Below are 222,644 nucleotides of genomic sequence, written 5' to 3' on the forward strand. Positions count from 1 at the left end.
CGCATCGCCGAGCACCTGCCGCGCGAGCTGCCCGAACAGGCGGCCCGCGCGGTGCAGGAAGGTCTCTGGACCGCGACCTCGCTCGCGCAAAGCCTGCCCGCGGGCCTGCTCGACGAGGCCCGGCACGCCTTCGTGGCCGGGCTCGGCGTGTCGTCCGCGGTGGCGGCCGCGGGGATCGCGGCCCTGGCCGTGGTGTCGGCCGTGGCGCTGCGGCGCATCGCGATCCCCGCGCCGCGCGCGCTCAAGCCTTCGCGGGCGGCAGCGCCAGCGGCTTCGGCAGCCGGATGCGGATGAACTCGTTGCCGTCCACCTTGTTCGGCAGGCGCGAGGGCGAGCCGCCGGGGTAGTTGTTGTCGTTCACCAGCATCAGCGTCTGCGCGTCGGCGATCGTCACCACCTCCACGCACTCCATCGGGAAGGCGAAGACGCCGTCGATGGTGGCATCGCCGCCCTGGCCCTTCGGGTCCTTCAGCGCCATCAGGTCGACGATCTCTTCTTTCTCGAGGTAACCGCCGCTGTCGACCTGCGAGAGATCGATCCTGTAGACGCGCTTGAAGCGCGCCGCGTTGCGCCAGGTGCCCGAGGCCGGGAACTTGCCGCCTCGCACGTCGCCCGCGCCGCTGTCCTTCTCGACCACGAGGAACTCGGTGTCGTTGATCGCGACCATGTCGTTGACGCTGTAGACCTCGGTCTCGAGGTTGCCGTCGCCGTTGATGCGCTGGCCGGTGCTCACCTTGTAGGCGTAGACGCGCGGCTCGAAGTTCTGCGAGGCCAGATCGAACACGCTGATGATGCGGCGCTGCGCGTTGTCGCCGTTGATCTCCTTCTCGTACATCGCGTAGAGCTTGGTGCGGCTGGCGTTGATCGCCATGCTTTCCAGGCCGCCCGAACCGCCGAGGTTGGCCACCGAGGCGTTCGACTGGATGTACGGGTTGTTCGGCGTCTGCACCAGCGGATTGGCGCCGATCTTCGCGAGGTTGGGCATCTGCACCTCGCGCGCGACGAGGCGGCCCTGACGGTCGAACTTCAGCAGGAAGGGGCCGAACTCGTCGCCGATCCAGAAGTTGCCCTGCGCATCGATCTGCAGCGACTCGGGGTCGATGTCGTAGCCGGTCAGCAGGCGGCCCGAGACGATCGTCGGGTCCACCGCCAGCGTCTGGCCGGCCGGCGACACCGAGCTGTCCGGATAGTTGACCATGTCGGCCACGGCCGGGTAGCCGAGGTTGCGGTAGGGATCGCTCAGGCGGATGTAGCCCTGCGCGCTGAACGACGCGAGCGTCTCGCCGGTCTGGAAGTTCGCCGGGATCACCTGGCCCTTGGCCCAGTCGAACTTCACCGCATAGATGTGCAGCAGGGCGTCGGGCGAGGCGGCGCGGCCGCCGAAGCCGTTGTCCTGCATCGCGTAGAAGACGCCCTGCATGCCGCTGGGCACCAGCGCCGAGAAGCCCTGCATCGGCTGCTTGCCCTGGAAGGGCAGGGTGTAGCCGTAGGTGTCCTTGGCGCGCGTGTAGTCGCCGCCCGAGATGAACTGGCCCGAGGTCGGGCCGGCCACGTAGCTGTCGGCCGGCAGCACGGCGCGGCCGCTCAGCGTCGGTGCCGTGACCTCGGGTTCGGCCACCGGCGCGGGCGCCGGTGCGGGAGCCGGGGCCGGCGCGGGTGCCGGCACGAAGGGGAAGCCGCCACTGCTTCCGCCGCCGCCGCAACCGGCCAGCAGCGCGCCGCCCGCGCCGAGCAGCAGGCCGCGGCGCTGGATGTTGTTCTTCGATGTCATGTCTGGGTCTTCGCTGCGATTCAGAAGGGCGCCGGTGCCGACGTCATGTCGGTCAGCTTGTTGGTCTGCAGATCGATCACGAAATGCTGCGTCGGCGCACCGCGGGCGAGCTTCAGCAGGATCTGCATCAGCGGCTTGAAGCGCGCCTGGAACACCGCGTGGGCCGGGTTGTCGTTCATCACCTGCTGGCTGCCGTTGAGCGCCAGCGCGGTGTTGGTGCCTTCGAGCGCCTGGGCGATCAGCTTGTACTGGCGCGCGCGGTCGGCCGGGATGTCGGTGAACGCGAGGTCGCCGGCATTGGCCAGGCGCACGAAGTCGCCCGCCAGGTCGATCGCCTTCCACTGGTTGAAGTCCTCCAGCCGCATGCCGTTGGCACCCGCGAGCGCGCGCGCCTTGGCTTCCGCATCCGCGTAGTCCTTGGCATAGGCCGCCTGCTGCGCGCTGCCGTCGCCGCCGGCGTCGCCCAGGCACGAGAAGAAGGCGCTGCTCAGCAGGCCGCGGTTGCCGGTGTTGCCCAGTTGCTTGAGCGTGACCTTGGTCTGCAGCTGCGACAGCACCAGCAGGTCGGAGCCGTAGATCGGGCTCTTCACCAGCTCGCGCATCTCGCAGCGCCAGTCGTCGTTGAGCAGCCGCAGGCGCACCAGTTCCGACATGTAGCGCGTGCTGAACTCGCCGTAGCTCTTCGCGTCGAGCACCGTCTTGTCCCACAGCACGCCGTTGCTGCCGCCCGGCAGCCGGCCCGGGAAGTCGGTGAAGAAGCGGTGTTCCTCGCGGTAGAGGTCGAACAGCTCGTCGAAGCGCGCCACGTTGTCCAGGCGCACGGTCTGCACGTCGATGTGCGTCGCGTCCTTGAAGGTCAGGAGCTTGTAGGCCGGCACGTAGGCCGCCATCGACGGCGCCTGGATGTTCACCAGGCCATGGCCGTCGTCGTAGTTGCGCACGGCGGTGTCGTTGAAGTGCATGTGGCCGCCCACGTGCACCTGCAGGCCGGTGTCGGCCAGTGCCTTGGTCACGTCCTCGGCGGGACGGCGCACCATCTGCATCTTGCCCGCGCCGAGCAGCGCGATGATGTCGTCGGAGGCGCCGTTGAAGAACTCGCTCATCGGGAAATGGCTGAAGGCCACGACCTGCTTGCCCTGCTTCTTGCCGCGTGCCACCACGTCCTTGAGCCACGCGATCACGTGCGGCTTGTGCGTCAACATCTTGTTGTAGCCGGCGTCGCCCGAGCCGTTGAAGTCGTTGGGGCCGGTGCCGGTGGGCACGTAGACGTTGGCATCGATGCCCACGAGCCACAGGCCTTCGACCGGCTCGACCAGGTAGCTGGTGTCGGGCACGTCATGGCAGAAGGTGTAGCCGTCCTTCTTGTAGGTGCCGCCCGCGCCCTGCGCGCAGATCTCGAAGCTGCGCTTGCTCCAGGCCGCCTGTTCCTTCGCCTTCGCGAAGTCGTAGTTCTGGTAGCTGTAGCTGCTGTAGGGCGTCTCGAAATAGCGGTAGCCGGCCTTGGGCATCAGGCCGTGCTGGTCGAGCGCCTCGGTGATGCCCGCGTAGCCCTGTTCCTTGACTTCCTCGGTGCAGTAGCTGCCGTTGACCTTGGCCCATTCGCCGCTGTAGTTGGACGCCGCGCAGTCGCCGTTGCCACCGCGGCTGTAGATCGGTTGGGGTGCGCCGACGCGGTTGGTCGCGGGGTCGATGCCCAGGTAGTCGGCCTTGCCGCCCGCGCGCTCGCGCGGCTTGTTCGGGTCGTGGTTGCCCGGGGCCGCGAAGAACTGGATGCCATGCTTGTTCGCATAGTCGTCCAGCACCTTCTTCAGGCCACGCATGTGCACCGGTTGTCCGTCGTCCGAGAAGTCGCCGGGCAGCGCGATCAGCTTCACGCCGCGCGCCACCGCGTCGTCGAGCGCGGTGATGAAGGCGAAGTAGTTCTCGTTGAACAGGCGCGTCGAGGTCATCTGCGCATGCATCAGCCGGATCGTCGCGTTGCGGCCCGACTTCTGGTTGAACACGCCGGGGAACGAACCGTCCTTGAAGTTGGCGTAGACGTCGTGGAAGTGGATGTCGGGCATGAACGCGACCTGCACCGGCGGCGCGGACTCGGCCGGCGGGGGCGTGGTCTGGCCGGGGTTGGAGCCCGCGGGCGGCAGCGGGAAGAAGCCGGCGTTCTGGTTGTCGCTGCCGCCGCAGGCGGACAGCAGCAGCACGGCCGCGGCGACGGCGATCGTCGAGGTCGCGCGCGCAGTGCGAGGAAGGGAAAAAATCATGAAAAGAGATCCGCGAAAAAGGTGACGAAACGCCCGCCGCCCCTGCGAAGGGGCCGGCGGGCGCGCGGCGGATCATGCGGGGGTCGTATGACCTCCCGGTGGCAGATGCACGACATAGGACGACTGACCGCACACTGACGCTGAAGTGAAAAGTTCGCATCGAACGCGCAGCGCTTCATGGGCCGCCGCAGGACCCCGTCGGCCGCGCGCCAGGCGGAATCGCTCCCGCCGCGCCATGGCACCATCGCCCCCATGCACGAGCCCTCCCGCCGCATTCCCTACCGCACCTGGCCGGGCGCCCTCGCGGTCTTCCTCGCCATCGCCGCCTATGTGGGCGGCCTGATCTTCTGGGACCGCCACACGCCCGGCGCGCGCCCGCTGCCGGCCGGCGAGACCGTGTCGGTCGGCCATGCGCGCTTCGAGCCCGCGCGCGGCTGGCAGATGGACGTGGCGCGCTCCAAGGCCGGGCGCTCGCTGATGCTGTTCAAGGGCAACCACAAGTTCCTCGTGACCACGCTGTCCTGGGCCGGCGGGCCCGACGGTCCGCTGGTGCGTCAGCAGCGGCTGATGGAGCGCGGCCAGGGCCTGAGCATCGAGGGTGACGTGTCCGACTTCGTCACCATGTGGGGCCTGCAGGGCAAGACCTTCGCCTACTACGGCAGCAAGATCGCCGGCCGCTTCTGGCAGGTGGTCGACCAGCGCCGCAAGTCGCTGGTGCAGATCGACGTCTACGGCGGCAGCGACGGCCTCGACGAAGCCATGGCCGACGCGCGCGGCATGCTCGAGTCGATGGACCTGGAGGCGCCGTTGTGAGCCACGACACCACCATCGCCACCACCGCCTTCGACAGCGACGAGTCGCCGTGGCCGGTCGGCACCGACTCCTTCTTCCAGCCGCGGCGCGCCGCCTTCTGGCTGCTGAGCGCGCTGATCGTCAACGGCCTGTTCTACCCCGTGCAGATGTTCTCGATGGGCTTTCGCGTGGTGCCCATCACGGCCTTCCTGGGGCTCGTGGTCTGGGGCCTCTACACGCTGGCCTTCCTGCTGGTGTTCCGCACGCTCGACCTGCTCGAGCAGCATCCGCCCGAGGCCTTCGTGCTGGCCTTCGCCTGGGGCGGCATGGGCGCGGTGTATTTCGCGGCGCCGGCCAACATCGCGATCCAGAGCCTGTGCGCCAAGCTGATCTCGCCCGAGTTCGTGGCGGCCTGGGGGGCCGCGGTCGCGGGGCCGATCACCGAGGAATTCCTCAAGCTCGCGGGCGTGGTGCTGCTGGTGCTGGTGGCGCGCAACCAGTTCCAGACCTACCTGTCGGTGCTCATCGTCGGCGCCATGGCGGGACTCGGTTTCCAGGTGGTCGAGAACCTGACCTATACCGTCAACGCCTCGATGCGCTTCCCGCTCGAGAACCAGGTCTATCCGGTGCTGCTGAACCTGCTCACGCGCGGACTCATGAGCGGGCTGTGGAGCCACGCGGCCTACACCGCCATCGCCTCCTTCGGCGTCGCGTGGTTCCTGCTGCATCCCGAGCGGCGGCTGGTCACGCGCATCGGCGCCGCCGTGCTGTGCTTCGTGCTGGCCTGGGCCATGCACTTCGTCTGGAACTCGCCGCTGCTCGAGGATTACTTCGACGGCGGCTATGGCCAGATGGCGCTGCTGCTGCTGGTCAAGGGCATCCCGGTGCTGATCGCGGCCTGGCTGTTCTGGCGCGAGGCCGCGCGCGAGAACGGCGCCTACCTGCACGCGCTCGCGGCCTACTTCGTGCCCGAGCGCGAGCTGATCCGCGACGACGAATGGGTGCGCCTGGGCCAGCCGCTGGCGCGCTGGCGCGTGCGCCGCGAAATGGGCCGGGCCTTCGGCGCCAGGGCGCGGCGCCTCAAGACGCGGCTGCAGCGCGAGCAGCTGCGCCTGATCCGGCTCGCGGGCACCTATGGGCGCGGGCCGCAGACGCTGGCGAGCGAGCTGGCGGTGCGGCGGATTAGGGCGGCGCTCGATCCATTGATCCAGGCGCCGCGCGACGCTACTCGCGCAGGGTGAACACGATCGAGAGATAGGAGACGGGCCGCTCGCGCAGTATCTCGGCCCCGTGCAGCGCGCGGGCATCGAAAAGCAGCGAGTCGCCGGCCTTGACCTCGAGCGTCCGGCTGCCGTAGCGGTACTTGACGCGTCCCGAGAGCATGTAGATGAACTTCACGCCGGGATGCTGGAACGCCGGGTAGGGCGTGGCCTCGTCGGAGAGTTCGATCAGGTAGGGTTCGACGAACAGGTTCCCCGACAACAGGTGGCCGAGCAGCGCATAGTGGTAGCCCTTGACGGCATCCACGCGCTCGATCTTCAGGCCCTTGCCCGCCGGCACGTGCGACATGTCGAGCCGGCGCACCTGGTCGGCGAAGAAGCGCGACATCGGCACGTCGAGCACCGTCGCGATCTTGTCCAGCACCTCGATCGAGGGCGACACCAGGCCTCTTTCGATGCGCGACATCATCGATCGCGACACGCCCGCCTGGGTGGCGAGCGCGCCCGCCGACAAGTCGGCGGCCAGGCGCTGGGCGCGGATCTGGACGCCCACCTTGATCGAGGTCGTGCTGCGCTTCGGCTCGGCCGAATCCTTCTTGCGCGCGCTTCGCGGCGGGCTCTGCTTCTGCAGCGTCGGAAACGGCGAAGCAATCTGCTTCCTGGGCATCGGCCGCACCTTTCTTTCAGGTTCGCATCGCCGGTTCCCGGGTCAGAACACCTGCCTCAGGAACTTCCGGACCCGCGCATCCGCGCTTTCGCCGAAGAAGACATCGGGCCGCGCGGTCGCGACGATGGTACCCGCCTCCATGAAGACCACCTTGTCGGCGACGGCCTTGGCGAACCCCATCTCGTGGGTGATGCAGACCATCGTCATGCCGTCGCGCGCGAGCAGGATCATCGTCTCGAGCACTTCCTTGACCATCTCCGGATCCAGCGCCGAGGTCGCTTCGTCGAAGAGCATGACCGAAGGTTCGAGGCACAGCGCCCGCGCGATGGCCACGCGCTGCTGCTGCCCGCCCGACAGCTGCGAAGGAAAGGACGAGGCCTTGGCCGCCATGCGCACCTTGTCGAGATGGGCCATGGCGATCTCCCTGGCCTCGCGTTTCGAACGCTGTCGCACCCAGGTCTGCGCGAGCGTGCAGTTCTCGAGCACGCTCAGGTGCGGGAACAGGTTGAACTGCTGGAACACCATGCCCACGTTCGCACGCACGCGATCGGCGTGGCTGGCATCGGGCGAGATGGCGATGCCGTTGACCTCGACTTCGCCCTGCTGATAGGGCTCCAGGCCGTTGATGCAGCGTGCCAGGGTGGACTTGCCCGACCCCGAGGGACCGCAGATCACGACCCGCTCGCAGGCGTGGACCTCGAGGTTCACGCCGTCGAGCACGAGGTGTTCGCCGAAGCGCTTGGAGAGTCCGCGAACCGCCACGATGGCCGATGCCGCGGAGGAGGATGCCGAGCTCATCGCCGCCTCAGGCCATCTCGTGGAAGATCGCCGCGGCCGGGCTGTCGGGCCAGGCGAGCAACTGGCCGCCGCTGATCTTGGTGCGGCCGTAGACGATCCAGGCGTCGTCGACCGTGCCGATGAATTCCTCGACGACCAGTTGATCGGCGTGCGCGTTGGCGACGGACACGAAGCCCAGGCCGGCGTCGTACTTGCCCTCGACCAGTCCCCTGCTGACTTCCGCCACCGTGGCGACGTACTCGATCCTGTCCCAGCGCGAGGCGTCGGTGTAGTCGAGGGTCGGCGCCATGACCGCCAGCGTGCCCGATCGTGCCGCCGCCTTGCGCCGGATGATGGCCAGGTCCTGGCTGGGCGAGATGAAGGTATCGACCACGTAGAGGCCCTCGAGGTACTTCGCGACCGTGGCCATCGTGGCGGGGTGGACCGCGCACTGCACGAGGAAATCGGCTTCGCCAGCGAGCACGGCCCGGGCGCCTTGCTCGAAGTCGACGGCGAGTTCGACGCCGGCCTTCCGGTCGATGCCATGGAACGCGAGGTAGTTGCGCGTGACGTATTCGTGGTTGCTGCCCGAAGGGCCGAGGGTGACGAATTTCATGAGGGGCTTTCGTGTCAGTTCGATGGCTTGAAGGCGCGTTCCAGCCGACGCATCAGGAGCATCAGGCCGTAGTTGATGGCGAGATAGACCAGGCCCGCGCCGAGGAACACCTCGTACGGCGCATAGGTTTCCGCGCTGAGCAGGCGCGCGGTTCCCGTGAGGTCCAGCAAGGTGACGGTGCTGGCCAGCGAGGTGGCCTTGCAGGTGAGGATGACCTCGTTGCCGAAGGCCGGCAGCGCGGTGCGCGCGGCCAGCGGGAACTCCACGCTCAGGAAGGCCTGGTAGCGCGCCAGGCCGAGCGAGAACGCGGCTTCCCTGGCGCCCCTGGGCATGGCGGCCAGGGCGGCGGCCAGTGTCTTGCCCGTGTAGGAGGCGGAGTTCAGCGCCAGCGCGATCACCACGCACCAGAAGGGATCGCCCAGCACGGGCCAGAGGAAGGTGGCCTGCAGCGACTGGAACTGTCCGGCGCCGTAGTAGAGCAGGAAGACCTGGACCAGCGAGGGCGTGCCGCGGAAGAACACGATGTAGGCGTGCGCGAACGACCGGGCCGCCACGTGGCGCGCGTTCTTGGCCAGGGCCAGCGGCAACGCGAGCAGCGTGCCGAAGAGGATGACCAGCGCGGTCAGTTCCAGGGTCAGCAAGGCGCCCTTGCCCAACGCGGGCAGAACCGACCAGACGATGGCAATGTCGAACACGCTTCAGGCTCCGAGATAGCGCGAGGCGCGCCGTTCCGCGCGCTCGAGCAGCAGGGTGGCGGCGCCCGTCAGCACCAGGTAGATCAGCGCGACCGCGAGGTACATCGTGAAGGGCTGGCGGGTCGCGCCCGATGCCTCGGCCGCCTTGCGCATGAGTTCGTCGCAGCCGACGATCGACACGATCGAGGTCTGCTTGAGCAGCACGATGGACTGGTTGCCGAAGGGCGCGAGCGCCGTGCGCGCCGCCTGGGGCAGGATCACGGTCCACAGCGCCTGCGCCTTCGACAGGCCCAGCGTCCATGCGGCCTCGCGCTGGCCGGCATTCACCGAGAGCAGCGCGCCGCGGGCGATCTCCGCCGCGTAGGCGCCGAAGGACAGCGAGAGCGCGAACACGCCGGCCGCGAAGGCATCGATCTCCACGTACCGGCCCGTGAGCTTCGCGAGCGTCAGCGATCCGCCGAAGTAGACCGCGAACACTACCAGCAGATCGGGAATGCCGCGGATCAGCGCGGCATAGAGATAGCCCGCGCCGCGCAGCAGGCGGTTCTGGCGCAGCTGCAGCCAGCAGCCGATGACGCCGAACAGCGATCCGACGGCCAGCGAGGCGAGGGCGAGTTGCACCGTGGCCAGCGCGCCCAGCAGCAGCTGCGATCCGAAGCCGTGAAGAATGTTCACCGCGTGCCGCCTCCTACATCAGCTTGAAGGGAAAGTACTTGGCCGTGATGCGGTCGTAGGTCCCGTCGGCGCGGATGGCGGCCAGCGCGGCATTGACCTTCTCGAGCAGGGCGGTGTCGCCCTTGCGCACGGCGATGCCGTTGCCGTCGCCGAGCAGGCCGCCCTTCAGCTCGGGCCCGACGAAGGCGAAGCTCGCGGCCTCCGGTGTCTTCATGAAGCCGATGAAGTAGGTCACCATGTTGCCGAAGATGTAGTCGACGCGGCCCGCCACGAGGTCCAGCTCTGCCGCCTGCGGCGTGTCGTAGAACTTGAGGTCCGAGGCCTTGTAGTTCTGGCTCAGGTAGGCGGCCTGGATCGAGCCGCGTTGCACGCCGATGCGTTTGCCCTTGAGCGCATCGGGGCCGGTGTCATCGGGCGCGCCTTTTTTGGCGACGAAGCGCGAGATCGTTTCCTTGTACTTGTCCGAGAAGTCCACCCGCTGGCGGCGCTGCTCGGTGATCGCCATGCTCGCCACGATCAGGTCGAACTTCCTCGCCATGAGGCCGGGGATGATCCCGTCCCAGTCCTGCGCCACGATCTCGCACCGGGTCTTCATCTTCTCGCACAGGGCATGGGCGATGTCCACGTCCCAGCCCTGCAGGCCGCCCTGCGCATCCTTGAAGCTCCAGGGTGGGTAGGTGCCTTCGGTCGCAATTCGGTAGCTCACGGACTGCGCCTGGGCGGACAGCGCGAGTCCCGCGCCGAGCAGGAGGGTGAGGGCGAAGCGGCGATCGAGCCGCGACTTCGACATCGAGACGGTCATGGAGATACCTCGTCGTGGGGTGCTGGAATGCGCCGATGATTCGCGCGTTTCAGGGGGCGTACAAGTCTTGCGCCACGCGCAAAAGCGCCAAGGAAGAGGGGGCATGCGGTCTCATCGGTCGCCGATGGACGCTGTTGCATGGCATGCAATTCCTGTCAGGGATGAAACGCTGCGGCCGCCCTTGGACCAATGTCGGCGGGCGATCCTCGCGGGCTCGTATCTCCGCGTGAAGCGCTCAGGGCGCCATCGAAGACAGAATCTCCGGATGCCCCGTCGAGGGCATCCGTCCATCTCCCGCACCGAGGGTTTCCTGATGAGTGAAGTACAACGCCTGCGCCTGCCCGACAACGATCCCGTGTTCGGCGGCAACAAGGTCTTCGACCTGTTCCAGTATTCACCCGCCGTGAAAGCCGGCGGGCTGGTCTTCATCGCGGGCCAGGTCGGCATCCACGCCGACGGCACCGTGCCGCAGAGCGCGGAGGAGCAGATCGAACTCGCGTTCAAGCGCCTCGGTGCGATCCTCGCGCATGAAGGACTGGGCTTCGAAGACCTGGTCGAACTCGTGTCGTATCACGTGCGCATCGACGAGCAGCTGAGCGCTTTCCGCGCGATCAAGGAACGCCACATCACGAGCGACTTCCCGGCCTGGACCATCCTCGGCGTGGCCGCGCTGGCACGGCCGAACCTGCTCGTCGAGATCAAGGCCGTGGCGGCCGCCAGGCCGGCGTAGCAGCGCGCGGCCTCGAGGCCGCTTCAGAGCCCCATCAACGCCTGCAACAGCATCCGGCTCGCCGGTGCCGGCTCGGCCAGCGCGTGCACGGCCAGATAGCTGATCCGATGCGCCCAGGGCTCGTCGAGCGGCACGAAGGCCAGGTTCGGAAACTTCGCCTGCTGCTCGAGGCTGGCCTGGGGCAGCAGCCCGATGCCGAGGCCGCACTGCACCATGCGGCTGGCCGAATCCATGCCTTTGACCTGGATGCGCGTGCGCAGCCGAACGCCGTGCCGCAGCGCTTCCTTGGCGACGCGGCTCGCGAGCGCGGTGCCGGGCGGCAGCTCCACCCACTCCTCCTTCAGCAATTGCTCGAAGCGCAGGCGCTTGCGCTTCGCGAGCCGGTGGTGCACGGGCAGGATCACGACCAGTTGCTCGGTGCGGTAGGGCTGCAGCTTGAGGCCGGGGATGTCGCCCTCGGCGACGAACACGCCGACGTCGGCCTTGCGCTGCAGCAGCAGCTCGACGATCTCCGCGCTCGTGTGTTCGGCCAGCTCGATCTTGATGCCCGGGTGCTGCTGCAGGAACACCGCGAGGTCCTGCGGCAGGTGCTGCACGATGGCCGAGATCGAGGCGACGAGCTGGATGCGGCCCGACACGCCGGCCTGCAGGTTCTGCAGCTCGGCATCGAGGGTGTCGACGTCCTCCATCATCGCGCGCGCATAGCGCGCGATCGACAGGCCCGCCGCGGTCAGGCCGGCACCGCGCGCGGTGCGGTGCAGCAGCTCGACGCCCATGGCGGTCTCGAGTTGCGTGATGCGGCGGCTCGCGGCCGAGGGCACGATGTGCAGGGTGGCGGCCGCGCGCGACAGGCTGCCTTCGTGCTCGATCGCCGCGACGAGCTTCAGGGTGGCGAGGTTCAGGTGATCGAGCAGGGGGCGTCGGGGTTTCATGGTGCGCGGGGCAGCGTTGCCGCAATGGCAACGCTGCCGTGAATTAATGTCGCTGGGCTTGTGGCGGGGACTGCGTCAGCATGCGGGCCATTCCAACACGCAGACGAGTTCTTCCATGCAGCAGATTCTGAACCTGCGCGATCTCACGATGATCGAGCGCACCCATGCCCGCGGCGGCAAGTTCCGCTACCACCCGCTGCTGTCCGGCCGCGACGGCAGCGCGGGCAACTTCTTCCTCCAGCTCTCGAACACCTTCAACGACTTCGACTCGCCGCGCCATCGCCACAACTTCGACCAGGTGCGCGTGCAGCTCGAGGGCGACGCCGACTTCGCGCGCGACGGCGTCATGAAGCCGGGAATGATCGGCTACTTTCCCGAGGGCGTGTTCTACGGTCCGCAGAGCATCGCGGGCGAATCGCTCACGCTGGTGCTGCAGTTCGGCGGCGCGAGCCGCAGCGGCTACGTGTCGGAGGCGGCGTTCCAGCGCGGCATCGCCGAGCTCAAGAAGAACGGCCGCTTCGAGGCCGGCGTCTACAAGGTCGACAAGCCCGAGGGCGGCACGCGCAACCAGGATGCCTACGAAGCCGTCTGGGAGCACATCAACGGCCGCGAGCTGCGCTACCCCGAGAGCCGCTACGACAAGCCGATCTTCATCCGCCCCTCGGCCGCGCAATGGCTGAGCGATGCGCAGCGGCCCGGCGTGGCGCGCAAGCACCTGGGCAGCTTCTCCGAGGCGCGAACCGTGCTGTCGCTGATCGCGCTCGAGGCGGGCCGGGGCATCGAGGTGCCGCCGAACAGCATCGTGTTCGTGCTGGCCGGCAGGGGCCACGCGGGTGACGGCCGGCGCGATTGGGAGGCGCGGTCTTCGCTGTACAGCGGCGAGGCGGCCAGCGCGATGACGGCCGATGCCGCGAGCGAACTGCTACAGATCGAGCTGCCGAGGCTGTGAGCATGCGCGACCTTCAGTCCGGCGGCCGGCGCCGTCGCATCGTGCTGGGACTCGGTGCGGCCCTGGTCGGGTCGCCGCTGCCGCGCGCCTGGGCCGTGGAGGAATTTCCCTCGCGCCCGATCTCGATGGTGGTTCCGTTTCCGCCGGGCGGCGGCTTCGACACCATCGCGCGGCCGTTCGCGGAGCGGCTCGGCCAGTTGCTCGGACGTGCGGTCGTCGTGGACAACCGCGCGGGCAGCGGCGGCAACATGGGCACCGATTTCGTCGCGCGCGCGCCGGCCGACGGCCACACGCTGCTGTTCGCCAACGACTACCTCGCGACCAACCCGAGCGTGAACCGCAACACGCGCTTCGACCCGCTCAAGGACTTCGCGCCCGTGAGCATGGTCGGCAGCACGCAGGTGGTGATGGCGGTACGGCCCGACTTCCCCGCGAAGAATTTCGAGGAGCTGGTCGCGCTGTCGAAAAAGCGCTCGCTGAGCTACGGCACGCCGGGCGCGGGCACCTCGCCGCACCTGGTGGGCGAGTACCTCTCGACCATCTCGCCGCTGCAATCGCTGCACGTGCCCTACAAGGGCACGGCGCCGGCGGTCAACGATGCGATGGGCGGGCAGATCGACATGGTCTATGCCACCTCGCCCTCGGTCGCGAGCCAGATCGCGGCCGGGCGGCTGCGCGGCATCGCGGTGTTCGGCGCGCAGCGCAGCACGCAGTTGCCCGAGGTGCCCACGCTCAAGGAGATCGGCGGGCCCTCGGTCGACTACGAGGTCTGGTACTGCCTGCTGGCGCCGGCCGGCGTGCCGGCCTCCGTGCTCGCGACGATCCGCGCCGCCACGCGCAAGGCCCTCGATGCCGACCTGGCCGCGCGGCTGGCGCGCCTGGGCTATGCGGTGAGATCGAGCGAGCCCGAGGCGGTCACGCAGGCGATCCGGCAGGGGCTGGAGCGCTGGAAGGACGTGGTTGCGCGCGCGAAGATCGCGATCGATTAAGGCGCGGCGTTATCGTCGCTCGACGCCCTCGTACTCCCAGAAGAACTTGGTGCGCAGGCAGTCGAGCGACTCGGCCCAGGTGGATCGTTCGCAGGCCGCCACGCGCTGGCGCAGCGCCTCGCGCAACGTGTCCCAGTCGTAAGGGTCGACGATCAGCAGCGCGTCGATGTCGAAGCCCTTGGCGCGCCGGCGCATCGAGGTGTAGGCCTGCAGCGCCCGGCCGTCGTGGTGGGCTCTCACGCCCTCGGGCGTTGCCGCGAGCAGCTGGAACACGTGCGCGCCGGACACGCCCGCCTCGCCGATCTCGAGCTCGAGGGTGAGGTAGACATCCTCGGGGGCCTCCGGACGCCATGCGCTCAGCCTGTCGACATCGAGGGAACGCAGGTCGACGATTTCGAGACGGATTGTCATTTCAGGGCTCCACATCCACGTGAACGTTGGAATCGTAAGGGCCCTTGGGCACGGCACGCTGCTGGAAGTTCATCTGCGTGCCGGTCATGGAGAAGGGTTGGCCCGACACCGGGTGGACGTTGCGCCCCGCGTCGGTCGGCTTCTTGCTGGGCCCGCGCACCGTGCGCAGTCCATCCTCGGACCTCAGCATCCATCCGCCCTTGTCCGTGAGTTCCTGCGTGAAGCCGGGACCGACGAACTCCTCGGCCAGTTCCCGCGCCTCGGCCTGCGTCAGGCGCGCGGTGATCTGCGTGTTGCCGGGCTTGTTCGACAGGCCCAGGATGCGGCGCAGCCGCGTGCGCTGCCGCTTCGTCTTGCAGCGCAGCCCCAGGGGATCGATCCAGCCCAGCGCATTCGGCGCGAAGCCGTAGGGGTTCTCGCCACCGTCGAGGCCGATCGGGTCCTGGCTCACGAAGGCGCCGATGTGCGGATCGAAGTAGCGGTTCCGGTTGTAGTGCAGGCCCGATTCCTCGTCGAAGTACTGCCCCTGCAAGCGCAGGGGGTTGTCGATCGCCGCGGCGCGCGAGGCGAGCGCGCTGCCCCAGGCGGTGGAGGTCGCGGACCAGAGGATCTCGCCGGCGCCGTCGGTCAGCCGCGAGGGCATCCCGTTCGGCTCGACATGGAAGTGGGCGACCCTTTTCGTGCCCGGCGACGACGCATCCGGCAGCGGGTCGACCAGCGCCAGCGGAATGCAGGTCTGCGGGTAGTACACGTACTCGCGCGCGCGTTCCCAGGCCACCACCGGCTGCTGGCGGCCGCGTATCGCGCGCCGCTGCGCGAGCGCGGCGGGGTTGAGCGACGCGGGCGCGACCTGTTCGTCGTGGGCCTGGCGCACCTCGCCCAGCAGCGCATCGCCGTCCCAGAAGAACCAGGTGGTATGGGTGGCGCCGCGCTTGAAGACGCGCCGGCCCACGGCGTCGTAGCCGTAGCGCGTGCGCGCCGTGCCGCGCCGGCTCTCGATCAAGCGGTGGTGGGCGTCCCAGGCCAGCTCGAGCTCGTCGCCCGTGTCGGTCGCGCCGTGCGCCGCGGGTCCTCTGCGCACCAGATCGCCCGCGCGGTCGAACACGTAGTGCACGCCGTCGCAGCTGCCTTCGCGCGTCCAGTGCACCGGTGCGTCGTCGTCGCCGCCGGCCACCTTCTGCATCCGTGTCTGCTCGATGGTGGTGCGAAGGCGGTCGCCCGCCGGATCGTGCAGCAGCCGCGTGACCTTGCCTTCGGGATCGATGTGCTGCAGGACGCGTCCCATCAGGTCGTAGCCGTACTGGTCGCTGCCATGGAGGCTGTCGTGCCGGTGCACCAGCTGGCCCTTGCGGTCGTAGTCGTAGCGGGTGCTGAACAGCGGCGAGGCGTCCCGCAGCACGGCCTGGGCCGTGAGCTGGTGGTTCGCGTCGTAGCGGGCGTGGCGCACGACGCTCGCGCTCAGCTGTTCGCGCACGATCCGGCCGAGGGCATCGCGCTCGATGCCGATCGGTGCCTCGTCGTCGATGCCCAGGCTCGCGAGCTGGTCGCAGGCGTCGAATTCCATCCGCACGCGATGGCCGGCCGAGCTCTCGCGCAGCGTGCGGTTGCCCACCGCGTCGTACTGCGACGCGACGCGAAACCCGTTCTGCCATTCCTCGAGCACGCGGCCGGCCGCGTCGAAGCGGCGCTTCACGTGGGCCGCGCCGTTGCGCATCTCCACCAGCTGGCCGCGCCGGTCGTAGACCAGCAGCTCGTCCTGCGGGTGCCCGGGCCGCAGCGGATCGGCCGCCGTCTTGCGCGTGATGCGGCCGAGCTTGTCGCAGGCGAAGGCGACGTGCTGGCCCAGCGGGTCGGTCATCTGCTTCAGGTGGCCGGCCTCGTCGTAGGCGTAGTGCCGCGACTGGCCCCAGAAATCGATCTCCTCGACGATGCGGCCCAGGGCATCGCGCCGCAGCACGAGCCGCTCGCCGCGCTGGTTCGTCACGCCGACGAGCTGCTCCTCGGTGTCGTAGTGGTACTGAAGGACCTGGCCGTCGGGCTGGATGCGCCGGCCGATCTCGCCGAGGCCCACGTAGGCCAGCCGCGTCTCGGCGCGCGCTGCGTCCACGTGCCGCACCAGCCGGTCCTCGGCGTCGTAGCCGCAGAGGATCTGCGCGCCATCGGGATGGTCGATGCGCACCAGCCGGCCCTTCCGGTCGCAGTGGTAGCGCGTCGTCTCGCCCAGGGCGTTGGTGCGGCCGAGCAGGCGCCCCAGCGCGTCGTGCGTGAAGCGGTCGACGCGCCCGAGCGGATCGACCAGCGCTTCCAGCTGCCCGTGCCGGTCGTAGTGCAACTGCGTGGCCGCGCCGCGCGCGTTGACGTGGCGCACCAGCTGCCCATGCGCGTCGTGCTCGAAGCGGGCGGAAGCGCCCAGCGGGTCGGTCTGGCGCGTCGGCAGGCCGCGCGCGTCGCTTTCGAGCTGCCAGCGATGGCCCAGCGGATCGACGATCGCGCACAGCCGGTCTTCCGTGTCGTAGTCGCAGCCGACGCTGCTGCCGTCGGGGCGCTGCACGGCCAGCAGGTTGCCCCGCGCGTCGTAGACGAAGCCGGTGCGCAGCCCGCCCGGTGCGGTCACGGCCACGGTGCGGCCGGCATCGTCGTAGGCGAAGGTGGTCACGCCGTCGTGCGGATCGATCTCCGCCAGCGGCAGGCCGGACTCGTCGAAGCGCACCACCGTCAGGTGTCCCAGCGAGTTGCTGATCTCGGTCCGGCCCAGCGCCTCGTCGTAGGCGAAGAGGTAGTCGTGCAGCCCGCCGTCGCCCCAGGCATGCACCACGCGCCAGCGGTCGTCGTAGGCGTAGTGGAACGACAGGCCCGTGCGGTCGGTGTGGCGCGCCATGCGATGCTGCAGATAGGCGAACTCGTACGCGGCGCCCAGCGCATCGATGGCCGCGAGCAGGTCGCCGTCGGCCTGGCGGTAACGCACCAGCGGATGCTCCTGCTGCGTGGCCGGATCGCGCAGCGCCATGGCCTCGATGCATCCCTGCCGGGATTGCACCTCGATGCTGCGCCCGGGCAGTCCGTTCACGCCGTTCTCGACGATGCGCGCCAGTTCGCCGCGCTGCCGCACGAAGTCCCAGCGGTTGCCGCAGGCATCCTCCAGGCGCGTCACGAAGGGGGACGGTGCGCGCAGCGCTCCCTCGGGCGAGAGCGCTTCCTCGAAGCGATAGCGCAGGCCGCTCTTGAGGCGCACCACCAGCGCGTCGCCCTGGCGCGTGAGCCGGGCGCCGTCCACCACGTCGAGCATCTGCTGCGCCTCGGTGCGCGGCAGTTCGGTGAACAGCGCGAACTCGTCCGGTCCGCGCAGGCTCACGATGCCGTCCTCCTCGGCCACCAGGCGCACATCGGCCGGCGTCTGCCAGCCCAGGCCGCAGTGGCCGGCGAAGTCGTGGTCGCGCGATGCGTAGACGCGGCTCCACGTGAGCGGCAGGCGTCCGGGAACGTGGAAGTCCTCGTGCGCCACCGAGACGCTGCCGTCGCGGATGTCGACCGGTTCGGCGCGCAGCACCTGGCACTTGAGGAAGCCGGGCGGCATGTCCTTGAGCGCGCGCCGCGCGATGCGCGTGTAGGCGCGGCCCAGCGCCTTGAACAGGCCGCGCTGGATCATCGCGCCCCAGGAGATGGTGGGCGGTCCGCCGACGAACACCTGCGGCGGGATCGCCACGTTGAAGGTGGTCGGCAGCATCAGGCTCAGGCGCACGGGCTTGGCCAGCTTGCGCGGGCGAAACGGCGGCACCAGGCCGACGATGTTGCAGCCGAGCACCGGCATCGCGATGCGCGAGAACGGATCGCCATCGGCCAGCACGGTGCGGCTGCCCATGAACAGCTCGTCGTCGAACTGCGGGCCGCCCGGCCCCTTGACGATCGGCATCGGCGCGCCGACCAGGATGTGGAAGTCGACGCCGCCGGTGCCGGCGTTGGCGCGTCGCACGCCGGCCACCTCGACGGTGGCGCCGAGCGGCAGCGGGATGCTCTCGGGCATCGCGCCATCGCCCGGTGGCGCGCCGGGCGGCGCCGGTATCTGCGGCGATGCCGTGCCTTCGCCGATGGCGTTCTTGGCGGCCTCGGTCGCGGTGCCAAGCGCGCCCAGTCCCTTGACGATCGGGTTGTCGGGCGACACCTCGATGGTCGGCAGGTAGTCGAACGGGTCCATCACGATGCCGATGTGCACCGTGGGCCATACGCCGGGCGGTGCCAGGTAGGTGTGGGCATCGATGCCCAGCTGCGGGTCGAAATGCTTGGCCGCGAAGAACAAGTGCTTTCCTTGTGGCGTGTAGGAACCGGCGCGCCTCAGGCGGCCTCGACGAAGGGCTGCGGATCGGGCAGGCGCGCGAACGCGGGCGGCTCGCGCCATTCGCCGGGCGCGAGGTCCAGCGGATGCTTCACGTGCGGCAACCCGCTCCAGGCCGGGTCGAGCCACTGGCGCCCCATGGCGACGACGGTGCGGAACACCTCCTCGCCGCCTTGCACCAGCTGCTCGCGCTCGCGCAGCTGGCCCTGGAACAGCTGCTCGTAGCGCTGCACCAATTGCGTCTCGATCGCGGCGATGGCGCTAGTCGGTGGATGAGTGCCGAGCCGATGGCCCGCGAGATCCGCCTCGACCAGGGCCGCGCGCGCCTCGCGCTCGTAGGCCGTGGCGGATTGCGCGATGCGCTCGCAGCGCCGGGGATCCTGCATCGCGAGCATGTCCTGCAGCAGTTGCGGCACCGTGCTGTTCGGCCGGTCGGCGTCGGCCATGGCGCGCGCCTCGCGCACGCCGGCCAGCGCCGCGGCCCAGGCCCGGTCGCGTTCGCCGGCACCGAGCCAGGCCTGGGCCGCGGCGCGCTGGCCCTCGACCGCGAACAGGCTGTTGGGCACGCGGCGGGCCGCCTCGGCCGCCTGCTCGAAGGCATGGGCCGACTGCTTCATGTCGCCGGCCGCGGCCCATGCCCCGCCCTCGGCCATCCAGCCCTGCATCAGCAGCATCGGCCCCATCGGGTTGCCGGCCTGCGTGGCCTCCACCGCCGCGGCACGGGCCTGGCGGTAGCGCGCGACCGCGCGCGCGACGTCGCGCGCCTGCAGCCAGGCGCCGCCCACCATCACGTCGAGCACCGCGCGCTGGTCGGACCAGCCGTTGCGCGTGGCCAGTCGCGCGGCGCGTTCGGCCGTTGCCTCCACGGCGGGCGCGTCGCCGCGGCGCAGCAGCACCAGCATGTCGGCATAGAGCTGGCGAAACAGCGCAGCCCCGCCACTGCCGCCGCCCGCCTGGGCCGCGATCTCGCGCGCGGCCTCCAGGATGTCGAGCGGCGCATCGACCACGCGCACGACGCCCGCATGCCGCTCCACGAGCGGCTGCCAGGCGCGCGAGTCGCTGTCGTCGACCAGCACCAGCCGCAGCAGCCCGGCATCCTCTGGCGGCACGGGCGCCTGCAGCGCCGCGTCGAGCCAGCGCTCGAAGCACGCCGCGTCGCTCACGCCGCCCGGTTGCAGCACGACCGACAGCCGCTGGCGGCGCAGGTGGCGCGCCAGCGACAGGCCGGTGTCGACGAAGCCGGCGGCGCTGTCGCGGCCGCTCTCGTGTTCCTCTGCCCAGGGATCGCTCACGCCCTGCTTCGCGAGCTGCGGCCGGTTGTGGAGGTAGGTCTCGATCAGGGCCTGTCGCAGTTCGCGGCTGTAGCGGTAGCCGGTCTCGTAGGCCGCGTCCAGCCGCACGAAGAGGTCGGGCGTGGCGTAGTCGCTGTCCACCATCTGCAAGGTGAAGAAGGCATCGAGCATGCGCTGCGAGTCGGGCGGCAGCCGCAGCACGACCGCGCGCAGCGACGCATCGTCGGTGCGCTCCCACCACAGGTCGTGGAGCCGCGCCATGCGTTTTTCGACCGGGTTGCGCACCGGTGCCGCGGAGGACATCGATGCGGCCCTCAGCAGTTCAGGAAGATCTTGGTGCCGTTGACCGTGACGCCCGAGGCATCGAGCATCAGCGTCGCGCTGCCCGCGCGCAGCACGATGCGCCCCGGCGTGACCTCCACCGCCGTGCCGTCGACATCGAGCACCACGCTGGTCGGGCTCGCATGCCTCATGGCGCCCGAGGCGAAAGTGTCGAGCGTGCCGCTCTCGGCGCTCACGCCCACGCTGCCCGAGGCCACGGCCGAGAAATCGCCGCCCTGCGCCAGCAGGCCCATGTTGAGGGCGGCCGTTCCGTACAGGTTGGCGGCCGAGCTGGTCAACGAAACGTCGCCCTGCGCGGTGGCCGAGGCCGGGCCGGCCGGCACGTTGAGCGACATCGCGTCGTTGTAGGTCGCGGCATGCGAACGCGCCGAGACCTGGTAGGCCTGCCCGATGGTGGTGGTCTGGCCCAGCGTGACGTTCCACAGGTCGTTGTCCTGCGCCGTGACGGTGCGGGCCTTCGTGACCGTCAGCGAATCCGTTCCCGTGACCGAGGTGGTCTGGTTGCCCGTGACGCTGGCGGTGCGGTGCGCCTTGGCGATGTGCGTCTGGTCGCCCGTGACCGTCAGCGTCTCGGTGCCGGTGACGGCATGGCTGCGGTTCGACTTGACGCTGACCGCCTCGTCGCCGTCCACGGTCTCGGCGCGCTGGCCGTGGATCGTGATCGTCTCGTTGCGGTCGACGGTCCGGGTGCGGTCGTTCTTGACGTGGTGGGTCTCGTCGCGCTCGATGGTCTTGTTGCGGTCGCGGCCCACGGTGTGGACCTCGTCGTTCTCGACCTCGAGCAACTGGTCGCGCTCCGCGTGCAGCCACAGCTGCTCCTCGCCGAGCTTGTCCTCGAAGCGCAGCGCGTTCGCGTTCGCGGCATTGCCGCCTTCGGAGCTGCGCGAGAGCAGGCCGCTCTGGGTCGCGTTGGCGGGCAGGTCCCAGGGCGGCATGTTGTCCGCGTTGTAGACCCGGCCCGTGATCAGCGGGCGGTCGGGGTCGCCGTATTCGAAGTCGACCACCACCTCCTGGCCCACGCGCGGGATCTGCATGCCGCCGAAGTTGCTGCCGGCCCAGGGCGAGGACACCCGCACCCAGCACGAGCTGCTCTCGTCCTTGCTGCAGTAGCGGTTCCAGTGAAAGCCGAGCTTCACGCGCCCGTACTGGTCGGTCCAGATCTCGCGGCCCGCGGGGCCGGTGACCACCGCCGTCTGCGGGCCCGTGGTGCGCGGTTTGATCGCGTCGGGCGTGGGGCGGAAGATGTTGTTCGCCGGCAGTACCTCGAACTCGACCCGGCAGCGGAACTCCTCCAGCCCCGTCGCGTCGCCCGCTTCCTGCAGCGACAGGCGCGCGGCGGTCACGAGGTAGTCGGCATTCGCGCTGTCCTGCGGATGGTCGGTCAGCGTGAAGCGGTAGCCGGCCGCCAGGCCGCGCAGGTTGCCCGCGCCGCTGGCGACCTGGCCGGGCGCGCCAGCCTCTTCCATCCGAGCGCGCGCGATCTGCTCGCCGTCGGCCTCGGCCGCGTAGTTGCCGGGCCAGGCGAACACCTCGCGCGTTGCATGCCGGGTGCGCCGCGGCATCGCCTTGGTGCGCAGCAGGTCGGCCTTGGGGCGCGTGAAGTCGAAGTCGCCCGTCGCCCACTGGCCGCTTTGCAGCGCCTCGGCCAGTTGGAAGTGATGGCAGTGCTCCTCGTTGGACGAGGCCTCGGCGGCGCTGAACGGAATGCGCTCGTAGCCCCCGGCGGGGAAGGGGCCGTGCGCCTGCATGTCGTCGACGATCACCAGCGTGTGGCTGTTGGCCGCGTGCTCGAAGTAGTAGTAGAGGCCCCACTCGTGCAGCAGGCGGCTCGCGAAGTCGTAGTCGGTCTCGCCGTACTGCACCACGAACTCGCGCGGCGGATAGCTGCCCGTGGCGCGGATAGAGAGCGCGAAGCCGTAGGCCCCGAGCACCTCGTCGACGATGTCGAGCACGTTCCTGTTCTGGAAGATCCGGAAGTCCTGCGAGCGCTGGGCCAGGCTCAGCCACGACTCGATGACCACCTCGTAGAGCGCGCGCCGCTGCTCCAGGCGCAGGAAGCGCGCCCGCGTCACCAGCCCCGAGAGATGGCGCTGCTGCTGCGCGCCGCCGGGCCGGCCGTCGAGCAGGATGTGCACGCCGAACTCCTCGCCGATCAGCGGCTTGAGCTTGATGTTCGCGGCCGAGTGCGCATCGACGGCGCCCGACGCCGGCGTGGTCAGCGTGAGGGTGTAGCGATAGGGGCGGCTCAATGCTTCCTCGCCCTCGATCAGGACGGGTTCGAGGGCGGCCACCCCATCGAGCATGGGCATGGCATCGGAGGTCGCGGTGATCTTGCGGCCCCGGCTGGAGGCGGGCGTGGGCATGAAACTCCCTGAAGCGAAACTTGGAAAGGCGACGACCGGAGCGGACCGCCTCCCACGAGCAAACCGAGCACTGTAGGGAAGCTCGTGCCGCTAGACCGTAAGAAGCTGCAACCAAATTGCAATGGCGACGCATCCATTCCACTACCTTCGGTGACGGATATCAGTCGAAGGTATGAAGAATGGCCTTCGTCGGCCACACGGCGTCGAATCCGTGGTGCAAACGTTTCCGTTCTCGGCGGCACTCTACTGCCGTTTTGGCTGGCCGAGGGCGTGACTACTAGGATTCGTAGTCGCGCGCCGATGCGCCATCGGCGCCGCGAAATTCAGGCCCTCGGCCTCGCGCCGAAGCTCTGCCGGTACACGCTCGGACTCACGCCCGCCACGCGCTGGAACTGCGCCCTGAAGTTCGCCGCCGAGCCCAGCCCGACCTTGACGACGATCTGCTCGATGCCCAGGCGCGTGCGTTCCAGCAGCTCCTGCGCGCGGCGCACGCGCGCGCGGATCAGCCATTGCGCGGGCGAGACGCCGAACTGGTGCTGGAAGCGCCGGTTCAGCGTGCGCTGGCTGCTGCAGGCCTGGCGCGCGAGGTCGTCGAGCGACAGCGGCCGGTGCAGGTTGCGCTCCACCCATGCGAGCAGCGGCTGCAGGTCGCGGTCGGCGGGCAGGTCGAGCGGCTGGATGAACTGGGCCTGGCCGCCCTCGCGGTGCAGCGGCACCACCGACAGCCGCGCCACCCGCGCCGCGACGGCCGCGCCGAAGTCCTTGCGCACCATGTGCAGGCACAGGTCCAGCCCCGCCGCCGCGCCCGCGGAGCTCAGGATGTTGCCGTGGTCGATGTAGAGCACCTTGGCATCGACCTCCACACGCGGATGAAGCTCGGCCAGCAGCGGCGCCGCGACCCAGTGCGTGGTGGTGCTCAGGCCATCGAGCAGCCCGGCCTGCGCCAGCACGAAGGCGCCCGAGCAGATGGAGGCGATGCGCGCACCGCGCGCCGAGGCCGCGCGCAGCGCCTGCAGCACGGCGCGGCCGATCGGTGCGTCGGGACGGGCGACGCCGGGCACGACGATGGTCTGCGCCTCATCGAGCACCGAGAGTCCGTGCCGGACCGTGAGCGTGAAGCTGCCGTTGTCGAAGGACTTCTGTTCGCCGCAGACCGCGACGCGGTAGCAGGGCTGGCCGGGCGCGAGCTCCGCATGACCGAAAACCTCGCAGGCGCACGCGAGATCGAAGGCGATGAGGCCGGGGAGGGCGAGCACCGCGAGCCGGTGCGGCGGGGTGTTCGGGTCACGGGGTGTCATGAAAGCGGATTCTTCCATGGTTGGCGAGAAACAGTCGAAGCTTGTCAATCCGGCCACTTTCGCTTCAGGCATTGCATGGGGAGACTACGGAGGTTCCCGTCATGGAGTTGCTCTTGCCGTCCCGAGCCCCGCGCCTTTCCCGCCTCAAACGCTTCTGCGTGCTCGAAGCCGCCACGCTGCTGATCCTGCTGCTGATCGCGGTGCCGATGAAACACCTCGCCGGCCTGCCCTGGGCCGTGAGCCTCATGGGGCCGCTGCACGGCCTCGTCTTCCTGGGCTTCTGCTGGAAGGTCGCGAACGCGGCGGCGCTCGAGGACGTCTCCGCGCGCATGGGCTTCAAGCTCGTGCTCTTCGCCTGCCTGCCGGGCGGTGGCTTCTACAGCTGGAAGATGCTCGATAGCGAGCCGGCCTCCTCATGACCTACCTGTGGCTCAAGGCGTTGCACCTGGCCGCGGTGCTCGCCTGGACCGGCGGCCTGCTGCTGCTCGGCGTGGCGGCCACCGCGTTCGGCCGTTCGGGCGGCGTGCTGCTGCCGCACGAGAAGCGCATGGGGCAGGCCTTCCTGCGCTGGGACCGCCGCGTCACCGTGCCGGCGATGGTGGCGGTATGGGGCCTGGGCATCGCGCTCGCGAGCCTGGGCGGCTGGTTCGGCGCGGGCTGGCTCCACGCGAAGCTGGTGCTGGTGTTCGCGCTGTCGGGGCTGCACGGCGTGCTGTCGGCCTTCCTCCGAAGGCAGCTCGAGGGCATGAGCGTCCGCGAGCGCGCATGGGTCCGGATCGCGCCGGCGCTGTGCGTCGCGGCGTTCGGCGCCATCGCGCTGCTCGTCGTGCTCAAGCCCTGAAGCCCAACCTGTTGCGCCGGCTCACACCTTGTCAGCGGGCGATTCGCCCGACGAACTCCTCGCTCGTCATCACGTGCGCGGTCGAGAAGGCCAGGATGGTCAGCGTGGCCTGGTGCACCGCCTCGGCCGGCATCGCGCCCTGGCCCACGTCGGGGTAGTCGAAGGTGCCGGTCGCATCCGACAGGAAGGCCACCTTGTAGTTGCGGAACATCGCGTCGCGCGCCGTCGCATGGCAGCAGTTCTCGGTCGTGGTGCCGGTGATCGCCACGGTGTCGATGCCCCATTCGCGCAGGATCAGGTCGAGGTCGGTCGCGAAGAAGCCGCTGTAGCGGTGCTTCTTGACCACGTGCTCGCCCGCGGCCGGCGCGAGCGCCGCGAAGATCTCGCTGCCGGGCGTCTCGTCGACCAGCGCGGTGCGATCGGCGATCGGGCCGTAGAGGTCGTCGTACAGGCCCATGTCGCAGCCGTCGCGCCGATGCACGTGGGCGGTGTAGATCACGCGGATGCCGCGCTCGCGGCAGGTGGCCAGCGTGCGCGCCAGCGTCGGCACCATGGCCGCGGCCTGGGCCGAGCGCAGCTGGGCGCCCTCGGCGACGAAGTCGTTCTGCATGTCGACGACGATGACGGCGGTGGTCGCCGGATTGATGCGATCGATCTGATAAGGCATATTGGCCCCTCGGTGGGTGAGTCGGATGGTGGCGGGTGCGGCGATCTTGGGTCGCGCCGCGCGTCGGCGCTGGCCCCGGCTTGCCAAGCTCTGTTCTCCACCTGCCATCTGTTCCATGAAAACCCTGGTCGAACCCGGCGACAGCTTCGAGAAGTGGCACCAGGTCACGTGCCGCAGCTACTCGGTCACGCAGTGCGCGAATGCGCCGGGTGGCGCGGCGTTCCGCGCCAGGGTGTCGCAGCGCGGGCTCGGTGCGCTGGCGTTCAACGAGATCGAATCGAAGCTGCCCGGCGCGGCGACCCTCCGCGTCACGCGCGGCGCCACCGACATCCGGCGCGATCCGCGCGACGACTTCTTCCTCTGGTTCGCGCTCGGCGGCAACACGCGCTTCAGCCAGGACGAGCGGCGCGTGAGCATGCGCCCCGGCGACATGGTGCTGCACGACCAAGCGCGGCCCTTCAGCCTCGAATTCGGCGAGTGGTCGCATGCGGTCATGGTCGCGATCCCGCGCGCCTTGCTGACCAGCCGCATCGGCACGGCCGACGAACTCGTGGCCCGGCCCGTCGGGCGCGATGCGAAGCTTTCCGCGCTCGCGGGATCGGTGCTGCAGCAGCTGATGGCGCTGCACGACGATGCGCCGCCGGCGCTCGCGCAGGCCGCGATGGACATCTGGTCGACGGCGCTCGAAACGGAGCTCGCGCCCTCGCGGACCGAGGCCGGCGCGCGCGACGCGCGGCTGGTCGCGGTGAAGCGCTACCTCCGCGCCCGGCTCGGCGACCCGGCGCTCGACGGCGAGACCATCGCGCGCGACTGCCACCTGTCGCTGCGCACGCTGATGCGGCTGTTCGCCGCCGAGGGCACCACGCCCGCGCGCTGGCTCTGGCAGCAGCGGCTCGAGGCCAGCTACCGGGCGCTGGCTGAAGGGCGCGTGCGGCAGGTGTCGCAGGCCGCGCTCGAGTTCGGTTTCACCGACCTCAGCCATTTCAGCCGCGCCTTCAAGGCGAGGTTCGGCCGGTCGCCGAAGGACGTGCAAGGCAAGGGCGGTTGAGTCCGCGGCAGGGGAACCCAATGGCCAGCAAGGCGCCCGCCACGATCGACGACTACATCGCCGCGGCCCCGCCCGAGGCCCATGCGCACCTGCGGCGCCTGCGCGCGCTGCTGCGGCGCGTGGCACCCGAGGCCCGGGAGGCCATCAAGTGGGGCACGCCTTTCTTCATCGAGCCGCGCTTCCTGTTCGCCTTCTCGGCGCACAAGGCGCACCTGGGCTTCGCGCCCTCGGCCGAGGCGCTCGAGGCGTTCCGCAATGAACTGGCGGGACATCAGACCACCAAGGAACTGCTCAAGGTCCGCTACGACGAACCGCTGCCCGAGGACCTGATCCGCCGCATCGCCGAGCACCGTCTGCGCGTGGTGAAGGCACGCGAGGACGATTCGTTCTGGTGAACCGCAAGCCGGCAGGCCGGCGGCGAGAATGAAGCGCAGAGCCCCAGCCAGGACACCAGATTGCACGACATCGATCGCCCGGACCCTTCGCCTCGCTTCGCCAACCTTGCCACCGCCGCATCGGCCCTCGCGGAGGCCGAAGCGCTCGTCGCGCGGCTGCTGCCGCTGAGCACGCCCGCCGACAGCGCGTCGACCGACCTGCAGGAGCATCTGGCCTCGGCCTGGTTCCGGCAGATCGAGGCGCTGGACTCGCTCGGGCGCACGCCCGAGGTCGTGGCGGTGGCCGACGCCCTGTGCGCGCATTTCGAGCCCGGTGCGCGCGATGTGCTGGCGCCGGTGTTCGCACCGGTCGCGGCCTGGCCGTGGATCGCGCGCGCGCAGTGCGAGAAGGCCCGCGCGCTGACGGCAACCGGCCGGCCCGAGCCCGCGCTGGCGCTGCTGCAGGAGGTGCAGCGGCGCTTCGAACAGGCGCAGTCGCCGGCGCTGCGCGAATGGATCGTCGCCGCGGGGCTCGAGGAGGCGAAGCTGCGCGCCGCCGGTGGCGCGACCTTCGCGCGGGTCGACATGGTGCGGCATTGCGAGGACCTGGCGCGGCGCTTCGGCGGCGACGACTGGCCAGCGACCCGCGTGCTCGTGGCCCGTGTGCGCGCCACCCAGGCCCGGATGCTGGCGGAACTCGACTACCACGACGAGGCGCTGAAGAAATACGCGGCCCTGCATGAGGACCTGCAAGCCGCCATCGAACCCGCGCTGCAGGCACAGGCCGCCGCCGCGCAGCATGCCCATGCCCGCCTGCTCGAGACGTTGGGCCGCAACGAGCAAGCCCGTGCGCTGCTGCGCACCCTGATCGCCACGCACGCCGATGCCGTCGAGCCCGAGCGGCGCCTGACGCTCGCGCTGGCGCGCAGCGACCTCGCGCTCGCCTTGCAGCGCGATCTGCTGCGCGGCGCGCAGGACGAGGATCTGGAGGAACACCTGCTCGCGGCCTGCGACGCCGTGCTCGACCCGCATGCGGACAGCGAAGACGCCACCGTGTTGCGCGGCGTGAACCGCATCCTGCGCGTCAAGGCGCAGCTGCTGCGCGACCGCGATGCCGAGCCCGACGACGAGGACCGCGCCGACGAACTGGCCGAATGGCAGTGGTCGCGCTATGCCGGGCATGCCGATGGGCAGGTCCGCCAGGAGCTGCTGCTCGCGATGCTCGACCAGCTGGTGCCGCTCGACGACCCGGCACGCGAGCTGGCCGGCTACCGCCGCCTGCTCGATCGTTTCGGCGACGACCGCAGCGCGTTGCTGCAGCCGCAGCTGGCGCGTACGCGGCTGCTCGAGGCCTGGGCGCTGCGTGCGCTCGACCGGGGCGACGAGGCGCTGGCGGCGCTCTCGGAGCTCGATGCGTTGCATGCCGAGTCCGCCGATGCCTACACGCGCCTGCAGTGCGTGCACGGCCGCATCGAGCGCGCGAGGATTCTCTGGGCCCGCGGCGACGTCGAGGCCGCGCTGCGCGCGCTCGAAGGCTGGACCGAAGCCCGCGGCGCCGAGGACACCGCGCTGCGCCGCGCCATCGCACGCGCCATGGACCTGCGCTGCGACATCCTCCAGGCGCAGGCCCCCGCCGCGCATCCGCGTCCCGACGGCAAGGACGAGGAGGGCCGGGCGATCGAGGTCGCCGTGACCGAGGTCGAGGAGCGCTATGCCACGGCGGTCGATGCGCTCGTCGCGCGCTTCGCGAAGGACCCGGTCGACGACCTGCGCACGATCGCGGTGAAGGCGCAGTACGCGCTCGCGGCCCATTGGCGCGGGCGCCTGCAGTTCCAGCGCGCGGTCGATGCCTATGCGGCGCTGGTGCAGGCCTTCGCGGCCGACACCTGCGCCGAGGTCGAGGGTGTGGTCGCCAGCGCCTACCTCAACCAGGCCTATGCACTGATGATGCTGCTGGGCCGCGAGGCCGACGCCCTGCCGGTCTACGACGCGCTGCTCGCGCGCTTCCCGAATGCCACCAGCGCATCGATGCGCGACACGCTGGCCAAGGCCGCGGCCAGCCGGCTGACCTGCCTCAACCGGCTGCAGCGCCAGGGCGCGGCGGTGAGCTATGGCGACCAGTACGAGGACCTGACGCTGGCGCAGCGCGATGCGATCGACGCCACCATCGAGCGCGGCCGCGTGCTGGCGGTGGAGGGCAAGCACCGCGAGGCCATCGCCTGCTACGACGAGGTGCTGCAGGCGCATGTCGAATCGCTGCATCCCGAGTTGCGGCGCCATTGCCTCGACGCGATGGTGCGCAAGGGCTACAGCCTCGGCTGCCTGTCGCAGCGCGAGGCCGCGCTGGCGGTCAACGACGAGGTCATCGCGCGTTACGGCAACGAGCTCTCGACCTCGGCCGAGAAGGACGTCGCGCTCGCGATGTCGAACCGCGCCGTGCAGCTCGACAAGCTCGGCCGCCGCGCCGAGGAGCTGCAGACCTACGACGCGATCATCGTGCGCTGGGCCCGCTCCGACGTCGCCTACCTGCGCGAGCGCGTCGCCAATGCGCGCTTCTGCAAGGCCATCACCATCGCCGACACCGATCTGGATGCCGCGCTCGCGCTCTACGGCCATGTGATCGACACCTGCCTGCACGCGCCCGAGGTCGCGCTGCGTACCTATGCCGCGAAGTCCAGCGTCAACCGCGCCGTGCGGCTGCGCAAGGCCGGCCGCTACGAGGAGGCTGTGGCCTGCTGCGAGGCGCTGGTCAAGGCCTGCGGCGCGGAGACCGACAAGGACATCGCGGCGCAGGTCGTGAAGGCGCGCATCGGGCTCGCGCGCAGCTATGGCCACGTGGGGCAGGTGGCGCGGCAGGTCGAGACGCTGGAACTGCTGCTGGCCTTGCCCGCCGGGAAGATCGACGAGGGCTTGCGCACCGAGCTGCGCGCGGAGTACCAGCAGCTGCGGCCGTCGCCGCTGGTCAAGGCGGCACGGGCGCTCGGCGCATTGTTCGCCCCGAAGAAATGAACCCCCACCGTTCGGGCGTCTGAGATGAAACACGAACAGCCGGACGCAGAGGACGCGAAGGTTTCGCGAAGAGCGCGAAAAAGCAATTCAAAATTTTTCTTGCATTCCTTTTGCGTCCTTCGCGAAACCTTCGCGTCCTCTGCGTCCGGAAGTCCGCTCCCGTCTTCGGAGGCTCCCCGTCTCGCTACTGCCGGATCTTGCCGGCGTTGCTGAGGATCGTGAGTTCGACGAAGCGCGTGCCGTTGCCGCCGGCGTTGGGGCCGAGGTCGACCACGTAGCCGCCGAAGTCGAAGTTCACCAGCGAGGCCAGCGCCGCGGCCATGCCCTCGCGCGTGGGCGTGCGTCCCTGCCGGCGCACGGCCTCGGCGATCACGCGGCCCGTGATGTAGCCCTCGAACATCGAGTAGCTGACCGGCACCTCCAGCGTCTGCCCGGCCGTGGATTCGATGAACTCGCGCGTCAGCTTGCTCGAGATGCGGAACGGGCTCGGCGTGACCTGCGCGATCACGATGCCCTGCATGTGCTGCTCCGACAGCCGCTGCGAGAGCTGCTCCACGTCGACGCCCGAATGCGCGACCAGTTGCGCCGTGCCCTTGGGCGCCATGCGGTAGCGCTCGATGAAGGCCGCGGCGGCGCCGGTGCTGGTCAGCATCACGATGGCCTGCGGCGGTTCCTTGAGGAAGGCCTCGGCGGCGTCGCCCACCTTGGTGGTGCCCGCCGGGTACGAGGCCCGCACCACGATGCGCGACGACGATGCCGCCGCGAGCTCGTCCATCAGCTTGAGCAGTTCGCCGGAGGCGGGCACGTCCTCGTAGAAGACACCGAGCCGGTGGATGCCGATGGTGGCGAGGTGGCGCGTGATCTTGGTCAGCTCCTCGCGCAGGTCGGCATGCATGTTGAACAGCAGCGGCGGCGGCGCGCGCAGCTCCGATGATCGGTAGCCCACCAGCGCGAGCTTCTCCTTCTCGAGCGTGCCCGAGGCCACGAGTGCCGCGATGTTGCGCGTGCCGAAGTAGCCCGCGAGCACCATCGGCCGGTTCTCCGCGACCAGGGCCTTGGTCAGCGCCACGGTCTGCTCGGGCTGGCCGAGATCGTCCTTGCGCACCAGGCTCAGCGTGTGGCCGTTGATGCCGCCGGCCTTGTTGACCGCATCGAAGCTCAGCTTGAGCCCGACCCCGAAGGCCCGTCCCTGCCGCGCCTCGAGCCCGGACATCGGGGCCACCTGCCCGACCACCACCTGCACCGCAGCGGCGGGCAGGGCTGCAACCGCCATCGTGGCGGCCGCGAGCAGCGGACGCCAGAACGCCATCGATTTCATTCGTCTCTCTCCGTCTCCGGGCGGTCAACGCCCCTTCTTGCAAGGGCCGGATCTTGGGTGTCCGGGCGGGGCGGAGGATAACGGAAAACTGTGTGCTTGCGCGCGGGCGCGCCGTCAGTCCTCGCGCGCCGCCATCCGACCCGCTTCGCGGTCGAGGGCCTCGTACTGCGCGTCGCAGAACAGTTCGCACAGCCGGTCGAGCTAGCCGCGGTCGCGGGTCTCGAACACCGCGACGTCCTGTTCGAGCTTGCCCTTGCCGAAGAAACTCTTGCGCGGGCGCATCGCCACCGACTGCAATTGGTATTCACCGCGCCGGTCGGTGCCGTCGCCCAGCAGCGTGACCCACAGCTCGCGCTGGTCGGCCTCGTTGCGCAGCACCAGCGCGGGCAGCGGGCCGTCCTGCTGCTCGTTCCATTCGCGGTGCTGCTGCTCCCAAGGATGGGCATCGATCGCGGCCATGAAGCCGAGGAGGGTGGTCTCGCCCTGTGGGTGGGTCTGCTGGAAGTCGTCGCCGACCTTCTGGATTGCGTAGCTCAGCATGCGGTGGAGCGTGCGGTGCGCCCTTGTGATGACGATCACCGAGTGTGCCCAGATGCGCGGTGCGGGCGTGTCGGTCGCCGCCCCGTTTTCCTCAAGTCGCGGCGGGGCGGGACAGCGGCCTTGGTGCGCGCGTCGCGCGGTGCTCCTGCAGCAGGGTCAGCATCACGGTCAGCACCATGAAGACCACCGCGGCCCAGAAGATGCCGCTGAAATGCCCGCGGTCGAGCAGCCAGCCGAACAGCATCGGGCCGACCGCGCCGCCGATGTTGAAGCCCGTGGAGACGATGCCGAAGGCACGGCCCTCGGCGCCGGGCGGTGCGGCGGCGCGCACGAGCATGTCGCGCGAGGGCGTGATCACGCCGGTCAGGAAACCGGTGGCGCCCAGGCACAGCACGAGCGCGAGATCGGGCAGCCGGCCCCAGGCGGCGAGTGCCGCGAGCACGGCCGCGCCCGCGAACGCGACCGCCGCCACCAGGCCGTGGCGGCGCGTGCGGTCGGCCAACGCGCCGCCGGCCAGCACGCCGAAGGCGCTGGCGAACAGGAAGGCCGTGACGGCCGCATTGGCCCAGGTGAGGTTCACGCCGTAGCCGCCGACCAGCGCCGACACCGAGAAGCTGCCGATCGAGTTCGTGCTGAGGCTCAGCAGCACGTAGAGCAACGTGAGCGTGAGGATCGCGGGCGTGAGGATGCGCACGCCAGCCCCGCTGCCGCCAGCGGTCTTCGGCTTGCCCGCGGGCCGTGCCGCAAGCGCCGGCTTCTCGCCCGCGAACAGGAAGGCCCAGGCCAGCAGTCCGGCGAGGCCGGTGGCGGCGAAGGCCCAGCGCACGCCCAGCGTGCTGGCGATGCCCATCAGCAGGGCCGGCGCGATGGCGCCGCCGACGAAGCCCGCGAAGGTGTGGACCGAGAAGGCCTTGCCCATGCGCGCGCTGTCGATGCCGGCCGAGAGCATCGCGTAGTCGGCCGGGTGGTAGACGCCGTTGGCGATGCCCGCCAGCGCCATCGCGGCGAGCAGCCAGGCGTAGTGGCCCGAGAACGCGAGCGAGCCGAAGGCCGCGCCGCCCAGCAGCAGGCCGGCCATCAGCAGGCGCCGCGCGCCGAAGCGGTCGACCGCGAAGCCCAGCGGCGCCTGCACCAGCGCCGAGACCACGTTGAACACGCTGAGCGCGAGGCCGAGCTCGACGAAGCTCAGGCCCCACGCGCCGGGCAACACCGGCAGCAGCGCGGGCAGCGCCATGATGTGCAGGTGGCTGACGAGGTGGGCGGCGGAGACCTGCGCGAGCAGGCCGGTCTTGGGAAGGGGCATGGCCGGGGGCGTCGAAAGGACCGCGCATTGTGCGGCAAGCCCGCCATCCGCGCTCGCGGCGCCCCGCCCAGGCGATCACTGCACCGCCACGAACTCCCCGCCCTTCACCTGCAGCAGCACGCCGCCGTAGCTCGGGTTGCGTCCCGCGTCCACGCTCCAGGTGCCGTTGCCCAGCACCATCGGCACCTTGTTGAGCTTCGCGAGCTCGTCGCGAATCTTGGTGCGGTCGGGGTTCGGGCCGGCGTTCTTCACCGCCTGCACCGCGACCTGGCCCAGCGCATAGCCCATGCCGGCCCAGTTGTCGGGCGCGGCCTTGTACTTGGCCTGGTAGGCCTTCACGAAGGCCTGGTTCATCGGCGAGGGATTGTTGGGCGAATAGTCCGACACGAAGTAGGTGCCCTCGACCGCCTTGCCGCCGGCCTTGATGAAGCCGGCCGAGCCCAGCGTCGAGGGGCCGATGAACTTGACCTTCGACTCGAGCCCGGCCTGGCGGATCTGCAGGATCAGGTTGGCCGAGACCTCGGCCGGCGCGGCGATGAAGATGGCGTCGGTGGGGGTGGTCGCGATCTTGGTCGCGAGCGCGAGGAAGTTCGAGTCGGAGGAGATGAACTTCTCGTCGGCCGCGATGGTGACGCCGGCCTTGGTGAAGTAGTCGGCCAGCGCATTCTTCTGGCCGATGTAGCCGTCGCTGCTCTGGTCGTGCAGCAGCACCACGCGCTTCACGCCGAGCTTCTCCGAAGCCAGCTTGCCGAGGAAGCCCATGATGTCGGTCGGCGTGGCCTGGATCTTGAAGGCCCAGGGGCCGGTGGCGAGGATGCCGGGCGAGCTGCCGATGGCGAGGATCGGCAGCTTGAGATCGTTGGCCACCGGCGCGCCGGCCAGGGCCTCGGCGCTGACCGTGGGGCCGAGGATCAGCATCACGTTGTCGCGCTTGCCGAACTGGTTGACGAGGTTGATGACCTGGCCCTTGTCGCCCGCGGTGTCGCCCTCGACGATCCTGAACTTGTTGCCGCCGGGCAGCCCCTGCGCGTTGGCTTCCTCCAGCGCGAGCTTCATGGCGTTCTGGATCGGCACGCCGCCGAAGGCGTAGGTGCCGGTCATTGCGTTGAACACGCCGACGGGGATCTCCTTGCCCTGCCCGAAGGCGAGGCCGCTGAAGGCGAGAAGCAGCGCGCCGGCGACGGCGGCTCTGCGATGCATGGTCATGGTGTGTCTCCAAGGGCGCGCGAAGGTGCGCGGTTTTTCTCAGGGGGCCATGGCAGTGTCTTCATGCATCCGGGTTGCGTCAGTCCCCATCACAGGGGACGGACCGACCCGATGCTATTCGGCCACCAACTCCAGCGGCAGTACGTCGAGCGTGCGCAGCGTGTTCACCGGCCGCCAGCGCGATGCGCCCGCGGGCTCGATGCGCTGCACGCGGCGCACCAGCGCGCCGAGGATGCTCTCGGCCTCGAGCCGCGAGATCATCTGGCCGATGCACACGTGCGCGCCCACGCCGAAGGCGCGGTGCACGCCCGCGGTCTGGCGCGTGACGTCGAAGCGCGCCGGATCGGGCCACTGGCGCGGGTCGCGGTTGGCCGCACCCATGTGGTAGCCGACCTTGGTGTCGGCGCGCAGTCGCACGCCGCCGAGCTCGACCTCGCCCGTGGTGGTGCGGAACATCACCTGCGCCGGCGACTCCAGCCGCAGCGCCTCCTCGAACGCACCCTTGATGAGCGCCGGGTTGGCCTTCACGAGCGCGAACTGGTCGGGGTGCTCGGCCAGCAGCTTGAGCGTCGATCCGATGCCGGCGATGGTGGTGTCGACGCCGGCGCGGAAGAAGGAGCGCACATGCAGCGGCGCCGTCCCCTTGTCGAAATGGCCCGCGTCCTCGGCCTCGTAGATCTTCTCGGCGAAGCCGCCGGGCAGCGTGTGCTCGCGTTGCAGCACCTGCTGGTACCAGTCCATGATCGGCGCGGCGCGCTCGAGCGCCTGCGCCACGCGCTCGTTGTTCGGCCCGAGCTGGTTGAAGTTGAGCTCGCCCGTGAGCTTGATGCGCTCGGGCGGCACCGCGATGCCGAGCACGGCCGGGAACACCTCGAGCACGTAGGCCTCGGTGATGTCGGCCACGCCGTCGACGCGGCCGCGCGCCACCGCGGCCTCGGCGATCTCCTCGGCGCGCTGCGCGAACTTCTCCTTCCAGCTCTTGACCACCAGCGGCGACAGGATGCGCTGCAGCGCGGCGCGAACGCGCGTGTGCTCGGGCGGGTCGATCTCCGAGATCGGGCTGCGCGTGCGCCAGGCGCCGGGCTTGCGGATGTCGCTCATGCCCACGCCGCCCTCGACGGTGAAGCGCTCGAAGTCGCTCGCGACGATGCCGGCCTCGGCATGGCGCGTGACGGCGTAGTAGCCGTGCGGCGCGACGTAGACCGCGGGGGCCATCTCGCGCATGCGGTCGAACAGCGGGTAGGGATCGGCGATGTTCGCGTCGGAGAACGGATCCTCGTCGAGGACCGGTGCGTCGGGGATCGACAGGGTGGCGGTGGCGTTCATGGTTCGGTCCTTTTCAATCCGCGCTCGGCAGCACGCGCACGGTCATGTCGGCGATGCGCCAGCCCTCGCCGGTGCGCCGGAAGCGCAGGTCGTAGGTGCCGAACATCGCGATCTTGCCGGGGCCGTCGCGCCAGTCGGTGATGAGCGCGCGCGCATGGCCGTGGGCCTCGTCGGCGCCTGCGCCGGGCACGGCGTAGAAGTCGGTCATCTGGTGGTGCATGCGCTGCCTGAACTTCTTCTTCATCACCTCTTCCATCAGCGCGAGCAGATGGTCGCGGCCATGGATGGTTTCGGGCGGAAGGCCGCTGCCGCCCTGCGAGGCGGGTGGCGAGTTGGCGCGGGTCCAGCTGGCGTCCTCGGTGAACAGCTGGGCGAAGTCGGGGTCGCCGGCATCGGCCAGGTGGCCGTAGCGGGCGAACAGGGAACGGATCTCGAGCTCGTCCTCGACGGGCAGTTGCGGAAAGCGCATGGGGTCTCCAGGGTCGGCACAGTGCTTCGCCCAGTGTCCGCAGGCCCGCCGCGCGCGTCTGTCCCCATGCGGGGGACGGCGGCCCCGGGCGCACCCGTACCGTCGCAAGGGGACATACAACCAAGGGCCGCATTCCGATGATCGCCGCCATGCTGATGCAACAACTACTCAATGGCGTGGTCGTGGGCAGCGTCTATGCGCTGTTCGCGCTCGGGTTTACCCTTCTGTTCGGGGTCAACCACATCATGAACATGGCCCATGGCTCGGTGTTCATGTGGGGCGCGTTCGCGGGCCTGTACGCGGTCACGGTGCTCGACGCGCCGATCTATGTCGCCCTGCTGATCGGCATGCTCGCGGGCGGGCTGGTCTCGGTGGCGCTGGACCTGTTCGCGTTCCGCCCGCTGCGCCGCCGCGGCGCGCCGGAGTTCTCGGCCATCGTGTCATCGATCGGCGCCGACCTGGTGCTGCTCGCGCTGGCGCAGAAGCTGTCGAACACGGCCGTGATGCGCTTTCCCTTCGATGCCTTCCCGGTGGTCATCTACACCATCGGCGGGGTGCGCGTGCAGCTGCTGCAGCTGGTGATCGTGGCGCTGGTGGTGGCGATGGTGTTCGGCCTGGTCTGGTACCTCTACCGCACCGGTTTCGGCCAGCGCATCCGCTGCGTGGCCTATTCGGAGCAGACCTCGCGATTGCTGGGCATCAACCCCGGGCCGGTGAACATGCAGGTGTTCCTGATCTCGGGCGCGCTCGCGGGCATGGCCGGCGTGCTGATCGGGCTGGTCTTCAACTCGGTGCACTTCGCGATGGGCGAGCCGCTGCTGCTGCGCGCCTTCGTGATCATCATCCTCGGCGGGCTCGGCAGCATTCCGGGCGCGCTGATCGCGGGGCTCGCGATCGGCATCGTGCAGACGCTCGCGGTGGCCTATGTCTCCTCGGGCGTGGCGGAGGCGATCGTCTTCACCGCGCTGTTCGTCGTCATCCTGGTCCGGCCCACCGGCCTGTTCGGTCAATCGTCCGCCGCCATGCGGGTGCAACGCGCATGATGAACTTCTTCTACACCTACCAGTCGTTGTTCGACCACATCCTGGTCTACGCGATGCTCGCGATGAGCCAGTACGTGGTGCTGCGCGCGGGCGTGTTCTCGCTCGGCAGCGCGGGTTTCGCCGCCATCGGCGCCTATGGCTGCGCGCTGCTGGTGGTCAAGGCCGGCTGGCCGCCGCTGGCGGCGATCGCCGCGGGCACCGCGCTCGGCGGCGCGGCGAGCGCCGTGCTAGCCTTTCCGCTGTCGCGGCTGCGCGGCGTGTTCCAGGCGGTCGCCACCCTGGCCATGGTGCAGATCGTGCTGTCGGCCACGCAGAACTGGACCAGCGTGACCAACGGCGCGATCGGCATCAGCGGCATTCCGAAGGTGGCCGGCACCGGCGAGCTGCTGCTGATCGTGGTCGCGGTGGTGGTGCTGCTGGCCGCGATGGGCCGCCACAGCATCGGCCGCGCGATGGACGTGATCCGCGAGGACGAGACCGTGGCCGTGTCGCTCGGCATCTCGGTGCCCTACCACCAGCGCATCGCCTTCATCCTCTCGGGCCTGCTCGCGGGCCTGGGCGGCGCGCTGCAGGCCTCGAGCAGCTATGCCATCACGCCCGGCGAGTTCGGCTTCGGCATGCTGGTGGCGGTGCTCGCGATGGTGGTGCTCGGCGGGCGAACTTCTGTGTGGGGCGCGCTCGTGGGCGCGGCGATTCTCACCACCTTGCCCGAGCTGTTCCGCGTGTTCGCCGACTACCGCAACGTGGTGCAGGGCATCCTGCTGATGCTGGTGATCGTCTACCTGCCGCGCGGCGTGGCCGACACCGCGATCGCGCTGCTGCACGACCGCCGTTTGCGGCGCCAGGCGGGCCATGCGCCGCGCGCGCCCGCGGCACCGGCGGTGCCCAAGGCACCCATCGTCAAGACATCGATCGAAGGAGGCCTGCGCCCATGACCGCGACCCTGGTTCTCGAAGGCGTGGCCCGCCATTTCGGCGGCGTGCCGGCCGTCGACGGCCTGAGCCTGCAGGTGCCGGCCGGGCAGATCACCGGCCTGATCGGCCCTAACGGCGCGGGCAAGACCACGGTGGTCAACCTGATCACCGGGCTGCTGCACCTGACGGCGGGCCGGGTGCTTCTCGAGGGCCGCGACGTCTCGCGCGACGAGGCGCCCGCGCTCGCGCGTGCCGGCGTGGCGCGCACCTTCCAGAACATCCGCCTGGTGCCCGACGCGAGCGTGCGCGAGAACGTGGTGGCGGGCTTCCATCGGCACGAGAAGTCCGGCCTGTGGGCCAACCTGCTGGGCCTGCCGTCGGCGCGCGCCGAGGCGCGCGAGCTCGATGCGCGCGCGATGGAACTGCTCGAGCGCTTCGGCATGACCGCGCTGGCCGAGCACCGCGCGGGCAGCCTCTCGTACGGCCACCAGCGGCGCATCGAGATGATGCGCGCGCTGGCCACCAGCCCGAAGCTGCTGCTGCTCGACGAGCCCGTGGCCGGCATGAACGACGCCGAGGCCGAGAGCCTCGCCGGCATCTTCCGCAACGTGGCCGCCAGTGGCGTGGCGGTGCTGCTGATCGAGCACAACATGCGCTTCGTCATGTCGCTGTGCTCGCACCTGTACGTGCTGGCCTCGGGCCGGCTGATCGCCGACGGCCTGCCCGAGGCGGTGGGTCGCGACCCGAAGGTCGTCGAAGCCTATCTGGGAGCCTGAACCATGCTCGAGATCCGAAACCTCGACGTCCACTACCGCGGCATCCAGGCGTTGCGCGGCGTGAGCCTCCATGTGAAGCAGGGCGAGATCTTCGCGCTGATCGGCCCCAACGGCGCCGGCAAGTCGAGCCTGGTGAACGCGCTCTCGGGCCTCGTGCCCACGGGCGGCGAAATCCGTTTCGAAGGCCAGCCGCTGGGGCGCATGCCCGCGCACCTGCGTTCGCGCGCCGGCATCATCCAAGTGCCCGAGGGCCGGCGCGTGATCGCGCCCTTGTCGGTGGCGGAGAACCTCGAGCTCGGCCGTCAGGCGGCGGGCGTGCGCGGCAGCGATGCGAAGGACCTGGAGCGCGTGCATGCGCTGTTCCCAGTGCTCAAGGACCGGCGCCATCAGCTCTCGGGTTCGCTGTCGGGCGGCCAGCAGCAGATGCTTGCGATCGGTCGCGCGCTGATGGCGCGCCCGCGCGTGCTGATGCTCGACGAGCCCAGCCTCGGGCTCGCGCCCGTGATCATCAAGGAGGTGTTCCGCGCGCTGGTGCAGCTCAATCGCGAGGGCATGACCATCCTGCTGGTGGAGCAGAACGCGCGCCTCGCGCTGCAGACCGCGCACCGCGCCGCGGTGCTCGAGCAGGGGCGCATCGTGCACGAGGGCAAGGCGAGCGAACTGGCGAACGATCCGGTTATTGCGGACCACTACTTCGGGCGGGCCGGCCTGATCGCGTGATCGGCACGGGCACGCTCAGGCGGTGGTGATCGTCTTCGGCTCGAGGAACGCCTCGAGCCCGAACATCCCGAACTCCCGCCCGATCCCTGACTGCTTGACCCCGCCAAAGGGCGCGAGCAGGTCGGGCGCGATGCGGTTGACGAGCACCGTGCCGGCCTCGAGGCGCGCGGCGACGCGGCCGGCGTGTTGCGCATCCGACGAGAACACGTAGGCCTGCAGTCCGTAGGGCGTGTCGTTCGCGATCGCGACGGCCTCATCCTTGCCTTCGTAGCCGAGCACCGACAGCACCGGCCCGAAGATCTCTTCGCGCGCGATGTCCATGTCGTTGCGCACGTCGGCAAACACCGTGGGCCTGACATACCAGCCGCGCGACAGTCCCTCGGGCCGGCCCTCGCCGCCGGCCACGAGCGTCGCGCCCTGTTCCTTGCCGCGCCGGATGAAGCGCTGGATGCGCTCGAACTGGGCCGCGTTCAACAGCGGCCCGATGGCCGTGGCCGGATCGCGCGGATCGCCCACTCGCAGCGCGGTTGCGATGGCGGCGATGCGCTCGATCGCTTCGGGCATGCGCGCACGCGGGATCAGGAGCCGTGTGCCCGCGACGCAGGCCTGGCCGTTGTTCATGAACGCCGCGTTGAGTGCCAGCGGCAGCGCGCGCGCGAAGTCGGCGTCGTCGAGCACGATCGAGGCCGACTTGCCGGTGAGCGCGAGGCTCACGCGCTTCATGGTGTCGAGCGCGGCGCGTGCGATCAGCTTGCCGGTGGGCGTCGAGCCCGTGAACGACAGCTTCGCGATGCCGGGATGGGTGGCGATCTCGTCGCCCACGTCGGCGCCGCGGCCGAGCAGCACATTGAACGCGCCCGCGGGCAGGCCCGCGTCGTGCAATGCCTCGGTCACCACCTGGGCCTGGATCGGTCCCAGCTCGCTGGGCTTGATGACCGACGCGCAGCCGGCCGCGATCGCCGAGGCGAGCTTGCTGCAGACCGAGCCGGCGACGCTGTTCCAGGGCGCGATCAGCCCGGCCACGCCGACCGGCGCCAGCGTCACCGTCGAATCGCCGACGCGGCGTGTGAACTCGAAGGCCTCGAGCGTGCGTGCCGCATTGGCGAAGCATTGCGAGGCGTAGTCGCTGACCCACTGCGCGCGCGCGAGCGGGCCGCCGTACTCCTCGATGGTCGCGTCGCGGATCGCGTCGGTGCGCGCGAGCACGGCGGTGCGCAGCCGCTCGAGCATCTCGATGCGCTCGGCCTTGCCGGTGGCGGCCAGCGCGGGCTGGGCGCGCTGCGCGGCCGCGATCGCGCGCTTCGCGTCGTCGCGGTTGGCGAGCGTCGCGGTGCCGATGCGCTGTTCGGTCGCGGGGTTGGCGATCTCCACGACCTCGGTGCCCTGCACGGCCACGAAGGCGCCGTCGATGTAGGCCTTGTCGATGTTCCACATGGTGCTGACTCCTGGCTTGTTGCCGCCGGTTGGCGGGGTTGAAGGCAGTCTAGGAAGCCGACATCGTTTTGAGAATCCGATCAAAATGAGATGACTCATCCAGAAAATCGGAACAATGCACAAGAGCGGCCTGATCGAACTCGAGGTGGTGCTGGCCGTCGCGCGGCGGCAGGGCTTTCGCGCCGCGGCGGTGGAGCTGGAGATGTCGACCACCGCCGTCAGCAACGCCGTGTCGAGCCTCGAGGCCCGGCTCGGCGCGCGGCTGTTCCATCGCACCACGCGCAGCGTCTCGCTGACCGAGGCCGGTCGTCAGTTCGTCGAGCAGATCGGCCCGGCCGTCACGAGCATCCGCGATGCGATGGACAGCGTCGGTGAGCGCCGGGCCACCTTGGGCGGCACCCTGCGCATCAACAGCGCGCTGGGCGCGGCGCTCATGGTGTTCCGGCCGCTCGTGGTGGAGTTCCTGCGCCGTCACCCGGGCGTGACCGTCGACATCGTCACCGAGGGCCGCATGGTCGACATCGTCGCCGAGGGCTTCGACGCCGGCCTGCGCCTCGCGCCATTGGTGCCGCGCGACATGGTGCGCGTGCCGCTCGGCGGCAGCCTGCGCATGGCCGTGGTGGCGTCGGCCGACTACTTCACGAACCGTCCCCGGCCCGAGGTGCCCACCGACCTGATGCAACACGCCTGCATCCGCGCGCGCCTGCCGAGCGGCGTGCCTTCGCCGTGGGAGTTCGCGCAAGGCGGCGAGCCGTTCACTGTGGATGTGCCGGGGCCGCTGGTGCTCGATGCGCCGATGCTGATGCTCGAGGCGGTGCGGCAAGGCGTGGGGGTGGCGCAGCTGGCCGAGTGGTATGTGGCGGAGGATTTAGCAGGCGGGCGGCTGGTGCGAGTGCTCGACGAGTGGACGGTGCCTGTGCCTGGGTTGTGCCTCTACTACGCGGGGCATCGGCATCTGCCTGCGGCGTTGCGGGCGTTGGTGGATTTGGTGCATGAGCTGCGGGTGGGTGAGGAGAAACGAAGTGGCGGGGCCGGCGTTGCGAAAGGAAAGCGCGGGAGCGGCAAGGCGAGATCGAAACACGGTTGATTCTTTCGGCTGGCCGGTGTGCGACTGCGCGCCCGCACCTTGCTTGCACTTCTGCCAAGTTTCTGCCGCGCCGAGGTTCCATCTGAGCGTGGCGCGCCTTCAGACGGAGGTCCGTCGGGGTAGTCTTCACCTCACAGAAGCAAGCGTGAGGGAGTAGGCGAAAGATGGCGAGTCGATGCGGCCCTGCATCGACGGGTTGACATTATTCGTCGATAAACGAAAATGAATGCCTACAGCGTCGAACACTATCTGACGGCGGGCGAGCACCGCGATCCCTACCTGGACTGGTTGCAGCGTCTTCGTGACAACCAGGCGAAGGTGTCGGTGATTCGTCGTGTAGCCCGGATCGAGCTGGGCAATTTCGGCGATCACAAGTTTTGCCGCGATGGTGTCTGGGAATTGCGTATCGACCTGGGGCCGGGCTACCGGGTGTACTACGCCCTGTCCGGCCATCGCGTGGTGCTGCTGCTGTGCGGTGGCGACAAGCGGACTCAGGAGACGGACATCGCCAAAGCGGTGATTCACTGGCAGGACTGGCAACGGAGAGCGGACGATGAGAAGCAAGCCCCATGACGAAGCGATGGCCGAGCTGTATCGCAGCGATCCGGCCCTCGCGCTCGAGGTCATCAACACCATCCTGGCCGACGGCGACCAGGCCGAGCTGCTGATCGTGCTGCGCCAGATGACGCAGGCATTCGGCGGGGTGCAGGCCGTGGCCGAGCAGGCGCAGCTGAATCCGACCCAGCTCTATCGCACGTTGTCGCCGAAGGGCAACCCTGCGCTCAGCAGCCTGTCTGCCATTCTCAGGGCCATGGGGCTGCGATTGGCGGTGCAGCCGCTGGTGGTATCTACGCAGGCCAGCTGAACCCGCACGGTCGGAGCGTCGTGGACGGCCCCATGGACGGGAAGTCGATGACCGGCCGAATGTTCAGTGCGGCCCATCCCCTTTCGACGCCAACGCCCGCTCGACAGCAGGTTTGGCATGCGCCACGAACGCCGCCACCTCACCCTGCCGCGCCGCCAGATCGTCCACCGCCTGCCCCAGATAGGCCTCCCTAGCCCGCGCCATCAACGGCCGCAACTCGTCGGGCAGCCGTTCGATCACCCAAGCCGCAGCCGCATCCTTCGAAGCAATGCCACCGGTCGCGGCACTGAACCAGATGCGTGCCAGCGCGAGCACCACGTTGCGCTCGTCGCCATCCCAGTCCGCGGGTTCGTTCCAGATGCCGATGGTGTCGTGCAGCGCCTGTGCGAAGTCGCTCGCGGGCACCGGATCGAACAGGGTCTCGGCGGCGGGGCCGATCAGCGCGACGCTGTGCTGCCTGGCCTTGGTCAGCAGGATCGCGAGGTCGCGGTCGAGCTCGGGCGCGTCGAAGACGCCGGCCTTCAACTCGTCGCGCAGCCATTCGCCGAACTGCAGTTCGCGCCGCGCCGGGTAGCGCCAGGGAAGCACCTCGTCGTGCACGACGATCGTCACCTCGAGCGGGCGCAGCGCCGCGTCGGTACCTGGCGGGGCCGACACCGAGAGCAGGTCGGTCATCAGCGCCTGCCGGGTCGCGGGCGTCAGCGGCGTGGTCACGCAGACCAGCAGGTCGATGTCGCTTTCGGGCTGGAGGCCGCCGTCGACGGCCGAGCCGAACAGGTGGAGGGATTCGAGGGTACTGGCCAGGTGGCGTTCGAGCACGACGCGGGCGAGCGAGAGTTGCGGAGCGATATCGATGGGAAGCCATGCGGTCATCGGGCTATTCGAACGTCGACGCATCTCGGTTGCAATCGTGCACCTGTTGGCCCAAGGGGTTTTCGCCCCTCAGCGCAGCGCGATCATCAGCAAGCCTGTAGCCGCCAGCGCCGCGGTCCACCCGCGCTTCAGCGCCTGCCCTTCGAGCCACCGCGGGTGCCGCGCGATGCCGCGGCACACGCCGGTCGCGATCAGCCCCGTGGCCAGCAGCATCGCCGCCGTGTGCACCGCAACCGGCGAGCGCCAGCGCCATCGAGCCCGATGCGGTGATGGCCCGCGCGGGATCGCCGGTGAGGCACAGCGGCACGAGCGCGGGCACCAGCATGAGCCCGGCGCCGTGCGCGGTCGCCATCACGAAGGACCAGCCCGCGAGGCCCGCATGGCTCGCTCGCGATCCAATGGTGAAACGGCCACCACGCAGCAGCCGGTAGACCGCCGCGAAGAGAAGCAGCGCGCCAGCCAGCACCTGCACCAGCGCACGTTCCAGCCACAGCCCCTGCGCGACGACGAAGGCCACGATTGCGACCGATGCGAAATGCCCGACGGCGATCGGCAGCAGCGCGCGCCGTGCCCTTCCAGCGTCACGCGCCCGCACGCCCCAGGCCGCGGCGAACATCCAGCCATTGGCCGGACTCAGCCCATGGAAGGCGCCGAGCCCCGCGACAGCCAGCCAGGGCCAGAACGCGGTCATGGAAGGTCTCAGCCGCGCGATCCGCAGCACGCATGCGCCGCGGGCCGCGATTCGTAGCGGTCGTGATGCCGCACCCATGCCATCGTGTGCTCGAGCCCTTCCTCGTCGCGCCCCTTGGGCACGAGGTCGATCAGCGGATAGGCACCCATCATCACCTCCACGCCGCGGCCATAGCGCGAGTAGGTGTGGAACACCTGGCCCGCCGCGTCCTTGAAGAACACGCTGATGCCCGGCGCCTCGGCCTGCGGAAAGGGCTGCATGCCGAAGTTGTAGTAGACCGAGCCGCTCGCGAATTCCTCGGGCGTGAAGCTGACGTGGAAGTCGTGGTTGAAGTCGCTGCGTGCCGACGACACCCACTTGAACTTCCAGCCCATGCGTTCGCGAAAGCGCTCGATCTCGGGCAGCGCATTGCGCGAGACCACGAGCAGCGTGACATCGCGCGCAGCCAGGTGCGGGGCGGCGCCGTCGTTGTGGTCGGCCATGTACGAGCAGCTCGGGCAGCCTTGCTCCCAGCCGGGCGCGAACATGAAGTGCTGCACCAGCAGCTGGCTGCGGCCCTCGAACAGATCGGCCAGCGCGCGCGGGCCGTCGGGCGTGTCGAAGACGTAATCCTTCTCGACGCGCACCCAGGGCAGCGCGCGGCGTTCGCGCGCGATCTGGTCGCCCAGTCGCGTGAGTTCCTTCTCGCGTTCCAGCAGGATGCGGCGCGCCTCGGTCCATTGGTCCCTGGAGACGACGGCGTGGTGCGCCGTGCCTGCTTCGGTGGTCGTTGCATTCATCGGATGCTCCTTGCGTGAGGCTCGGTGGATCAGTGCGCGGGCCGGCGCACCGCGCGGACCTTGCCGCTCGGGCCGCCGCCGCAGTAGAAGAGGCCGGCGCCGTCGGACTCGAGCCCGCTGACGCCGGTGCCGCGCGGCATCGCGAGCCGCTCGAGCACCTCGCCGCTGCGCGGGTCGATGCGGCGGATGTCGCTCTCCTCGGCCTCCCAGGTGCCGTGCCACAGCTCGCCGTCGACCCAGGTCACGCCGGTCACGAAGCGGTTGCACTCGATGGTGCGGCGCACGGCGCCGGTCGCGGGATCGATCTCGTGGATCTTGCGGTCGCGGTACTGGCCCACCCACAGGCTGCCCTCGGCCCAGGTCAGGCCCGAGTCGCTGCCCTGGCCGGGCGCGGGGATCGAGGCCAGCACCTGGCCGGTGGCGGGGTCGATCTTGTCGATGCGGGCTTCGGCGATCTGGTAGAGATGGGTGCCGTCGAAGGCCGTGCCGGCATCGCAGGCGCGGTCCAGCGCCTTCGTGGTCTCGCCGCTGTCGGGGTCGAAGGCCACCAGCTTCTCGCCGGTGGCGGCCCAGACGCGCTGGCCGTCGTGGGTCACGCCGTGCACCTGGGTGGCGCCCGCGAAGGGCCCGTACTCGCGCACGATCTCGGCCGCCCGGGCGCTGGAACTGTCGTGGATGGTCTTGGCTGTCATGGTTGGCTCCTTGGGAGGGCACCGGACATCGGCGCCTTGGAGACAACTCTATGCAATCGCGAGCGTGGAGGGGAGTAACAAGATCGTCGTGAAACCGGCCAGCGGCGGCGCCAGCCAGCGGCGCGCGCGGGTCTGGCCGATGGCGCGCACGCGGCCCTCGGCCTCGAGATCGGCCAGCGCGCGCTGCACGGTGCGCTGGCTGGCGTCGAGCGCGAGCGCCAGCGCCGAGGTCGACCAGGCGGCGCCGTCGGACAGCAGCGCGAGCAGCGCGGCCTGCTCGCCGGCGATCGGCGGCGCCAGCACCGAGACGGGCCGCTCGTCGTGCGGACGCAGCACGAAGCCGCGCGCGCTGGCCTCGATGCGCGCCAGCGGCTTGACCAGCGCGCGCAGCCGGCCGATCTCGACGCGCAGGCGCGCGCGGTGCGTTTCGTCGGGGTCGCGCGTGCGGAACACCTGCGCGATCAGCGCCTCGCGTTCCACGTCGCCGGGCCAGGCCTCGGCCAGCGCGAGGGCGAGCGCGAACAGCACCGGGCGGCGTGCCAGCGCGCGCCATGTCGTGCCCGCGCCCACGGCGCGGCGGCAGGCATCGACCACCAGCGTGCCCGAATCGAGCAGCGCCTCGACCTCGTCGAGCCGCAGCATCCGTTCGCCGCCGGGAAAGCGTTGCCGCGCGGCGGGACGGTCGAGCGCGGCGCGCGTGTCGACCACCTCGGCCAGCAGGGCCGGCACGCCCGCGTGTTCGGCGGCGATGCGCGCACGGGCCAGGGCTTCGCGCGCCAGTGCGGTGCGCAGGGAACGCAGCGCCAGTTCGGCGGTGGCGAGTTCGGCCACGGCCGCGAGCGAGGCCGGCAGGCCCTGGCCATCGAGATGGGCCAGCGCGTCGCGCGCCTCGTCGAGCCGCCCGAGCAGCAGCGATCGCCGCGCCGCGATCAGCCAGGCCTGCAGCGCATTGGCGGGATCGGCATGCGCCTCGAGCGTGGCGGCCGCCGCCAGCAGCGCGCGCGGCGAGCCGCCGAGGTCGCGCATCGCCAGCGCCACCTCGGCCTCGGCGACCACGCAGCGCGCGCGTGCCAGCGCTTCGTGCGCGCTGAAGCCGCGCGCGGCGCGGCGCAGCAGTTCGCGGGCGCGTGCATGGTCGCCGAGCTGGGCCATGGCGATGCCGCGCAGCGCCAGCGCCGGCGGATCGTCGCGCAGCGCGACCCGCTTGAGCGCGCCGAGCGCATCGCCCGCGGCCAGCGCGCGTGCGGCGGCGGCGATCAGGGAGTCCATCGACGCGGCGCCGCTATTCGATCCAGGTCCGCGCGCCCACGCCCTGGTACTGGCGCCGGTAGGCCGAGGGCGTGGTGCCCACCACCTGCCGGAACCGGCGCGCGAAATGGGCCGGCTCGGCGAAGCCCGTGCTCTCGCCGATCTCGGCCGCCGAGGCCGAGGTGAAGACCAGCAGCGTCTTGGCGCGATCGATGCGCCGCTCGGTCACGATCTCGAGGAAGGTCTTGCCGGTCTCGCTCTTGAGCAGGTGCGCCAGGTGGGTGGCCGACACGTGGCTGGCCTGCGCCGCGTCGCCCAGAGTCAGTTCCTGCGCCAGGTTCTGCGTGATGTAGCGGATGCAGCGCAGCACCGCCTGCTTGTACGACTGCAGCACCATGCCCTGCGCCTCGCAGTGGCGGAAGTCCTCGCCGTAGCGCCGCCACACCATGCCGATCAGGTTCAACAGGTGGCCGCGGATCAGCAGGTGGCTGGCCGTGTCCTCGCCCGAGGGCCGCTGCGCCTCCTGCGTCATGCGCTCGCACAGCGCCTGCAGCGCTTCGGTCTCGGCCGCGTCGAAGCGGAAGTCCAGGCAGTGCTGGAAGCGGAACGGCGCGAGCTCGGGCGCGCGCGCCAGCGGCACCTCCGACAGCTCGAACACGTCGAGGTCGAGCGAGGGCAGCAGGTAGTCCTTGCTGATGTTGATGATGTGGAACACGCCGTCGGCCGCGTTCGGGATGTAGTGGACCAGGAAGGGCAGCACGAAGCTCACCGTGCCCGGCCCGATCGGGCGCTGGCCGCCGCCGATGAAGTGCGTGGTCTCGCCGCGCGTGTTGACGTAGATCTGGAAGTACTCGTGCCGGTGCGGCACCGGGTTCGGCAGGATGTTGGTCTGGTCGTGGATGCCGAAGTAGGCGCGCTGCGCCCGCGTGGCCATGGTGTAGTTGCCGATGGCGGGGCGCGCGGCGCGGGCGGGGCCAGGGTGCGGCGGAAGCGGGTCGATGAGGGAGGGCGCTGGTTGCATGGCGGGCCTGGCACGAGGAATCGCAAGGATTGCATATCTTTGCGCAAGCCTGTGCGTTGAGGCCGAAGGGCCTCGTTCCTAGACTCTAGCCACTCCTTCCACAACCTTCCAGAGAGACAACACGCAATGTCCCCCAGCCCCGCGCCCGGCGCCGCCGACGCCCTCCAGGTCGCCCCCATCTCCATCGACATCGTCGGCAGCGACCGACAGTTCCCCGTGCGCCGCGTCTACTGCGTGGGCCGCAACTACCTGGCCCACATCCGCGAGATGAAGGAGGGCGACGAGCGCGATCCGCCGTTCTTCTTCCAGAAGCCGGCCGATGCGGTGGTGACCGACGGGCGCGTGCCCTATCCGGCGCTGACCGAGGACTTCCAGTTCGAGTTCGAGCTGGTGGTGGCGATCGGCAGCGAGGCCTCCAATGTCTCGCCCGACACCGCGCTCGACCATGTGTTCGGCTACGCGGCCGGCCTCGACATGACGCGCCGCGATCGCCAGCGCGAGTGCAACAAGCGCGGCCTGCCATGGGAGCAGGGCAAGTCCTTCGACCATTCGGCGCCCTGCGGTCCGATCCACCCGGTGGCGCGCGTCGGCCATATCCGCTCGGGCGTGCTGAACCTCGCGGTCAACGGCAGCGTGCGGCAGGATTCGGTGCTCGAGAAGATGATCTGGAACGTGCACGAGATCGTCAGCGAGCTGTCGAAGCAGTACCGCCTGCTGCCCGGCGACCTGATCTTCACCGGCACGCCCGAGGGCGTGGGCCCGGTGCAGCGCGGCGACCGGCTCACGGGCCGCATCGAGGGGCTCGCGCCGCTGCAGGTCGAGATCGTCTGAACGCACAAGGCCAAGGAGACACCGCATGAAACCGCTCGAACGCATCGCCTATTCGGCCATCGCCGACCGTCCCGCCCGCCGGCTGCCCGGCGGCAAGCGGCTCGCCGTCTGGGTCATCGTCAACGTCGAGGAATGGAACATCGACGAGACCATGCCGCGTACCGTGCTCACGCCGCCGGCCGGCGGCTCGCCCATGCCCGACATCCCGAACTGGGCCTGGCACGAATACGGCAACCGTGTCGGCTTCTGGCGCATGCTCGAGGCGATCGACGCGCTCGGCATTCCCGCCACGCTCGCCATCAACGGCTCGGCCATCGGGGCTTACGAGCCGATCGCCAAGGCGGCGAAGGCGCGCGATTGGGAATTCATCGGCCACGGCTTCGGCCAGCGCAACATGCAGAAGGTGCCCGACGAGGCCGAGGACATCGCCAGGACCACCGAGGCGATCCGCGCCTACACCGGCAAGCGGCCGCGCGGCTGGCTCGGCCCGGGCCTCACCGAGACCTGGCACACGCCCGACATCCTGGCCGAGCAGGGCTACGAGTACGTCTGCGACTGGGTGCTCGACGACCAGCCGGTGGAACTGAAGACGCGCAACGGCGGCCACATCGTCAACGTGCCCTACACGCAGGAATGCAACGACGTGGCGATGATGCTGATCCAGCACCACAAGGCCAGCGAGTACCGCGACCGTGCCATCGACCAGTTCGAGCAGCTGTACGCCGACGCCAGGGATTCGGCGCGCGTGATGGCGCTGGTGGTGCATCCGTACATCATGGGCGCACCGCACCGGCTGCGCTATTTCCGCGAGGCGCTGGCGCACATCCGCGAGCACGAGGACGTCGGCTTCTTCACCGGCGAGCAGATCCTCGACTGGCATCTCGCGACGCGCGACGCCGCTTGAGACTTGCCCCCGGCGCGCGCCGCCGGGGCTCCCTTTCCCAGAACAAGAGTCTCGCCCCGGCGAGAAGGAGACAGATCGTGCATTCCACCACCTCGGCCCTGCCGCTGGCCGGCGACGCGCGCCGCCAGGCGCCCATCAGCGGCCTCGAGATCGCCATGTTCCTGGTGCTGCTCGCGTCCTACGCGCTCAATGCGATGGACCGGCAGATCTTTCCGCTGATCGCGGCCGACGTGCGCCGCGAGTTCGGCTTCGGGCTGGCCGACACCGGCCTCTTGTCGACCATCTTCACGCTCGGCATGGCGGTGGCCGGCGTGCCCACCGGCTACCTGCTGGCGCGGCTGTCGCGCAAGACCGTGCTGCAGATCGGCATCGCCATCTTCTCGCTGGGCACGCTGCTCACGGCCTACTCGCACGGCTTCGCCGACATGATCGCCTACCGCGCCGCCACCGGCATCGGCGAGGCGATGCAGCTCACGGTGGTGATCGCCATCGCGGCCAGCCACTTCGCGCGCTACCGTGCCACGGCCGTGGGCGCGATCAACTTCTCGTTCGGCATCGGCGCGATCGTGGGGCCGCTGCTCGGCGGCCACCTGATCGGTACAGAGCGCGACTGGCGGCTGCCGCTGGTGGTGTTCGGCGTGGCGGGCTTCGCGGCCATGGCGCTGATCGCGCTCACGGTGGGCCGGCGCATGACCGAGAACGTGGCCGCGGCCGACACGCGCGCCGACCAGCGCGGCGCCGAGCGCATGTGGAACCGCAACACCGTGCTGCGGACCGCGATGAGCGTGATCGGCGGCCTGTGCATCTACGGCTACCTCGGCATGTACCCGACCTTCCTGCGCGAGCACCTGCACTACACGCCGGCCGACACCGGCCGCGTCATGAGCATCTTCGGCTTCGGCGTGTTCGCCTCCATCTTCGGCGGCTGGCTCGGCGACCGCTTCCATCCCAAGCTGGTGCTGTCGCTGAGCTTCGTCGGCACCGGGCTGCTGGGCTTCCTGCTGTTCTCCGGGCCCACCGGCATCTGGGTGCAGTCCGCGCTGTCCTTCGCCTGGGGCCTGGTGGTCAGCGGCGTGCTCTACGTGAACCTGGCCGGCTACCACATCAAGGCGGTGCGTGCCTCGCTCACCAACCGCGCCACCGGCGTGTTCGTCACCACGCTCTACGGCGCGGGCGCCTTCGCGGGCTACATCATCGGCGCCATCGCCGCGCGCCTGGGCTGGGGCTCGGCCGGGCTGCTGCAGATCACGCTGCTGGCGGCCGTGGGCGTGGCGCTGACGGCGCTGCTGCGCACCGACCGCATGTCGCTGCCGGCGCGCAAGCCGTGACCGCGGCCTTCGAATGGGCGCTGCTCGGCGGCGCCGCGGCGCTGGCCGGCGCGCTCAACGCCGTGGCGGGCGGCGGCAGCTTCCTCACCCTGCCGGCGCTGGCGCTGGTCGGCGTGCCGCTGGTGTCGGCCAATGCCACCGGCACCGCCGCGTTGCTGCCGGGCTACCTGGCCGGGGCCTGGGCGCTGCGGCGCGAACTCGCGGGGCCGATGTCGCCCTCGCTGCTTCGGCTGGGCGTGCTCTCGGTACTCGGTGGCGCGGCCGGCGCGGCGCTGCTGCTGTCGACCTCGAACCAGGCCTTCGGCCGCATCGTGCCCTGGCTGCTGCTGGCCGCGACGCTGCTGTTCGCGATCGGGCCGGCGCTGGTGCGCCGCCGGGCCGAGGCCGCCGCATCGGAGCGCGCCTGGCTCGCCGACCTGGGCATCGTGGCGGTCGCGGTCTACGGCGGCTACTTCAACGGCGGCCTCGGCATCCTGCTGCTCGCGGTGCTCGGCGCGCTCGGGCATGCGGACATGGGCCGCATGAACGGCATCAAGAACTTCGTCTCGGCCATCCTCACGCTGATGGCGGTCGCGATCTACGCGGCCAGCGGCGCGATCGTCTGGAGCCATGCGCTGTGGATGGCGCTCGGCGCCACGGCCGGCGGCTACGCGGGCGGCACGGCCGCGCGGCGGCTGCGGCCGGAGCTGGTGCGCGGCTTCGTGGTGCTGACGGGGCTCGCGATGACGGGCGCTTTCTTTCTCAATGCGCGCTGAGGCACGCAATTTTTTTCACTTCCTCACCGGGACAGCCCATGCAGACCAGCAAGAGAAACTTCATCCGCCTGGCCGGTGCCCTGGCCGTGGCCGCCACCGGCGCGCCAGCGCTCGCCACTTCGGCCCGGACCAGCCGCGGCAGCTACCTGATCCGCAACGGCGCGGTGATCACGGTCGACCGCGCCACCGGCACCCTGCCGCGCGCCGACGTGCTGGTGCGCGACGGCACCATCGAGAAGGTGGGCCGCGGCCTGCGCGCGCCGGGCGTCGAGGTGATCGACGCCACCGACCGCATCGTGATGCCGGGCTTCGTCAATTCCCACTACCACCTGTGGAGCGCGATCGGCCGCAGCTTCACGGCGCGCGAGGGCTTCTCCTACTACCCGGCCAAGGGCGCGACCTCGACCCTCTACACGCCCGAGGACTTCTACAACAGCGTGCTGCTGGGCTGCGCCGAGCTGGCCCAGGGCGGCACCACCACCGTGCACAACTGGTCGCACAACACGCGCTCGCCGGCCCATGCCGACGCCGAGCTGCGCGCGCACCGGCAGTCGCTGCTGCGCGCGCGCTATTCCTACGGCCACGTCGACCAGATACCGGCCGACGAACTCAACCGCTACGAGGACCTGGCGCGCGTGCGGCGCGACTGGTTCGGCGAACGCTCGCCGCTGGCCGGCCTGGTGCACCTGGGGCTGAACCTGCGCGGCCCGCAGCAGAGCACCGAGGCCGTCTTCCACGAGGAGATGAAGTTCGCCAGGGCCAGCGGGCTGCCGGTCGCGATCCATGCGCCGCAGGAGGCGCCCAACAACGTCGATGCGCTCGACTACGAGCGGCGCGGCTACCTCGGGCCCAATTTCATGATCGCCCACTACGTGCCCGCGAGCCCGGCCGACCTCGCGGCGCTCGCGCGCACGAGGACGCCGCTGAGCTTCGCCACCCATTCCGAGCTGCGCCTGAGCGGCACCGGCGACGCGCGCGCCGCGCTGTTCGCGATGCGCGCGGCGGGCCTCGCGGTCTCGCTGTCGAGCGACGCCACCTCGATCGCGCCGCCCGACATGTTCGAGGCAATGCGCTTCACCTGGAACCTCGGCGTGCCCTGGGCCGGCACGCCGAGCGCGGGCGCCAGGCCGGTGGGCGTGCACGAGGTGATCGAGATGGCGACGATCAACGGCGCCATGGCGCTGGGGCTCGGCGAGGTCACGGGCTCGATCGTCGAGGGCAAGCGCGCCGACATCATCCTGGTGCGCACCGATGACCTCAACATCGGCCCGGTAGGCAACGCCGAGACCGCGATCGTGCAGAGCGGCAGCGCCGCCAACGTCGAGACCGTGATGGTCGACGGCCGCATTCTCAAGCGCGGCGGCCGCCTGGTGGCCTACGACACCCCGGCCATCATGCGCCGCGCCCGCCAGTCGGCCGAGCGGATCCGCGCCGCGGCGGGGGCGGCCTTGCAGTCCTGAATACAGCGCCCGCATACAAGCGCCGGGCTTCGGCGCTGAGGGTATGGGTCGTTTGCAGCACACTTGTGCTACATTGGCTCGCGGCCGCTGGCCGAGAGAAGGACCTGAATGTCTACCACCACCATCCGAATCGAAGACGCTCTGAAGGCAAGGATTGCAGCGGCCGCGGAGCGTGCAGGGAAGACGTCTCATGGATTCATCCTCGACACGCTCGCGGAGACCGTCGAGCGCAGCGAGATGGATGAGGAACTGCACCGCGTGGCGGAGGAGCGCTGGGCCTTGCTGCTGCAAACCCGGCAGACGGTCTCCTGGACGGATGCCAAGGCGTATCTCGAGGCCCGCGCCAAGGGAGAAAAGCCGCGCCGCCCGCGCGCCCGTGTAGGGGCGCGCTGAACCTGTGGCGCATATCGAGCTCGCCCTAGCCGTCCTCGAGGACATCGATCGTTTCGTGGAGCACATGGCGCGTCACCAGGCGGCGGACATGCCCGAACGGGTCGACGAGATCATCCAGGCGATTCAAGTCCTGGCCCACAGTCCGCTGATCGGAAGGCCGGTGCGGCAAGGCAAACGAGAGCTGGTGATCGGCAAGGGCGTTCGTGGATACGTCGCGCTCTACCGCTACCTGGCCGAGATCGATACCGTCTTCATCCTTGCGCTTCGCGCGCAACGCGAATCAGGGTTCAAACACTAGCGCGGCCCCGCAGCCCTGAATACAGCGCCCGCCTACAAGCGCCGTGCTCCGGCACTGACGGGTCCCCACCCGTCCGGCCCCCACCATCGGTCCCCATGCGTCGGGCCTGTTGCCCGGCAAGCACCAGGAGCCGCACATGACGAAAAAAATTGGATCGCTGGCAGCCGGTGCTGCCCTGTTGGGATCGTTCTTCCTCGCGATCCTCGCGCCCATGGCCTGGGCAGTGGAGAAGGACGATGCCGCCACCGCCACGGTCATCCAGACCGCCGCGCCGGCCTGCGAGGCCACGGCCGCGCACGACGGCGTCTTCACCAAGACCTGCCTCAAGTAGCCGTCATTCGGCCTTGATGCCGCGCTCGCGCACCACGCGGCCCCACTTGACGGTCTCCGACTGGATGTACTGGGTGAACTGCTCGGGCGTGCCACCCACCGGGTCGATGCCCGCCTCGCCGAGCTTGCGCCGGATCTCGGCCGGCGCAATGGCCTTGAGATAGGCCGCCTGCAGCGCCTGCACCACGGCATCGGGCGTGCCGGTGCGCACGCTGAAGCCCTGCCATCCTTCGACCTCGAATCCCTTCACGCCCTGCTCGGCCACGGTCGGCACCTCGGGATAGGCCGCGATGCGTTTCGCGCCGGCCGCGGCGATCGGGCGCAGCCGGCCCGACTCGATGTGCGGCCGCGCGGTGGCGCGGTCGAGGAACATCAGGCCCACCTGGCCGCCCAGCAGGTCCTGCACCGCGGGGCCGCCGCCCTTGTAGGTGATGGCGACCAGCTTCATGCCGGTCTCGCGCGCGAGCAGCTCGGTGGCGAGGTGGTGCGTGGTGCCCACGCTCGGCGAGCCGTAGTTCAGGCCCTCGGGCGTGCGCGCGGCCAGCGCGATCAGCTCCTGCAGATTGCGCACCGGCAGGGTGTTCGGATTGACCACCAGCAGGAAGTCGAACTTCGCCGTCATGGTCACGGTGCGCAAGTCCTTGAGCGGGTCGTACGACAGCTTGTCGAACATGGCGGGGTTGACCGCGTAGGTGGTCATGTCGCCGAGCAGGAAGGTGTGGCCGTCGGGTGCGAGCTGCTTGGCCACGGCGGTCGCGCCGATGATGCCGGAGGCGCCGGGGCGGTTGTCCACGATCACCGGCTGGCCCAGCACCTCGCCCATGCCGGGCGCGACGAGGCGCGCGAAGAAGTCGGTGCCGCCGCCGGCCGGGTAGGGCACGATCAGGCGGATCGGCTGGCTGGGCCAGTTGCCTTGGGCCGCCGCGCCGAAGGCCGCGGGGGCCAGGGCGCCGGTGGCCAGGAGCGAAAGCAGGGTGCGTCGTTGCATGGTGGCTGTCTCCTCGTTCGTTGGAATGTCAGGCCGCGAGATCGCGCTGCAGGATCTTCGCAAAGGCCGCCGCGAGCTGCCCGCGCGCGCTGTCGCCGCGGCCCATCGCGCGCCAGGCCACGTGCTGGTCGGGCCGCACCAGGATCGCGCCATCCGACGACACACCGCGCAGGCAGCGCCAGGTTCCTTCGACGTCGCGCACCGTGGCCGTGTCGTGGATCTCGACGATGTCCACCGGCAGGCCGGCGCCATGCGCCAGCGTGGCCGCGGCATCGGCCCAGGCCGAGCCCTGGCGGCCGGTCAGCAGCGTGAAGCGGCCCGGGCGCACCAGGTCGAGCGTGGAGATCTGCTTGCCGTCGCGCTCGAGCCAGGCATGCGGCAGCCGGTGGCCGGGCCGGGTGGTGGGCACGTAGGTCTGGCCCAGCGGATCGCGCTCGGGCGTGGGCGTGCCGTCGGGCATGACGGCGCCAAGCTCGTAGTGGTAGCCCAGTTCGATGTCGTGCGCCTGCCATTCCATGCGCTGCACTTCCATGATCTGTGCCAGCCGCGCGCGCCGCGTGCGGCCCTCGGCGTCGTCGGCGAAGTAGCGGCGGAAGTTCGCCTGGCTCAGCTCGGCGTTGCCGCGCACCAGGCCGATGCCGGCATCGGTGAGCTGGTGGTTCTGGAAGGTCATCAGCGCCCACTGGATGTTGAACGCGGCCACCGGGCGGCGCTCGGCCTCGTAGCTGTCGAGCAGGCTGTCGTGCGCCTCGCCCTTCAGCACGGCCGCGAGCTTCCAGGCCAGGTTGTGCGCGTCCTGGATCGCCGAGTTCAGGCCCAGGCCGGTGGTCGGCGGATGGCGGTGCGCGGCATCGCCCGCGAGCAGCGCGCGGCCCCAGCGGTAGCGGTCGACCAGCACGCCCTCGACCGTCCAGTGGCCGATGCCGATGATGTCGGGATGCAGGTCGGGGATCTTGAGCAGTTCGCGCATGCGCGGCAGCAGCGACGACTCCTCGAAGCGCGAAGGGTCGTCGGGCCGGAAGCTGAAGTGGAACATCCACTCCTCGGAATACCGGCCGAAGCGCGTGGGCCCGAGCTGGCCCAGCACGCCGCTGGCCCAGGAGCCGCCCTCGGGATTGACGAACCAGGTGGTCATCGAATGGTCGTCGTCCCAGTACTTCGAGAGGTCGGCGCGGAAGTAGACCGTGACCATGTGCGCGAGGTCGGTCGCGCCGCTCATCACCGCGCCCAGCGTCGGGCCCACGGTCTTGCCGCCGTCGGCGCCGATCAGGTACTTCGCGCGCACGCGGTATTCCTCGCCGCTGTCGCGGTCGAGCACGCGCGCGGTCACGCCGTTTTCGTCCTGCTCGAAGGACTGCAGCTGGTGGTGGTAGCGCACCTGCGCGTTCGCCTCGGCCGAGGCCAGCTCGCGCAGCAGCGGCTCCATGCGCACCTGTGGGTAGAGCGTCGATTCGCAGGGGCTGTCCTTCGCATAGTGCTGCGCGAGCGAGCCGCCGCCGAAGGACTCGATGCGGTAGAAGGTGCGGCGGTCGAGTTCGCCGTCGCCGGCCAGCGTGGTGCACCAGCGGATGTGCGAGATGTGGGCCAGCGGCATCGAGCGTTCGTAGACCCGCTCGGCCACTTCGAACTGGCGCAGCAGCTCCATGGTGCGCTGGCTGATGTAGCGCGCCTTGGGCAGCCGGCCCGGTGCCGGATGGCGTTCGATCAGCAGGCTCGCGATGCCCTGGCGCGAGAGGAACAGCGAGGCCGCGAGGCCGCAGCCTCCGCCGCCGACGATGAGAACGGGAACGTCGATGTCTTGCATGGTCATTTCTGGAGCGTGGGATCGGGGCAGGAGGTGCGGGCGGTGATGCGCGCGAACAGCGCGCGGTGGCCCTGCGTCATCGCGGCATCGGTGTCGCCGCGCTGGCGCGCCAGCGCCTCGGCGAGTTCGCGCCAGTCGGCGGGCGAGAGGTAGTCGGCGGCCACCGGCAGCACATAGCTTTCCTCGACCTCCATGTGGCCGAGGTAGACGGTCGAGTGCGTGTGCAGCAGCAGCTGGAAGGATTCGCGGTGCACCTCGCCCATCAGCTCCCAGGCGGTCAGCGCATGCTCGAGCTCGCGCACCGAGGATTCGCCGCGCTCGTGCTCGGCCTCGAGCCGGGCCAGCACCGGGCGCAGCGCCGGGCAACGCTCGCGGATCTTCGGGAACAGCAGCTCGCTCTCGCTCGCGTGGTGCATGCGCGCGGGCATCTCGTCGAGGTAGAACAGCATGGCGCGCAGCTCGTCGAAATCGGGCCGGCGGGCCGAGCGGCGCGCCTGCTCGACGCTGTCGCCCAGTGCCCGCAGCACCGTCGCGAGGGCCTGGTGATCCTCGAGGATCAGCTGGACGGCGGAGGGTTGGAGCAGGGGCGGCATCGGTGCGACTCGGGCATGGCCTCATTGGGGCACAGCCGGGCGCCGGGGTCAGTCCCGCTGCAGGGGACGCTCGATGGGGCTAGTGCAGCGCGCGCGAGGCCATCGTCTGGAAGCGCTCCGCGCTCCAGCGGCCCCAGCGCGCGAGGTACCAGGTCAGCAGCTCGCGTTCGCTGCCGATCACCAGCCGCTGGTAGGCGCGCTTGCGGTAGGTCTTCACGGTCTCCTCGCTCACCGCGAGGTCGAGCGCGATGCCGACCGACGACAGCCCGTAGAGGATGCGCGCGCAGACCTCGGCCTCGCGGCGCGGCAGCGGGCTGGTCGCCACGATGCAGTTCTCGATCTCCTCGAGCGTGGTCAGCGCCTGCGACACGTCGGGCCGGCTCTGGCAGACGTCGGCGTGCTTCGAGAGCATCGCCAGCAGCAGTTCGGCCGCCTGCGCGAGGCGCTCGATGCCGTCGTGCGCGAACGGCGTGTGCGGGTCGGCGCGCAGCACGCTGAGGCCGAAGGCGCCGTTGGTGCCGCGGCCGCACAGCAGGATGCGGTCGCGCACGTGCGGGTAGACGCGCGGGCGCAGGTCGTCGTATTCGTGGTCGCTGAAGTCGACGTGGATGATGGTGGCGGCCGCGCCGTCGACGCGGCGCTGCGCTTCCGTCATGGCCGGGTCGTGCTTCCACAGGCCCTGCTTGACGTAGCTCTCGACGCGGTCGCGCGCGGTGCGCTCGGGCTGCACGCAGCAGGCCGCCACTTCGCGCAGCTCGTCCTGGCCGAGGCGGAAGGCCGCGAAGTGATCGGCGCCGCACAGCGCATGCAGGTAGTTCGCGAGCGCGGGCGCGAAGCGTTCGCTGCCCATGCCGTCGACCAGGCGCGCGAGCTGCGCTTCCGAGGAGGAGGCGGCCGCGGGCCGGTCCTGGATCATCACCGTCATCATCGTTGTCTCCTGGGGTACCGCCAGGCGCCTTCGGGGCGCCAACTGCCCGGACTTCTGTGTTCCGGGCAGGTTTCAAATTCCGTAATCAGATTACGCTCATCGAAATCCTGACTGTGTGAGGAGAAACCCTCCGCTGCGCTGCGGCAGGCGCTTTCAGCCCCAGCCCATGCGGCGCGAAACGTCCTCGGCGCGCGCCGACAGCACGGTCGCCACGTGGCCGTCGAGGCGGGTGTCGATCAGGCCGGCCGAGCCCATCACGGTCATCACGCCGGCCACCGCGCCCGCGTGGTCGAAGATCGGTGCCGACACGCCGTGCAGCCCCGGATTGAGGTCGCCCTGGATGCGCGCGAGCTTGCGCTTGCGCACCGACTCGAACAGCGTCTCGACGTCGGCACGCGTCATCCTGCCGGCGGCCGGGTTGGGCGTCGCGCCCGGATGCGGCACGCCCGACAGCTCGCGGTCGATTAGCGGTGCCGTCACCGAGGCCGGCAGGTAGGCGCCGAAGATGCGGCCGGTGGAGGAGGTCAGCATCGGCATCACCGAGCCGGGGCGGCCGCTGATGATCAGCGCGTCGTTGGTCTCCTCGAAGCGCACGAAGGTCGGCCCGGCCGCGCCCCAGACCGCGAGGCCGACGGTGAAGCCGAGTTCGTCGCGCAGTTCGCCCAGCGTGGGCGAGGCCACCTGCACCACGTTGAGCCGGCGCAGCGCAGCGAGGCCCAGCCGCACCGCCAGCGGCCCGAGCCGGTAGCCGCCGCTGGCGGCATCGCGCTCGGCCAGCCCGCTGCGGCAGAAGCTCACGAGGTAGCGGTGCGCCTTCGGCGGCTGCATCTCGGCGCGCTCGGCCACGGTCTTGAGCATCAGCGGCGCGCCGGTGTCGATCAGCGCGGACAGCACGCGCACCGCGGTGTCGACCGCCTGCACGCCGCCCGCGTCCTCGTCGCCGGCACCGTGGCCCGTGCCGTTCGTCTCGTCGGCGCCATGGCCGGACTTCGCATCTTTCATGGGGGAGGGCGGGACCATCCGCACGAGACTAGCACGGGCATGGTCGCCGCCTGCCTCAGCCGGCGGCCTGTGCGCGGGCCGCCGCCAGCACGCCCGCGAAGCGCGCGAGCCGCTCGCCCTGGAAGCGCGCGGCATCGAGCTTCTCCGCGGGCAGGCCCTGGCCGCGGCCGTCGCTGAAGCTGCTGCCGTAGGGGTTGCCGCCGGCCGCCGAGATCCGCTTGTCGGTGTAGCCCACCGGCACGATGACCGAACCCCAGTGATAGAAGACGTTGTGCAGCGCGAGCAGCGTCGATTCCTGCCCGCCGTGTAGGTGCCCGGCACCCGTGAAGGCGCCCGCCACCTTGTCCTGCAGCCCGCCCGCGGCCCACAGCGGGCCCAGCGTGTCGATGAACTGCTTGAGCTGCGCGGCCGGCAGGCCGAAGCGCGTGGGCGTGCCGAACACGAAGCCGTCGGCCCAGGCGAGGTCGTCGGGCGTGGCCTCGGGCACCTCGCGCGTGGCCTGCAGGTGTTCCTTCCAGGCCGGCTTGGCATCGATGGTCTCGGGGCCCGCGAGTTCGCGCACCTTGCGCAGGCGCGTTTCGGCGCCCATGGCGCGCGCGCCTTCCTCGATGGCCTGGGCGATGCGCCAGGTGTGGCCGGTGCTGCTGTAGTAGACGATGGTGAGCTTGGCCATGGTGCGCGGGTCGGGTTGTTGTTGTCGCGGGTACGGTGCCCGCCGCCGGCCAGCATAGGCAGCGCCCCGCGCGCGGTATGCCCCCCTGCGGCGGGACAGACAGCCGCCGCGCCATGGCTATGGTGGCGGCCATGATCCACGAACTGCGTCTCTACGCGGTGGCACCGGGCCGCATGGCCGACGTGCACGACCGCTTCAACCACCATTTCCCGGCCTTGTTCGAGAAGCACGGCGTCGACTGCGTCGCGCGCTGGCAGGCCGTGGCCGGCCCCGACGCGCCGCGCTTCGTCTACCTGATGGCCTACCGCGACTACGCGCACCGCGAGGCCGTGTGGGCCAGCTTCTATGCCGACGCCGAGTGGTGGCGCGTGCGCGCCGAGACCAATGCGGGCCACGAGATGGTGGAACGCCACGACCTGTTCTTCCTGAAGCCGAACGCCGCCTGGCCGGCGCTCGCGGCGGCCGACGCGGCCGAGTCGGTGGGCGGCCTGCACGAGCTGGTGCAGCAGCAGATCGCGCCCGGGCAGAACGCCAATGCCAATGCGTTCCTGCACGACACCTGGCTGCCGCGCGTGCGCGAGGCTGGCGCGCGCGTGCTCGCCGTGTGGGACATGGCGGCCGGCGCCGGCATGCAGAAGGTCGTGCTGCTCTACGCCTGGCCCGATGCCGCGGCCTGGCGTGCCGGCCGCCAGCGACTGGACCGCGATGCCGCGCTGCAGGCCGAGTTCGCGGCGCAGCGCGCGCGCCATGGCACGGCGCTGTTCCAGCGCGCCGAGGTCAACCTGCTCGAGCCCGCGCCGGGCGCGACCATTCGCGCCGGGCTGGGCCGCATCGCCTGATGCCGCCGCTGAAGATCGCGCTGGTCGGCGGCACCGGGCGCGTGGGACGCCACGTCGCGCTCGAGGCCGCGCGCCGCGGCCACCTGGTGCGGCCCTTGTCGCGCGCCGAGTTCGACGTGTTCGATGCGGAGGCGCTCGCGCGCGGGCTGCAGGGGCAGGACGTGCTGGTCAGCGCCTATGGCGCGCCGGCCGAGCTGGCGCCCTTGCTGGTGCGTGCCACGGCTTCGATGCTGCAGGCGGTGCGCACGGCGGGCGTCGCGCGCATCGTCACCGTCGGCGGTGCGGGCGGCCTCGCGGTGGCGCCGGGCCGGCGACTGGCCGACACGGCGGACTTTCCGGCCGAGCTGCTGCCCAAGGTCAGGGCGCACGAGGAAGCGGTGGCCCTGCTCGCCGCCTCGGGGCTCGACTGGACCTGCCTCGCGCCCGCCGCGCGCATCGCGCCGGGCGAGCGCAGCGGCCGCTACCGCTGCGCGGTCGGCGCGCTGGTCAGCGATGTGCAGGGCCGCAGCGGCATCTCGTATGCGGACTTCGCCTGCGCACTGGTCGACGAGCTCGAGGGCCGACGGTATCCGCGGCAGCTGGTGGGCATCGGCGACTGAGCTTTCGTCCGCGGCGGGCTATGCCGGGCGCTTCGCCTTCGCCGCCTTCTTCGTCACGTTGAACGCCACCGCTTCCTGGATCAGCGCCTTGAAGGCCTGCGCATCGACCGTCTCGCCTTCGCCGATGTCGATCGCGCGCCGCGCATTGCCCTCGAGGCTCGCGTTGAACAGGCCGGCCGCATCCGCGAGCGAGGCGCCCTTGGCGAAGGTCAGCTTCACCTTCCCCTTGTACGACTCGCCGGTGCAGACGATGCCGTCGTGCGACCAGGTCGGCGTGCCCATCCACTTGAGTTCCTCGACGATCTCCGGATCGGCCTCCTTGATCAGCTGCCGCATGCGGCCCAGCGTCTGGGTGCGCCAGTCGCCGAGCTCGGCGATCTTCTGGTCGATCTGCGCGGAGATCGCGGGGTCGGTGCCCGACTCGGATTTCTTCATGGGTGCTCCTGGCTTTTTCCATGAGGCCCGGCGGATCCGGTGCCCCTGCGTGGGAACGCATTCTGCATACGCGCAGCGCATGCCGGAAAAAAGCGCCGCAGGCGCGCGACTTCAGCCGGCCGGACGCGGATTCGCCGCCGCCCGCTGCCGCAGGCTCAGCGCGAAGCCCGCGCCGATCGCCAGCAGCGCCGCCGCGCAGGCCAGGAACACCGGTCGCGTGCCGATGCGGTCCACCGCCGCCGAGGCCACGGCCACGCCGAGCGCGATGCCGAGGAACATGGTGGACGCGAACAGGCTCACCGCGGTGCCGCGCAGCGCCGGCACCATCTGCGTGGCATGGGTCTGCAAGGTGCCGTGCAGCGCGTAGAACCCCAGGCCCGCCACCAGGCAGGCCGGCAGCGCCAGCGCCCAGTGCTGGCCGAGCGCGAGCGCCAGCCAGCCCAGGCCCAGCGCGATGCCGCCGCCCAGCACCAGCCCGCCTTCGCCGAACATGGCCAGCAGCCGGCGCGCCGCGAAGGCATAGAAGAAACCGCCCACGCCGTAGAGCGCCACCACGCCCGCCGCGCTCGAGAGCCCGAGACCGTATTCGCGCACCAGGAAGGCCGGCAGGAAGGCCAGGCCCGAGAAGGCGAAGGCGCCCTCGGCCATTACCACCAGCAGCATCCAGCGCGCCCAGGGTTCGGCCAGCACGCGCAGGATGTCGCGCAGATGCCCATGGCCGTGGCTCGAAGGCGCGCGCACCGGCTCGGCGCGCACCTCGCGGTTCAGGCTGATCGCAAGCCCGCCGACGCAGAACACCACGGCCAGCAGCGCGAACACCGCGCGCCAGCCCAGCCATTCGGTGAGCACGCCCGACACCCACTGCCCGGCGATCATGCCGCCCAGCGACAGCATCAGGAAGCGCGCCAGCACCGGCTGCCGCTCGGCGTAGGGCACGGTGTCGCCGACCCAGGCCAGCACCAGCGCGATGATGCCGGCCGCCGCGGCGCCGGCGAGGAAGCGCGCCACCACCAGCATCTCGAGGCTCATCGCTGCCAGCGCGAGCAGGTTGCCGGCCACGCAGCCCAGCGCCGCGAAACCGATGGTGCGGCGCTTGCCGAAGCGGTCGCCGAGCGGGCCGAACAGCAGCTGCAGCAGCCCATAGGCCACCGCATAGACCGACACCGTGAGCGCCGCGCGGCCGGTGGTGACACCGAAGTTCTGCGCCAGCGCGGGCAGCATCGGATCGCAGACGCGCATCATCGCGCTGCTGCAGCAATGCACCGTGGCCAGCGCCGCCAGGCCACCGGGCCGCACGCGGGTCATCGGGCCTGCGCGTCCTGCTTCTCGAAACCGGGGCGCGGAATCAGCGACAGCCAGGCGGTGCTGAGGCCGCCGTCGACCAGCAGGTCCTGCCCGTTCACGTAGCCCGAGCGCGGGCTGGCCAGGAAGGCCACCACCTCGGCGATGTCCTTCGGCCCGCTGATGCGTCCGGCCGGCACGATGGCCTCGCGCTTCGCGAGCACCTCGGGCTGGGTGTAGATGCCTTCGGTGAGCGGCGTGCGCACCATCGCCGGGCTCACCACGTTGCTGCGGATGCGGTGCTCGCCGAGCTCCACCGCCAGCAGCTGCGACAGCATCTTCACGCCCGCCTTGCTGATGCTGTAGGGGCCGCTGTAGGGCTGCGGCACGCGGCCCGAGATCGAGGCCACGTGCACCATGCTGCCGCCGCCCGCGGCGATCATCTGGCGGCCGAAGGCCTGCGCGCACAGCAGGAAGCCGTCGAGGTTCACCGCCATCAGCCGGTGCCAGCGCTCGATGTCGATGTCCATCAGCGCCGCGGCGTAGATCGTGGCCGCGTTGTTCACCAGCACGTCGCAGCGACCGAGCTCGCGCTCGACCGCGGCCGCGGCGCGTTCCACGTCGGCCTTGTCGGTGATGTCGCAGCCCAGCGCGATCGCGCGCGCGCCGCTTTCCGCGATGTCGGCCGCGGCGCGGGCCGCGCCCGCTTCGTCGCGGTCGAGCAGCGCCACCCTGGCGCCCACCGACGCGAGCTCGCGCGCGATCTCGATGCCGATGCCGCCGGCCGCGCCGGTGACCACGCAGACCTTGTCTTCCAGTTGCAGCCAGTTCGCGGTCATGGCGTCAGACCTGCGGGTTGGCGATGCGCAGCACCAGGCCGTCGAGCGCCGCGCTCATCACGAGCTGGCACGAGAGCCGGCTCGTGGCCTGGCGCGGCGCGGCCGTGTAGTCGAGCATCTGGTCCTCGGTCGAGGCCATGGCGGGCAGTGCGTCCGCGGGGCCGTCTTCCACGAAGACATGGCAGGTGGCGCAACTGAGCGAGCCGCCGCAATCGCCGACGATCTCGTCGATGCCGTGGTCGCAGGCGGCGCGCATGAGGTTGGTGCCGACGGGAACGTCGACGTCGCGGCGGGCGCCGTCGGCGCAGATGAAGGTGGCCTTTGTCATGGCGCCACTGTCGGGCGCGGGCGGCCCGGTGTCAGTCCCCTCGGAGGGGACGGGCGCGGCGCGGCACTCCTGCGCACACTCGCGGCATGCAATCCATCGCCATCCATCGCCACGGCGGGCCCGAGGTCCTCGAAGCCCTGAACCTCGAACTGCCGCCGCCCGCGCCGCGCCAGGTGCGCGTGCGCCACACCGCCATCGGCCTCAACTTCTCCGACATCAACGTGCGCAACGGCGGCTTCTACCTCGGCCGCGGCCCGCGCTTCCCCGTCATCCTCGGCAACGAGGCCGCCGGCGTGGTAGAGGCCGTGGGCACCGAGGTCACCGAATGGCGCGCGGGCGACCGCGTCGCCTATGCCGGCACCGGCGGCCTGTTCTTCCAGGACACCGGCGCCTACGCCGAGGCGCGCAACCTGCCGGCCGACTGCCTGGTGCGGCTGCCCGACGACATCGACGACCGCCAAGCCGCCGCCATGCTGCTCAAGGGGCTGACCGCTTCGGTGGTCATCCACCGCTGTTACCGGCCGCAACCCGGCGACACCATCCTCGTGCACGCCGCCGCGAGCGGCGTCGGCAGCCTGCTCGCGCAATGGAGCCGGCACCTGGGCGCCACCGTGATTGGCACCGTCGGCTCGCAGGCCAAGGCCGAGTTCGCGCGGGCACACGGCTGCGACCACACCATCCTCTACCGCCAGGAGGATTTCGTGGCCGCCACGAAGCAACTCGCGCCGCAGGGCCTGGCGGCCGTGTTCGACGGCGTCGGCAAGGACACCTTCATTCCTTCCTTCGACTGCATGCGGCCCTTCGGTGCCGTCGTGAACTACGGCAACGCCTCGGGCCCCGTGCCGCCCTTCGACCTGATGCTGCTGGCACAGAAGGGCTGCCTCGCGCTGCACCGGCCGGGCTTCGGCTTCCACGCCATCACGCCGGAGACGCGTGCCGAGGCTTGCGGAGAGCTGTTCGACCTGGTGCGCAGCGGCGCGCTGAAGGTCGAGGTGAGCCGGACCTATGCGCTGGCCGATGCGGCGCTGGCGCATGCGGATGTGGAGCAGGGGAGGACGGTGGGGTCGGTGTTGTTGATTCCGTGAAGGGAGCGGCGCGCGCCCGCTGCTGACGATGTTGCTTGCGCTCGGCCGTTCGGGCTGAGCTTGTCGAAGCCTCGCGCCGCGATTCGCGCCATCGACGCGTCGGTATTCTCCTTTCATGAACTACAAGGTTTCGACCGATCGAACGGTGACGTGGCAGGAGTTTGGTGCCCTGATGGAATCGGTGGGTTGGGGCTCGGGGTACGACGAAGCGGCCTTTGCCCGTACGAGCCGGGCCTATCCGTTGATTGCCCATGCACGTTCCGACGAGGGGATGCTTCTCGGCTATGTCTCGGCGTTCAGCGATGGCGCATTCAGCACCATGCTGGGTGAACTGCTCGTGCATCCTTCGGCACGGAGCTCCGGCATCGGACGATCCCTGCTGCATACGGTCGAGGCCGAGTTTCCCGGCATTCCGATCTACGTGAAGGCGCTGGGCGACGCCAAGCGGTTTTTCGAGGCATGCGGCTATCGCAGGCCCCGGACCGAGATGACGGTTTTGTTCAAGGTGCCGGGTTCATCTCGATAGTTCCTGGCGGCGTCGCGTCAAGCATCGCTGGTGAGCTGATTTGAGTCGGTTCCCGTAGTGAAGCTCGATCGGCTTGCCGCAGTCGACGCACGCGTCTAGCATGCCGTGCGACCGCAACCACACAGCCCCGGGGAGGCACCATGGAACTTCACACAGCGCGCATCTTCGTCCAGGACCTCGGCGATGCCGCCCGTTTCTACGAACAGACACTGGGCCTGCCATTGAAGGCCGATGGGCGCGAGCATGGCTATTGCGTGTTCGGCTCGGGGCCGCTGAGCCTGGTGGTCGAGCGTGTCGACGCGGACGCCCCGACGGAAGACCAGGTGCTCGTCGGGCGCTTCACGGGGCTGTCCTTCGACGTGAAGGACATCGACGCGAAGTACAGGGAACTCTCGTCGCTCGGCGTCGCGTTCAGCGGGCTTCCCGAGCGGCAGCAGTGGGGCGGGATTCTTGCGACGCTGCGCGACCCGGCCGGCAACGAGATCCAGATCGTGCAGCAGCCCTGACGGCCCCACTCAAGGAAAGAAAACGTGCCGAAGAAATTCTTCAACCTGCGCTTCGACAGCGAATCTCCTCAGGACTCCGTGGGCGGTGCCTACCTGGCGCCCGAGGGCCAAGGGCTGCCGTGTTGCACCCAGTGCGATCGGCAGATGATTCCCTTCCTCCAGTTCACGCTCCCTCGCGCGGCCGAGCTGCCGTTGGTCGAGGGAAGCCGGCTGTCGGTGCTGATGTGCCCCGAGCACAACGAGATCCCGAGCTTCGAGTCCTTCGAGGCGTTGCCGCCGGCGTATTGGGACCAGGGCGAAGGCCACTGGTTCGCATCGCTCGAGAAGCCCCGGGCCATGCATCGCGTGCCCAGTCCCCCCGTTCTGCAGACCGCCGAACTCGTGGTGGCCGATGCGCCCGACGACGAGTACTACCGCATCGCGGTGGGTGGCGAGCCCGAGTGGGTGCAGGACGAAGAACGCTTCACCTGTTCGTGCGGCTCACCGATGGAGTTCGTGTGCCAGGTCAGCGACAGCTTCCAGTTTCTCAAGCTGCCCGACGCACCCGAACAGCCCGACGGCTCTTCGGCCCGAGGCTATGTGCTTTTTCTGGGCAACGAGGTCTACGTGTTCGCGTGCGCGCGGCAGTGCGATCCGCGGGCCGTGTGGGTCACCGTGCAGAACTGACCACGCCCTCTTTGCGCTTGCGCGCGGCCATGGCCTCTGCCTAGCCTCCCGAGCGCCGTCGTCCTACTCGCCCGCCGCCCTCGTCTTCCTAGAGTGCATTCACTGCAGTCGCACAGGGCGGCTCGGTGACAAAGACACTCAACTCGACAGGGGCCTCTCATGAAAAAACATCTTCTCGTTCTCGCCATCGCATCGTCCTTCTTCGCCATGGGCGCAGCCAACGCGGCCGACGGCATGACCAAGGACCAATACAAGGTGGCCAAGGAAAAGGTCGAGGCCGACTACAAGGTCGCCAAGGCCCAGTGCGACACCATGAAGGACAACGCCAAGGACGTCTGCGAGAAGCAGGCCAAGGGCACGGAGAACGTGGCCAAGGCCGAACTCGAACAGCAATACAAGCCGACCGCCGGCCACGCCAAGAAGGTCGCGGAAGAGAAGGCCACGGCCACCTACGAAGTCGCCAAGGAAAAGTGCGACGACCAGTCGGGCGACGCCAAGAGCGCTTGCGTGAACCAGGCCAAGGCCGATCACGACAAGGCCAAGGCTGACATCAAGGCCATGAAGGGCTGATGAACGCCGCTTGACGCGGGCCAGCGCCCTCGTGTCCCCGCAATCCGTTCGGTCGGATGCGGGTTGACACCGAGGTAGTTGGGAATACGCTGGCAACAAGGCGCTCCGTGCAACGGGGCGCCTTGTTGCTTTTGGGCGCATGAAGTTTCGAGGTGTCGCCTCACCGGCTGTATGGCACGATGCACGCAGGGAAGCATGAACACGAGGAGATCACCCATGCAACTGCTGCAACGCCTGCGCGGAGAGCCCGCATTCACGATGCCGTGCCTCGGCCGAACCTTGACGCTGTATCGGCAAGGCTCACGGCTCGGATTGGTCACCGGTTTGGGGGCCATCGCTGTGTTCAACCTGCCCTGGCATCTGGTGCCAGGAGGCGCGGAAGTGGCTCGGCCCTTGGTGGCGGTTGTCGGGGCCTACTTCGCCGCGACGCTCATCGCGTCGCGTGCTCCGGCCGGTACGGACGCGTCGGACGCCGCTTCGCGGTGGCTTTGATCGTCGTCGCCGGTCGGAAGCCGTTGTCGGCCCATGAGCAACTTCGAGATCTACACCCCTACGGCCGAAGAAGTCCACTCGGGCGAGTTGGGTCGCCGCATGCGCCAGTTCAACTACCGCTTTGTCGGTGAGTACGGGCAGGCGCAGCCGGTCTGGGTCAGCGCCAAGGACGACACGGGTGGGCTCGTGGGTGGCCTGCGCGGATTCGTTCTTCTCCAATGGCTGAACGTGGAGCTGCTGTTCGTGGATGACGCGGCTCGGCATCGAGGCCTGGGCGGAAGGCTGCTCGCGACGGCGGAAGAGAAAGCCCGCGAGTTGGGTGCTCGTAATGCGACGTTGAATACCTTCGAATGGCAAGCGCGTGAGTTCTATCTCAAGCAGGGCTACGAAGAGTTTGGGCGCATCGATGATTACATCCAGGGCTTCTACGTGGCGTACATGAAGAAGGCGCTGTAGCCATAGTGTTTGCTGACCGTGGCAGAAATCAATGGATGAGCGAGCGTGAAGAACGCAGGGCAGATCGAAGGGCGGGTTCCGTTTCGATGACGTGGACTTCAATGCGAAGGAAGTGGCTGCTTTGACGGCCTTGACCGGCCGCAGACAGCTTCCAAGTTGCTGTGACCGATGTCCGCTTTAGGACTGGTTGCTGTCCTCCGATCGGGCGGATCGAATCGGTACTATCGGCCAAAACCTGACGGTCGACATCGCCTCTCAATCACTTCATTCCGCCCATTCGCGGACCAAAACACATGCATGGCCGCCTGGCATAAGGCGCAAGCGCTTCCCTTGATGAAATGTCAGTATCAAATGACGGCGCCGCTCGGGCACGCGCTCAATCATCGCGGTTCATCTCGCGCTTGCGGGCGTCTCTGGGGGGCAAAGGAAGTTCTGAGGTGTCGCCGCCGAACTTCAACACTACGTTGTCTCCCTCAACAAAAATAGAGTCTTGGCGGTTATCAAAGCCGCTCTGGCTGTAGAAGCCTTTGAACAGCCCATTGGTAGTTGCAAATCTCATGTTTTCGTTGAGGACATACCCATAGTTCGAGAGACCCGCGTCATACAGCCCGTCTTCGCCCTTTGGGTAGTTCTTGAACTTGGTTATGTTGTATTCGGGGTCTAGCAACTTCACGAAAGCCTTTTCGGCATCCGCAACTATTCTGTTCTGCTCCACGCCACGAAAGAGGGTGAAATCATTGTCTTCGACGCCGATTTGCTGGAAGCTGAGTGGTTCCAAGTCAAAAAGGAACAGAACAATTTCGTCAGAGGGGTGTGCTCCTGGCTTGCGCGCTTGCTCCTCCGACAGAATCCTCAGCCGCCCGTGGTGGGCTTTAGCGATAAGGCGTTGGTAACTGTCTTGTTTAGTTGCGATGCCTACATACAGCAGGTCGTAACTACATACCTGCTCGTGCCTACTAAAACCCTCAAGATAGTCACTTCCCCGAGCTACTTGCCAGTAGACAGAGTCAGGGGTGAGCCAAATCTTTGCGTGTGTACCCTTCTTAGTGCCCCCCAGCAACACCGCTTCCGGAGTTATCTGTATTTCGGGGTCACGAGAAATACCCTCGAACTTTCCGACGTGGACAACGCCAGAGTCGACCACTTGTGTGCCGACTTCCACGTCTAGGTATATAAGCGCCTTTTCCTTGTCCACTCGAGGGTTCACAAAGCTCGCTTGAGCACGTGCGCCAATCATGTAGAACTTGCTCTGCTTAAGGCGCTGCGCAATATGCTGATTCGCTTTACTGACTAGCAAAGCTACATTGCGGTTCGTAAAGGGCGGAAAGATGGTTTGCAGGAAATTAATTTGTGATATTCGACTCAAGGGTACTCTCCATTCGAACCATTTTTCAATGCTCGGGGCCCGAAGCGCCTGGCGGCCAACAGGCTACAGTCGGCCAGAAGCGGTCCCAGAATTCGGCCTAAAAATGAGTTTCACGTTGTTCCCCCGATGTAGGTTAAATCCTCGCAGGCAAGATCATGTCACTGGTCGAAAGCTAATGAGAAACAGCTTGGACAACCCCGTGGGTCAGGGAGTATTCTTGCCTGCCAAGATCTTCTTACCCAGGTGCGCAGAACATTTACAAACGTTTTTCAACAGTGCTGACAAGCCGATGGTTACCAAGTCGACGATGCTTTAGGCCTTCGCGAATGACCGTAGGACCGGCTATCTCATGGCGGTGCATGGGGTTCCCCAGAGGTGCGAGTTCGGTGGTCAAAGTCTACTGCCAGCCATCGATGCGATGCCCTCGCTGCTGCCTACTCTCGCCAACCTCAGAACTTGTCCGTTGCCTGCAGCAGCTTACGCGGACCTCCACCGCTTCCCGCACGTTAAAACTGCGTGATAACGAAGACCTTCGTCGCTGACGCACAACGATGCCGTACGGAGCGTGTGCGCACTGACCATATGGCGGGCAACAATCGACCAAGTGATTACCTCTTAACCAAGCACGACTTTGATGAGTTGACCAACCTCCTGCGAAGTCGTCAAAACTCGGCTCCGACTGCACACAACGCGCAACTAAAGAATGGGACGTTCAAAAAACAGAAAACGCGCTGCAAAGACCGTGAAGGTTTCGGTCGCACCAGCAAGTCCAACTCACAAAAGAAAAATATCCTTTCGACATTTTGCGAGCGTTGGCACGATTGCAGTCGCGACAGTTGGCTTTCTGTCAGCGTTGCTGTCGTTTCAAACTAAGTTGTCTGTATCGCTAGGGGAGGCTATGTCTCCTGACAACTTCGAAACAGTTCCATTTGAATTTCTAAACGACAGCCCTTACGCTATCGATTGGATTGGTCACAACTGCATCATCCATGCGGCGAGACTAAGGGATGGAACGCGAATGGACGGATACCAAAGTTTCCCCGCCTTTCATCGAAAGCAACGAATAGAAAGCGGTCAAGGTCGTACCGTATTTTGTGTCGTTACAGGCAAGGACGGAACGAAGGTCGAAGCGGCCGATATTGGTCTTCTGATTGCATACAAAACTTGGTTCTTCCCAATACAACAGACCAAAGAATTCAGGTTTGATTTTTCTCCGGACAGCACTGGAAAAATTCGGGGATTACGCAAGCCAACATCAGACTATGAGCTGAAAGGTTAGGGTAAAACGCATTCGAAACGCGGTTTTCCCGTAAATTTGCTAGAAGAGAGAAATCAATAGGCCTTAAGGAACCCTCGGTGTATCCCGTCCAAGGGCTGCCATTAGCGGCGGATTGAACCGGTCGACGCAACACATTCGCTGAACATCTCAGCGGGTGTGTGGAAGCCGAGTGTCTTGCGCGGCTTATCGTTCAATTGTCGCGCGATCGCGTTGAGTTGGCACTGTGAGTAGCCCGAAATGTCGATGCCCTTCGGCATGTACTGCCGCAGCAGCCCATTCGTGTTCTCGTTGCTGCCGCGTTGCCAGGGGCCCTGTGGATCACAGAAGTAGACCTGGATGTCGGTGGCCATCGTGAATCGCTTGTGACCGTGCATCTCCGTGCCTCGATCCCAAGTCAATGACTTGTAGAGCTCCTGCGGCAACTTGCGTGCGTTCTTGATCAGCGCGTTGACGACCGACTGCGAGTCCTTGCCTTCGAGTTTGACCAGCATCACGTATCGCGTCTGTCGCTCGACCAACGTGGCGATCTGGCTGTTGCCGCTCCCGAAGACTAGGTCTCCCTCCCAATGGCCAGGCACCGCTCAATCTTCGACAGATGCAGGGCGCTCCCTGATCGACACGGCATCAGCAATCTGCCCATGGATCGCCGTCTTCTGTGTGTAGGAACGAGAGCGTCGCATGCCGCGTGTGCGTTTGAGATGCTCCAGCAGTTCCTTCTTCAACGCGCCACGTGCTTGAATGAACAGGCTGCGGTAGATGGTCTCGTGTGACACATGAAGGCCCGGGTCGCTCGGATAAGTATGCTTGAGCCAACCGCCGATCTGCTCCGGCGACCACCGCATTCGAAGCAGGTCCGCCACGACGCCAGCCAGCGCCCGATTCTTGACCAGTTTGCAGCGCTTCGGCCGCAGGGCACGATTCCAGGCAGCTTCGTCGGCGACGCTCGCCCGATAGCAGTCTTGCCCTGCGTTGCGCCCGATCTCGCGGCTGATGGTCGACGGTGCCCTGCCAAGTCGGGCGGCCACCGAGCGCATCGATTCACCGATCACTAGAGCACGAGAGATCTCTTCTCGCTCCGCCAGGGTCAGCGCCTTCGCGCTGCGCCGCCGGTCCGGTGGTCGAATGCCACCGGTCTTCGACAGGATGGTGTGGATCGAGGTGTGAGGTCGGTCGAACAGATGGCCGATCTGATGCAGAGTCCAGCCTTCCTTCCAGCGCTCCCACATCGATGCCTTCTGAGCGTCCGTGTAGCGGGTTCGCGTCCGATACTTCATCTGCAACAATCCTTCTACCTCAGCAGTGGTTATTGTGTTGCGTCGACCGGTTGAATCCGCTGCTGATCTAAGTCATTCACAGTTCTGGGCCTGACCGACGGCTTTCGCCAACACCGGTCATCTAGTACCGCGACTTTGCGGACAGGCGCCCGGTGGAAGTCCGGCTTTTATCGTCCTGCCGCCACTGCTGTTACGCTTGTTTAACAACAACATATTTGCGCAATAAGGGGTAAACATGGCAGGAGCAAATCGATCCAGGCTTGTACGCATCACCGTGCGCAACATCGGATGCATCGGCGACGACGGCGTAGAGATCGAACTAGACAATGTTGTTTGCCTGGTCGGCAAGAACAACGCAGGCAAGTCCACCATTCTGCGCGCCTACGAATTGGCCAAAGGTTCAGCCCAGTTTGATGAGAACAAGGACCGCTGCCTGCATGCGCCGTCGGACAAGCCCTCCGAAGTGCTTCTGGAGGTTCACATCCCAGACGGCATTGGTAACGTCGACTCGGGGTGGAAGGAGGCGAAGGACGGGTTGCTAATCGTCAAGAGCCGCTGGCAATGGGCACCTGACAAGTATCAGAAGGTCCGCACAACGTGGGATCCGTCGGGAGGTGCCGACGGAAAGGGGGCGTGGGCTGAGGACGGCAAGGCCGGAGGCGCGGATCCAGTTTTCAATTCCAGGTTGCCCCGCCCGCTTCGCATCGGTTCGTTGGATGACGCAGCGAAGACCGAGGAGATGCTGCTCACCCTAGCGCTGGGTCCGCTGTTGGCCGGCCTTGAGAAGGAGCGGATCGATCCGGCGTCCGCGCTTTCCCTTGCTCTCGCAAGCGTCACGACGCGAGTCAAATCACTCAGCGGAGTGCACGAGAAGCACTTCAACGGCATATCAGGCCGAGTGGCACAAGGGTTCAAGCGGGTGTTCCCGCGCCTGGACGTGAAGCTGAACGTCGCGGCGAGTCCGATCGTGCCCAAGCTCGCCGACCTACTCAAAACGGGCTCAAGTCTCATCGTCCAGGATGGAAAGACGCAGACGTCGCTCCACCAGCAGGGAACCGGCGCACGGCGCGCGCTCTTCTGGTCCATGCTCCAGGTCCACAACGAGTTGTCACGCGACAACGAGGTCCGGCAGGAGTACAGGAAGCGGCTGGAGAAGGAACTGGAAGCAGCCCGGGTGAAGCGCAAGAAGGAGGCGGACAAGGGACCGGGGAAAGCTAAGGAAGCTGATCTGCAGGCCTACGACAAGATCATCGCGGAATCTACCTCACGCCTGAAAGCTCACGACGAAGACGGCAACATTCCCGACAGCGAGGACGACCCGGCGTTTCCGGGCTACTTACTGCTGATCGATGAGCCGGAGAACGCGTTGCACCCAATGGCCGCACGGGCTGCGCAACGACACCTGTACGAACTGGCGAAGCATCCCGACTGGCAAGTCATCATGACCACCCATTCGCCCCACTTCGTCAACCCGTTCGAGGATCACACGACCATCGTTCGCCTCGAACGCGAGAGTGAAGATGACGACGCGCCGATGGCGCCTAAGACCTATCGTTCGGACGAGATTGAATTCGAGTTCCAAGACGACGACAAGCAGCGCCTGCAGGCCCTCCAGCACATCGACCCGAGCTTTTCCGAAGTGTTCTTCGGCTCCTACCCCGTGCTCGTCGAGGGTGACACGGAGCATGCCGCCTTCATGTCGTCCATCATTGAGCGTGGGCACGGACTCATGGACGAGGTGACAGTCATCCGCGCTAGGGGCAAAGCCATCCTGGTGCCGCTTATAAAGGTCATGACCCACTTCAAGATTGACTTCGGCATCGTGCACGATGTAGACCCGCCATACAAATCGAACGGGCATCGCAACGGCATGTGGACCGAGAACGGCAAAATCCGCGAGGCAGTACTCAAGGCCCGAAAGGCTGGCTTGGCCGCCCGGCACAGGATCAGCGTGCCCGACTTCGAGCGCTTCCTCGGCGGTGAGGAGGAGTCCAAGGACAAGCCGCTGAACACCTATCTGACGGTGGCCAAGGACGATGCCATGGCGCTGCGAGTCCAGACCCTAATGGCGGACTTGCAGGACTCAGACCAGCACGAGCCATTCGCTGACGGCGCGCTGGGTACCGGCGACTACCTGACCTGGTTGGGCATCAAGATCAAGGATTGGGCCGAGGCGAACGGACAGGCAAACCATATCCGCTTCAAAGGACCTGCTGCAGCACCGGCAACAGGAGCCGCTTCCCCCACCTCTGACTCAGCGCTACCGGAGGGAGGCTGATTGACCTTCTCGAGTCTCCGATACCCGGCATATCTGGTAGCCTGCAGCGCGTGATCTCGCGCAACCTGCGCTCGTTCTTGACGCAGTCCCGCGACTTCGTAGACGCGCAGGTCTGAACCGTGGCTCAAGAATAGGGAATAGGTGTGAAAGTCAGAAAGTCGATCGCTGTACCGGAACTGCCTGCAAATATGAGCGACATGGCACGAGCGGCACTCCAAGAGCTGGAGCCCGCCGGGCCTCCGCGTTTGCCTGAGGAAGGACACGGGCTGATGTTGTCGGCGCGAACAGAGGCCGGTCGAGGCCTTCCGCCCTACTACCTTGTCTATTTTCTTCTCGTTGATCTACTCAAGTTCCCGAGTCTTGGTCAATGGGAAAAGAGCGCGTGGACGGTACCGGTCAGGTTCCGCGGTCGCCTGTACGGCATAGAGCATCGAAAGATGGGGCTCGGCGTCTTCGAACCCAATCTCGACCCCAACGCGAGAATGAGCGGTCGGCCAAGTCAGCAAGGCGAGAAGGACGCGACCGCTATTGTCGAAGCGATCAAGAAGGCCGTCTCAGTTGCGGCCCCATACTTCCAGTGGCGTGCACAGCAAGCAATTGCGACATCTGATCTGAACGTCGTCAACAAAAACTCGGATCTGTTCGAACGCTACGAGTATTTTCGCGACCAGTTCAACGCACAGGTCGTTGAAAGCAAAGAGCTGGAAAGTAAGGCGAAGGACAAAGGAAGCGAATCCTTTGTGACGTTCAACTTCGAGCTCATCTCATCGTGGTTGTCAGTTAACAAGCAAGTGAACTGGTATGCGCTGGCTGCCATCGAAGCTTTCTTCAGTTGGACTGAGCACGCGTTTATCCATCTCGCGATACTTCAGGGAAAGCTAACTGTGGGTACGCAAGTTGCGGAGCTTGCCGAGGACAACTGGAACGCGAAATTCAAGGCCGCACTCGACATCTCGGATAAGGACACCAAAGCGCACTACGACAAGCTCTTGGATCTTCGTGCACAGGTAAGAAACTTCGTGGCTCACGGGGCGTTCGGCAAAGAGGGCCAAGCGTTTCGTTTCCACTCGGGGGCGGGCTCCGTCCCCGTTCTGCTGACCAACGACCGAGACCATCAAGTTAGCTTCACAGGTCGCGTCGCCTTCGATGAGGCATCGGCGATGATGGAGATCGGTTCGTTTCTTGACCACCTATGGGCGGGAGCACTGGCGCCCGCGAGGCACTATCTCTTCAGTGTCCTTCCTAGCATTCTGTCGCACGCGACTGATGGTACCTACACACGCGCTATGCAGTCCGAGGAGGACATGCTCAGTTTCGTCGACGGCCTGACTCGTCGGTTCGAGCAGGCTGCGGACATGGCTTGGTAGGCCTACGGAGATGCAAAAACGGACGGTAGTACCGGCGCAAGAGACCATCAAGACGCCTACGCCATAGGGCGGCTTGAGCATGTCGGCCCGTTGATTTCGCGAGCAGAGATATTGCTTGACCTCGACGGCTGGCGTCCGCTTTGCAGCGTCACCCGCCGGCCGTCTGAACAACTGGAAGGCCGCAATCGCTGCATAGCCGCCATCATCAAACCAACGTCAAACGCCCGCAACGTGTCGGCTGCGTAATTCACAGCCCAACGCAGCAGACATTTGGTCAGCGTTGACCATGCGCCAAGCAAATCAAGGCAGATAGAGCCTCCATCCACAGTCACCCGAAATCGCGCAGCCACGAAAGCTCTAGTTGCTATCGAGCCGCAGTGGCTCGAGTCGCTGAACTTCTATCTGTCTTGAGTTAGTAGGCACCCATGTAGTCGCGCTTACCGACCTCAACACCGTTGTGGCGCAAGATGGCATAGGTGGTGGTCACGTGGAAGAAGAACTGCGGCAATCCATAGTGCAGAAGATATGCACCTGCGGTCAGCTTCTTTTCCTTGGGGGTGCCGGGGCGCAATACGATCTCGCGGCTTTCGCTTGAATCAAATTGCTCAGGCTTGAAGGAGCCGATATGGGCCAAAGCTTTGGCGATCAACGCTTGCAGGTCGGCGAAGCTGACTTCGGTGTCGGGCCAGGACGGCACCTGGGCACCAGCCAGGCGGGAGGCAATGCCCTTGGAGAAGTCCGCGGCGATCTGTACCTGACGTACCAGCGGAAACATGTCAGGGAACAGCCGCGCCTGCAGCAGCGCATTCGGGTCGATTTTTTTCTGCGTCGCGTGGTCTTCGGCCTTCTTGAGCACGTCGGACATGGCGCGCAGCATCTGCTGCATGACGGGAATGGAGGCGTTGTAGAGCGGGCTGGTCATAGTGAGGTCAGTTCTGAAATTGGGCGCGATGGCCGGAGTTGGCGTGGCAGAGGTCCTGCCGACCATGTGAGGCTAACAGCACAGGATGAACTGAATCGGCCCGGCTTTGGGGGCCAGCTTTTCTTCCGGCGTTCACGCCGATCGGGACCGGCCCGCCACGGCCTCTTCGAGGTCCGTGCCCCGCGCATCGCAGAAGCTGCATTTATTGGCGCTTACCGCAACTTCGTGCCAAACGGCACGTCAACCCGCCCACTTCTTCCCTAGAGTGGATGCCCCTCTCACTCACCACCCCACCTAGGGGAGAAGAAAGGCACAACCCACCAATCCACCGAGATGCTCGAAGACTGCCCGCCTCGCGGCAGGTCGTCATTGCTAAGGCAACGACGCAAATGCGAGGTATCAAAAGGCGACGGCCAGGGCGTTAGCACCACCCCAGCCGTCTAACCAAGTTCGTGCACACCCCTCTAAAGGAACCGCACAAAAATGGCTACCAAGACTATAGCCCGGCGTCGCACGCCGGTATCCCCCAGAGAAAACGCCCAAGCCCCGGCGGATCTCCTCGAAAACACCCTCTCCCAGCTCGAAGCGCTTCTGTGGGCTTCCCACGGAAGAGACATCGATTGGTGTAGCGGTGACGGGCCACGCCAACTGGACAACCTGCTCTGGCTCGCGGCGGACCTCGCTCGCAAGGCCGGGGAGCTGTTTCAATTGAGCGAGATGCCGCGACGTGGAGCGCTTGAGACTGGCGGGTAAGTGTCGGTCTGCGGGCCGCGGTTTCGCGGCCCGCTTGAGGGACAGGTCCTTGGTTGAACGTTTTCGGTTGCGGGGGGATCGACTGGCGTCTTGCGCGCTCGCGACATTGCTCTGGCTGGGGAAAGACCCCCCGTCCTCGCTATTCGCAATGGCTACTAACTGATCGCACCAGTCAGAGCGCAATGGCCCCCACGATGTGACCCGCCAAGAACCCAGCCGCCCGCGACAGACCCGCCGCCCGATGCAGCCGTATATCCGCCCCAGGCAACCGCGGCATGCCATCGCGTTCCGACAGCGCCCGCAGCCTCGGCGGAAAGGTGCCCGACTTCACCACTGTCACCGCCAGTCCCTGCGCCGCAATGGACTCCACGGCCGCGAGGCTGTGGCTCACGAAGGCCAGTCGCCATGGCCGCCCCGACGCATCGAGTGCCTCGGTCGCCCATTGGCGAAACAGGCAGCCCTGCGGATAGAGCGCGACCGGCAGCGGGTCCTGCGATTCCACCGATTGCGAAACGGCCGTGGCCCAGACCGCCTGCTCGCGCCGCAGCAGCTCGCCGCCGCCCTGGCCTTCGGGATGCATCGCGATCACGAGGTCGAAGTCCTCGCCCAGGCGCTCGGGCATGCGCGCGGTCAGGCCGGTCTCCATCTCGATGTGGATGCGCGGGTACGCGGCCACGAAGCTGGCGAGCACCGGCGGCACGACGAAGCTGCCGTAGTCGTCCATGACGCCGAGCCGCACGCGGCCCTCGACCTTGTGCTGTTGCAAATGGCCCACCGCCTCGTCGTTGAGCAGCAGGATGCGGCGCGCATAGCCCAGCAGCCCCTCGCCCGCGAGGCTCAGGTCGACGTTGACCTTGGTGCGGTGAAAGAGCTCGGTGCCCAGCCGCTCCTCGAGCCGCTTGATCTGCATGCTCACGGCCGACTGCGTGCGGTTCAGCGCGGTTGCCGCGCGGGTGAACGAACGGTGGTCGGCCACGGCCACGAAGGCCTTCAGCAGCTCGGGGTCGAGCGTCGGGATGCTCATTCGATTCGTTGATCAGGGTGACCAAATAAATTCCATTGATTGATGATAGAGGGCTGCCTACGCTGCTGTCACTTCATCGATCAGGGAGCACGGGCGTGGGAGAACTCTTGGGCATCGCGGCCGCGATGCTGTCCAGCGCGCTGGGCGGCGCGGCGGTGGGCGCAACGCGCTATGTCGCGGGCGTCATCGATCCGGTGGCACTCGGTGCCTTTCGATTCGGCATCGGCTTCTGCCTGTTGCTGCCGATGGCGCTGCTGCGTTCCGGCGAGTCATGGCCCGCGCCGCGCGACTGGCCCGCGGCGGCCGGGCTGGGGCTGCTGTTCTTCGGTCTGTTCCCGCTGCTCTTCAATGCCTCGCTGCACCACACGACCGCCGCGCGCGGCGCGCTGGCGCTGTCGGCGCTGCCGCTGCTCACCATGGCCGTGGCGGGCCTGCTGCGCGTCGAGCCCTTCACGCGGCGCAAGACGATCGGCGTGCTGATCGCGATGGCGGGCGTGGGGCTGGCGCTGCTGTCGGGACTGCGCACCGCGCCGCCCGATGCCTGGCGCGGCGACCTGCTGATGCTCGCGGCCGCGCTGTGCATGGCGTTCTACAGCGTGGGCTCGCGTCCGCTGATCCGTCGTTCGGGACCATTGACCTTCACCGCCGTGGCGATGGCGGTCGGCGCGCTGTGCCTCACCGGCATCGCCTGGCAGGGCGGCAGTTTCGCGCCCGTGGTGTCCTTCGGTACGGCCCAGTGGCTGGCCATCGCCTACCTCGGCGTGTTCGGTGGCGCGATCGTCTTCTTCCTCTGGGCTTTCGCGCTCGGCCGCACCACGCCAACGCGCGTGGCGATCTCGGTGACGGTCAATCCGGTGGCGGCGGGCCTGGTGGGTGCCTGGCTGCTGGCGGAGCCGCTGCGGTGGAATCTCGTCGCGGGGCTGCTGGCCGTGCTGGCGGGGATCGTGATTGCGGCGACTGGAGCGGCGCGCGAGCAGATCGGTAGCTCGGAGCGCGACGGTGTGTGAAGGCCGGGAGGTCTTCTGGGCGGTGGTTGATGAGCCGCAAGGATCGAAAGGTTTGGAGAACGCGTGGCGAGGATGTCGTCAATCGCGTTCACATGGAGTACGTTCGAGCTTTCGCATCGTTACTGGGAGGACGTCGCCATGGTCGGCAAAGCAGTCGTGCAGAACCGCATCGATGTAGACACCGAGGACCGTGCATTGCCCGCAGAACCCGTCGTCGACGCCGCTGCGCACCACGCTTGGTTTCGAGCGAAGGTGCAGGAGGCACTGGACGAATCGCGCCCTGCCGTTGCGCACGATGAGGTGGAGGCATATTTCGCCAAGCGGCGTGCAGCCGCGCTTCTCAAGGCAGAAAAGGGCGGGAAGTGAGCATCGAGCGATCGCCCCGCGATGGGAGGACCGGCCTCTGCTGTACCTCCACCGGGGGACTGCCATCCCCCCCGCCCGGTCCTACATTCCCCTCATGACCGAGTCCTTCACCGTCCAGACCGAGTGGGTGCACCTCCAGTACGACGAGCACGCCGCCTTCACCGAGACCTACGGCTTCTCCGGCAACCAGGGCGCGGTGAACCTCGAGGCGATCCGCTTCCGGCCCGAGGGCCAGGCGTCCGACACGCTGATGGTCTTCATGCATCCCGCGTCGACGCTGCAGCTGCTGCCGGTGCCGCGCGCGATGGCGGCCACCGGCGCGCACGTGCTGTGCGCGGGCAGCCGCTACCAGCGCAACGACACGGCGCTGATCATGGAAAAAGTGTTCCTCGACCTGAGCGCCTACATCCGCCATGCGAAGCAGGTCTGGGGCTATCGCCACGTGGTGCTGGTGGGCTGGTCGGGCGGCGGGGCGCTGGCGGTGAGCTACCAGGCCGAGGCCGAGGATCCGCGCATCACGCACACGCCGGCCGGCGACGCTGTCGATCTCAAGGGAAAAGGGCTGATCCCGGCCGACGCGGTGATCTACCAGGCCGCGCACCTCTCGCGCGCGCACCTGCTGGCCGAGACCATCGACCCCTCGGTGAAGGACGAGCTGAATCCCGACGACCGCGAGGTCGAGCTCGACATCTACGACCCGCGCAACCCGAACCAGCCGCCGTATTCGCCGGCCTACATCCAGCGCTACCGCGTGGCGCAGCTCGACCGCATGCGCCGCATCACGGCTTGGGCTAGGGCAAAGCTGGCCGAGCTCCAGGCGCGCAACACCGGCGAGATGGAGCGGCCCTTCCTCGTGCACCGCACGCTGGCCGATCCGCGTTTCCTCGATTCCACGCTCGATCCCAACGACCGCCGGCCGCGCTGGTGCTACATGGGCAATCCCGAGACGGTGAACTCCGGGCCGGTCGGGCTCGCGCGCTTCACCACCTTGCGCAGCTGGCTGTCGCAATGGTCGCTCGACGACTCCTGCGGCAACGGGCTCGAAGGCGCGCGCCGCATCCGCGTGCCGCTGCTGGTGATCGAGAACAGCGCCGACGACGCGGTGCCGACCACGCATCCCAAGATGCTGTTCGAGGCCGCGGCCTCGCCCGACAAGCTCTTTCGCGTGGTGAAGGGCGCGACCCACTATTACGCCGGCCAGCCCGAGCTGCTGCAGGAAGCCACGGCGCTGATCCGCGGCTGGCTGCAGGAGCGCGACCTGCTCGAGCGCTGAGTCCGTGAAGACCGGCGCTGTCGCCGCAGTCGCTGCGATGGGGCCGGCGCTGGTCGTCGGCGTGGTCACGCTCTCGACCGCGGTCCAGCCGCTGGGCACCGACCTCTACCTCGCGGCGCTGCCCGCGATCCGCAACGAGTACGCGGCGCGCGTGGGCGTGGTGCAGCTCACGCTGGCGGTGCTGGTGTTCAGCTTCGGATTGAGCCAGCTGCTGTGGGGCCCGGCCTCCGACCGCTTCGGCCGCCGGCCGGTGCTGGTGGCGGGCTTCCTGCTGTACGCGGTGGGCGCCGCGGTGGGCGCGATGGCGCCGAACATCGAAGTGCTGATTGCCGCGCGCGCGGCGCAGGGCCTGGGCATCGCGGCCTGCATGGTTTGCGGGCGCGCGATCGTGCGCGACCTGTTCGAGCAGCAGCACGGCACGCATGTGATGACGGTCGCGATGTCGGTGCTGGCCTGCCTGACGATGCTGATCCCCGTGACGGGCGCGCTGCTGGCCCAGACCCTGGGCTGGCGCGCCACGCTGTGGTCGATGGCGTTGTGCGGCCTGGCCGGCGCGCTGCTGGTGATCGCACGCGTGCCCGAGACCGCGCGCTCGCTCAAGCCCGATGCCTTGCGCCTCGGCCCGCTGCTCGCGGGGTATGCGCGCATCGCGCGCGATCCGGCCTTCCAGTCGTGGACCCTGCTCAACGCCTTCGGCTATGCGGCCAACTTCGGCTTCTTCTCGAGCTCGGCCTATCTCTTCATCGAGACCTTCGGCGTCTCGCGCGTGGGCTTCGGCCTGGTGATCGGCGGCGCCTCGGTCACCTACCTCGCGGGCACCATGCTGTGCCGGCGCTGGATCGCGGCGCACGGCATCGTGACCTCGGTGCGGCGCGCCGGTTTCCTGTCGCTGCTGGCGGCGCTGCTGCTGGTGGTGCCGCAGCTCGCCGGCGCGCACACGGCCGCCACGCTCACGGCGGGCCTGTGGCTGATGCTGCTGGCCTACGGCATCCACCAGCCCTGCGGCCATGTCGGCATGGCCACGCCGTTCCCGTTGCAGGCCGGCGCGGCCTCGGCGCTCGGCGGCTTCATCTTCGCGGGCGCGGCCTTCCTCTGCGGCGGCTGGATGGGCCTGATGTACCGCAGCGGCAGCGCCGCCGTGCTCTCGCTCACCACGGGCGTGCTCGCGGCCGCGGCCGGCACGATCGCGCTGACCTTGGTACAACGTCATGGCCGGCCCGTGCCCGCGCGGCCCGCCGTGCCCTGAATCCCGCTTCTCACCCCTTCCAGGAGACATCATGCGCAACGACAACGCCTACATCGTCGGCTGGGGCCACACGCCCTTCGGCAAGCTCGACAACGCCGAGCTCGAGCAGCTCATCCGCGACGCGGTGCAACCCGCGCTCGACAGCGCGGGCGTGGCGGCCGAGGACATCGACGGCATCTTCGTGGGTCACTTCAATGCCGGCTTCGTCGGCCAGGACTTCACGGCCTCGCTGCCCGCGGTGGCCATGCCCGAGTTCCGCCACACGCCGGCCGTGCGCTGCGAGAACGCCTGCGCCACCGGCTCGGCCGCGATCTGGGCCGCGCTCGACGCCATGGCCGCGGGCCGCATGAAGCGCACGCTGGTGATCGGCATGGAACGCATGAACGGCCTGCGCACGCCCGAGGTGGCGGCCACGCTGATCAAGTGCTCGTACGTGAAGGAGGAGGGCGCCGACCCGGCCGGCTTCGCGGGCATCTTCGGCGGCATCGCGAGCAATTACTTCGAGCGCTTCGGCGACCAGTCGGACGCGCTCGCGGCCATCGCGGCCAAGAACCACGCCAACGGCATGCACAACCCCTATGCCCACATGCGGCGCGACTTCGGCTTCGACTTCTGCCGCACGCCCTCGGACAAGAACCCCTTCGTGTCGGGTCCGCTCAAGCGTTCCGACTGCTCGCTGGTGTCGGACGGCGCGGCCGCGCTGGTGCTGTCGACCGAGCCGCTCGCGGGCGCGAAGGTGCCCGCGGTGCGCTGGCGCTCGCGCACGCACGTCAACGACTTCCTGCCGATGTCGCGCCGCGACCCGACGAAGTTCGAGGGCGCGGCCATGGCCTGGAAGAAGGGCCTGGCCTCGGCCGGCGCCTCGCTCGACGACCTGGGCTTCGTCGAGACGCACGACTGCTTCACCATCGCCGAGCTGCTCGAGTACGAGGCCATGGGGCTCGCGCCGCACGGCGAGGGCGCGCGCGTGATCCTCGACGGCGTGACGCGCAAGGACGGCCGGCTGCCGGTCAACCCTTCGGGCGGGCTCAAGTCCAAGGGCCATCCGATCGGCGCCACCGGCGTGTCGCAGCACGTGATGGCCGCGATGCAGCTCTCGGGCACGGCCGGCGGCATGCAGGTCGAGCGCACGCGCATGGGCGCGGTGTTCAACATGGGCGGCTCGGCGGTGGCCAGCTACCTCAGCATCCTGGAGCCAGCCTCGTGAGTGCGGCGCAGGCGATGAACCTGGGCCGGCTGCTCACGCAGACGGCCGCGCTCTTTGCCGATCGGCCGGGCCTCATCCAGGAGGGCGGCCGCAGCTGGACCTGGGGCGAGATCGAGGCGCGCGTGGCCGCGATGACCGCGGCGCTGCGCGCGCTCGGATTGAAGAAGGGCGACCGCATCCTGGTGCAGTCGCGCAACAACCTGCAGATGTTCGAGAGCTGCTGGGTCGCGTTCCGCCTCGGCTGCGTCTGGGTGCCGACCAATTTCCGGCTCACGCCTCCCGAGGTGGCCTACCTCGGTGCGTCGAGCGGCGCGGTCGCGATGATCGTGGAGGACATCTTCCCCGGCCACACCGACGCAGTGCGCGCGGCCTCGCCGGCGCTCGCGCACGTGGTCGCGATCGGCCGCGCGCGCGAGGGCGAGCATTCGTACGAGGACCTGCTGCGCGCGCACGAAGCGCACGACGCGGCTCGGGCCGAGCACGAGACCGTCGACCGCGACGACCCGCTGTGGTTCTTCTACACCTCGGGCACCACTGGCCGGCCCAAGGCCGGCGTGCTCACGCACGGGCAGATGGCCTTCGTGGTCGCCAACCACCTGGCCGACCTGATCCCGGGCACGACCGAACACGACCGCTCGATCGCGGTCGCGCCGCTGTCGCATGGCGCGGGCATCCATGCGCTGCTCAACGTGGCGCGCGGCGCGGCCACCGTGCTGCCGGCCAGCGAGAAGCTCGACCCCGAGGCCTTCTGGGCCTCGGTGCAGGCGCACCGCGTCAGCAACCTCTTCACCGTGCCGACCATCGTCAAGATGCTGGTCGAGCATCCGGCGGTCGACCGCTACGACCACAGCTCGCTGCGCCACGTGATCTACGCGGGCGCGCCGATGTACCGCGCCGACCAGAAGCTCGCGCTGAAGAAGCTCGGCAAGGTGCTGGTGCAGTACTTCGGCCTCGGCGAGGTCACCGGCAACATCACGGTGCTGCCGGCCGCCATGCATTCGGCCGACGACGAGGACCCGAACGCCAACATCGGTTCGTGCGGCCGCGCGCGCACCGGCATGGAGGTGGCGATCCTCGATGCCGACTTGCGGCGCCTGCCCACGGGCGAGGTCGGCGAGATCTGCGTGCGCGGCCCCGCCGTGTTCGCGGGCTACCACGGCAACGAGGAGGCCACGCGCAAGGCGCTGCGCGGCGGCTGGTTCCATACCGGCGACCTCGGCCGGCTCGATGCGCGCGGCCTGCTCTACATCACCGGTCGCGAGTCCGACATGTACATCTCGGGCGGCTCTAACGTCTACCCGCGCGAGGTCGAGGAGGTGCTGCTCACGCATCCCGCGGTGGCCGAGGTGGCGGTGCTCGGCGTGCCCGATCCCAAGTGGGGCGAGGTCGGCGTGGCCGTGGTGGTGCGGCGCGAGGGCGCGCAGGTCGATTGCGATGCGCTGATCGCGCACCTCGACGGGCGCTGTGCGCGCTACCGCTGGCCGCACCACGTGTTCTTCTGGGAGGCCTTGCCGAAGTCGGGCTACGGGAAGATCGCGAAGAAGGACATCCGGCAACTGCTGGTGGAGCGCGGCGAGATCGCGGGTTCGTAGCACCGCCCGTGGATTGGCCGGTGCGGTTCAGGTGGCTTGCCGCCGTGCCGAGGCGCGAGACGCCGACGCCCGCTATATTGAAAGCTTTGGCAACTACAGAGCAATCAACATGGCAAAAGCCTACTGGGTCAGTGCATACCGTGCCGTCAAGGACGCCGACAAACTCGCCGCCTACGCAAAGCTGGCCGGTCCGGCCATCGCCGCGGGCGGCGGGCGTTTCCTGGCACGCGGCCTGCCCGCCAAGACCTACGAATACGGCCTGGCCGAACGCACCGTGCTGATCGAGTTCGACAGCGTGGCGCAGGCCACGGCCACCCACGACAGCCCCGACTACCAGGCCGCGCTGGTCGCACTGGGCGACGGCGCCGAGCGCGATCTGCGGATCATCGAAGGCACCTGAGCGAAGCGGGAGCGGGCCGGACCGGGGCTCGCTTCAGTCCAGCGTGATCCCCGTGCGCCTGGACAGCGCCGCGTACTTGTCCACCTGCTGGCGCAGGAAGGCGGCGAAGGCCGCCGGCGGCGCGACCGAGACCACCACCCCGCCGGCCGCCAGCCGGTCATGCACCTGCGGGGTCTGCAGGGTCCGTGCGAGTGCGCTGCTCAGCGCCTCGACCTGTACCGCCGGCGTGTGCGCCGGTGCCACGAAACCATAGAAACCGATCAGCTCGAAGCCGGGCAGCGACTCCGCGATGGCGGGCAGCTGCGGATAGGACGCGGCCCGCCGCGCGCTGGTGATGCCCAGCGCGCGCAGGCGCTGCGACTGCAGGTGCGGCAGCGCGCTCTCCAGGGTGACGAAGGCCAGCGGCAGATCGCCGTTGAGCAGCGCGCGGTAGATCTGCGCGCTGCCGTTGTAGGGCACGTGCTCGAGCGTCACGTCGGCCTCGATGGCGAGCAGCTCGCCGGCCAGGTGCGACACCGAGCCGATGCCCAGCGACGCGTACTGCAGCGGCGGATCGGTGCGCCTTGCCAGCGCGATCAACTGGGCCACGTCGCGCGCGGCGAAGCCCGGCTGCGTGACCAGCACCACGATCGAATGGCCGCCGAGGCACAGGGGCTCGAAATCGTCGAGCGCGTCGTAGGGCATCTGCTGGCGCATCGCCTCGTTGGCGGCATGCGGCGAGAACACCATGCCGAAGGTGTTGCCGTCGGGCGCGGCCATGGCCACGGCCTGCGTGCCGACGATCATGCCGCCGCCCGCGCGGTTGTCGACCACCACCGGCCGGTCGAGCACCTGCGCCAGTTCGCGGGCGATCAGGCGCGCCATGAAGTCGGCGGCACCGCCGGGCGCCTGCGGCACGACCATGCGCAAGGGCCGTCCCGTGTCGTTGGCGGCCAGCGCGTGGCGGCCGCACAGGCCGGCACACGCCATGGCGGCGAGCATCGCGCGCCGCGTCGCGAGCGTGTTGCCGCTCACCGCCGCAGCCTGCGCGAGGCGCGCCGGAACTCGTCGGCCAGCGCCGCGGCCGAAGGCGTCAGCGGCCGCTTCGTCGGCGTCACCAGATGCTGCACGGCCGGCGGCAGATCGAGCTTGATGGGCAGGACCTTGAGCAGTCCGCGTTCGCGCAGCGGTTCCAGCCCGCCCAGGCTGTTGAGCGTGACCAGGTCGCTCTGCAGCAGCATCGACACCAGCGCGCTCGACGAATCGCAATGCGCCACCAGCGTCGGTGCCGGCAGGCCCTGGCTGGTCATCAGCGTGACGATCATCGGCCCGCCCGACTGCTGCACGCTGTAGAGCCAGCCATAGGGCACCAGCGCGGCCAGGTCGCGCGCATCGGCGGCCGGGTGGCCCGCGCGCACGACGATGCCCATGTCGGAACTGCACAGCTGCTCGGTGTGCAGGTCGGACAGGCTCTGGTCGGTGGGCAGCGGGCCGACCGCGAAATCGATCCGGGCTTCGCGCAGCGCTGCGATGGTCGACGACGAGCGACCGCCGAGCACGCTGATCAATGCATTGGGCGTGTGCTCTCGAAAGCGCGCCACGGCGGTGGGCAGCAGCATGGCCTCGGCCGTGGCCGACAGGCCCACCGTGATCAGCTTGCGGCCCTCGCCGCCGGCGCTCTCGAGTTCCTCCTGCAGATGGCGCAGTTCGGCATCGATCACGCGCGCGCGGCGCAGCACGATGCGGCCGAACTCGGTGGGTTCCACGCCGCGCGCGGAACGCACCAGCAGCGGCACGCCCAGCGATTTCTCGAGCGCGGTGAGGTTCTTGCTGACGGCCGCCTGCGCAAGGCCGAGCTTGCGCGCGGCGGATCGAACGCTGCCGGTCTCGATGACGGCTATCAGATCTCGGAGGTGGGCCTCGCGCACTTTGTCTCGTGTCTCGTTGTCGTTGTGGTCGCGAATTATCCGGCAAGCGTCCTTGAGGCGCAGCGCCATCGCGAGCGTGTGCGGCAGGCGCTGCAACGCGCGAAACGCCAGCATCCATGCGGGTTTGCGGCGTTCGCGGTGCATGGAAAGCCGCTCGCATGCGCCTACCTTTGGTGAACGAGTTAACCGCCGATGTGCTTCCGGGCCGCCACGGGCCGCGACTACGCTCTGCCGCCTTTGCGCCGCGGCGCCGGCGAATCCGAACAAGAACAGAGAGACATGCGACTTCCCGTTGCAGATCGCGCCAGGCCTTCATGAACAGGTCCCTCCTGTCGCTTGCGCTCGTCGCGGCCTTTCCCTGCGTCGCGACCGATGCCATGGCCCAGGACGCGCCCGAGCGCGCCAAGTCGCTCGGCATCGTCACGGTGACCGGTGCCCGGCCGAGTTCGCTGCCCACGCAGATCCCCACCACCATCGAGGGCGTGACGCGCGCCGAGATCGAGACGCGCGTGAACGCCACCGACAGCGAGGACGCGCTCAAGTACCTGCCGAGCCTGCTGGTGCGCAAGCGCTACATCGGCGACTACAACCACGCGATCCTTTCCACGCGCGCCTCGGGCACCGGCAACAGCGCGCGCTCGGCCGTCTATGCCGACGGCATCCTGCTGTCGAACTACCTGGGCAACGGCATCGCCAACGGCACCAACTTCGCGCCGCGCTGGGGCCTGGTCACGGCCGAGGAGATCGAGCGGGTCGACGTGATGTACGGCCCGTTCTCGGCCGCGTACCCGGGCAACTTGGCGGGCGCGGTGGTCGACTACGTGACGCGCATGCCCGACAAGCTCGAGGCCCATGTGAAGGCGGGCTTCTCCTCGCAGCCCAACGAGCTCTACCGCACGAAGAAGAGCTTCAACGGCTGGCAGACCAGCGCCTCGCTGGGCAGCCGCAGCGGCGACTGGTCCTGGTGGATCGACGTCAACCGCACCGACAGCCAGGGGCAGCCGCTGACCTTCACCACGGCGACGTTGGCGTCCACCGTGGCCGGCGCGGCGGGAACGCCGGTGTTCGGCGCGGTGCCCGGCCTCAACACCACCAACGCCCCGTGGCTGATCCTCGGCGCGGGCACGCAGTACCGCACCGTGCAGGACCACGCCAAGCTCAAGCTGGCCTACGACATCTCGCCCACGCTGCGCGCGAGCTACACGCTCGGCTGGTGGCAGAACGCGGGCAGCGGGCAGAGCGAGAGCTACCTCGTCGATGCACGCGGCCAGCCGGTCTACAGCGGGCCGGTCAACATCGGCGGGCGCAGCTTCACGCTCGCGCCCACGGCCTTTCCGTGGACCGAGGACCGCGCCACGCACTTCATGCACGGGCTGTCCGTCAAGAGCAACACCCAGGGTGCCTTCGACTGGGAGGTGGCCGCCAGCCTCTACGACTACGCCAAGGACACGCAGCGCTCGCCCACGGTCGCGCTGCCGCTGGCGGCCCTCGGCGGTGCCGGCACCTTGCAGGACCAGGGCGGCACCGGCTGGAACACGCTCGCGGCCAAGGGCACCTGGCGCCCGCAGGGCGTGGGCGGCGCGCATGTGGTCGACTTCGGTGTCGGCCGCGATGCCTACAAGCTCGTCATCGCCAAGACCAACGTGCTCGGCGACTGGCAGGACGGCCCCGCGTTCACGCCCGTGAGCCAGGTGGGAGGGCGCAGCCAGACGCTCAGTGCCTGGGCGCAGGACGCGTGGTCCTTCGCGCCGCGATGGAAGACCGTGCTCGGGCTTCGCTACGAGAAGTGGAAGGCCACGGACGGCTTCACCGCCACGGCCACGAGCGCACAGCCTTACGCCGCGCGCAGCGAGTCCGACCTCTCGCCCAAGGCCGCGCTGGCCTACCAGCTCGCGCCTTCGACAGTGATCAAGGCCTCGGTGGGCCGCGCGGTGCGCTATCCGACGGTGGGCGAACTCTATGGCGCGACCTCGGGCGGCGCGCTCTCGTTCGTCAACGACCCGAACCTCGAGCCCGAGAAGTCATGGACCGGCGAACTCACGGCCGAACAGGACCTGGGCAACGGCCTGCTGCGCGCCACGCTGTTCCATGAGACCACGAAGAACGCGCTCTACAGCCAGTTGATCCCGAACTCGACCGTCTCGCGCGTGCAGAACGTCGACCGGATGCGCACCACCGGCGTGGAGCTTGCCTACACCGGGCAGGACGTCGGCATCCAGGGCCTCGATCTCGGCGGCAGCTTGACCTATGCCGATTCGAAGACGGTGGCCGACGCGGCCTTTCCGGCGGCGGTGGGCAAGTGGCAGCCGCGCGTGCCGCGCTGGCGCGCCACGGCCTACGCCACCTACAAGCCCGATGCGCGCTGGGCCTTCACGGTGGCCGCGCGCTACAGCGGCCGGCAGTACTCGAACCTCGACAACAGCGACGTCAATGCCTTCGCCTACTTCGGGGCGAGCCGCTACTTCACGGTGGACCTGCGCGTCCGCTACCAGATCGACAAGCAGTGGTCGGCGGCCTTCGGCATCGACAACGCGAACAACGACCGCTACTGGAACTTCCACCCGTACCCGCAACGCACCTACACGGCCGAACTGCGCTTCGACCTGTGAGGGGCCGCGCTGCGCTCAAGGCGCGGCGGGCCGCGGCGGTTGCGCCCAGAGCTTGTCGCTCGACCAGTGCAGGTGGACGATGCGGAAGCTGTCGCCCGCGCGGCGCACGATCGCCGTTTCCTGCATCACCTGGTCGATGGGCTTGCCGTCGGGCAGCTTGCCTGTGACGTGGTAGGTGCTGAGCACCCAGCGCTCGTTGCCGCTGCCGCCGAGGCGGCGTGCCTGCAGGGTCCAGGTGGACACGGCCGCCATGTCGATGTCGCCCGGCAGGTGGCTCAGCGCATAGGCCTCGATCGTCGGGTCGGTGACGCCGAACTCGAACACCACCAATGAACGGTCGAGGTAGGAGAGCGCACCGCCCGTGTCCTTGCGCTTGAGTGCCGCGTGGAAGCCGTCGACCGCGTCGGCCGGCAGCTTCACGGTCTGCGCTCCCGCCGCGGCGGCCAGGACCAGGCTCGCGGCGGCGAGCAGCAGCCTACGCATGGGGGTCGACCAGCTTGGGGTCGATCAATTCGATGATGACGATGTCGCCGGCGTTCACGCCTTCCATCGAGGGATCGGTGGCGCGCACCGTGAGCTCGTCGGGCGTATTGCTCTTGAGCCACAGGGTGCGGCCGAACATCTTGCCGCGGAGGAAGGTGAGCCGCCAGCCGCGCATCTCGTTGCGCTGGGGCGCCACCATGCCCGGGCCGATCGGTTCGAAGCGCAAGGTGGCGATGCGGCCCGCCTTGCCGGCCTGGCCCACGCCGGTCACCTTGGCCGTGAAGCGCCGCAGCGCGGGGTCGACCGCGTCGTGGCCGGCCACCGCGTGCTGTGCGAGCAGCAGGGCCGCGGCCATGGCCGAGGCCCGCGCGCCGGCGAGGATCCATGTCGTCAGCAACATCGCTGTCCCTTGCCTCCATTCAAAGAAGCCGGCGATGTTATCGACGCGGCGCGCGCGCGCAAGGGATCACGATGCATCGCGATCGACGTCCGCATGCGATGAAAACACGCGGCTTTCGTGCCGCGACGCCAGTGTCGGCGAGGGTCCCGGGCAGGGCCCGCGATGCGATTCATGCGCTCACCTGCGACGAACGTTTTAACCGTTGGTCGTCTTCTGACGCAGGGCTTTCACAACTAATCTCTGCGCCCACTCCACAACCACATCGACATCCATGCAGGCTTCCGTGACGCATCGCATCCGCTGGCCCTGGTGGCTCGTGGCGGTGTTCGCCGTCGCGCTGTCGGCCATGTGGTGGTGGCCGTCGTCCGATGAGGCCATCGTGCCGATGCCGCCGGTCGCTGTGGCTCCCGCACCTGCGATGGCACCGGCACCGAAGCCCGTGCCGGTGGCCGCGAAGCCGATCGATGCCGCGTTGTCGGTCTCGGCCTTCAAGCTCGTCGGCACGGTCGTGGCGGCCGATGGCGTGGACAGCTTCGCGCTGATGCGCCGCGCCGGCGATTCGCAGCTGTTGCAACTGCGTGTCGGTGGCCACGTCGAGGGCCTGACCGTCAGCGCGATCCAGCCCGACAGCGTCGTGCTCGCGGGCGCGGGGCAGTCGGTGGTGATCGAGACCGACCGCACCGTCGCATCGCCGCTGCCTTCCCGCCCGGCCCACCCGCCGGAGCCGGACGTGGAACCGGCATTCGCGGGAGACCCCGCCCCCTTCGGACATTGACGCGAAGACTTTCCCCTGGCCCCGTGTTTTTTGACAGAGAAAGAAGAACCATGAAGAGAAGACAAGCCCCCAGAGCCAACCTGCTGTTGGTTGGCGCCCTCGCCAGCGCCTTGCTGCTCGCCGCGTGCGGCGGCAGCAACGACAGCGCGCCGCTCATCGTCGGCTCCGCACCGCCACCCGCGGGATCCACCGACCAGCCGCCCACCGACACCGGGCCTGTTGCCCAGGACTACGTGACACCGCCGCGGCTGTGCGAGCCCGGCCCCGGGGACCAGGGAGAGCCGGGCGTCAATGGCCACATCCCCAAGTCGGCGATGTACGACGCCACCGCCAATCCCGATGGCTTCCAGGGCTACTGGTGCGGCGCGCGCAAGGTCGCGCAGAACACGCTGTTCGGCCGCGGCGCCTTCGGCGACCTGCAGATCAAGGCCAAGGGCTCGACGCGCTGCGCCTATGCCTCCAACCGCGATGGCGCGGCCGGCGGCGATGCCGCGCTGACCACCGGCATCATCGTGTTCGACATGAAGACGCCGACGAAGATGCAGGTCGTGCCCGCGAGCGGCGACACCACGGTCGTCGGCACCGCGCCGTCGGCCAGCGTCAAGGCCACGAGCACCAACAAGTGGGGCGAGGAAACCACCGCCGCCACGCCGGTCAATCCGAACGGCAAGATCCTGCGCACCCCGGCCGCGCTCGAAGCCTACTCGGGCCTCGAGCTGTCGGGCGACCTGCTGGTGGCCGGCTACAAGGACAACAAGATGGTGGACGTCTACGACGTCAGCGACTGCCTGCACCCGGTGCCGCTGAACGCGAGCTACCAGTCCTCGGGCGGCCACCACGACGGCTGGCTCTCGCCCGACGGCAAGACCTGGTACGGCGTGCCCTTCGGCACCACGGCCAAGGACGGCGGCACCACGCTCATCACCGGCGGCACCTCGCCCACGGACGACAACTTCGCCAACTACACCATCGACAACAAGCGCGTCGACCTGCATATCACCAACCTCGACGATCCGAAGAACCCGAAGCTGCTGCTGAGCTGGAACCGCTCGCAGCTGCCCGACGAGGTGAAGAACAACAAGAACTGGCGCATCATGGCGGCGACCAACATCCATGACGTCAGCACCAACCCCGACGGCACGCGGCTCTATCTCGCGGTGTACGGCGGCGGCGGCCAGGTGGCCGGCAACCTGCCGACGCCCACCACCACCTTCTGGCGCGATCAGACCTGTGCCAACGGCCTGCTGATCATGGACTCGAGCGACATCGTCAAGCGCGCGGCCGATCCGAAGCTGAAGTACATCAGCTTCCTCTCGTGGTGCGACCAGCAGCCCAATCCCGAGTTCGAGCAGGGCGGCTATGCGCGCATGACCTCGACGGCAGCGACGCATGCCACCGAATGGGTGCGGCACGTCAACGGCAAGGAGTACATCGTCTCGACCGACGAGTCGTACGCCCTGACGACCAGCGACACCAACGGCCTGCCGAACCAGTGCAAGCAGCAGAGCTTCGGCCGCATGATCGACATCTCGGACGAGAAACATCCGAAGATCGTCGGCACCTATGAGCAGGATGCCAACAAGGCCAGCGTCTGCCCGACGCTGGTGGCCGAGGGCGGCAACGTCCCGATGGTCCACTACCTGAACTTCGACGACCGCAACCACATGCGCGTGGCCGTCTACGCGGCCGCATCGGGCGGCATCCGCTTCGCCGACTGGACCGATCCGACCAGCCCGAAGGAGATCGGCTACTACGTCGCGCGGCGCAACACGCCGAGCAAGATGGACTTCACGCGTCCCGATCCGCGCTACGACGCCGAGAACTGCCTCTACTACACCGGCTGGAACCAGGGCGGCCTGGTCTCGCTCGAGCTGACCAACCCGCAGTACAACCCGTGCATGAGCCGCAGCGCGAACGTCAGCGGCAAGGTGGCGACGGCGCAGGGCGACCTCACGGTGGCGCTGAAGGCGGGCCGCGACAGCAAGGGCCCGAGCGTCAGCCTGAGCATCGAGGGCCTGGGCAACAAGGTGCAGCTGGGTGCGGTGACGCGCCTCGGCTCTGCCATCGACGCGGATGGCGCGCAGGTCACGGCCACCAGCAACTCGGTGCAGATCGACGCCGACGGCAGCTTCGACGGCCAGCCCGCGAAGTTCCGCCTGCAGGTGACCGACAACGGCGGCAACAAGGGCTTCTTCTCGCTGAGCTGCACCGAGGGCTGCTCGTTCACGACCAATGGCTACCTGCAGAGCGGCGGCAAGCTGGCGGTGGCGAACCTCAAGAGCTGAAGATGCCAAGGACCGCGCATGCCTGTTGACCTTCGCTCGCGCGGTCGATAGCATCGCGGCACTTTCAAAACGCCCTCCCGGTTCGCCGGGGGGCGTTTTCTTTTTGTTCCGCAACTTCCATGGAACCCGGAGATGAAAGCACCCCTCGAGATTCGCCCCGCATCGCACGCCGGCCTCGGATACGTCCGGCATGGCCACGGGCCGATCCCCGTGCTGGTCCTGCACGACTGGCTCGGCGACCACGCGAACTACGACGCGCTCCTGCCCTGGCTCGACGGCCAGGCGTTCACCCATGTCTTCGCCGACCTGCGCGGCTATGGGCTGTCGATCGCACTGCCGGGCGAGTTCACGGTGAAGGAGATCGCCGCCGACTGCCTCGCGCTCGCCGACCGCCTCGGCTGGCGGCGCTTCCACGTCCTCGGTCACTCGATGACCGGGATGGTCACGCAACGCCTCGCGGCGGACGCGCCTTCGCGCATCGCGAGCGCGATCGCCGTGTGCCCGGTTTCAGCCGCCGGCAACAGGCTGGATCCGGAGGCCTTGGCCTTCTTTGCCAGCACGGCCGACGACGATGACGCGCTTCGGCGGCTGTTCAAGTTCGTCGGCGGGAGCTTGCCCGACGAATGGGTCGAGCAGAAGGTGCGGCGCCACCGCGAGGCGGTGGCGCCCGCATGCCGCAGGCGCTACCTCGACATGCTGGTCACGGCCGATTTCGCCGACGAGGTGCGAGGGCTCGACACGCCGTTCCTGGTGGTCGTCGGCGACAGGGATCCGGGGCTCGATGCGGAGGCGATGAAGCACACCTTGCTCGCGTGGCATCCGAACGCGGAGCTGCGGGTGGTGCCCGATTGCGGGCACTATCCGATGCAGCAGCATCCGTCGTACTTCGCGGGCGTGGTCGAGGGGTTTCTGAAGCGCCAAGGCGCGACACCCTGATATCGCTCGGCGTGGATGACAGGAAAGCCACGCAGCTGCGGCGCGGAAGCTGAAGAGCGACCGGATGTCGGCGATGGTGACAGCATTTGAATATAATTGCTGTCATTGACGGCATTCAAGGGGATTTGAATCATGGCAATCCTGACGGTAAGAAATGTGCCCGACGACGTGCACCGCGCCTTGCGCGTGCGGGCTGCCCAGCATGGCCGCAGTACGGAAGCGGAGGTGCGCGAGATTCTGGCGTCCGTGGTCAAGCCGGAGAAGCGCGTGCTCGTGGGAGACGCCTTGGCTGCCATCGGTCGCAAGATCGGCCTGACCAATGAGGATTTCGCGGTCTTCGAGAATGTGCGCGACAAGACGCCGGCCAAACCGCTGAGCTTCGACTGAATGATCGTCCTCGACACCAACGTCGTCTCCGAGGCGATGAAACCGGAGCCGGATGCGGCCGTAAGGGCGTGGTTGAACGACCAGGCGGCAGAGAGTCTTTACCTGTCCAGCGTCACGCTGGCCGAGTTGCTGTTCGGGATCCGGGCGTTGCCCGCGGGCAAGCGCAAGAATCTGCTCGACCGAGCCCTGCGTGAGTTGCTGGAGCTGTTCAAGGATCGTGTTCTTCCGTTCGACACGGATGCAGCGCGCCACTATGCAGACCTGGCCGTAACCGCCAGGAGCGGCGGTCGCGGCTTCCCGACGCCGGATGGCTATATCGCGGCCATTGCGGCATCGCGTGGCTTCATCGTGGCATCGCGCGACACGTCGCCCTATGAAGCGGCGGGCCTGACGGTCATCAACCCCTGGACAGAGGCGTAGGGCCGCAGGCGCCGCTCACCCCACGATCGGCTGCGCCATGATCCAGAGGCTCAGGCTCGTATAGGCCACCATCAGCACGAGCATCGGCAGCTGGCTCAGCATCGCCGCGCGGTGGTTCGCGAAGCGGCGCGTGGCCTCGACATGGACGACGACGACCGCGAGCACATGGCCGACGACGATCAGCGTCAAGGCCGTGTACCAGTAGACGGCCGGGCTCACGATGCCGAGGTCGACCGTGCGGCCGCGCGTGCCGAACAGGTTCCAGCCCCAGCCGAAGGGATCGGAGGCGAGCGGAACGATGAACTGCCCTGTCGTCAGCAGCAGCGAGGCGTAATGCGCGAGGTGGTAGGCCACGGCGATCGGCACCAGGCTCCAGACCATCGCATTCACGGCCGCGCGTTCGGTGCTGCCGGCCAGGCGCAGCATCCACGCGCCCACGGCGCGAAAGATCAGCACGAAGGCCACGGGGAACAGCATCAGCATGACGCTGTTGAGCCACTGGGTCTCGTCCATGCCGGTCGCGGAAGACAGCGTGAACAGCGTCTCGGCGACCGTGCGCGATGTCTGCGCGGCGGTGCCGATGCGATCCATCAGCGGGGTTTCGTGGAAGCCGTCGAAGGTGACGGTCGCGAGCATCAGCAGCACGAAGGTCGCTACCGAATTCGGCACCGGCTCGGTCGTCAGCAGGCCGGCGCCGTAGGGCCGCAGGCGCAGGCGCGCGGGCTCGGTCGGCGTCGAGCCGCGCAACTCGAGCGGCGCGAAGCGGCCCAGCACGCGGAAGGCCATCGCGAAGGCATCGGCCCGGTGGCGCCAGGCCTCCACGCCGAACAGCAGCATGCCGGCCCAGCTCAGCAGCGCATAGCCCAGCAGGGCGCCGGCGAGGGCGGAGGGCAGATCCTTGTCCTGCCAAACCAGTTCGGTCCAGGCGAAGGCGAAGAACAGCGCGACCGCCGGCCAGGCGCCCAGCCATTTCGGCCAGCGCAGGCCCAGCGATTCGTGGCCGCCGCCGACCAGGCGCGCGGCGGCGCGGTACAGCGTGGGCAGCGGGTTGACGATCTCCCACAGGTCGCCGACCAGCGCGCAGAAGAAGGCCATGCCGACCCACCACAGCACCCAGACCATCGTGACGATCAGGTTCGCATAGGCGTCGGAATTGCCGAGGAAGCCGGTGGCCAGCGTCAGCACGAACAGCGCGCAGCCCAGCGTTCGCAGCACGACCGCGAGCGGACGCGCGATGCGGCGCAGCGGCGCGAAGCGCAGCAGGTCGGTGTCGCGCAGGAAGGAGGAGCCGAAGTCGTGGCGCCGCGCGAACAGCGCGAGCGCCGCGAAGGTCAGCACGAGGGTCGCGCCGGCCCCCGTGAGCCACAGCCACAGCGGCAGCGGCAGGTCGAAGCGCTGGCCGAAGCCGTGCGCCCGCGCGCCGGCCGAGGCGCACGCGATCGCGAGACCGGTCCCGAAGCGAAGCGTTTTCAGGGCGCGCCTAGGGATGGACTTCGATGAACATCACGGCGCGGTGGTTGCCCGGGCCGTGGCGATGCTCGTGCACCGGGAAGCGGCCCGCGAGGCTGGCCTTGAAGCTCAGCAGCGCGGGCGCGGGCGGCGTCACCTGGGTCTCGATGTCGTAGCCGTGCAGGTGCAGCACCAGGGGCTGGTCGCTGAGCACGCTGATCTGCACCTGGTCGCCCTGGCGCACCTTCAGCGTGTCGTCGCCCTTGATGCGGCCGCCCACGAGCTCGACCGAGAACTTCGGCGAGGCGGCCGCGGCGGCGCCCGCGAGCGGCGCCAGCGCCGCGAGGGCGATCAGCCGCAGGCGCAGGCGGTTCGGATTCGTCGTCATGGCGCGGTCCATGCTCAGTCCGCGTACTGGCCGGCCGCCTTGATGACCGCGCCCCACTTCTCGATCTCGGTCTCGACGAACTTCTTGTGCTCCGGGCCGTTGACGCGGGCGTCGGTGATGATGACCGCGCCGAGCCCTTCCTGGCTCTTGATGAAGGCCGGGTCCTTGAGCGCCACCTTCAGCGCCGCATTGAGCTTGTCGGTGACCGCCTTGGGCGTGCCCGCGGGCGCGAACAGGCCATGCCAGATGCTGACATTGAAGCCCTTGAGGCCGCTCTCGTCGAGCGTGGGCAGCGCGGCCAGCACCGGCGTCTTCAGGCGCTGCTGCGTGGTCACGGCATAGGCCCTGACCATGTTGCCCTCGATCTGCGCGGTGGTGTTGGTGGTCTGGTCGCACATGATGTCGACCTGGCCGCCGATCAGGTCGGTCATGGCCGGTGCCGTGCCCTTGTAGGGGATGGTCTGCGGCGCGATCTTCAGCGCGCTCTGCAGCATCAGGCCGCACAGGTGCGAGGCCGAGCCGATGCCGGCGTTGGCGAGGTTGGTCTTGCTGCCGTTGGTCTCGAGCCACTTGCGCAGCTCGGTGAAGTTGTTCGCGGGCACCGACTTCGAGCTGATGAGCGTCATCGGCACTTCGTTGATCAGGCCCAGGTATTCGAAGCCCTCGAGGGTCTTGTAGGGCAGCTTGCGGTACAGCGAAGGCGAGGTCGCCATGCTCACGTGGTGCAGCATCAGCGTGTAGCCGTCGTTGGCCGCGCGCGCGGCCTTGGCGGCACCGAGCGTGCCGCCGGCGCCGCCGGTGTTGTCGATGGTGATCGCCACATTGCCCAGCGGCTTGCGCAGCGCCTCGGCGAAGTCGCGCGCCACCTTGTCGGTGGGGCCGCCGGCCGCGAAGGGCACCACGATCATGATCGGTTTGTCGGGATACTCGGCGAACGCAGGAAGGGCGGCGAGGGCCGCGATCGCGATCGTGAACAGGCGCTTCATTGATGTCTCGTTGTGGGTGAAGCCGAAAATGCTATAGCCCACCCACGCCGCGCAGAAGACGCCCGGTTGTTAAGGCGGTCACCTTAGGTGAACACCGAAAGCCTCGGTATCGGTGGCCCCGATGCCCGGCCGTTCCGCTTCAGAGACTCGCGAGCGGCAGCCGCGACCGATAGCGCGAGCGCCCCTGCGGATAGAGGCCGACCGAGCACTGCACCAGCTTGCCAGCGGCATCGAACCAGTGGCGCGTGACCTGCAGGCAGGGCGAGCCGGGCACCGCATCCAGGCGCTCGGCCAGGCGCGATTCGAGCGGTGCGGCGTCGATCTCCTGTTCCACCACCGCGACGCCCACGCCGTAGAGCCGCTCGATCAGCTTGAAGACCGGGCCGTTCCATCCTTCCAGTCGCTCGGCCACGCCCGCGAACTCGGGCCGCATGTAGAGCCACAGCGCGCCGGTGGGTCGCGCCTCGCCGCGCAGGTAGCGCAGCGTGTCGAGGAAGAACCATTGGCTGCCCGGCGCGGCCTGGAGCAGGCCGGCCAGTTGTTCGTCGGCGGCGACGAGACCGGCGCGCTCCAGCTTGAGCTGCGTGGTGCGCGCGGCTTCCATGATGCTTTCGAGCGTCTGCTGCGAATGCACGAAGAAGGGCGTGGGATTGCGCGCCAGCACGTGGGTGCCGATGCCGGCGCGCGAATCGATCACGCCGAGCTTGCGCAGCGCGCTCATGGCCTCGCGCAGGCGGTAGCGCGTGGCACCGAACTGCGCCTGCAGCTGGGCTTCGGAAGGCAGCAGGCTGCCGACGGGATAACGGCCTTCGTCGATCTCGCGGACGATGGCGTCGACGATGTCCTGGATGGACAAAGCCGCGCCGGCACTTGTTGGATGCGCCATGAAGAGATAATATTCGAATATTCGACTAATTAGGCGAAACAGACGCCACTGGAGACAAACGCATGCATCGTAGAGACTTTATCCGCGCGCTGTCCGCGGGCGCCGCACTGCCGCTGGCCGGCGTGGCACCGCTGGCGCTGGCCGACACCTATCCGAGCAAGCCGATCCGGCTGGTGGTGACGCAGGGCACGGGCTCGGGCAGCGACGTGATCGGGCGCCTGCTCGCGAGCAAGCTCGGCGAGCGGCTCAAGCAGAGCGTGTACGTGGAGAACAAGGCCGGTGGCGGCGGAATCATCGGCCACCAGTTCGTGCTCGACCAGCCGGCCGATGGCTACACCTTGCTGCTGAGCACCACCGCGCCGCTGGTGGTGGTGCCGGCGATGAACCGCAACGCGAAGTTCCACCTGCGCGACTTCACCGCGGTGGCCGCGGCGCTGCGCAGTCCCTACATGGTGCTGGTCGGCACCCAGCCCGACAGCCCGCGCAGCCTGCAGGAACTGACGAAGCGGCTGGCGGCCGCGCCATCGAGCTACTCGTCCTCCGGCACCGGCACCCTCACGCACCTCGCGACCGAGATGTACCTGCAGCAGGTCAATGCCAAGGCCACCCACGTGCCCTACAAGGGCAGCGGCCAGTCGCTGGCCGACCTCGCGGGCGGGCAGGTGCTGTTCTCCACCGACTCGCCGATCGCAGCGGGCGCGCTGATCCGCGGCGGGCGGCTGCGGGCCCTGGCCGTGACCTCGGCGCAGCGCCTGGCCACCTACCCCGACGTGCCGACGATGGCCGAACTCGGCTATCCCGGCCTCACGCTCAACACCATGGGCGGGCTGTTCGGCCCGTCGAAACTGCCCGCGCCCATCGTCGAGCGCATCAGCACCGAGATGGCGGCCGTGATGTCCTCGCCCGAGGTCAAGGCCCAGTTCGCGAGCATGGAGACCGAACCGCTGGTGATGCCGGTCGAGAGCTTCCGCACCCAGATGCTCAAGGACGCGCCGGTGTGGGAAGGCGTGGTGGCCCGCCTGGGCATCACCGCCGATTGAGGAACGGCCGATGGACGCCCACCGCATCCGCTGCGCGCTGTTCGTGCCGGTGCTCGAGCCGCGCTTCTTCGCGCGCGCGGGTGAGCGCGGCGCGCAGGCGCTGATCCTCGATCTCGAGGATGCGATCGCGCCGCAGCGCAAGGCCGAGGCGCGGCTCGCGCTGGCGCATGCGGCCGGCGCGCTGCGCGGCACCGGCCTGCCGCTGATGGCGCGCGTGAATGCCGAGGCCGAGCTGCTCGATGCCGACCTCGAGGCCTGCGTGGCTGCGGGCGTCGATGCCGTCATGCTGCCCAAGGTCGAATCGCCGAGCGAGGTGCGTGCGGCCTTCGTGCAGCTGGAGCGACATGCGCGCGAGCGCGGTTCGACCGGCCCGCGCTCGCTGGTCGCGCTGATCGAAACACCGCGCGGCGTGCTGCGTGCCGATGCGATCGCGGCCGCCCATCCCGCCCTGCGCGCGCTGGGTTTCGGCGCCGAGGACTACGCGGCCGCGATCGGCCGCCCTCCGCATGCCGACCTGCTGGTGCCCGCGGCGGCGCGCGTCGCGATGTGCGCCGCAGCCGAGGGCCTCGCCTGCTGGGGGCTGGCCGCCTCCATCGCCGAGCTCGACGACATGGACGCGCTCGAAGGCGCGGCGCGCCTGTCGCACCGGCTGGGCTTCAGCGGTACGCCCGCCGTGCACCCGGCGCAGGTGCAGGTCTTCAACCGCGTGTTCGCGCCCACCGAGGCCGAGATCGCGCAGGCCCGCAGGGTGCTCGAGGCGCATGCCCGCGCCGACGCCGAGGGCCTGGGCGCGCTGCGGCTGGACGGCCGCATGATCGATCGCCCCATGGTCGATCGCGCGCGCCGCCTGCTCGCCTAGTTCTTCATCACACCCCCACGACCCGAAACGACGACATCGATGGCGCAACAGATACTCGACGGCATCCAGGTGCTGGACTTCACCACCTACATCGCGGGCCCCTACGGCGCGAGCCTGCTGGGCGACCTGGGCGCCGACGTGATCAAGATCGAGGCGCCCGAGGGCGACCCGATGCGCTACTACCCGTCGACCCTGCCCGGCGAGAGCCGCGCCTTCATCGGCGTGAACCGCAACAAGCGCAGCATCGTGCTCGACCTCAAGCAGCCCGCGGACCGCGAGGCCTGCCACCGGCTCGTGGCCCAGGCCGACGTGGTGCTGCACAACTTCCGCCCCGGCGTGGCCGAGCGGCTGGCGCTGGATTGCGAGACGTTGACCGCGATCCAGCCGCGCCTGATCTATTGCAGCTTCACCGGCTATGGCCCCGACGGCCCGCAGGCGCAGCGCCCCGGTTTCGACCAGGTGCTGCAATGCCGCACCGGCATCGCCAAGGCGCAGGGCTATCCGGGCGACGAGCCGCGCGTGGTGTGGGGTTCGGCCGTCGATTTCTACGGCGCGAGCCTGATCGCCACCGGCATCTGCGCCGCCTTGTTCCAGCGCGAACGTACCGGCCTGCCGCAGCGCGTCGATACGTCGCTGCTGCAGGCCGCACTCGCCATGCAGGCGGGCCGCATGGTGTGGGCCGAAGGCGAGGGCCCCGGCGTCGACCGCGATCTGCGCGGCGGCGCGCTCTCGGGCATCCACCCCACGCGCGAAGGCTACGTCTACCTGCAGGCCCAGACCCAGCCGTTCTGGGAGGCACTGTGCGAACTCACGGGCCTCGCGCACCTCGCGCGCGATCCGCGCTTTGCCGACATGCGCCTGCGCAAGGCCAACGAGGCCGAGCTGGTGCCGCAACTGCGCGCCGCGCTGATGCGACACGACGCCCGCGAATGGGAAGCGATCTTCGGCACGCGCGTGCCATGCACCGTGGTGCGCGGCATCGAGGAGGTGTTCGACGACGATCAGGTCGCCCACCAGGGGCTGCTGGCGACGCATGCGCATCCCACGCTGGGCAGCTACCGCGCGGTGGTGGAGCCGATCCGCTTCAATGGCGAGCGCGGGGTGAAGCGGGAGGCGAGGGCGCCGATGCTGGGGGAGCATACGGCGCAGGTCGTGGGTGGGCGGGGCGAGCGCACCTGACGCGGAGAGTGCTTCGGCGGTTGCTAGACTGAGATCGACGCACGTTCTCTCCCTCGTACGACATGACCGCCGACCCCGACCTCAACATCGCCGAGATCCCCTACGAATCGGGAGCCATCCGATTCCGTTACACGAGGGTGATGTCGCCCGACAGGACGCGATGGATCCGGCATGGCCTGTTCGTGGCCTATCACGAGAACGGCACGGTGGTATCGGAAGGCCACTACGTCGACGGCAAGGAAGACGGGCTCTGGCGCGACTTCCATCCCGATGGCCGGCCGGCCTCCGAGGGGCACTATCGCGACGGGCGCGAAGTCGGCGTGTGGCGCTTCTGGAATGCCGACGGGACTGAAGAGCCGAGCGAGAGCCACGACGCTTGAGGGCAGAGGCCGCGCCGAGGCCGTCGATCCCTGCGAGAAGACGACGGTGGCGTGCTGCGTCATGAGCTTCCCTGTCCCGACCGGCGCTCCCTGCCGCAGCAGGTGATCCCGGCAAAAGCATCCGCCCCATTGGAACCTCTTCCACCCTCCAACCCATTGGAAGATCCTTCCAGCCCCGATCCCCGCCGATCTCGTTGACCCTGCCTGGCGCATCCGTTCGAATGCCTCACGTTTCGAACCCGCACCAACCAGCGCAAGGAGTCACACCAATGCAAACCCAACGCACCCGCATGACGCGGGACAACACCGCCGTTCTGCTCATCGATCACCAGGTCGGCCTGATGACCGGCGTGCGCGACATGACGGTCAGCGATCTCAAGCACAACGTGGTCGGCCTCGCGAAGGCGGCCAAGGTCCTGGGCCTGCCGATCGTCGCGGTGACGACGGCGCGCGACAGCATGTGGGGGCCGACGGCCTCCGAGCTCAAGGAAGCCCTGGGCGGCGGCGAGATCATGGACCGCTCGACCGTCAACGCCTGGGACTACCCGCCGTTCGTGGAGGCCGTGAAAGCGACGAAGCGCGATCACCTGATCATCGCGGGGCTGTCGTTCGAGGTCTGCGCCTCGCTGCCGGCGATCTCGGCGCGCGAGGAGGGCTACCAGCCGATCATCGCCATCGACGCCTGCGGCACCTTCTCGGCCGCCAAGCGCGAGGCAGGCATCGCGCGCCTGACGACGCTCGGCATCGAGATCTCCGACTACGCGACCCTGATGGTCGAGATCATGGGCGACAACGCCGATCCGAAGGCGCTCGACGTGTATGCCGCGCTCGACATGCCGTTCGCGGTGCTGATGGGCCAGGTGGCCGGAGCGCTGTCGCGATGAGCGCTGCCTTCGACGTCATCGTCGTCGGCGGTGGGTCGGCGGGCGCGGTGCTCGCGCATCGGCTCAGCGCCGATCCGGCGCGCCAGGTGCTGCTGCTCGAGGCCGGCGAAGCCTACCGGCCGAACGTGTTTCCACGCGACCTCGCCGATGCCGACACGGCCGGCGGGCCCGATGGCCACGACTGGGGCTACCAGGCCGAGACCGGTCTCGCGGGCCGCAGCATCCACGCGCCACGCGGCAAGACGCTGGGCGGCAGCTCGGCCGTCAACGCGGCGGTGGCGATGCGCTCGCGGCCCGAGGACTTCGCGAAGTGGCGCGCACTCGGCATCGAGGGTTGGCAATGGCCCGAGCTGCTCGAAGCCTTCAAGGCGATCGAGAACACGCCCGACGGCGACGACGCGTTGCGCGGCCGCGCGGGTCCGCTGCCGATCCGCAACCGGCGGCGCGACGAGCTGACGCCGGCGCTCAATGGCTTCGTCGATGCGACGGCCGCGCTCGGCTTCGCGCGCGTCGCGGACTTCAACGGCGAGCAGCAGGCCGGCGTCGCGCCCTATCCGCTCAACGTGATCTCGGGGCGGCGCATCAACACCGGCATCGCCTTCCTCGGCGAGGACGTGCGCGCGCGGCCCAACCTCACGATCCGTGGCGGCGTGGAGATCGATCGCGTGCTGTTCGAGCAAGGGCGCGCCGTGGGCGTGGTCGATGCCGAGGGCCGGAGCCATCGCGCGGGCCAGGTGATCCTCAGCGCGGGCGCCTTCGGCAGCCCGGCGATCCTCCTGCGATCGGGCATCGGTCCCGCGCCGCACCTGGCGTCGCTGGGCATTCCGCTGGTGGCGGACCTGCCGGTGGGGCAGGGGCTGCAGGAGCATCCGTTCTATTACAACGTCTACGCGCTGACGCCCGAGGCGGCCGGCATGCATCCCGCGGCGGGCGCGATCCTCTGGGCCGCGTCCTCGCAGGCCGAGCCCGGCGACCTCGACCTGCACATCTCGGCCACCCATCTGTTCGATCCGGCGCTGAGCCCCACGGGCGGCGCGATCGTGCTGGCGGTGTCGGTGACGCAGCCCGAAGCGACCGGCAGCCTCGAGCTGGCCGACCGCGATCCGCGCAGCGCACCGCGCATCCGCTACAACCTGCTGGGCACGCCGCGCGACATGGCGCGCATGCTCGAGGCCGTGCGGCTGTCGCGCGCGATCGGGCGGCAGTCGCCGTTCGCGCAGATGGTCGCGGCCGAGATGGCACCGGGGCCGGAGTTCTCGGATGGCGACGACCTGCAGCGTGCGATCGAGCAGCAGCTCGACGGCTACGCGCACCCGACCTCGACCTGCCGCATGGGACCGCCCGGCCAGGGCGTGGTCGATGGCGGCGGGCGCGTCCACGGCGTGCCGGGCCTGTTCGTGATCGACGCGTCGATCATGCCCAGGGCACCGAGCGCGCCGCCCAACATCACCACCATGATGATGGCCTGGCATCTCGCGGGCCACGGTTTCGGAGTTCGCTGATGGCCCTCGTTCCCATCGATCCCCAGGACATCGCCGCGGCGCGCGCGCTGCGCCTCGAGTTCGGCCGTTTCTGGTCCACCGCGCCCGGCACGCCGCGCGACATCTACGACCGCTTCATCGCGCGGACGCCCACCGCTTCCGAAGTCGCGGCGCGCGAGGCCGTCGACGAAGCCGCTTCCGGCTGGTGGGTGGAGCCCGCGCAGGCCGTGACCGGGCGCGCGCTGCTGTTCATCCATGGCGGCGGCTACGGCCTGGGCCATGCGAGTGCCTATGTGGGGCTGGCCAGCCAGCTCGCGGCGCGTACGCGCGTGCCGGTCTTCGTGCTCGAGTACCCGCTGGCGCCCGAGGCCGTGTTGCCTGCCGCACGCGACCTCGCGTTGCGCACGCTCGCGGGGCTCGCTGCGCGTTTCGGCGCCGTGGCGGTGGCGGGCGACTCGGCCGGCGGCGGCCTGTCGCTCGCGACCGTGCTCGAGGCCGTGCGGCGGGGCATCGCCGTGTCTTCGCTGGTCGCGTTCTCGCCCTGGGCCGACCTGAGCCTGAGCGGCGCGAGCGCGCAGGAACTGGCCGTCGGCGATCCGCTGCTCGATGTCGGCTACCTGCGTGCTTCGGCCGCGGCCTATCTGGGCGGCGCGCCGGCCAGCGATCCGCGCGGCTCGCCGCTGTTCGATGCCGACCTGGGACGACTGCCGCCCACGCTGGTCCAGGTCGGCTCGGACGAGGTGCTGCGCGACGATTCGCGCCGTCTCGTGGAGGCGGCCGGCCAGGCCGGCGCGCAGGTCGAACTCGAGGAATGGCAGGGCATGCACCATGTGTTCCAGCTCAACACCCGCGAGCTGGCCAGCGCGCGCAAGGCGCTCGACCGCGCGGCCGAGTTCGTGTCGCGCCACTGGAGCATCTGACCCGTCGCGGAACGTGCTAAGTTGCCGCGGCTTCGAAGACTTCATCGGCGAAGGACACGCGTGCTCGACCTCAACGACTTTCGGTACTTCGTGGAAGTGATCGACCGGGGCAGCCTCTCGGCCGCGGCGCGCGCGCTGCAGCGGCCGGTCTCGACGATCAGCTACCGCATCCAGCAGCTCGAGGCCGAGCTCGGCCTGACGCTGCTGGCGCGCAGCTCGCGGCGCATCACCTTGACCGAATCGGGCGAGGCCTTCTACGGCCACGCGGTCGCCACCATCGCGCGCGCCAACGAGGCCGAAGCCGCGATGCGCAGCCGCAGCACCGAGCCGACGGGCACCGTGCGCTACACGGTGTCGGTCGCGACCTCGCAGTTCGCGATGACCGAGATGGTCGCGAGCTTTCTCGCGAAGTACCCGAAGGTCAACCTGCTGCAGGACGCGAGCGATGCCAATGTCGACATCGTGGCCGACCGCTACGACTTCGCGATCCGCGCCTACTCGGGCGCGCTGCCCGATTCGAACCTGGTGCAGCGCCCGCTCGCGGAAGCGCCCTGGCACCTGTTCGCGGCGCCCGAGTTCCTCGAGGCCGCCGGCCCCATCGAGAAGCCCGACGACCTGCGCGGCTGCGCCACCCTGATCATGAAACGCGGGTCGCTCACGCCCGCGTGGCTGCTCAAGCGCGAGGACGACCGCGCGCAGACCGCGCAGGTCGCGATCCGTCCGCGCATGGAGGGCACCTGCATGGTGACCCTGAAGCGCGCGGCCGAGGCGCGCATGGGCGTGGTCGCGTTGCCGGCCTACATCTGCCGCGACGAGCTGCGCGCCGGCCGCCTGCGGCGCGTGCTGCCCGACTGGGTGGCGGCGGACTCGACCATCTCGGCCCTGATGCCGAGCCGGCGCGGCATGAGTGCCGCGGCGCGCGCCTTCATCGAGCACCTCGTCGAGGCCTTCCCCGCCGCCGTCCGGCTCGACTGAGCGCAAGCAACTCCCCGTGATCCGACCCGCCGCGCCGATGCGGCGGCGCGGTCGCGCGCGCCATCAGGGTTTACGCAAAGACGGGGCCTCGGCATCGATGTCTACAATATGGACATACATCCACAATATGGACAAGCGACATGCCCCTCGATGATTCGGACCCGACCCCGAAGATGCCCTACCAGTACCCGAATCCTCCGGACGCGTTGCCCGAGATCGTGGTGCAGCACGCGATCCCGACCGACGAGCGCCTGTGGGTGCCGCAGGCCGAGAACGTGTGGTTCCGCCCGCTGTGCCTGAACGCGAGTCAGGGCTACTGGATGAACCTGCTGAAGGTGCGCAAGTCGGGCGTGCTGAGCCGCCACCGCCATCCGCAGGCGGTGCACGGCTTCGTGCTCAAGGGGCGCTGGCGCTATCTCGAGCACGACTGGGAAGCCACCGAGGGCAGCTACGTGTTCGAGCCGCCGGGCGAGACGCACACGCTGTACGTGCCCGAGGACGTCGAGGAAATGATCACCTACTTCCAGGTCAACGGTGTCATGTACTACACCGACCCCTGGGGCAAGGGCATGGGCTACGAGGACGTGTTCACCAAGATCGACATGTGCCGCAAGCATTTCGAGAACGTCGGCCTCGGCGCGGACTACGTCAAGCAGTTCATCCGATGAGCACGACGGCCTACGGCCGCGCGGGCTACGACTTCGCGGGCGCGGTGGCGGTGGTCACCGGCGGTGCCAGCGGCATCGGCGCGGAAGTCGCGGCGCAGCTGCGGCGCAGCGGCGCGCGCGTGGTGGTGTGGGACATGGCCGAGGCCGGCGCGAGCGACGACGCCTGGCAGGTCGACGTGAGCGATCTCGCCACGGTCGAGCGCGCCGCCGCCGCGGTGGTGGCGCGCTTCGGCCGCATCGACTTCGTCATCAACAGCGCGGGCTTCGCGGGGCCCACGATGCCGCTCGATGCCTACGACCCCGCCACGTGGCGCCGCATCGTCGACGTGAACCTGGTCGGCACCTTCAACGTGTGCCGCGCCGTGGTGCCGCACCTGCGTGCCGCGGGCGCGGGCCGCATCGTCAACATCGCCTCGCTGGCCGGCAAGGAGGGCACGCCCAATGCCTCGGCCTACAGCGCGGCCAAGGCCGGCGTGATCGCGCTGACCAAGTCGCTCGGCAAAGAGCTCGCGACCACGGGCATCCTGGTGAACGCGATCGCGCCGGCCGCGGTGCGCACGCCGATCCTCGAGCAGATGTCGGCCGAGCACGTGCAGACCATGATCGGCAAGAGCCCGATGCAGCGCCTGGGCGAGAGCGCCGAGGTGGCCGAGATGGTCGCGTGGCTGTGCTCGGGCTCGTGCAGCTTCAGCACCGGCGCCACCTTCGATCTCTCGGGCGGTCGAGCCACGTACTGAAGCGCCGCCAAGTTTTTTTCGGTCCCATTCATTTTCAAACCACGGAGACAAACCCCATGATTCGCTTCGCCTCGAAACTGCAACGCCTCGCGGCGCTGTCGCTGCTGCCGGTGGCGGCGCTGCTGGCCGCCGCGCCCGCCTCGGCGCAATCGCGCGACTATCCCAACAAGCCGGTCGAGCTGGTGGTGCCGTTCCAGCCCGGCGGCGGCACCGACGCGCTGGCGCGCGCCTTCGCCGATGCCACGCGCAAGCACCTGCCGCAGAGCATGATCATCGTCAACAAGCCCGGCGCCAGCGGCGCCATCGGCTGGCAGGACGTGATCAATGCCAAGCCCGACGGCTACCGCCTCGCGGTGGTCACGGTGGAACTCACGACGCTGCCGCACATGGGCCTCGCGAAGTTCACCTATGAAGACCTCGCGCCCATCGCGCGCCTCAACGCCGACCAGGCCGCGATCACCGTGCGCGCCGATGCGCCGTGGAACACCATCGAGGAATTCCTGGCCGCCGCGAAGAAGGACAGCGGCAAGCTCAGCGTGGGCAATGCCGGCAACGGCTCGATCTGGCACCTGGCGGCCGCCGCGCTCGAGGACAAGACTAGCGTGAAGTTCAACCACACGCCGTTCCAGGGCGCCGGCCCCGCGGTGCTCGCGCTGATGGGCGGCCACATCGACGCGGTGGCGGTGAGCCCGGCCGAGGTCACGACCTACGTGCAGGCCGGCAAGCTCAAGACGCTGGCCGTGATGGCCGAGCAGCGCGTGAAGGGCTTCGAGAAGGTGCCCACGCTCAAGGAACGCAACATCGACCTGGTGATCGGCACCTGGCGCGGCATCGCGGCGCCCAAGAACACGCCGCCCGAGGTCATCGCCTACCTGAAGACCGTGAGCCAGCAGGCCGCCAACGAGCCGGCCTTCCGCGAGGTGCTCGACAAGCAGAACCTGGGCTTCGCCTATGCCGACGACGTCGCCTTCAAGGCCACGATGGCCAAGGACAGCGCCTACTTCAAGACGCTGATGGGCAAGCTCGACATCAAGAACTGATCCACGCAAAGGCAACTCCCTTTTCATGACTTACGAGGCAGCACTCTTCAAGGGCAAGCGGGCACTGGTGTCCGGTGCCACCCAGGGCATCGGCGCCGTGATCGCCAACCACCTGGCCGCGCTCGGCGCGCAGGTCACGGCCATCGGCCTGGGCAACGGCGACGGCACGCTCGATGCCGCGGTCGAGGTCCGGCAGGCCGACGTGACCTCGGACGCGAGCCTCGAGGCCGCGATCGGCGGCATCGAGCGCCTGGACATCGTCTTCAACTGCGCCGGCATCATCCTGCGCGGCGCGGAGCACGACCTCGCGGTGTTCGAGAAGGTGCTGGCCGTGAACCTCACCGGCACGATGCGCGTGTGCGGCATGACGCGCGAGCGCCTCAAGGCGAGCGGCGGCTGCATCGTCAACACGGCCTCGATGCTGAGCTTCTTCGGCGGCGGGCTGGTGCCCGGCTATGCCTCGAGCAAGGGCGGCGTGGCCCAGCTCACCAAGTCGCTGGCGATCGCCTACGCGGCCGACGGCATCCGCGTGAACGCGATCGCGCCGGGCTGGATCGCGACGCCGCTGACGAAGCCGCTGCAGGACGATCCCGCGCGCGCGGGCCCGATCCTCGCGCGCACGCCGCTGGGCCGCTGGGGCACGCCCGACGACGTGGCGCGCGCCGCGATGTTCCTCTGCACGCCGGCCGCGTCGTTCATGACCGGCGTGGTGCTGCCGGTCGACGGCGGCTACATGGTGAGCTGAGGGCGCGCCCGATGCGCATGGACTGGATGGAGGGTATGGATAATGGCCCGGCCCTCGTTCCCGCCGGTGCCCGCACCGGCCTCGTCCCTTCGTCCATGCCCGCTTCCCGGTCTTCCTCCGCCGCTCCCGCACCTTCCGCCGCTTCCGCGAACCAGGTCGCGGGCACCGCGTCGTTCTCCAAGTTCATGCACGTGCTGCAACTGGTGGCCGATGCGCAGGAGCCGGTCAATGTCGCGGCGCTGATGCGCGCGAGCGGCTATCCGCGGCCCACGGTGCATCGCATCGTGGCGGCGCTGATCGCCGAGCGCCTGCTGGTCGAGCACCCGCACAGCGCGACCCTGGGGCTGGGCCCGCGGCTGATCCAGCTCGCGAGCCGCAGCTGGGGCCGTTCCGAACTGCGGCTGGCGGCCGTCGACGAGCTCAAGCGGCTGCGCGACCTCACGGGCGAGACCGTGCACCTGGCCGTGCCCAACGACACGACCATGGTCTACATCGAGAAGCTCGAGAGCCCGAGCGCGGTGCGCATGGCCTCGCGCATCGGCACCAGCGTGTCGCTGCATGCCACCGCGGTCGGCAAGGCCTACATGGCGGCGCTCGACGATGGCGCGCTCAAGGCGCTGGTCCAGCGCCTGCCGATGCCGCGCTACACGCCCAACACCACCGTCGATGCCGCCGCGCTGCGCGCCGAGGTGAAGAAGACGCGCGAGCGCGGCTGGTCGGTCGACAACGAGGAGAACGAGGCCGGCATCTTCTGCTTCGGCGCGGTGATCCGCGGCGTGGGCGGCGTGCCGGTGGCGGCGATCAGCGTGAGCACGCTGGTGTTCCGCCAGAAGGAAGATCCGGCCCAGGCCTATGTCGCGCCGCTGCTCGAGGCCTGCCGCGTCATCTCGGAGCGCATCGCGCAGACGCCTTCGCTGTCCGGCAGCGACGTGCTCTGACGCACGTGCGGCTCAGGCCAGCGCCTTGAGCTGGAAGCCCGGCGCCCGCGCTTCTTCCTCGCTCAGTGCCACGCCCTTGGCCAGCAGCCGGCGCGCCAGCATGTGATCGCCCGCGCGGTTGAGCGTCTCGACCGCCGCGAGGCGTCCGTCGCGAAGGCACAGCACGGTGGCGGCCGACGAGGCCGCATCGCGCAGCACCACGTGTGCATCGTCGGCCGCGCGCAGCCCGGCGATCTGCAGCTTGAGCTCGCCCTGGTCGCTCCAGAACCACGGCACCGGACCATGGGCCACCGTCTTGCCCGCGAGCCGCGCCGCCACGCTGCGCGCCTGGTCGCCGGCGTTCTGCACCGACTCGAGCCGGATGTGGCGCCCGCTGACCGGATCGGGAAAAGCCGCCACGTCGCCGATGGCCGAGATCGCCGGATCGGAGCTCAGCAGCTGCGCATCGACGCGGATGCCGTTGTCGACCGCGAGCCCGGCCTGCGCCGCGAGCTGCGTGCGCGGCTCGGCACCGATGCCGACCACCACGAGGTCGGCCGGCAGCGTCTCGCCGTCGGCGGTGCGCACCGCAGCGATCCGGCCTTCATGGCCTTCCAGCGCCGTCACGCCGCAGCCGAAGCGCAGCCGCGTGCCGCGGCCCTCGTGCGAGGCCGCCACGGCCTGCGCGCTGTGCGGCGAGGCGGCCCGCGCCAGCGCGCGATCGGCCACGTCGAGCACCGTCACCTCCAGACCGAGGGCACGCGCCACCGAAGCGAACTCGAGCCCGATGAAGCCCGCGCCGATCACCACCGCGCGCCGGCTGTCGGCCAGCCGCTCGCGCAGCCGGTCGGCATCGGCCAGCGTCTGCAGGCTCATCACGCCCTCGAGCTCCGCGCCCTCGACGCGCATGCGGCGTGGGCTCGATCCCGTGGCGATCACGAGATGGTCGTAGGCGATCGCCTGGCCCGATGTCAGCACCACGCGCTGCGCGGCGCGATCGATCAGCTCGACGCGGCCCTGCACGCGCTGCACGCGCTGTTCCTCGAAGAAGCGCTCGGGGCGGAAATGCAGGTCGCTCGCGCTCGCCTTCGCGAGCAGGTAGGCCTTCGACAGCGGCGGCCGCTGGTAGGGCAGGCTGGCCTCGTCGCCGACCAGCACGATGGCGCCCTCGAAACCTTCCTGGCGCAGCGAGGCGCAGCACTGGAAGCCCGCATGGCCCGCGCCGACGATCACGACCTGCTGCATGGCGGGCGCATCGGTGTGGGGAGGAAGAGGGCGCGCAGGCGCGTCCATGCGGTGCGGCGCTGTGCGGCGACCGGTTCCGGCGCGCGCGGCGCCTGGAGCGAGGGCCGGCCGCCGTCGGGCGCGTCGGTGTCGAGCTTGTAAGGGATCAGCCATTCCATCTGCGTGTCTCCTGCAGCGCGATGGTCGGGCCGCGGGGGCGGCTTGTCTGTCCCCGCCGTAGGGGACGGGTGCGGCGCATGCCAAGGATCTACTTGATTCGAAGGATGCCAAGGAACGGGTCCGTCTCAATACTTCCGCCGCGGAGCACCCGGAGGAGGGGCTTCAACTCACGCCTTGAGGCGGATAGGAGATCGAAAGCATGAGAACCCTGCAACATATCCGTCGCTGCGCATTCACAGCGGCTGTGCTCGGGATCGCTCTGCCGGCGGCGCTGGCCCAGTCGGCCGCGCCGGAATTTCCGGCGGAGGCCGTGGCACTGACGCCCGAGACGCTCAAGGGTCTCAACGGCAGGAAGTTCGTGGGCACGCGAATGGATGGCACGGGCTGGACGATGGACTTCGGCCCCGACGATTACTTCCGGCTGGCGTACCGGCGCGGCGGCACCGGTGCCGGGCCCGGCGGCGGCATCTTCGACGGCACGGTCCGGCTCGATGGCACGAAGCTCTGCCAGGACATGCGCAAGGCCCTGGAAAGCCGTTGCAACGAGGTGCGGCTGAAAGGCAACGAGCTGTTCTATCAGCGTGGGTCCAACGGCGAGATCGTGGTCCTCACTGCACAGTGAGACTTGTCACGCAGGCCGGCGATACCGCGCGCCATCGTGCCGCTACTGCGTCACCAGGCGAATCAGGTCGGCCTGCCGACGCAGCCCGGTCTTGCCGAAGATGTTGCTCAAATGGGTACGAACCGTATGGACCGAGATGGCCTGGTGCTCCGCAATCCCGCCGGGTGTCTCGCCGTCGGCCAGGGCATTCAGCAGTCGCGCCTCGGCGGCGGTCAGCTTGAATTGCATCGCGATCTGCGCGATGCGTCGCGACTGGTGGTCGTCGTGGCCCAGGTCGATGGTGAGAAGGGTCGCAGCGCGCGGCCAGGCCCAGCGGGCAGGGTTGTCGATGCCCAGTGGAACGAATCGGGCCGTCGCGGAGATACGCAGGCTGTCGGTCCGCATCCGGAGCAGCGAATGCGTCTGAATCTGTCCCAACTGCGCGCGCGCCAGGGAGGCCGACACTTCCGCCGCTTCGAGCTGACCCAGTCGCGCGAGCTTTCCCGACCGCGCATCGATCCATTCCCCTCGAGCCAGCAGCGCCTGGCCGGCCGGATTCGCGTACAGGAGTTCGCCCGTCTGCGAGAGAACGAAGAGCGGCTGAGGATTCACGTCGACGAGCGCGGTCGAGATTCGTTCGGTTTCGAGGTTGCGGCGAAGCGACCAATGGGTGTGAAGGGCGAGTTGCAGGGGCGCATGCACCGATTCGAAGACACGCTTGTCCTGGTAGCTGAATTCCTCCAGCCCCGGACGGCGATACAGCCCGATCACCGTCATCGGCGCCACCGAGGGCGCCGACCCGTCATCCACGATCATTCCCAGCAGTCCCTTGACACCGGTGGGTGCGGCGTATTCGTGGAAATAGTCCATCCGTTCCAATTCGTCCCAATCGCACAGCTCCCTGCCGATGCCGCATTCGCCCGTGCGCACGCAGATCTCCCTGGACGCCGCACCGGCCATCCACGGATCGCGTGCCGACCAGTGTTCGATGTAGTCCGGCACGGTATGTCTGGGGAGGCCGACGTCGGAGAACAGCGACCACTTTCCCACGGGATCCCTTGGCGTGTGGATGCAAGCCGCGGTGGCGTCGAAGCGATCGCACAGCGCCGACAGGAAACTGCCCCAGTGCGACGAATCCGATGCCGCGCGCGACGCAGCGACCACTGCCTTCATCAAACCGGAATCCGAGCTACCCATAAACCCTCCGTGCAAATGTTCGACGCTGTCGGATGCGAGGAGGGGCGCGTGACGGTAGCGTCACCATCGAGCACACCGGGCAGCTTGCGCGAACGATAGGTGCCGATGGGGAAAAGAAAATGATGCAAATGCACTATTCACGAGATCTGCGAAGGTGAATCCGTCACTTGCTTGATGTTGGCCAAGAAGCTTCGTCGCCTGGACCACGGAAACATGTGGGGCCGACATCTGCTTGCCAATGGAAGACTCGACCCATGACCGCACTGGCACTGCACGACTTCAGCGACTTCCTGTTGCGGCTCTATCGGCTCGCTTACGAATCGTCGATCGAGACGTTTCAGGACGCAGCGCTCGGACTGGTCAAGCCACTCATAGCTTTCGACGCATCGATGTGGGGAACTGCCACGACCGACCGCGATGGTATCGACGTCCGTACGCTGCATCTCCACCAGAAGACGCCCGAGATGATGCGGGCAACGCCTGCTGTTCCTGAGCGTGCGCAAACGGTGTCGCGCGGACGACCTCACGCCGCGTGAGCGCACCGTCGCGGAGTTGCTGGCCCGCGGCGACAGCTACAAGGACTTCGCTTCCTTGCTGGCGCGCTCGCCCGCGACCGTTCGCAATCACATCCAGTCGATCTACGACAAGCTGCAGGTCAGCAATGTGGCTGGCCTGATGCAGGAATTGCGGCTCGCCGGCTGACGCGGGCACAGGACGGATTAGTTGGGGTCGCCCTTGCGCGATGGGCGTGGGCTTGCAACGACGGATGGCCGGCGACGACACTGAATCAGAACTGAGCCGTGGGAGCCGGATGCTTTTTCGATGCGCCCTTGGCGACCGCATCGACATACACATTTCCACCGCTGGAGATGTGCATCGACATGGCGCGGTCGGCGCCGTCTTCGTCCCCATTCAGGATCGCCTGCACGATCGCTCGGTGTTCGACCATCGAGTTGCGCACCCGGTTGGGCCGGTCGAACAGCGAGCGCTGCGGATGCCGCATGCGCAGGCGCATGAGCCGCAACTGGCGCGCGAGCACCTCGTTGAGGCTGCCGTCGTAGACGGTCTCGTGGAACCAACGGTTGGCGCGCTCGTAGGCAACCGGGTCGTCCTGGGCCGCGGCCTCCTCGCAGGCCCGGATCGAGGCCTCGAGGTCCTTGCGCAGCGCCGCGGGCATGCGGCGCGCCGACAGGCGGGCGGCCAGGCCTTCCAGCTCGGTGAGCATCTCGAGCATCGCGACGTACTCCGTGAGCGAGAGCGTCGCGACCACGGCGCCGTGCCGCGGCACGATGTCGACCAGGCCAGCGGTCGCCAGCTGCTGCAGCGCTTCGCGCGCGGGCGTGCGCGAGACGTTGAAGCGCTCCATCAGTTCCTGTTCGTCGAGGCGGCAGCCGGCGTAGAGCTTGCCGGAAACGATCTCGTCCTCGAGGGCTTCGCGAATCTTGTCGCTGAGGTTGACGCGGGAAGTGGTGGCCATGTTGTGTCGCCCGGATGATAGTACGCGGGCCTGGTGCGTCGGTCTCGCTTCAGTGGCCGGCCGCGCTGGCGTGTTCGCGTTGCTTGAGCACCTCGCCGAAGGACTGCAGCCGCGCGGCCGCGAAGGCCGGTCGTTGCCGCACGGCCTCCCACCAGGCATGCACGCGCGGGCTGGCTGACGCATCGAGCGCCTCGGGTGCGATCTCGGCGATGCGGGCGATGAAGGGCACGGCGGCGATGTCGGCCAGCGAGTAGTGCTCGCCGATCAGCCAGGCCGAAGGTGCGAGCGACGCCGAGCCGGCGAGCATGGCCTCCATCTTGTCGACGAGCAGCAGCAGCTTGCGCCGGGCCTCGGCCTTCTCCTCGTCGGAATAGGGCTGGCGCGCGATCCGGACCCAGGCCTCGCGCCGCTCGGCCGTCGGGATGCGGGCGATCTTCTGCTGCAGTTCCTCATCGCTCCACTGCCGGGCCATCGGCTGCAGCATCAGGCTCCAGTTGAGGATCAGCAGGTTGGGCAGCGCTTTCTCGTCGGTCCAGCGCACGAAGTTGCGCAACTGGGCGAGCGCGTAGGGGTCGACGGGACGCAGGGGCGGCATGGGCTGGATGTCGTCGAGGAACTCGCAGATGGTCGAGCTCTCGTGAAGAAAGCGACCGGGCGCGATCTCCAGCGCGGGCACCACGCCGTTCGGGTTCATCGCGAGAAATGCGGGCGCGTGCTGCTCCTGCTTGCCGAGGTCGACGGCAACGCTTTCATAGTCGATCTGCTTCTCGGCCAGGCACAGGCGCACGCGGCGCGAGGCGCTGGACAGCCAGGCATGAAAAAGTCGCATGGCGGTCGTCCTCTCCTTCAGGGAATGAGCACGGTCGCGCCGGTGGTGGCGCGGCCTTCGAGTTCGCGGTGGGCGCGCCGCACGTCGGCCAGCGCATAGCGGTGACCGACCTCCAGCCGCACCTGCCCCTCGGTCAGGGCGCCGAAAAAGGCCCGCGCCGCATCGCGCAGTTCCTGGGGATCGGCGATGAAGCTGCGCAGGGTCGGACGGCATACGCTCAGCGACTTCGCGTGGAGCAACTGCAGGTCGAAGGCCTCGACGTCGCCCGAGGCGGTGCCGTAGCTGATCACGATGCCGCGCGGACGCGTGCACTGCAGCGAGGGCAGGAAGACGTCCTTGCCGACCGCGTCGTAGACCACGTCGACGCCCGCGCCACCGGTGAGCGCCAGGGTGCGTGCCGCGAAGTCTTCGCGGCGGTAGTCGATCGCATGGTGGCAGCCGTGCGAAAGCGCGACGCGCGCCTTCTCGGGCGAGCCCACGGTGCCGATCACGGTCGCGCCGAGCGCGCGCGCCCATTGCGACAGGATCACGCCCATGCCGCCGGCGGCCGCATGCACGAGCACGGTCTGGCCGGGTCGCACCACGTGCAGCCGTCTCAGCAGGTACTCGGCGGTGAGACCGCGCAGCAAGGTGGCGCCGGCCAGTTCCTGCGACACGGTGTCTGGCAGCGGCACCACGCGGTGCGCCGGGAGGTTGCGCGTCACCTGGTAGGCGCCGGCATGGACGTACGCCACCGCCTGCCCGCGCGCGAAACCCGTCACGCCCGCGCCGATCGCCTCGACCACGCCCGCGCCCTGCGCGCCCAGCGTGATCGGGAACGGGGTCGCCGCGTGCGGGCCGTGCGAACCGCGGCGCTGGTAGATGTCGGCGAAGTTCAGCCCGATGGCGCTCTGGCGGATCTGCAGCTCGCCCGCGGCGGGCGACGGCACAACGACCGTCGTGTCTGACAGAACCTCGGCATCGCCGTGGCGATGGATGTGGATGGCGACGCTTTGTGTCATAGGCCGTGATTAGACGGTCGTGATTGCCATCAATGGATTCATACAAACACCTAGTGTATTTATTGTTTGATGTTGTGCATACTTTGTTGGCCGACGCCGATCGGTCCCGATTCAAGGAGACATCCATGCAGTTGCGCAGACGAGAGTTCGGCCTCCTGGCCGCCGGTGCCCTGGCCGCCCCCTATGTCGTGCGAGCCCAGCCCATCAACCTGGCCGCGCTGCACGAGGCGGCGCGCAAGGAGGGCGAACTCACCTGGTACACGGTGCCGCAGACCTCCGAGGTGGCCGAGAAGATGGGGCGAACCTTCAGCACCCGCTATCCGGGCGTGAAGGTCAATGTCGTGCGTACCACCGCCCAGGTGGCGTTCCAGCGCCTGAACCAGGACTTGAAGGCCGGCACGCCCAACTGCGACGTGTTCACCTCCACCGATCTCGCGCACTACGTCGACCTCAAGGGCCGCAACCTGCTGCTGAAGTACCTGCCGGCCGCGGTCGCGCAGCAGGACAAGCGGGTGCAGAACATGGACCCGGATGCGTACTTCCACGCTTCCAGCTGTTTCATGATGGGACTGATCTACAACACGCAGAAGGTGCAGGCCGCAGCCGCGCCCAAGAGCTGGAACGACCTGCTCGATGCGAAGTGGAGCGGTGCCGCGCTGGTGGCGCACCCGGCCTACAGCGGCGCGGCAGGTGCCTGGTGCATCGAGATGCGCAAACTCTTCGGCGAGGGCTGGTTCGCCAAGCTCGCGGCCGCCAAGGCGCACGTGAGCCGCTCCACCATCGATGCGGTGACCACCGTGATCTCCGGCGAGGCGTCGATCTCGGCCGGCCCGATGAGCCTGGCCGCGCGCTCGGCCTCGCGCGGCAACCCCGTGGCCACGCTTGCGCCGAAAGAGGGCCCGGTGCTGATCCTTTCGCCGTCGGCGATCATGGCCAACACCCGGCGGCCGAACGCCTCGCGGCTGTTCATGGAATGGCTGCTCGGCAGCGAGGACACGGAGCGCATCTCGGTCGAGGAATTCAGCGTGCCGCTGCGCGCCAATGCCAAGCCCGCGCCCGGCGTGCTCGGCCTGAGTTACGCGAGCCCGCTGCTGGCGCCCACGCCGCCGCAGATGGTGGCGCAGATTCCCAAGGTGATCGAGCTCTGGCGGGATGCCTTCGGTGTCTAAGGCCGCCGTCCTCGCGCTGCCGCTGGCGCGCCGCACGCCGCATCGCCTGGGCGACCCGGCGATCTGGTTCTTCGCCGTGCTGATCGCGGTGCTGTTGCTGCTGGTGGCCAACCCGATCCTGCGGCTGGTGTGGGACAGCTTCCATACCGCCGAGGGCCAATGGTCGCTGCAGAGCTACGCCCAGGCACTCGGCCGCAGCCGCAACCTGCAGGCGCTGCTCAATTCGCTCTATCTCGGCGCGGCGGTCACCGCGCTGGCGTTGCTGCTGGGCGTGCCGCTGGCGCTCGCGGTCTCGCGCACCAACATGCCGGGCCGAGGCTTCACGCACCTGAGCGTGCTCGCGGCCTTCGTGATGCCCAACTTCCTCGGCGCCATCGCCTGGATCCTGCTCGCGGGCCCGAACGCGGGTTGGCTCAACCGACTGGTGGTCGAGCTCCTGGGCACCGCCAAGGGGCCGTTCAACATCTTCAGCTTCTGGGGTCTGGCTTTCGTCATCGCGCTGTACACCTACCCGCTGATCTACGTGTTCACGAAGTCGGCGCTCGACCTGGTGTCGACCGAGCTCGAGGATGCGGCATCGATCCATGGCGCCGGCAAGTTCCAGACCATGGCGCGGGTGACGCTGCCGCTGGTGCTGCCCTCGATCGTGGGCGCGGCGATCCTGATCTTTCTCGAGGCGATCGCGCTCTACGGAACGCCGGCGCTGATCGCCATCCCCGCGCGCATCAACCTCGCGACGACGCAGATCGTCTCGTTCTTCCAGTATCCGCTGCAGGTCGAGCGCGCCGCGGCCTTCTCGATGCCGATCCTGCTGTTGACCATCGTGCTGCTGATGCTGCAGCGCAGGCTGCTCGCGCGTCGCGGCTACGTGTCGGTGTCGGGCAAGGGCGGCGAGCGCCGGCCCTTCGACATCGGCTTGTGGAAGTGGCTGCTGCTGGGCTATTCGGTGCTGGTCGCGCTGCTCACGGTGATCCTGCCGCTGGCCATCCTGATCCTGGCGTCGCTGTCCAAGGCCTGGGGCCGCGGGCTGTCGCTGGACAACCTGACGCTGGCGAACTTCCACAGCATCTTCTTCGAGCAGCTGACCGTGCGCGCGGCCATCCTCAACACCGTGCTGTACTCCGGCGCCACCGCGCTGGTGTGCGTGGGCATGGGCATCTGCATCGCCTACGCCACGCAGCGGCGCATCACGCCTTTTCCCACCTTCGTGCAGTTCATGGCGCTGGCACCGGTGGCCGTGCCGGGGTTGATCCTGGCCATCGGTCTCTATGCGGCTTACGCCGGGCCACCGTTCAGCCTCTATGGCATGGGCGTGCTGATCGTGATCGCCTTCACCACGCGCTTCCTGCCGATCTCGGTGGCGGCGAGTTCGGCCGGCGTGCGCGCACTCAACCCGGAGCTCGAGGAGGCGGTGCGCATCCTCGGTGGCGGGCGCCTCACGGTGCTCACGCAGGTGGTGGCGCCGCTGCTGAAGAAGACGCTGGTGGGAGCCTTCATCCTGGTGTTCGTCATCTGCACGAAGGAGTTGTCGACCGCGGTCTTCCTCACCGGTCCCGAATCGCGCGTGGTATCGGTGCTGACGCTCGACCTCAGCGAACAGGGCAACTACGAGACCCTCGCCGCGATGGGCGTGGTGCTGGTGGTGATCGTGACCATCGTCGTGGGGATCGGCATGAAGCTCGCGGGGCGCGACTTCATGCTGCGCCGCTCCTGAACCCGCATGCACCCAAGAGAGAAGCAACGCATGTCCAAACTCGAACTCAGGAACCTCAGCAAGCGCTACGGCGCGACGCCGGTGGTCGATGCGGTCTCGCTGCAGCTGCAGCGCGGCGAACTGGTCACGCTGCTGGGCCCCTCGGGCTGCGGCAAGACCACCACGCTGCGCATGATCGCGGGCTTCATCGAGCCGTCGGACGGCACGATCGTGGTCGACGGTGCCGAGATCTCGTCGCCCGCGCGCTCGGTGTCGCCCGAGCACCGCGGCATGTCGATGATCTTCCAGAGCTATGCGATCTGGCCGAACATGACGGTGGCGCAGAACGTGGGTTTCGGCCTGCGGGTGCGCAAGACAGCCGATGCGGAGATCGCGCGGCGCGTGGCGGAGATGCTCGACGTGGTCAAGCTCGGCGCCCTCGCGCAGCGTTATCCGGCCGAGCTCTCGGGTGGACAGCAGCAGCGCGTGGCGCTGGCGCGCGCGATGATCGTGCGGCCCGAAGTGCTGCTGCTCGACGAGCCGCTGTCCAATCTCGACGCCAATCTGCGCGAAGAGATGGCCACGGAGATCCGCCGGCTGCACGACCAGTTCCACTTCACCACGGTCTACGTGACACACGACCAGGCCGAGGCGATGGCGATCTCCGACCGCATCGCGGTGCTGCACCAGGGCCGGCTCGAGCAGATCGACACCCCGTGGAACCTCTACAACCGCCCGCGAACGCCCTTCGTCGCGGGTTTCATCGGCAAGACCAACCTGGTCGAGGGCGAACTCGACGGCGACCGCCTGCGGCTCGACGGGCTGGCGGCGGGCTTCGCGCTGCCCGGGGGCGCGGCCGGCGGCGCCCGCCTGCTGGCCTCGATCCGGCCCCAGTCGCTGTACCTCGATGCCGCGCCCGCGGGCGCGGTGGCGCTGGGCGACGTCTCGGTCGTCGGACGCACCTACCTCGGTGAGTACTGGAACTACCTGGTGCGACCCAGCGGAGGCGGGGCGTCGCTCAAGGTGCACGCAGCGCCGTCCACGGTGCTCGAGATCGGCCAGCGCTCGACGATCTATGTCGACCCCGGCGCCGTGGCCGCCATCCAGTGATGCATCCAGCGCACGAGTCCACCATGCCCCATTCCATCGATTCCGACCTGCCGCTCACGGGCTGCCGCGTGCTCGACCTCACCATCGCGCGCGCGGGCCCGGTCGCGGTGCGCCTGCTGGCCGACTGGGGCGCCGACGTGGTGCGCATCGACCCGCCCGACCGCAAGCCCACGCTCGGGCCGCGCCGCGGCTCCGACGAACAGAACCTGCACCGCAACAAGCGCAGCCTGAGCGTCAACCTCAAGACCCCCGAAGGCATGCGCGTGCTGCGCCAGCTCGTCGAGCGCAGCGACGTGGTGGTCGAGAATTTCCGCGCCTCGGTCAAGGAGCGCCTGGGCCTGAGCTACGAGGCGTTGCGCGCGATCAATCCGCGGATCATCCTGGCCAGCATCTCGGGTTTCGGCCAGACCGGCCCGTACGCGGGACGCCCGGGCCTCGACCAGATCGTGCAGGGCATGAGCGGGCTGAGTTCGGTCACGGGAGAACCCGGGCGCGGTCCCTACCGCACCGGCATCGCGATCTCCGACACCACCTCGGGCATGTTCCTGGGTCAGGGCATCCTGCTGGCCCTGCTGCACCGCCAACGCACAGGCCGCGGCCAGTGGGTGCATACCTCGCTGCTGGAGGCCATGCTCAACAAGCTCGACTTCCAGGGCGCGCGCTACACGGTCGAGGGGGAGGTGCCGCGGCAGGAGGGCAATTCGCATCCCACGCTGGTGCCGATGGGCACGTTCGATGCCCGCGACGGAAAGGTCAACATCTGCGGGCCTGGCGCCGCGATGTGGGCCCGGCTGTGCGAGGTGCTCGGCGCCCCGCATCTGGCGCAGGACGAGCGCTACAAGGACCAGCCCTCGCGTCTCGCGCACCGGCGCGAGCTCGAAGAGGCCATCGGCGCCATCACGCGCGGCTTCGGCGTGCGCGAACTGGTGGAGCGGCTGAACGATGCGGGCGTGCCCTGCGGCCCCGTCTACGACATCGGCCAGGCCTTCGAGGATGCGCAGGCCCGGCACCTGCGCATGACGCGTCCGGCGCCCCATGCGGCGCTGGGTACGCTGGAACTGCTGCGCTCGCCGATCAACCTGTCGGACTGCCCGCACGCCGAGGCCTTCCATCGCGCGGCGCCCGATGCGGGCGAGCACACCGATGAAGTGCTGCGCGAGCTCGGCTACGGCGACGAGTCCGTCGCGTCGCTGCGCAAGGAAGGGGTGGTGGCATGAAGGCGCAAGACCGAGTCCTGCAGTCGCTGGGCACGGGCCGCATCCTCGGCGAAGTGCGCGAGGGCATCGGCTGGATCACCTTCAACCATCCCGAGCGCCGCAACGCGATGTCGCTGGACATGTGGCAGGGACTGGGCGCGGTGGCGGAGGCCTTCGAGCGCGATCCGGGCGTGCGGGTGGTCGTGATGAAGGGCGCGGGCGGCAAGGCCTTCGTCTCGGGCGCCGACATCTCCGAGTTCGAGCAGCACCGCGCCGACGCGGCGCAGAAGAAGAGCTACGACGAGGTCGCCGCTCGCGGCCATGCCGGCCTGGGCGCGTTGAGCAAGCCGCTGGTCGCGATGATCCAGGGCTACTGCGTGGGCGGCGGCCTGGCCATCGCGCTGGCTGCCGACATCCGGATCGCGGCGTCGTCCTCGCGCTTCGCCATTCCGGCCGCCAGGCTCGGCCTGGGCTACGACTACCGTGGCGTGGCCGCGCTGGCGCGGCTGGTCGGGCCGTCGGCCGCGAAGGACATCCTCTTCAGCGCGCGCTTCCTCGAAGCCCCCGAGGCCTTGCGGCTCGGTCTGGTCAACACGGTGGTCGAGGATGTCGCGCTCGATGAAGCCGTGAGCGCCTATGCGCAGAGGATCGCCGCGAATGCGCCGCTCACGGTGCACGCCGCCAAGAAAGCCATCCAGGCGTTCGAAGGCTATTCGGACAGCGCCGCGGCCGACGAGATCGCGTCGCTCGTGCTGCAATGCTTCGACAGCGAAGACTATCGGGAGGGCCGCCGCGCCTTCCTCGCCAAACGTCCTCCCAATTTCCAAGGCCGATGAACGCGATCACCGAACCCACCGATTCCTCCGACCTGCCCGAGCTTCGCATCGAGGGCGCGGTCGCGACCATTCGCCTGCGCCGACCCGCTCAGGCCAACCGCCTGAGCGCCGACGACCTCGAGCGGCTGGCTGCGCTGATCGCCGAGGTCGACGCGCGGCCGGAAGTGCTGGTGCTGCTGTTGCGCGGCAGCGGCAAGTATTTTTGCAGCGGCTACGACATCGGCAGCATCGGCGCAGAGCGCAAGGTCGACTTCGAGGGGGTGGTCGATGCGCTGGAGATGGCGCGTGCAGTCACGGTGGCGGTGCTGCATGGCGGCGTGTATGGCGGCGCGACCGATCTCGCGCTCGCCTGCGATTTCCGTGTCGGGGCCACGGGCATCGACATGTTCATGCCGGCCGCGCGCCTCGGCTTGCACTACTACCGCTCGGGCCTGGAGCGCTACGTGAGCCGCCTCGGCCTGGACAACGCCAAGCTGCTGTTCCTGACGGCGCGCAGGATCGATGCCGTCGAGATGAAGCGCATCGGCTACCTGACGCAGCTCGTCGAGCCCGATCGGCTGGAGGAGGAGATCAGTGCCCTGGTGCGCGACTGCGCATCGATGGCGCCGATCGCGCTGACCGGCATGAAGCATCACCTCAACCGCATCGCGCGCGGCACGCTCGACCCGCAGGCGCTCGACGCGAGCATTCGCAGGGCCTACCTCTCGGAAGATTTGCGCGAGGGGCAATCGGCCTGGGCGCAGAAGCGGGCGGCGAAGTTCCAGGGGAAGTAGGGACGGGTTACCGGTGGGAGCCTGGGCCTACCGGAACCGGTGGTCCCAGCAGGATGGCCGACCGCAACTGTCGGCGACGTCCCACGGATCGGGCCGCCGGGCGGGGGAATACTCCTCGGTCCAGCCGAGGGGGAACCGGCACGAACCCACTGTCCGAGAGAACAAAACACATGCCAGATCCCGCCGCCGAGTGGCTGTCCATCGCCAACCTGTCGGACACCGATCACCGGCAGATGATCGATGCCGTCACCGACTACGCGATCTTCTTCCTCGATCCCGACGGCATGGTGCTGAGCTGGAATGCCGGCGCGCGGCTCGTGTGTGGCTACGAAGACGCCGAGATCCTCGGCCACCATGTGTCGACGCTCTATCCGGCCGAGGCGCAGCAGCGCGACGGCCCGCGCCAGGAGCTCGCGCAGGCGCGCGAAACCGGCCATTTCGAGGACGAGGGCTGGCGCGTGCGCAAGGACGGCAGCCGCTTCTGGGCCAGCGTGGTCATCACGCGGCTTACCGGGCCCGACGGCGGCGTGCGCGGCTTCTCCAAGATCACGCGCGACCTCAGCGAGCGGCGCCAGCAGGACGAGCTGCTGCGCGCGAGCGAGGAGCGCTTCCGGTTGCTGGTCGAGGGCGTGAAGGACTATGCGATCTTCATGCTCGACCCCGCGGGCCACGTGATCAGCTGGAACGCGGGCGCGCAGAAGAACAAGGGCTACGCGGCGGCCGAGATCATCGGCCGGCACTTCTCGACCTTCTATCCGCCCGACGTGGCCGCCAGCGGCTGGCCCGCGCAGGAGCTGCGCAATGCGCTGCGCGACGGCCGCTTCGAGGACGAGGGCTGGCGCGTGCGCAAGGACGGCAGCCGCTTCTGGGCCAGCGTGGTCATCACGGCGCTGTACGACGCGGCGGGTCACCACAAGGGCTTCGCCAAGGTCACGCGCGACCTCAGCGAGCGCCGGCGCATCACCGCGCTGGAGGACGAGGGGCGGCGCATGGCCACCTTCCTCGCGATGCTCGGGCACGAGCTGCGCAATCCGCTCGCACCGATCTCGAATGCGCTCGAGCTGCTCAAGCGCGAGAAGATCGAGTCGCGCATCTTCAACAGCACGCGCGACATCATCGACCGGCAGCTGCGGCAGATGACCCGGCTGATCGACGACCTGCTCGACGTGGGCCGCATCACCAGCGGCAAGATCCACCTCGAGGCCAAGCCCGTGCGGCTGCGCGACGTGATCCACGACGCGGTCGAGACGGTGCGCCCGCTGGTGGCGCTGAAGTCGCAGCAACTCGACCTTCAGGTCGACGGCGCCGACCCCTGGGTCACCGGCGACCGCGCGCGGCTGGTGCAGGTGGTCAGCAACCTCGTGCACAACGCCGCCAAGTTCACCGACAGCGGCGGGCGCATCGAGCTGCGGCTCGGCGCCGGCCCCGCCGCGCCCGGCGTCGCGGGCGCCAGTGCGATCGAGGCCGAGATCGCGGTGCGCGACACCGGCCCGGGCATCGCGCCGCAGGACATCCACCGCATCTTCGACCTGTTCGTGCAGGGCGAGCAGGATGCCGCGCGTTCCAAGGGCGGGCTCGGCCTCGGGCTGAGCCTGGTGCAGCAGCTGGTGGCGCTGCATGGCGGCCGGGTCAGCGTGTTCAGCAGCGGACGCGCGGGCGAGGGCAGCGAATTCATCGTCAACCTCGCGGCCGTGGCCGAGCCGCTCGCGGGCGAGGGCGCCTCGGGCCGGGCGCCCGGCGAACGGCTGGTGCTGGTGGTCGACGACAACCAGGACGCCGCCGAGACCATGGCGCTGCTGATGGACGCGCTGGGCTACGCCAGCGCGGTCGTGCACGACGGCTTCGCGGCCATCGAGGCGGTCAAGACCGGCCGGCCCGACGTCGTGCTGCTCGACATCGGCCTGCCCGGCATCGATGGCCACGAGGTCGCGCGCCGGCTGCGCGCCGAGCTGGTCGACCCGCCCGCGCTGATCGCCGTGACCGGCTACGGCCAGCCCAGCGACCGCGACACCAGCTTCGAGACCGGCTTCCTCGGCCACCTGACCAAGCCGGTGGACGTGGACCGGCTGGCGCGGATGCTGGAGCGGCTGTTCCAGGACCAGCAAGCCGGCGCTGCGGCGGGTTGAGAGCGCGGCGGGCCCTGCCCGCACCGAGAATCCCCGCATGGACCTGCTCAAGACCTTCGCCCTCTTCGTCGCCACCGCGCTGGCCGAGATCGTGGGCTGCTACCTGCCCTACCTCTGGTTGCGCCAGGGCCATTCGGCCTGGCTGCTGCTGCCCGCGGCGCTCTCGCTGGCGCTGTTCGCCTGGCTGCTGACCCTGCATCCGACCGCGGCGGGCCGGGTGTACGCGGCCTACGGCGGGGTCTACATCGGCGTGGCGGTGCTGTGGCTCTGGGCGGTCGACAAGGTGCAGCCGAGCGTGACCGACTGGGTGGGCGTGGGGGTCAGCCTGCTCGGCATGTTCATCGTCATGGCCGGGCCGCGGCTGGCGCGCTGAGCGGCGCGAGACGCTCTCTGCGGACGTGTTGCCGGCTGCCCCCACAATAGGCCCCAAGATTCAGGACAGGAGTTCCCCATGAAAAACGTGATCATCCCCCCCGGCATCGGCGTGCGCAACGACGGCCCCTTCGTGCTGTTCGGCGGCGTCAACGTGCTCGAGTCGAAGGACCTGGCACTGCGCAGCGCCGAGGAGTTCGTGCGCGTCACCGGCAAGCTCGGCATTCCCTACGTGTTCAAGGGCAGCTTCGACAAGGCCAACCGCTCGTCGATCCACTCGTACCGCGGCCCCGGCCTCGACGAAGGCCTGCGCATCCTGCAGGAGGTGAAGTCGGCCTTCGGCGTGCCGGTGCTGACCGACGTCCACGAGCCGGCCCAGGCCGCGCCGGTGGCCGAGGTGGTCGACGTGCTGCAGCTGCCCGCCTTCCTCGCGCGCCAGACCGACCTGGTGGTGGCGCTCGCCAAGACCGGCCGCGTCATCAACATCAAGAAGCCGCAGTTCCTGAGCCCGAGCCAGATGTTCAACATCGTCGAGAAGTTCAGGGAAGCAGGCAACGAGCAGATCATCCTGTGCGACCGCGGCACCTGCTTCGGCTACGACAACCTCGTGGTCGACATGCTGGGCTTCGGCGTGATGAAGAAGACCACGGGCGACCTGCCGGTGATCTTCGACGTGACCCATGCGCTGCAGCAGCGCGAGGCCGGCGCCGCCGCCTCGGGCGGCCGTCGCGAGCAACTGGTGGACCTGGCGCGCGCCGGCATGGCGCTGGGCCTCGCGGGCCTGTTCATCGAGGCGCATCCCGATCCGGCCCAGGCCAAGTGCGACGGACCGAGCGCGCTGCCGCTGCATCAGCTCGAACCCTTGATGACCCAGCTCAAGGCGCTCGACGACCTGGTGAAGTCGTTCCCCGTCCTGAAGATCTAGCTTTCTTCAGACCGTCATGCGGGGCTGCGAGCATCCCCGCATGTTCGGCCCTCTCATTTCCATCGCGCTGACGGTGGAACAGCACGACACGAGCGAGTACTACTGGGTGCTGCTCGAGTCGTTCGACGGTTCGCCCGAGTACGAGCGCCTGCTCGAAGCCGCGGCGGGATTCTCCACCTACCTCGATGCGCTCCAGGCCGGCTTCGCCGTGCTCAAGGGGCTGTCGGAGGATCTCGCGGTCGGTCCGCGTGACGAGAGGCGCTCGCGCTTTCTCTGAGGGCCGCGGATGCGTTCGGGGACAATTGACCGGCCCCGACATTCATCCACGACCATGCCCCGCCTCGACGACCCCCTCCACGACGCCGAAATCGGCTCCCGCGACAGCACGCTCGAGACCACCCGCATCGACGACGTGCGCATCGGCGCCGTGCGCCCGCTCATGACCCCCGCACTGCTGCAGGAGCGCGTGCCCGTGCGCGACAACACCCTGGCGCTGGTCGAGGGCGCCCGCGCCGCGATCGCCGACGTGCTGCACGGCCGCGACGACCGGCTGGTGGTGGTGGTCGGCCCGTGCTCGATCCACGACCACGACCAGGCCATCGAGTACGCGCAGCGCCTGAAGAAGGTGGCCGATTCGCTGCAGGACGACCTGCTGATCGTGATGCGCGCCTACTTCGAGAAGCCGCGCACCACGGTGGGCTGGAAGGGCTACATCAACGACCCGCACCTCGACGGCAGCTTCGCCATCAACGAAGGCCTGGAGCGCGCGCGGCGCCTGCTGCTCGAGCTCACCACGCTGGGCCTTCCGACCGGCACCGAGTTCCTCGACCTCCTGAGCCCGCAGTTCATCGCCGACCTGATCGCCTGGGGCGCCATCGGCGCGCGCACCACCGAGAGCCAGAGCCACCGGCAGCTGGCCTCGGGCCTGAGCTGCCCGGTCGGCTTCAAGAACGGCACCGACGGCAGCGTCAAGGTCGCGGCCGGCGCCATCCTCGCGGCCCGCGCGCCGCATGCCTTCATGGGCATGACCAAGATGGGCATGGCGGCGATCTTCGAGACCCGCGGCAACGACGACTGCCACGTGATCCTGCGCGGCGGCAAGGCGCCCAACTATTCGGCCGCCGACGTCGAGTCCAGCTGCCAGGCGCTGCTGGCCAACGGCCTGAGGCCGCAGGTCATGATCGACGTCTCGCACGGCAACAGCAGCAAGCAGCACCAGCGGCAGATCGTGGTGGCCGAGGACGTCGCGGCGCAGATCGCGGGTGGCGAGCGGCGCATCACCGGCCTCATGATCGAGAGCCATCTCGAGGAAGGGCGGCAGGACCTCCAGCCCGGCGTGGCGCTCAAGCGCGGCGTGTCGATCACCGATGCCTGCATCGGGTTCGCGCAGACGGTGCCGGTGCTCGAGGGGCTGGCGTCTGCGGTGAAGGCGCGGCGGCGGTTGGCGAAGGGCTGAGGTCGGGGCGTTCAGGAAAGCGGGATCGGGCAGCCGAACGCAGAAGAAATACAAAAGCTACGCAGAGGTCGCAGAAGGAAGAAGAACAATCGAATTCTCTTCTGCGACTTCTGCGTTCGGCTGCCCGATCCCGCATTCATTCCGCTTCAGCCTGCGAACTCGGTAGCCGCTCGCTGCGGCGCTTCCTTCGCGAACGCGTTGCTACCAAGCCCCCGCGCGGTGACCAAGTGCGCGGCCCCGCCCTGCCCATTCACATCGACCAGGAACTCCGAGGTCCGCACCGGCGCGCCGCAGAAATCGAAGATGCCGTGGTCGATCTGCGTGCGCATCGCCTTGTCGTAGCCGTGCCGCGCATAGGTGCCGCCGTCCGCGCCGCCGATGCCGATCAGGTGGATCGGGAGGTGGCCCAGCCGCTTGCCGAGCGAGCCGTCGGGCCGCTCGTCGTAGGCCCAGCCATTGGAGAACACGCGGTCGATCCAGCCCTTGAGCTGGCCCGGGAACGACCACCAGTAGACGGGATAGACGAGCACCAGCGCGTCGGCGCGATCGATGCGCTGCTGCTCGCGCAGCACGTCGGCTGGCAGCGGCGCCTGCAGCAGGTAGGCGGTGGCGTCGGCCTGGTTGAAGGCCGGCTGGAAGCCCTCCGCGGCGAGGTCGGCGATCTCGGTGCTGTGCTCGCCGGAGGCCGCCACGCCCTCGGCATAGGCACGCGCGACGGCATGCGTGAGCGACTGCGGGGAGGGATGGCTGACGACGATGAGGGCATGCATGGGGGTGGTTCCTTTGAGGTTGGGTGTAAACTACTTTTAGTAGTCTACGCTTCGTAGGTTACCTTTGGTAGTTTAAGGATGTCAAGCAACCCGACGAAACCGGCCGTGCCCGCCGCGGCGAAGAAGCGCCTGCCCAAGGAGGAGCGCAACCGCCAGCTCATGGACGTGGCCTGGTCCATCGTGCGCGGCGAAGGCACCGATGCACTCACGCTGGGCTACCTGGCCGAGCGCGCGGGCGTGACCAAGCCCGTCGTCTACGACCACTTCGGCACGCGCACCGGGCTGCTCGGCGTGCTCTACGAGGAGTACGACGGCCGGCAGCACGCGCTGATGGACGCGGCCCTGCAGGCCGCGGGCCGATCGCTTCCGGCCGTGGCGAAGGTGATCGCCGCCACCTACGTCAACTGCGTGATGGAGATGGGCCGCGAGATGCCGGGCGTGAGCGCCGCGCTGGCCGGCTCGCCCGAGCTCGATGCGCTCAAGAAGGAGCACGAGGCGCTGTTCCTCGCCAAGTGCCGCGATGCGCTGCATCCCTTCGCCAGGCAGCCGCTCGCGCTGGCGGGCATGCGCGCGATGCTGGGCACGGCGGAAGCGGTGTCGTTCGCGGCGGCCGCGGGCGAGATCGAGCCGGCGGACGCGGAGCACGAGATCTACGACGCCATCCTGCGGATCGCGCGCAGGACCTGAGCTACCCGCGCCTGCGCGCGCTCAGTCTCCTTCGAGCACCGACGAGGACTCGAGCCAGAAGCCCCCGATCATGCCGACCGTGAGCGCCCCGATGGCGCCCCACAGGCTCAGGAAGGTGTGGATGTTGTAGTGCCCGGGACGCTGCGCCAGCGCGGCCGACAGCTCGGGCTCGACGATCCCGCCGAGGCCTCGCGCGGCCGCGAAATCGAAGCCGGCCGCGCCGAGGAAATGGACCGCCACCAGCAGCGGCAGCATCGTCATGAACGGCAGCCAGGCGCCGCGCACCTTGCGCCAGGCCAGCAGGTAGGCCGCCAGCAGCAGCACCGCGCCCACCACGATCGTGCCCAGCACCACCGGCCGTCGGGTCAGCGGCAGCAACAGGGGCCAGAGCCATTGCAGCGGATAGAGCGGCCATTCCGCGTTCGGCGCCAGTCCACCCGGCCGCGCGAAGGCCTGCCAGCCCAGCGCGAGCGTCACGCGTCCCACCAGCGCGGAGGCGCAGGCCACCGCCGCGATGCTCAGGCAGGCGATGCGCAGCGGCGAGCTGCGCGGCTGCGGCCACACATGCGGGGGCAGGGCCGGCATCGGCGGATCGCCCACGCGCCACGTACGCGTCGTGACGATCACGGAAGCACGCGGGGTGGCCAGCTCGCCGCGCACCAGCCAGTCGGTCGCCAGCACCGCGAGCGCGAAGGCCATCGCGGCCGTGAGCCAGGCGCAGGCGCCGGGCATCTCGACGAAGCCGAACGGCGTGAGCATCGGCAGCTCGCCATAGACGAGCCCGGCGCAGCCGTAGGCCAGCATGATCGGAACGTAGAGGATCAGGGCGGCGCGCGTCAGCAGCACGTCGCTGCGGGCCGGCTCGTCGCGCAGTGACTGGAGGCGCGACCATGCGCGGGTCAGACTCATCGATCCAATCTTCGTGGTGTGGGCAGGGTCTCGAGGGAGGCCCGGAGGGCGCTGACATTAGCACGTCGTTTCGCGGGTGCTGCGGCAGCTGGCGCGCGGTCGATCCACGCCCTCAAGACGGCGCGTCGAACACCGGCGGATCGAAAGCCGTGATCGCCGGCACCTCGCCGCGCCACAACGCCACCTCCACCCGCGCGCTCTGCGCCGCGCACCCTTGCGCCAGCCGCGAGCTGCCGACATCGGGCGTCACCACGTTCGGATTGCCGTGCTTCTCAAGGCTGCCCGGTGCCTGCGCGTCGAGCGGGTCGTACCAGGCACCGGTGGCGATCTGCGCCACGCCGGGCCGCACGTCGTCGGACAGCACGGCGCCCGCGAGGAAGGCGCCGCGTGCATTGAAGACGCGCACCACGTCGCCGGCCGCGATGCCGCGCTCGCGCGCATCGTGTGCATTGAGCGTGATCGGCTCGCGGCCCTCGATCTTCGAGGCACGGCTCAGCGCGCCATGGTCGTACTGGCTGTGCAGGCGCGTCGCGGGCTGGTTCGACAGCAGCTGGATCGGCCCCTCCGGCGCCTCGGGCTCGAACCAGCGGGCATGGCCCGGGCAATCGTCGTAGCCGAAACCCGCGATGCGCTCGGAGTAGAGCTCGATGCGGCCCGAGGGCGTGGGCAGGGCATGCGCGACGGGATCGGCGCGAAAGGGCGCGAGCAGCACCACCGGTTCGTGCGCCACCGCGTTCGTGCGGCCGATGTCGAGGCGGCCGAGTTCCCAGAAGGCATCGAACGAGGGCAGCACCAGGCCGGCGGCCTCGGCACGCGGCCGCGCGACTTCGTACAGATGCCGCAGCCATTCGCTTGCATCGCGGCCCTCGGTGTAGGCCGGCGCGATGTCCAGCCGCTCGGCGAGCTGCGAGAGGATCGTGTAGTCGTCGCGCGCCTCTCCCACGGGCGCGATCGCCGCATGCATCGCGACCATGAAGCGCTCGCTGCCCGCGCTGCCGATGTCGTCGCGCTCCAGCGTGGTGGTGGCGGGCAGCACGATGTCGGAATGCCGGGCCTGCGCGGTCCAGTATTGCTCGTGCGTGATCACGGTCTCGGGACGGCGCCAGGCCTCGAGGGTGCGGTTGAGGTCCTGGTGATGGTGGAACACGTTGCCGCCGGCCCAGTACACGAGGCGGATGTCGGGGTAGTGGTGCCGGCCGCCGTTGTAGTCGAAGGGCGCGCCGGGGTTCAGCAGCATGTCGGCGATGCGCGCGACCGGAATGAAGTCGGCCACCGGGTTCACGCCCTGCGGCAGGCGCGCGCCCGAGAAGCTGCCGTGGCCGCTGCCGATGTAGTTCATGCAGCCGTAGCCCAGGCCGAAGCCGCCGCCCGGCAGGCCGATCTGCCCGAGCAGGGTGGCGAGGGTGACGGTCATCCAGAACGGCTGCTCGCCGTGCCGCGCGCGCTGCAGCGAGTAGGTGCAGTTCACCAGCGTGCGGCTGCGGGCCATGCGGCGCGCGAGCGTGGCGATGGCTTCGGCCGCGATACCGCAGCGCTCGGCGGCCCAGGCCGGTGTCTTGGGCACGCCGTCGGCGCGGCCCAGGATGTAGTCGCGCGCTTGGTCGAAGCCGACCGCGTGGCTGCGGCAGAAGGCCTCGTCGTGCAGGCCCTCGTCGATCAGCACGAAGGCCAGGCCCAGCATCAGCGCGGTGTCGGTGCCGGGGCGCAGCGGCAGCCATTCGGCATCGGGCACGGCATCGAGGTCGGCACGCACAGGGCTGACGTTGACGAAGCGCGTGCGGCCAGATGCCGCCATGCGCCGCAGCGCGGGCGCCACGCCATGGTCGCTCGCGCCGCCGGGGCTGACCTGCGTGTTGCGCAGCGGCAGGCCGCCGAAGGCCACGAACAGTTCGCAGTGCCGTTCGAGCACGTCCCAGCTCGTGTGGTTCTGCAGCAGCGCGTCCATGCCGTCGACGATGTGCGGCAGCAGCACGCGGCCGGCGCCGAGGCTGTAGCTGTCCTTGCTGTACACGTAGCCGCCGAAGGCGTTGAGGAAGCGGTGCAGCTGGCTCTGCGCATGGTGGAAGCGGCCCGCGCTCGACCAGCCGTAGCTGCCGCCGTAGATCGCCCGGTTGCCATGCGCCTGCTTCACGCGCCGCAGCTCCTGGGCCACGAGGTCGAGCGCCTCGTCCCACGGCAGCTCGACGAAGGCCTCGCGCCCGCGCCGGTCGCCGCTGCGGTGCCGCGTGGCGGCATCGAGAAAACCGCGGCGCACCGCGGGGCGCCGCACGCGCGTGGGCGAATCGACCGCGCCGACCATCGAGGCGCCGATGGGCGAGGGCGCCGCGTCCCATTCGGCGGGACGCATGGCCACGAGGCGGCCGTTCTCGACCACGGGGCGATACACGCCCCAGTGGGTGGATGTCAGCGGCATGGGCCGGAACTCCGCGCGTTCCTCACAGCCGCGCGAGGTAGTCCGTGACCTTGGCCTTCTGCGGCAGGATCTTGCGCTCCGACAACCAGTCGGAGGCCTTCTGGAATTCCTGCAGGAACTTCGCGTCCTGCACGCCGCGCACGTCCCAGCGGCGCTTGAGCTTGACCAGCGTGTCGCGCACCGCGTCGCTGTAGCCGGCGTCCTGCTGGTTCAGCGTCTCGGCTTCCACCGGATGCTCGCTGATCCACTTCGCCTCGGCCGCGTAGGCCGCGTTCACGGCGCGCACGATGGCCACGTTCTCCTCGGCGAACTTGCGGTGCGTGACGTAGGAGTTGAAGTCGATCAGGAAGTCGAGGTCGCGGCCCTCGAAGAAGACGTCGTGCGCCTTGTACTCGGTGCGCGCGATGTCCACGCCCGGGCTCCACATCGACCAGGCGTCGATCTTGCCCTGCGCGAAGGCCGGGCCGGCGTCGGGCGGATTGAGGTAGACGAACTTGACCTTGCTGCGGTCGATGTTGTGCTTCTCGAGCGCGGCCACCAGCAGGAACTCGCCGAGGCCCGAGCGGTTGACCGCGACCGACTTGCCCACCAGGTCCTGCACCTTGTCGATGCCCGAGCCGTCCTTGGCGATGATCGCGGTGCTGCGCGGCTCGACGATGGCGAACTGCGTGAACACCAGCGGCGAGCCCGCGAGCATGGCGGCCAGCGCGGGCGTGGTGCTGCCGCCGAAGCCGAAGTCGGCGCTGCCGCCGGTCACGGCCTGCAGCGAGGGTGCATGGTTGGGGAAGGGGCCGATCCACTGCACCTTGATGCCGTCCTTGGCGAGCAGCTTCTCGAACTCGCCGCGGTTCTTGGCCAGCGCGGGCAGGCCGCCGCGGCCCCAGGTGAGTCGCACGGTGTCGGTGTTGCGCGTGGCCTTGGCCGGGCCGGCGGCCTGCGCATGGGCCAGGCCCGTGGCGAGGGCGCCGGCGCCGACGACGGCGGTCTGCAGGAAGCTGCGGCGCGAGGCCGGGGAGAACGAGGAGGTCATGAAGAGAGAAGGCCGGTGAAGAAAGGAAAACGAAAAGAGGGTCAGGCGGGCACGCTGTCGGCCGCCACGCCGAGCTCGGCCAGCAGCGCCTCGCGCAGCGCCGTGGCATCGGGATGCGTGCGCCTGGCATTGGCCTCGGGCGACACGGCGTATTCGCTCGCGATCGCGCCGTCGCGCATCACGAGCACGCGGTCGGCCAGCGCCACCGCCTCGTCGACGTCGTGCGTGACCAGCAGCACGCCGGGCCGGTGGCGGCGCACCAGCTCCTTCACCAGGCCATGCATGCGGATGCGCGTGAGCGCGTCGAGCGCGGCGAAGGGCTCGTCGAGCAGCAGCAGCCGGGGCTCGCGCACCAGCGCGCGCGCCAGCGCCACGCGCTGCGCCTGGCCGCCCGAGAGATTGCGCGGCCAGTCGTCGAGCCGGTCGCCGAGGCCGACCTCGGCCAGCGCGGCCTGCGCCAGTGCCTTGCCGGTGGCTTCGTCGAGGCCCAGCGAGACATTGCGCCAGAGCGAATCCCACGGCAGCAGCCGGTGTTCCTGGAACACCACCGCGGGCTGGCGCGGTCCGTCGATGCGACCGCCGTCGATGGCATCGAGGCCGGCGAGCGCGCGCAGCAGCGTGGTCTTGCCGCAGCCGCTCTCGCCGAGCAGCGCGACGAATTCGCCGCGCGCGATGCGCAGGTCGAGGCCGCCGATCACGGTGCGCTCACCATAGCGGCGCTGCAGGCCATGCACGACGACGGCGGGGGCCTCGGGTTGCGATGCCGGAGCGCTCATCGACGTTCTCCGGCGGCGTAGTTGGGATGCCAGGCCAGCAGCCGGCGTTCGAGCAGCCGCGCCACCGCATCCGAAGCCACGCCGATGGTGGCGTAGACCACGATGGTCAGCACGATCACGTCGGTGCGCAGGAACTCGCGCGCATCCATCGCGAGGTAGCCGATGCCCGAGCTGGTGGCGATGGTCTCGGCGATCACCAGCGCGAGCCAGGCCACCGCGAGCGCATAGCGCACGCCCGCGAGGATCGAGGGCAGGGCACCCGGCAGCACGATGCGGCGGATCAGCGTCGCGTTGCTCAGGCCGGTCACGCGGCCGAGCTCGAGCAGCTTGGGGTCGACCTGCCGGATGCCCAGCACGGTGTTGATGTAGATCGGGAACATCACGCCCAGCGACACCAGGAAGATCTTGCCGCCCTCGTCCACGCCGAACCAGACGATCACCAGCGGCAGCATCGCGAGGAAGGGAATGGCACGGATCATCTGGATGCTGCGGTCGAACAGCGCCTCGGCCAGCCGCGAGAAGCCCACCACCGTGCCGAGCGCGAAGCCGATCGAGCCGCCGATCACGAAGCCGGTGGCCGCGCGCAGCAGGCTGGTGCCCATGTCGCTGATCAGCCGTCCTTCCTGGATCAGGCCCCAGGCCGTGGCCGCCACCTTGCTGGGCGCGGGCAGCACGTGGATCGAGAGATAGCCGGCCCGCGCCGCCAGCTCCCACACCACCAGCACCAGGGCCGGCACCAGCCAGGAGATCAGCAGCAGCTGGTTGCGCGACAGCAGGCGCGGCGCGCGGCGCGGCGGCAACGGCTTGGCGGCCGGCTCGACGGCAGCGGGTGCCGTGGGCAGCGGGAGGTTGTCGAAGACATGAGACATCGAGGCGAGGCTTTCCATGAGGGTCCCCGTGAGTCGGGAGCCGGCGCAGGCTAGCGTGCGCCCACCTGCGGGCCAAAGAACAAAAACGGATCAACGTATGCGGATTCCGTGCTTGCATTGCGCGCCCGAGGGCCAAGACTGGGGGCGCCCGTCCCCGGGGCAGCGTGTCTGCCCGTTGGTAACCCCACGCCGCGAGGCGGTTTATTCTTCCCGCCATGACCCTGCTGCTCGACACCACCTTTCCCCGCACGCTGGTGCAACTGGTCGAACGCTTCGGCGCCCACCCGGCCACGCGCATCGAAGCCTGGCTGTTCGAGGACGCGCCCATGCGTCGCGCCGCCGAGCAGGCGCTCGCCGCGGCGGGCGTGCAGGCCGTGCTGCGCAGCGCCTACAAGCCGCTGGTGCACTTCTTTCTCGAGGAGTTCGAGGGCGATGGGGCGACGGCGATCGAGGTCCGCACGCCCGCGGGCCAGGGCCAGCGCTTTCGCCTCGAGGCCTATCCGCTGGCCGGCCTGCTCGGCGAGGGCGTCGCGCTGCGTTTCGCCGAAGGCGAGCTGCCCGGCGAGCACCTCGTGACGGCCGGCGCGCGGCAGTGGCGCGTGTTCGCGCCCAACGACGCCACCGCCTCGCCCTGCGGCTGGCTGCGCGTCTGGGACGGCGATGCGCTGGTGCACGACGCCGCGCTGCCCACCGAGTTCGAGGCCGCCTGCGCGGCCGCGCTCGATGCGGTGCGCGGCCATGCCTGGAGCTACACGCTGCCGCTGTTCGACACGCTCGAGATCGCGATCGCCACCACCGGCATCGAACGCCGGCTGCCCTTCGGCGAGGAGACGATCGACACCTTCGAGGCGCTGCACGAGGACTGCTACTACGGCGCGCTCGAGTTCTTCAAGGCGCGCGCCGGCCTCGACGATGCCGACCGCACGCTGCAGCCCGGCCACATCGTGCCGCTGATCTCGCGCAGCGAGGACGACACGCGGGTCACGGTGCGGCTGGCCGCGCATCGGCGGGTCGACCCGCCCGTCGACACCGCCCTGGTGCTCGACAGCGCCGACCGCTCGCTGGCCCCGGTCGAGGTCGAGGCCGCGATGGAACGCCTGCCCGGCGAGCGTTTCGGCGTCACCTCGTTCCAGGGCCGCCCGGTCGCGGGCCTGCATGTGCGCGGCACGCTGCCGGGCCTGGTGGTCACGGCCGGCCAGCATGCGAACGAGAGCTCGGGCGTGGTCGGTGCCCTGCGCGCGGCACCGCTGCTCAACGCGCTGCCCGGCGCGCACTATGCGCTGGTCGCGCTCGAGAACCCCGACGGCGCGGCGCTGCATCACCGGCTTCAAGAGACGGACCCCACGCACATGGCGCATGCCGCGCGCTACACCGCGCTGGGCGACGACCTCGAGGCGCGCACGAAGCCGCCCTTCGGCGAGAAGGCGCCGCGGCTCGAGGCGATCGCGCGCACCGGCGCACGCCTGCACCTGAGCCTGCATGGCTACCCGGCGCACGAATGGACGCGCCCGCGCGCCGGCTACGTGCCGCGCGGTAGCGAGCTGTGGACGGTGCCCAAGGGCTTCTTCCTGGTCCTGCGCCAGCACCGGGGCCACGACGGCCTGCGCTTCCTCGATGCGCTCACGAAGGAACTGCTCGCGGGCTCGGCCGAGCTGGCCGCGTTCAATGCGCTCCAGCAGCGCATGTGGCACGCCCACGTCGGCGAGCTGCCGTTCGCGCCCATCAACGGCATTCCCTGCATGGTGATCACCGACGAGCGCTCGACCGTGCCGTTCACGCTGATCAGCGAGTTCCCCGACGAGACGGTGCGCGGCGCGGCCTTCCGGCTCGCGCACACGACGCAGATGCGGACCGTGCTGGCGGCGGCGCGTCTCTACTGGGACGGACTGCTGGATTGAGCGGATGAAGGGAGCAGAGGCGCTCCATGCGCGCTGAGCGAGATAGCTTCTGCGAAAACTTTCGTTAGCCGCGAAGCCCTGAGCTTCGAAGATCGGCGCTGCCCGTGCACGGGCGTTCGCCCGGGCCTGCACGGCCGGCGCCGCGCGCGCCGACTCCTTGTCCTTTCTTCCAGGCGCGGACTCGTCCGCGCGGCTTTCCCACGTTCCTTTCCGTCGTCATGAAGATCTCCCTTGCCCTTGCTTCCCCGCGGCGCGCGCTGCCGCGCATCCTCCAGGCCGGCCTGCTCGCCGCCTGCGGCATGAACCTCGCGCTGGCCGCCGACACGCCGCGCCAGGGCGGCGAGGTGGTCTTCGGCGTCACCACCGATCCGATCTGCTTCAACCCGCACCGCTCGACGCAGCAGAACTCCTACATCCTGATCCGCAACTACATCGACTCGCTGGTCGCCAAGGGCAAGGGCGGCAAGTTCCTGCCCTGGCTGGCGCAGGAGTGGAGCGTCTCGCCCGATGGCAAGACCTACGCCTTCAAGCTCAAGCCGGGCCTGCAGTTCCATGACGGCACGCCGCTCGACGCGGCGGCCGTGAAGTTCAACTTCGACTTCGTGCGCGACACGAAGAACACCAATGCCGCGGGCGAACTGCTCAAGGCGGTGGAGCGCGTGCAGGTGGTGTCGGCCAGCGAAGTGCGGCTGCAGCTGGCCCGGCCCGACTCGGGCCTGCTCGAATCGATCGCCAGCGTGCGGCTGGGCCTGATCTCGCCGAAGTCGCTGCAGTCGGGCGACGACCTGTGCGGCGGCGGCCCCGCCATCGCGGGCAGCGGCCCGTTCCTGTTCCAGAACTACGTGCGCGGCCAGTCGGCCGGCTTCGCGCGCAACCCGCGCTACCAGTGGGCGCCCGGCTATGCGGCGCACCAGGGACCGGCCTGGCTGGACCGCGTGACGGTGCGCTTCCTGCCCGAGTACGCGGTGCGCGCGGGCGCGCTGAGCTCGGGCCAGGTCGACGTGATCGAGGGCGTGCAGCCCACCGACGTGGGCCTGTTCAAGGACCAGCCGGGCTTCCAGTTCCTGGTCGGCCCGGCGGGCGCGCAGACCTCGTTCACGCTCAACATCAATTACACGATCCCGCCGGCCACCGACGTGCGCGTGCGCCGCGCGCTGCGCGACGGCGCCGACATCGACGCGCTGGTCAAGAGCGTCTACCGCGGCACCTACCGCCGCGCCTGGTCGAACATCGGCCCCGACAGCTTCTTCTACAACAAGGCGCTCGAAGGCAGCTGGGGCAACAACCCGGCCGCGGCCAACAAGCTGCTCGACGAAGCGGGCTGGACCGGCCGCGACGCCGAGGGCTTCCGCACCAAGGACGGCCAGCGCCTGACCATCGAGGTCGGCTATCCGCAGCCCTTCGTGCGCGACAACCGCGACGTGCTGATCCAGGGCCTGCAGGCGCAGCTGCGCAAGAACCTGGGCTTCGACCTGCGGCTGCGCTTCGTCACCGGCGGCGAGTGGGCGCAGCAACTGCAGAAGGGCTCGTGGAGCATCTATCCCAACACCTACCTGCCGGCCGACGCGGCGCAGGAGCTGCAGGGCAACATCGGCGAGAGCGGATTCATCCGCGCGGTGGCCGACAAGGGCGACAAGACGCTGTTCGGCTACATCAACGACGCGCTGGCTTCGACCAACCTCGACGAGAAGAAGAAGCTGGTCGACGCCGCGCAGCGCCACGCGGTGGACCAGGGCATCATCGTGCCGCTGTTCTCGGCCAACTACCAGCTCGCGGCCAAGAGCCGGGTGCGCGGCCTGTCGTTCGAGACGCAGCTGGACTCGCCGTCGAACTTCCACGACGTGTGGCTGTCGGAGCGCTGAGCCCGTCATGTGGCGACTGGTGATCTCGCGGCTGGGTGCCGGCCTGCTGGTGGCGTGGGGCAGCGCCACCGCGGCCTTCCTGGCCCTGCATGCGCTGCCGGGCCGGGTCGAGGACATCCTGGCCGGCGACCTCGACTACCCGGGCCTGCGCGAGGCCATCGCGGCCGAGTGGGGGCTCGACCGCCCGCTGTGGGAGCAGTACCTGGGCTTCCTGGCGCGCATCGCCAGCGGCGACTTCGGCACCTCGTACGAACTGCGCCAGCCGGTGGCGCGCGTGGTGATGGCGCAGCTGTGGCCCACGGTCGAGCTCGCGCTCGCGGCCGGCGTGCTGGCGCTGCTGTTCGCGGTGGTGGTGGCCACGCTGACCTCGGGCCGCGGGCGCGTCGCGCGCGCGGCGGCCTCCACGCTGGAGCTGGTGTTCGCCTCCACGCCGGTGTTCTGGCTCGGCATCCTGCTGCTGATGGCTTTCTCGTTCACGCTGCGCTGGTTCCCGGTCTCGGGCGCGGCCGACTGGCGCGCGCTGGTGCTGCCGGCGACCGCGCTGGCGCTGCCGACCGCGGGCCTGCTGGCGCAGGTGCTGCGCGAGGCGATGGAGCGCGCGCTCGAACAGCCCTTCGTTGTCACGGTGCGCGCGCGCGGCCTGGGCGAGCTGCGGCTGCGCCTGCGGCACGTGCTGCGCCATGCGGCGCTGCCGGTGGTCACGCTCGGCGGCTGGATCATCGGCGGCCTGCTCGGCGGCGCCGTCATCACCGAGAAGGTGTTCGGCCGTCCCGGCCTGGGCACGGTCACGCTCAACGCGGTGCTGAGCCAGGACGCGCCCGTGGTGCTCGCGGTGGTGCTGCTGGCGGCCTTCATCCATGTCGCGGCGTCCACCCTGCTGGACCTGCTCTATGCACTGATCGACCCGAGGCTCAAGGCATCATGACTTCCGCATCCGATACCGTCGCGCTGCCCGCGGGCAGCGCTCCCGCGTCGAGCGCGCCGCGCCGGCGCCTGCCGCCGCTCGCGGTGCTGCTGTCGGCGCTGTTCGTCGCGCTGCTGGTGATCGCCACCGTCGCGCCGCGCTGGCTGGCACCGCTCGATCCGCTCGAGGGCGACTTCCTTGCGGTGCTGCAGCCGCCGGGCGCCGAGCATCCCTTCGGCACCGACCGGCTCGGCCGCGACGTGCTGTCGCGCACCGTGCATGGCGCGCGCTACTCGCTGTTCATCGGCATCGGCGGCACCGCGATCTCGGTGCTGGCTGGCGTGCTGCTGGGCCTGGTGGCGGGTCAGAAGCAATGGCTGCTCGACGAGGGGCTGTCGCGGCTGTTCGACGTGATCTCGTCCTTTCCGGGCGTGCTGCTGGCGATGCTGGTGGTGGTGTTCCTGGGCCCGGGGCTGGCCAACATCGCGCTCGCGGTCGGCATCGCGGGCATTCCGAAGTTCGCGCGCGTGGTGCGCGCGCAGACGCGCATCGTGCGCCAGGCCGACTACGTGACCCATGCCTACATCTACGGCCGCAGCCGCGCCCAGGTGTTCTTCGGCCACCTGCTGCCCAACGTGCTGGTGGCGGTGCCGGTGACCGCCACCGTCTACGTGGGATCGACCGTGCTCGCGGCCTCGGGCCTGAGCTTCCTGGGCCTCGGCCCGCAGCCGCCCACGCCCGAGTGGGGCGTGATGCTGGCCGAGAGCCGCGACGTGCTGCGCGTGGCCTGGTGGCCCGGCGTGTTCCCGGGCGCGGCCATCACGCTCACGGTGATCTCGTTCACCGTGCTCGGCCACCATCTGCAGCGGCGCTTCGAGGGGAGGCTGGCATGAGCGATGTTCCGCTGGTCGATGTGGAAGGCCTCACGGTCCGCTTCGACACGCCCGCGGGCGAGCGCACCGTGGTCGAGGCGCTCGACCTGCGCATCGCGCGCGGCGAATGCGTGGCGCTGGTCGGCGAGTCGGGCTCGGGCAAGAGCGTGACCGCGCGCAGCCTGCTCGCGCTCGCGGGCCCGGGCGCGCGCGTGCATGCGCGCAAATTCCTGATCGACGGGCGCGACGCGAACCGCTTCGACGCCACCGACTGGCGCCGCCTGCGCGGCACCTTCGCGGGGCTGGTGATGCAGGACGCGCTGGTGTCGCTCGATCCGCTGCGCCCCATCGGCCGCGAGGTCGGCGAGGTGCTCGAGCACCACGGCCTGCTGCGCGGCCGCACGGCGGTGCGCCAGCGCGTGCTGGAAACGCTCGCGCGCGTGGGCATGCCCGATCCCGAACGCCGCATCGGCCAGTACGCGCACCAGCTCTCGGGCGGCTTGCGCCAGCGCGCGCTGATCGCGGCGGCCATTGCGGGCCTGCCGCCGCTGATCGTGGCCGACGAGCCCACCACCGCGCTCGACGCGGCGCTGCAGAAGCAGGTGATCGAGGTGCTGGCGCGGCGCGTGCGCGACGAAGGCAGCGGCCTGCTGCTGATCAGCCACGACCTGTCGGCGGTGGCGGGCATCGCCGACCGCGTGCTCGTGATGCGCCATGGCCGCGTGCTCGAGCAAGGCCCGGTGCGCGACGTGCTGTCGAGCCCGCGCCATGGCTACACCCGGCAGCTGATCGCGGCCGTGCCCTCGACCTCCTCGCGCGGCAGCCGGCTGTCGTCTGCGCGCTTCGAGGCGGCAGGCGAGGGCCCCGAGGCGCGGCTGCGCATCGTGCGCGAGCCGCTGCCGCCGCGCGCACCGGTGCCGGCCGCGCAGGCGCCGGTGCTCGAGGTCCAGGGCATCGGCAAGCGCTTCGCGGTGCGGCGCGGGCTGGGTCCGCGCGAGGACTTCGTGGCGCTCGAGGACCTGTCGTTCTCGATCGCGGCCGGCGAGGTGCTCGGCCTGGTCGGCGAATCGGGCTCGGGCAAGTCCACCTGCGCCAAGATCGTGCTCGGCCTGCTCGAGCCCGACGCGGGCGCGGTGCGGCTGCTGGGCCAGCCGTGGTCGGGCATCTCCGAGGCCGCGCGGCGGCCGCTGCGGCCGCGGCTGCAGTACATCCCGCAGGATCCGCTGAGCAGCTTCGATCCGCGCTACCGCGTGTCGCAGGTGATCGCCGAGAACCTGCAGGGCCTGCCGCGCGCCGAGGTGGGCGCGCGCATCGCGGCGCTGCTGCAGCAGGTGGGTTTGGCGCCCGAGCTGGCCGAGCGCTTCCCGCGTTCGCTCTCGGGCGGCCAGCGCCAGCGCGTGGCGATCGCGCGCGCGCTCGCGGCGCAGCCCGCGCTGATCGTCTGCGACGAACCGGTGTCGGCGCTCGACGTCTCGGTGCAGGCCCAGGTCATCGACCTGATCGCCGAGCTGCAGTCGCGGCTGGGCACGGCGCTGCTGTTCATCTCGCACGACATCAACCTCGTGCGCCACGTGGCCGACCGCGTGCTGGTGCTCAACCGCGGCCGGCTGGTCGAGCAGGGACCGGTGGAGGAGGTGCTGTCGCGGCCCGCGCACGACTACACGCGCTCGCTGCTGGCCGCGGTGCCGGAGCCGCTTGCCGCCTGACACTGGAGTGCGTCCAACAAACCGTTCACGCTGAGCTTGTCGAAGCGCCGCGCAAGGCTTCGATCCTTCGACAAGCTCAGGACAGGCCAAGCTCAGCCCGAACGGCTCTTGGAGACGTACCCCTCACCTGCTCAGGCCAGCACATCCACCGTCAGGAATTTCGCGAAGCGCGCCGGATCGGTGCTCTTCTTGAGCACCCCCACCTGCTTGAGGTCGACCGCATAGCTCTCGATCTCCTTCGCGAGGTCGAAGCGCCTGGCGTGGTGCGTGTAGCCGATGGTCGAGAGGATGCTGCCGAGGTCCTGCTGCGCCACCTTCGGGAACAGCTTGCTCACCGCGCGCCCGGCCTCGTTGGGGTTCTCGGCGATGAAATCCGCCGCCTGGTGCAGCGAGCGAACCACGGCCGCCACCTGCTGCGGATTGCGCTTCACCAGTTCGCCGCGCGCCGCGACGATGCAGCACAGCCGGTCCTTGAAGTCGCCCTTGAGGATGTTGGCGATCTCGAGGTAGGCGCCGGGGTTGCGCTTCTCGATCAGGTAGAGGTTCGGGTCCGAGTCGGCGATGACGTCGATCTCGCCCTTCTTCTGCGCGATGTCGAGCTGGTCGGCCGGGAACACGCGCCACTGCACGTCCTGGTCGGGGTTCACGCCGCGCCGCGCCAGCGCGGTTGAGAAGAACTGGCGCCCATAGCCCGCGGGACTCGAGACGCCGATGGTCTTGCCCTTCACGGCCTCGATGCTCGCGATGCCCGAGGTTTTTGGCGCGAGCACGCGGATGCAGCCCGCGTGCGCGGTGCCCACCACCTTCACGTCGAAGCCCGCTTCCAGCGGCTTGAGCCAGGCATGGATCAGGCCCAGCGAGATGTCGGCCTTGCCGGTGGCGATCGATTCGAGCACCTGGTCGACCGCGCCCGCGAAATTGATGATCTCGACCTTCACGTTGTTCTTTGCGAAATAACCGAGTTCGTTGGCGACCACGATCGGGCTCAGGCACAGGCCGGTGCCGGTCCACGACAGCGTGATCGGCTTGTCGTTGTCGGCGCCCCAGGCGCGGCGGCCCAGCAGGCCGAGGCCGGCGGCGCCGAGCGCAGCGGCGGCACCGCGCACCAGCGTGCGGCGGCTCGGCGGAAGCGGGAGGGAAGGCAGCGAAGCGGTCATCGAAGGAACTCCAGGCAGGGTGACATGCGAAGCCGTCGACCGTATCGGCGGGCTTGCGCCACGACAACTTCGGAATGCGCATGTGCAAGCGCGCCGGTGGTGCGCGGCGCGGATCGATCCGCGTCTTCGTCGCGCAGCGAGATTGCTTGTGCGAAAACTTTCCTTTTCCGCCATGGCGCGGCCTTCGAAGATCGGCCGCAGCAAAAAACCGGTAACCGAAAAGAGAAAGTCATGCACACACGCAGTGTTCTTCGCGCCCTCGGCGCACTCGTCCTCGCCTCGACCGCGCTCTGGGCGCAGACCGCGGCCCTCGCGCAATCGCCGACCCTGCGCGTGGGCGTGCGCGGCGGCGTCGACGAGGAGATCTGGGAAGTGGTCACCAAGGTCGCCAAGCGCAACGGCCTCGAGGTCAAGCCGGTGGTCATCACCGGCTCGGCCAGCCCCAACGAGGCACTCAACAACGGCGACCTCGAGGCCAACTCGTTCCAGCACATCCCCTTCCTCAATGACCAGGTCAAGCAGCGCGGCTACAAGCTGGTCAGCGTGGGCAACACCTACATCTCGCCGATCGCCTTCTATTCGAAGAAGCACAAGGCCTTCAAGGACCTGCCCGACGGCGCCAAGCTCGGCATCCCCGACGACCCGAGCAACCAGACGCGCGCGCTGGTCGTGCTGCGCGACCAGGGCGTGCTCACCTTGCGCGAGGGCTTCGATCCCTTCAAGGGCACCGCCACGCTGGCCGACGTGACCGGCTACAAGAAGAAGGTGCAGCTGGTGGAGGCCGCCTCGGTGGTGCTCGCGCGTTCGCTCGAGGACGTGGACGCCTCGGCCATCGTCAACACCTTCGCCTACCAGGCCGGCCTGATCGCCACGCGCGACGGCCTCGCGGTCGAGAAGAAGGAGAACAACCCCTACGTCAACATCATCGTGGTGCGCGAGAAGGACAAGAACGCGGCCTGGGTCAAGCCGCTGGTCCAGGCCTACCAGTCGGAGGAAGTGCGCCAGTTCATCCAGACGCGGTACCAGGGTTCGGTACTGCCCGTCTTCTGAACGCCGCGACGACGCCGACATCGGTGCGTGCACCGGCGCCGGCCCACATCGTCTTCGAGCAGGTCTCCAAGCGCTACGCGGGCGCGGCCGGCACGGTGGCGGCGCTCGAGGCGGTCTCGTTCGCCGTCGAGCGCGGCGAGGTCTTCGGCATCATCGGACGCAGCGGCGCGGGCAAGTCCACGCTGCTGCGCACCATCAATGCGCTCGAGGCCGCGAGCGGCGGCACGGTGCGTGTCGACGGCGTGGACGTGGGCGGCCTCGACGAGGACGGCCTGGTCGCGCTGCGCCGGCGCATCGGCATGATCTTCCAGCACTTCAACCTGCTGTCGGCCAAGACCGTGCGCGACAACGTCGCGCTGCCGCTCAAGGTGGCGGGCGTGGAACCGCGGCGCATCCGCGAGCGCGTGGACGAGCTGCTCGAGCTCGTGGGCCTGGCCGACAAGGCCGATGCCTGGCCGGCGCAGCTCTCGGGCGGGCAGAAGCAGCGCGTGGGCATCGCGCGCGCGCTGGTGCACCGGCCGCAGATCCTGCTGTGCGACGAGGCGACCTCGGCGCTCGATCCCGAGACCACGCAATCGATCCTCGCGCTGCTGCGCGACATCAACCGGCGCTTCGGCCTCACGGTGGTGTTGATCACGCACGACATGGCGGTGATCCGCGAGGTCTGCGACCGCGTGCTGGTGCTCGACCGCGGCCGCCTCGTCGAGCTCGGCGAGGTGTGGCGCGTGTTCGGCAAGCCGCGGGCCGAGGCCACGCGCGCGCTGCTGCAACCGCTGCTGCACGACCTGCCGGGCGACCTCGCGGCGGCGCTGGTGCCGGACCTCGAAAACCTCGAAGGCATCCCTGGCCGGCCGGCCCTGCGCGTGCTGAGCCTGGGCTTCGACGGCGCCGCGCGGCCGCGGGGCCTGCCCTTCGAGGCGCTGGCCGCGCTGGGCCCGGGCGCGACCTGGCTGCACGGCGGTCTCGACCGCATCCGCGGCCATGCGCAGGGCCGGCTGCTGGTGGCCGTGCCGGTGGGCGCGGACCCTTCATTCGACATCGAAGCCGCGCGCCAGGTGCTCGCGGCCGACCGCATCGAGGTCCTGGGCTATGTCCACGCCGCTGATTGACAAGTACGTCCAGGCCTTCTTCCAGACGCTGCTGATGGTGGGCGTCTCGGCCTTCATCGCGATCGCGCTGGGGCTGGTGCTGGCGGTGGTGCTCACGGTGACGGCGCCGCGCAACCTCTATCCGCGGCCGCGCTTCCACAAGGCGCTGTCGATCGCGGTGAACGTCTGCCGCGCGATCCCGTTCATCATCCTTTTGATCGCGCTGCTGCCGGTCACGCGCTTTCTGGTCGGCACCACGCTCGGCACCTGGGCCGCGGTGGTGCCGCTGGCGGCCAACCTGATCCCGTTCTATGCGCGCATCGCGCAGGTCAGCCTCAACGACGTCGACGCCGGCTTGGTCGAGGCCGCGCGCGCCATGGGCTGCCGCCGCTGGCACATCGTGCGCCACGTGCTGCTGCCCGAGGCGCTGCCCGGGATCATCGGCGGCATGACGGTCAGCGTGATCGCGATGGTCAATGCCTCGGCCATGGCGGGCGCGGTGGGCGCGGGCGGCCTCGGCGACCTGGCGATTCGCTACGGCTACGAGCGCTACGAGACGCGCGTGATGTTCGAGGTGATCGTGATCCTGATCGCGCTGGTGTCGGCGATCCAGTTCGTCGGCGAGTGGCTGGCGCGGCGCGTCGACCACCGGCGCTGAACGCGCGCCGCATATCCATGCTCCGGAATGTTCTAAGCGAACGGGGGTCCGGCTCGGCATCATGCGTGCAGCCGCCGCGGCAGGCGTCGCCGTTCTCCGATCCCGCGTTCCGGCCCGCCCCCGCTCTCCGCTTCCTCTTCTCCACCGCAGGCCGCCATCCCGTGTCCTCTTCTTCCGCTCCCCAGGGCACGCCATCGGCGGCCGATCCCTTCGCCGAGGACTTCGGCGTCTTCACCGAGCCGGTGCTCGCGCTCGCCAACACCCTGGCCGCCAGCGCCGCCGAGCGCGACCGCGCGGGCGGCACGGCACTGGCCGAACGCGCGCTGCTGCGCCGCAGCGGCCTGCTCACGCTCGCGATCCCCGCGGCCCATGGCGGCCAGCAGGCGGCCTGGCCGCTGATCTTCCGCATCCTGCGCCGGCTCGCGCAGGCCGACAGCTCGCTCGCGCACCTGTTCGGCTTCCAGCACCTGCAGGTGGCGAGTGTGCTGCTGTTCGGTTCCGAGGCGCAGCAGGCGCGTTTCCTCGGCGAGGCGGTGGAGAAGCGCTGGTTCTGGGGCAATGCGGTGAATGCGCGCGACACCCGGCTGCAGGCGGCGCGCACCGACGACGGCATCGAGATCGACGGCGTGAAGGGCTTCTGCTCGGGCGCCCCGGACTCCGACGTGCTCAACGTCTCGGTGGTGCTCGGCCCCGAGCCGACGGACCGGCTGTTCGCCGTGGTGCCGACCTCGCGCGCGGGCATCACGGTGCTCGGAGACTGGGACAACATGGGCCAGCGCCAGACCGACAGCGGCAACGTCGAGTTCCGGCGCGTACGCATCGCGCACGACGAGATCCTCGGCCCGCCCGGCGTGGCCTCGAGCCCGCGCGCCACGCTGCGCAACCTGATCGGCCAGATCGTGCTGACCGAGATCTACCTCGGCAATGCCTTCGGTGCGTTGCGCGCGGCCATCGAGCACCTGCGCGCCCACACCCAGCCCTGGCCTATGGCCGGCGTGGAGCGCGCCGAGGACGACCGGCTGCTGCAGTTGCGCGCGGGCGAGATGTGGTCCGCGCTGCAGGCCGCCACCGCGCTGTCGAACCAGACCAACGAGCGCTTCCAGCAGGCCTGGGAGCAGGGCTTCGCGCTCACGGCCGACAGCCGCGGGGCGCTCGCGATCGACGTGGCCGCGGCGCGCACGCAGGCCGCGCGCACGGCGCTGCACGTCACCTCGCAGATCTTCGAGCTGGTGGGCGCGCGCGGCACCGCCTCGAAGCACAACCTCGACCGCTACTGGCGCAACGTGCGCGTGCACACGCTGCACGACCCGCTCGACTACCGGCACCAGGGCATCGGCGCCTGGCTGCTCGCGGGCGACGTGCCGAATCCCTATGGCTATGGCTGAGCCCTCGCGTTCCGTATTCTTTTTCCTCCCTCCGACCCCATGAGCTCCTCGCATTCCATCGACCGCCGCCGCTTCGGCCTCGGTCTCGCCGCCCTCGCCGGTACCGCCGGCCTGTCCCTGCCGCTGCGCGCGCAATCAGTCGAGAAGATCGTGGTCGCCGAGAGCCAGGGCTTCAGCTGGGCCATTCCCTACCTGGTGTCCAGCCGCAACCTCTGGAAGAACCACGGCATCGAGGCCACCACGCTGCAGTTCACCTCGGGCCGGCTGGCCTTCGACGCGGCCGTGGCCGGCAAGGCCCAGTTCGCGACCGCCACCGACAGCGTGATCGGCCTGGCCGGCGCGAACGGCGTGCGCGCGGTGATCGTGGCCGAGTTCAGCCGGCTGTCGAGCGGCATGGTGGTGGCGGCGCGCAGCGACCGCGGCATCGCGAGCGGCGCGCAGCTCAAGGGCAAGCGCGTGGCGACCACGGTCGGCACCAGCGGCCACTACTTCCTGAGCCGCTTCCTCTCGCTGCACGGCCTCGCGCTCAAGGACGTGACGCTGGTCAACCTGCGCGGCCCCGATGCCGTGACCGCCATCGCCAAGGGCGACATCGATGCCTTCGCCTGGGGCTGGGACGCGGGCCAGAAGGCCATCGCCGACAGCGGCGGCAAGGTCAGGGTGCTCGACGACACGGGGCTGGAGAAGGTGTTCCTGAGCCACTACGTGCTGACCGCGAGCGAATCGCTGGTGCAGTCGCGGCCCAGGCTGGTGGAGGCCGCGGTGCGCAGCCTGCTCGATGCCGAGGCCTTCTACCGCGCCCACACCGCCGAGGCGATCGCGCTCGTGGCCGAGCGCACCAAGGCCACGGTCGAGACGACGAAGGCCGGGCTCGAGACCGTCTCGGTCGGCGTGCGGCTCGACGAGCGGCTGCTCGACGACCTGGTGCTCAACGCGCAGTGGGCCGTCGAGGCCGGCCTCGCGACGCCGCCGAAGGAAGACCTGCGCGCGCTCTACCGCAAGCTGATCTACGCCGATGCGCTGAAGGCCGCGGCGCCCGATCGCGTGCGCCTGGGCTGAGGCCATGGGCGCGAACGACCCGGCCCCGCGCGCGATCGTCAGCGTGCGCGATGCGTCCAAGCTCTATGCCTCGTCGAACGGCGAGCTGAACTGGGCCATGACCGACGTCAACCTCGACATCGGCGAGGGCGAGTTCGTCTGCGCCATCGGCCCGAGCGGCTGCGGCAAGACCACGCTGCTCAATGCCATCGCGGGTTTCGTCGAGCCCACCACCGGCAGCGTGACGGCCGGCGGCCAGCCCGTGACCGGGCCCGGTGCCGACCGCGGCGTGGTGTTCCAGGAGTACGCGCTGTTCCCCTGGCTCAATGCGCGGCGCAACGTGGAGTTCGGCCTCAAGATGCTGGGCCTGGGTGCCGCCGAGCGCCGCGCGCGTGCCGAGGAGCTGCTCGCGCTCATGGGCCTGTCGCATGCGGCGCGGCGCTATCCCTTCGAGCTCTCGGGCGGCATGCGCCAGCGCGTGGCGGTGGCGCGCGCGCTCGCCACGCGGCCGAAGGTGCTGCTGATGGACGAACCCTTCGCGGCCATCGACGCGCTCACGCGCGCGAGCCTGCAGCGCGAGCTGCTGCGGCTGTGGCGCGAGCTCGGGCTGTCGGTGTTCTTCATCACCCACAACATCGAGGAGGCGGTGTTCCTCGCGCAGCGCGTGGTGGTGATGAGCCCGCACCCGGGGCGCATCCGCGAGATCGTCGAGGTCGACCTGCCGTATCCGCGCGAGCGCGCCGACCCGGCGTTCGGCGCGGCCTATGCGCGCATCGCGGCGGCCTTCGCGCAGTCGGAAGAGGTCGCCTCGTGAGCGCGGCGCTCGACGACCTGCGCGAGCGCGCCGAGGCGGCGCCGGCCGAGGCATCGCTGTCGCGGCGCGAAGCGCTGGAGCGCGAGTTCCGGCGCGACCAGATCGCGCGGCAACGGCGCGCGCGCCGGCGCCAGCTGCTGCTGGGCGCGGCCGGCATCGCGGCCTTCCTGCTGCCCTGGGAGATCGCGCCGCGCGTCGTGCCCGGCATCAACACCAAGATGTTTCCGCCGCCCTCGCAGGTGGCCGGGGTGCTGCTCGACATGGCCTGGCGCAAGGGCGACATCTGGCCGCACGTGGGCGCGAGCCTGCTGCGCGCGCTCTGGGGCTTCCTGCTCGGCGCCTCGCTCGGCGTGGTGGCCGGCGTGCTGACCGGGCGCAGCACCACCCTGCGCCAGTTCACCGACCCGGTGCTGCATGGCCTGCGCGCCATCCCGGCGATCGCGATCGTGCCGCTGGCCATCGTCTGGTTCGGGCTCGGCGATCTCTCGAAGGTGATGCTGATCGCCTGGGGCGCCTTCTTCCCGGTCTGGGTCAACACCTTCATCGGCGTGCGCGACATTCCCGCCGTCTACCTGCGCTCGGCGGCCGCGCTCGGCGCCAGTCCCTTCGCGGCCATGACGCAGGTGGCGCTGCCGGCCGCGCTGCCCTTCGTGTTCGCGGGGCTGCGCCAGGCCACGGCCGTGTCCTTCGTGGTGCTGGTGGCGGCCGAGCTGGTCGGGGCCGAGCAGGGCCTGGGCTACCTGATCTCGTTCGCGCACCTGGTGTTCCGCGTCGACATCATGTTCGTGGGCCTGCTGTTCCTCGGCGCCATCGGCTTCCTGGCCGACCAGCTGTTCGCCTGGCTGCTGCACCGCCTGTTCCCCTGGTATGGCGCCGATGGCCGCCGCTGAATTGATCCTGGCCAACGGCCAGGTGCTGACGATGGAACCGGGCGCGGCGCCCGCGCGGGCGGTGGCGCTGGCCGGCGGGCGCGTGCTCGCGGTCGGCAGCGAGGCCGAGGTGGCGCGCACGCGCACGGCCAGCACGCGCGTCATCGACCTCGGCGGCCGCACCGTGCTGCCCGGCCTCGTCGACGCCCATGCGCACATGGAGCGCGAGGGCCTGAAGACCTTGCGGCCCAGCCTCGCGCATGCCACCTGCATCGCCGACGTGCTGGCGGTGGTCGCGGCCGAGGCCGCGCGCACGCCGCCGGGCCGCTGGATCGTGACCATGCCCGTGGGCCGGCCGCCGTTCTACTTCGGCGGCCCGTCCAACCTGGCCGAACGGCGCATGCCGAACCGGCACGAGCTCGACGCGGTGGCGCCCGATCATCCGGTCTACATCCCGGGCCTGTTCGGCAACTGGGGCGTGCCGCCGGGCCACAGCGCGCTCAACAGCCGCGCGCTGGCGCTGCACCGCATCGACGAGCACACCTGCCCCGACTGCGGCGGGCTGCAGATCGAACTGGGCGACGACGGCCGGCCCAACGGCGTGATCGTCGAGACCAACAAGCGGCCGCTGGTCGAGTTCTCGGTGCTCACGCAGGTGCCGGCCTTCGGCTTCGACGACCGGCTCGAGGGGCTGCGCCGTTCGCTGCCGCTCTACCACGCCTGCGGCACCACCAGCATCTACGAGGGGCACGGCTCCTCGCCCGAGACCATCGCCGTCTATCGCCGGCTGTGGGAGGAGGGCGGGCTCAGCATGCGCACCCGCCTGTGCGTGAGCCCGACCTGGTCGAACGTGGCAGAGGCGCGGCTCGCGATGCGCGACTGGCTCGCGCATGCGCGCGGGCGCGGCAGCGGCGACCCGATGCTCGCCATCGGCGGCATCTACGTTGGCCTGGGCGGCGACCGCGCCGCGGCCACCGCCGTGCGGCGCGCGCTGCCCAACACCGGCTGGATGGGCTTCGTCGAATGGGCCAACCGCATCGAGGACTTCCGCGACTACGCCTGGCTCGCGGCCGAGCACGACCTGCGCGTGCACAGCGTGGTGGTCGACCGGCTGTCCGAGGTGCTCGAGGTGTTCGAGGCCATCGACGCGCGCTTTCCGCTCGCGGGCCGGCGCTGGGTGGTGGAGCACGTGGGCTACGTCACGGCCAGCGACATCGAACGCGTGAAGCGGCTGGGCCTGATGGTCACGAGCATCCCGTTCTACATGCTGTGGAAGAACGGCGCGCCGCGGCTGGCCGACCTCGAGCGGCAGGAGGAATTCCTGCCGCAGCGCGCATTGCTCGAGGCCGGGCTGCCGCTCGCCGCGGGCAGCGACAACATCCCCGTGAGCCTGTTCACCGCGGTGTGGGCCTCGGTGGCGCGCGAGGAGCGCACCACCGGCCGCGCCATCGGTCCGGGTCAGGCGCTGAGCCGGCTGCAGGCGCTCGAGACCGTGACGCGCAACGGCGCCTTCCTGAGCTTCGAGGAGGACCGCAAGGGCACGTTGGCGCCGGGGCGCTATGCAGACCTCGCGGTGCTAGATGCCGATCCGCTCACGGTGCCGCTGGAGGCGCTGGGGCAGGTGCATGCCGAGCTGACGCTGGTCGGCGGTCGCGCGGTGCACGACAGCGGCGGCTGGCTGGACTGAAGGGCCTCAACCCGGCATCGCCGACTCGTGCCAGTGGCGCAGCAGCGCGCGCCCCACCGCGCTCACGAGCGCGAAGAACAAAAAGCCCAGCAAGGTGGCGGCGATCACCTCGGCGAACAGCAGCGCCGTGTACATGCGGCCCTGCGCGAACACGATCTGCACGCCGAGCCCGCCCTCGGCATTGCCCGAGCCGATGATGAATTCGCCGACGATGGCGCCGATCACCGACAGCCCCGCCGACACGCGCAGTCCCGCGATGATGTGCGGCAGCGCCGCGGGCAGCTGCAGCTTGCGAAAGGCGGTCCAGCGGCTGCGGTTGTGCAGCGCGAACAGCTCGACCAGGTTGCGCGAGGTGGAGCGCAGCCCCAGCAGCGTGTTGTTGACGATCGGGAACAGCGACATGATCAGGCTGATCGCGACCACCGAGCCCTCGTTGTAGCCGAACCAGAGCACGATCAGCGGCGCGATCGCGACCACCGGCACGGTCTGCAGCAGCACCACGTAGGGATAGAGGCTGCGTTCGAGCAGCCGCGACTGGCTCAGCAGCGCCGCCAGCGCGATGCCGCCGACGATGGCGATCAGGAAGCCCAGGCTCGCTTCCTTCAGCGTGGTGAAGGCGGCCATCAGCAGCAGGCCGGCGTTCTCGATGGCGGCCGCGCCCACCTCGAGCGGCGAGGGCAGCAGGTAGCCCTTGCCGCGGTAGACGGTGGCGGTCAGTGCGAACCACAGGCCGATGACGAGCACGGCGACCAGCACGACGGGCCAGGCGTCGCGCGTCCAGCGCGCGGCGATCGAAGAGGAAGGCTGGGGGCTCATGGCGTAGCTTGCCTCATGCGAATGCCGCGCGCGGCACGGTTTCGCGCCGCAGCGCGGCCGTCACCTCGCCCGCCAGCCGCGCGAACTCCGCGCTCGCGCGCAACTGCGGCGTGCGCGGAAAGGCGAACGGCACCTCGACGACCTCGACCACGCGGCCCGGCCGCGGCGACATCACGACCACGCGCTTCGAGAGGAACACGGCCTCGTGCACGCTGTGCGTCACCAGCACGCCGGTGAAGCCGGCCTGGCGCCACAGCGCCGACAGCTCCTCCTGCAGCAGTTCGCGCGACAACTCGTCGACGGCGGCCAGCGGCTCGTCGAGCAGCAGCAGGCCGGGGCGCAGCGCGAGCGCGCGCGCCAGCGACAGCCGCATGCGCATGCCGCCCGAGAGCTGGTGCGGATAGAGCTTCTCCATGCCCGCGAGGCCGACCAGCGCGAGCGCCTCGGCGGCGCGTCGCTGCAGCTCGTCGGGCGCGAGGCCTTCGAGCTCCATCAGCAGTTGCGCATTGCGCTCGGCGGTGCGCCAGGGCAGCAGCGCCGGCTCCTGGAACACGAAGGCCCGGGCCGCCTCGGCGCCCGGTGCCAGGCGGCAGCGTCCGGTGCTGGGAGGCACGAGGCCGGCCAGGATGCGCAGCAGCGTCGACTTGCCGCAGCCCGAGGGGCCGACCAGCGAGACGAACTCGCCGGCGCGCAGTTCGAGGTCGATGGGGTCGAGCGCCTGCAGGCCGCTGTCGAAGCGCTTGGAGACACCCTCGAGCGCGATCGAAGCGCCGATGCTCATGGCTGGCAGCCGGGCACGAGGCCGCGGTCGTAGGCCTGGCGCTCGTCGAAGCCCGCGGGCAGGAAGGCCACGCTGCGCAACTGGCCGGCCAGCTCCTTCCAGCGCGCGTCGTCCATGCAGCCGACGCGGTTGAGGTCGTGCGAGACCAGCGTCTCGATCATCAACTTGTTGGCGGCGTCGTAGATCTCGGGCGAGATCTGCTTGTTCATGCCGGTCAAGAGCGGCTTCAGCCCCGACGGGTCGCGCACGTAGTTGCGCCAGCCCTGCTGCACCGCGGCGATCGCGGCCTTCACGAGCGCGGGCCTGGTGCGGATCAGCTCGTCGGTGGTGAACAGCACGCTGTAGGGCCGGTAGCCGAGCGAGGCCAGCGTGATCTGCTGCACCGCGATGCCGCTCGCGGCCATGCGCGCGGGCAGGAACAGCGAGTAGCCCTGCTGCACCATCTTCGGATCGTCGCGGAACAGGCTCAGGTCGCCCGAGACCGGGATCTCGCGCGTGTTGGCGAGCTTGTAGCGCTTCTTGGTCCATTCCCAGTAGGCATTGCCGATGTTGACCGCGAAGGTGCGGCCCTGCAGGTCGGCGATGCCCTTGACGGCCGGGTCGGCGTGGTAGACCAGCGTGTAGGGCACGTGGTCGAGGTGCGCGAACACGGCGCGCACCGGCGCGCCGCGCAGTCGCGCGAGCAGCACGTCGTCGGCATTGCCGATGCCGAACTCGGCCTGGCCCGAAGCCACCTGCGGCACGGTCTGGATCTTCGGGCCGCCCTGCAGCACGCTGATGCGGATGCCGGCCTCCTTGCCGAGGCCGTCCTGCTGCGCCTGCCAGTAGCCGGCCTGGTCGGGCTGCGCGAACCAGTTGGAGAGGATGCGCACGTTCTGCACGTCGGGCGCGGCGCTGGCCGCGTGGGCGAAGGGGAGCAGCGCGGCGGCGGCGCACAGCGCGCGGGCGATGAGGGTGGAGGTTTTCATGGCGCGATCGGTCGTCAGGCCCGCAGCCACGGCAGTTGCTCGCGCGTGTAGCGGTAGGTCTTGAACACGCTGTTGAGCCGGCCCGGCCCGGTCTTGCGCGCGGCCTCGTCGGGGTACTCGTCGAACCACGGGATCACGTATTCCCAGACCACCTCGCCTTCGGGCGTGACCTCGAACAGCCGGCCGGTGGCCGACTCGGTGACGTGGGTGTTGCCGTTGGGCAGCCGCTGCGCGTTGCCCATGAAGGCGGTGTAGAAGGCGTTGACCATCTCGTCGGCATAGGACCACGCGACCTCGTGGGTCGCGGGATCGATCTCGAGCACGCGCGAGAAGGCCACGTGCGCGCCATGGCGGAAGTTGCCGTTGTCGAACACCAGGATGCGGCCATTGGGCAGCGCCACCGGCGCATGCTGGTGCGAGACCACGCTCGGCGGAATGTGCAGCCGCACCTGGCCGCTGGCCTTGTCGACGCCGATCACGCCCGAGGTGGTGCGCAGGCTCATGAGCACCAGGCCGTTGGCGTCGACGTCGAGCCCATTGACCAGCGGCCAGTGGTAGCGGCCGAAGCCCGGATGGATCGGAAAGTCCTCGGGCGCGAGGTGCTCCCAGCACTTCCATTCCCAGACGATCTCGCCCGCGCGGTTCACTTCGCGGATCACGTCGCCGTACATGGTGTCGTCCGTGCCGTGCGCGGTGCCGCCGGGCACGCGGCGCGCGAAGTCGGCGGGCACGGGCGCGCAGGCCGCGTACAGCAGGTTGCCGTTGGGCAGCCACATGGCGTCGTGGTGGTGCGACGGGTCCTCGTAGTGCCAGACCAGCTCGCCCTCGGGCGTGAGCTCGCGGAAGTCGCCGCCGTGCCACATCGACCAGGCGGGGTAGCGGTCGGGCGAGTCGGCGTGGTTGCCGTTGTAGCCGAGGTTGCCGTTGCCGAGGATCACGGCATGCCGGCCCGCGCGCACCGGCAGCTTCCATTGATGGACCACCTCGCCGTCGATGCCGACCAGGTAGACGTGGCCCCGCGCGGTCTGCGGCGCGATCAGCGTGTAGCCGCCCGCGCTGAGCACGGGATCGTGGGCGATCAGGCCGACGCCGCGGCGGCGCTGCGTGACCTGGTCGACGGTGGAGGCGGGACGGATGCGAGTGTTCAAGACGGGTACCTCAGTGCGATGGACCCGAATCTAGGTCGGCCCGGCCGTCAGGAAAATCTGATTGTTTCGAACGGTGCGTCAGGAAAAAACGTACATTGCCCCGATGCGCGCCATCTCCCAGTCCTTTCGCTGCTTCGACGAGGTCGCCCGCCGCGGCTCGATCCGCAAGGCAGCCGAGTCGCTTCACCTCACGGCCGCGGCCGTGCACCAGCAGATCCTCAACCTCGAGGAGCAGGTCGGTGCGCCGCTGTTCGACCGGCTGCCGCGCGGCATGCAGCTCACGACGGCGGGCGAGATCATGATTGCGGCGGTGCGCCGCGGCCAGCGCGACTTCGACAGCGCGCTGAGCCAGGTCGAGGACCTGCGCTCGCTGCGCCGCGGCCACATCAACCTCGCGGTCTCGCACTCCTCGGCCGAGCAGCTGGTGCCCGAGGTGATCGAGGCCGCGATGAAGAGCTACCCCGGCGTGACCTACGGCGTGCGCTCGGGCAGCGGCGAGAACATCCTGCGCTGGGTCGCCACCGGCGAGGCCGACATCGGCTACTGCCTGCGCCGCAAGCCGCCGCCGGGCGTGGAGGAGATCGGCGCCTTCGCGCAGCAGCTCGGGCTGGTCACGCCGCCCGGCCATCCGCTCACGGCGCTGGGCAAGCTGCCGCGGCTGCGCGACTGCCTCGAGCATCCGCTGATCCTGATGACGCCCGACACCGAGCTGCGCGCGATGGTCGACCAGATCGACCTGCGCGCGCACCGCCAGACCCGCCCGCTGGTGGAGACCAGCTCGGTCGCGATGGTGCGGCGGCTGGTGGCCGGCGGCACCGGCATCGGCTTCCTGATCGCCGAGAACGTGGTGGAAGACGTGGCGGCCGGCCGCCTGGTGTGGACCGGCCTGGCCGACGCGGGCGCGCGCTCGTTCAGCTGCCTCTACCAGCGCGCGGGCCAGACCACCGCGGTGGCGATGGGCATGTTCCTGCAGTTCCTCGCGCAGGCGATCCAGAAGATCGAGCAGCGCTTCGACCGGCCGGCCGGCGCGCTGGCGCTCGACGCCTTCGCGCAGTAGCGCTCAGCCCTGGGCCGGCTCGCCGAGCACGCCGAGGTAGCTCTTGCCGATCACGTCGTGGCTGGCGATGGCGTTCGGCGGATGGAACGGGCCCGAGCGCACGTCGCGCACCAGGCGCTCGAGCTCGTTGCGCCGCAGCAGCGAGGAGGCGCCGACGACGTCGGTCGCGAGGTCGACCACGCGCCGCGCGCCGTCCACCGCATGCTGCTTGGCCGCCAGCAGCTTGGCGGGCCACAGCGGGCCGTGGTCCACGCCCTCGGCCCAGTCGCGCGCGGTGCGCTCGAGCAGGGCCTCGATGCTGTCGAGCTCGATCGCGGCGCGCGCCACCGCGAACTGCGCGGCCGGATGGTGGGCGTAGCTCTTGCCGCCGAGCGCGGCCGAGTGGCGCTTGCGCGCCGATTCGAGCGCGAGGTCGAAGGCCCGGCGCGCGATGCCGAAGTAGACGGCGGCGATCGGCAGGATCGCGGCGCCGAAGATGCCGTCGACGAAGGGATCGCTGGGCGGGCCGGCCGGCAGCACGCGCGACACGTAGGCCGCCTGCGCCACCGCGCCCTCGAGCACGGTGTCGTCGCTGCGCGTGGCGCGCACGCCGAGCGCGTCCCAGGTCGCCTCGGTGCGGTGGCCCGGATCGGCGCGGCGGATGAAGGCATGCACGATGCGCGGCCGCGCGGGATCGGAGTCGTCGAGGCCGTGCACGCCGAGCCAGTCCCAGACCGGCGCCAGCGAGGTGAACACCTTGCGGCCGTCGAAACGGTAGTCGCCGCCCGGCAGCGGCTGCGCCTTCACCGTCGAGGCGGCCAGGCCCAGGTCGTTGTTGGGTTCGCCGTGGCCGGCCGCGAAGATCCTGCCGTCGACGATCTCGCGCAGGATCCAGTCGGTGGAATGGTCGCCGCGCGCATGCAGGTAAGCGGCCGTGCCGCTCCAGTACAGGTGCATGTTGATGGCCAGCGCGGTGGCCGGCGCGAAGTAGGCCAGCCGCGACTGCTCGCGCAGCACCGCGGGCAGGTCGAGTCCGAGGCCGCCGAGCGCCTTGGGCACCCAGAGCTTCAGGTAGTTGGCGCGCCGCAGGTCCTCGAGGTCCTCGTCGAAGAAGCGGCCCTCGCGGTCGTAGCCGGCCGCGCGCGCGCCGATGCGTTCGAGAACGGATTCGGCGAGCACGGGCGGCTCGTCGTTGCGGCCGGCACGCGGGGCCGGGTGGGCGGTGGCAAGGCTCATGGCGATCTCCTGGAGGACAACGGCGATGGCCCGAAAGTACCCGCGGGTGGAAAGGGGCGGAAGGAAGCGATTCGTCTATCCATATCCGCCGGCCGCGTTCAGCTCTTGCCGACGCGGTAGAAGGTCGGCGGCGGCGTGCCGTTGACCGCGAAGGCGCCGACCTGGCGCTCGCGGTAGACGCGCGGGTTGTGCGAGGAGATGGTGCGTGCATTGCGCCAGTAGCGGTCCAGCCCGTGCGTGCGCAGCGTGGCCGAGGCACCGAGCGCGTCGAACAGCTCGGTGCTCGCGTCGAGCACCAGCCGCGTGACGACCGAGACCGCCTGGTCCACCTCTACGTGCGAGGCGGCCGCGGCGGCGGCGCGCGCCTCGTCGGGCAGCGAAGCATCGAGGTGCGCATCGTGCGAGCGCTGCAGCGCGCCGGCCGCCTGCAGCACGATTGCGCTCGCGCCATAGGCCGCGCTGCGGCCGCGGCCCACCACCTGCAGGATCTGCGGATCGTCGGACACGCGTGCCGCATTGCCGTGGCTGTAGCTGCGGTCGCGTTCGCGCACGCGCTGCGCGAGGTCGTCGCTCGAGGCGCGCGCGATGCCGGCCAGCGAGGCCAGGTGCACGGTCTGGAAATAGGGCGAGGCGTAGGGGAAGCGCTGCTTGCTCGGGTTGACCCACAGCGGATCGATGGCCACGTCCTCGAAGGTGGCGGTGCCGCTCGCGGTGAGCGCCTGGCCGAAGCCGTCCCAGTCGTCGAGCACCTGCACGCCCGCGGCCTGGCGCGGCACCGAGATCATCGTGGGCTGGCCTTCGTCGTCGTCGGCCACGGCGTTGATCCAGTCGGCGAACAGCGAACCGGTGGTGTAGAACTTGCGCCCGTCGAGCCGCAGCCCGCGCGGCGTGGCGCGCAGCCGCGTCGAGAAGGCGCCGACCTTGGCGTCGCCGGTCTCCGAGAAGCCCGAGCCCACGAGCTCGCCCGCGGCGAGCCGCTCGAGCCAGTGCGTGCGCCATGGCGACTCGGGCGCGAGCAGCACGTCCTCGGTGAAGCCGAAGTGCGCGCGCAGGGCGTTGACCACGTTGGTGTCGGCCGCGCCGAGCTCGGTCAGCAGCGCGAACAGCTCGACGAGGCTGGCGTCGGCGCCGCCGCGCTCGACCGGCAGGCGCAGCCGCGCGAAGCCGGCCTCGCGCAGCCAGCCGATCTCCTCGTGCGGCAGCTGGTGCGCGAGGTCGCGCGCCACCGCGCCCTCGCGGATGCGCGCGAACACGGCGCGGAACGGCCGCGCGAGTTCGTCGTAGCGCGCGCTGGGCGGTGCGCCCCAGGGATGGTCGATGGCGGAGGTGGGGAGCGTCATGCGGGGGAAGAGAGAAGAGGGGGAGGGGGGAAGGCCGGCGCGATTCTGGGACGCGCATCGGCCGCGCGGAACGAACGATTGCGCACATCCATATGCGTCCTTTCCCATGGCTGCCGCGCATGCCAGCCATGCATATGGCGCACCCTGGCACCGCATAGACGAAGTTCGCAGAAGCACATGCGAAAGTCGAGGTTCACGCGCCGCGCACGGCGCGCAGAATGGCCGCAGCCCTAGTCTGCACACGCGCAGCCCGCCGGCCGCGCCATCCATCCCATGCCCCAAACCCCCCTCAAGATCGTCGCCCTGTCCGGCGGCCTGCAACGCCCCTCGCGCACCCTGGTGCTGGTCGAGGAGCTGATCGAAGGCATCGCCCAGGCGATCCCCGTCGAGAGCCGCGTGATCGAGATCGGCAACCTGGTGCCGCAGTTCGGCGCGGTGCTCTACCGCCCGCAACTGCCGGCCGCGGTCGAGGAAGCCCTCGTGGCCCTCGAGTCGGCCGACCTGGTGATCGCCGCCAGCCCCGTGTTCCGCGGCGCCTACAGCGGCCTGTTCAAGCACTTCCTCGACTTCGTGCACCACGATGCGCTGATCGACAAGCCGGTGCTGCTGGCCGCGACCGGCGGCAGCGAGCGCCATGCGCTGGTGATCGACCACCAGCTGCGGCCGCTGTTCAGCTTCTTCCAGTCGCACACGCTGCCGATCGGCGTCTACGCCACCGACCGCGATTTCGAGAACTACCAGGTGCGCAGCGAACTGCTGCGCGCGCGCATCGCGCTGGCGGTCTCGCGCGCGCTGCCGGTGCTGCGGCAGCTGCAGCCGCAGGCCGAGCGCGCCGCGGCGCCGCGGCCGCAACTGCACGCCGTGGCCTGAAGCCGGGCCGCGCCCGGCCCGGGGGTCAATGCACCTTCGGGAAGCCGTGGCGCTCGGCCAGCAGCGCGAGGATGCGGCGCGTGTCGGTCACGAAGCGCAGGGCGCCGAGCGACTGCGCGTCGGCCGGTGCCGGCGACTCGTCGCCGAACACCAGCACCGGCAGGCTCTGGTGCGCCTCGTCGAGCACCGCCACCACGGCCGCGCGCGGGCGCGGGAACGGCAGCCGGTGCACCTCGAGGCGCGCGGCCTGTTCGGGCGCCGAGGCCAGCAGCCCCTCGATGGGCAGGCCGTCGGGGCAGACGAAGGCATCGCCCGGGTGCTTGTCGTCGGTGAAGCCTGCCTCGAGCAGGAAGAGTCGGTCGCGGCTCATGCGAGGAATCCTTTGGAAGTCGGTGAAATGAAGAACCCAACGATGGAGCGAAGCCGCTCGCGGGCGAACGAAGAAAAGCACATGTGCATATCCGCATCGCGCGCTTGCGTTCGGGCGCCGGAGACAGGGCGATGAGCGCAGGCACGAGTGGGGCGGGCGCGCGCCGCCAGATGCACCTGGGTGCCTTCTTCTTCGGCGTCGGCCATCACCTCGCGGCCTGGCGCCATCCCGACGTGGACCCGGGCGCCGCGAGCCGCATCGAGGCGCTGCGCGAATGGACGCGCATCGCCGAAGCCGCGAAGTTCGACGCCATCTTCTTCGCCGACAACGTCGGCCTGCCCGGACCGCCCGACGCGGTGGTGGCGAAGAACGCGCTGTGGTATCCGCTCGATCCGCTGGTTACGCTGGCGGCGCTGTCGCAGTCGACCACGCACATCGGGCTGGTGGCGACCGTGTCGGCCACCTACCTGCCGCCCTACCACCTGGCGCGCAAGTACGCCTCGCTCGACCAGGTCAGCGGCGGGCGCAGCGGCTGGAACCTCGTGACCTCGGGCAGCGATTTCGAGGCGCGCAGCTTCGGGCTGCCGCAGCAGTTCGCGCATGCGCACCGCTATGCGCGCGCCCATGAGTACGTGAAGATCGTCAAGGGCCTGTGGGACACCTGGGAGGACGATGCCTTCGTGCACGACAAGGCGGCCAATCGCTTCTTCGATCCCGCGAAGCTGCACCGCGTGGCGCACGAGGGCGAGCACTTCACGCTGCATGGCGGACTGCAGACGCCGCGCGCGCCGCAGGGCTATCCGGTGCTGGTGCAGGCCGGCTCGTCGGGCGACGGCCAGGACCTGGCCGCCGCCACGGCCGAGGTGGTGTTCACGGCCCAGCAGACGCCCGAGGACGCGCGCGCCTTCTACGCCGGCCTCAAGGCGCGGCTGGCCGCGCACGGGCGCGGGCCCGATTCGCTCAAGATCCTGCCGGGCATCTCGCCCTTCGTCGGGCGCAGCCAGCAGGAGGCGCAGGAGAAGTTCGAGCAGCTGCAGGGCCTGATCGACCCGGTGCTCGGCGTCGGGCTGCTGTCGACCTTCCTCGGCAACGTCGACCTCTCGGGCTACGCGGTCGACGATCCGTTTCCGCAGGACCTGCCGGTCACCGAGGGCTGGAAGAGCCGCCAGGCGCTGTTCTCCGAGATGGCGCGCCGCGACGGCCTGTCGATCCGCCAGCTCTACGAGAAGGTGGCGGGCGCGCGCGGCCACTGGACCGTGGTCGGCACGCCCGAAGCTATCGCCGACCAGCTCGAGCACTGGTTCAGCACCGGCGCGGCCGACGGCTTCAACGTGCTCGCGCCGACGCTGCCGCACGGCCTGAGCGACTTCGCGCGGCTCGTGATTCCCGAGCTGCAGCGGCGCGGGCTGTTCCGCACCGAATACACCGGCCGCACGCTTCGCGAGCACCTGGGGCTGGCACGGCCCGCGCATCCCGCCGCCGTGGCCGCATCGATTCCTTCCCACCGGCACGCCGAAGCATGAGCGAACCCACCGAATTCCTCTGGTACGTCCCCAACCAGGTCGTGGCCGGCCATCGCGGCGACGCCGCCGTCGAAGGCCACAACAGCCTCGATACGCTGACCCGGCATGCCCTGGCGCTCGAGGCGCACGGCTGGAAGGGCGCGCTGCTCGGCGCCGGCTGGGGCCGGCCCGACACCTTCACGGTGGCGACCGCGCTCGCGGCGCGCACCACCCGCTTCGAGCCGCTGATCGCGATCCGCCCCGGCTACTGGCGGCCCGCGCAGTTCGCCGCGGCAGCGGCCACGCTCGACCACCTGAGTGGCGGCCGCGTGCGCATCAACATCGTCTCGGGTAAGGACCAGCTCGCGGCCTATGGCGACAGCGAGGGCGACCCCGAACAGCGCTATGCGCGCACGCGCGAGTTCATCCACCTGGTGCGCCGGCTCTGGACCGAGGAGGGCGTGACGTATCGCGGCGAGCACTTCGGCGTGGAGAACGCCACCGTGCAGCCGCGCATCGAGGTGCGTGGCGCGCGGCGCCATCCGACGATCTATTTCGGCGGCGCCTCCGAGGCGGCCGAGCGGGTGTCGGCGACCGAGGCCGACGTGCAGTTGTTCTGGGGCGAGCCGCGCGACGGCATCCAGGAACGCATCGAGCGGTTGAAGGCGCTGAGCCAGAGCCTCGACCGCGATCTTCCGCCGCTGCGCTTCGGCCTGCGGGTCACGACGCTGGTGCGCGACACCACCGAGCAGGCCTGGGCCGATGCCGAGGCCAAGGTGGCGCAGATGGCGCGCGGCGCGGCACCCGGCGAGCCCGACCGCGCGCAGGCCGTGGGCCAGCGCCGGCTGCTGCAGCTGCACGAGCGCGGCGAGGTGCTCGACGACAACCTCTACACCACGCCCGGCAAGTACGGCGGCGGCGGTGCCGCCACCACCTGGCTCGTGGGCTCGGCGCAGGACGTCGCGCGCTCGCTGCGCAAGTACCAGGCACTGGGCATCACGCATTTCGTGCTGTCCGACACGCCCTATCTCCACGAGATCCGCCGGCAAGGCGAGCAGCTGCTGCCGCTGCTGCGCGATGCCGCCGCATGACCAACCCTTCCTCATCGCCATGACCTCTGCTTCTTCCAATGGGCCCGGCCCGCGCTTCGGCATCTGGGCGCTGGTGCACGGCAGCCGCGCCGCGCTGCAGGACCCCGACGAACCCTACGACGCCTCGTGGCGGCGCAACCGCGCGCTGGTGCTCGAGGCCGAGCGGCTCGGTTTCGATTCGGTGCTGGTGGCGCAGCACACGGTCAATCCGCACGATGGCGAGAGCGCGCAGCTCGAGGCCTGGACGGCCGCCGCGGCGCTGGCCGCGCTGACCTCGCGCATCGAGATCATCGCGGCCATCAAGCCCTACCTCTATCACCCCGCGGTGCTCGCGAAGATGGCGCTAGGCATCGAGGAGATCAGCGGCGGGCGCTTCGCGATCAACCTCGTCAATGCCTGGAACCGGCCCGAGCTCGAGCGCGCCGGCATTCCCTTCGCCGAGCACGATGCGCGCTACGCCTATGGCCGCGAATGGATCGAGGTGGTGGAGTCGCTGCTGCGCGGCGAGCGCACGCGCTTCGCGGGCGAGCACTTCAAGCTCGACGACTACCGGCTGAGCCCGGCGGGCCTGCACCGCGCGCGGCCGCGCATCTACGTGGGCGGCGAGTCGGAGCCGGCGCGCGCGCTGGTGGCCGATCGCGGCGACACCTGGTTCATCAACGGCCAGCCGCTGGCCGACGTGCAGGCGCTGATCGCCGACCTGCGGCGCCGCGAGCGTCCGGCCGGCTGGGCGCCGCTGCAGTTCGGGCTCTCGGCCTTCGTGGTCGCGCGCGAGACCGACGAGGAGGCGCGCGCCGAGCATGCGCGGTTGCTCGCGCTCGCGGCGCTCGACGCGCCGCTGCGCGCGGCCAACAAGCCCAACATCGATCCCAAGGCCGTGATGTTCCAGACCGCGCAGAAGTCGCCGCGCGTGGGGTCGAACGGCGGCACCGCGGCCGAGCTCGTGGGCAGCTACGACAGCGTGGCGCGCCGCATCGAGGCCTTCCACGCGGCCGGCATCGAGCTCTTCATGCTGCAGTTCCAGCCCTTCGAAGCGGAGATGCGCCGCTTCGCCGATCATGTGCTGCCGCGCGTGGCCGGCGCGGCCGCGCGATCGCTCGAAGCACGCGCGGATGCCGCCCTGGCCTGAGAGCGTCCATTTCGAGAAAGAGCAGCGTCCCATGTCCATCGCATCCCTTGTCGCCATGCCCGGCCATCACTCGGAGCGGCGCCGCGCGCTGCTGCTGGGTCTGGCCGCAGCGGCCATCGCGCCCGCTGCCATGGGCGCGACCGATCCCGCGCTCGCCGCGTTGCAGTCGGCGATCGACGGCCCGCAGCGCAGCGCGGCCAATCGCGCGCGCGATGGTGCGCGGCATCCGCTCGAGACGCTGTCCTTCTTCGGCCTGCGGCCCGAATGGTCGGTGGTGGAAATCGCGCCGGGCGGCGGCTGGTACACGGAGATCCTCGCGCCCTTCCTCAAGGCCCGCGGTCGCCTCTACGCGGCCCATGCGCCGGCCGACGGCACGCCCGAGCAGCAGCGTGCCCGCGAGGCCTTCGCGAAGAAGCTCGCGAGCGATCCCGCCGACTACGGCCGCGTGGTGCTCGGCACCCTTCCCACCGACCGCTTCACCGACATCCATCCGCCCGGCGGGGCCGACGCGGTGCTGACCTTCCGCAACATCCACAACTGGATCGCCGACGGCCATTTCGACGAGACCTTGCGCGCCTTTTACGACGTGCTCAAGCCCGGTGGCGTGCTCGGCGTGGAGGAGCACCGCGCGCCGCCCGGCACCTCGCTCGCACGGACCATCGACAGCGGCTACGTGGCGCAGGACTTCGTGATCGCGCGCGCCCGCGCGGCCGGCTTCGTGTTCGACGGCGAGAGCGAGATCAACGCCAATCCGCGCGACACGCGCGACCATGCGAACGGCGTCTGGGCGCTGCCGCCGACCCTGCGCGGTGGCGACGTGGAGCGCGCGAAGTACCTTGCCATCGGCGAATCGGACCGCATGACGCTGCGCTTCGTGAAGCCGCGGCGCGGGCCGGCGCGCGCCCAGGAGCGAAGCGCGCGAGCCGACGCGTAGCGCATTCGCGGCGTTTTCCGACAGAAGAAACAGCCGCCGGGCTTACGCCGCGACGCGCCGAGCTGCGAGCATGGGGGCCCATTTCTTTGCCCCATGGAGTCTCCCCATGCACCCCACCAGACTTGCCGTCGCAGCGGCCATCGCCGCGGTTTCGATGTCAGCGGCGCTCGCGCAGAACCCCGCGCCTCCGACGCCTGCGCCGGCGGGCGGGGCCGCCGCGACGTCGAATGCGCAGGGCAGATTGACCTCCGATGAATGGATCGCCGCGGGCGCCGGCGTCGCCATGTTTGCCGCGGCCATCAGCGGCAACAACGGCAATTCGGGCGGCGGCTTCGGCCTGATCCCCGGCACCGGGACCACCGGCACGACGGGAACGACCGGGCGCTGAGCGCGAGGCGTTCGCAGCCGCTCAAGATTCGGCCTGTTTGGCCCCCTCGGCGATCTTGTAGAGCAGCCGCAGGAACGTCTCCCGATCCTCCGCGCCGAGGCCGGCGCACACCTCGTCGTCGATCGAGCGCAAGACCTCGCGCCCCCGGCGGCGGGCAACTGGCCTTGGCCAAGGCCGGTCTGCTCGAGGATTTCCTCGCGTTGGCGCGCCATGAGGACCAGGGGCAACGCGGGCGCGAACAGCCTGCTGGCGCACATGGACCAACGGCGCGCGGGGGAGTGAGGGACACCCCGCACGCGAGAGCGCCTCAGCTGCGCAGCGCCGTCACCTCGATCTCGATCTTCATGCGCGGATCGGCCAGCCCCGCCGAGATCATCATCGCCGCGGGCCGCACCTCGCCGAAGTACTTGCGCAGCACCGGCCAGCAGACCTCGAACTCGGCGCCGTCGGGCAGCACATAGGTCACGCGCACCACGTCGCGCAGACTGGCGCCGGCCTCCCGCAGCGCCGCCTCGATGTTCTTCAGGCATTGCTCGGCCTGTTCGACCACGTCGTCCGAGATGGTCATGGTGGCGTAGTCGAAGCCCGTGGTGCCCGAGACGAACACCCAGTCGCCCGCGACGACGGCGCGCGAGTAGCCGATCTGCTGTTCGAAGGTGGAGCCGGAGCTGATGAGCTTTCTGGTCATGAGAGTGGTCCTTTGCGAAATGGGGTGGGTGGGGCAGGAAACGGCGGCTCGACTCTACCGGCCGGGGGCCAGGCCCGTTTCCGCCGGGCGCGTCATCCTCTAAAATGAGAACCATTCTTATTAATCCGGTGCCCCGTTCCTTGGAACCACCGGCCAGAGGTCCTCTTGGCGTTCACCGAAGCCGCATCCGCTCAGCCCGTCGAAGTCCTGTACAGCGACCACCATGGTTGGCTGCGCGGCTGGCTGCGCAAGCGGCTGGGCAATGCCTTCGACGCGGCCGACATCGCGCACGACACCTACCTGCGCATCCTCTCGACCGGCCGCGTGCCGCAGCCCGAGGAGTCGCGCCGCCACCTGACGCAGATCGCCAACGGCCTGGTGATCGACCTGTACCGGCGCCGGCAGATCGAGGCCGCCTACCTCGAGGCCATCGCCTGCATGCCCGCGGCGCTGGCGCCCTCGGAGGAGGAACGCGCGCTCGCGGTCGAGGCGCTGGTCGAGGTCGACACCATCCTGCACGGCCTGCCGGCCAAGGCGCGCACCGCCTTGCTGCTGTGCCGGCTCGAGGGGCTGAGCTACCGCGAGATCGCGCAGCGGCTGAATGTCAGCGTCTCCTCGGTCGAGAAGTACGTCGCGGCCGGCCTGCAGGCCTGCTACCGGGTGATGCATGGCTGACGCGCGCATGAGCCCGACCCCCGCGCTGCCCGGTCCGCTCGATCCCGCGGTGGTGCGGCGCGCGGCCGAATGGATGGCGCGGCTCTGGTCGGGCGAGGCCAGCGACCAGGACCGAGCCGCCTGCGAGCACTGGCGCGCCCAGCATCCGGACCACGAACGCGCCTGGAACCGGCTGCAGTCCTTCGAGGACAAGCTCCATGCCCTGCCGCGTGAAGCCGCGCGTCACGCGCTGCGCGAGCCGGTGCGCACGGGCCGGCGCCGCGCGCTGCAATTGCTGGGACTGACGGCCGCCGTCGGCGGCATCGCCGCGGCGCTGCGCGGCACCGAGACCTGGCAGCTCGCCGCGTCCGACCACAGCACGCGCACCGGCGAGATCCGCGAGATCGCGCTGCCCGACGGCACGCGCGTGGTGCTGGGCACGGCCACCGCCATCGACCTGCGCTTCGACGCGCACGAACGCCGACTGGTGCTGCGCGCCGGCGAGATCCTGGTGACCACCGCCCCCGATCCGGCCGGCGCGCACCGTCCGTTCCGCGTCCACAGCCGGCAGGGCAGCGTGGAGGCTCTGGGCACGCGCTTCAGCGTGCGGCAGGAGGCCGAGGCCTCGCGCGTGGCCGTGTTCGAGGGCGCGGTGGCGGTGCGGCCGGCGCGTGCGCCCGAGGCCATGGTGCGCGTGGGCGCGGGGCAGGGCACCGTGTTCTTCGCCGACCGTGCGCAGGCGCCCGATGCCGTGGCCGACAGCGCGGCCGCCTGGACCCGCGGCGTGCTGGTGGCCGAGGACATGCGCGTGGCCGATTTCGTCGCCGAGCTGGCGCGCTACCGGCCCGGCGTGCTGCGCTGCGATCCCGAGGTGGCCGAGCTGCGCGTGACCGGCGTGTTCTCGCTGCGCGACACCGACCGCGCGCTCGAGAACCTCGCGCTCGCGCTGCCGGTGTCGGCGGCCTACCGCACGCGCTACTGGGTCACGGTGCGGGCCCGGTAGACAGTCGGCGGCCGAAACTTTTTTCGTTTTTTTCGCGTTGCGGCTTGAGGTTCCGCCTTTCTCGTCCGGAAGACATGGGAGCACCAGACATCTTCCGAACTGAAAGGACCCCCGTCATGGCGAAACGCCTCCCGCAGCGCCCCCTCCCTCCACGCAGGCCGAGGCGCGCCGCCCCGATGACCGCGCCGAGCCGCCTCGCGGCCGCGCTCTGGATGGGGCTCGCGCTCGGCGCGACCACCGTCGGCCTCGCGCAGGCCCAGCCCGCGGGCCAGGCCGCGGCCGATGCCAGGCGCGGCTTCAACATTCCCGCCGGCCCGCTCGATCGCGCGCTCGGCAGTTTCGCGAGCGCCGCGGGCGTCGAGCTGTCGGTCGATGCCAGCCTGCTGCGCGGCCGCAGCAGGGCCGGCCTGGCGGGCAGCTTCACGGTGCGCGAAGGCTTCGCCGAGCTGCTGCGTGGCCATGGCCTGCAGGCCGTGCGCCAGGCCAATGGCAGCTTCACGCTCGATGTGGCACCCCCGCCGCCAGCGCCGACCGGGGCGGGCGAGGTGCAGGCCGGCCACGGCATGCTGCCCGAGGTGCGCGTGCACGACAGCGCGCCACCCGAGACCGCCACCGGCCCGGTGGTCGGCTATGTCGCGAAGCGCAGCGCCAGCGGCACCAAGACCGATGCCTCGCTGCTGGAGACGCCGCAGCTCGTGAACGTGGTGACGCGCACGCAGATGGACGACCAGGGCGCGCGCACCGTGGCCGAGGCGCTGCGCTACACGGCCGGCGTGCTGGCCGAGCCCAACGGCTTCGACGTGCGCTACGACTGGAACTACATCCGCGGCTTCAACACCTTCGGCACCCAGTGGCTCGACGGCCTGCCGCTGCCCGGCGATCCGGCCAGCTATGCGGTGCCGCGCATTCCGGGCTATGCGCTCGAGCGCGTGGAGGTGGTCAAGGGGCCGGCCTCGGTGCTCTACGGCAAGGCCATACCGGGCGGCCTGGTGAACCAGGTGACGAAGCGGCCGCAGGCGGTCGCGCAGCGCGAGGTGCGGCTGTCGGCCACCCACTTCGGCGGCGCCGAGCTCGCCACCGACCTCACGGGCCCGCTCGACGAGGACGGCAAGTTCCTCTACCGGCTGATCGCGCTGCGGCGCGACGCGCACACGCAGGTCGACCTGGAGCGCGACCGCCAGACCATGATCGCGCCCAGCCTCACCTGGCGGCCGTCGGCCGACACCTCGCTCACCGTGCAGGCCCACTACCAGAAGGACGATCCGCGCATGAGCCCGCGCTTCTACCCGGTGGTCGGCTCGCATGTGCCGAGCCCGGTGTTCGGCTACATCCCGCGCAGCCTGTACCTGGGCGAGCCGTCGACCGACAGCTTCAACCGCAGCTACAAGTCGCTGGGCTACAGCTTCGAGCACCGCTTCAACGACACGGTCTCGGTGCGCCAGAACCTGCGCTACGGCCATGCCGAGCAGGACATGTTCCTGGTGCGCGTGCATCCCTTCAATGCCTACCAGCCCGACGGCCACACGCTCAACCGCGTCTCGGCGATCTCGGACGACGACATCCGCTCGCTCTCGGTCGACACCCAGCTCGAGGCGCGCCTGCGCACCGGCCCGCTCGCGCACACGCTGCTCGCCGGCGTCGACCACCTGCGCGGCAAGCTGTCCTTCAACTTCGCCAACAGCGCCATCGGCGTGCCGCCGCTCGACGTGCTGAACCCGGTCTACGGCCTGCCGGTCACGCGGCCGAGCAGCTACACCAACTCGACCTTCCAGGCGGTGCGCCAGACCGGGCTGTACCTGCAGGACCAGATCCGCTGGGGCCGCGCCATCGCCACGCTGGGCCTGCGCCACGACCGCTCGTCCATCGACACCACCAACCGCATGCTGGCCTCGCGGCCGGTGGTGCCGACCGAGGACTCGGCCACCACCGGCCGCATCGGCCTGGGCTACGTGTTCGACAACGGCGTCGCGCCCTATGCGAGCTATTCCACCTCGTTCCTGCCGGTCACCGGCGTGGACCGCTACAACCAGCCGTTCCGCGCGCAGAAGGGCCGGCAGTTCGAGCTCGGGCTGAAGTACGAGCCGACCGGCGGCTGGGGCTTCATGACCGCGTCGCTCTACCAGAACGACCTCGAGAACAGCCTCACGCCCGACCCCATGGACTCGCAGCGCTCGGTGCAGTCGGGCCGGCAGCGCCTGCGCGGCCTCGAGCTCGAGGCCAAGGCCGAGCTCACGAAGCGGCTCAGCATGATCGCGGCCTACTCGTACACCGACTCCGAAGTGCGCAGCAGCAACGACCGCAACCAGCTCGGCCGCCCCACGCTGCGCACGCCGCGGCACCAGGCCTCGGCCTGGCTCGACTATCGTTTCGAGAGCGTGCCCGGCCTGCAGGCAGGCATCGGCGCGCGCTACATGTCGGCCTACGACACCGCCGGCACCTACGACCCCTACCTGCGCGTGCCCGCGCTGTTCCTGTGGGACCTCGGTGCCTCCTACGACCTCGGCCTGCTTGGCGATGCCTGGAAGGGCGCGCGGCTGCGCCTGACGGTGGCCAACGTGTCGGACCGGCGCTATGTCTCGCACTGCCTGATGCTGGCCGGCTCGCCCTGCAATTACGGCGCGCGCCGCACCGCCACCGCCACGCTCTCGTACGCCTGGTGATGGCGGCGCTCGCGGGTCTTTGCACGCTGCTCGGCGCGCTGTGCGTGTACCGGGCCGCGCCGCATCAGCGGCTCGGCGGCGCGGTGTCGACGCCGCGCGTGTGGCGCGGCATCGGTGGCGTGCTGGTCGCGCTCGGTGCGGGGCTGTTCTGCCGTGCGCTGCAGCCGGCGGCCGGCCTCTTCAGCGCCCTCACGCTCCTGATGTGCGCGTGGATCGCGCTGCCGTACGCCACCGCGCTGCGGCGCTCGCCGAGCGAGGACCGCCATGGCGCGCGCTGAGGACCGGAGCGGCGCGACCTGGTGCGGGCTTGCGCTCGCGGGCGCGCTGCCCGGCTTCGCGCTCGCGATCGCGCTGTCGGGCCTGTTCGCCTGGCTCGGGCCGGGCGGCATGGCGCCGCTCAACAAGTACCAGTTCAACATGTGGATCGTGCCGCCGCTGTGGCTGGGCATCTGCTCGGCGGTGTTCATGTTCCGCTCGGCGCTGCGCGCCTGGGCCGGGCTGGGTGGCGCCACCGCCGTGGCGGGCGCGGTGCTGTTCGCCGTGCGCCATCTCTCGGGCTGAGCCATGCGCGCCGACACCCTTCGCACCTACAAGACGGTCCACACCTGGACCGGCATCGTCGCGGGCCTCGCGCTCTTCATCGCCTTCTATGCCGGCGCCCTGACCATGTTCAAGGGCCCGCTCGACCGCTGGGCCACGCCGCCCGCGGTGGTGGCGGCGCAGTCGCCGGGCACCGACGAATTGATCGCGCAGACGCTGGCCGCGCGGCCCGATGCGCGCGCCGATTTCACCCTGCATCGGGCGCGCCACGGCGCGCCCGAGCGCGTGACGTGGAAGGCGCGCGGCGAGGAGCGCGGCTGGAGCGCCAGCTTCGCGGCCGACGGCACGCTGCGCATCGCACCTGACGCGCCAGCTGGCCTCGGCCAGTTCATCGACGTGGTGCACCGCACCGTCGCGCTGCCGGTCGACCTCGAGACCGGCACGCTGGTCATGGCCATCGTCAGCGCGCTCTATGCGCTGGCGATCGTCTCGGGCGTGGTCGTGCTGTGGCCGACGCTGGTGAAGGACTTCTTCGCCTTGCGCGTCGGGCGCAACCTCAAGCGCATGTGGCTCGACGCGCACAACGTGATCGGCATCGTGAGCCTGCCGTTCCACCTGGTCATGGCGCTGAGCGCGGTGGTGTTCGGCATGCACGACCTGATCTACGACGCGCAGAAGGCCGTGGTCTACGGCGAGCCGCGCTTCGAGCGGATCTGGAAGGCCAGCGGCCCCTTCAGCGCGATCCGCCCCGATCCCGCGCCGGCCGCGCTGCTGCCGCTGCCCGCGCTCGAGGCACGCGTGCGCGCGCAGGCCGAGGGCTTCGTGCCGCACACGCTGCGCTTTCGCGGGGCCGGCACGGCCGGTGCCGCGGTCTGGATCGCGGGCGACATGCCGTGCTGCATGACGCGCCAGGCGCAGGGATCGTTCGTGCTGGCGAGCGCGGTCGACGGCCGGCTGCTGCACACCGAGTACCTGGCGGGGCAGCAATCGGGCTGGATGGCCTCGGTCTCGGCCTTCTTCGCGCTGCATTTCGGCGCCTATGGCGGCGGCACCGTGCGCTGGGGCTATTTCTTCCTCGGGCTGGCCGGGGCCTTTCTTTTCTATTCGGGCAACCTGCTGTGGGTGGAGTCGCGCCGGCGTGCCGAGCGCGGCGGGGCACGCGTCGAGCAACGCCGCTCGAGCCGGTGGATGGCCGCGGGCACGGTCGGCGTGTCGCTCGGCTGCGTGGCGGCGCTGTCGCTCACGGTGGCGGCCGAGAAGTGGCTGTGGGCCTGGCAGGGCGAGGTGCCGGCGCCATGGCGCGAGCATCTCTATCACGCCGTGTTCCTGGGCAGCGTGGCCTGGGCCTTCCTGCGCGGCGCTTCGCGGGGTGCCGTCGAGCTGCTCTGGCTGGCCGCGGCCGCGGCCCTGGCGGTGCCGCTGACCGGCATCGCCGGGTGGTTGCTGCCGTCCTCGGGGTTGTGGCTGCGCGCCGATGCGCTGGGCGTGGATGCCTTCGCGCTGCTCGGTGCCGCTGCCTTTGCGTGGATGGCGCTGCGCACGGCCCGCCGCGTGCGCGAAGGGCCGGCGGACAGCGTCTGGGCCGCGCGCGCATCTCGGCCGGCAGGCTGAGCCCGTGACGCGCCGGCGCCGGTCGTGGCGACGGGGCACTTTCCTCAGGCCCGCCACGCCGGTGTCCGACAAGCCCGGCATGCCCAAAACTGTAAATTCCTGTGTCAGCGAACCGGATTCTTCGGTTATTTTCCCTGCCGACCTGGCGGGGCCCGGTCGCGACAACGAGGAGCAAACGCGTGAGGCATTGGTGGCTGGCGGCGGGTCTTTCAGTGGCGGGCAGCCTGGCATGGGCGCAGCCCGCATGGTTCACCGTGGTCGGCGATCCGCTCGACAAGGCGGCCGACACGGTGCAGGTCGACCCCAACCGCATCGCGGCGACGCCGCCCGCGGAAGGCGAGGCCGCGCCCGAGAAGCCGCTGATCGAGATGAACGTGCGCGTGAACCGCTCGGGCCCGCGCTTCAACTGGGACCGCGTCCCCTACCGTTCGTACGAATCGCGCGTGGTCTTCGACTGCCACGCGAAGAGCGCGACCTATGTGCAGGCGCGTTTCTATGCGGAGCCGCTGTGGCGCGGCGAGCCGCACCAGGTCGCCGATTACAGCGCGGCGCCGAAGCCGATGCGCTTTCTCGACATGACGCCGAATCCGACGGCGCGGATCGTGCGGGCGGCTTGCCGGATGCGGGCGAGCTGAGTCGTGCTGGCTGCCCGTTCGTTAGCCGCATGTAAGTAGTTGATGCGATTGAGGTTTTCGAAGTAATTTTCGGGCGGAGTGACAAAATTCAGGCGACACTGACGCACCCATGAAACGCCAGAATCGCACGCACACGCCTTCGCGCGCGCACAAGGGACGCACGTTCCCTCGCGGTCTGGTGCTGCCTGTCAGCGGTGTCGAGGCCTTCGTCCGGAATCTCGCGCACGAGCTCGGTGTGCGCTACACCCGCACACCCGCCGATCAATGGGCGGACACGGTCACGCGGCTGGCGGGCGACGAGGTCCGCTCCGGCGATGTGCAGGACCTGCTTATTGCATTGAAGCGGGCGGGCAAGCTCTCCACCCAGGACATGGCCACCTTGCTGATCAATCACCTGCGTGAACAGAAGCAGCGTGTTCGATCCGTTTAAGGACTTCGACGAGCGGGGCTACCTCCGCAATCTCTACGCGGAGAAGGACCCGCAGATCGTCCAGGAACTCGAGCACCAGCTGTTTCGAGCCGGGCTCGATGAAGCGTTGGCATTCCTCGCGACGCGGCGGACCGTGGCCTACGCGGAGTTCCTGGAAGTCCACGGGATCCTGTTCTCGGCCTTCTATCCCTGGGCGGGGCAGGACCGGGCGACCACGGCGCCCGATTCGGCCGTCTCCAAGGGCGGCACCTGGTTCAGTCATCCGCGCGATGGAGGCTGGACTGCGCATGGCCGCGGACAAGCGGCAATTGCGGCAGCGGCCAGGGGAGGTCATGGGGCTGTTCGCCTATGGGCATCCGTTTCTGGACGGCAATGGGCGGACGATGCTCGTGATCCATAGCGAGCTGTGCCATCGCGCCGGTTTCTGCATCGAGTGGCACCGGACACGAAAGGCCGACTACCTTGCGGCACTGAGCGCGGAGATCGCGTCGCCGGGCAAGGGGATCCTCGATGCGTATCTGCTGGCGTTCGTGGGCGCGCCGCAGGAGCGGCACCTGTGGGGCGGCGCGATCGGTGGGCTGCCGGGTCTGAGCGGCCGCGGCATCGAGGACACCGTCGAAGGCGAATACGCCGATGAGCAGGTGTCGCAGAAGTACCGCGAGTTCGAGCAGCAACGGGACTACCGCATCGACCCCGACGTATGAAGCAGTCCCCATTCCGTCGTCGCCCCGTGCCATGACCGCCAATGCACGCAGCCGCCAACGGGTTCCCCCGCGGCGGCTGCATTGCCCCTCGAGGGGGCGCTCAACCAGCGAATGAAACGTCGAGCCGCTTACTTCGCCGTAGGCATCACGAACTCCGCCCCCTTCGGCGTGCTCTCGGGCCAGCGCTGCATGATCGACTTCTGCTTCGTGTAGAAGCGCACGCCTTCCTCGCCATAGGCGTGCATGTCGCCGAACAGCGAGCGCTTCCAGCCGCCGAAGCCGTGCCAGGCCATCGGCACCGGGATCGGCACGTTGATGCCGACCATGCCGACCTGGATGCGGCGGCCGAATTCGCGTGCCACGTTGCCGTCGCGGGTGAAGCAGCTCACGCCGTTGCCGAATTCGTGGGCATTGACGAGGTCGACGGCGTCCTTGAAGTTGGCGACGCGTACGCACGACAGCACCGGGCCGAAGATCTCTTCCTTGTAGATGCGCATCTCGGGCGTGACGTGGTCGAACAGGGTGCCGCCCATCCAGAAGCCGTCGTCGCAGCCCTTGCCGGCCTTGGCGCCGTCGAACTGGCGGCCATCGACCAGCAGCTTCGCGCCTTCCTTCTCGCCCTGGGCGATGTAGCCGGTGATGCGCTCGTGCGCGGCACGCGTGACGATCGGGCCCATCTCGGCCTCGAGGTTTTCGCCGTCGAGCACCTTCAGCGTCTTGGTGCGCTCGATCAACTTCGGCATGATCTTCTCGGCCGCGTCGCCCACCAGCACCGCCACGCTGATCGCCATGCAGCGTTCGCCGGCCGAGCCGTAGCCCGCACCGATCAGCGCGTCGACGGCCTGGTCGATGTCGGCGTCGGGCATCACCACCATGTGGTTCTTGGCGCCGCCCAGGGCCTGCACGCGCTTGCCGTGGCGTGCGCCGGTCTCGTAGATGTAGTTGGCGATCGGGGTCGAGCCCACGAAGCTGATGGCCTTGACGTCGGGATGCTCGAGCAGCGCGTCGACCGCGGCCTTGTCGCCCTGCACCACGTTGAACACGCCGTCGGGCAGACCGGCCTGCTTGAGCAGCTCGGCGATGCGCAGCGAGGGGCTCGGGTCGGTCGGGCTGGGCTTGAGGATGAAGGTGTTGCCCGCGGCGATCGCCACCGGGAACATCCACATCGGCACCATCACCGGGAAGTTGAACGGCGTGATGCCCGCGACCACGCCCAGCGGCTGGCGCAGGGTCCAGTTGTCGATGCCGGTCGAGACCTGGTCGGTGAAGTCGCCCTTGAGCAGCTGCGGAATGCCGCAGGCGAACTCGACGATGTCGATGCCGCGGCTGACTTCGCCCTGCGCGTCGGTGAACACCTTGCCGTGCTCGGCGGTGATCAGGTGGGCCAGCTCGTCCTTGTGCTGGTTGAGCAGCTCGAGGAACTTGAACATCACGCGGGCGCGGCGCAGCGGCGGCGTGTCGGCCCAGGCCGGGAAGGCGGCCTGCGCGGCGGCCACGGCGGCGGCGACCTGGCTGGCGTCGGCCAGGCCGGCGCGGCCGGTGACGGCGCCGGTGGCGGGGTTGGTCACGTCCTGCGTGCGGCCCGAGGTGTTGGCCACGGCCTGGCCGGCGATGTAATGGTCGATGGACTGGATGGGCATGGTGCGTGTCTCTCGTGTGGAAGGAGGCGGGGATGCGAAGGAATGCGGGGGGTCGAGGGCCAGTTTAGGCAGCGCGGTCGCCCTCGCCTAGACGCGAAGCTTGAACTTATTGTTTGCCATAGTGAACAATGGATCCATGAAGACCCAAAATATCGAGTCGCTCTGGACCCACCTGCACTGGCTCACGGTGCTGGCGCAGCAGGGCAGCTTCACGGCGGCGGCGCTGCGGCTCAACGTGAGCAAGGCGGCCATGAGCCAGCGCATCGCCGAGCTCGAGCGCGCGGCCGGCGCCTCGCTGGTGCAGCGCACCACGCGCAGCGTGCGGCTTACCGAGGCCGGCCAGCGGCTGGTGGAGGACATGCGCGGGCCCTTCGAACAGATCGCCCACAGCTTCGAGGGCGTGCGCGACCTGGCCGGCGTGCCGCGCGGGCTGGTGCGCGTCACCGCGCCGGTGGCGCTGGCGCGCCAGCAACTGGTGCCGCGGCTCGCGGCCTTCCTGCGCGCGCAGCCCGAGGTGCGCATCGAGCTCGACATGTCGGACCGCCTGAGTTCGCTCGCGATGGAGGGCTTCGACCTCGCGATCCGCCATACGGCCGCGCCGCCCGACACCCACGTTGCCTGGACCCTGTGCGACACCCGCTCGGTGCTGGTCGCGAGCCGCGCCTACCTGCGCCGCCGCGGCACGCCGCGCGAGCCGCAGGCGCTGGCCGGGCACGACTGCCTGCACTACCCACGCGCGCAGGAAACGCCGACCTGGCATTTCGAGGCGCGCGCCGCGGCCTCGAAGGCGGCGGTGCAGCGCATCACGGTGCCGGTGTCGGGACCGCTGGTGGCCAACAACAGCGAGGCGCTGCGCGACGCGGCCGTGAGCGGCCTGGGCATCGCGCTGGTGCCCGACTTCAGCGCGCAGTCGGCGCTGCAGTCGGGCAAGCTGCAGGAGGTGCTGCCGCAATGGCGCTCGGTCGGTGCCTTCGGCGAGAAGCTCTATGCGATCCGACCCTATGCCACCCATGTGCCGCGCGCCGTGGCCGTGTTCGTTGCCTGGCTGCGCGAGACCCTGGCCGAGGGCTTCGACGCGTGATCGAAGCACCGACAATGCAACGCCACGGCGCAGGCGCGCCGCACCTCCCTCTCTTCTCATGACACGTTTTCTCCACACGGCCGACTGGCAGATCGGCCGCCAGTTCGCGAGCTTCGACCCCGAGCACGCGCCGATCCTGGCCGAGGCGCGCATCGCCGTGGTCGAACGCCTCGCCGCGCTCGCGCTCGAGCACCGGGTCGACGCCGTGCTGGTCGCGGGCGACGTGTTCGATGCCCAGACCGTGTCCGAGCGCACGCTGCGCCGGCTGTTCAATGCACTCGCCGCCTATTCCGGCCCCTGGCTGCTGATCCCCGGCAACCACGACGCCGCACTGGCCGAGAGCGTGTGGACGCGCGCGCAGCGCCTGGGCGCGGTGCCGGCCCACGTGCACCTGCTGCTCGCGCCCGAGCTGCGCCTGTTCGAGGCCCAGGGCTTCGCGGTGCTGCCCGCGCCGCTCGCGCAGCGCCACACCTACAACGACCTCACGGCCTGGTTCGACGAGGCCGACACGCCCGCGGGCCTGCTGCGCATCGGCCTCGCGCACGGCAGCGTGCAGGGCCTGCTGTCGGAGGACATCGATTCGGCCAACCCGATCGCGCCCGAGCGCGCGGCGAGCGCGCGGCTCGACTACCTCGCGCTCGGCGACTGGCACGGCTGCAAGCGCATCGACGCGCGCACCTGGTACGCGGGCACGCCCGAGCCCGACCGCTTCAAGGACAACGGCTCGGGCCAGGCGCTGCTGGTCGAGATCGATGCGCCCGCTGCCGAGCCGCGCGTCACGCAGCTCCAGGTCGGCCGCTTCCGCTGGCAGGCCATCGCCGGCGTGCTGCAGGTCGCGACCGACGCCGATGCGCTCGAAGCGCAGCTCGAGGGGCTCGATGCGAACGACGTGGTCGACCTGCGCGTGCAGGGTCGCATCGACCTCGCGGGGTTGCAGCGGCTGCAGGCCGCGATCGGCCGCGCGGAGGCACGCGCGCGCCACCTGCAGGCCGACCTGTCGGCGCTGCGGCTCGAGCCCACCGACGAGGACATCGCCGGCCTGCGCGCCGACGGCTACCTCGGCGAGGTGATGCAGGAACTGCGCGAGGCCCAGGCCGGCGCGGACCCGGCGCAGGCGCGCATCGCGCAGGACGCGCTGGCGCTGCTCGCGGCCGAACTCGCGCGCGGCGCGGCGGAGGGAGCCCGGCCATGAAGCTGCAGATCACCCGCATGCGCGTCGAGCAGCTGCGGCGCTTTCGCGCGCCGTTCGAACTCGACGGCTTCGAGCCCGGCCTCAACATCGTCGCGGCCGCCAACGAGGCCGGCAAGAGCACGCTGGTGCGCGCCATCCGCGCGGCCTTCTTCGAGCGCCACCGTTCCACCCAGGTCGAGGACCTGCGCCCCTGGGGCGAGGGCACGGGCGCCGCGCCGCAGGTCGAGCTCGACTTCCTGCTCGACGGCCAGCCGCACCGGCTGATGAAGAGCTTCCTCGCGAAAAAGCGCTGCGTGCTCGATGCCGGCGCGCGCAGCCTCGAGGGCACCGAGGCCGAGGACCACCTGGCGCAGCTGTTCGGTTTTTCGTTCGCGGCCAAGGGCGCGAGCCGGCCCGAGAACTGGGGCATTCCGGGGCTGCTGTGGGTGGAACAGGGACGCGGCCAGGAGCTCGACGTGAGCCATGCGCGCGACCACCTGCACGATGCGCTGCGCGACCCGGCCGGCGATGCCGCGGCGCCGCTCGCCGCGAGCGGCGGCGATGCGCTGCTCGACAGCCTGCGCGCTCAGCGCGACGAACTGCTGACCTCGACCGGCAAGCCGCGCGCCGCCTATGCCGAGGTCATCGAGCAGGCCGCCGCGCTGCAGGCGCAGCGCGCCGCGCTCGATGCGCAGATCACCAGCTACCGCGAGCAGGTCGACCAGCTCGCGCTGATGCGCCAGCAGCACCAGGCCGACGAGACGGCCCGGCCCTGGGACGCGCTGCGCGAGGAACTGCAGGCCGCGCAGACGCGCAACGAGTCACTGCAGGCCGGCCAGGCGCAACTGCTTGGCGACCGCGCGCGGCTGCGGCAGTTGCAGGAGACGCGCGACCTGCTCGCCAAGGCGCTCGAAGGCCTGGCGCAACAGCAGGCGACCGCGCAGGCGCGCGAGCGGGCCGCCGAGGAGGCCGAACGCCAGTTGCGCGAGAGCGACGAGGCCGTGGCCCAGGCGCGCACGCAGGCCGACGCGGCGCAACGGCGCGTCGATGCCGCGCGCGAGGCCTGGCGCGCGGCAAGCCAGGAAGCGCAGCGGCGCGGCCTGCAGCAGCAATTGCAGCAGGCCCAGGCCGAGGTCGCGCGCCATGCCGAGAACCTCGCGCGCGCCGAGGAAGCGCAGGAGCGGCTCGCGGCCCTGCGCGCCACGGCTGCCTCCACACCGGCGATCCAGCCGGCCGAGCTCGACCGGCTGCTCAAGCTCGAACGCGCCGAGCGCGATGCCGACCTGCGCCGCCAGGCTGTCGCCACGCGATTGCAGTTCGTGCTGCCCGAAGGCCAGGCGCTGCGCCTGCAGGCGCGCGGCGAAAGCCACGAGCTGCGCGCCGAGGGCGAACGGCTCGTCGACGCGCCCGCCACGCTGCACCTGCCCGGCGGCGGGCAACTGATCATCACGCCCGGCGGCAACGACCTCGCGGGCCTGGCGCGCCAGCATGCCGATGCGCGCGAGGCGCTGCAGGCGGCGCTGCGCTCGCTCGGCGTGGACGAGGTCGCGCAGGCCCAGGCGCGGCAGCGCGCCGCGGCCGACCTCGAGGCCCAGACCCGGCTCGCGCAGCAGGCGCTGGCGATCGTCGCGCCGCGCGCATCATCGACGCTGCGCGGCGAGCATGCCCAGGCGCAGGCACGCCATGCGGGCGCGCAGGCCGCGCTCGAACGGCTGCCCGCGCCGCCCGCGGGCGAGCCGCCGTCGATCGAGGAGGCCGAGGCCGCGCAGGAAGCCGCCCTGGCGGCCGAGCAGGCGCTGCGCAAGACCCTGGGCGAGGCGCAGCGCCGCCAGTCGGCCGCGCAGGGCGCGAGCGAGGCAGCGCGGCGCGAACTGGCCGCGGCCCAGGCCACGCTGGCCGACCCGGGCCGCCAGCAGCGCCAGGCGCAGGCCAACCAGCAACTGCTGGCCGCGAGCGCCGAGGCCGATGCCCTGGCCGCGCGCATCGAGCTCACCGAGACCGAGTTGCAGGCCGCGCGGCCCGACATCGTGCTGCAGGACATCGAGCGGCTGCGGCGCAGCATCGAGCAACTGATGCGCGGCCACCAGCAGCGGCGCGAACAGCTGCTGGTGCTGGAGAGCGGCCTGCAGCAGGCCGGCGCCCAGGGCCTCGAGGAACAGCGCGAGGCGCTGGCCGGCCAGCTCGCGCAGGCGCAGCGCCGGCAGGCCGACCTGCAGCGCCGTGCCGAGGCGCTGTCGCTGCTGTGCCGCAAGCTCGAGCAGAAGCGGCAGGCCACGCTGACCCGACTGCAGGCACCGCTGCAGGCGCGCATGCAGCACTACCTGCCGTTGCTGATGCCCGGCGCCACGGTGGAGATGGATGCGGGGCTCGCGCCCGCCACGCTCACGCGCGCGCGCCTGGGTGGCGCGGTGGAGAGCGGTCAGTTGCAGGAATTGAGCTTCGGCGCGCGCGAGCAGCTGCGGCTCATCAGCCGCTTCGCCTATGCCGACCTGCTGCAGGAGGCGGGCCGTCCGACCCTGCTGATCCTCGACGACGCGCTGGTGCACAGCGATGCGCCGCGCCTGGCGCAGATGAAGCGCGTGCTGTTCGATGCGGCGCAGCGGCACCAGGTGCTGCTGTTCACCTGCCATCCCGAGGACTGGCGCGATATGGGGGTAGCACTGCGGCCGCTGGCCTGAGCGGGCCGGGCCCGGCTGGCCTTACTTCGCCAGCCCGACCGGCATGCTCGCCAGCGAAATCTCTTCGGGTTGCGTCTGCACCGACACGGCCGACGCGGGTGACTGCGCCACGGCCGCCCGCTCGCGCTGCACCGCGAGGTAGAGGCAGGCCATGGTGACGACCACCACCACCAGCGACACGAGCACGGTCCATGTGGCGAGCGAAGCCTCCTTGTGGCCGCCGCCATCCGCGATCCAGTTCTTTTGCGCCACAGCCATTTGGGAACCTCCAGGAATATGGCCGCAATGATCGCGAGGGGCGCCGGGGAGGGCACGTCGGACGGCGCCGATGGCGCATGTAACTGGATGCCTCCTGCGGCTGGCGGCGGCCTGCTCAATCGGTGGCGACCAGCTTGAGCCCGATCACGCCCGCGAGGATCAGGCCGATGCACAGCAGCCGCAGCGGCGCCGCCGAATCGCCGAGCGCGAGCACGCCGACGATCGCGGTGCCCGCCGCGCCGATGCCGGTCCAGACCGCGTAGCCGGTGCCCATGGGCAGGGTGCGCATCGAGAACGACAGCAGCACCACGCTCGACAGCCCCGTGGCGACCGTGAACAGGGCCGGCACCAGCCGCGTGAAGCCCTCGGAGGACTTCATCGCGAAGGCGAAGGCGATCTCCAGCAGCCCGGCGATGCCGAGCAGGGTCCAGGCCACGCTCAGGCCTTGGCGGCGGCCGCGGCTGCCGCCGGCGTGGCGCGGAAGGTCACGCCGAGGCGGTTGAAGGCGTTCATCAGGCCGATGGCATAGGTCAGGTCGACCAGTTCCTTCTCGCTGAATTCGGCGCTGGCGGCCTGGTAGTCGGCATCGGGCACGCCGGTGTCGGCCACGCGCGTCACCGATTCCGACCAGGCCAGCGCTGCGCGTTCGCGCGCGCTGAACACGGCGCCGGCCTCGTGCCACACCGGCACCAGCACCAGCTTGTCGACGGCGAGGCCGCCCTTGAGCAGGTCGCGCGAATGCATGTCGATGCAGTAGGCGCAGCCGTTGATCTGCGAGACGCGCAGGTAGACGAGGTCGACCAGTTCCTTGGGCAGGCCGCTCTTCTGGAGCGCGGCGTACACCCCGCCGAAGGCCTTGTAGCCTTCGGGCGAAACCTTGGCGTAGTCGATGCGATGGGTCATGACGGATCCTCTGGAAGCAATGTGCGTTGAATGAAGAACCGTATGGTGCTCCGGCTTGGTCTACTTCAGAAGAGCCATGATTGGCCTTGCGTTCTAGGCCATGATCCGGCCTAGGCGCTTCACATCAACGGCAGGATCCGGCGTGCGAGCCTCTCGGCCGTGGCGGTGGAATCGATGTTCGTGAAGGCCACCATCAGCGCGGGCGCGATGTCCCGGTCGACGGCCCAGTCGCTCAGCGCCTCCGCGAACAGGCCTTCCTCGCGCATGCGCGCGACCAGCCTGCGGTCGGAGCGCCGGCCCTGCAGCCGCAGGATCAGGTGCATGCCGCCGGGCTGTTCGTCGATGCGCACCTTGGCGCCGAGCACGCGCTCGAGGCCGATGCGGGTCGCGTCGCGGCGCTCGGCATAGAGCCTGCGCATGCGCTGGATGTGGCGCGCGAAATGCCCTTCGGCGATGAAGTCGGCGACGATGGCCTGCGTGAGCTGCGGGCTGCCGCCCGCGAACATGGCCTGGGTCCGTTCGAAGCGCTCGACCTGCGCCTCGGGCACGACGAGGTAGGCCAGCCGCAGGCTCGGAAACAGCACCTTGCTGAAGGTGCCGGCATAGATCACGCGGCCGTCGCGGTCCAGGCTCTTGAGCGCGGGCAGCGGACGGCTGGCATAGCGGTACTCGCCGTCGTAGTCGTCCTCGACGATCCACGACTGGTTGCGCCGGGCCCAGTCGAGCAGCGCGAGCCGGCGCGGCAGCGACAGCGAGACGCACAGCGGGCTCTGGTGTGCGGGCGTGACCACCGCGGCACGCGCCTTCGGGGCCAGCCGCAGGCCCTCGGCCACCACCAAGCCCTCGGCGTCCACCGGCACCGCCACGCCCGCCAGACGCATCGCGGCCAGCAGTTCGCGCGTGGGCGGATAGCCAGGGTTCTCGAACCACACGCGGTCGGCGGGCTTGAGCAGCGCCTGCGCGACCAGCTCGAGCGTGTGGCGGTAGCCCGAGGTGAGGAAGACCTGCGAGGGCGCGCAGTCGATGCCGCGCGACACATGCAGATAGGCGGCGATCCCGGCGCGCAGCGCGGGCAGGCCCGGCACGGCCGGATGCGTCATGTCGATCGGCTGCATCGCGCGCGCGGCGCGTGCGCCAAGCCGTGCCCAGATCTTGCGCGGAAAGACGTCGAGCGCGGGCAGGCCCATCTGGAACGGCAGGATCGAATCGGGCCGGAAGCTCGGCGTGTAGGGGGTTGCCGCCACCGGCTGCTCGCGCGCGACCGGCATGCGCGGGCGCAGGCTCGGCGACACCATCGTGCCCGCCTGTCCGCGCGCCTGGATGTAGCCCTCGGCCGCGAGCAGGCCGTAGGCGGCATCGATGGTGCCGCGCGCCAGGCCGAGTTCCTGCGTGAGCGCGCGCGCCGAGGGGATGCGGTCGCCGGGGTTCAGCGTGCCGCTCGCGATCGCGTTGCGGAAGCGCCCGTAGATCTGCCGGTAGTAGGGCTCCGGCGACTTCGGGTCCAGCGGCGAGAGATGGGCGAGGGTCCCTGCGGCCATGGCGTGCTCGAGGAGAGAGGAAGGTGCGCGGGATCGTAGCACCGGGCCATCGATCATGGCCCATTCGAGAAGTCGATTCATGGCTCTTCATGGCAGGCCATGCAATTCCTAGAATCGCCGGCATCACATCATGGGGAGCGAACGATGAACATCCTGCACCTGGACTGCAGCCCGCGCGGGCAAGACTCCGAGAGCCGCCGGCTCTCGCACGGGATCGTCGAACACCTTCGCAGGCAGGCGCCCGCGGCGCGGCTCGTGCGGCGCGCGATCGGCGACGGCGGCCTCGCGCACATCGACGCCAACTACGCGCTTGGACAGCATTCGGCCACGGCCGAGGTCGCGCCGCGGGGCGCGGTCGCGACTTCCGATGTCCTGATCGAGGAACTCGAGAAGGCCGACGTGGTGGTCATCGGCACGCCGATGCACAACCTGAGCCTGCCCTCGGTGCTCAAGGCCTGGATCGACCACGTGGTGCGCGCGCGCCGCACCTTTCGCATGACGCCCGAAGGCAAGGTCGGCATGCTGCGCGACCGGCCCGTGTTCATCGCGATCGCCTCGGGTGGCCGCTTCTCGGGCGAGCGCGCGCGGCAGCCCGATTTCCTCACGCCCTACCTGCGCGCGATCCTCGGCAGCATCGGGCTCACCGAGTTGCACTTCTTCTCGGTGCAGGGCACGGGACTGGGCGAAACGGCCGTGGCCGAGGCGAGGTCCGCTGCGGACCTTGCGCTCGCGGCGCACTTCGGGAACTAACCCGGGCTCAGGCGAACATCGCGCGCGAGATGCCAGCGCGCCGCAGCATGGCCTCGAACACCAGCCGGTTGACGGGGCCGCGCCCCGCGACGCGCGTGGCCGGCACGGTCTCGAGGATCTCGGCGGGAATGGCGCGGTTGGCTCCGCGGCCGGCATCGGACGCGAGCTGGATCTCGCAGGCGCGCTGCAGGGTCCACAGCCGGTTGAAGGCGGTCGGGATGTCGGGACCCGCGGTCAGCAGCCCGTGGTTGCGCAGGATCAGGTGGTTGGCCTGGCCGAGCGAGCGCACCAGCCGCGGCTGCTCGTCGAGGTTCGTGGTCACGCCCTCGTAGTCGTGGTAGGCCACGTCGCCGTACATCATCGCGCTGTAGAAGTTGTCGTGGCGCAGGCCCTCTTCCTTCGACGCGACGGCGCAGCCCGCGGTGGTGTGCACGTGCATGACGCAGTGCGCATCGGGCCGCGCGGCATGCACCGCGCTGTGGATCACGAAGCCCGCCTTGTTGACGGTGTAGGCGCTCTCGCTTTGCGAGTTGCCGCCGATGTCGGTGCAGATCAGATTCTGCGGCGTGACCTCGGCGTAGTGCAGGCCGAAGGGGTTGATCAGGTAGCGCGCTTCCGATCCCTCGCCGGCCTCGTCCACGCGCAGCGTGATGTGGTTGAAGATCAGCTCGGTCCAGCCGAGGTGGTCGAACAGCCGGTAGCAGCAGGCCAGGTCGAGCCGGGCAGTCCATTCGGCGGCCGGCATGCCGGCCGGCGCGGGGGGAGCGGGTGGGGCCGAGGCCGCATCCATCGTCATTCGTGTGTCTCCTGGGTTCTTCGTTCGGATCGTGAGGGGTGTGCCGGTCAGTCGACGGTGGCGCCGGTGGACTTGATGACGCGGCCCCAGCGGTCCACTTCCTTGTCGATCCAGCGCGAGAAATCCTCGGGCGAGCCGGCCACCACGTCGAATTCCAGCTCCCGGAGTTTCGCGCTGATCTCGGGCGAGCGCACGATCTTCACGATCTCGGCATTGAGCCGGTCGATCACGGGCCGCGGCGTGCCGCCGGGCGCGAGGAAGCCGACCCATGAGGTGGCGACGAAATCGGGGTAGCCCGACTCGACCATCGTTGGCACCTCGGGCACGTTCGCGAAGCGCTTGTCGCCCGTGGTTGCGATCACACGCAGCCGGCCGTCCTTGACGAACTGCTGCACGTTGCCCGGCACCAGGAAGGCGCTCTGCACGTTGCCGGCCACCAGGTCGACCAGCGCCGGCCCCGCGCCCTTGTACGGCACGTGCGTGATGTCGACCTGCGCGGCCGACTTCAGCATCTCCATCGTGAGGTGCGAGGCGCTGCCCACCGCCACCGAGGCATACGACAGCCCGCCCTTGCGCGCCTTGGCCAGCGCCACGAACTCGGCTGGCGTCTTCGCGGGCAGGTCGGCATTGACCACGAGGTACTGCGGCGAGGTCACGGCCAGCGTGATCGGCGCGAGGTCCTTGCGCGGATCGAAGGGCATCTTGCGGAACAGCGTGGCGTTGATCGCGATCGGCCCGTTGTAGCCCACCAGCAGCGTGTGGCCGTCGGGCGGCGACTTGGCGACGTAGTCGGCGCCGATGTTGCCGCCCGCGCCGGGCCGGTTCTCGACGATCACCGGCTGGCCCAGTGCCTCCTGCAGCTTCGGCTGCACCAGCCGCGCCACCGTGTCGTTGGTGCTGCCGGTGATCGGCACGATGATGCGCACCGGCTTGGTGGGCGCCCAGGGCGCGGCGGTGCTGGCACCGGCCAGCACGGCCAGGCCGAGCAGGCTCGCGAGCTTCTTGATGCGGTTCATGGCGTCTCCTTGGCGGGCTACTTCTGCGGCGCGGGAATGGAGGCGATCACGCCCGCCCACTTGTCCGACTCGGCATGGATGAAGCTCTTGAAGCCGGCCGGACCGAGGTAGCGCGGTTCGGCCGCGAGGCCGACGATCTGCGACTGCACCTCGGGCTTGGCGACCACGGCCTGGATCGCGCCCGCGAGCTTCTCGATCGCCTCGGGCGGTGCCTTGGCGGGCGCGAACAGGCCCATCCACGCGGTGGCCGAGTAGCCGGGCACGCCGCCCTCGGCGAGGGTCGGAATCTCGGGCGCCACCGCGCTGCGCGTGGCGCTGGTCACGCCGAGCGCCACCAGCGCGCCGCTCTTGATGTGCGGATAGGCCGAGGTCAGGTCGACCACCGCCACCGGCAACTGGCCGCCGAGCAGGTCGGTCACCGCGGGGCCGCTGCCGCGGTAGGGCACGGCGACCAGCTTGAGCTTCGCCATGCTGGCCAGCAGTTCGCCCGCGAGGTGCTGCGCCGTGTACTGGCCGGTGGTGCCGTAGCTCGTTCCCTCGGGCGTGGCGCGCGCCTTCTCGATGAAGCCGCGCAGGTCGCGCAACCCGGTCTTCGCGCCGGCCACCAGCACCAGCGGGATGTCGGCCACCTTCGCGACCGGCGCGAGCTGCTCCTGCGGCTTGAGCGGCGCGGCATCGGGCAGGTTCGGATTGACCACGATCGCGCCGGTGGCGCCCATGCCGATGGTGTAGCCGTCGGGCGCGGACTTCGCCACGCCGATCAGGCCGGTGGCGCCGCCGCCGCCGGGCTTGTTGTCGACCACCACGGGCTGGCCGAGCGAGGCCGAGAGCTCGCGCCCGACGATGCGCGCGATGCCGTCGGCCGAGGCGCCGGGCGCGAAGGGCACGACCAGCGTCACCGGTTTGGAGGGAAAGGGCTGCGCCGTGGCGGCGAAGGCGCAAAGCGCGAGGGCGGCGCTCGCGAGCGCACGCGCGTTGAAGCGCGTCGAAAGGATCTTCATGGGGCTTGTCTCCGTGGGTTCTGGATGTCGTCGGCGGACGGCCGGGCTTCGACGGCCCGGTCCTGCCCGCCGCGTGTCGATGTCAGTCGGGCGCGAGGTCCTTGATGTCCTCGCAATGGATCAGCTCTTCGTCGCCCGCGGCGAAGTCGCCGCGCGGCGCGCTCAGGATGCGCAGCTGCACCCAGATGCCGTCGCCCATGTTCTCGACGATCTCGCCGATGGCGCCGCTGCGCAGTTCGAGCCGGCGGCCCGGCTCGAGGTGCATGATGTTCAGCATGGGCGGGCCTCAGAAGAACATGGTGAGGTTCTTGGCCAGCAGCACGTTCTGGCCGAGCCGGATCTCGCGCCGCGCGAGCTGCCACCGGCCGTCCACGCGCCGCAGCACGTCGCTGCGCTTGCCGGCGAAGTAGTACTCCTCGTGCTCGCAGCGGTTCTGGTAGATCAGGAAGCCGCTGAGCACCGACACCTCCTGCTGGCCGGCCGCGTTCTCTTCGATCGCGGTGAGTTGCACGTTGGTGACGAGGCGGCACAGCCGCGACAGCGGCTCCTCGGCCCAGTGCACGCCGGTGAGGATCTGCTCGGCGCGCTTGGTCAGGGTCCACTTGCCCTCGTTGAACCAGCTCATGTCCTTCTCGTAGCGGGTCTTCTCACGCGTCTCGTGCTGGCCGAACTTGACGTTGAACATCATCGGCATGAAGTACACGAGGTCCTCGGCCAGCGTGTCCAGCCATTCGCGAAAGCGTCGCTGGTCGAGCATCTCGGCCTCGTCGTAGAGGAACTCCTCGATCTCGCGCTTGAGTTCGTAGTAGCGCGCGTCGCGCGGCGGCCTCGGCGGCGGGCTGGCGACGGCGGTCGGTTCGGTGAGGGTCTCGGTCATCGATGCGTCCTTCGTGGGAGATGCGGTCAGGAATTCGGTGCGGGCGGGATCGGTCCGCCCTGGTTCGCGAAGCAGCCGACGTCGACCACCGTGCCCGAGACGGTGGCGGCGTCGTCGGACAGCAGGAAGGCCACGGCGTTGGCCAGGTCGCGCCCGGTGGCCGGGCGGCCCGCCACCGTGCCCGCGACCTTGCGGCCCGCGAACAGCGCGGCGTCGCCGCCCACGCGGCCCACGCTCATGCCCGAGACGATGCCGCCGCCGCCGGGAATCGCGAGGTTCACGCGGATGCGCTGGTGGAAGTGGTCGTAGGCCATCGCGGTGGTGAGCGCGAGCACCGCGCCCTTGCTGGCCGCGTAGGCCGCCATGTTGGGCTTGCCGTGGCCGGCGCCCGAGCCGATGTTGACGATCGAGCCGCCGCCCTGCGCGGCCATCGCCGGGATGACGGCGCGCGAGGCGAGGTACACGCCCTTCACGTTGACGGCCAGGATGCGGTCGAACATCTCCTCGCTGGTGTCGAGCACCGTGCCGAGCGGGCCGATGGCGGCGTTGTTGACCAGGCCGTCGATGCGGCCGAAGCGCGACAGCGCGCGTTCGACCACGCGCTCGACGTCGGCGGCGCTGGAGACATCGGCCTCGAGCACCTCGATGCGCTCCGCGAGGCCCGCGGCCTCGGCCGCGGCGCGCACGCCCTCGAGGCCCTGCGCGGTGCTCGAGACCTGCGGCTGCGCGAGCCCGAAGGCCAGCACGCGGTGGCCGCGCCGGGCCAGTTCGAGCGCGATGGCTTCGCCGAGGCCGAAGGTGCCGCCGGTGACGAGGGTGACGGGCTGGTGCGCCATGCCTGCCATTTCTGCGGCCGTCATCCGGCGAAGCTCGCCGCGCCGGTGTCGTGGCGGCCCAGCAGCGTGTCCCAGTCGGCGCCGTCCATGTAGTCGCGCCAGCGGCGGTAGAACTGGCGCGGGTTCTCCTCGCTGACCTGCAGGCTCACGTTGCCGGGCACCGGGCCCTCGGTCGTGACCTTGCCCATCGACTGCTGGTAGTTGTAGGGATAGCGCTTGGCGATGGTGCCGCGGCTGCCGGCGGTGGCGTAGTTCCAGTTCTCCATGTCGTCCTGCTCGGTCATGCCGGCCGGGCCCGAATAGCGCATGTAGTAGGTGCGCAGGAAGTCCTTCACCTCCTGCGGCGCGTCGGCGTCGACCAGGAAGAAGCGCCAGGCCTCGGTCGACTCCGGACCGTTGGGATGCCACACGCAGAGGTTGCGCGGCTGCTTGCCGTGGAACGAGGTGTTCGGATAGATGGTGCCGACGAAGGGCACCAGCCGGTTCTTCTCGGCGCCGAGCCGGCGCTTGCGCTCCTCGTGGCAATGGCGGAAGTACTCGGCGATCACCGGGTTGTTCTTGTAGGTGTCGACGAAGGGCGTGTCTTCCGGCAGCAGCGCGCTGTGCACGCCGTGGCCGGCGGGGAAGTTCACCCACAGGTGCTGCGCGTACTCGAGCTCGTTGTCGCGCCGGCCCTTCACGCCGACCTCGGCGCTCGGGCCGATGCCGATCAGGTCGACCGAGCGGTGGCTCACGTTGTGATAGGTGTCGCCGAGGAAATTCTCGGCCGCGAATTTCCAGTTGCAGGGGATCACCCATTTCTGCACGCCCACCAGCACTTCGGAGCCGCCCTCGCGGCCGTCGCGGCAGTCGAGCGCGAGGTCGAGGTGCGCGCGCGCGTCGCCCAGGTAGGTGAGGAAGTCGGGCGCGTCCTTGTCCCAGGTGGCCCACACCGTGCCCTTGTAGATCGCGAGCTGCGCGACCTCGATCAGCGACCAGTTCTCCTTCTCGAGGCAGCCGTCGTAGATGGCCTTGAACTGCGGCACGCCGAACAGCTTGCCCTCGGTGGTGTAGCTCCAGCTGTGATAGGGGCAGGTGAAGAGCTGCGTGTTGCCGTGGTCGTACTGGCACACCTTCATGCCGCGGTGGCGGCAGGAGTTGAGGAACACGTGCACCTTGTTCTTCTTGTCGCGCGTGAGGATCACCGACTCCGCGCCCATGCGCGAGGTGAAGTAGTCGCCGGGCTTGGGGATCTGGCTCTCGTGGCCCACGAAGAGCCAGGCGCGCGTGAACACCTTCTCGAGCTCTTCCTCGTAGACGTCCTTGCTCGAGAAAATCTCGCGGCTGATCGTGCCCTGCTTGAGGTCGACCATCCGGTGATAGACCATCGGTGTCGTCGTCGTCATTCGTTGCGTCCTTGTCGTCGTGTGCGTCGGGTGGGGAATCGGAGAGCGGCGCTTCAGTTGAAGCGTTCGCAGAGCATGTCGGCGCGGGCCAGGCCGGCCGAGGCCGCGGCGCTGCGGCCGGCCTCGACCATCGGCGGCGGGCCGCACAGGTAGATGCGCGTGGCGGGATCGAGCGCGAGCGTGCCGATCAGGTCGGTGGCATAGCCGCCGTGGCAGGCGTCGCCGGGCTCGGCCTCGGCGGCCAGCCGTACCTCGAGCGCCGGTAGCCGTTGCTTGAACTGTTCGATGCGCTCGAGCGCGAACAGGTGGGCGCCGCTGCGCACGCCGAGCAGCAGCGTGGTCGGCTGCATCGCCGCGCCTTCGCGCGCAGCGATCGCCTCGAGCATCGAGAGGAAGGGCGCGAGCCCGGTGCCGCCGGCCACGAACAGGCGCGGCCGCGGTTCCTGGCGCAGGAAGAAGCTGCCGCGCGGCTCGCTGAGTTCGAGCGTGGCGCCGACCGTGGCCGACTGCGCGAGCCAGCTCGAGAAGGCGCCGCCATCGACCAGCCGCACGTAGAACACCAGCGTGCTGTCGCCCGAGGCATTGGCCATCGAATAGGAGCGCCAGGCCTCGCTGCCCGCGGCGCGCAGGCGCACGTACTGGCCGGGCTGGAAGCTCACGGGTGCATCGACGCGGACCTCGAGCCGCATCGTCTCGAGCGCCACGCGCTCGAGCGCGCTGACCGTGCCTTCGATCGGCGGCGGTTCCTCGGCCGTGGCCTCGGAGAGGTCGTAGGGCAGCTCGATCACGCAGTCTTGCGCCGTGACGCGCGAGACGCAGCACAAGGTGGCGCCGTCCGCGCGGTCGGCATCGGGCAGCACGGCGCGGTCGTAGTCGCCGAGTTCGACGCTGCCGCAGACCAGCTGCGCGGTGCAGGTGCCGCACTGGCCATTGCTGCAGTCGGTGAGCAGATTGAGCCCGGCCTCGGCGGCCGCGGCCACGACGGTGTCGCCGGGATTCGCGTCGACGCGGCGCGTGCCGCCATCGGCGAAGAGCAGGGTGATCGCGACGCTGGCGCTCATCGGTGGCTCCTTCGGTGCGCCGGTCAGTCGACCTTGAGGTTGGCGTTCTTCGCGAGCGCGGTCCAGCGCGCGATGTCGGTGGCGATCTGCCTGCCGAAGGCCGCGCTGTCGACATGGCCCGGCTCCATGCCGAGGGCCTGCAGTTTCTTCACGGTGTCGGGCTCGGCCAGCACCTCCTTGAGCGCGGCGCGGATGCGGTCCGCCACCTCGGTGGGCGTGCCCGCGGGCGCCACCAGGCCGGTCCAGATCGGCACGTCGTAGCCGGGCGTGCCCGACTCGGCGATGGTCGGCACATGCGGCAGCACGCTCGAGCGCTTCGCGGTCGTCACGGCCACGGCCTTGAGCCGGCCGGCCTGGATCTGCGGCAGCACGGCCGCGATGTCGAGGAAGCCGAGGTCGACCTCGTTGCCCAGCAGCGCGGTGATGACCGGACCGGTGCCCTTGTAGTTGACGTGCGTGAACTTCGCGCCGCCCTCGCTCGTGTAGAGCTCGGCCGCGAGCTGGAACGAGGACGAGGCCACGCCGTGGTTGAGGCCGCCGGCCGGCGCCTTGGCCGCGAGCGCCTTCAGCTCGGCCATGGTCTTGGCGCTCGACGCGGCGTTGGTCGTCACCACCAGCGGGAACGAGCCCAGCAGCGCCACCGGCTGGAAGTCCTTGACCGGGTCATAGGGCAGCTTGCCGTAGACCGCCGGGTTCACCGTCATCGCGCCCGACGAGGCCACGAACAGCGTGTAGCCGTCCGCCGGCGCCTTGGCCACCAGCTCGGCCGCAATGATCGAGTTGGCGCCCGCGCGGTTGTCGACCACGAAGGACTGCTTGAGCCGCTCCGAGAGCTTGACCGAGATCAGCCGGGCCAGGATGTCGTTGGTGCCGCCGGGTGCGAAGCCGACCACCACGCGCACCGGCTTGTCGGGATAGGCGGCCTGCGCGGGCGCGGCCAGGGCTGCAAGAAAGAGGGCGGCGGCCGCCAGCAGAGAGCGGCCGCGGAGGCGAGAAGGGGTGGCGGGGTTCATCGTGTCTCCAATCGCTTGTCGGTGCTGTTGTCCGTTGTGTGGACTGTGAGCTCATTATACGGACAAGATTCGATCGCGCAATCGGGTCGCGTCGGCGCGTCCGCGCGGCGCGGGGGAGGGGATCGGGCGGGAAGCGAAAATGCCGCGATGCAAAGCGACAACACAGGAGGGGCCATGGAGCCGAAGGAGAAGAACTCGGAGAACGTGCGCGCGGTCAACCGCGCCCTCGACATCCTTCTGGCGTTCACCAAGGACGACGCCGAGCTCACCGCCGGCGAGCTGCTGCAGCGCGTGGACCTGAGCCGGCCCACGCTCTACCGCATCCTCTACACGCTCGAGACCAAGGGCTTCATCGTCTCGGTCGGCGACCCGCAGCGTTTCCGCCTCGGGCCCTCGGTGGCGCGGCTGTCGCATGTGTGGACCGAGACGCTGGACCTGTCGGCGCTGGCCGAATCGATCATGCGCGGGCTGTGGAGCGAGACCCGCGAGACCGTCGCGATGTTCGTGGCGCAGGGCGAGATGCGCCTGTGCCTGGCCGAGATGCCGAGCCCGCAGCCGCTGAACTTCAAGCGCGGCGTCGGCTACACCGAGCGCATCGCCCGCGGCGCCAGCGGCCGCGCGATCCTGGCCTTCATGCCCGGGGCCGATGAACGGCTCGAGCAATACACCAAAGACCTGAAGATCGACCTCAAGAAGCTGCGCGCCGAACTCGATCGCACGCGCGAGCGCGGCTATGCCGTCAGCCGCGACGAGCTGATCGAAGGCGCCGTCGCCGTGGCCGCGCCGTTCTACAACGGCCGCGGCGTCGCGGGATCGATCGGCATCTTCGGCCCGGCCGCGCGCATCGGCGAGGGGCATGTGGACGCGCTGGGGCGGCAGGTGGTCGCGGCTTGCGCGCGGCTGTCGCAGGCGTTGGGGGTGAAGGGGGCGGGGGAGGCTCCGTAGTCCCAGCTACTTCCGGTGAGTGTCCTGGTTAAAGGACATTCGCCGAACTTCTTCGAAGGATGTGGCGTATGCAGGACAAGATTCGGCTGCCTGTCGAACTCGGCCAAGCCGTTCGGCGCGCGCGAAAGGAAAGGCGCCTGAAGGCGACCGACATTGCCGCGCACTCGGGCAGGGCACGCAATGTCCTCTATCGTCTGGAGCAGGGTGAGGACATCACCGTCCGCTCGTTGTTCGACATCCTGCGCGCCATGGATCTCACGATCCGCCTCGAGCACCTGGGCATGCCGACGCTGGAGGAGGTTGCGCGGCGCTTCGGGCAGGACGAGGACGATGCTTCCTGAAGCTGTCGGGCACTTCGATTTCGGAATCGCGTGCGAGTGGCCTTAAAGCGTCTCCCCCGGATCGAAATCCAGCTCCACCTTCGCCCCGTTCGGATCGTGGCAGAACAGCTGCCAGGTCCCCGCGCCCGCCTGCTGCCGCAGTTCGTACTTCACGCCCGCGGCGTCGAAGCGCGCTTTCACCGTGCGCAGGTCCTGCGCCGTGAAGGCCATGTGGTCGATCACGCCGGTGCGCTGCGCGGGCACGGGGCGGCCGAAGTACAGGTGCAGCACGGCCTGCGGCCCGCTGCCGTAGAGCCAGGCCCCCGGAAAGCCGAGGTCGGGCCGGTGGCCCACGCGCAGGCCGAGCAGGCCGGTGTAGAAGTCCAGCGTCTGGCGCTCGTCTTCCGCGGTGACGGTGAAGTGGTTCATGCCGACGATCACTGGCGTTCTCCTTGCATGGTGTTAACAGGCCCTAGGCCAGCAGAACCAATGCGCCGATGCTGGCGCGCGATTCGAGGCGTTCATGGGCGCGCGCCGCGGCATCGAGCGCGAAGCGTTCGATCGGCGGCTTGCGGATGGCGCCGCTGGCGAGCGCATCCCACAGGCGCTGCGCGCGCTCGGCCAGTTGCGCGGGCGTGGCGACGTAGTCGAACACCACGGGCCGCGAGAAGCTCAGCGACTTGGCGATCAGCAGGTCGGGCGGCAGCGCGGCCAGCGCGCCGCTGGCCTGGCCGAGGCTGATCCAGTGGCCGCGGCGCGCGAGCGCCGCATGGTTCTCGGCGCGCGCGGCCTCGCCGAGGCCGTCGACCAGCACGTCGACGCCGCCGCAGGCGCGCTGCACCGCATCGGCGAAGCGGTAGTCGCGCGTGACGATCACGTGCTCGCAGCCATGGTCGCGCGCGACGCGCGCCTTCTCCTCGCTCGAGACGGTGCCCACCACCACCGCGCCGAGGCTGCGTGCCCAGGAACACAGCAGCAGGCCGACACCGCCGGCGGCGGCATGCACGAGGATGCGCGTGCCGCGCTGCACGCGGCCGAGGTCGCGCAGCAGGTAGTCGGCCGTGAGGCCCTTGAGCAGCAGCGCCGCGGCCTCGTCGTCCTCGACGGCCGCGGGCAGCCGCACCACCCAGTCCGCGGGCACCGAGCGCACGCTGCGGTAGGCGCCGGGCACGGGCCCGAGGTAGGCCACGCGGTCGCCGGGAAAGAGGCCGCTGACGCCGGGGCCGACATCGATCACGCTGCCGGCCGCCTCCATGCCGGGCACGCCGGGCGCGCCCTCCGACACCGGCAGCATCGACGGCATCCAGCCGCGGCGCAGGTAGACGTCGAGGAAGTTCACGCCGATCGCGCGCTGGCGGATGCGCACCTCGCCCTCGGCAGGCGCCGCCGCTTCGTCGTCGCGCGGCCGCAGGACCTCGGGGCCGCCATAGGCTTCGAGGCCCATGCTGCGCCGCGGCAGCGCGAGCGCGGCCGAAGCGGCGATGCCCGCGGATGACGTGGGTGCACCACGCTCCAGGTAGCGCCGCAGGTTCGCGAACCCCGCCTCGTAGACGCCGCGCGCCACCGTGTCGCGCAGCTCGCGCTCGCGGCCCGGCGGCGTGGCGAAGGTCGATTCCCAATGCCAGAAGGTGCGGTTGCCGTCGGTCACGGGCTTCAGGGTGACGGTGGCCACGTAGCGCTGCAGCGGCAGTGTGGCCTCGACGATGCAGTAGGTGCTTTTGTTTTCGCTGTCCGACAGGCTCAGCAGCTGCTCGCGGATGCGGTTGCCGTCGCGCAGCGTGAAGCTGCGCACGCAGCCCACCTGGTCGCCGCGCTCGTCGCCCTCGATGCGGCTGGCCTCCACCACCTCGTGCCAGTCGGCATGGCTGTTGAAGTCGCGCAGCACCGCCCACACGCGCTCGATCGGCGCGTCGATGACGGTGGAGCGCACGACCCGCTGCAGCATCAGCGGCCTCCGAAGTGCCGCTTCAGCGCATCGAAGCCGCCCTGGAACACGCCCTCGCCGATCGAGTCGGCCAGCTCGCGCTCGCGGTGTTCCTCGCAGTCGAACTCGGCGCTCCATTCGGCGAAGCAGCGCCCGCCGTCGGTCACCGGCGTGAGCTTGAGCGTCGCCGTGTAGTGGCTCACGCCCATCGGGCTCTCGAGGATCTCGTAGCTGCAGCTGTAGTCGTAGTCCGAGAGCGCGAGCAGGCGTTCGCGGATCATGCCGCCGTCACGCAGGTGGAAATGGCGGATGCAGCCCACGCGGTCGGCCGGCTGGTTGTTCTCGATCCGGCAGTCGGCGATCAGCGGATGCCACTGCGGCAGGCCGTTGAAGTCGCGCACGCGCGCCCACACGTTGTCGGCGCTCGCGTCGATCACGCTCGAGACGTAGACGTTCACCATGCCTTATTCCTTGGGCGTGCCGGCGCCCAGCGCGGCACGCGCGCCGCTGCTCTCGTTGACCAGCTTCTGGATGTCGCCGCCCTCGATGCCGATCTCGCGCAGCAGCTGGTCGACCAGCGGCGCCTGGGCCCGGAAGCGCAGCGCGGAATTGACCAGTCCGTCGGCGAAGTTGCCGCCACCCTCGGCATTGCGCGCGCCGCCCGACGAACCGCCGAAGCCGTCGACCTGCAGGATCTTGATGCCCTCGATGCGCTCCATCGGCCGCACCGACTCGCGGATGATGCCCTCGGCCTTCTCCACCAGCCGCATGCGCAGGGCGGACATGCGCGCCTCGGGCGTGAGCATGTTGTGCGCCTCGTTCATCCAGCGTGCGGCCTCGGCCTCGATCTCGGCGCGCACGCGCGTGGCATCGGCGCGGATCTTCTCGGCGTCGGCATCGGCCTCGGCCTGGGCACGCAGCGCGGCGCCGCGGTGCGCGCTCGCGTCATGCTCGGCCTGGGCCGCGGAGGTCAGCCGCAGCGCCTCGCGCTCGGCGATCAGCGCGGCCGCGATCAGCTCGATGGTCTTCTTGCGCTCGGCGCTCTCGACCTCGCGTGCCGTGAACACCTTCTCCTCGGCCGTCACGGCCTGGGCGCGCGCGGCCTCGGCTTCGGCCTGGGCCTCGCTCTGCGCCTTGCTCTCGCGCGCCACGGCGATCGAGCGCTGCTGCTCGGCCAGCTCGAGCGAGGTGCGGCGCTCGAGCTCGGCGCTCTGGATCGCGCGCTCCTTGCCGATGCGCTCCTCCTCGATGGTCTGCTCCGAGCGGATGCGCGCGGCATCGATGCTCTGGCGCGCCGCGATCTGCGCACTCTCGGCATGCTGCTCGCGCTGCGCACGCTCGATCGCCACCTCGGCGCGCTGGCGCGAACGCGCCATCTCGACCTCGCGCTGCTGCGTCAGCCGCGCATGCTCGCTCTCGCGATCGATCTCCAGCGACAGCTTCTCGGCCTCGAGGTTCTTGTTGCGGATCGCGATCAGCGTGTCCTGCTCGACGTCGTTGCGCTGCTTCTTGCGGCGCTCGATCTGCTCGGTCAGCCGCGTCAGGCCCTCGGCGTCGAAGGCATTGCTGGGGTTGAAGAACTCCATGCCGGTCTGGTCGAGCTGCGTGAGCGAGGCGGCCTCGAGCTCCAGGCCGTTGTTGGTCAGGTCCTCGGCCACCGCCTCGCGCACCCGCTTGACGTAGGCGCCGCGCTTCTCGTGCAGCTCCTCCATCGTCATCTCGGCCGCGGCGGTGCGCAGCGCGTCGACGAACTTGCCCTCGACCAGTTCCTTGAGCTGCTCGGGCTCCATGGTGCGCAGGCCCAGCGTCTGCGCGGCCACCGCCACCGACTCGGCCCTGGCGGCCACGCGCACGTAGAACTCGGCGATCACGTCCACGCGCATGCGGTCCTTGGTGATCAGTGCCTTGTCGCGCCCGCGGCTGACCTCCAGCCGCAGCGTGTTCATGTTGACCGGGATCACGTCGTGCACGATCGGCAGCACGAAGGCGCCGCCGTCGAGCACCACCTTCTGCCCGCCGAGGCCGGTGCGCACGAAGGCGCGTTCCTTGGAGCTGCGCAGGTAGAGCCAGTGCAGCAGCCAGACGACGATCGCGACCGCGATCGCCACCACCAGCAGCCCGAGGATGAAACTTCCGAATTGAGAACCTGACATGGATGTCGTCTCCTGGTTATCGCGTGATCTGAACGAAGCGGCGCGTGGTCTCGGTCAGCGCCACCTCCGCGGGCAGGCGCTCCATCGAGCTGGCGCCATAGAAGCCGTCGCAGGCGGGGCAGCGCGCGAGCACGTACTGCGCATCCTCCGGCGTGGCGATGGGGCCGCCGTGAAAGAGCACGATCACCCCCGGGTTCACTTCCTGCGCGGCCGCGGCCCAGCGGTTGATCAGCGGCACGCAGTCGTCGAGCTTGAGCGCCGTCTCGGCGCCGATCGCGCCGCCGGTGGTCAGTCCCAGGTGGCAGACCACGATGTCGGCACCCGCGCCGGCCATGGCGCGCGCATCGGCCTCGCTGAAGACATAGGGCGTGGTCAGCAGGTCGAGGGCACGCGCGCGGGCCACGAGCTCGACCTCGAGGCCGTAGCCCATGCCGGTCTCCTCGAGGTTGGCGCGGAAGGTGCCGTCGATCAGGCCCACGGTCGGAAAGTTCTGGATGCCCGAGAAGCCCAGCGCGATCAGCCGGTGCAGGAACTCGTCGGGGATCATGAACGGGTCGGTGCCGTTCACGCCCGCGAGCACCGGCGTGTGCTTGACCACCGGCAGCACCTCGCGCGCCATCTCGCAGACGATCTCGTTGGCATTGCCGTAGGCCATCAGCCCCGCGAGCGAGCCGCGCCCGGCCATGCGGTAGCGGCCCGAGTTGTAGATCACGATCAGGTCGATGCCGCCGGCTTCCTCGCACTTGGCCGACAGGCCGGTGCCGGCGCCGCCGCCGATCAGCGGCCGGCCCGAGGCGATCTTGGCGCGGAAGCGCTCCAGCAGCGCGGTGCGTGAGATGCGGGTCATGGTGGTAGGCTCCTCCTCGGTTGTTCTTGGCTCATGCCCGGCGCGCGCCGGGCGTGGCCCGCGAGACCTCGCGCCAGGCCTCGACCAGCGCATCGGCGAAGGCTTCGTCGTTGATGTGCAGCGGCAGCCGCTTGAGCTGGCGGTTCGGCCCGGGCCGGAAGCCGGCCTCGAGCGCCGCGAACAGCGCGCGGTCGGCCTCGGGGTCGTGGAAGGGCTGGCCCGGCCGGTCGATGGCCGAGACGCCGCCTTCGGGGATGAGGAAGCGCACCGGTCCGCGCATCGCGTTGAGCTTGGCGGCGATGAATTCGCCGATGGCGCGGCACTCGTCGGCCGTGGTGCGCATCAAGGTCACCGTCGTGTTGTGGCGGTAGAGATTGCGCGCCCGGAAGCGCTCGGGCACGGTCTCCCAGGCGCCGAAGTTCACAATGTCGAGCGCGCCGCACGAGCCCACGTAGGGCAGGGCGTGGCGCGCGAACACGTCGAGCCGGTCGGGCCCGGCCGACAGCACGCCGCCCGCGATCTCGTCGGCCACCTCGGTGGTCGACACGTCGATCGCGCCCGCGAGCAGGCCCGAGTCCGCGAGCTTCTCCATCGACTGGCCGCCCACGCCGGTGGCGTGGAACACCAGGCAGTCCCAGTCGTCCTCGAGCCGCCGCGTCACGGCCTGCACGCAGGGCGTGGTCACGCCGAACATGGTGAGGCCGATGGCGGGCCGGGTCACGGCCGAGACCGAGGCCGGATGCGCCACCATGCCGGCCAGTGCATTGGCCGCGTTCGACAGCACGCTCTCGCTGATGCGGTTGATGCCCTGCACGTCGGTGACCGAATACATCATGCAGATGTCGCTCGGGCCCACGTAGGGCCGCGTGTCGCCGCTGGCCATGGTCGAGACCATGAGCTTGGGCACGCCGATCGGCAGCGCGCGCATGCCCTGCGTGGCCATCGAGGTGCCGCCCGAGCCGCCGGCCGAGATCAGGCCGCCGAGGTCGCGCCGCGTGCGCAGGAAGGCTTCGAAGGCCAGGCCCATGGCGGCGGTGGCGCTGCCGCGGTCGCCGCTGAACACCGCCGACTCGCCCTTGGGATGGTGGCGCGCCACCTCGCGCGGATGCACGCTCGCGGTCGAGGGCTTGCCCGAGGTCGAGAGGTCGACCGTGACCACGCGCAGGCCCAGCCGCTCGATGCACTGGCGCAGGAAGAACAGCTCGCGGCTCTTGGTGTCGAAGGTGCCGGCCACGTAGGCCGCGCGCACGCTGCTCGCGGCCACCGGGAAGTCGAACACCTGGCCCGAGGCCGCCGCGGGCTGTGCCGGTTCGGGCGCGGGCTCGGGCGGTGCGATCAGGCGCGGGATGTCGGCCGCGGGCGCGGCCGTGCCGCCGGCATTCCAGCGCGTGAAGCCGCGCACGCTGGCCGGCGCGAGGTCATCGAGCGAGGGTGCGCCGTCGCCATGGGCGCGGCGCACGGTGTAGACGCGCGGCGCGTTGTCGCGGCCGTCGTCCTCGCCCATGCGCGGTGCCGGCTGCTCCGCCTCGGCCTCGTCGCCATGGCCGCCCGAGCGCACGCCCAAAAGCTTCTCCTGCAGCTCGCGGTCGGCCGCGAGTTCGGCCGCCGGCATCTCGCGCGCGATGCGGCCGTTGACCATCAGCCCGATGCGGTCGGCCACCGAGATCGCCACGCCGAGGTTCTGCTCGATCAGCAGCACCGCGATGCTGCCCTCGGCCGCGAGGTCGCGCAGCGCCTGCGCCACCTGGTCGACGATGACCGGCGCCAGGCCCTCGGTCGGCTCGTCCATCACCAGCAGCTTGGGGTTCAGCAGCAGTGCGCGGCCGATCGCGAGCATCTGCTGCTCGCCGCCCGAGAGCTGGGCACCGCCATTGCCGCGCCGCTCGGCCAGCCGCGGGAACATCGCATAGACGCGGTCGACCTCGCGCCGGCGGCTCGCCACCAGCCGCAGCGTCTCGTCGACCGAGAGCGAGGGCCACACGCGCCGGCCCTGCGGCACGTAGGCGATGCCGCGGCGCGTGATCTCGTTGGGCGCCAGGCCCAGGATCCCCTCACCCCCGAAGCGCACGCTGCCGCGCGCCGGCACCAGGCCGGTGAGCGCGTTGCACAGCGTGGTCTTGCCCATGCCGTTGCGTCCGACGATGCCGAGCACGCCGCGCTCGAGCGACAGGCTCACGCCCTGCAGCGCATGGGCGCGGCCGTAGTAGACGTCGAGGCCCTCGACCACCAGCGCGGTGGATCGGCCAGCCGCCGTGTCGCGATCGCCGCCGCCGAACCAGGCCATCAGTGCTTGCTCCCCATGTAGATCGCCTGCACCTGCGCATCGCCCTCGATCTCGGCCGGGCTGCCGGTGCGCAGCACGCGGCCGTTGTGCATCACCGTCACGCGGTCGACCACGCGCAGCGCGATGTCCAGGTCGTGCTCGATCAGCACGAAGCTCATGTGCGCGGGCAGCGAGGTCAGCAGCGCCACCAGCTCGCGCCGCTCGGCCGGCGAGAGGCCGGCCGCGGGCTCGTCGAACAGGATCAGCCGCGGCGCGCCGGCCAGCGCCATGCCGATCTCGAGCTGGCGCTGCTGGCCGTGCGCGAGGTTGGCCACCTTCTCGTCGGCGATGTGCGACAGGCGCGCGCGCTCGAGCAGGTCCTCGGTCGCGCGCGTGCTCGCATGGCCGGCGCCGGGCCGGCGGAAGCTGAAGCGGCCGCTGGCCACGCCGCGCACCGCGAGGAACAGGTTGTCGCGCACCGAGAGGTCGCGAAACAGCAGCGAGGACTGGTAGGTGCGCCGCAGGCCCTTGCGGATGCGGTCCTGCGGCGGCAGGTCGGTGATGTCCTCGCCGAAGAAATGGATGCGTCCCGCGGTCGGCGGGAAGTCGCCCGTGATGGCGTTGAACAGCGTGGTCTTGCCGGCGCCGTTCGATCCGAGGATGGCGTACTTCTGGCCCGCAGTGACCGCGAGCGAGACGCCGTCGACCGCGCGCAGCGCACCGAAGGCGCGCGTCACGCCGTCCAGGCGCAGCGCGTCGCCCGACAGGAGCTGGGTGCTGCCGCCGCGCGCGGGTTGGGGTGCGCGCGAAGCGGGCGGTCGCAGCGTGGTGATGGTGGCCATCTCAGTTCCGTGTGGGGCGATGTCTTGCGCCTTCCCCCTCTGGGGGAAGGTCGGGATGGGGGCGGTGCCCGACGAACGCCGCGCGAACGCGCGGGCCGTCGTGCCCCCACCCCGACCCTCCCCCAGCGGGGGAGGGAGACAGAGCGCACGCGTGGATCACGTGCGGCAGTCCGGCACGTCGCGCGTGCCCATCCCCATCTTCTTGAACTCGGCCTCCGACAGCCCCAGCGTCTGCGAGATGTTCGGCACCGACTTCACGACCTTGTTGTAGAACGAGCCGTCGGGCGCCTTCGTCACCTCGGTGATGTAGGTCGTGCCCACGCCGTTGCGGTTGGCATCGATCTTCACGTCGCCGGCCGGGCCCTTGAAGTTGGTCTTCTGCAGCGCCTCGCGGTAGGCCTTCTGGTTGTTCGACAGGTCGCCCTTGACCGCGTCGAGCGCATCGAGCGTGGCCTTGGTGTTGATGTAGTACAGGTAGGCGAACAGCGACGGGCTCGGGAAGCCGTCCTTGAAGCTGGCCTTGTAGTCGGCCACGAACTTCTTCCACTCGGGCGTGTCGATCGAGTCCGCCATCGGGCCCGCCGAGGCCGTGCCCAGCAGCGATTCGCGGCGCTTGCCCTTGAAGTTCAGCACCGTCTGGTCGACCGTGATCGAGCCGCCGATCATCGGCTTGTCGCCGCCGGCCTGCTCGTACTGGGTCAGGAAGTTCACCGCATCGGAGCCGCCGAGCACCACCACCAGCGCATCGACGTTCTTCGGGATCTTCGCGATCACCGAGGCGTAGTCCTTGGTGCCCAGCGGCACCCAGGCCTTGTCGACCACCTTGCCGCCCTTGGCGCAGTAGCTGGCCATGAAGCCCTGCACCTGCGAGTAGGGGAAGCCGTAGTCCTCGGCGATCAGGAAGGTGCGCTTGTAGCCCTTGGACAGCGCATGCTCGCCCAGGCCCACCATCCACTGCGCGCCCTCGGTGTTGAAGCGGTAGAAGTTGGGCGCCGGGTCCTGCAGCGTCGCGGCCTGCGCGCCGGCCGAGCCGTTGATGAAGGTGACGTTGGGCTGCGTCTTCGCGTAGTTCTTGACCGCGATGCCCTCGTCGCCCGACAGCGGGCCGATCATGATCTGCACCTTGTCCTGCTCGACCGCCTTGCGCGTCGAGTTCACGGCCTTGTCGGGCGTGGCGTCCGACGAGACCTTCACGAACTCGATCTTCTTGCCGCCGGCCATGCCCTTCTTCTCCTTCAGCGCGAGGTCGGCGCCGCGCATGCCGTCCTGGCCCGGCGCCGCGAACGGTCCCTCGAGCGAGGCCAGCAGGCCGATCTTGAGGGTTTCCTGCGCCTGCGCGAGGCCCGCGGCCCCGGCCATCGCGAACAACGCCGCGGCGGCGACGATGCCGCGTCCGAACACCTTCTCGACTCTCTTCATGTCTCGCTCCTTCTGGTCACTGGTGAATGCGGCCTGAGCCACGGGTGGGGAAAGGTGCGCCCAGGCGCGTGCGCAATCGATGCCACAGGCCCAGCAGTCCGTCGGGGGAAAAGAGGACGATCGCGAGGAAGACCCCGCCGATCACGAGATTGAAGCGTTCGCGGTCGACCAGGTCGATGGCGAAGTTCTGCAGCAGCACGAAGACGATCGCGCCGATGAAGGCACCGATGGGGTGCTTCATGCCGCCGAGCACGGCGATGATGAGGATGTTGATCATCGCGCCGATGCCGAGCGTGCCGGGCGAGATGCGGCCGTTGTACCAGACCAGCAGCACGCCGCCGACCGCGGCCAGGAAGCCCGAGACCGCATAGGCCGCGACCCGGTGCGCGGTGACGTCGAAGCCCAGCGCCTGCATGCGGCGCGGGTTGTCGCGGATGCCCTGCAGCGCCACGCCGAAGGGTGCGCGGATCAGGTGCTTGATGAAGAAGTAGCCCGCCACCGAGCAGCCCAGCGTGAGCAGGTAGAAGGGCACGGGCTCGCGCAGGTCGAGCCCGAACACAGTGGGCGCGGCCAGCTTGCTGAAGCCCTGGAAGCCGTTGAACAGCGTGTAGTTCTGCTGCGCGAGGTAGAAGAAGGCCACGCCCACGGCCAGCGTGATCATGATGGTGTAGATGCCCTCGGTGCGCACCGAGAGCCAGCCCACCGCGGCCGAGAACAGCGTGGCCAGCGCCAGCGCGACGATCACCGCGAGCCACCAGGGCCAGCCCAGGCTGATCGCCGTGTTGCTGCTGCTGCCCACGATCGCGACCACGTAGGCCGCGAAGCCCGCCACCGTCATCTGCGCGAGCGAGACCATGCCGCCATAGCCGCCGAGGAAGGTCAGCGACAGCGCGATCAGGCCGAGCGCGAGCGACTGGGCGCCGATCTGGAAGGTGAAGAAGGGCGAGGCGACGAAGGGATAGACCAGCACCAGCAGCGCGACCAGCACATGGCGCCAGCGCACGGGGCGCAGCAGCCTGCCCAGCCAGCGCGGCAGCTCGCCATGGGCCGGCGGCGGTTCGGCGGGTTGCGATGGCGATGCGACCGCGCGCGGCAACGCGGTGACGCGCGCTTCCTGCGCGGGCATCGACCCGCCCGACTTCATGGCGCGGCGCCACTGCGCGGCGCTCACAGGAGTACCTCCGTGCTTCGCACTGCGGTGCGAGCTTGCTTGGGGCGGCCCGGCGCGGCGCTCATGTCGCCTTCCCCATCAGCCCGCGCGGCTTGAACGCCAGCGCGACCACCATGATCACGAAGGTGAAGACCACGCTGTAGGTCGGCGCATAGGCCAGCCCGAACTGCTCGGCCAGCCCGATCAGCAGCGCGCCGATGGCGGCGCCGACCACGCTGCCCATGCCGCCGACGATCACCACCACCAGCGAGGCCAGCAGGTAGCGCGTGTCCTCGCCCGGCGAGATCGACAGGGCAGTGCCGCCGACCACGCCGGCCAGGCCCGCGAGGCCGGCGCCGATCGCGAAGGTCAGCGCGAACACCAGCTGCACGTTGACGCCCGAGGCGGCCAGCATGCCGCGGTCGTCGACGCCGGCACGGATCATCATGCCGATGCGCGTGCGCGCCAGCAGCAGCCACAGGCCCACGCCGATCAGCACCGAGGCCAGCAGCACCACCAGCCGGTAGGTCGGGAACTTCTCGACCAGCGGCAGCGTGGTCGAGCCGTAGATCCACGAGGGCGGATCGAAGGTGTAGATCTCGGCGCCCCAGATCCACAGCATCAGGTCGGCGAACACGATCGACAGGCCGATGGTCACCAGCGTCTGGCGCAGGTCCTGGCCCTGCATGTGGCGAAACACCAGCAGCTGCATCAATAGGCCCAGCACCGCGGCCGCGAGGAAGCCCGCGATCACCGCGAGCACCCAGGAGCCGGTGTGCTCGCCGACGAACCAGCCCACGTAGGCGCCGAACAGGTAGAGCGAGCCGTGCGCGAGGTTCACGTTGCGCATCAGACCGAACACCAGCGTGAAGCCGCTGGCCACGAGGAAGTAGAGCGAGGCCAGCGTGAGCCCGTTGAGCAGCGTCTTGAAGAACAGCGAGGCGTTGTCGGCCACGGCCCAGACCGCGAACACCGCGATCGGCACGCCGAGCACCAGCCACAGGGCCCAGCGCGTGAGGGCGGCGCGCGTCATGCCGCGCGCTCCCAGCCCCGGTCCCAGCCGCGCTCGGACGCGATCGCCGGTGCCTTGGCGAACTCGCCGTCCTTCATCACGGCCAGGATGCGCTTCGCATCGCGCAGGATCGAGAGGTTGGCCAGCGGGTCGCCGTCGACCAGCATCAGGTCGGCGAGGTAGCCCTCCTTGACGAGGCCGAGCTCGTCGGGCCGCATCATGATCTGGCCGCCATAGAGCGTGGTCGAGCGGATCGCCTCCATCGGCGTGAAGCCCAGGTACTTGACGAAGAACTCGAGGTCGCGCGCGTTCTGCGTGTGCGGCGTGAAGGCGAAGCCGTAGTCGCCGCCGGGCAGCACGCGGATGCCGCGCTTGTGCATCTTCGCGAGCGAGACGCAGGCCGCGTCCCATTCGATCTGGTAGCCCATGTCGGCCGCCATCTGGTAGGTCACGCCATAGGGCTCGGCCTCGTGCAGCATGGCGTAGAGGATGGCGATGCCGGGCGCGACGAAGACGCGGTCCTTCGCGGCCTCGAGCATGTCGAGCGCCTCCTCGTCGACGAAGCTCGCGTGGTAGATCAGGTCGATGCCATGGCGCAGCGCCTGCTTCACGCTCTCCGACGAGCGCGCATGCGCCACGCCGCGCTTGCCGCGGATCTTGACCTCGCGCATCGCCGCGGCCACCTCCTCGTCGAGCATCCAGGTGGTTTCCGAGGGCGACTGCGGCGTGAAGTTGTCGCCCGAGAGGTTGAGCTTGATCGAGTCGACGCCGTACTTGAGGAACAGGCGCACCGCCTTGCGCATCTCGTCGGCGCCCGAGATGTTCACGCCGAAGCTGAACTCGGGAAAGGGCAGGTGCGGCAGCGTCTCGTCGCCCAGGCCGCCGAGCACCGTGATCTCCTGGCTCGCCGCGAGGTAGCGCGGCCCGGGGATCTGGCCCGAATTGATCGCGTTGCGGATCACCACGTCGAGCCGCGGCTTGGCGCAGGCCGCGCCCACGCAGGAGGTGAAGCCGGCCTCGAGGTAGCGCTTCGCGACCTTGGCGCACCACAGCACGTGCTCCTCGAGCGGCATGGTCTGGATCGCCGCGAGCGTGGCGGCGTCGTTCCACGAGAAGTGCGTGTGGGCCTCGCACATGCCGGGCATGAGCGTGGCGCCCGCGCCGTCGATCACGGTGGCGCCGCCGGGCGCGATCGGCGCGGTGCTGCGGCCCACCTGCCGGATGCGGTTGCCGCGCACCAGCACGCTGCCGCTGTAGGGGTTCTGCCCCGTGCCGTCGAGGATGCGCACGTTGGTGAAGACGACGTCGGCCATGCGGTGCTCCGGTCGGGGTTCGGAAGGCCTAGGCGGCCCAGCGGGTGGGAGAGGCGACGCGCAGGCCCTGCGCCTGGCGCAGCGGCGGGGCGCGATGGAACTCGCCGTCCTTCATGACGGCCAGGATGCGCGACTTGTCCTGCAGCACCGTGATGTCGGCCAGCGGATCGCCGTCGACGAGCAGGATGTCGGCCAGGTAGCCCTCGCGGATGTAGCCCAGCACCTTGCCCATGCGCATCATCGGGCCGCCCCAGGCGGTGGCCGACAGCAGGGCCTCCATCGGGCTCATGCCCACGTACTTCACGAAGTACTCGAGGTCCTTGGCATTGGTGCCGTGCGGCGTCCAGGCGAAGCCGTAGTCGCCGCCGGGCAGGATGCGGATGCCGCGCTTGCGCATCGCCCGCATGCTCTCCACCGCGGCATCGAGCTCGCGGTGGTAGCCCATCTTCGTGGTGACTTCCTTCGTCAGGCCCCACTGGCTCGCGTGGTGGCAGGTGTTGATCAGCCATGCGAGACCGGGCGCGATGAAGTGCTCCATCTTGTGCGCCTCGAGCAGGTCGAGCGCCTCGCTGTCGGTGAAGCTCGCGTGGTAGATCACCTCGATGCCGTGCTTCACGCACTGCTTGATCGACCAGGTGGAGCGCGCATGCGCGGCCACGCGCTTGCCCCAGGCCTTGGCCTCCTCCACGCAGACGCGGATCTCCTCCTCGGTGAACTGGCTCATCTCGCTGGACATGCCGGTGATCGACTCGCCCGAGAGGTTGATCTTGAGCGAGTCGACGCCGTACTTGGCGAACATGCGCACGCAGCGGCGCATCTCCTCGGCACCGCTGACCACCGCGCCGAAGGCGAACTCGGGCTGCGGCAGGTGCGGCTGCGTGGTGTCGCCGAGCCCGCCGGGCACGGTGATCTCCTGGCTCGCGGCCAGGTAGCGCGGGCCGACGATGGTGCCGTCGTTGATCGCGTTGCGGATCACCACGTCGAGCCGCGGCTTGGCGGTGGCGGCACCCACGCAGCTGGTCCAGCCCATGTCGAGGTAGCGCTTCGCGACCTCGGCGCACCACAGGATGTGCTCCTCGGGCGGCATGCGCTGGATCGCGTCGAGGCTGGGCTGGTCGTTCCACGAGAAATGCGTGTGGGCCTCGACCATGCCGGGCATCAGGAAGGCGCCCGCGCCGTCGATGACCTGGGCGCCATGCACGGGCGCGGAGCGCGCGCCGTGCGAAGTCTTCACGACGCGCGCGATGCGGTTGCCCTGCACCAGCACGTCGCCGGTGAAGGGCGCCTCGCCGCCACCGTCGAAGATGCGGACGTTGGTGAACAGCACGTCGGCCACGGTCAGCTCCTCGCTTGCGCCGCCAGGAATTCGCGCAACTCGCGCTGGCACTCGTCGGGGCGCTCGACGGGTGTCCAATGGCCGCACTTCGGCAGCACCACCACGCGCTTGCTGGCGGCACGGTGCAGCCGGTCGGCCATGGCGCGCACGGCCTGCGGCGGCGCCACGCCGTCCTCGTCGCCGGTCACCAGCAGCACCGCGGCCTCGATGTTCTCCACCGCCGCGGGCTGCGCGCCGGCCAGGGCCTCGCAGCTGCGCGCATAGGCCTCGCCGTCCTGGCGCATCAGGCTCTCGCGCACGAAGGCCACCGCCACCGGCAGCCGCTGGCGCGTGTCGGCCGAGATCGCGCCCTGCAGCAGCGCCTGCGTGATCTCGTGCATGCCCGCCGCGCCGCCGCGCGCCTTGTCGGCGCGGGCCTTCATCGCGGTGCGCGCCGCGTCGGGCGGCGCGATCAGCGGGCCGAACAGCGCGAGGCTCGCCACGCACTTCGGATGCGCCGCGGCGATGTGCTGGCAGACGATGGTGCCCATCGAATGGCCGACCCAGTGCGCGCGCTGGATGCCCAGGCGTTCGCAGACCGACAGCACGGTCGCTACATAGCGCTCGATCGTGAGCGGCCCTTCGGCGCGCTGCGAGCGGCCGCTGCCGGGCAGGTCGATGCGCACCACGCGATGGCGCGCCAGCGCGGGCATCAGCGGCGTGTAGGTGTTCGAGCTGCCGCCCAGGCCATGCACGCAGACGACCACCGGGCCTTCGCCCTCGTCCTCCACCGCGATGCGGTCGATGAGCTGGAAGCTCATGCGAGGGCCTCGAAGCGGTTCTCGATGACGCCGATGCCGTCGATCTCGATGCGCACCGTGTCGCCCCGGCCCAGCCATTGCGGCGGGTCCAGGCCCATGCCCACGCCCGAGGGCGTGCCGGTGGCGATCACGTCGCCCGGATGCAGCGTGATGCCGCGCGAGCAGGTCTCGATCAGCGTCGGGATGTCGAAGATCATGTCGCGCGTCAGGCCGTCCTGGCGCAGCGCGCCGTTGACCCAGCCGCGCACGCGCGTGGCGCGGCCGTCCATCTCGTCGGCGGTCACGATCCACGGGCCCATCGGGCAGAAGGTGTCGAAGCTCTTGCCGAGGTCCCACTGCTGGTGGCGCATCTGCACGTCGCGCGCCGTGACGTCGTTGACGATGGTGTAGCCGAACACGTGCTCCATCGCCTGCGAGCGCGGGATGTCGCGCCCGCCGCGGCCGATGATCACCGCGAGTTCGGATTCGTAGTCGATCTGCACCGATACCGAGGACCGCGGCAGCCGCACCGGATCGTGCGGACCGATCACGCATTCGCCGAGCTTGCCGAACACGATCGGCCACGGATCGCTCTCGGGCATGCTGCTGCGGAACACCGAGCTCGCGAGTTCGGCCGCATGCGCGCGGTAGTTGCGCCCGACGCAGAACAGGCCGCGCAGCGGGCGCGGCAGCGGGGCGCGCAGGGCGATCACCTCGACCGGCAGCCGCGTGCCCGAGGGCTGCGGCAGCGGCTCGTTGCGTGCCAGCGCCTCGATCAGCGGCAGCACGCCGCGCGAGGCGTCGCCCACCGCCAATGGCGTGGCTTCCCGGCCGTCGGCCGAGATCGTGCCCGCATGGTTGCGGCCACCCCAACTCCAGCTTGCGAAGCGCATCGACTTTGTCTCCATATGGCCCCGAGGTCGTCGCGCTGTGCGCCGATCGCCTCGGTGGCTCCGGAAGTCATCTAGGGATTTTTGAGACTTGCGTCTCAAATCTGGGTGCGCGGATCATACGAGCCGTGTCACCATCTCCACAAGACGACTTCCGCATTTCCGAACCCCGTACAAACCCGATGGCAAGACTCAAGCACACACCGAGCGAGGCGCCGCGCGCGCCGGAACGCGGCGTTCGCGCCGCCACCTTCCGCCAGCTGCTGCAGGCCGCGATGGACATCATTCGATTGAAGGGCCACATCCCCTCGGTGGCCGAAGCGGCGGCGCGATCGAATGTGTCGCGCGCTACCGCCTACCGCTACTTTCCGAGCCGCAGCGCGCTGGTCACCGCGGTGGTCGACAGCTCGCTGGGCCCGGTGCGCCAGATGGCCTCGGACAACCCGAACGGCCGCGAGCGGCTGCACGAGCTGTTCTGCCAGACCTTTCCGCGCTTCAAGGAATTCGAGGCGCCGATGCGCGCCGCGGCGCAGCTCTCGCTCGAGCAGTGGGGCCTCGAGCGCGCGGGACTGCTGGCCGAGGAACCGTACCGGCGCGGCCATCGCGTGCGCATCCTCGAGCATGCGCTCGAGCCGATGTCCCCGCTGCTGAGCCCGCGCATGCGCGACCGGCTGCACCATGCCCTCTCGATCGTCTACGGCATCGAGCCCTACGTGGTGCTCAAGGACATCTGGGGCCTCGAGGACCGCGAGGTCGAACGCACCGCGCTGTGGATGGCCGATGCACTGGTCGATGCGGCGCTGCGCGACTCGGCGGCCAAGCGCGCGGCGGCCGAAGCCGCGGCGGCGTCGACACCGCCTCCGGCGCCCGAATGGTTCGATGCGCAGTACAACAACCGCGCGCGCATTTCCGAGCACCCGTCGATCCTGAAATACTGGGCCGATGCGTCGGCGCAGGCGCTGCAGCGGCCCGGATGGATTCGCGACCTGGCCTACGGCGACGACGAGAGCGAGCGGCTCGACATCCTGCCGGCCGCATCGGGTGCCGGGAAGGCGCCGGTTTTCGTCTACATCCACGGCGGCTACTGGCGCGCGCTCGACAAGCGCGACCATGCCTTCCTCGCGCCGCCGCTGGCCGATGCCGGCGCCACCTTCGTGCAGCTCAACTACGCGCTGTGCCCGGCGGTCGACATCGAGCACATCGCGCGGCAGATGGCGCAGGCGCTGGCCTGGGTGCATCGCAACATCGCGGCGCATGGTGGCGATCCGGAGCGCATCGTCGTCGCGGGCCATTCGGCCGGCGGCCACCTCGCCACCATGCTGCTGGCCTGCGACTGGCAGCGCGTTGCGCCCGACCTGCCGCGCGATCTCGTCAAGTCGGCGCTGCCGATCTCGGGCGTCTACGAACTCGAGCCCCTGCGGCACGCGCCGTTTCTCGCGGCCGACATCGGTCTGACCGAGGCCTCGGCGCTGCGGTTGAGCCCGGCCGCGATGCCCGCGCCGAAGCAGGGCACCCTGGTGACCGTGGTCGGCGGCGACGAGAGCGAGGAGTTCCACCGCCAGGCCGAGCTGATCGCCAGCGCCTGGGGCCGCCGCGTGGTGGTGGGCGCCGAGCGGCCCGCGAACCGCAACCACATGAGCGTGCTGGCCGATCTCGCGGACCCGGCATCGGGCACGCACCGGCGCGCGCTGGGCCTGCTCGGGCTCGCCGGCTCGCCGCGCTGATTCCGGCCCGCGCGCGGACCGCGCGCCCAGTGGGGTCTGGAAGCCCCACGACGTGGCGCGCCCACGTCCGACAAGCCCCCGGGGGGCCCCGCGTCGTACAAGTTGCTCAACCTGCTTCAACTTCAACCCCAGGAGAGCTGACCGATGAGCGACAAGAAGCCCAACCCCGTGATCAATGCGGTGTCCAATGTCGTGGCGGCCCTGCGCGCCGACGACGACCAGATCGCGGTGGCGAAGGCCCACGAATCCCTCGAACCCCAGGCGATCGAGAAACTCACGCCCGAGGAGGCGCGCCGGCAACCGACCGCGGCCGATGCCGTGAAGAAGGTGCTCGAGCGGCAGAACCGCTCGGCTGAGCCCGAGACCCTGGTGCCCGGCGTGACCACGCGCGAGCTGTCGGTGGACGGCGCCACCGGCCCGCTGGCCGCCACGCTCTACACGCCCGCGGGCCAGGGGCCCTTTCCCGTCGTCCTGTATTTCCATGGCGGCGGCTGGGTGATCGCCAACCGGCAGGTGTACGACGGCGGCGCGCGCGGGCTTGCCGCGGCCGCGCAGGCCATGGTGCTGTCGGTCGACTACCGGCTCGCGCCCGAGCACAAGTTCCCGGCCGCATGGGACGACGCGCTGGCCGCCTACCGCTGGCTCGCGGCGAACGCGGCTTCGTTCGGCGGCGATGCCTCGCGCCTCGCGCTCGCGGGCGAGTCGGCCGGCGGCAACCTGGCGGTGGCAACGGCCATCGCCGCGCGCGATGCCGGCCTGAGCGCCCCGCGCCATGTGCTGTCGGTCTACCCGGTCGCGCAGACCAGCCGCAACACCGAGTCCTACCTCGAGAACGCGATCGCCAAGCCGCTCAATCGCGCGATGATGGACTGGTTCTTCACCCATGTGACGCGCAGCGAGCAGGACCTCGACGACCCGCGGCTGTCGCTGGTCGATGCGCCGCTCGCGGGCCTGGCGCCCGTCACCATCGTCAATGCCAGGCTCGATCCGCTGCGCAGCGACGGCGCGAAGCTCGAGAGCGCCCTGCTCGAGGCCGGCGTGGAGGTCGCGCGCCAGGAGTACGAGGGCGTGGCGCACGAGTTCTTCGGCGCCGCGGCGGTGCTCGAGAAGGCCAGGGACGCGCAGGCCTTCGCGGGCGAGCGGCTGCGGCGATCGTTCGCGCGCTGAGCACCCGGAACCCACATGACTGCGAGCACACCATGAGCTTGACCGGCTACCTCGTCGAGGACAACCCCCTGATTCGCGACAGCCTGATCGCGACGCTGGAAGAGCTCGCGCCCGTGCACATGGTCGGCACCGCCGAGACCCAGGCCGAGGCCGTGGCCTGGCTGCACGACGCCGACGGTCAATGGGACGTGGCCGTGGTCGATCTCTTCCTGCGCCACGGCACCGGCTTCGGCGTGCTCATGGGCTGCAGGGACCGCCTGCCGCGCCAGCGCATGGTGATCTTCTCGAACTTCGCGACCCAGGACATGCGCGAGCGCGCGCTGCTGCTGGGTGCCGATGCGGTGTTCGACAAGTCGACGGAGATCGAGGGCCTGCTGCGCTTTCTCGAGGAGACGGAGCGCGCGGTCGACCGGTCCTGAAGGCGAGCGCGTCGTCAGTCGGGAAAGCGCAGCACGGCCTTGATGGTCCGGCCCTGCTCGCCGTCTTCCACCGCCTCGTTGATCTGGTCGAAGGCATAGAACCGGATCAGTTTGTCGAAGGGGAAGCGCCCCTGCCGATACAGCTCGACCAGCTTCGGGATGAACAGGTCCGGCACCGAATCGCCCTCGCAGATGCCGCGGATCTTGCGGCCCAGCAGCAGGCCCCAGGTGTCGAGCCCGATCTCGCTGCCGAATGCGGGCGCGCCGATCATGCCGCACTCGCCCATGATCTGGATCGAGTCGACGGCCTGGCGCAGGGCCGTGAGATTGCCCGAGGTCTCGAGCGAGAACTGGGTTCCGCCGCCACCGGTGATCTCCTGGATGCGCCGCACCGGGTCGGTGGTCCGCGGGTTGACCACATGGGTGGCGCCGAGCTCGAGCGCGAACTGCAGGCGCGCCTCGTTCGGGTCGACGCAGATGCGGATCGCGCACCCGGTCACGTTGGCCGCGAGCAGCGCCGAGAGGCCGACCGAGCCCGCGCCGTAGATGGCGATCGAATCGCCGGCCTGCGGGCGCAGCGAGTTGATGACCGCGCCCGCGCCGGTCTGCACGCCGCAGCCCAGCGGGCCCATGATCTCGAGCGGTACGTCCGACGGGATCTTCACCACGCTGCGTTCGGTGCCCAGGGCGTAGGTCGCGAACGAGGACTGGTTGAAGAAGGCACCGTGCACGACGTCGCCGCCCTTGTGCATGGTGGGCGTTCCGTCCATGCGCGCGAAGCCGAAGTTGGCCTTGAAGAAGTGCCGGCAGTACATGGGCTTGCCGGTCTGGCAGGTGTCGCAGTGGCCGCAGAAGTTGCAGCTCATCACGACGTGGTCGCCGGGCTGGAGCTTGCTCACGCGGCTGCCGACCTGTTCGACGATGCCCGCGCCCTCGTGGCCGTACACCGCGGGAAAGGGCGCGGGCACCACCTGGTCGCGCGGCAGGGTGTCGGTGTGGCACACGCCGCAGCTCTTCATGCGGATGAGCACCTCGTCGTCGCGCGGCGCCTCCAGTTCGATGTCCTCGAGGGTGAACTTGCCACCCTTCTCGCGCATGACGGCGGCTGTGATCTGCATGGGATGACCTCTTTGGGTGACGGGGGATGGGGGAGGGCGAAGGGTTGCGTGTCGCGGGCTCAGGCCTTGGGCGCGAACCAGGGCGCGGCCACCCGCGTCTGGATCGTCACGGCCTTGAGGTGGGTGTACATGTTGAGCGTCTCGTGGCAGTACTCGCTGCCGATCCCGCTCTCCTTGAAGCCGCCGAAGGGCGAGCCGCTCGCGAGGTTGAAGTAGTGGTTGATCCACACCGAGCCGGCCTGCAGCCGTTCGGCCGTGTCCCAGGCGTTGCGCAGGTTGCCGGTGTAGAGGCCGGCGGCCAGGCCGTAGCGCACGCCGTTGGCCTCCTCGATCATCCGGTCGTGGTCCTTCCAGCGGATCACGCTGAGCACCGGGCCGAAGATCTCCTCCTGCGCGATGCGCATGCGGTTGTCGGCCTCGAACACCGTCGGCGCGATGAAGTGGCCGTGGGCCTGCCCCTCGACGGCGATGCGCTGGCCGCCGGTCATCAGCCGCGCGCCTTCGGCCTTGCCGATGCCGATGTAGTTCATCACGCGCTCGCCCTGCTCGGGCGACACGAGGTTCGAGAGCACGGTGTCGGGCGCGAGCGCCGCGCCGACCTTCACGCGCTCCATGCCGGCGACGAGGCGGTCCATCACGGCGTCGTAGACCGCGTCGTGCACGAACAGCCGGGTGCCGGCGAGGCAGGACTGGCCGTTGCAGTACAGGGTCGCGAACATCGCGTTGTCGACCACCGCGTCGATGTCCTCGATGTCGGGAAAGATGATGTTCGGGCTCTTGCCGCCCAGTTCCAGCGACACGGGCACCAGCCGCTCGGCACCGGCGCGCGAGATGATCCGGCCGACCTCGCTGCTGCCCGTGAAGGCCAGCTTCGCCACGCCGGGGTGCGCGGTCAAGGCGGCGCCGGCTTCCTCGCCGAAGCCGGGCACGATGTTGATGACGCCCGGCGGAAAGATCTTCGCGATGTGCCTGCACAGCTCCAGCGTGCTGAGCGAAGCGTTCTCGTCGGGCTTCAGCACCACCGTGTTGCCGGCAGCGATCGCGGGCGCGATCTTGAAGGCCGCCATGATCGCGGGCACGTTCCACGGAATGATCTGGCCGCACACGCCGTAGGGCTCGCGGCGGGCGACCATGTAGCCGCCGGGAATCGGGCGGCCGAATCCCTCGTGCGTGATGGCCGCGGCCGCGAAGTAGCGGTACTGCGAGATCGCGAACTGGTGATCGAGGCCGGTCTCGAAGAGGCGTCGCCCGATGTCGACCGAATCGATGCTTGCGAGGCGCTGCTGGTCGGCCTCCACGGCCGCCGCCAGTTTCAGCAGCAGGGCCGAGCGTTCCTCGGGCGCGGTGGCGCGCCAGGCCGGGAAGGCCCTGGCGGCGGCCCGCACGGCCGCGTCGACCTCGGCGGCGCCGCAGCGGGCAATGCGCGCGATCTGCTCGCCCGTGCCCGAATGCAGGGCCGCGAAGGTCGGGCCGTCGACCGGCTGGAATGCGTTGTCGATGAAGGCACCGTAGGTTTCGGAAAGACCGAGGTCGTGGATCGAGCTCATCAAGGGATTCCTCTGCATGGATGGATGGGGCGCGCGACCGGCCTGGTTTGGCTCGGTCGGCTCGGCTGGCGCCAGTCTTGAGGAAGATGCGGCGCGCCGCGATCCGGAATGCGAAGCGCTATCCGCGATGCGCAGGACGAGGCCTCCGGGCGTTCCCGTATCGCTTTTCCATGCGGGGAACGCACCCCTAGAATGCTCGCGCGGCTGCCGTGCGCACGAGCCGCCACGCAGTCCGTGGAAGGGGCGACCATGCACTATCGAACCCATGATCTCGACGAAGCGATCCACGCCGTGGGCGCCGTGTACTGCCCGCACGAACTCCACCTGGATCGTCGGGCCAGGGCCCTGGACACGCGGTTGAGTGCGACCGAGGCCCGGCCGCTGGCACTGGTCCAGCTGGCCTACGGCGCGCGCGTGGAAGTCGACGCGGGCGAGTTCCCCGGCCTGTTCCTGTTCATGCGCTGCACGGCCGGCGAAGGCACCGTCTCCCAGGGCAACCGCAGCGCCACCTGGCGGGCCGGCACGACGATCCCCGTGTCGGCCGGCCGGCCCACCCGTTTCGATTTCGGCGCCAGCTTCGAGCAGATCACCTTCCGGCCCGATACGGCCGCCTTGGAGGCTTGCTGCGCCAGCCTCGTCGGCCGTCCGCTCGACGATGGACTGAAGTTCGATCCCGTGCCGTTTACGCCGGCGCTCGAGCGTTCATGGTCCGGCGTGTGGGACCTGGTCGATACCCTGCCCGCGGCGCTGCCGGCGCCGGCTTATCGTGCGCTCGAGCAGTTCGTCCTCATGTCGCTGCTCCACGGGCATCCGCACAACTACACGGGCTGGATGCGCGGAGAGCAGCCCGCATCGCGGCCCGCGCGCCTCGCGACCCTGGCCGAGTCGTTCATTCACGACCGCATCGCGGACCTGTCGCTGACGGTGTCCGACATCGCCTCTTCGCTGGGCGTCGGCGTGCGTGCCTTGCAGCTGGCGTTCCAGGCGCACCGCGGCATCACGCCGACGGCCTATGTGCGGCGCATCCGTCTGGCGCAGGTGCGCGAGCGCCTGCTGGACGCGGAAGACGACGACACCGTGACCGACATCGCGTTCGCCCATGGCTTCTTCCACCTGAGCCGTCTCGCGCAGCAGTACAAGGCGCAGTTCGGCGAGTCGCCTTCCGACACCTTGCGCGCACGCCATCGCCGCTCGGCGCGCTGAGCCGCGGCGCGAGTCCGTACCATGGCGGGTTCGCCATCCGCCTCGACCCGCTCTCCATGTCAGACCCCGTTTTCCGCCAAGCCCTTCCTTCCGATGCCGAACGCTGCTACGCGATCGAGATCGGTGCCTACGAAGGCGACGAGGCCGCCACGCTGGCCAAGATCCGCACCCGCATCGCGCAGTACCCGCAGGGCTTCGTCGTCATGGAGCTCGAGGGACAGCTCATCGGCTTCATCAACAGCGGATGCGCGCACGACGTCGTGATGTCGGACGAGGCGTTCAAGGAACTGGTCGGCCACGATGCCGAGGCACCCAACGTCGTGATCATGTCGGTGGTCATCGATCCGCCGTTCCAGGGGCGGGGATACGCCACCGTGATGATGAAGACCTTCGTCGAGCGGATGCGGCGGGCCGGCAAGCGGACGATCCACCTGATGTGCAAGGAGCGGCATGTGGCGCTCTATGAACGCCAGGGGTATCGGTATGTGCGGCCTTCGCCGTCGGACCACGGGGGGATGTCCTGGCACGAGATGGTGATGACGCTGTAACCGACGTGCCGCCGCCGCGGCAGGTCACGAATCCTTCAATCGATGAAGGACGCCAGCTCTTCGGGTGACCCGGTGGGGAATGCCTCCTTCAGGAAGTCCAGGAACGCCGACACGCGCGCGCTCAGGAGCCGACGCGACGGATACAGCGCCCACAGCGCGATCTCGGGTCCCTCGACATCGCCCCACAGCGTGAGCTTTCCCGCGCGCAGGTCATGCGTCACCAGCGACAGCGGCAGCCGCGCGGCGCCCACGCCCGCCCTGGCCGCGTCGCGGACCATGAACAACGAGGACAGGCGCAGCACGGGTTTCGCGGCGATGCGCTTCGTGCCCGAACGACTGCGCATCTCCCAGGTCACGGTCTCGTCTCCCGTGCCGCCTTCGCGCAGCACGGCCGGCACCGGCGCCTTGCCCGCCGGCCGCGCAAGCGTCGGACTCGCGACCACCACGAGCCGGTCCCTGAGAAAGATCCGGCCCACCAGTTGCGCATCGGGGTCCGGATTCACCCGGATCACCACGTCATAGCCCTCCTCGACCATGTCGACGGCCCGGTCCTCGGTCGTCACCTCCAGCTGAACCTCGCCGTGCTTCAGCGCGAAACGCGCGGCGAGCTTGCCCATCGCGGCCTGCGAGAACAGCAGCGGCGCGCTCACCCTCAATCGGCCGCGCGGTGCCTGGCCGCCCGACGCGATCTCCGCGGCGGTTTCGTCGATCTCGGTGAGCAGCACGCTGGTTCGCTCGTAGAGGGCACGGCCTTCCTCGGTGAGCTTGAGGGTGCGCGCGCCGCGCTCCAGCAGGCGCAGGCCGAGCTCGCTTTCGAGGTCGGCGACCCGGCGCGACAGCGTCGCCTTGGGCCGACCGGATTCGCGGGCCGCGCGCCCGAAGCCCCCGTGGCGCGCCACGAGGTTGAAGTCGGCGAGGGCAAGAAAGTCCATGGTCCTGGATGTTCCATTGATGAGACGAGGTGTCCAAATATACGGGCTATCGGATCATCCATGGAACTCGGAAGATCAAGGCTCCTTCAACGAACCGGAGCCATTCCATGACCATCCTCATCACCGGCGCGAGCGGAAACATCGGCCGCCAAGTCGTCCAGCAACTCGCCGACCGCGGCGCCACCGTGCGAGCGCTCGTGCGCGATCCATCGAAAGTCGCGTTCCCCGCAGGCGTGGAGGTCGCGCAGGGCGACCTGCTCGACGTGGACGCGATGCGCCGCGCCCTGGCGGGCGTCTCCACCCTGTTCCTGCTCAACGGCGTCGTGCCCGACGAGTTCACGCAGGCCCTGGTCGCGCTCAACCTGGCGCGCGAGGCGGGGATCGAGCGCGTCGTCTACCTGTCCGTGATCCACAGCGACATCTACGTGAACGTCCCGCATTTCGCGGGCAAGTTCGCGGTGGAACGCATGCTCGAGCAGATGGGCTTCGGCGCCACCATCCTGCGGCCGGCCTATTTCATGCAGAACGACCTGACGATCAAGGACGTGGTGCTCGGGCACGGCGTCTACCCGATGCCGATCGGCGGCAAGGGGCTGGCGATGATCGACACGCGCGATATCGCGGAGATCGCCGCCATCGAACTGATGAAGCGCGAGGCGTCCGCACCGCTCGCGCTCGATCGCATCAACCTCGTCGGGCCCGACACGCTGACCGGCCACGACATCGCCGGCATCTGGTCGGATGTGCTGGACCGCCCGATCGCCTATGGCGGCGACGACACCGCCGGCTTCGAGAAGAACCTGCAGAACTTCATGCCGGGCTGGATGGCCTACGACATGCGTCTCATGAGCGAACGCTTCCTGTCGGACGGAATAATCCCGCAGGCCGACGACGTGCAAAGGCTCGTGGCGCTGCTGGGACGGCCGCTGCGCTCGTACCGCGATTTCGCATCCGGCCTCGCCGCCGCGGCCTGAACACCCGATCCACCAACGAACACCAAGGACGCACCGTCATGATCTACTCATCCGCCACGGTCGCCGTGAACCCGCACGGCGAAACCCCGCTCACGCGCGAGCAAGCGTGGAAAGGCCTCGAACTGAAGGCGCGCGACGCACGCCTGTTCCTCCCACCCGGCCTGTGCACGCGTTGCGATGTCGTCGAGCAGGGCGCGACCCACTTCGTGCGCGAGGCCACGATCGCCGGCGCCGACCTGCGCGAGATCATCGCCCTGGAGCCGCAGCGCAAGGTCACCTTCTTCCAGGCGAGCGGTCCGCGCGAAGGCGCGATCGTCAACGAGCTGTTCGAGGACGAGGCCGGCGCGTTGCAGCTGCGCTTCTATTGCTACATCGGACTGCGCGGCAAGACGCCGAACGGCCCCGAGGAGCAGGCCGAGCAGGCGATGTTCGACAGCGAGCAGGGCTACCGCAGCGCGCTGCTGTCGACCTTGAAGCGCACGCGCGAACTGCTCGTCCAGGGCCGACTGTGAGGACATGCCG

At 69.6% G+C, this 222,644-nt stretch carries 217 protein-coding genes and 5 pseudogenes (1 of these 222 only partly in view); 120 read left to right on the forward strand and 102 right to left on the reverse strand.

The window, feature by feature from the left end:
- Positions 1 to 294: the 3' end of an MFS transporter gene (locus INQ48_39430; protein QRF63166.1), read on the forward strand. The gene continues 1,212 nt to the left of window position 1, outside the view; only the last 294 of its 1,506 coding nucleotides appear in the window; its start codon lies beyond the left edge, outside the window; its stop codon occupies positions 292 to 294.
- Here INQ48_39430 and INQ48_39435 read toward each other — a convergent pair.
- Positions 242 to 1,771 (reverse strand): esterase-like activity of phytase family protein, encoded by a 1,530-nt coding sequence (locus INQ48_39435; protein QRF61458.1) that lies wholly within the window; start codon positions 1,769 to 1,771, stop codon positions 242 to 244. The two genes, INQ48_39430 and INQ48_39435, sit on opposite strands and share 53 nt — an antisense overlap.
- A 20-nt stretch (positions 1,772 to 1,791) precedes the next feature.
- The gene (locus INQ48_39440; protein ID QRF61459.1) at positions 1,792 to 4,029 is read right to left on the reverse strand and encodes a metallophosphoesterase; all 2,238 of its coding nucleotides are present in this window, start codon (positions 4,027 to 4,029) and stop codon (positions 1,792 to 1,794) included.
- Between the two features lie 252 nt (positions 4,030 to 4,281).
- Here INQ48_39440 and INQ48_39445 point away from each other — a divergent pair, with 252 nt between their 5' ends.
- Positions 4,282 to 4,842, forward strand: coding sequence for a hypothetical protein (locus INQ48_39445; protein ID QRF61460.1), 561 nt, complete (start codon positions 4,282 to 4,284; stop codon positions 4,840 to 4,842).
- A 14-nt stretch (positions 4,843 to 4,856) separates the two neighbouring features.
- Positions 4,857 to 6,062, forward strand: coding sequence for a PrsW family intramembrane metalloprotease (locus INQ48_39450; GenBank protein QRF63167.1), 1,206 nt, complete (start codon positions 4,857 to 4,859; stop codon positions 6,060 to 6,062).
- Here INQ48_39450 and INQ48_39455 read toward each other — a convergent pair.
- The 6 genes from INQ48_39455 to INQ48_39480 are packed head-to-tail and all read right to left on the reverse strand — an operon-like array spanning position 6,046 to position 10,261.
- A complete protein-coding gene (locus INQ48_39455) occupies positions 6,046 to 6,708 on the reverse strand; it encodes a helix-turn-helix transcriptional regulator (GenBank protein QRF61461.1) in 663 nt (220 codons plus the stop codon). The two genes, INQ48_39450 and INQ48_39455, sit on opposite strands and share 17 nt — an antisense overlap.
- A gap of 42 nt (positions 6,709 to 6,750) precedes the next feature.
- A complete protein-coding gene (locus INQ48_39460; GenBank protein ID QRF61462.1) occupies positions 6,751 to 7,506 on the reverse strand; it encodes an amino acid ABC transporter ATP-binding protein in 756 nt (251 codons plus the stop codon).
- Between the two features lie 7 nt (positions 7,507 to 7,513).
- Positions 7,514 to 8,101, reverse strand: a complete 588-nt coding sequence (locus tag INQ48_39465) for a hypothetical protein (protein QRF61463.1) — start codon at positions 8,099 to 8,101, stop codon at positions 7,514 to 7,516.
- A gap of 14 nt (positions 8,102 to 8,115) precedes the next feature.
- On the reverse strand, positions 8,116 to 8,796 hold the full coding sequence (locus INQ48_39470; GenBank protein ID QRF61464.1) for an ABC transporter permease subunit: 681 nt from the start codon (positions 8,794 to 8,796) through the stop codon (positions 8,116 to 8,118).
- 3 nt (positions 8,797 to 8,799) lie between these two features.
- The gene (locus INQ48_39475) at positions 8,800 to 9,471 is read right to left on the reverse strand and encodes an ABC transporter permease subunit (protein ID QRF61465.1); all 672 of its coding nucleotides are present in this window, start codon (positions 9,469 to 9,471) and stop codon (positions 8,800 to 8,802) included.
- A gap of 13 nt (positions 9,472 to 9,484) precedes the next feature.
- Entirely contained in the window at positions 9,485 to 10,261 is a 777-nt protein-coding gene (locus INQ48_39480) for an ABC transporter substrate-binding protein (protein ID QRF63168.1), read from the reverse strand.
- A 325-nt stretch (positions 10,262 to 10,586) separates the two neighbouring features.
- Here INQ48_39480 and INQ48_39485 point away from each other — a divergent pair, with 325 nt between their 5' ends.
- Positions 10,587 to 11,003, forward strand: coding sequence for a RidA family protein (locus INQ48_39485; GenBank protein ID QRF61466.1), 417 nt, complete (start codon positions 10,587 to 10,589; stop codon positions 11,001 to 11,003).
- 23 nt (positions 11,004 to 11,026) lie between these two features.
- Here INQ48_39485 and INQ48_39490 read toward each other — a convergent pair whose 3' ends face one another.
- On the reverse strand, positions 11,027 to 11,935 hold the full coding sequence (locus INQ48_39490; GenBank protein QRF61467.1) for a LysR family transcriptional regulator: 909 nt from the start codon (positions 11,933 to 11,935) through the stop codon (positions 11,027 to 11,029).
- 115 nt (positions 11,936 to 12,050) lie between these two features.
- Here INQ48_39490 and INQ48_39495 point away from each other — a divergent pair, with 115 nt between their 5' ends.
- On the forward strand, positions 12,051 to 12,884 hold the full coding sequence (locus INQ48_39495) for a hypothetical protein (protein QRF61468.1): 834 nt from the start codon (positions 12,051 to 12,053) through the stop codon (positions 12,882 to 12,884).
- A 2-nt stretch (positions 12,885 to 12,886) separates the two neighbouring features.
- Complete coding sequence (locus tag INQ48_39500; GenBank protein ID QRF61469.1) at positions 12,887 to 13,873, forward strand: tripartite tricarboxylate transporter substrate binding protein; 987 nt, start codon at positions 12,887 to 12,889, stop codon at positions 13,871 to 13,873.
- Positions 13,874 to 13,882: 9 nt separating this feature from the next.
- Here INQ48_39500 and INQ48_39505 read toward each other — a convergent pair whose 3' ends face one another.
- From INQ48_39505 to INQ48_39525, 5 genes are all read right to left on the reverse strand, one after another.
- Positions 13,883 to 14,284, reverse strand: coding sequence for a hypothetical protein (locus INQ48_39505; GenBank protein QRF61470.1), 402 nt, complete (start codon positions 14,282 to 14,284; stop codon positions 13,883 to 13,885).
- Between the two features lies 1 nt (position 14,285).
- Positions 14,286 to 18,578, reverse strand: coding sequence for an RHS domain-containing protein (locus INQ48_39510; GenBank protein QRF61471.1), 4,293 nt, complete (start codon positions 18,576 to 18,578; stop codon positions 14,286 to 14,288).
- A 35-nt stretch (positions 18,579 to 18,613) separates the two neighbouring features.
- Positions 18,614 to 20,209 carry a hypothetical protein gene (locus INQ48_39515; protein QRF61472.1) on the reverse strand — a complete coding sequence of 532 codons (1,596 nt, stop codon included), beginning with the start codon at positions 20,207 to 20,209 and terminating at the stop codon, positions 18,614 to 18,616.
- 11 nt (positions 20,210 to 20,220) lie between these two features.
- Positions 20,221 to 22,611: a type VI secretion system tip protein VgrG gene (tssI, locus tag INQ48_39520; GenBank protein QRF61473.1), complete on the reverse strand. Its 2,391-nt coding sequence runs from the start codon at positions 22,609 to 22,611 to the stop codon at positions 20,221 to 20,223.
- A gap of 323 nt (positions 22,612 to 22,934) precedes the next feature.
- Positions 22,935 to 23,909, reverse strand: coding sequence for a helix-turn-helix domain-containing protein (locus tag INQ48_39525; GenBank protein QRF61474.1), 975 nt, complete (start codon positions 23,907 to 23,909; stop codon positions 22,935 to 22,937).
- A 101-nt stretch (positions 23,910 to 24,010) separates the two neighbouring features.
- Here INQ48_39525 and INQ48_39530 point away from each other — a divergent pair, with 101 nt between their 5' ends.
- Positions 24,011 to 24,328, forward strand: coding sequence for a DUF3817 domain-containing protein (locus INQ48_39530; protein QRF61475.1), 318 nt, complete (start codon positions 24,011 to 24,013; stop codon positions 24,326 to 24,328).
- Complete coding sequence (locus tag INQ48_39535; protein QRF61476.1) at positions 24,325 to 24,750, forward strand: CopD family protein; 426 nt, start codon at positions 24,325 to 24,327, stop codon at positions 24,748 to 24,750. The genes INQ48_39530 and INQ48_39535 overlap by 4 nt, the downstream gene beginning before the upstream one ends.
- 31 nt (positions 24,751 to 24,781) lie before the next feature.
- Here the strand turns inward: INQ48_39535 and INQ48_39540 are convergent, their stop codons facing one another.
- Positions 24,782 to 25,417, reverse strand: a complete 636-nt coding sequence (locus INQ48_39540; protein ID QRF61477.1) for a cysteine hydrolase — start codon at positions 25,415 to 25,417, stop codon at positions 24,782 to 24,784.
- Positions 25,418 to 25,532: 115 nt separating this feature from the next.
- Between INQ48_39540 and INQ48_39545 the strand changes: the two genes are divergently transcribed.
- The 3 genes from INQ48_39545 to INQ48_39555 are packed head-to-tail and all read left to right on the forward strand — an operon-like array spanning position 25,533 to position 29,848.
- Entirely contained in the window at positions 25,533 to 26,465 is a 933-nt protein-coding gene (locus tag INQ48_39545; GenBank protein QRF61478.1) for a helix-turn-helix domain-containing protein, read from the forward strand.
- A 20-nt stretch (positions 26,466 to 26,485) separates the two neighbouring features.
- The gene (locus INQ48_39550; protein QRF61479.1) at positions 26,486 to 26,860 is read left to right on the forward strand and encodes a DUF1801 domain-containing protein; all 375 of its coding nucleotides are present in this window, start codon (positions 26,486 to 26,488) and stop codon (positions 26,858 to 26,860) included.
- Between the two features lie 60 nt (positions 26,861 to 26,920).
- Complete coding sequence (locus INQ48_39555; GenBank protein ID QRF61480.1) at positions 26,921 to 29,848, forward strand: hypothetical protein; 2,928 nt, start codon at positions 26,921 to 26,923, stop codon at positions 29,846 to 29,848.
- Between the two features lie 184 nt (positions 29,849 to 30,032).
- On the opposite strand, the gene INQ48_39560 is transcribed toward INQ48_39555, so the two are convergent.
- From INQ48_39560 to INQ48_39585, 6 genes and pseudogenes are all read right to left on the reverse strand, one after another.
- On the reverse strand, positions 30,033 to 31,157 hold the full coding sequence (locus INQ48_39560) for an ABC transporter substrate-binding protein (protein ID QRF63169.1): 1,125 nt from the start codon (positions 31,155 to 31,157) through the stop codon (positions 30,033 to 30,035).
- Between the two features lie 123 nt (positions 31,158 to 31,280).
- Positions 31,281 to 31,706 (reverse strand): annotated as a pseudogene (locus INQ48_39565) (hypothetical protein).
- 91 nt (positions 31,707 to 31,797) lie between these two features.
- Entirely contained in the window at positions 31,798 to 33,009 is a 1,212-nt protein-coding gene (locus tag INQ48_39570; GenBank protein QRF61481.1) for an MFS transporter, read from the reverse strand.
- 75 nt (positions 33,010 to 33,084) lie between these two features.
- Complete coding sequence (locus INQ48_39575) at positions 33,085 to 34,215, reverse strand: ABC transporter substrate-binding protein (GenBank protein QRF61482.1); 1,131 nt, start codon at positions 34,213 to 34,215, stop codon at positions 33,085 to 33,087.
- 114 nt (positions 34,216 to 34,329) lie between these two features.
- On the reverse strand, positions 34,330 to 35,541 hold the full coding sequence (locus INQ48_39580; protein QRF61483.1) for a cytochrome P450: 1,212 nt from the start codon (positions 35,539 to 35,541) through the stop codon (positions 34,330 to 34,332).
- Positions 35,542 to 35,554: 13 nt separating this feature from the next.
- A complete protein-coding gene (locus INQ48_39585) occupies positions 35,555 to 36,010 on the reverse strand; it encodes a nuclear transport factor 2 family protein (GenBank protein ID QRF61484.1) in 456 nt (151 codons plus the stop codon).
- A 149-nt stretch (positions 36,011 to 36,159) separates the two neighbouring features.
- On the opposite strand from INQ48_39585, the gene INQ48_39590 reads away from it, so the two are divergent.
- Genes INQ48_39590 through INQ48_39605 form a run of 4 tightly spaced genes read left to right on the forward strand, consistent with a single transcriptional unit; the run spans position 36,160 to position 39,463 of the window.
- Positions 36,160 to 37,053, forward strand: coding sequence for a branched-chain amino acid ABC transporter permease (locus tag INQ48_39590; GenBank protein QRF63170.1), 894 nt, complete (start codon positions 36,160 to 36,162; stop codon positions 37,051 to 37,053).
- The gene (locus INQ48_39595; protein QRF61485.1) at positions 37,050 to 37,988 is read left to right on the forward strand and encodes a branched-chain amino acid ABC transporter permease; all 939 of its coding nucleotides are present in this window, start codon (positions 37,050 to 37,052) and stop codon (positions 37,986 to 37,988) included. Before INQ48_39590 ends, INQ48_39595 begins: the two co-directional genes overlap by 4 nt.
- Entirely contained in the window at positions 37,985 to 38,743 is a 759-nt protein-coding gene (locus tag INQ48_39600) for an ABC transporter ATP-binding protein (protein QRF61486.1), read from the forward strand. The genes INQ48_39595 and INQ48_39600 overlap by 4 nt, the downstream gene beginning before the upstream one ends.
- A gap of 3 nt (positions 38,744 to 38,746) precedes the next feature.
- Complete coding sequence (locus INQ48_39605; GenBank protein QRF61487.1) at positions 38,747 to 39,463, forward strand: ABC transporter ATP-binding protein; 717 nt, start codon at positions 38,747 to 38,749, stop codon at positions 39,461 to 39,463.
- A gap of 15 nt (positions 39,464 to 39,478) precedes the next feature.
- Here INQ48_39605 and INQ48_39610 read toward each other — a convergent pair whose 3' ends face one another.
- Positions 39,479 to 40,897: an aldehyde dehydrogenase family protein gene (locus tag INQ48_39610; GenBank protein QRF61488.1), complete on the reverse strand. Its 1,419-nt coding sequence runs from the start codon at positions 40,895 to 40,897 to the stop codon at positions 39,479 to 39,481.
- A 115-nt stretch (positions 40,898 to 41,012) separates the two neighbouring features.
- Between INQ48_39610 and INQ48_39615 the strand changes: the two genes are divergently transcribed.
- The 3 genes from INQ48_39615 to INQ48_39625 all read left to right on the forward strand — a co-directional run bounded on the left by INQ48_39615 (position 41,013) and on the right by INQ48_39625 (position 42,849).
- Entirely contained in the window at positions 41,013 to 41,984 is a 972-nt protein-coding gene (locus INQ48_39615; protein QRF61489.1) for a LysR family transcriptional regulator, read from the forward strand.
- 222 nt (positions 41,985 to 42,206) lie between these two features.
- Positions 42,207 to 42,557: a type II toxin-antitoxin system RelE/ParE family toxin gene (locus tag INQ48_39620; GenBank protein QRF61490.1), complete on the forward strand. Its 351-nt coding sequence runs from the start codon at positions 42,207 to 42,209 to the stop codon at positions 42,555 to 42,557.
- Complete coding sequence (locus INQ48_39625; GenBank protein QRF61491.1) at positions 42,538 to 42,849, forward strand: addiction module antidote protein; 312 nt, start codon at positions 42,538 to 42,540, stop codon at positions 42,847 to 42,849. The genes INQ48_39620 and INQ48_39625 overlap by 20 nt, the downstream gene beginning before the upstream one ends.
- Before the next feature lie 63 nt (positions 42,850 to 42,912).
- Here INQ48_39625 and aadA read toward each other — a convergent pair whose 3' ends face one another.
- The 6 genes and pseudogenes from aadA to INQ48_39655 form a co-directional block, all read right to left on the reverse strand.
- The gene (gene aadA, locus INQ48_39630) at positions 42,913 to 43,722 is read right to left on the reverse strand and encodes an AadA family aminoglycoside 3''-O-nucleotidyltransferase (protein ID QRF61492.1); all 810 of its coding nucleotides are present in this window, start codon (positions 43,720 to 43,722) and stop codon (positions 42,913 to 42,915) included.
- 69 nt (positions 43,723 to 43,791) lie between these two features.
- Positions 43,792 to 44,413: pseudogene (locus tag INQ48_39635) on the reverse strand (hypothetical protein).
- An 8-nt stretch (positions 44,414 to 44,421) separates the two neighbouring features.
- Positions 44,422 to 45,192, reverse strand: coding sequence for a DUF899 domain-containing protein (locus INQ48_39640; protein QRF61493.1), 771 nt, complete (start codon positions 45,190 to 45,192; stop codon positions 44,422 to 44,424).
- Positions 45,193 to 45,221: 29 nt separating this feature from the next.
- Positions 45,222 to 45,884, reverse strand: a complete 663-nt coding sequence (locus INQ48_39645) for a PQQ-binding-like beta-propeller repeat protein (protein ID QRF61494.1) — start codon at positions 45,882 to 45,884, stop codon at positions 45,222 to 45,224.
- A gap of 48 nt (positions 45,885 to 45,932) precedes the next feature.
- A complete protein-coding gene (locus INQ48_39650) occupies positions 45,933 to 47,153 on the reverse strand; it encodes a helix-turn-helix domain-containing protein (GenBank protein QRF61495.1) in 1,221 nt (406 codons plus the stop codon).
- A 13-nt stretch (positions 47,154 to 47,166) separates the two neighbouring features.
- Positions 47,167 to 48,066: a helix-turn-helix transcriptional regulator gene (locus INQ48_39655; GenBank protein ID QRF63171.1), complete on the reverse strand. Its 900-nt coding sequence runs from the start codon at positions 48,064 to 48,066 to the stop codon at positions 47,167 to 47,169.
- A 213-nt stretch (positions 48,067 to 48,279) separates the two neighbouring features.
- On the opposite strand from INQ48_39655, the gene INQ48_39660 reads away from it, so the two are divergent.
- The 8 genes from INQ48_39660 to INQ48_39695 all read left to right on the forward strand — a co-directional run bounded on the left by INQ48_39660 (position 48,280) and on the right by INQ48_39695 (position 54,453).
- Positions 48,280 to 48,984 carry a fumarylacetoacetate hydrolase family protein gene (locus INQ48_39660; GenBank protein ID QRF61496.1) on the forward strand — a complete coding sequence of 235 codons (705 nt, stop codon included), beginning with the start codon at positions 48,280 to 48,282 and terminating at the stop codon, positions 48,982 to 48,984.
- Positions 48,985 to 49,009: 25 nt separating this feature from the next.
- A complete protein-coding gene (locus tag INQ48_39665) occupies positions 49,010 to 49,888 on the forward strand; it encodes a polysaccharide deacetylase family protein (GenBank protein QRF61497.1) in 879 nt (292 codons plus the stop codon).
- A 77-nt stretch (positions 49,889 to 49,965) separates the two neighbouring features.
- Entirely contained in the window at positions 49,966 to 51,216 is a 1,251-nt protein-coding gene (locus tag INQ48_39670) for an MFS transporter (protein ID QRF61498.1), read from the forward strand.
- A complete protein-coding gene (locus tag INQ48_39675) occupies positions 51,213 to 51,971 on the forward strand; it encodes a sulfite exporter TauE/SafE family protein (GenBank protein ID QRF61499.1) in 759 nt (252 codons plus the stop codon). Before INQ48_39670 ends, INQ48_39675 begins: the two co-directional genes overlap by 4 nt.
- A gap of 38 nt (positions 51,972 to 52,009) precedes the next feature.
- Positions 52,010 to 53,431: an amidohydrolase family protein gene (locus INQ48_39680; protein QRF61500.1), complete on the forward strand. Its 1,422-nt coding sequence runs from the start codon at positions 52,010 to 52,012 to the stop codon at positions 53,429 to 53,431.
- 108 nt (positions 53,432 to 53,539) lie between these two features.
- Positions 53,540 to 53,824, forward strand: coding sequence for a CopG family transcriptional regulator (locus INQ48_39685; protein QRF61501.1), 285 nt, complete (start codon positions 53,540 to 53,542; stop codon positions 53,822 to 53,824).
- A 4-nt stretch (positions 53,825 to 53,828) separates the two neighbouring features.
- Positions 53,829 to 54,122: a type II toxin-antitoxin system RelE/ParE family toxin gene (locus INQ48_39690; GenBank protein ID QRF61502.1), complete on the forward strand. Its 294-nt coding sequence runs from the start codon at positions 53,829 to 53,831 to the stop codon at positions 54,120 to 54,122.
- Positions 54,123 to 54,258: 136 nt separating this feature from the next.
- Positions 54,259 to 54,453 (forward strand): hypothetical protein, encoded by a 195-nt coding sequence (locus INQ48_39695; protein ID QRF61503.1) that lies wholly within the window; start codon positions 54,259 to 54,261, stop codon positions 54,451 to 54,453.
- A gap of 3 nt (positions 54,454 to 54,456) precedes the next feature.
- On the opposite strand, the gene INQ48_39700 is transcribed toward INQ48_39695, so the two are convergent.
- The 6 genes from INQ48_39700 to wrbA form a co-directional block, all read right to left on the reverse strand.
- The gene (locus tag INQ48_39700) at positions 54,457 to 55,440 is read right to left on the reverse strand and encodes a tripartite tricarboxylate transporter substrate binding protein (protein ID QRF61504.1); all 984 of its coding nucleotides are present in this window, start codon (positions 55,438 to 55,440) and stop codon (positions 54,457 to 54,459) included.
- Between the two features lie 28 nt (positions 55,441 to 55,468).
- On the reverse strand, positions 55,469 to 57,244 hold the full coding sequence (locus INQ48_39705; protein QRF61505.1) for an FAD-dependent monooxygenase: 1,776 nt from the start codon (positions 57,242 to 57,244) through the stop codon (positions 55,469 to 55,471).
- A 2-nt stretch (positions 57,245 to 57,246) separates the two neighbouring features.
- On the reverse strand, positions 57,247 to 57,837 hold the full coding sequence (locus tag INQ48_39710; protein QRF61506.1) for a hemerythrin domain-containing protein: 591 nt from the start codon (positions 57,835 to 57,837) through the stop codon (positions 57,247 to 57,249).
- Between the two features lie 79 nt (positions 57,838 to 57,916).
- Positions 57,917 to 58,765: a helix-turn-helix transcriptional regulator gene (locus tag INQ48_39715; GenBank protein QRF61507.1), complete on the reverse strand. Its 849-nt coding sequence runs from the start codon at positions 58,763 to 58,765 to the stop codon at positions 57,917 to 57,919.
- A gap of 153 nt (positions 58,766 to 58,918) precedes the next feature.
- Entirely contained in the window at positions 58,919 to 59,767 is an 849-nt protein-coding gene (locus INQ48_39720; GenBank protein ID QRF61508.1) for an IclR family transcriptional regulator, read from the reverse strand.
- A 55-nt stretch (positions 59,768 to 59,822) separates the two neighbouring features.
- Entirely contained in the window at positions 59,823 to 60,440 is a 618-nt protein-coding gene (wrbA, locus tag INQ48_39725) for an NAD(P)H:quinone oxidoreductase (GenBank protein ID QRF61509.1), read from the reverse strand.
- A gap of 131 nt (positions 60,441 to 60,571) precedes the next feature.
- On the opposite strand from wrbA, the gene INQ48_39730 reads away from it, so the two are divergent.
- Together INQ48_39730 and INQ48_39735 are read left to right on the forward strand one after the other, a co-directional pair.
- Positions 60,572 to 61,279: an NIPSNAP family protein gene (locus INQ48_39730; protein ID QRF61510.1), complete on the forward strand. Its 708-nt coding sequence runs from the start codon at positions 60,572 to 60,574 to the stop codon at positions 61,277 to 61,279.
- Entirely contained in the window at positions 61,279 to 61,878 is a 600-nt protein-coding gene (locus INQ48_39735) for an NAD(P)H-binding protein (protein QRF61511.1), read from the forward strand. Before INQ48_39730 ends, INQ48_39735 begins: the two co-directional genes overlap by 1 nt.
- An 18-nt stretch (positions 61,879 to 61,896) precedes the next feature.
- Here INQ48_39735 and INQ48_39740 read toward each other — a convergent pair whose 3' ends face one another.
- The 4 genes from INQ48_39740 to INQ48_39755 all read right to left on the reverse strand — a co-directional run bounded on the left by INQ48_39740 (position 61,897) and on the right by INQ48_39755 (position 64,761).
- Positions 61,897 to 62,313, reverse strand: a complete 417-nt coding sequence (locus INQ48_39740; protein ID QRF61512.1) for a DUF1801 domain-containing protein — start codon at positions 62,311 to 62,313, stop codon at positions 61,897 to 61,899.
- 111 nt (positions 62,314 to 62,424) lie between these two features.
- Positions 62,425 to 63,618, reverse strand: a complete 1,194-nt coding sequence (locus INQ48_39745; GenBank protein ID QRF61513.1) for an MFS transporter — start codon at positions 63,616 to 63,618, stop codon at positions 62,425 to 62,427.
- Positions 63,615 to 64,433, reverse strand: a complete 819-nt coding sequence (locus INQ48_39750; GenBank protein ID QRF61514.1) for an SDR family oxidoreductase — start codon at positions 64,431 to 64,433, stop codon at positions 63,615 to 63,617. The genes INQ48_39745 and INQ48_39750 overlap by 4 nt, the downstream gene beginning before the upstream one ends.
- 4 nt (positions 64,434 to 64,437) lie before the next feature.
- A complete protein-coding gene (locus INQ48_39755; protein QRF61515.1) occupies positions 64,438 to 64,761 on the reverse strand; it encodes a 2Fe-2S iron-sulfur cluster binding domain-containing protein in 324 nt (107 codons plus the stop codon).
- An 86-nt stretch (positions 64,762 to 64,847) separates the two neighbouring features.
- Between INQ48_39755 and INQ48_39760 the strand changes: the two genes are divergently transcribed.
- The 7 genes from INQ48_39760 to INQ48_39790 all read left to right on the forward strand — a co-directional run bounded on the left by INQ48_39760 (position 64,848) and on the right by INQ48_39790 (position 69,062).
- A complete protein-coding gene (locus INQ48_39760) occupies positions 64,848 to 65,846 on the forward strand; it encodes a quinone oxidoreductase (protein ID QRF61516.1) in 999 nt (332 codons plus the stop codon).
- 115 nt (positions 65,847 to 65,961) lie between these two features.
- Positions 65,962 to 66,372: a GNAT family N-acetyltransferase gene (locus INQ48_39765; GenBank protein ID QRF61517.1), complete on the forward strand. Its 411-nt coding sequence runs from the start codon at positions 65,962 to 65,964 to the stop codon at positions 66,370 to 66,372.
- 140 nt (positions 66,373 to 66,512) lie between these two features.
- The gene (locus INQ48_39770) at positions 66,513 to 66,878 is read left to right on the forward strand and encodes a VOC family protein (protein QRF61518.1); all 366 of its coding nucleotides are present in this window, start codon (positions 66,513 to 66,515) and stop codon (positions 66,876 to 66,878) included.
- Positions 66,879 to 66,902: 24 nt separating this feature from the next.
- A complete protein-coding gene (locus INQ48_39775) occupies positions 66,903 to 67,544 on the forward strand; it encodes a hypothetical protein (GenBank protein ID QRF61519.1) in 642 nt (213 codons plus the stop codon).
- 159 nt (positions 67,545 to 67,703) lie between these two features.
- Complete coding sequence (locus INQ48_39780; GenBank protein QRF61520.1) at positions 67,704 to 68,114, forward strand: hypothetical protein; 411 nt, start codon at positions 67,704 to 67,706, stop codon at positions 68,112 to 68,114.
- 216 nt (positions 68,115 to 68,330) lie between these two features.
- On the forward strand, positions 68,331 to 68,606 hold the full coding sequence (locus tag INQ48_39785; protein ID QRF61521.1) for a hypothetical protein: 276 nt from the start codon (positions 68,331 to 68,333) through the stop codon (positions 68,604 to 68,606).
- A 33-nt stretch (positions 68,607 to 68,639) separates the two neighbouring features.
- Positions 68,640 to 69,062 (forward strand): GNAT family N-acetyltransferase, encoded by a 423-nt coding sequence (locus INQ48_39790; protein ID QRF61522.1) that lies wholly within the window; start codon positions 68,640 to 68,642, stop codon positions 69,060 to 69,062.
- 376 nt (positions 69,063 to 69,438) lie between these two features.
- On the opposite strand, the gene INQ48_39795 is transcribed toward INQ48_39790, so the two are convergent.
- Entirely contained in the window at positions 69,439 to 70,428 is a 990-nt protein-coding gene (locus INQ48_39795) for a hypothetical protein (GenBank protein QRF61523.1), read from the reverse strand.
- A gap of 742 nt (positions 70,429 to 71,170) precedes the next feature.
- Between INQ48_39795 and INQ48_39800 the strand changes: the two genes are divergently transcribed.
- Complete coding sequence (locus INQ48_39800) at positions 71,171 to 71,707, forward strand: hypothetical protein (protein QRF61524.1); 537 nt, start codon at positions 71,171 to 71,173, stop codon at positions 71,705 to 71,707.
- Positions 71,708 to 71,808: 101 nt separating this feature from the next.
- On the opposite strand, the pseudogene INQ48_39805 reads toward INQ48_39800, so the two are convergent.
- Positions 71,809 to 72,981, reverse strand: a pseudogene (locus tag INQ48_39805) (IS30 family transposase).
- Positions 72,982 to 73,216: 235 nt separating this feature from the next.
- On the opposite strand from INQ48_39805, the gene INQ48_39810 reads away from it, so the two are divergent.
- Positions 73,217 to 75,259 (forward strand): AAA family ATPase, encoded by a 2,043-nt coding sequence (locus INQ48_39810; GenBank protein ID QRF61525.1) that lies wholly within the window; start codon positions 73,217 to 73,219, stop codon positions 75,257 to 75,259.
- Positions 75,260 to 75,447: 188 nt separating this feature from the next.
- A complete protein-coding gene (locus INQ48_39815; protein QRF63172.1) occupies positions 75,448 to 76,626 on the forward strand; it encodes a hypothetical protein in 1,179 nt (392 codons plus the stop codon).
- Positions 76,627 to 77,038: 412 nt separating this feature from the next.
- Here INQ48_39815 and INQ48_39820 read toward each other — a convergent pair whose 3' ends face one another.
- Both INQ48_39820 and INQ48_39825 read right to left on the reverse strand, forming a co-directional pair.
- Positions 77,039 to 77,548 (reverse strand): DUF1993 domain-containing protein, encoded by a 510-nt coding sequence (locus INQ48_39820; protein ID QRF61526.1) that lies wholly within the window; start codon positions 77,546 to 77,548, stop codon positions 77,039 to 77,041.
- Positions 77,549 to 78,473: 925 nt separating this feature from the next.
- Positions 78,474 to 79,325 (reverse strand): LysR family transcriptional regulator, encoded by an 852-nt coding sequence (locus INQ48_39825; GenBank protein QRF61527.1) that lies wholly within the window; start codon positions 79,323 to 79,325, stop codon positions 78,474 to 78,476.
- 95 nt (positions 79,326 to 79,420) lie between these two features.
- On the opposite strand from INQ48_39825, the gene INQ48_39830 reads away from it, so the two are divergent.
- From INQ48_39830 to INQ48_39860, 7 genes are all read left to right on the forward strand, one after another.
- Complete coding sequence (locus tag INQ48_39830) at positions 79,421 to 80,332, forward strand: DMT family transporter (protein QRF61528.1); 912 nt, start codon at positions 79,421 to 79,423, stop codon at positions 80,330 to 80,332.
- A 138-nt stretch (positions 80,333 to 80,470) separates the two neighbouring features.
- Positions 80,471 to 80,698 carry a type II toxin-antitoxin system RelB/DinJ family antitoxin gene (locus INQ48_39835; protein ID QRF61529.1) on the forward strand — a complete coding sequence of 76 codons (228 nt, stop codon included), beginning with the start codon at positions 80,471 to 80,473 and terminating at the stop codon, positions 80,696 to 80,698.
- A gap of 94 nt (positions 80,699 to 80,792) precedes the next feature.
- Positions 80,793 to 81,971 carry an alpha/beta hydrolase gene (locus INQ48_39840; protein QRF61530.1) on the forward strand — a complete coding sequence of 393 codons (1,179 nt, stop codon included), beginning with the start codon at positions 80,793 to 80,795 and terminating at the stop codon, positions 81,969 to 81,971.
- A gap of 4 nt (positions 81,972 to 81,975) precedes the next feature.
- Positions 81,976 to 83,217, forward strand: coding sequence for an MFS transporter (locus INQ48_39845; protein QRF61531.1), 1,242 nt, complete (start codon positions 81,976 to 81,978; stop codon positions 83,215 to 83,217).
- 31 nt (positions 83,218 to 83,248) lie between these two features.
- Positions 83,249 to 84,424, forward strand: coding sequence for an acetyl-CoA acetyltransferase (locus INQ48_39850; protein ID QRF61532.1), 1,176 nt, complete (start codon positions 83,249 to 83,251; stop codon positions 84,422 to 84,424).
- Positions 84,421 to 86,016, forward strand: a complete 1,596-nt coding sequence (locus tag INQ48_39855; protein ID QRF61533.1) for an AMP-binding protein — start codon at positions 84,421 to 84,423, stop codon at positions 86,014 to 86,016. Before INQ48_39850 ends, INQ48_39855 begins: the two co-directional genes overlap by 4 nt.
- Before the next feature lie 109 nt (positions 86,017 to 86,125).
- Positions 86,126 to 86,416 (forward strand): DUF1330 domain-containing protein, encoded by a 291-nt coding sequence (locus INQ48_39860; GenBank protein QRF61534.1) that lies wholly within the window; start codon positions 86,126 to 86,128, stop codon positions 86,414 to 86,416.
- 33 nt (positions 86,417 to 86,449) lie between these two features.
- Here INQ48_39860 and INQ48_39865 read toward each other — a convergent pair whose 3' ends face one another.
- Positions 86,450 to 87,430, reverse strand: coding sequence for a tripartite tricarboxylate transporter substrate binding protein (locus tag INQ48_39865; GenBank protein QRF61535.1), 981 nt, complete (start codon positions 87,428 to 87,430; stop codon positions 86,450 to 86,452).
- On the reverse strand, positions 87,427 to 88,467 hold the full coding sequence (locus INQ48_39870) for a LysR family transcriptional regulator (GenBank protein ID QRF61536.1): 1,041 nt from the start codon (positions 88,465 to 88,467) through the stop codon (positions 87,427 to 87,429). Before INQ48_39870 ends, INQ48_39865 begins: the two co-directional genes overlap by 4 nt.
- Positions 88,468 to 88,637: 170 nt before the next feature.
- On the opposite strand from INQ48_39870, the gene INQ48_39875 reads away from it, so the two are divergent.
- Complete coding sequence (locus INQ48_39875) at positions 88,638 to 90,932, forward strand: TonB-dependent receptor (protein QRF61537.1); 2,295 nt, start codon at positions 88,638 to 88,640, stop codon at positions 90,930 to 90,932.
- 15 nt (positions 90,933 to 90,947) lie between these two features.
- On the opposite strand, the gene INQ48_39880 is transcribed toward INQ48_39875, so the two are convergent.
- Together INQ48_39880 and INQ48_39885 are read right to left on the reverse strand one after the other, a co-directional pair.
- On the reverse strand, positions 90,948 to 91,415 hold the full coding sequence (locus INQ48_39880) for a hypothetical protein (protein QRF61538.1): 468 nt from the start codon (positions 91,413 to 91,415) through the stop codon (positions 90,948 to 90,950).
- Entirely contained in the window at positions 91,408 to 91,815 is a 408-nt protein-coding gene (locus INQ48_39885) for a hypothetical protein (GenBank protein ID QRF61539.1), read from the reverse strand. Before INQ48_39885 ends, INQ48_39880 begins: the two co-directional genes overlap by 8 nt.
- A gap of 271 nt (positions 91,816 to 92,086) precedes the next feature.
- Between INQ48_39885 and INQ48_39890 the strand changes: the two genes are divergently transcribed.
- The 5 genes from INQ48_39890 to INQ48_39910 all read left to right on the forward strand — a co-directional run bounded on the left by INQ48_39890 (position 92,087) and on the right by INQ48_39910 (position 96,618).
- Entirely contained in the window at positions 92,087 to 92,590 is a 504-nt protein-coding gene (locus INQ48_39890) for a hypothetical protein (protein QRF61540.1), read from the forward strand.
- Between the two features lie 50 nt (positions 92,591 to 92,640).
- On the forward strand, positions 92,641 to 94,875 hold the full coding sequence (locus INQ48_39895; protein ID QRF61541.1) for a hypothetical protein: 2,235 nt from the start codon (positions 92,641 to 92,643) through the stop codon (positions 94,873 to 94,875).
- Between the two features lie 132 nt (positions 94,876 to 95,007).
- Entirely contained in the window at positions 95,008 to 95,811 is an 804-nt protein-coding gene (locus tag INQ48_39900; GenBank protein ID QRF61542.1) for an alpha/beta hydrolase, read from the forward strand.
- A 132-nt stretch (positions 95,812 to 95,943) separates the two neighbouring features.
- Positions 95,944 to 96,198, forward strand: a complete 255-nt coding sequence (locus INQ48_39905) for a plasmid stabilization protein (protein QRF61543.1) — start codon at positions 95,944 to 95,946, stop codon at positions 96,196 to 96,198.
- Entirely contained in the window at positions 96,199 to 96,618 is a 420-nt protein-coding gene (locus tag INQ48_39910; protein QRF61544.1) for a type II toxin-antitoxin system VapC family toxin, read from the forward strand.
- 15 nt (positions 96,619 to 96,633) lie between these two features.
- Here the strand turns inward: INQ48_39910 and INQ48_39915 are convergent, their stop codons facing one another.
- The 4 genes from INQ48_39915 to INQ48_39930 all read right to left on the reverse strand — a co-directional run bounded on the left by INQ48_39915 (position 96,634) and on the right by INQ48_39930 (position 100,297).
- The gene (locus tag INQ48_39915; protein ID QRF61545.1) at positions 96,634 to 97,956 is read right to left on the reverse strand and encodes a hypothetical protein; all 1,323 of its coding nucleotides are present in this window, start codon (positions 97,954 to 97,956) and stop codon (positions 96,634 to 96,636) included.
- A gap of 142 nt (positions 97,957 to 98,098) precedes the next feature.
- Positions 98,099 to 98,455: a hypothetical protein gene (locus INQ48_39920; protein ID QRF61546.1), complete on the reverse strand. Its 357-nt coding sequence runs from the start codon at positions 98,453 to 98,455 to the stop codon at positions 98,099 to 98,101.
- 14 nt (positions 98,456 to 98,469) lie between these two features.
- Positions 98,470 to 99,441, reverse strand: coding sequence for a tripartite tricarboxylate transporter substrate binding protein BugD (locus INQ48_39925; protein ID QRF61547.1), 972 nt, complete (start codon positions 99,439 to 99,441; stop codon positions 98,470 to 98,472).
- A 139-nt stretch (positions 99,442 to 99,580) separates the two neighbouring features.
- Positions 99,581 to 100,297, reverse strand: coding sequence for a GntR family transcriptional regulator (locus INQ48_39930; GenBank protein ID QRF61548.1), 717 nt, complete (start codon positions 100,295 to 100,297; stop codon positions 99,581 to 99,583).
- Between the two features lie 92 nt (positions 100,298 to 100,389).
- On the opposite strand from INQ48_39930, the gene INQ48_39935 reads away from it, so the two are divergent.
- From INQ48_39935 to INQ48_39995, 13 genes are all read left to right on the forward strand, one after another.
- The gene (locus INQ48_39935; protein QRF61549.1) at positions 100,390 to 101,367 is read left to right on the forward strand and encodes a tripartite tricarboxylate transporter substrate binding protein; all 978 of its coding nucleotides are present in this window, start codon (positions 100,390 to 100,392) and stop codon (positions 101,365 to 101,367) included.
- A 10-nt stretch (positions 101,368 to 101,377) separates the two neighbouring features.
- Positions 101,378 to 102,226 (forward strand): CoA ester lyase, encoded by an 849-nt coding sequence (locus tag INQ48_39940; protein ID QRF61550.1) that lies wholly within the window; start codon positions 101,378 to 101,380, stop codon positions 102,224 to 102,226.
- Positions 102,227 to 102,265: 39 nt separating this feature from the next.
- Positions 102,266 to 103,405 (forward strand): CoA transferase, encoded by a 1,140-nt coding sequence (locus INQ48_39945; GenBank protein ID QRF61551.1) that lies wholly within the window; start codon positions 102,266 to 102,268, stop codon positions 103,403 to 103,405.
- Between the two features lie 62 nt (positions 103,406 to 103,467).
- Entirely contained in the window at positions 103,468 to 103,785 is a 318-nt protein-coding gene (locus tag INQ48_39950; protein ID QRF61552.1) for a hypothetical protein, read from the forward strand.
- A 290-nt stretch (positions 103,786 to 104,075) separates the two neighbouring features.
- Entirely contained in the window at positions 104,076 to 104,669 is a 594-nt protein-coding gene (locus tag INQ48_39955) for an isochorismatase family protein (GenBank protein ID QRF63173.1), read from the forward strand.
- The gene (locus tag INQ48_39960; protein QRF61553.1) at positions 104,666 to 106,171 is read left to right on the forward strand and encodes a GMC family oxidoreductase N-terminal domain-containing protein; all 1,506 of its coding nucleotides are present in this window, start codon (positions 104,666 to 104,668) and stop codon (positions 106,169 to 106,171) included. The genes INQ48_39955 and INQ48_39960 overlap by 4 nt, the downstream gene beginning before the upstream one ends.
- A complete protein-coding gene (locus INQ48_39965) occupies positions 106,171 to 107,070 on the forward strand; it encodes an alpha/beta hydrolase (GenBank protein QRF61554.1) in 900 nt (299 codons plus the stop codon). Before INQ48_39960 ends, INQ48_39965 begins: the two co-directional genes overlap by 1 nt.
- Before the next feature lie 60 nt (positions 107,071 to 107,130).
- Entirely contained in the window at positions 107,131 to 108,045 is a 915-nt protein-coding gene (locus INQ48_39970; GenBank protein ID QRF61555.1) for a LysR family transcriptional regulator, read from the forward strand.
- A gap of 140 nt (positions 108,046 to 108,185) precedes the next feature.
- The gene (locus tag INQ48_39975) at positions 108,186 to 108,713 is read left to right on the forward strand and encodes a 2,4'-dihydroxyacetophenone dioxygenase family protein (protein QRF61556.1); all 528 of its coding nucleotides are present in this window, start codon (positions 108,186 to 108,188) and stop codon (positions 108,711 to 108,713) included.
- Positions 108,710 to 109,450: an SDR family oxidoreductase gene (locus tag INQ48_39980; GenBank protein QRF61557.1), complete on the forward strand. Its 741-nt coding sequence runs from the start codon at positions 108,710 to 108,712 to the stop codon at positions 109,448 to 109,450. Before INQ48_39975 ends, INQ48_39980 begins: the two co-directional genes overlap by 4 nt.
- Positions 109,451 to 109,506: 56 nt before the next feature.
- Entirely contained in the window at positions 109,507 to 110,490 is a 984-nt protein-coding gene (locus tag INQ48_39985; GenBank protein QRF61558.1) for a tripartite tricarboxylate transporter substrate binding protein, read from the forward strand.
- A 25-nt stretch (positions 110,491 to 110,515) separates the two neighbouring features.
- Positions 110,516 to 111,235, forward strand: coding sequence for an SDR family oxidoreductase (locus INQ48_39990; GenBank protein ID QRF61559.1), 720 nt, complete (start codon positions 110,516 to 110,518; stop codon positions 111,233 to 111,235).
- A 95-nt stretch (positions 111,236 to 111,330) separates the two neighbouring features.
- A complete protein-coding gene (locus INQ48_39995; GenBank protein ID QRF61560.1) occupies positions 111,331 to 112,173 on the forward strand; it encodes an IclR family transcriptional regulator in 843 nt (280 codons plus the stop codon).
- Positions 112,174 to 112,185: 12 nt separating this feature from the next.
- Here INQ48_39995 and INQ48_40000 read toward each other — a convergent pair whose 3' ends face one another.
- Both INQ48_40000 and INQ48_40005 read right to left on the reverse strand, forming a co-directional pair.
- Positions 112,186 to 113,397 carry an FAD-dependent oxidoreductase gene (locus tag INQ48_40000; protein ID QRF61561.1) on the reverse strand — a complete coding sequence of 404 codons (1,212 nt, stop codon included), beginning with the start codon at positions 113,395 to 113,397 and terminating at the stop codon, positions 112,186 to 112,188.
- Entirely contained in the window at positions 113,382 to 113,555 is a 174-nt protein-coding gene (locus INQ48_40005; GenBank protein QRF61562.1) for a hypothetical protein, read from the reverse strand. The genes INQ48_40000 and INQ48_40005 overlap by 16 nt, the downstream gene beginning before the upstream one ends.
- A 200-nt stretch (positions 113,556 to 113,755) precedes the next feature.
- Here INQ48_40005 and INQ48_40010 point away from each other — a divergent pair, with 200 nt between their 5' ends.
- Entirely contained in the window at positions 113,756 to 114,178 is a 423-nt protein-coding gene (locus INQ48_40010) for a hypothetical protein (protein QRF61563.1), read from the forward strand.
- Positions 114,179 to 114,220: 42 nt separating this feature from the next.
- Here the strand turns inward: INQ48_40010 and INQ48_40015 are convergent, their stop codons facing one another.
- Entirely contained in the window at positions 114,221 to 115,330 is a 1,110-nt protein-coding gene (locus INQ48_40015) for a helix-turn-helix transcriptional regulator (protein QRF61564.1), read from the reverse strand.
- 278 nt (positions 115,331 to 115,608) lie between these two features.
- Here INQ48_40015 and INQ48_40020 point away from each other — a divergent pair.
- Positions 115,609 to 116,056, forward strand: a pseudogene (locus INQ48_40020) (helix-turn-helix transcriptional regulator).
- A gap of 85 nt (positions 116,057 to 116,141) precedes the next feature.
- On the opposite strand, the gene INQ48_40025 reads toward INQ48_40020, so the two are convergent.
- Genes INQ48_40025 through INQ48_40035 form a run of 3 tightly spaced genes read right to left on the reverse strand, consistent with a single transcriptional unit; the run spans position 116,142 to position 118,661 of the window.
- Complete coding sequence (locus INQ48_40025) at positions 116,142 to 116,831, reverse strand: GntR family transcriptional regulator (protein ID QRF61565.1); 690 nt, start codon at positions 116,829 to 116,831, stop codon at positions 116,142 to 116,144.
- Positions 116,832 to 116,880: 49 nt separating this feature from the next.
- Positions 116,881 to 117,660 (reverse strand): glutathione S-transferase family protein, encoded by a 780-nt coding sequence (locus INQ48_40030; GenBank protein QRF61566.1) that lies wholly within the window; start codon positions 117,658 to 117,660, stop codon positions 116,881 to 116,883.
- A 17-nt stretch (positions 117,661 to 117,677) separates the two neighbouring features.
- Positions 117,678 to 118,661 carry a quinone oxidoreductase gene (locus INQ48_40035; protein ID QRF61567.1) on the reverse strand — a complete coding sequence of 328 codons (984 nt, stop codon included), beginning with the start codon at positions 118,659 to 118,661 and terminating at the stop codon, positions 117,678 to 117,680.
- A 125-nt stretch (positions 118,662 to 118,786) separates the two neighbouring features.
- On the opposite strand from INQ48_40035, the gene INQ48_40040 reads away from it, so the two are divergent.
- From INQ48_40040 to INQ48_40090, 11 genes are all read left to right on the forward strand, one after another.
- Positions 118,787 to 119,830, forward strand: coding sequence for an extracellular solute-binding protein (locus INQ48_40040; protein QRF61568.1), 1,044 nt, complete (start codon positions 118,787 to 118,789; stop codon positions 119,828 to 119,830).
- Between the two features lie 16 nt (positions 119,831 to 119,846).
- Positions 119,847 to 121,544: an iron ABC transporter permease gene (locus INQ48_40045; GenBank protein ID QRF63174.1), complete on the forward strand. Its 1,698-nt coding sequence runs from the start codon at positions 119,847 to 119,849 to the stop codon at positions 121,542 to 121,544.
- Between the two features lie 30 nt (positions 121,545 to 121,574).
- The gene (locus INQ48_40050; GenBank protein QRF61569.1) at positions 121,575 to 122,633 is read left to right on the forward strand and encodes an ABC transporter ATP-binding protein; all 1,059 of its coding nucleotides are present in this window, start codon (positions 121,575 to 121,577) and stop codon (positions 122,631 to 122,633) included.
- Between the two features lie 23 nt (positions 122,634 to 122,656).
- Positions 122,657 to 123,850 (forward strand): CoA transferase, encoded by a 1,194-nt coding sequence (locus INQ48_40055; GenBank protein QRF61570.1) that lies wholly within the window; start codon positions 122,657 to 122,659, stop codon positions 123,848 to 123,850.
- Positions 123,847 to 124,665, forward strand: a complete 819-nt coding sequence (locus tag INQ48_40060; protein ID QRF61571.1) for an enoyl-CoA hydratase/isomerase family protein — start codon at positions 123,847 to 123,849, stop codon at positions 124,663 to 124,665. The genes INQ48_40055 and INQ48_40060 overlap by 4 nt, the downstream gene beginning before the upstream one ends.
- Positions 124,662 to 125,438: an enoyl-CoA hydratase/isomerase family protein gene (locus INQ48_40065; protein QRF61572.1), complete on the forward strand. Its 777-nt coding sequence runs from the start codon at positions 124,662 to 124,664 to the stop codon at positions 125,436 to 125,438. The genes INQ48_40060 and INQ48_40065 overlap by 4 nt, the downstream gene beginning before the upstream one ends.
- A 170-nt stretch (positions 125,439 to 125,608) precedes the next feature.
- Positions 125,609 to 127,564: a PAS domain S-box protein gene (locus tag INQ48_40070; GenBank protein QRF61573.1), complete on the forward strand. Its 1,956-nt coding sequence runs from the start codon at positions 125,609 to 125,611 to the stop codon at positions 127,562 to 127,564.
- A gap of 37 nt (positions 127,565 to 127,601) precedes the next feature.
- Positions 127,602 to 127,937 carry a YnfA family protein gene (locus INQ48_40075; GenBank protein ID QRF61574.1) on the forward strand — a complete coding sequence of 112 codons (336 nt, stop codon included), beginning with the start codon at positions 127,602 to 127,604 and terminating at the stop codon, positions 127,935 to 127,937.
- Between the two features lie 78 nt (positions 127,938 to 128,015).
- A complete protein-coding gene (gene kdsA / locus INQ48_40080) occupies positions 128,016 to 128,861 on the forward strand; it encodes a 3-deoxy-8-phosphooctulonate synthase (protein QRF61575.1) in 846 nt (281 codons plus the stop codon).
- 40 nt (positions 128,862 to 128,901) lie between these two features.
- Positions 128,902 to 129,138 carry a hypothetical protein gene (locus INQ48_40085; protein ID QRF61576.1) on the forward strand — a complete coding sequence of 79 codons (237 nt, stop codon included), beginning with the start codon at positions 128,902 to 128,904 and terminating at the stop codon, positions 129,136 to 129,138.
- 90 nt (positions 129,139 to 129,228) lie between these two features.
- On the forward strand, positions 129,229 to 130,317 hold the full coding sequence (locus tag INQ48_40090; protein QRF63175.1) for a 3-deoxy-7-phosphoheptulonate synthase: 1,089 nt from the start codon (positions 129,229 to 129,231) through the stop codon (positions 130,315 to 130,317).
- A gap of 146 nt (positions 130,318 to 130,463) precedes the next feature.
- On the opposite strand, the gene INQ48_40095 is transcribed toward INQ48_40090, so the two are convergent.
- Positions 130,464 to 131,087: an NAD(P)H-dependent oxidoreductase gene (locus INQ48_40095; GenBank protein QRF61577.1), complete on the reverse strand. Its 624-nt coding sequence runs from the start codon at positions 131,085 to 131,087 to the stop codon at positions 130,464 to 130,466.
- 78 nt (positions 131,088 to 131,165) lie between these two features.
- Between INQ48_40095 and INQ48_40100 the strand changes: the two genes are divergently transcribed.
- Entirely contained in the window at positions 131,166 to 131,774 is a 609-nt protein-coding gene (locus INQ48_40100; GenBank protein ID QRF61578.1) for a TetR/AcrR family transcriptional regulator, read from the forward strand.
- A 21-nt stretch (positions 131,775 to 131,795) separates the two neighbouring features.
- Here the strand turns inward: INQ48_40100 and INQ48_40105 are convergent, their stop codons facing one another.
- The 5 genes from INQ48_40105 to INQ48_40125 all read right to left on the reverse strand — a co-directional run bounded on the left by INQ48_40105 (position 131,796) and on the right by INQ48_40125 (position 137,771).
- Entirely contained in the window at positions 131,796 to 132,683 is an 888-nt protein-coding gene (locus INQ48_40105; protein QRF61579.1) for a hypothetical protein, read from the reverse strand.
- Between the two features lie 112 nt (positions 132,684 to 132,795).
- Positions 132,796 to 135,096 (reverse strand): molybdopterin guanine dinucleotide-containing S/N-oxide reductase, encoded by a 2,301-nt coding sequence (locus INQ48_40110; GenBank protein QRF61580.1) that lies wholly within the window; start codon positions 135,094 to 135,096, stop codon positions 132,796 to 132,798.
- A gap of 22 nt (positions 135,097 to 135,118) precedes the next feature.
- Complete coding sequence (locus INQ48_40115) at positions 135,119 to 136,126, reverse strand: ABC transporter substrate-binding protein (protein QRF61581.1); 1,008 nt, start codon at positions 136,124 to 136,126, stop codon at positions 135,119 to 135,121.
- Between the two features lie 41 nt (positions 136,127 to 136,167).
- Complete coding sequence (locus tag INQ48_40120; GenBank protein ID QRF61582.1) at positions 136,168 to 136,902, reverse strand: ABC transporter ATP-binding protein; 735 nt, start codon at positions 136,900 to 136,902, stop codon at positions 136,168 to 136,170.
- Entirely contained in the window at positions 136,899 to 137,771 is an 873-nt protein-coding gene (locus tag INQ48_40125) for an ABC transporter permease subunit (GenBank protein ID QRF63176.1), read from the reverse strand. The genes INQ48_40120 and INQ48_40125 overlap by 4 nt, the downstream gene beginning before the upstream one ends.
- 215 nt (positions 137,772 to 137,986) lie before the next feature.
- On the opposite strand from INQ48_40125, the gene INQ48_40130 reads away from it, so the two are divergent.
- The 5 genes from INQ48_40130 (at position 137,987) to INQ48_40150 (ending at position 145,013) form a co-directional block, all read left to right on the forward strand.
- A complete protein-coding gene (locus INQ48_40130; protein QRF61583.1) occupies positions 137,987 to 139,669 on the forward strand; it encodes a hypothetical protein in 1,683 nt (560 codons plus the stop codon).
- 218 nt (positions 139,670 to 139,887) lie between these two features.
- Positions 139,888 to 141,531 carry an ABC transporter substrate-binding protein gene (locus tag INQ48_40135; protein QRF61584.1) on the forward strand — a complete coding sequence of 548 codons (1,644 nt, stop codon included), beginning with the start codon at positions 139,888 to 139,890 and terminating at the stop codon, positions 141,529 to 141,531.
- A 7-nt stretch (positions 141,532 to 141,538) separates the two neighbouring features.
- A complete protein-coding gene (locus INQ48_40140) occupies positions 141,539 to 142,456 on the forward strand; it encodes an ABC transporter permease (GenBank protein QRF61585.1) in 918 nt (305 codons plus the stop codon).
- Positions 142,453 to 143,328 (forward strand): ABC transporter permease, encoded by an 876-nt coding sequence (locus INQ48_40145; GenBank protein QRF61586.1) that lies wholly within the window; start codon positions 142,453 to 142,455, stop codon positions 143,326 to 143,328. The genes INQ48_40140 and INQ48_40145 overlap by 4 nt, the downstream gene beginning before the upstream one ends.
- Positions 143,325 to 145,013, forward strand: a complete 1,689-nt coding sequence (locus INQ48_40150) for an ABC transporter ATP-binding protein (protein QRF61587.1) — start codon at positions 143,325 to 143,327, stop codon at positions 145,011 to 145,013. Before INQ48_40145 ends, INQ48_40150 begins: the two co-directional genes overlap by 4 nt.
- 131 nt (positions 145,014 to 145,144) lie before the next feature.
- Here the strand turns inward: INQ48_40150 and INQ48_40155 are convergent, their stop codons facing one another.
- A complete protein-coding gene (locus INQ48_40155; protein ID QRF61588.1) occupies positions 145,145 to 146,170 on the reverse strand; it encodes an ABC transporter substrate-binding protein in 1,026 nt (341 codons plus the stop codon).
- Between the two features lie 231 nt (positions 146,171 to 146,401).
- Here INQ48_40155 and INQ48_40160 point away from each other — a divergent pair, with 231 nt between their 5' ends.
- Genes INQ48_40160 through INQ48_40195 form a run of 8 tightly spaced genes read left to right on the forward strand, consistent with a single transcriptional unit; the run spans position 146,402 to position 154,759 of the window.
- Positions 146,402 to 147,220: a MetQ/NlpA family lipoprotein gene (locus INQ48_40160; protein ID QRF61589.1), complete on the forward strand. Its 819-nt coding sequence runs from the start codon at positions 146,402 to 146,404 to the stop codon at positions 147,218 to 147,220.
- On the forward strand, positions 147,217 to 148,329 hold the full coding sequence (locus INQ48_40165; protein ID QRF63177.1) for an ATP-binding cassette domain-containing protein: 1,113 nt from the start codon (positions 147,217 to 147,219) through the stop codon (positions 148,327 to 148,329). The genes INQ48_40160 and INQ48_40165 overlap by 4 nt, the downstream gene beginning before the upstream one ends.
- Positions 148,310 to 148,966 carry an ABC transporter permease gene (locus tag INQ48_40170; GenBank protein ID QRF61590.1) on the forward strand — a complete coding sequence of 219 codons (657 nt, stop codon included), beginning with the start codon at positions 148,310 to 148,312 and terminating at the stop codon, positions 148,964 to 148,966. Before INQ48_40165 ends, INQ48_40170 begins: the two co-directional genes overlap by 20 nt.
- A 17-nt stretch (positions 148,967 to 148,983) precedes the next feature.
- Entirely contained in the window at positions 148,984 to 150,351 is a 1,368-nt protein-coding gene (locus INQ48_40175) for an acyl-CoA dehydrogenase family protein (protein ID QRF61591.1), read from the forward strand.
- 39 nt (positions 150,352 to 150,390) lie between these two features.
- On the forward strand, positions 150,391 to 151,410 hold the full coding sequence (locus INQ48_40180) for an NrtA/SsuA/CpmA family ABC transporter substrate-binding protein (GenBank protein QRF61592.1): 1,020 nt from the start codon (positions 150,391 to 150,393) through the stop codon (positions 151,408 to 151,410).
- Positions 151,411 to 151,414: 4 nt separating this feature from the next.
- Positions 151,415 to 152,203 (forward strand): ABC transporter ATP-binding protein, encoded by a 789-nt coding sequence (locus INQ48_40185; GenBank protein QRF61593.1) that lies wholly within the window; start codon positions 151,415 to 151,417, stop codon positions 152,201 to 152,203.
- Positions 152,200 to 153,093: an ABC transporter permease gene (locus INQ48_40190; protein QRF61594.1), complete on the forward strand. Its 894-nt coding sequence runs from the start codon at positions 152,200 to 152,202 to the stop codon at positions 153,091 to 153,093. Before INQ48_40185 ends, INQ48_40190 begins: the two co-directional genes overlap by 4 nt.
- Entirely contained in the window at positions 153,080 to 154,759 is a 1,680-nt protein-coding gene (locus INQ48_40195) for an amidohydrolase (protein ID QRF61595.1), read from the forward strand. The genes INQ48_40190 and INQ48_40195 overlap by 14 nt, the downstream gene beginning before the upstream one ends.
- A 6-nt stretch (positions 154,760 to 154,765) precedes the next feature.
- On the opposite strand, the gene INQ48_40200 is transcribed toward INQ48_40195, so the two are convergent.
- From INQ48_40200 to INQ48_40215, 4 genes are read right to left on the reverse strand one after another with little or no spacing between them, the layout of a single operon-like run.
- Positions 154,766 to 155,575, reverse strand: coding sequence for an ABC transporter permease (locus INQ48_40200; protein QRF61596.1), 810 nt, complete (start codon positions 155,573 to 155,575; stop codon positions 154,766 to 154,768).
- A 13-nt stretch (positions 155,576 to 155,588) separates the two neighbouring features.
- Complete coding sequence (locus INQ48_40205; protein ID QRF61597.1) at positions 155,589 to 156,356, reverse strand: ABC transporter ATP-binding protein; 768 nt, start codon at positions 156,354 to 156,356, stop codon at positions 155,589 to 155,591.
- Positions 156,353 to 157,324 carry an ABC transporter substrate-binding protein gene (locus INQ48_40210; protein QRF61598.1) on the reverse strand — a complete coding sequence of 324 codons (972 nt, stop codon included), beginning with the start codon at positions 157,322 to 157,324 and terminating at the stop codon, positions 156,353 to 156,355. The genes INQ48_40205 and INQ48_40210 overlap by 4 nt, the downstream gene beginning before the upstream one ends.
- A 14-nt stretch (positions 157,325 to 157,338) precedes the next feature.
- Positions 157,339 to 158,460: an aryl-sulfate sulfotransferase gene (locus INQ48_40215; GenBank protein ID QRF63178.1), complete on the reverse strand. Its 1,122-nt coding sequence runs from the start codon at positions 158,458 to 158,460 to the stop codon at positions 157,339 to 157,341.
- Positions 158,461 to 158,575: 115 nt separating this feature from the next.
- Between INQ48_40215 and INQ48_40220 the strand changes: the two genes are divergently transcribed.
- Entirely contained in the window at positions 158,576 to 159,529 is a 954-nt protein-coding gene (locus INQ48_40220) for a LysR family transcriptional regulator (protein QRF61599.1), read from the forward strand.
- Positions 159,530 to 159,532: 3 nt separating this feature from the next.
- On the opposite strand, the gene INQ48_40225 is transcribed toward INQ48_40220, so the two are convergent.
- Positions 159,533 to 160,744: an acyl-CoA/acyl-ACP dehydrogenase gene (locus tag INQ48_40225; GenBank protein QRF61600.1), complete on the reverse strand. Its 1,212-nt coding sequence runs from the start codon at positions 160,742 to 160,744 to the stop codon at positions 159,533 to 159,535.
- Positions 160,745 to 160,842: 98 nt separating this feature from the next.
- The gene (locus INQ48_40230) at positions 160,843 to 162,084 is read right to left on the reverse strand and encodes an acyl-CoA dehydrogenase family protein (GenBank protein QRF61601.1); all 1,242 of its coding nucleotides are present in this window, start codon (positions 162,082 to 162,084) and stop codon (positions 160,843 to 160,845) included.
- Positions 162,085 to 162,357: 273 nt separating this feature from the next.
- Here INQ48_40230 and msuE point away from each other — a divergent pair, with 273 nt between their 5' ends.
- Complete coding sequence (msuE, locus tag INQ48_40235) at positions 162,358 to 162,954, forward strand: FMN reductase (GenBank protein ID QRF61602.1); 597 nt, start codon at positions 162,358 to 162,360, stop codon at positions 162,952 to 162,954.
- Between the two features lie 25 nt (positions 162,955 to 162,979).
- Here msuE and INQ48_40240 read toward each other — a convergent pair whose 3' ends face one another.
- Positions 162,980 to 163,324 (reverse strand): DUF3088 domain-containing protein, encoded by a 345-nt coding sequence (locus INQ48_40240; GenBank protein QRF61603.1) that lies wholly within the window; start codon positions 163,322 to 163,324, stop codon positions 162,980 to 162,982.
- A 170-nt stretch (positions 163,325 to 163,494) separates the two neighbouring features.
- Between INQ48_40240 and INQ48_40245 the strand changes: the two genes are divergently transcribed.
- From INQ48_40245 to INQ48_40265, 5 genes are all read left to right on the forward strand, one after another.
- Entirely contained in the window at positions 163,495 to 164,847 is a 1,353-nt protein-coding gene (locus INQ48_40245; GenBank protein ID QRF63179.1) for an LLM class flavin-dependent oxidoreductase, read from the forward strand.
- Positions 164,844 to 165,917 (forward strand): LLM class flavin-dependent oxidoreductase, encoded by a 1,074-nt coding sequence (locus INQ48_40250; GenBank protein QRF61604.1) that lies wholly within the window; start codon positions 164,844 to 164,846, stop codon positions 165,915 to 165,917. Before INQ48_40245 ends, INQ48_40250 begins: the two co-directional genes overlap by 4 nt.
- Before the next feature lie 19 nt (positions 165,918 to 165,936).
- Positions 165,937 to 167,046 carry an LLM class flavin-dependent oxidoreductase gene (locus INQ48_40255; protein ID QRF61605.1) on the forward strand — a complete coding sequence of 370 codons (1,110 nt, stop codon included), beginning with the start codon at positions 165,937 to 165,939 and terminating at the stop codon, positions 167,044 to 167,046.
- Between the two features lie 55 nt (positions 167,047 to 167,101).
- The gene (locus tag INQ48_40260; protein ID QRF63180.1) at positions 167,102 to 167,980 is read left to right on the forward strand and encodes a class I SAM-dependent methyltransferase; all 879 of its coding nucleotides are present in this window, start codon (positions 167,102 to 167,104) and stop codon (positions 167,978 to 167,980) included.
- A 106-nt stretch (positions 167,981 to 168,086) separates the two neighbouring features.
- Entirely contained in the window at positions 168,087 to 168,368 is a 282-nt protein-coding gene (locus INQ48_40265; GenBank protein QRF61606.1) for a hypothetical protein, read from the forward strand.
- Between the two features lie 307 nt (positions 168,369 to 168,675).
- Here INQ48_40265 and INQ48_40270 read toward each other — a convergent pair whose 3' ends face one another.
- On the reverse strand, positions 168,676 to 169,056 hold the full coding sequence (locus INQ48_40270; protein QRF61607.1) for a RidA family protein: 381 nt from the start codon (positions 169,054 to 169,056) through the stop codon (positions 168,676 to 168,678).
- A gap of 165 nt (positions 169,057 to 169,221) precedes the next feature.
- Between INQ48_40270 and INQ48_40275 the strand changes: the two genes are divergently transcribed.
- The 9 genes and pseudogenes from INQ48_40275 (at position 169,222) to INQ48_40315 (ending at position 177,293) form a co-directional block, all read left to right on the forward strand.
- A complete protein-coding gene (locus INQ48_40275) occupies positions 169,222 to 169,731 on the forward strand; it encodes a sigma-70 family RNA polymerase sigma factor (GenBank protein ID QRF61608.1) in 510 nt (169 codons plus the stop codon).
- A 7-nt stretch (positions 169,732 to 169,738) separates the two neighbouring features.
- On the forward strand, positions 169,739 to 170,713 hold the full coding sequence (locus INQ48_40280) for a FecR domain-containing protein (GenBank protein ID QRF61609.1): 975 nt from the start codon (positions 169,739 to 169,741) through the stop codon (positions 170,711 to 170,713).
- 176 nt (positions 170,714 to 170,889) lie between these two features.
- Positions 170,890 to 173,373, forward strand: coding sequence for a TonB-dependent siderophore receptor (locus INQ48_40285; protein QRF61610.1), 2,484 nt, complete (start codon positions 170,890 to 170,892; stop codon positions 173,371 to 173,373).
- Positions 173,373 to 173,651 (forward strand): hypothetical protein, encoded by a 279-nt coding sequence (locus INQ48_40290; protein ID QRF61611.1) that lies wholly within the window; start codon positions 173,373 to 173,375, stop codon positions 173,649 to 173,651. The genes INQ48_40285 and INQ48_40290 overlap by 1 nt, the downstream gene beginning before the upstream one ends.
- Positions 173,638 to 173,934: a hypothetical protein gene (locus tag INQ48_40295; GenBank protein QRF61612.1), complete on the forward strand. Its 297-nt coding sequence runs from the start codon at positions 173,638 to 173,640 to the stop codon at positions 173,932 to 173,934. The genes INQ48_40290 and INQ48_40295 overlap by 14 nt, the downstream gene beginning before the upstream one ends.
- A 3-nt stretch (positions 173,935 to 173,937) precedes the next feature.
- Entirely contained in the window at positions 173,938 to 175,524 is a 1,587-nt protein-coding gene (locus INQ48_40300) for a PepSY domain-containing protein (GenBank protein QRF61613.1), read from the forward strand.
- Between the two features lie 194 nt (positions 175,525 to 175,718).
- A complete protein-coding gene (locus INQ48_40305) occupies positions 175,719 to 176,159 on the forward strand; it encodes a hypothetical protein (GenBank protein QRF63181.1) in 441 nt (146 codons plus the stop codon).
- 109 nt (positions 176,160 to 176,268) lie between these two features.
- Positions 176,269 to 176,589: a hypothetical protein gene (locus tag INQ48_40310; protein ID QRF61614.1), complete on the forward strand. Its 321-nt coding sequence runs from the start codon at positions 176,269 to 176,271 to the stop codon at positions 176,587 to 176,589.
- Positions 176,573 to 177,293, forward strand: a pseudogene (locus INQ48_40315) (Fic family protein). Before INQ48_40310 ends, INQ48_40315 begins: the two are co-directional and overlap by 17 nt.
- A gap of 128 nt (positions 177,294 to 177,421) precedes the next feature.
- Here the strand turns inward: INQ48_40315 and INQ48_40320 are convergent.
- Positions 177,422 to 178,933, reverse strand: coding sequence for a CoA-acylating methylmalonate-semialdehyde dehydrogenase (locus INQ48_40320; protein ID QRF61615.1), 1,512 nt, complete (start codon positions 178,931 to 178,933; stop codon positions 177,422 to 177,424).
- A gap of 136 nt (positions 178,934 to 179,069) precedes the next feature.
- On the opposite strand from INQ48_40320, the gene INQ48_40325 reads away from it, so the two are divergent.
- Genes INQ48_40325 through INQ48_40335 form a run of 3 tightly spaced genes read left to right on the forward strand, consistent with a single transcriptional unit; the run spans position 179,070 to position 183,863 of the window.
- Entirely contained in the window at positions 179,070 to 180,014 is a 945-nt protein-coding gene (locus INQ48_40325; GenBank protein QRF61616.1) for a LysR family transcriptional regulator, read from the forward strand.
- 58 nt (positions 180,015 to 180,072) lie between these two features.
- Complete coding sequence (locus INQ48_40330) at positions 180,073 to 181,206, forward strand: DNA repair exonuclease (protein QRF61617.1); 1,134 nt, start codon at positions 180,073 to 180,075, stop codon at positions 181,204 to 181,206.
- Positions 181,203 to 183,863 (forward strand): AAA family ATPase, encoded by a 2,661-nt coding sequence (locus INQ48_40335; GenBank protein ID QRF61618.1) that lies wholly within the window; start codon positions 181,203 to 181,205, stop codon positions 183,861 to 183,863. Before INQ48_40330 ends, INQ48_40335 begins: the two co-directional genes overlap by 4 nt.
- Before the next feature lie 21 nt (positions 183,864 to 183,884).
- Here INQ48_40335 and INQ48_40340 read toward each other — a convergent pair whose 3' ends face one another.
- From INQ48_40340 to INQ48_40355, 4 genes are all read right to left on the reverse strand, one after another.
- Positions 183,885 to 184,121, reverse strand: a complete 237-nt coding sequence (locus INQ48_40340) for a hypothetical protein (protein QRF61619.1) — start codon at positions 184,119 to 184,121, stop codon at positions 183,885 to 183,887.
- A gap of 115 nt (positions 184,122 to 184,236) precedes the next feature.
- Positions 184,237 to 184,557 carry a QacE family quaternary ammonium compound efflux SMR transporter gene (locus INQ48_40345; GenBank protein ID QRF61620.1) on the reverse strand — a complete coding sequence of 107 codons (321 nt, stop codon included), beginning with the start codon at positions 184,555 to 184,557 and terminating at the stop codon, positions 184,237 to 184,239.
- 2 nt (positions 184,558 to 184,559) lie between these two features.
- Positions 184,560 to 185,024 carry a carboxymuconolactone decarboxylase family protein gene (locus tag INQ48_40350; protein QRF61621.1) on the reverse strand — a complete coding sequence of 155 codons (465 nt, stop codon included), beginning with the start codon at positions 185,022 to 185,024 and terminating at the stop codon, positions 184,560 to 184,562.
- 119 nt (positions 185,025 to 185,143) lie between these two features.
- The gene (locus INQ48_40355) at positions 185,144 to 186,562 is read right to left on the reverse strand and encodes a PLP-dependent aminotransferase family protein (GenBank protein QRF61622.1); all 1,419 of its coding nucleotides are present in this window, start codon (positions 186,560 to 186,562) and stop codon (positions 185,144 to 185,146) included.
- Between the two features lie 144 nt (positions 186,563 to 186,706).
- Between INQ48_40355 and INQ48_40360 the strand changes: the two genes are divergently transcribed.
- The gene (locus tag INQ48_40360; protein QRF61623.1) at positions 186,707 to 187,312 is read left to right on the forward strand and encodes an NAD(P)H-dependent oxidoreductase; all 606 of its coding nucleotides are present in this window, start codon (positions 186,707 to 186,709) and stop codon (positions 187,310 to 187,312) included.
- Positions 187,313 to 187,319: 7 nt separating this feature from the next.
- Here INQ48_40360 and INQ48_40365 read toward each other — a convergent pair whose 3' ends face one another.
- The 9 genes from INQ48_40365 to INQ48_40405 form a co-directional block, all read right to left on the reverse strand.
- On the reverse strand, positions 187,320 to 188,102 hold the full coding sequence (locus tag INQ48_40365) for a class II aldolase/adducin family protein (GenBank protein ID QRF63182.1): 783 nt from the start codon (positions 188,100 to 188,102) through the stop codon (positions 187,320 to 187,322).
- Between the two features lie 53 nt (positions 188,103 to 188,155).
- On the reverse strand, positions 188,156 to 189,124 hold the full coding sequence (locus INQ48_40370) for a tripartite tricarboxylate transporter substrate binding protein (protein QRF61624.1): 969 nt from the start codon (positions 189,122 to 189,124) through the stop codon (positions 188,156 to 188,158).
- A gap of 17 nt (positions 189,125 to 189,141) precedes the next feature.
- Entirely contained in the window at positions 189,142 to 190,125 is a 984-nt protein-coding gene (locus INQ48_40375) for a hypothetical protein (protein QRF61625.1), read from the reverse strand.
- 82 nt (positions 190,126 to 190,207) lie between these two features.
- Positions 190,208 to 190,402 (reverse strand): hypothetical protein, encoded by a 195-nt coding sequence (locus tag INQ48_40380; GenBank protein QRF61626.1) that lies wholly within the window; start codon positions 190,400 to 190,402, stop codon positions 190,208 to 190,210.
- A 9-nt stretch (positions 190,403 to 190,411) separates the two neighbouring features.
- Positions 190,412 to 191,002 carry a 3-phenylpropionate/cinnamic acid dioxygenase subunit beta gene (locus INQ48_40385; protein QRF61627.1) on the reverse strand — a complete coding sequence of 197 codons (591 nt, stop codon included), beginning with the start codon at positions 191,000 to 191,002 and terminating at the stop codon, positions 190,412 to 190,414.
- Positions 191,003 to 191,028: 26 nt separating this feature from the next.
- Positions 191,029 to 191,847, reverse strand: coding sequence for an SDR family oxidoreductase (locus INQ48_40390; protein ID QRF63183.1), 819 nt, complete (start codon positions 191,845 to 191,847; stop codon positions 191,029 to 191,031).
- 11 nt (positions 191,848 to 191,858) lie between these two features.
- Positions 191,859 to 193,223: an aromatic ring-hydroxylating dioxygenase subunit alpha gene (locus tag INQ48_40395; protein ID QRF61628.1), complete on the reverse strand. Its 1,365-nt coding sequence runs from the start codon at positions 193,221 to 193,223 to the stop codon at positions 191,859 to 191,861.
- 53 nt (positions 193,224 to 193,276) lie between these two features.
- Positions 193,277 to 194,284: a 2Fe-2S iron-sulfur cluster binding domain-containing protein gene (locus tag INQ48_40400; protein QRF61629.1), complete on the reverse strand. Its 1,008-nt coding sequence runs from the start codon at positions 194,282 to 194,284 to the stop codon at positions 193,277 to 193,279.
- 23 nt (positions 194,285 to 194,307) lie between these two features.
- Entirely contained in the window at positions 194,308 to 195,297 is a 990-nt protein-coding gene (locus INQ48_40405) for a tripartite tricarboxylate transporter substrate binding protein (GenBank protein ID QRF61630.1), read from the reverse strand.
- Between the two features lie 174 nt (positions 195,298 to 195,471).
- On the opposite strand from INQ48_40405, the gene INQ48_40410 reads away from it, so the two are divergent.
- Positions 195,472 to 196,242 (forward strand): IclR family transcriptional regulator, encoded by a 771-nt coding sequence (locus tag INQ48_40410; GenBank protein QRF61631.1) that lies wholly within the window; start codon positions 195,472 to 195,474, stop codon positions 196,240 to 196,242.
- 59 nt (positions 196,243 to 196,301) lie between these two features.
- Entirely contained in the window at positions 196,302 to 196,583 is a 282-nt protein-coding gene (locus INQ48_40415) for a helix-turn-helix transcriptional regulator (protein ID QRF61632.1), read from the forward strand.
- 42 nt (positions 196,584 to 196,625) lie between these two features.
- Here the strand turns inward: INQ48_40415 and INQ48_40420 are convergent, their stop codons facing one another.
- From INQ48_40420 to INQ48_40485, 14 genes are all read right to left on the reverse strand, one after another.
- On the reverse strand, positions 196,626 to 196,991 hold the full coding sequence (locus INQ48_40420) for a VOC family protein (protein ID QRF63184.1): 366 nt from the start codon (positions 196,989 to 196,991) through the stop codon (positions 196,626 to 196,628).
- Positions 196,992 to 197,034: 43 nt separating this feature from the next.
- Positions 197,035 to 198,507 (reverse strand): SRPBCC family protein, encoded by a 1,473-nt coding sequence (locus INQ48_40425; protein QRF61633.1) that lies wholly within the window; start codon positions 198,505 to 198,507, stop codon positions 197,035 to 197,037.
- The gene (locus INQ48_40430; GenBank protein ID QRF61634.1) at positions 198,507 to 198,947 is read right to left on the reverse strand and encodes an SRPBCC family protein; all 441 of its coding nucleotides are present in this window, start codon (positions 198,945 to 198,947) and stop codon (positions 198,507 to 198,509) included. Before INQ48_40430 ends, INQ48_40425 begins: the two co-directional genes overlap by 1 nt.
- 3 nt (positions 198,948 to 198,950) lie before the next feature.
- A complete protein-coding gene (locus tag INQ48_40435) occupies positions 198,951 to 200,639 on the reverse strand; it encodes a flotillin family protein (protein ID QRF61635.1) in 1,689 nt (562 codons plus the stop codon).
- Positions 200,640 to 200,655: 16 nt separating this feature from the next.
- Positions 200,656 to 201,486, reverse strand: coding sequence for a phosphoenolpyruvate hydrolase family protein (locus tag INQ48_40440; GenBank protein QRF61636.1), 831 nt, complete (start codon positions 201,484 to 201,486; stop codon positions 200,656 to 200,658).
- A 31-nt stretch (positions 201,487 to 201,517) separates the two neighbouring features.
- Positions 201,518 to 203,770, reverse strand: a complete 2,253-nt coding sequence (locus INQ48_40445) for an ABC transporter permease (GenBank protein QRF61637.1) — start codon at positions 203,768 to 203,770, stop codon at positions 201,518 to 201,520.
- Positions 203,770 to 204,591 (reverse strand): ABC transporter ATP-binding protein, encoded by an 822-nt coding sequence (locus tag INQ48_40450; protein QRF61638.1) that lies wholly within the window; start codon positions 204,589 to 204,591, stop codon positions 203,770 to 203,772. Before INQ48_40450 ends, INQ48_40445 begins: the two co-directional genes overlap by 1 nt.
- A gap of 156 nt (positions 204,592 to 204,747) precedes the next feature.
- On the reverse strand, positions 204,748 to 206,010 hold the full coding sequence (locus tag INQ48_40455; protein QRF61639.1) for an ABC transporter substrate-binding protein: 1,263 nt from the start codon (positions 206,008 to 206,010) through the stop codon (positions 204,748 to 204,750).
- 16 nt (positions 206,011 to 206,026) lie between these two features.
- A complete protein-coding gene (locus INQ48_40460) occupies positions 206,027 to 207,181 on the reverse strand; it encodes a branched-chain amino acid ABC transporter permease (GenBank protein ID QRF61640.1) in 1,155 nt (384 codons plus the stop codon).
- Between the two features lie 61 nt (positions 207,182 to 207,242).
- Positions 207,243 to 208,193 carry a branched-chain amino acid ABC transporter permease gene (locus INQ48_40465; GenBank protein ID QRF61641.1) on the reverse strand — a complete coding sequence of 317 codons (951 nt, stop codon included), beginning with the start codon at positions 208,191 to 208,193 and terminating at the stop codon, positions 207,243 to 207,245.
- Positions 208,190 to 209,485, reverse strand: a complete 1,296-nt coding sequence (locus tag INQ48_40470) for an amidohydrolase family protein (protein QRF61642.1) — start codon at positions 209,483 to 209,485, stop codon at positions 208,190 to 208,192. The genes INQ48_40465 and INQ48_40470 overlap by 4 nt, the downstream gene beginning before the upstream one ends.
- A gap of 28 nt (positions 209,486 to 209,513) precedes the next feature.
- Entirely contained in the window at positions 209,514 to 210,821 is a 1,308-nt protein-coding gene (locus INQ48_40475; protein QRF61643.1) for an amidohydrolase family protein, read from the reverse strand.
- A 2-nt stretch (positions 210,822 to 210,823) separates the two neighbouring features.
- Entirely contained in the window at positions 210,824 to 211,621 is a 798-nt protein-coding gene (locus tag INQ48_40480) for an alpha/beta fold hydrolase (GenBank protein QRF61644.1), read from the reverse strand.
- Positions 211,618 to 212,493, reverse strand: coding sequence for a fumarylacetoacetate hydrolase family protein (locus tag INQ48_40485; GenBank protein ID QRF61645.1), 876 nt, complete (start codon positions 212,491 to 212,493; stop codon positions 211,618 to 211,620). The genes INQ48_40480 and INQ48_40485 overlap by 4 nt, the downstream gene beginning before the upstream one ends.
- A 770-nt stretch (positions 212,494 to 213,263) precedes the next feature.
- Between INQ48_40485 and INQ48_40490 the strand changes: the two genes are divergently transcribed.
- From INQ48_40490 to INQ48_40500, 3 genes are all read left to right on the forward strand, one after another.
- Positions 213,264 to 214,214 carry an alpha/beta hydrolase gene (locus INQ48_40490; protein ID QRF63185.1) on the forward strand — a complete coding sequence of 317 codons (951 nt, stop codon included), beginning with the start codon at positions 213,264 to 213,266 and terminating at the stop codon, positions 214,212 to 214,214.
- 144 nt (positions 214,215 to 214,358) lie between these two features.
- Positions 214,359 to 215,381 carry an alpha/beta hydrolase gene (locus INQ48_40495; protein QRF61646.1) on the forward strand — a complete coding sequence of 341 codons (1,023 nt, stop codon included), beginning with the start codon at positions 214,359 to 214,361 and terminating at the stop codon, positions 215,379 to 215,381.
- A gap of 32 nt (positions 215,382 to 215,413) precedes the next feature.
- The gene (locus tag INQ48_40500) at positions 215,414 to 215,800 is read left to right on the forward strand and encodes a response regulator (GenBank protein ID QRF61647.1); all 387 of its coding nucleotides are present in this window, start codon (positions 215,414 to 215,416) and stop codon (positions 215,798 to 215,800) included.
- 14 nt (positions 215,801 to 215,814) lie between these two features.
- Here INQ48_40500 and INQ48_40505 read toward each other — a convergent pair whose 3' ends face one another.
- Positions 215,815 to 216,918 (reverse strand): NAD(P)-dependent alcohol dehydrogenase, encoded by a 1,104-nt coding sequence (locus INQ48_40505; protein ID QRF61648.1) that lies wholly within the window; start codon positions 216,916 to 216,918, stop codon positions 215,815 to 215,817.
- A 59-nt stretch (positions 216,919 to 216,977) separates the two neighbouring features.
- The gene (locus tag INQ48_40510; GenBank protein QRF61649.1) at positions 216,978 to 218,483 is read right to left on the reverse strand and encodes an aldehyde dehydrogenase family protein; all 1,506 of its coding nucleotides are present in this window, start codon (positions 218,481 to 218,483) and stop codon (positions 216,978 to 216,980) included.
- Positions 218,484 to 218,657: 174 nt separating this feature from the next.
- Here INQ48_40510 and INQ48_40515 point away from each other — a divergent pair, with 174 nt between their 5' ends.
- Positions 218,658 to 219,668, forward strand: coding sequence for an AraC family transcriptional regulator (locus tag INQ48_40515; protein ID QRF61650.1), 1,011 nt, complete (start codon positions 218,658 to 218,660; stop codon positions 219,666 to 219,668).
- Between the two features lie 56 nt (positions 219,669 to 219,724).
- Positions 219,725 to 220,216, forward strand: a complete 492-nt coding sequence (locus tag INQ48_40520) for a GNAT family N-acetyltransferase (GenBank protein ID QRF61651.1) — start codon at positions 219,725 to 219,727, stop codon at positions 220,214 to 220,216.
- 35 nt (positions 220,217 to 220,251) lie between these two features.
- Here the strand turns inward: INQ48_40520 and INQ48_40525 are convergent, their stop codons facing one another.
- Positions 220,252 to 221,148, reverse strand: a complete 897-nt coding sequence (locus tag INQ48_40525) for a LysR family transcriptional regulator (protein ID QRF61652.1) — start codon at positions 221,146 to 221,148, stop codon at positions 220,252 to 220,254.
- A 107-nt stretch (positions 221,149 to 221,255) separates the two neighbouring features.
- Between INQ48_40525 and INQ48_40530 the strand changes: the two genes are divergently transcribed.
- On the forward strand, positions 221,256 to 222,122 hold the full coding sequence (locus INQ48_40530) for an NmrA/HSCARG family protein (protein ID QRF61653.1): 867 nt from the start codon (positions 221,256 to 221,258) through the stop codon (positions 222,120 to 222,122).
- A 38-nt stretch (positions 222,123 to 222,160) separates the two neighbouring features.
- Positions 222,161 to 222,634, forward strand: coding sequence for a DUF1857 family protein (locus tag INQ48_40535; protein ID QRF61654.1), 474 nt, complete (start codon positions 222,161 to 222,163; stop codon positions 222,632 to 222,634).
- Positions 222,635 to 222,644 lie beyond the last annotated feature (10 nt).

The organism is Variovorax paradoxus (assembly GCA_016806145.1).
Classification (GTDB): Bacteria; Pseudomonadota; Gammaproteobacteria; order Burkholderiales; family Burkholderiaceae_C; genus Variovorax.

Coding starts and splice junctions, on each gene's coding strand:
- INQ48_39435 (QRF61458.1), bottom strand. CDS start 1,771: ATGACATCGAAGAACAACATCCAGCGCCGCGGCCTGCTGCTCGGCGCG.
- INQ48_39440 (QRF61459.1), bottom strand. CDS start 4,029: ATGATTTTTTCCCTTCCTCGCACTGCGCGCGCGACCTCGACGATCGCC.
- INQ48_39445 (QRF61460.1), top strand. CDS start 4,282: ATGCACGAGCCCTCCCGCCGCATTCCCTACCGCACCTGGCCGGGCGCC.
- INQ48_39455 (QRF61461.1), bottom strand. CDS start 6,708: ATGCCCAGGAAGCAGATTGCTTCGCCGTTTCCGACGCTGCAGAAGCAG.
- INQ48_39460 (QRF61462.1), bottom strand. CDS start 7,506: ATGAGCTCGGCATCCTCCTCCGCGGCATCGGCCATCGTGGCGGTTCGC.
- INQ48_39465 (QRF61463.1), bottom strand. CDS start 8,101: ATGAAATTCGTCACCCTCGGCCCTTCGGGCAGCAACCACGAATACGTC.
- INQ48_39480 (QRF63168.1), bottom strand. CDS start 10,261: ATGTCGAAGTCGCGGCTCGATCGCCGCTTCGCCCTCACCCTCCTGCTC.
- INQ48_39485 (QRF61466.1), top strand. CDS start 10,587: ATGAGTGAAGTACAACGCCTGCGCCTGCCCGACAACGATCCCGTGTTC.
- INQ48_39490 (QRF61467.1), bottom strand. CDS start 11,935: ATGAAACCCCGACGCCCCCTGCTCGATCACCTGAACCTCGCCACCCTG.
- INQ48_39495 (QRF61468.1), top strand. CDS start 12,051: ATGCAGCAGATTCTGAACCTGCGCGATCTCACGATGATCGAGCGCACC.
- INQ48_39500 (QRF61469.1), top strand. CDS start 12,887: ATGCGCGACCTTCAGTCCGGCGGCCGGCGCCGTCGCATCGTGCTGGGA.
- INQ48_39505 (QRF61470.1), bottom strand. CDS start 14,284: ATGACAATCCGTCTCGAAATCGTCGACCTGCGTTCCCTCGATGTCGAC.
- INQ48_39515 (QRF61472.1), bottom strand. CDS start 20,209: ATGTCCTCCGCGGCACCGGTGCGCAACCCGGTCGAAAAACGCATGGCG.
- tssI (QRF61473.1), bottom strand. CDS start 22,611: ATGCCCACGCCCGCCTCCAGCCGGGGCCGCAAGATCACCGCGACCTCC.
- INQ48_39525 (QRF61474.1), bottom strand. CDS start 23,909: ATGACACCCCGTGACCCGAACACCCCGCCGCACCGGCTCGCGGTGCTC.
- INQ48_39530 (QRF61475.1), top strand. CDS start 24,011: ATGGAGTTGCTCTTGCCGTCCCGAGCCCCGCGCCTTTCCCGCCTCAAA.
- INQ48_39535 (QRF61476.1), top strand. CDS start 24,325: ATGACCTACCTGTGGCTCAAGGCGTTGCACCTGGCCGCGGTGCTCGCC.
- INQ48_39540 (QRF61477.1), bottom strand. CDS start 25,417: ATGCCTTATCAGATCGATCGCATCAATCCGGCGACCACCGCCGTCATC.
- INQ48_39545 (QRF61478.1), top strand. CDS start 25,533: ATGAAAACCCTGGTCGAACCCGGCGACAGCTTCGAGAAGTGGCACCAG.
- INQ48_39550 (QRF61479.1), top strand. CDS start 26,486: ATGGCCAGCAAGGCGCCCGCCACGATCGACGACTACATCGCCGCGGCC.
- INQ48_39560 (QRF63169.1), bottom strand. CDS start 31,157: ATGGCGTTCTGGCGTCCGCTGCTCGCGGCCGCCACGATGGCGGTTGCA.
- INQ48_39570 (QRF61481.1), bottom strand. CDS start 33,009: ATGCCCCTTCCCAAGACCGGCCTGCTCGCGCAGGTCTCCGCCGCCCAC.
- INQ48_39575 (QRF61482.1), bottom strand. CDS start 34,215: ATGACCATGCATCGCAGAGCCGCCGTCGCCGGCGCGCTGCTTCTCGCC.
- INQ48_39580 (QRF61483.1), bottom strand. CDS start 35,541: ATGAACGCCACCGCCACCCTGTCGATCCCCGACGCACCGGTCCTCGAC.
- INQ48_39585 (QRF61484.1), bottom strand. CDS start 36,010: ATGCGCTTTCCGCAACTGCCCGTCGAGGACGAGCTCGAGATCCGTTCC.
- INQ48_39590 (QRF63170.1), top strand. CDS start 36,160: ATGCTGATGCAACAACTACTCAATGGCGTGGTCGTGGGCAGCGTCTAT.
- INQ48_39595 (QRF61485.1), top strand. CDS start 37,050: ATGATGAACTTCTTCTACACCTACCAGTCGTTGTTCGACCACATCCTG.
- INQ48_39600 (QRF61486.1), top strand. CDS start 37,985: ATGACCGCGACCCTGGTTCTCGAAGGCGTGGCCCGCCATTTCGGCGGC.
- INQ48_39605 (QRF61487.1), top strand. CDS start 38,747: ATGCTCGAGATCCGAAACCTCGACGTCCACTACCGCGGCATCCAGGCG.
- INQ48_39610 (QRF61488.1), bottom strand. CDS start 40,897: ATGTGGAACATCGACAAGGCCTACATCGACGGCGCCTTCGTGGCCGTG.
- INQ48_39615 (QRF61489.1), top strand. CDS start 41,013: ATGCACAAGAGCGGCCTGATCGAACTCGAGGTGGTGCTGGCCGTCGCG.
- INQ48_39620 (QRF61490.1), top strand. CDS start 42,207: ATGAATGCCTACAGCGTCGAACACTATCTGACGGCGGGCGAGCACCGC.
- INQ48_39625 (QRF61491.1), top strand. CDS start 42,538: ATGAGAAGCAAGCCCCATGACGAAGCGATGGCCGAGCTGTATCGCAGC.
- aadA (QRF61492.1), bottom strand. CDS start 43,722: ATGACCGCATGGCTTCCCATCGATATCGCTCCGCAACTCTCGCTCGCC.
- INQ48_39640 (QRF61493.1), bottom strand. CDS start 45,192: ATGAATGCAACGACCACCGAAGCAGGCACGGCGCACCACGCCGTCGTC.
- INQ48_39645 (QRF61494.1), bottom strand. CDS start 45,884: ATGACAGCCAAGACCATCCACGACAGTTCCAGCGCCCGGGCGGCCGAG.
- INQ48_39650 (QRF61495.1), bottom strand. CDS start 47,153: ATGGACTCCCTGATCGCCGCCGCCGCACGCGCGCTGGCCGCGGGCGAT.
- INQ48_39655 (QRF63171.1), bottom strand. CDS start 48,066: ATGGCCACGCGGGCGCAGCGCGCCTACTTCGGCATCCACGACCAGACC.
- INQ48_39660 (QRF61496.1), top strand. CDS start 48,280: ATGTCCCCCAGCCCCGCGCCCGGCGCCGCCGACGCCCTCCAGGTCGCC.
- INQ48_39665 (QRF61497.1), top strand. CDS start 49,010: ATGAAACCGCTCGAACGCATCGCCTATTCGGCCATCGCCGACCGTCCC.
- INQ48_39680 (QRF61500.1), top strand. CDS start 52,010: ATGCAGACCAGCAAGAGAAACTTCATCCGCCTGGCCGGTGCCCTGGCC.
- INQ48_39685 (QRF61501.1), top strand. CDS start 53,540: ATGTCTACCACCACCATCCGAATCGAAGACGCTCTGAAGGCAAGGATT.
- INQ48_39695 (QRF61503.1), top strand. CDS start 54,259: ATGACGAAAAAAATTGGATCGCTGGCAGCCGGTGCTGCCCTGTTGGGA.
- INQ48_39700 (QRF61504.1), bottom strand. CDS start 55,440: ATGCAACGACGCACCCTGCTTTCGCTCCTGGCCACCGGCGCCCTGGCC.
- INQ48_39705 (QRF61505.1), bottom strand. CDS start 57,244: ATGCAAGACATCGACGTTCCCGTTCTCATCGTCGGCGGCGGAGGCTGC.
- INQ48_39710 (QRF61506.1), bottom strand. CDS start 57,837: ATGCCGCCCCTGCTCCAACCCTCCGCCGTCCAGCTGATCCTCGAGGAT.
- INQ48_39715 (QRF61507.1), bottom strand. CDS start 58,765: ATGATGACGGTGATGATCCAGGACCGGCCCGCGGCCGCCTCCTCCTCG.
- INQ48_39720 (QRF61508.1), bottom strand. CDS start 59,767: ATGAAAGATGCGAAGTCCGGCCATGGCGCCGACGAGACGAACGGCACG.
- wrbA (QRF61509.1), bottom strand. CDS start 60,440: ATGGCCAAGCTCACCATCGTCTACTACAGCAGCACCGGCCACACCTGG.
- INQ48_39730 (QRF61510.1), top strand. CDS start 60,572: ATGATCCACGAACTGCGTCTCTACGCGGTGGCACCGGGCCGCATGGCC.
- INQ48_39735 (QRF61511.1), top strand. CDS start 61,279: ATGCCGCCGCTGAAGATCGCGCTGGTCGGCGGCACCGGGCGCGTGGGA.
- INQ48_39740 (QRF61512.1), bottom strand. CDS start 62,313: ATGAAGAAATCCGAGTCGGGCACCGACCCCGCGATCTCCGCGCAGATC.
- INQ48_39745 (QRF61513.1), bottom strand. CDS start 63,618: ATGACCCGCGTGCGGCCCGGTGGCCTGGCGGCGCTGGCCACGGTGCAT.
- INQ48_39750 (QRF61514.1), bottom strand. CDS start 64,433: ATGACCGCGAACTGGCTGCAACTGGAAGACAAGGTCTGCGTGGTCACC.
- INQ48_39755 (QRF61515.1), bottom strand. CDS start 64,761: ATGACAAAGGCCACCTTCATCTGCGCCGACGGCGCCCGCCGCGACGTC.
- INQ48_39760 (QRF61516.1), top strand. CDS start 64,848: ATGCAATCCATCGCCATCCATCGCCACGGCGGGCCCGAGGTCCTCGAA.
- INQ48_39765 (QRF61517.1), top strand. CDS start 65,962: ATGAACTACAAGGTTTCGACCGATCGAACGGTGACGTGGCAGGAGTTT.
- INQ48_39770 (QRF61518.1), top strand. CDS start 66,513: ATGGAACTTCACACAGCGCGCATCTTCGTCCAGGACCTCGGCGATGCC.
- INQ48_39780 (QRF61520.1), top strand. CDS start 67,704: ATGAAAAAACATCTTCTCGTTCTCGCCATCGCATCGTCCTTCTTCGCC.
- INQ48_39785 (QRF61521.1), top strand. CDS start 68,331: ATGCAACTGCTGCAACGCCTGCGCGGAGAGCCCGCATTCACGATGCCG.
- INQ48_39790 (QRF61522.1), top strand. CDS start 68,640: ATGAGCAACTTCGAGATCTACACCCCTACGGCCGAAGAAGTCCACTCG.
- INQ48_39810 (QRF61525.1), top strand. CDS start 73,217: ATGGCAGGAGCAAATCGATCCAGGCTTGTACGCATCACCGTGCGCAAC.
- INQ48_39815 (QRF63172.1), top strand. CDS start 75,448: ATGAGCGACATGGCACGAGCGGCACTCCAAGAGCTGGAGCCCGCCGGG.
- INQ48_39820 (QRF61526.1), bottom strand. CDS start 77,548: ATGACCAGCCCGCTCTACAACGCCTCCATTCCCGTCATGCAGCAGATG.
- INQ48_39825 (QRF61527.1), bottom strand. CDS start 79,325: ATGAGCATCCCGACGCTCGACCCCGAGCTGCTGAAGGCCTTCGTGGCC.
- INQ48_39835 (QRF61529.1), top strand. CDS start 80,471: ATGGTCGGCAAAGCAGTCGTGCAGAACCGCATCGATGTAGACACCGAG.
- INQ48_39840 (QRF61530.1), top strand. CDS start 80,793: ATGACCGAGTCCTTCACCGTCCAGACCGAGTGGGTGCACCTCCAGTAC.
- INQ48_39850 (QRF61532.1), top strand. CDS start 83,249: ATGCGCAACGACAACGCCTACATCGTCGGCTGGGGCCACACGCCCTTC.
- INQ48_39860 (QRF61534.1), top strand. CDS start 86,126: ATGGCAAAAGCCTACTGGGTCAGTGCATACCGTGCCGTCAAGGACGCC.
- INQ48_39870 (QRF61536.1), bottom strand. CDS start 88,467: ATGCACCGCGAACGCCGCAAACCCGCATGGATGCTGGCGTTTCGCGCG.
- INQ48_39875 (QRF61537.1), top strand. CDS start 88,638: ATGAACAGGTCCCTCCTGTCGCTTGCGCTCGTCGCGGCCTTTCCCTGC.
- INQ48_39880 (QRF61538.1), bottom strand. CDS start 91,415: ATGCGTAGGCTGCTGCTCGCCGCCGCGAGCCTGGTCCTGGCCGCCGCG.
- INQ48_39885 (QRF61539.1), bottom strand. CDS start 91,815: ATGTTGCTGACGACATGGATCCTCGCCGGCGCGCGGGCCTCGGCCATG.
- INQ48_39890 (QRF61540.1), top strand. CDS start 92,087: ATGCAGGCTTCCGTGACGCATCGCATCCGCTGGCCCTGGTGGCTCGTG.
- INQ48_39895 (QRF61541.1), top strand. CDS start 92,641: ATGAAGAGAAGACAAGCCCCCAGAGCCAACCTGCTGTTGGTTGGCGCC.
- INQ48_39900 (QRF61542.1), top strand. CDS start 95,008: ATGAAAGCACCCCTCGAGATTCGCCCCGCATCGCACGCCGGCCTCGGA.
- INQ48_39905 (QRF61543.1), top strand. CDS start 95,944: ATGGCAATCCTGACGGTAAGAAATGTGCCCGACGACGTGCACCGCGCC.
- INQ48_39910 (QRF61544.1), top strand. CDS start 96,199: ATGATCGTCCTCGACACCAACGTCGTCTCCGAGGCGATGAAACCGGAG.
- INQ48_39920 (QRF61546.1), bottom strand. CDS start 98,455: ATGACGACGAATCCGAACCGCCTGCGCCTGCGGCTGATCGCCCTCGCG.
- INQ48_39925 (QRF61547.1), bottom strand. CDS start 99,441: ATGAAGCGCCTGTTCACGATCGCGATCGCGGCCCTCGCCGCCCTTCCT.
- INQ48_39935 (QRF61549.1), top strand. CDS start 100,390: ATGCATCGTAGAGACTTTATCCGCGCGCTGTCCGCGGGCGCCGCACTG.
- INQ48_39940 (QRF61550.1), top strand. CDS start 101,378: ATGGACGCCCACCGCATCCGCTGCGCGCTGTTCGTGCCGGTGCTCGAG.
- INQ48_39945 (QRF61551.1), top strand. CDS start 102,266: ATGGCGCAACAGATACTCGACGGCATCCAGGTGCTGGACTTCACCACC.
- INQ48_39950 (QRF61552.1), top strand. CDS start 103,468: ATGACCGCCGACCCCGACCTCAACATCGCCGAGATCCCCTACGAATCG.
- INQ48_39955 (QRF63173.1), top strand. CDS start 104,076: ATGACGCGGGACAACACCGCCGTTCTGCTCATCGATCACCAGGTCGGC.
- INQ48_39960 (QRF61553.1), top strand. CDS start 104,666: ATGAGCGCTGCCTTCGACGTCATCGTCGTCGGCGGTGGGTCGGCGGGC.
- INQ48_39965 (QRF61554.1), top strand. CDS start 106,171: ATGGCCCTCGTTCCCATCGATCCCCAGGACATCGCCGCGGCGCGCGCG.
- INQ48_39975 (QRF61556.1), top strand. CDS start 108,186: ATGCCCCTCGATGATTCGGACCCGACCCCGAAGATGCCCTACCAGTAC.
- INQ48_39980 (QRF61557.1), top strand. CDS start 108,710: ATGAGCACGACGGCCTACGGCCGCGCGGGCTACGACTTCGCGGGCGCG.
- INQ48_39985 (QRF61558.1), top strand. CDS start 109,507: ATGATTCGCTTCGCCTCGAAACTGCAACGCCTCGCGGCGCTGTCGCTG.
- INQ48_39990 (QRF61559.1), top strand. CDS start 110,516: ATGACTTACGAGGCAGCACTCTTCAAGGGCAAGCGGGCACTGGTGTCC.
- INQ48_39995 (QRF61560.1), top strand. CDS start 111,331: ATGCCCGCTTCCCGGTCTTCCTCCGCCGCTCCCGCACCTTCCGCCGCT.
- INQ48_40000 (QRF61561.1), bottom strand. CDS start 113,397: ATGCAGCAGGTCGTGATCGTCGGCGCGGGCCATGCGGGCTTCCAGTGC.
- INQ48_40005 (QRF61562.1), bottom strand. CDS start 113,555: ATGGAATGGCTGATCCCTTACAAGCTCGACACCGACGCGCCCGACGGC.
- INQ48_40010 (QRF61563.1), top strand. CDS start 113,756: ATGAGAACCCTGCAACATATCCGTCGCTGCGCATTCACAGCGGCTGTG.
- INQ48_40015 (QRF61564.1), bottom strand. CDS start 115,330: ATGAAGGCAGTGGTCGCTGCGTCGCGCGCGGCATCGGATTCGTCGCAC.
- INQ48_40025 (QRF61565.1), bottom strand. CDS start 116,831: ATGGCCACCACTTCCCGCGTCAACCTCAGCGACAAGATTCGCGAAGCC.
- INQ48_40030 (QRF61566.1), bottom strand. CDS start 117,660: ATGCGACTTTTTCATGCCTGGCTGTCCAGCGCCTCGCGCCGCGTGCGC.
- INQ48_40035 (QRF61567.1), bottom strand. CDS start 118,661: ATGACACAAAGCGTCGCCATCCACATCCATCGCCACGGCGATGCCGAG.
- INQ48_40040 (QRF61568.1), top strand. CDS start 118,787: ATGCAGTTGCGCAGACGAGAGTTCGGCCTCCTGGCCGCCGGTGCCCTG.
- INQ48_40050 (QRF61569.1), top strand. CDS start 121,575: ATGTCCAAACTCGAACTCAGGAACCTCAGCAAGCGCTACGGCGCGACG.
- INQ48_40055 (QRF61570.1), top strand. CDS start 122,657: ATGCCCCATTCCATCGATTCCGACCTGCCGCTCACGGGCTGCCGCGTG.
- INQ48_40060 (QRF61571.1), top strand. CDS start 123,847: ATGAAGGCGCAAGACCGAGTCCTGCAGTCGCTGGGCACGGGCCGCATC.
- INQ48_40065 (QRF61572.1), top strand. CDS start 124,662: ATGAACGCGATCACCGAACCCACCGATTCCTCCGACCTGCCCGAGCTT.
- INQ48_40070 (QRF61573.1), top strand. CDS start 125,609: ATGCCAGATCCCGCCGCCGAGTGGCTGTCCATCGCCAACCTGTCGGAC.
- INQ48_40075 (QRF61574.1), top strand. CDS start 127,602: ATGGACCTGCTCAAGACCTTCGCCCTCTTCGTCGCCACCGCGCTGGCC.
- kdsA (QRF61575.1), top strand. CDS start 128,016: ATGAAAAACGTGATCATCCCCCCCGGCATCGGCGTGCGCAACGACGGC.
- INQ48_40085 (QRF61576.1), top strand. CDS start 128,902: ATGTTCGGCCCTCTCATTTCCATCGCGCTGACGGTGGAACAGCACGAC.
- INQ48_40095 (QRF61577.1), bottom strand. CDS start 131,087: ATGCATGCCCTCATCGTCGTCAGCCATCCCTCCCCGCAGTCGCTCACG.
- INQ48_40100 (QRF61578.1), top strand. CDS start 131,166: ATGTCAAGCAACCCGACGAAACCGGCCGTGCCCGCCGCGGCGAAGAAG.
- INQ48_40105 (QRF61579.1), bottom strand. CDS start 132,683: ATGAGTCTGACCCGCGCATGGTCGCGCCTCCAGTCACTGCGCGACGAG.
- INQ48_40110 (QRF61580.1), bottom strand. CDS start 135,096: ATGCCGCTGACATCCACCCACTGGGGCGTGTATCGCCCCGTGGTCGAG.
- INQ48_40115 (QRF61581.1), bottom strand. CDS start 136,126: ATGACCTCCTCGTTCTCCCCGGCCTCGCGCCGCAGCTTCCTGCAGACC.
- INQ48_40120 (QRF61582.1), bottom strand. CDS start 136,902: ATGAGCGCTCCGGCATCGCAACCCGAGGCCCCCGCCGTCGTCGTGCAT.
- INQ48_40125 (QRF63176.1), bottom strand. CDS start 137,771: ATGTCTCATGTCTTCGACAACCTCCCGCTGCCCACGGCACCCGCTGCC.
- INQ48_40130 (QRF61583.1), top strand. CDS start 137,987: ATGACCCTGCTGCTCGACACCACCTTTCCCCGCACGCTGGTGCAACTG.
- INQ48_40135 (QRF61584.1), top strand. CDS start 139,888: ATGAAGATCTCCCTTGCCCTTGCTTCCCCGCGGCGCGCGCTGCCGCGC.
- INQ48_40140 (QRF61585.1), top strand. CDS start 141,539: ATGTGGCGACTGGTGATCTCGCGGCTGGGTGCCGGCCTGCTGGTGGCG.
- INQ48_40145 (QRF61586.1), top strand. CDS start 142,453: ATGACTTCCGCATCCGATACCGTCGCGCTGCCCGCGGGCAGCGCTCCC.
- INQ48_40150 (QRF61587.1), top strand. CDS start 143,325: ATGAGCGATGTTCCGCTGGTCGATGTGGAAGGCCTCACGGTCCGCTTC.
- INQ48_40155 (QRF61588.1), bottom strand. CDS start 146,170: ATGACCGCTTCGCTGCCTTCCCTCCCGCTTCCGCCGAGCCGCCGCACG.
- INQ48_40160 (QRF61589.1), top strand. CDS start 146,402: ATGCACACACGCAGTGTTCTTCGCGCCCTCGGCGCACTCGTCCTCGCC.
- INQ48_40170 (QRF61590.1), top strand. CDS start 148,310: ATGTCCACGCCGCTGATTGACAAGTACGTCCAGGCCTTCTTCCAGACG.
- INQ48_40175 (QRF61591.1), top strand. CDS start 148,984: ATGCTCCGGAATGTTCTAAGCGAACGGGGGTCCGGCTCGGCATCATGC.
- INQ48_40180 (QRF61592.1), top strand. CDS start 150,391: ATGAGCTCCTCGCATTCCATCGACCGCCGCCGCTTCGGCCTCGGTCTC.
- INQ48_40185 (QRF61593.1), top strand. CDS start 151,415: ATGGGCGCGAACGACCCGGCCCCGCGCGCGATCGTCAGCGTGCGCGAT.
- INQ48_40195 (QRF61595.1), top strand. CDS start 153,080: ATGGCCGCCGCTGAATTGATCCTGGCCAACGGCCAGGTGCTGACGATG.
- INQ48_40200 (QRF61596.1), bottom strand. CDS start 155,575: ATGAGCCCCCAGCCTTCCTCTTCGATCGCCGCGCGCTGGACGCGCGAC.
- INQ48_40205 (QRF61597.1), bottom strand. CDS start 156,356: ATGAGCATCGGCGCTTCGATCGCGCTCGAGGGTGTCTCCAAGCGCTTC.
- INQ48_40210 (QRF61598.1), bottom strand. CDS start 157,324: ATGAAAACCTCCACCCTCATCGCCCGCGCGCTGTGCGCCGCCGCCGCG.
- INQ48_40220 (QRF61599.1), top strand. CDS start 158,576: ATGCGCGCCATCTCCCAGTCCTTTCGCTGCTTCGACGAGGTCGCCCGC.
- INQ48_40225 (QRF61600.1), bottom strand. CDS start 160,744: ATGAGCCTTGCCACCGCCCACCCGGCCCCGCGTGCCGGCCGCAACGAC.
- INQ48_40230 (QRF61601.1), bottom strand. CDS start 162,084: ATGACGCTCCCCACCTCCGCCATCGACCATCCCTGGGGCGCACCGCCC.
- msuE (QRF61602.1), top strand. CDS start 162,358: ATGCCCCAAACCCCCCTCAAGATCGTCGCCCTGTCCGGCGGCCTGCAA.
- INQ48_40240 (QRF61603.1), bottom strand. CDS start 163,324: ATGAGCCGCGACCGACTCTTCCTGCTCGAGGCAGGCTTCACCGACGAC.
- INQ48_40245 (QRF63179.1), top strand. CDS start 163,495: ATGCACCTGGGTGCCTTCTTCTTCGGCGTCGGCCATCACCTCGCGGCC.
- INQ48_40250 (QRF61604.1), top strand. CDS start 164,844: ATGAGCGAACCCACCGAATTCCTCTGGTACGTCCCCAACCAGGTCGTG.
- INQ48_40255 (QRF61605.1), top strand. CDS start 165,937: ATGACCTCTGCTTCTTCCAATGGGCCCGGCCCGCGCTTCGGCATCTGG.
- INQ48_40260 (QRF63180.1), top strand. CDS start 167,102: ATGCCCGGCCATCACTCGGAGCGGCGCCGCGCGCTGCTGCTGGGTCTG.
- INQ48_40265 (QRF61606.1), top strand. CDS start 168,087: ATGCACCCCACCAGACTTGCCGTCGCAGCGGCCATCGCCGCGGTTTCG.
- INQ48_40270 (QRF61607.1), bottom strand. CDS start 169,056: ATGACCAGAAAGCTCATCAGCTCCGGCTCCACCTTCGAACAGCAGATC.
- INQ48_40280 (QRF61609.1), top strand. CDS start 169,739: ATGAGCCCGACCCCCGCGCTGCCCGGTCCGCTCGATCCCGCGGTGGTG.
- INQ48_40285 (QRF61610.1), top strand. CDS start 170,890: ATGACCGCGCCGAGCCGCCTCGCGGCCGCGCTCTGGATGGGGCTCGCG.
- INQ48_40290 (QRF61611.1), top strand. CDS start 173,373: ATGGCGGCGCTCGCGGGTCTTTGCACGCTGCTCGGCGCGCTGTGCGTG.
- INQ48_40295 (QRF61612.1), top strand. CDS start 173,638: ATGGCGCGCGCTGAGGACCGGAGCGGCGCGACCTGGTGCGGGCTTGCG.
- INQ48_40300 (QRF61613.1), top strand. CDS start 173,938: ATGCGCGCCGACACCCTTCGCACCTACAAGACGGTCCACACCTGGACC.
- INQ48_40310 (QRF61614.1), top strand. CDS start 176,269: ATGAAACGCCAGAATCGCACGCACACGCCTTCGCGCGCGCACAAGGGA.
- INQ48_40320 (QRF61615.1), bottom strand. CDS start 178,933: ATGCCCATCCAGTCCATCGACCATTACATCGCCGGCCAGGCCGTGGCC.
- INQ48_40325 (QRF61616.1), top strand. CDS start 179,070: ATGAAGACCCAAAATATCGAGTCGCTCTGGACCCACCTGCACTGGCTC.
- INQ48_40330 (QRF61617.1), top strand. CDS start 180,073: ATGACACGTTTTCTCCACACGGCCGACTGGCAGATCGGCCGCCAGTTC.
- INQ48_40335 (QRF61618.1), top strand. CDS start 181,203: ATGAAGCTGCAGATCACCCGCATGCGCGTCGAGCAGCTGCGGCGCTTT.
- INQ48_40340 (QRF61619.1), bottom strand. CDS start 184,121: ATGGCTGTGGCGCAAAAGAACTGGATCGCGGATGGCGGCGGCCACAAG.
- INQ48_40350 (QRF61621.1), bottom strand. CDS start 185,024: ATGACCCATCGCATCGACTACGCCAAGGTTTCGCCCGAAGGCTACAAG.
- INQ48_40355 (QRF61622.1), bottom strand. CDS start 186,562: ATGGCCGCAGGGACCCTCGCCCATCTCTCGCCGCTGGACCCGAAGTCG.
- INQ48_40360 (QRF61623.1), top strand. CDS start 186,707: ATGAACATCCTGCACCTGGACTGCAGCCCGCGCGGGCAAGACTCCGAG.
- INQ48_40365 (QRF63182.1), bottom strand. CDS start 188,102: ATGGATGCGGCCTCGGCCCCACCCGCTCCCCCCGCGCCGGCCGGCATG.
- INQ48_40370 (QRF61624.1), bottom strand. CDS start 189,124: ATGAACCGCATCAAGAAGCTCGCGAGCCTGCTCGGCCTGGCCGTGCTG.
- INQ48_40375 (QRF61625.1), bottom strand. CDS start 190,125: ATGAAGATCCTTTCGACGCGCTTCAACGCGCGTGCGCTCGCGAGCGCC.
- INQ48_40380 (QRF61626.1), bottom strand. CDS start 190,402: ATGCTGAACATCATGCACCTCGAGCCGGGCCGCCGGCTCGAACTGCGC.
- INQ48_40385 (QRF61627.1), bottom strand. CDS start 191,002: ATGACCGAGACCCTCACCGAACCGACCGCCGTCGCCAGCCCGCCGCCG.
- INQ48_40390 (QRF63183.1), bottom strand. CDS start 191,847: ATGGCAGGCATGGCGCACCAGCCCGTCACCCTCGTCACCGGCGGCACC.
- INQ48_40395 (QRF61628.1), bottom strand. CDS start 193,223: ATGACGACGACGACACCGATGGTCTATCACCGGATGGTCGACCTCAAG.
- INQ48_40400 (QRF61629.1), bottom strand. CDS start 194,284: ATGAGCGCCAGCGTCGCGATCACCCTGCTCTTCGCCGATGGCGGCACG.
- INQ48_40405 (QRF61630.1), bottom strand. CDS start 195,297: ATGAACCCCGCCACCCCTTCTCGCCTCCGCGGCCGCTCTCTGCTGGCG.
- INQ48_40410 (QRF61631.1), top strand. CDS start 195,472: ATGGAGCCGAAGGAGAAGAACTCGGAGAACGTGCGCGCGGTCAACCGC.
- INQ48_40415 (QRF61632.1), top strand. CDS start 196,302: ATGTGGCGTATGCAGGACAAGATTCGGCTGCCTGTCGAACTCGGCCAA.
- INQ48_40420 (QRF63184.1), bottom strand. CDS start 196,991: ATGAACCACTTCACCGTCACCGCGGAAGACGAGCGCCAGACGCTGGAC.
- INQ48_40425 (QRF61633.1), bottom strand. CDS start 198,507: ATGCTGCAGCGGGTCGTGCGCTCCACCGTCATCGACGCGCCGATCGAG.
- INQ48_40430 (QRF61634.1), bottom strand. CDS start 198,947: ATGGTGAACGTCTACGTCTCGAGCGTGATCGACGCGAGCGCCGACAAC.
- INQ48_40435 (QRF61635.1), bottom strand. CDS start 200,639: ATGTCAGGTTCTCAATTCGGAAGTTTCATCCTCGGGCTGCTGGTGGTG.
- INQ48_40440 (QRF61636.1), bottom strand. CDS start 201,486: ATGACCCGCATCTCACGCACCGCGCTGCTGGAGCGCTTCCGCGCCAAG.
- INQ48_40445 (QRF61637.1), bottom strand. CDS start 203,770: ATGGCCTGGTTCGGCGGCGGCGATCGCGACACGGCGGCTGGCCGATCC.
- INQ48_40450 (QRF61638.1), bottom strand. CDS start 204,591: ATGGCCACCATCACCACGCTGCGACCGCCCGCTTCGCGCGCACCCCAA.
- INQ48_40455 (QRF61639.1), bottom strand. CDS start 206,010: ATGAAGAGAGTCGAGAAGGTGTTCGGACGCGGCATCGTCGCCGCCGCG.
- INQ48_40465 (QRF61641.1), bottom strand. CDS start 208,193: ATGACGCGCGCCGCCCTCACGCGCTGGGCCCTGTGGCTGGTGCTCGGC.
- INQ48_40470 (QRF61642.1), bottom strand. CDS start 209,485: ATGGCCGACGTCGTCTTCACCAACGTGCGCATCCTCGACGGCACGGGG.
- INQ48_40480 (QRF61644.1), bottom strand. CDS start 211,621: ATGAGCTTCCAGCTCATCGACCGCATCGCGGTGGAGGACGAGGGCGAA.
- INQ48_40485 (QRF61645.1), bottom strand. CDS start 212,493: ATGCGCTTCGCAAGCTGGAGTTGGGGTGGCCGCAACCATGCGGGCACG.
- INQ48_40490 (QRF63185.1), top strand. CDS start 213,264: ATGGCCGATGCACTGGTCGATGCGGCGCTGCGCGACTCGGCGGCCAAG.
- INQ48_40495 (QRF61646.1), top strand. CDS start 214,359: ATGAGCGACAAGAAGCCCAACCCCGTGATCAATGCGGTGTCCAATGTC.
- INQ48_40500 (QRF61647.1), top strand. CDS start 215,414: ATGAGCTTGACCGGCTACCTCGTCGAGGACAACCCCCTGATTCGCGAC.
- INQ48_40505 (QRF61648.1), bottom strand. CDS start 216,918: ATGCAGATCACAGCCGCCGTCATGCGCGAGAAGGGTGGCAAGTTCACC.
- INQ48_40510 (QRF61649.1), bottom strand. CDS start 218,483: ATGCAGAGGAATCCCTTGATGAGCTCGATCCACGACCTCGGTCTTTCC.
- INQ48_40515 (QRF61650.1), top strand. CDS start 218,658: ATGCTCGCGCGGCTGCCGTGCGCACGAGCCGCCACGCAGTCCGTGGAA.
- INQ48_40520 (QRF61651.1), top strand. CDS start 219,725: ATGTCAGACCCCGTTTTCCGCCAAGCCCTTCCTTCCGATGCCGAACGC.
- INQ48_40525 (QRF61652.1), bottom strand. CDS start 221,148: ATGGACTTTCTTGCCCTCGCCGACTTCAACCTCGTGGCGCGCCACGGG.
- INQ48_40530 (QRF61653.1), top strand. CDS start 221,256: ATGACCATCCTCATCACCGGCGCGAGCGGAAACATCGGCCGCCAAGTC.
- INQ48_40535 (QRF61654.1), top strand. CDS start 222,161: ATGATCTACTCATCCGCCACGGTCGCCGTGAACCCGCACGGCGAAACC.